Source organism: Streptomyces sp. MJM8645 (assembly GCF_001625365.1).
GTDB lineage: Bacteria > Actinomycetota > Actinomycetes > Streptomycetales > Streptomycetaceae > Kitasatospora.
In genome coordinates, this window is record NZ_LJJF01000001.1 from 113,416 (window position 1) to 344,101 (window position 230,686).

Annotated in this window: 172 protein-coding genes and 1 pseudogene (2 of these 173 running past the window's edge); 75 read left to right on the forward strand and 98 right to left on the reverse strand. The window is 73.7% G+C overall.

Annotation, left to right across the window (positions count from 1 at the left end; translation table 11 throughout):
• Positions 1 to 1,235, forward strand: partial view of an MFS transporter gene (locus A6F73_RS00485; RefSeq protein ID WP_063345901.1) — the 3' portion only. Its footprint begins 127 nt before the window's first position; only the last 1,235 of its 1,362 coding nucleotides appear in the window; the start codon falls outside the window, past its left edge; the stop codon is at positions 1,233 to 1,235.
• A 136-nt stretch (positions 1,236 to 1,371) separates the two neighbouring features.
• Positions 1,372 to 3,447, forward strand: coding sequence for a heavy metal translocating P-type ATPase (locus A6F73_RS00490; RefSeq protein ID WP_063345902.1), 2,076 nt, complete (start codon positions 1,372 to 1,374; stop codon positions 3,445 to 3,447).
• On the opposite strand, the gene A6F73_RS00495 is transcribed toward A6F73_RS00490, so the two are convergent.
• The 3 genes from A6F73_RS00495 to A6F73_RS00505 form a co-directional block, all read right to left on the reverse strand.
• The gene (locus A6F73_RS00495) at positions 3,414 to 4,586 is read right to left on the reverse strand and encodes an MFS transporter (protein ID WP_063345903.1); all 1,173 of its coding nucleotides are present in this window, start codon (positions 4,584 to 4,586) and stop codon (positions 3,414 to 3,416) included. The genes A6F73_RS00490 and A6F73_RS00495 overlap by 34 nt on opposite strands.
• A 152-nt stretch (positions 4,587 to 4,738) precedes the next feature.
• The gene (locus A6F73_RS00500) at positions 4,739 to 5,698 is read right to left on the reverse strand and encodes an AraC family transcriptional regulator (RefSeq protein WP_063345904.1); all 960 of its coding nucleotides are present in this window, start codon (positions 5,696 to 5,698) and stop codon (positions 4,739 to 4,741) included.
• On the reverse strand, positions 5,695 to 6,483 hold the full coding sequence (locus A6F73_RS00505; RefSeq protein WP_063345905.1) for a phytanoyl-CoA dioxygenase family protein: 789 nt from the start codon (positions 6,481 to 6,483) through the stop codon (positions 5,695 to 5,697). The genes A6F73_RS00500 and A6F73_RS00505 overlap by 4 nt, the downstream gene beginning before the upstream one ends.
• A gap of 272 nt (positions 6,484 to 6,755) precedes the next feature.
• On the opposite strand from A6F73_RS00505, the gene A6F73_RS00510 reads away from it, so the two are divergent.
• Positions 6,756 to 8,315, forward strand: coding sequence for a metallophosphoesterase family protein (locus A6F73_RS00510; protein ID WP_063345906.1), 1,560 nt, complete (start codon positions 6,756 to 6,758; stop codon positions 8,313 to 8,315).
• A 101-nt stretch (positions 8,316 to 8,416) separates the two neighbouring features.
• Here the strand turns inward: A6F73_RS00510 and A6F73_RS00515 are convergent, their stop codons facing one another.
• On the reverse strand, positions 8,417 to 10,474 hold the full coding sequence (locus tag A6F73_RS00515; RefSeq protein WP_107452791.1) for a glycogen debranching N-terminal domain-containing protein: 2,058 nt from the start codon (positions 10,472 to 10,474) through the stop codon (positions 8,417 to 8,419).
• 166 nt (positions 10,475 to 10,640) lie between these two features.
• On the opposite strand from A6F73_RS00515, the gene A6F73_RS00520 reads away from it, so the two are divergent.
• The 6 genes from A6F73_RS00520 (at position 10,641) to A6F73_RS00545 (ending at position 18,211) form a co-directional block, all read left to right on the forward strand.
• A complete protein-coding gene (locus A6F73_RS00520; protein WP_063345908.1) occupies positions 10,641 to 11,675 on the forward strand; it encodes a LacI family DNA-binding transcriptional regulator in 1,035 nt (344 codons plus the stop codon).
• A gap of 64 nt (positions 11,676 to 11,739) precedes the next feature.
• Positions 11,740 to 12,993, forward strand: a complete 1,254-nt coding sequence (locus A6F73_RS00525; RefSeq protein ID WP_063345909.1) for an extracellular solute-binding protein — start codon at positions 11,740 to 11,742, stop codon at positions 12,991 to 12,993.
• Positions 12,983 to 14,059: a sugar ABC transporter permease gene (locus A6F73_RS00530; protein ID WP_063345910.1), complete on the forward strand. Its 1,077-nt coding sequence runs from the start codon at positions 12,983 to 12,985 to the stop codon at positions 14,057 to 14,059. Before A6F73_RS00525 ends, A6F73_RS00530 begins: the two co-directional genes overlap by 11 nt.
• Positions 14,046 to 14,942: a carbohydrate ABC transporter permease gene (locus A6F73_RS00535; protein WP_208869026.1), complete on the forward strand. Its 897-nt coding sequence runs from the start codon at positions 14,046 to 14,048 to the stop codon at positions 14,940 to 14,942. Before A6F73_RS00530 ends, A6F73_RS00535 begins: the two co-directional genes overlap by 14 nt.
• 69 nt (positions 14,943 to 15,011) lie before the next feature.
• Positions 15,012 to 16,805, forward strand: coding sequence for a glycoside hydrolase family 15 protein (locus A6F73_RS00540; RefSeq protein WP_107452792.1), 1,794 nt, complete (start codon positions 15,012 to 15,014; stop codon positions 16,803 to 16,805).
• Positions 16,806 to 16,981: 176 nt separating this feature from the next.
• A complete protein-coding gene (locus tag A6F73_RS00545; RefSeq protein ID WP_063345911.1) occupies positions 16,982 to 18,211 on the forward strand; it encodes a hypothetical protein in 1,230 nt (409 codons plus the stop codon).
• A 94-nt stretch (positions 18,212 to 18,305) separates the two neighbouring features.
• On the opposite strand, the gene A6F73_RS00550 is transcribed toward A6F73_RS00545, so the two are convergent.
• The gene (locus tag A6F73_RS00550; RefSeq protein ID WP_063345912.1) at positions 18,306 to 19,061 is read right to left on the reverse strand and encodes a class I SAM-dependent methyltransferase; all 756 of its coding nucleotides are present in this window, start codon (positions 19,059 to 19,061) and stop codon (positions 18,306 to 18,308) included.
• A 204-nt stretch (positions 19,062 to 19,265) separates the two neighbouring features.
• Between A6F73_RS00550 and A6F73_RS00555 the strand changes: the two genes are divergently transcribed.
• From A6F73_RS00555 to A6F73_RS00565, 3 genes are all read left to right on the forward strand, one after another.
• Positions 19,266 to 20,804 carry an MFS transporter gene (locus tag A6F73_RS00555; protein WP_063345913.1) on the forward strand — a complete coding sequence of 513 codons (1,539 nt, stop codon included), beginning with the start codon at positions 19,266 to 19,268 and terminating at the stop codon, positions 20,802 to 20,804.
• An 81-nt stretch (positions 20,805 to 20,885) separates the two neighbouring features.
• Entirely contained in the window at positions 20,886 to 21,275 is a 390-nt protein-coding gene (locus tag A6F73_RS00560; RefSeq protein WP_063345914.1) for an SCO5389 family protein, read from the forward strand.
• Between the two features lie 210 nt (positions 21,276 to 21,485).
• Entirely contained in the window at positions 21,486 to 22,523 is a 1,038-nt protein-coding gene (locus tag A6F73_RS00565; RefSeq protein ID WP_063345915.1) for an LLM class flavin-dependent oxidoreductase, read from the forward strand.
• 46 nt (positions 22,524 to 22,569) lie between these two features.
• Here A6F73_RS00565 and A6F73_RS00570 read toward each other — a convergent pair whose 3' ends face one another.
• A complete protein-coding gene (locus tag A6F73_RS00570) occupies positions 22,570 to 23,016 on the reverse strand; it encodes an Lrp/AsnC family transcriptional regulator (protein WP_063345916.1) in 447 nt (148 codons plus the stop codon).
• A gap of 93 nt (positions 23,017 to 23,109) precedes the next feature.
• On the opposite strand from A6F73_RS00570, the gene A6F73_RS00575 reads away from it, so the two are divergent.
• The 3 genes from A6F73_RS00575 (at position 23,110) to A6F73_RS00585 (ending at position 25,488) form a co-directional block, all read left to right on the forward strand.
• On the forward strand, positions 23,110 to 23,949 hold the full coding sequence (locus A6F73_RS00575; RefSeq protein ID WP_063345917.1) for a TIGR03619 family F420-dependent LLM class oxidoreductase: 840 nt from the start codon (positions 23,110 to 23,112) through the stop codon (positions 23,947 to 23,949).
• Complete coding sequence (locus A6F73_RS00580) at positions 23,946 to 24,386, forward strand: nucleoside deaminase (RefSeq protein WP_063345918.1); 441 nt, start codon at positions 23,946 to 23,948, stop codon at positions 24,384 to 24,386. The genes A6F73_RS00575 and A6F73_RS00580 overlap by 4 nt, the downstream gene beginning before the upstream one ends.
• Positions 24,387 to 24,480: 94 nt before the next feature.
• Positions 24,481 to 25,488, forward strand: coding sequence for an NADP-dependent oxidoreductase (locus tag A6F73_RS00585; RefSeq protein WP_208869027.1), 1,008 nt, complete (start codon positions 24,481 to 24,483; stop codon positions 25,486 to 25,488).
• A gap of 51 nt (positions 25,489 to 25,539) precedes the next feature.
• On the opposite strand, the gene A6F73_RS00590 is transcribed toward A6F73_RS00585, so the two are convergent.
• Complete coding sequence (locus A6F73_RS00590) at positions 25,540 to 26,991, reverse strand: WGR domain-containing protein (protein ID WP_244293240.1); 1,452 nt, start codon at positions 26,989 to 26,991, stop codon at positions 25,540 to 25,542.
• A gap of 343 nt (positions 26,992 to 27,334) precedes the next feature.
• Between A6F73_RS00590 and A6F73_RS00595 the strand changes: the two genes are divergently transcribed.
• Entirely contained in the window at positions 27,335 to 29,704 is a 2,370-nt protein-coding gene (locus A6F73_RS00595) for a lamin tail domain-containing protein (protein ID WP_063345919.1), read from the forward strand.
• 63 nt (positions 29,705 to 29,767) lie between these two features.
• Here the strand turns inward: A6F73_RS00595 and A6F73_RS00600 are convergent, their stop codons facing one another.
• The 3 genes from A6F73_RS00600 to A6F73_RS00610 all read right to left on the reverse strand — a co-directional run bounded on the left by A6F73_RS00600 (position 29,768) and on the right by A6F73_RS00610 (position 33,705).
• Complete coding sequence (locus A6F73_RS00600; protein WP_063345920.1) at positions 29,768 to 31,888, reverse strand: HEAT repeat domain-containing protein; 2,121 nt, start codon at positions 31,886 to 31,888, stop codon at positions 29,768 to 29,770.
• A gap of 67 nt (positions 31,889 to 31,955) precedes the next feature.
• The gene (locus tag A6F73_RS00605; protein WP_063345921.1) at positions 31,956 to 32,738 is read right to left on the reverse strand and encodes an ABC transporter permease; all 783 of its coding nucleotides are present in this window, start codon (positions 32,736 to 32,738) and stop codon (positions 31,956 to 31,958) included.
• A gap of 34 nt (positions 32,739 to 32,772) precedes the next feature.
• The gene (locus A6F73_RS00610; RefSeq protein WP_063345922.1) at positions 32,773 to 33,705 is read right to left on the reverse strand and encodes an ATP-binding cassette domain-containing protein; all 933 of its coding nucleotides are present in this window, start codon (positions 33,703 to 33,705) and stop codon (positions 32,773 to 32,775) included.
• Positions 33,706 to 33,916: 211 nt separating this feature from the next.
• Here A6F73_RS00610 and A6F73_RS42440 point away from each other — a divergent pair, with 211 nt between their 5' ends.
• Positions 33,917 to 35,101 (forward strand): histidine kinase, encoded by a 1,185-nt coding sequence (locus A6F73_RS42440; RefSeq protein ID WP_079135314.1) that lies wholly within the window; start codon positions 33,917 to 33,919, stop codon positions 35,099 to 35,101.
• Positions 35,098 to 35,808, forward strand: a complete 711-nt coding sequence (locus A6F73_RS00620) for a response regulator transcription factor (protein ID WP_079135315.1) — start codon at positions 35,098 to 35,100, stop codon at positions 35,806 to 35,808. Before A6F73_RS42440 ends, A6F73_RS00620 begins: the two co-directional genes overlap by 4 nt.
• 50 nt (positions 35,809 to 35,858) lie before the next feature.
• Here A6F73_RS00620 and A6F73_RS00625 read toward each other — a convergent pair whose 3' ends face one another.
• The 5 genes from A6F73_RS00625 to A6F73_RS00645 all read right to left on the reverse strand — a co-directional run bounded on the left by A6F73_RS00625 (position 35,859) and on the right by A6F73_RS00645 (position 41,478).
• A complete protein-coding gene (locus tag A6F73_RS00625) occupies positions 35,859 to 36,440 on the reverse strand; it encodes a Pycsar system effector family protein (protein ID WP_063345924.1) in 582 nt (193 codons plus the stop codon).
• Positions 36,437 to 37,396, reverse strand: coding sequence for a hypothetical protein (locus tag A6F73_RS00630; RefSeq protein WP_079135316.1), 960 nt, complete (start codon positions 37,394 to 37,396; stop codon positions 36,437 to 36,439). Before A6F73_RS00630 ends, A6F73_RS00625 begins: the two co-directional genes overlap by 4 nt.
• Positions 37,393 to 39,624 carry a hypothetical protein gene (locus A6F73_RS00635; RefSeq protein WP_244293241.1) on the reverse strand — a complete coding sequence of 744 codons (2,232 nt, stop codon included), beginning with the start codon at positions 39,622 to 39,624 and terminating at the stop codon, positions 37,393 to 37,395. Before A6F73_RS00635 ends, A6F73_RS00630 begins: the two co-directional genes overlap by 4 nt.
• The gene (locus A6F73_RS00640; RefSeq protein ID WP_063345925.1) at positions 39,621 to 40,631 is read right to left on the reverse strand and encodes a hypothetical protein; all 1,011 of its coding nucleotides are present in this window, start codon (positions 40,629 to 40,631) and stop codon (positions 39,621 to 39,623) included. The genes A6F73_RS00635 and A6F73_RS00640 overlap by 4 nt, the downstream gene beginning before the upstream one ends.
• A gap of 157 nt (positions 40,632 to 40,788) precedes the next feature.
• Positions 40,789 to 41,478 carry a cyclic nucleotide-binding domain-containing protein gene (locus tag A6F73_RS00645; protein WP_244293242.1) on the reverse strand — a complete coding sequence of 230 codons (690 nt, stop codon included), beginning with the start codon at positions 41,476 to 41,478 and terminating at the stop codon, positions 40,789 to 40,791.
• A gap of 410 nt (positions 41,479 to 41,888) precedes the next feature.
• Between A6F73_RS00645 and A6F73_RS00650 the strand changes: the two genes are divergently transcribed.
• From A6F73_RS00650 to A6F73_RS00670, 5 genes are all read left to right on the forward strand, one after another.
• On the forward strand, positions 41,889 to 43,532 hold the full coding sequence (locus tag A6F73_RS00650) for an ATP-binding protein (RefSeq protein ID WP_063345926.1): 1,644 nt from the start codon (positions 41,889 to 41,891) through the stop codon (positions 43,530 to 43,532).
• Positions 43,533 to 43,549: 17 nt separating this feature from the next.
• Positions 43,550 to 43,936: a roadblock/LC7 domain-containing protein gene (locus A6F73_RS00655; RefSeq protein ID WP_208869028.1), complete on the forward strand. Its 387-nt coding sequence runs from the start codon at positions 43,550 to 43,552 to the stop codon at positions 43,934 to 43,936.
• Between the two features lie 144 nt (positions 43,937 to 44,080).
• Positions 44,081 to 44,443: a DUF742 domain-containing protein gene (locus A6F73_RS00660; RefSeq protein WP_063345928.1), complete on the forward strand. Its 363-nt coding sequence runs from the start codon at positions 44,081 to 44,083 to the stop codon at positions 44,441 to 44,443.
• Entirely contained in the window at positions 44,424 to 45,041 is a 618-nt protein-coding gene (locus tag A6F73_RS00665; protein ID WP_063345929.1) for an ATP/GTP-binding protein, read from the forward strand. Before A6F73_RS00660 ends, A6F73_RS00665 begins: the two co-directional genes overlap by 20 nt.
• Positions 45,042 to 45,151: 110 nt before the next feature.
• Complete coding sequence (locus A6F73_RS00670; RefSeq protein WP_063345930.1) at positions 45,152 to 46,621, forward strand: cytochrome P450; 1,470 nt, start codon at positions 45,152 to 45,154, stop codon at positions 46,619 to 46,621.
• A 10-nt stretch (positions 46,622 to 46,631) separates the two neighbouring features.
• Here the strand turns inward: A6F73_RS00670 and A6F73_RS00675 are convergent, their stop codons facing one another.
• Positions 46,632 to 48,311 (reverse strand): metallophosphoesterase family protein, encoded by a 1,680-nt coding sequence (locus tag A6F73_RS00675; protein WP_063345931.1) that lies wholly within the window; start codon positions 48,309 to 48,311, stop codon positions 46,632 to 46,634.
• A gap of 221 nt (positions 48,312 to 48,532) precedes the next feature.
• Positions 48,533 to 49,171 carry a DUF4360 domain-containing protein gene (locus A6F73_RS00680; RefSeq protein WP_063345932.1) on the reverse strand — a complete coding sequence of 213 codons (639 nt, stop codon included), beginning with the start codon at positions 49,169 to 49,171 and terminating at the stop codon, positions 48,533 to 48,535.
• 254 nt (positions 49,172 to 49,425) lie between these two features.
• Here A6F73_RS00680 and A6F73_RS00685 point away from each other — a divergent pair, with 254 nt between their 5' ends.
• The gene (locus A6F73_RS00685) at positions 49,426 to 50,595 is read left to right on the forward strand and encodes a CapA family protein (protein WP_063345933.1); all 1,170 of its coding nucleotides are present in this window, start codon (positions 49,426 to 49,428) and stop codon (positions 50,593 to 50,595) included.
• A gap of 61 nt (positions 50,596 to 50,656) precedes the next feature.
• Here the strand turns inward: A6F73_RS00685 and A6F73_RS00690 are convergent, their stop codons facing one another.
• The 5 genes from A6F73_RS00690 to A6F73_RS00710 form a co-directional block, all read right to left on the reverse strand.
• On the reverse strand, positions 50,657 to 51,505 hold the full coding sequence (locus tag A6F73_RS00690; RefSeq protein WP_063345934.1) for an SAM-dependent methyltransferase: 849 nt from the start codon (positions 51,503 to 51,505) through the stop codon (positions 50,657 to 50,659).
• A gap of 58 nt (positions 51,506 to 51,563) precedes the next feature.
• Positions 51,564 to 52,922: an MFS transporter gene (locus A6F73_RS00695; RefSeq protein ID WP_079135317.1), complete on the reverse strand. Its 1,359-nt coding sequence runs from the start codon at positions 52,920 to 52,922 to the stop codon at positions 51,564 to 51,566.
• A gap of 110 nt (positions 52,923 to 53,032) precedes the next feature.
• Positions 53,033 to 53,383 (reverse strand): hypothetical protein, encoded by a 351-nt coding sequence (locus A6F73_RS00700; RefSeq protein ID WP_063345936.1) that lies wholly within the window; start codon positions 53,381 to 53,383, stop codon positions 53,033 to 53,035.
• A gap of 181 nt (positions 53,384 to 53,564) precedes the next feature.
• Positions 53,565 to 53,897 carry a ribonuclease domain-containing protein gene (locus tag A6F73_RS00705; protein WP_244293569.1) on the reverse strand — a complete coding sequence of 111 codons (333 nt, stop codon included), beginning with the start codon at positions 53,895 to 53,897 and terminating at the stop codon, positions 53,565 to 53,567.
• Positions 53,898 to 54,137: 240 nt separating this feature from the next.
• Positions 54,138 to 55,217, reverse strand: coding sequence for a phosphatidylinositol-specific phospholipase C domain-containing protein (locus tag A6F73_RS00710; protein ID WP_079135318.1), 1,080 nt, complete (start codon positions 55,215 to 55,217; stop codon positions 54,138 to 54,140).
• A gap of 203 nt (positions 55,218 to 55,420) precedes the next feature.
• Here A6F73_RS00710 and A6F73_RS00715 point away from each other — a divergent pair, with 203 nt between their 5' ends.
• Complete coding sequence (locus A6F73_RS00715) at positions 55,421 to 56,074, forward strand: dihydrofolate reductase family protein (RefSeq protein WP_063345937.1); 654 nt, start codon at positions 55,421 to 55,423, stop codon at positions 56,072 to 56,074.
• A gap of 115 nt (positions 56,075 to 56,189) precedes the next feature.
• Here the strand turns inward: A6F73_RS00715 and A6F73_RS00720 are convergent, their stop codons facing one another.
• Together A6F73_RS00720 and A6F73_RS00725 are read right to left on the reverse strand one after the other, a co-directional pair.
• Positions 56,190 to 57,074, reverse strand: a complete 885-nt coding sequence (locus A6F73_RS00720; RefSeq protein ID WP_063345938.1) for a geranyl diphosphate 2-C-methyltransferase — start codon at positions 57,072 to 57,074, stop codon at positions 56,190 to 56,192.
• Positions 57,075 to 57,129: 55 nt separating this feature from the next.
• Positions 57,130 to 58,299, reverse strand: a pseudogene (locus A6F73_RS00725) (family 2 encapsulin nanocompartment cargo protein terpene cyclase); the annotation flags it as partial.
• A gap of 366 nt (positions 58,300 to 58,665) precedes the next feature.
• Between A6F73_RS00725 and A6F73_RS00730 the strand changes: the two are divergent.
• From A6F73_RS00730 to A6F73_RS00755, 6 genes are all read left to right on the forward strand, one after another.
• On the forward strand, positions 58,666 to 59,991 hold the full coding sequence (locus A6F73_RS00730) for a radical SAM protein (protein WP_063345939.1): 1,326 nt from the start codon (positions 58,666 to 58,668) through the stop codon (positions 59,989 to 59,991).
• A gap of 140 nt (positions 59,992 to 60,131) precedes the next feature.
• The gene (locus tag A6F73_RS00735; protein ID WP_079135319.1) at positions 60,132 to 61,211 is read left to right on the forward strand and encodes a helix-turn-helix transcriptional regulator; all 1,080 of its coding nucleotides are present in this window, start codon (positions 60,132 to 60,134) and stop codon (positions 61,209 to 61,211) included.
• A 158-nt stretch (positions 61,212 to 61,369) separates the two neighbouring features.
• Positions 61,370 to 62,002, forward strand: a complete 633-nt coding sequence (locus A6F73_RS00740; RefSeq protein WP_063345941.1) for a hypothetical protein — start codon at positions 61,370 to 61,372, stop codon at positions 62,000 to 62,002.
• A 53-nt stretch (positions 62,003 to 62,055) separates the two neighbouring features.
• Positions 62,056 to 62,652 carry a hypothetical protein gene (locus A6F73_RS00745; RefSeq protein WP_063345942.1) on the forward strand — a complete coding sequence of 199 codons (597 nt, stop codon included), beginning with the start codon at positions 62,056 to 62,058 and terminating at the stop codon, positions 62,650 to 62,652.
• Positions 62,653 to 63,142: 490 nt separating this feature from the next.
• Positions 63,143 to 64,690 carry a Na+/H+ antiporter gene (locus A6F73_RS00750; RefSeq protein ID WP_063345943.1) on the forward strand — a complete coding sequence of 516 codons (1,548 nt, stop codon included), beginning with the start codon at positions 63,143 to 63,145 and terminating at the stop codon, positions 64,688 to 64,690.
• A 110-nt stretch (positions 64,691 to 64,800) separates the two neighbouring features.
• On the forward strand, positions 64,801 to 65,505 hold the full coding sequence (locus tag A6F73_RS00755; protein WP_063345944.1) for a hypothetical protein: 705 nt from the start codon (positions 64,801 to 64,803) through the stop codon (positions 65,503 to 65,505).
• Between the two features lie 34 nt (positions 65,506 to 65,539).
• Here the strand turns inward: A6F73_RS00755 and A6F73_RS00760 are convergent, their stop codons facing one another.
• From A6F73_RS00760 to A6F73_RS00775, 4 genes are all read right to left on the reverse strand, one after another.
• Complete coding sequence (locus A6F73_RS00760) at positions 65,540 to 65,911, reverse strand: nuclear transport factor 2 family protein (RefSeq protein ID WP_063345945.1); 372 nt, start codon at positions 65,909 to 65,911, stop codon at positions 65,540 to 65,542.
• Between the two features lie 55 nt (positions 65,912 to 65,966).
• Positions 65,967 to 69,407 carry a carboxylic acid reductase gene (gene car / locus A6F73_RS00765; protein ID WP_063345946.1) on the reverse strand — a complete coding sequence of 1,147 codons (3,441 nt, stop codon included), beginning with the start codon at positions 69,405 to 69,407 and terminating at the stop codon, positions 65,967 to 65,969.
• A 138-nt stretch (positions 69,408 to 69,545) separates the two neighbouring features.
• Complete coding sequence (locus tag A6F73_RS00770) at positions 69,546 to 70,742, reverse strand: cytochrome P450 (RefSeq protein ID WP_063345947.1); 1,197 nt, start codon at positions 70,740 to 70,742, stop codon at positions 69,546 to 69,548.
• Between the two features lie 30 nt (positions 70,743 to 70,772).
• Positions 70,773 to 71,606: an SDR family oxidoreductase gene (locus A6F73_RS00775; RefSeq protein WP_244293243.1), complete on the reverse strand. Its 834-nt coding sequence runs from the start codon at positions 71,604 to 71,606 to the stop codon at positions 70,773 to 70,775.
• Positions 71,607 to 71,903: 297 nt separating this feature from the next.
• Here A6F73_RS00775 and A6F73_RS00780 point away from each other — a divergent pair, with 297 nt between their 5' ends.
• On the forward strand, positions 71,904 to 72,992 hold the full coding sequence (locus tag A6F73_RS00780; protein ID WP_063345949.1) for an NADH:flavin oxidoreductase: 1,089 nt from the start codon (positions 71,904 to 71,906) through the stop codon (positions 72,990 to 72,992).
• Between the two features lie 92 nt (positions 72,993 to 73,084).
• On the opposite strand, the gene A6F73_RS00785 is transcribed toward A6F73_RS00780, so the two are convergent.
• The 5 genes from A6F73_RS00785 to A6F73_RS00805 are packed head-to-tail and all read right to left on the reverse strand — an operon-like array spanning position 73,085 to position 96,500.
• The gene (locus A6F73_RS00785) at positions 73,085 to 92,386 is read right to left on the reverse strand and encodes an SDR family NAD(P)-dependent oxidoreductase (protein ID WP_063345950.1); all 19,302 of its coding nucleotides are present in this window, start codon (positions 92,384 to 92,386) and stop codon (positions 73,085 to 73,087) included.
• A complete protein-coding gene (gene asnB, locus A6F73_RS42760; RefSeq protein ID WP_063345951.1) occupies positions 92,383 to 94,377 on the reverse strand; it encodes an asparagine synthase (glutamine-hydrolyzing) in 1,995 nt (664 codons plus the stop codon). The genes A6F73_RS00785 and asnB overlap by 4 nt, the downstream gene beginning before the upstream one ends.
• Positions 94,378 to 94,388: 11 nt before the next feature.
• Entirely contained in the window at positions 94,389 to 94,640 is a 252-nt protein-coding gene (locus A6F73_RS00795; RefSeq protein WP_063345952.1) for a phosphopantetheine-binding protein, read from the reverse strand.
• Between the two features lie 3 nt (positions 94,641 to 94,643).
• Positions 94,644 to 95,489 carry an ACP S-malonyltransferase gene (gene fabD, locus A6F73_RS00800; RefSeq protein ID WP_063345953.1) on the reverse strand — a complete coding sequence of 282 codons (846 nt, stop codon included), beginning with the start codon at positions 95,487 to 95,489 and terminating at the stop codon, positions 94,644 to 94,646.
• 9 nt (positions 95,490 to 95,498) lie between these two features.
• On the reverse strand, positions 95,499 to 96,500 hold the full coding sequence (locus A6F73_RS00805) for a LysR family transcriptional regulator (RefSeq protein WP_079135321.1): 1,002 nt from the start codon (positions 96,498 to 96,500) through the stop codon (positions 95,499 to 95,501).
• A 751-nt stretch (positions 96,501 to 97,251) separates the two neighbouring features.
• On the opposite strand from A6F73_RS00805, the gene A6F73_RS00810 reads away from it, so the two are divergent.
• On the forward strand, positions 97,252 to 97,830 hold the full coding sequence (locus A6F73_RS00810; protein WP_063345954.1) for a MarR family winged helix-turn-helix transcriptional regulator: 579 nt from the start codon (positions 97,252 to 97,254) through the stop codon (positions 97,828 to 97,830).
• A gap of 67 nt (positions 97,831 to 97,897) precedes the next feature.
• Here the strand turns inward: A6F73_RS00810 and nagA are convergent, their stop codons facing one another.
• The gene (gene nagA / locus A6F73_RS00815; protein ID WP_063345955.1) at positions 97,898 to 99,052 is read right to left on the reverse strand and encodes an N-acetylglucosamine-6-phosphate deacetylase; all 1,155 of its coding nucleotides are present in this window, start codon (positions 99,050 to 99,052) and stop codon (positions 97,898 to 97,900) included.
• Between the two features lie 187 nt (positions 99,053 to 99,239).
• Between nagA and A6F73_RS00820 the strand changes: the two genes are divergently transcribed.
• On the forward strand, positions 99,240 to 99,998 hold the full coding sequence (locus tag A6F73_RS00820; RefSeq protein WP_063345956.1) for a DeoR/GlpR family DNA-binding transcription regulator: 759 nt from the start codon (positions 99,240 to 99,242) through the stop codon (positions 99,996 to 99,998).
• 77 nt (positions 99,999 to 100,075) lie between these two features.
• Here A6F73_RS00820 and A6F73_RS00825 read toward each other — a convergent pair whose 3' ends face one another.
• From A6F73_RS00825 to A6F73_RS00860, 8 genes are all read right to left on the reverse strand, one after another.
• Positions 100,076 to 100,993, reverse strand: coding sequence for a carbohydrate ABC transporter permease (locus A6F73_RS00825; protein WP_079135324.1), 918 nt, complete (start codon positions 100,991 to 100,993; stop codon positions 100,076 to 100,078).
• Complete coding sequence (locus A6F73_RS00830; protein WP_079135325.1) at positions 100,990 to 101,946, reverse strand: sugar ABC transporter permease; 957 nt, start codon at positions 101,944 to 101,946, stop codon at positions 100,990 to 100,992. The genes A6F73_RS00825 and A6F73_RS00830 overlap by 4 nt, the downstream gene beginning before the upstream one ends.
• A 94-nt stretch (positions 101,947 to 102,040) precedes the next feature.
• Entirely contained in the window at positions 102,041 to 103,354 is a 1,314-nt protein-coding gene (locus A6F73_RS00835) for an extracellular solute-binding protein (RefSeq protein ID WP_063345958.1), read from the reverse strand.
• A 459-nt stretch (positions 103,355 to 103,813) separates the two neighbouring features.
• Complete coding sequence (locus A6F73_RS00840) at positions 103,814 to 105,595, reverse strand: beta-galactosidase family protein (RefSeq protein ID WP_063345959.1); 1,782 nt, start codon at positions 105,593 to 105,595, stop codon at positions 103,814 to 103,816.
• 50 nt (positions 105,596 to 105,645) lie between these two features.
• Entirely contained in the window at positions 105,646 to 106,506 is an 861-nt protein-coding gene (locus tag A6F73_RS00845; RefSeq protein WP_063345960.1) for a class II fructose-bisphosphate aldolase, read from the reverse strand.
• Between the two features lie 25 nt (positions 106,507 to 106,531).
• Entirely contained in the window at positions 106,532 to 107,482 is a 951-nt protein-coding gene (locus tag A6F73_RS00850) for a hexose kinase (RefSeq protein ID WP_063345961.1), read from the reverse strand.
• Positions 107,479 to 108,429: an ROK family protein gene (locus A6F73_RS00855; protein ID WP_063345962.1), complete on the reverse strand. Its 951-nt coding sequence runs from the start codon at positions 108,427 to 108,429 to the stop codon at positions 107,479 to 107,481. Before A6F73_RS00855 ends, A6F73_RS00850 begins: the two co-directional genes overlap by 4 nt.
• A 101-nt stretch (positions 108,430 to 108,530) precedes the next feature.
• Positions 108,531 to 109,418 (reverse strand): SIS domain-containing protein, encoded by an 888-nt coding sequence (locus A6F73_RS00860; protein WP_063345963.1) that lies wholly within the window; start codon positions 109,416 to 109,418, stop codon positions 108,531 to 108,533.
• A 242-nt stretch (positions 109,419 to 109,660) separates the two neighbouring features.
• Between A6F73_RS00860 and A6F73_RS00865 the strand changes: the two genes are divergently transcribed.
• The 9 genes from A6F73_RS00865 (at position 109,661) to A6F73_RS00905 (ending at position 122,636) form a co-directional block, all read left to right on the forward strand.
• Positions 109,661 to 111,916: an RICIN domain-containing protein gene (locus A6F73_RS00865; RefSeq protein ID WP_063345964.1), complete on the forward strand. Its 2,256-nt coding sequence runs from the start codon at positions 109,661 to 109,663 to the stop codon at positions 111,914 to 111,916.
• A 189-nt stretch (positions 111,917 to 112,105) separates the two neighbouring features.
• Positions 112,106 to 113,506 (forward strand): PD40 domain-containing protein, encoded by a 1,401-nt coding sequence (locus A6F73_RS00870; RefSeq protein WP_063345965.1) that lies wholly within the window; start codon positions 112,106 to 112,108, stop codon positions 113,504 to 113,506.
• 357 nt (positions 113,507 to 113,863) lie between these two features.
• Entirely contained in the window at positions 113,864 to 115,066 is a 1,203-nt protein-coding gene (locus A6F73_RS00875; RefSeq protein WP_159398303.1) for a hypothetical protein, read from the forward strand.
• A 270-nt stretch (positions 115,067 to 115,336) separates the two neighbouring features.
• Positions 115,337 to 116,356, forward strand: a complete 1,020-nt coding sequence (locus A6F73_RS00880; RefSeq protein ID WP_063345967.1) for an NAD-dependent epimerase/dehydratase family protein — start codon at positions 115,337 to 115,339, stop codon at positions 116,354 to 116,356.
• Between the two features lie 11 nt (positions 116,357 to 116,367).
• A complete protein-coding gene (locus tag A6F73_RS00885; protein WP_063345968.1) occupies positions 116,368 to 117,099 on the forward strand; it encodes a nucleotidyltransferase family protein in 732 nt (243 codons plus the stop codon).
• An 8-nt stretch (positions 117,100 to 117,107) separates the two neighbouring features.
• A complete protein-coding gene (locus A6F73_RS00890) occupies positions 117,108 to 118,304 on the forward strand; it encodes a glycosyltransferase family 4 protein (protein WP_063345969.1) in 1,197 nt (398 codons plus the stop codon).
• Between the two features lie 10 nt (positions 118,305 to 118,314).
• The gene (locus A6F73_RS00895) at positions 118,315 to 119,667 is read left to right on the forward strand and encodes a phosphomannomutase/phosphoglucomutase (protein ID WP_063350830.1); all 1,353 of its coding nucleotides are present in this window, start codon (positions 118,315 to 118,317) and stop codon (positions 119,665 to 119,667) included.
• A gap of 261 nt (positions 119,668 to 119,928) precedes the next feature.
• Entirely contained in the window at positions 119,929 to 121,293 is a 1,365-nt protein-coding gene (locus A6F73_RS00900) for a sugar porter family MFS transporter (RefSeq protein ID WP_063345970.1), read from the forward strand.
• Between the two features lie 122 nt (positions 121,294 to 121,415).
• Complete coding sequence (locus A6F73_RS00905; protein WP_063345971.1) at positions 121,416 to 122,636, forward strand: hypothetical protein; 1,221 nt, start codon at positions 121,416 to 121,418, stop codon at positions 122,634 to 122,636.
• A gap of 129 nt (positions 122,637 to 122,765) precedes the next feature.
• Here the strand turns inward: A6F73_RS00905 and A6F73_RS00910 are convergent, their stop codons facing one another.
• A complete protein-coding gene (locus A6F73_RS00910; RefSeq protein WP_079135329.1) occupies positions 122,766 to 123,494 on the reverse strand; it encodes a TNT domain-containing protein in 729 nt (242 codons plus the stop codon).
• A gap of 559 nt (positions 123,495 to 124,053) precedes the next feature.
• On the opposite strand from A6F73_RS00910, the gene A6F73_RS00915 reads away from it, so the two are divergent.
• A complete protein-coding gene (locus A6F73_RS00915) occupies positions 124,054 to 124,692 on the forward strand; it encodes a hypothetical protein (protein ID WP_063345973.1) in 639 nt (212 codons plus the stop codon).
• Between the two features lie 111 nt (positions 124,693 to 124,803).
• Here A6F73_RS00915 and A6F73_RS00920 read toward each other — a convergent pair whose 3' ends face one another.
• From A6F73_RS00920 to A6F73_RS00935, 4 genes are all read right to left on the reverse strand, one after another.
• Positions 124,804 to 126,405: a glycosyl hydrolase family 18 protein gene (locus A6F73_RS00920; protein WP_244293245.1), complete on the reverse strand. Its 1,602-nt coding sequence runs from the start codon at positions 126,403 to 126,405 to the stop codon at positions 124,804 to 124,806.
• Positions 126,406 to 126,838: 433 nt separating this feature from the next.
• A complete protein-coding gene (locus A6F73_RS00925) occupies positions 126,839 to 127,426 on the reverse strand; it encodes a cysteine dioxygenase family protein (RefSeq protein ID WP_063345975.1) in 588 nt (195 codons plus the stop codon).
• Between the two features lie 3 nt (positions 127,427 to 127,429).
• Positions 127,430 to 129,160 carry a cation acetate symporter gene (locus A6F73_RS00930; RefSeq protein WP_063345976.1) on the reverse strand — a complete coding sequence of 577 codons (1,731 nt, stop codon included), beginning with the start codon at positions 129,158 to 129,160 and terminating at the stop codon, positions 127,430 to 127,432.
• Positions 129,157 to 129,537 carry a DUF485 domain-containing protein gene (locus A6F73_RS00935; RefSeq protein WP_063345977.1) on the reverse strand — a complete coding sequence of 127 codons (381 nt, stop codon included), beginning with the start codon at positions 129,535 to 129,537 and terminating at the stop codon, positions 129,157 to 129,159. Before A6F73_RS00935 ends, A6F73_RS00930 begins: the two co-directional genes overlap by 4 nt.
• A gap of 340 nt (positions 129,538 to 129,877) precedes the next feature.
• Between A6F73_RS00935 and A6F73_RS00940 the strand changes: the two genes are divergently transcribed.
• The 6 genes from A6F73_RS00940 (at position 129,878) to A6F73_RS00960 (ending at position 137,307) form a co-directional block, all read left to right on the forward strand.
• A complete protein-coding gene (locus A6F73_RS00940; protein WP_063345978.1) occupies positions 129,878 to 131,809 on the forward strand; it encodes a prolyl oligopeptidase family serine peptidase in 1,932 nt (643 codons plus the stop codon).
• Positions 131,806 to 131,967, forward strand: coding sequence for a hypothetical protein (locus A6F73_RS41210; protein WP_159398304.1), 162 nt, complete (start codon positions 131,806 to 131,808; stop codon positions 131,965 to 131,967). The genes A6F73_RS00940 and A6F73_RS41210 overlap by 4 nt, the downstream gene beginning before the upstream one ends.
• Before the next feature lie 79 nt (positions 131,968 to 132,046).
• The gene (locus tag A6F73_RS00945; RefSeq protein WP_063350831.1) at positions 132,047 to 133,993 is read left to right on the forward strand and encodes a RiPP maturation radical SAM C-methyltransferase; all 1,947 of its coding nucleotides are present in this window, start codon (positions 132,047 to 132,049) and stop codon (positions 133,991 to 133,993) included.
• Between the two features lie 52 nt (positions 133,994 to 134,045).
• Positions 134,046 to 134,738, forward strand: a complete 693-nt coding sequence (locus A6F73_RS00950) for a DUF5825 family protein (protein ID WP_063345979.1) — start codon at positions 134,046 to 134,048, stop codon at positions 134,736 to 134,738.
• A gap of 30 nt (positions 134,739 to 134,768) precedes the next feature.
• Positions 134,769 to 135,968 carry a cytochrome P450 gene (locus A6F73_RS00955; RefSeq protein WP_063345980.1) on the forward strand — a complete coding sequence of 400 codons (1,200 nt, stop codon included), beginning with the start codon at positions 134,769 to 134,771 and terminating at the stop codon, positions 135,966 to 135,968.
• 121 nt (positions 135,969 to 136,089) lie between these two features.
• The gene (locus tag A6F73_RS00960; RefSeq protein WP_208869029.1) at positions 136,090 to 137,307 is read left to right on the forward strand and encodes an MFS transporter; all 1,218 of its coding nucleotides are present in this window, start codon (positions 136,090 to 136,092) and stop codon (positions 137,305 to 137,307) included.
• An 87-nt stretch (positions 137,308 to 137,394) separates the two neighbouring features.
• Here A6F73_RS00960 and A6F73_RS00965 read toward each other — a convergent pair whose 3' ends face one another.
• From A6F73_RS00965 to A6F73_RS00975, 3 genes are all read right to left on the reverse strand, one after another.
• Positions 137,395 to 138,186 (reverse strand): putative protein N(5)-glutamine methyltransferase, encoded by a 792-nt coding sequence (locus tag A6F73_RS00965; protein WP_063345981.1) that lies wholly within the window; start codon positions 138,184 to 138,186, stop codon positions 137,395 to 137,397.
• A 292-nt stretch (positions 138,187 to 138,478) separates the two neighbouring features.
• Positions 138,479 to 140,557, reverse strand: a complete 2,079-nt coding sequence (gene ligA / locus A6F73_RS00970; RefSeq protein ID WP_063345982.1) for an NAD-dependent DNA ligase LigA — start codon at positions 140,555 to 140,557, stop codon at positions 138,479 to 138,481.
• A 143-nt stretch (positions 140,558 to 140,700) separates the two neighbouring features.
• Positions 140,701 to 141,309, reverse strand: a complete 609-nt coding sequence (locus A6F73_RS00975; protein ID WP_063345983.1) for an ABATE domain-containing protein — start codon at positions 141,307 to 141,309, stop codon at positions 140,701 to 140,703.
• Positions 141,310 to 141,399: 90 nt separating this feature from the next.
• On the opposite strand from A6F73_RS00975, the gene A6F73_RS00980 reads away from it, so the two are divergent.
• The gene (locus A6F73_RS00980) at positions 141,400 to 142,182 is read left to right on the forward strand and encodes an MBL fold metallo-hydrolase (protein ID WP_063350833.1); all 783 of its coding nucleotides are present in this window, start codon (positions 141,400 to 141,402) and stop codon (positions 142,180 to 142,182) included.
• Positions 142,183 to 142,243: 61 nt separating this feature from the next.
• Here A6F73_RS00980 and A6F73_RS43850 read toward each other — a convergent pair whose 3' ends face one another.
• The 4 genes from A6F73_RS43850 to A6F73_RS01000 all read right to left on the reverse strand — a co-directional run bounded on the left by A6F73_RS43850 (position 142,244) and on the right by A6F73_RS01000 (position 145,685).
• Entirely contained in the window at positions 142,244 to 142,936 is a 693-nt protein-coding gene (locus tag A6F73_RS43850) for a ScbR family autoregulator-binding transcription factor (RefSeq protein ID WP_279634868.1), read from the reverse strand.
• Positions 142,937 to 143,020: 84 nt separating this feature from the next.
• Positions 143,021 to 143,878 carry an AfsR/SARP family transcriptional regulator gene (locus A6F73_RS00990; RefSeq protein WP_079136170.1) on the reverse strand — a complete coding sequence of 286 codons (858 nt, stop codon included), beginning with the start codon at positions 143,876 to 143,878 and terminating at the stop codon, positions 143,021 to 143,023.
• A 421-nt stretch (positions 143,879 to 144,299) separates the two neighbouring features.
• The gene (locus tag A6F73_RS43855; RefSeq protein ID WP_063345984.1) at positions 144,300 to 145,019 is read right to left on the reverse strand and encodes a ScbR family autoregulator-binding transcription factor; all 720 of its coding nucleotides are present in this window, start codon (positions 145,017 to 145,019) and stop codon (positions 144,300 to 144,302) included.
• A 261-nt stretch (positions 145,020 to 145,280) separates the two neighbouring features.
• Positions 145,281 to 145,685, reverse strand: a complete 405-nt coding sequence (locus tag A6F73_RS01000) for a RidA family protein (protein ID WP_063345985.1) — start codon at positions 145,683 to 145,685, stop codon at positions 145,281 to 145,283.
• A 215-nt stretch (positions 145,686 to 145,900) separates the two neighbouring features.
• Between A6F73_RS01000 and A6F73_RS01005 the strand changes: the two genes are divergently transcribed.
• Entirely contained in the window at positions 145,901 to 146,527 is a 627-nt protein-coding gene (locus A6F73_RS01005) for an NlpC/P60 family protein (RefSeq protein ID WP_063345986.1), read from the forward strand.
• Positions 146,528 to 146,534: 7 nt separating this feature from the next.
• Here the strand turns inward: A6F73_RS01005 and A6F73_RS01010 are convergent, their stop codons facing one another.
• Positions 146,535 to 147,050 (reverse strand): MarR family transcriptional regulator, encoded by a 516-nt coding sequence (locus A6F73_RS01010; protein WP_079135332.1) that lies wholly within the window; start codon positions 147,048 to 147,050, stop codon positions 146,535 to 146,537.
• Positions 147,051 to 147,145: 95 nt separating this feature from the next.
• Here A6F73_RS01010 and A6F73_RS01015 point away from each other — a divergent pair, with 95 nt between their 5' ends.
• Positions 147,146 to 147,556: a VOC family protein gene (locus tag A6F73_RS01015; RefSeq protein ID WP_063345987.1), complete on the forward strand. Its 411-nt coding sequence runs from the start codon at positions 147,146 to 147,148 to the stop codon at positions 147,554 to 147,556.
• Here A6F73_RS01015 and thrS read toward each other — a convergent pair.
• The 3 genes from thrS to A6F73_RS01030 all read right to left on the reverse strand — a co-directional run bounded on the left by thrS (position 147,550) and on the right by A6F73_RS01030 (position 150,757).
• Positions 147,550 to 148,845, reverse strand: a complete 1,296-nt coding sequence (gene thrS, locus A6F73_RS01020; RefSeq protein WP_244293246.1) for a threonine--tRNA ligase — start codon at positions 148,843 to 148,845, stop codon at positions 147,550 to 147,552. The genes A6F73_RS01015 and thrS overlap by 7 nt on opposite strands.
• 199 nt (positions 148,846 to 149,044) lie before the next feature.
• Positions 149,045 to 149,767, reverse strand: a complete 723-nt coding sequence (locus A6F73_RS01025; RefSeq protein WP_244293247.1) for a leucine-rich repeat domain-containing protein — start codon at positions 149,765 to 149,767, stop codon at positions 149,045 to 149,047.
• Positions 149,768 to 149,887: 120 nt separating this feature from the next.
• Positions 149,888 to 150,757, reverse strand: coding sequence for a helix-turn-helix transcriptional regulator (locus A6F73_RS01030; RefSeq protein ID WP_063345989.1), 870 nt, complete (start codon positions 150,755 to 150,757; stop codon positions 149,888 to 149,890).
• A 114-nt stretch (positions 150,758 to 150,871) separates the two neighbouring features.
• Here A6F73_RS01030 and A6F73_RS01035 point away from each other — a divergent pair, with 114 nt between their 5' ends.
• A complete protein-coding gene (locus tag A6F73_RS01035; RefSeq protein WP_244293248.1) occupies positions 150,872 to 152,458 on the forward strand; it encodes an MFS transporter in 1,587 nt (528 codons plus the stop codon).
• A 119-nt stretch (positions 152,459 to 152,577) separates the two neighbouring features.
• Here the strand turns inward: A6F73_RS01035 and lpdA are convergent, their stop codons facing one another.
• Positions 152,578 to 153,984: a dihydrolipoyl dehydrogenase gene (gene lpdA, locus A6F73_RS01040; RefSeq protein ID WP_063345990.1), complete on the reverse strand. Its 1,407-nt coding sequence runs from the start codon at positions 153,982 to 153,984 to the stop codon at positions 152,578 to 152,580.
• Positions 153,985 to 154,299: 315 nt separating this feature from the next.
• Positions 154,300 to 155,799, reverse strand: a complete 1,500-nt coding sequence (locus tag A6F73_RS01045) for a M28 family peptidase (protein ID WP_107452989.1) — start codon at positions 155,797 to 155,799, stop codon at positions 154,300 to 154,302.
• Between the two features lie 285 nt (positions 155,800 to 156,084).
• Between A6F73_RS01045 and A6F73_RS01050 the strand changes: the two genes are divergently transcribed.
• A complete protein-coding gene (locus A6F73_RS01050; RefSeq protein WP_063350839.1) occupies positions 156,085 to 156,264 on the forward strand; it encodes an antitoxin in 180 nt (59 codons plus the stop codon).
• 143 nt (positions 156,265 to 156,407) lie between these two features.
• On the opposite strand, the gene A6F73_RS01055 is transcribed toward A6F73_RS01050, so the two are convergent.
• Entirely contained in the window at positions 156,408 to 156,587 is a 180-nt protein-coding gene (locus A6F73_RS01055; protein ID WP_107452796.1) for a hypothetical protein, read from the reverse strand.
• Between the two features lie 74 nt (positions 156,588 to 156,661).
• Between A6F73_RS01055 and A6F73_RS01060 the strand changes: the two genes are divergently transcribed.
• On the forward strand, positions 156,662 to 157,282 hold the full coding sequence (locus tag A6F73_RS01060; RefSeq protein WP_063345992.1) for a TetR/AcrR family transcriptional regulator: 621 nt from the start codon (positions 156,662 to 156,664) through the stop codon (positions 157,280 to 157,282).
• On the opposite strand, the gene A6F73_RS01065 is transcribed toward A6F73_RS01060, so the two are convergent.
• Positions 157,269 to 157,796 (reverse strand): DinB family protein, encoded by a 528-nt coding sequence (locus A6F73_RS01065; protein WP_107452797.1) that lies wholly within the window; start codon positions 157,794 to 157,796, stop codon positions 157,269 to 157,271. The two genes, A6F73_RS01060 and A6F73_RS01065, sit on opposite strands and share 14 nt — an antisense overlap.
• A gap of 37 nt (positions 157,797 to 157,833) precedes the next feature.
• Positions 157,834 to 159,165 carry an MATE family efflux transporter gene (locus A6F73_RS01070; RefSeq protein WP_063345993.1) on the reverse strand — a complete coding sequence of 444 codons (1,332 nt, stop codon included), beginning with the start codon at positions 159,163 to 159,165 and terminating at the stop codon, positions 157,834 to 157,836.
• Between the two features lie 129 nt (positions 159,166 to 159,294).
• Between A6F73_RS01070 and A6F73_RS01075 the strand changes: the two genes are divergently transcribed.
• The 5 genes from A6F73_RS01075 (at position 159,295) to A6F73_RS01095 (ending at position 163,471) form a co-directional block, all read left to right on the forward strand.
• Positions 159,295 to 159,831, forward strand: coding sequence for a PadR family transcriptional regulator (locus A6F73_RS01075; protein ID WP_063345994.1), 537 nt, complete (start codon positions 159,295 to 159,297; stop codon positions 159,829 to 159,831).
• Between the two features lie 221 nt (positions 159,832 to 160,052).
• The gene (locus A6F73_RS01080) at positions 160,053 to 160,922 is read left to right on the forward strand and encodes a class I SAM-dependent methyltransferase (RefSeq protein ID WP_063345995.1); all 870 of its coding nucleotides are present in this window, start codon (positions 160,053 to 160,055) and stop codon (positions 160,920 to 160,922) included.
• 298 nt (positions 160,923 to 161,220) lie between these two features.
• Positions 161,221 to 162,105: an isocitrate lyase/PEP mutase family protein gene (locus A6F73_RS01085; protein ID WP_063345996.1), complete on the forward strand. Its 885-nt coding sequence runs from the start codon at positions 161,221 to 161,223 to the stop codon at positions 162,103 to 162,105.
• Positions 162,105 to 162,404, forward strand: coding sequence for a hypothetical protein (locus A6F73_RS01090; RefSeq protein ID WP_208869031.1), 300 nt, complete (start codon positions 162,105 to 162,107; stop codon positions 162,402 to 162,404). The genes A6F73_RS01085 and A6F73_RS01090 overlap by 1 nt, the downstream gene beginning before the upstream one ends.
• Positions 162,401 to 163,471, forward strand: coding sequence for a bile acid:sodium symporter family protein (locus A6F73_RS01095; protein WP_063345997.1), 1,071 nt, complete (start codon positions 162,401 to 162,403; stop codon positions 163,469 to 163,471). Before A6F73_RS01090 ends, A6F73_RS01095 begins: the two co-directional genes overlap by 4 nt.
• 121 nt (positions 163,472 to 163,592) lie before the next feature.
• Here A6F73_RS01095 and A6F73_RS01100 read toward each other — a convergent pair whose 3' ends face one another.
• From A6F73_RS01100 to A6F73_RS01200, 22 genes are all read right to left on the reverse strand, one after another.
• Positions 163,593 to 166,391 carry a BTAD domain-containing putative transcriptional regulator gene (locus A6F73_RS01100; RefSeq protein ID WP_347878506.1) on the reverse strand — a complete coding sequence of 933 codons (2,799 nt, stop codon included), beginning with the start codon at positions 166,389 to 166,391 and terminating at the stop codon, positions 163,593 to 163,595.
• Positions 166,392 to 166,554: 163 nt separating this feature from the next.
• The gene (locus A6F73_RS01105) at positions 166,555 to 167,397 is read right to left on the reverse strand and encodes a hypothetical protein (protein ID WP_063345999.1); all 843 of its coding nucleotides are present in this window, start codon (positions 167,395 to 167,397) and stop codon (positions 166,555 to 166,557) included.
• Entirely contained in the window at positions 167,394 to 169,208 is a 1,815-nt protein-coding gene (locus tag A6F73_RS01110; protein WP_063346000.1) for a GMC family oxidoreductase, read from the reverse strand. Before A6F73_RS01110 ends, A6F73_RS01105 begins: the two co-directional genes overlap by 4 nt.
• Complete coding sequence (locus A6F73_RS01115) at positions 169,205 to 169,570, reverse strand: hypothetical protein (RefSeq protein WP_159398306.1); 366 nt, start codon at positions 169,568 to 169,570, stop codon at positions 169,205 to 169,207. The genes A6F73_RS01110 and A6F73_RS01115 overlap by 4 nt, the downstream gene beginning before the upstream one ends.
• Before the next feature lie 280 nt (positions 169,571 to 169,850).
• Positions 169,851 to 170,897, reverse strand: a complete 1,047-nt coding sequence (locus A6F73_RS01120) for a TIGR03617 family F420-dependent LLM class oxidoreductase (RefSeq protein ID WP_063346002.1) — start codon at positions 170,895 to 170,897, stop codon at positions 169,851 to 169,853.
• 82 nt (positions 170,898 to 170,979) lie between these two features.
• The gene (locus A6F73_RS01125) at positions 170,980 to 172,182 is read right to left on the reverse strand and encodes a zinc-ribbon domain-containing protein (protein WP_063346003.1); all 1,203 of its coding nucleotides are present in this window, start codon (positions 172,180 to 172,182) and stop codon (positions 170,980 to 170,982) included.
• Between the two features lie 3 nt (positions 172,183 to 172,185).
• The gene (locus A6F73_RS01130) at positions 172,186 to 172,794 is read right to left on the reverse strand and encodes a phage tail protein (RefSeq protein WP_063346004.1); all 609 of its coding nucleotides are present in this window, start codon (positions 172,792 to 172,794) and stop codon (positions 172,186 to 172,188) included.
• Positions 172,791 to 174,752, reverse strand: coding sequence for a putative baseplate assembly protein (locus tag A6F73_RS01135; protein ID WP_063346005.1), 1,962 nt, complete (start codon positions 174,750 to 174,752; stop codon positions 172,791 to 172,793). The genes A6F73_RS01130 and A6F73_RS01135 overlap by 4 nt, the downstream gene beginning before the upstream one ends.
• The gene (locus A6F73_RS01140) at positions 174,752 to 175,204 is read right to left on the reverse strand and encodes a GPW/gp25 family protein (protein WP_063346006.1); all 453 of its coding nucleotides are present in this window, start codon (positions 175,202 to 175,204) and stop codon (positions 174,752 to 174,754) included. Before A6F73_RS01140 ends, A6F73_RS01135 begins: the two co-directional genes overlap by 1 nt.
• The gene (locus A6F73_RS01145; protein ID WP_063346007.1) at positions 175,201 to 175,512 is read right to left on the reverse strand and encodes a PAAR domain-containing protein; all 312 of its coding nucleotides are present in this window, start codon (positions 175,510 to 175,512) and stop codon (positions 175,201 to 175,203) included. The genes A6F73_RS01140 and A6F73_RS01145 overlap by 4 nt, the downstream gene beginning before the upstream one ends.
• Positions 175,513 to 175,587: 75 nt before the next feature.
• The gene (locus tag A6F73_RS01150; RefSeq protein ID WP_063346008.1) at positions 175,588 to 177,369 is read right to left on the reverse strand and encodes a VgrG-related protein; all 1,782 of its coding nucleotides are present in this window, start codon (positions 177,367 to 177,369) and stop codon (positions 175,588 to 175,590) included.
• On the reverse strand, positions 177,366 to 178,085 hold the full coding sequence (locus A6F73_RS01155) for a LysM peptidoglycan-binding domain-containing protein (RefSeq protein ID WP_063346009.1): 720 nt from the start codon (positions 178,083 to 178,085) through the stop codon (positions 177,366 to 177,368). Before A6F73_RS01155 ends, A6F73_RS01150 begins: the two co-directional genes overlap by 4 nt.
• Positions 178,086 to 178,143: 58 nt before the next feature.
• A complete protein-coding gene (locus tag A6F73_RS01160) occupies positions 178,144 to 178,572 on the reverse strand; it encodes a phage tail protein (protein ID WP_063346010.1) in 429 nt (142 codons plus the stop codon).
• A gap of 88 nt (positions 178,573 to 178,660) precedes the next feature.
• The gene (locus tag A6F73_RS41215) at positions 178,661 to 179,245 is read right to left on the reverse strand and encodes a hypothetical protein (protein WP_159398307.1); all 585 of its coding nucleotides are present in this window, start codon (positions 179,243 to 179,245) and stop codon (positions 178,661 to 178,663) included.
• Positions 179,246 to 182,471: 3,226 nt separating this feature from the next.
• On the reverse strand, positions 182,472 to 182,630 hold the full coding sequence (locus A6F73_RS41220) for a DUF6760 family protein (protein WP_347878560.1): 159 nt from the start codon (positions 182,628 to 182,630) through the stop codon (positions 182,472 to 182,474).
• Positions 182,627 to 183,121 carry a hypothetical protein gene (locus A6F73_RS01170; RefSeq protein WP_063346011.1) on the reverse strand — a complete coding sequence of 165 codons (495 nt, stop codon included), beginning with the start codon at positions 183,119 to 183,121 and terminating at the stop codon, positions 182,627 to 182,629. Before A6F73_RS01170 ends, A6F73_RS41220 begins: the two co-directional genes overlap by 4 nt.
• Entirely contained in the window at positions 183,118 to 183,558 is a 441-nt protein-coding gene (locus tag A6F73_RS01175) for a phage tail protein (RefSeq protein WP_063346012.1), read from the reverse strand. Before A6F73_RS01175 ends, A6F73_RS01170 begins: the two co-directional genes overlap by 4 nt.
• A 38-nt stretch (positions 183,559 to 183,596) precedes the next feature.
• Positions 183,597 to 185,144, reverse strand: coding sequence for a phage tail sheath family protein (locus A6F73_RS01180; protein ID WP_063346013.1), 1,548 nt, complete (start codon positions 185,142 to 185,144; stop codon positions 183,597 to 183,599).
• A gap of 166 nt (positions 185,145 to 185,310) precedes the next feature.
• Positions 185,311 to 187,446, reverse strand: coding sequence for an ATP-binding protein (locus A6F73_RS01185; RefSeq protein WP_063346014.1), 2,136 nt, complete (start codon positions 187,444 to 187,446; stop codon positions 185,311 to 185,313).
• Positions 187,443 to 188,204: a DUF4255 domain-containing protein gene (locus A6F73_RS01190; RefSeq protein ID WP_063346015.1), complete on the reverse strand. Its 762-nt coding sequence runs from the start codon at positions 188,202 to 188,204 to the stop codon at positions 187,443 to 187,445. Before A6F73_RS01190 ends, A6F73_RS01185 begins: the two co-directional genes overlap by 4 nt.
• Positions 188,201 to 191,458, reverse strand: coding sequence for a hypothetical protein (locus A6F73_RS01195; protein WP_244293249.1), 3,258 nt, complete (start codon positions 191,456 to 191,458; stop codon positions 188,201 to 188,203). Before A6F73_RS01195 ends, A6F73_RS01190 begins: the two co-directional genes overlap by 4 nt.
• A gap of 143 nt (positions 191,459 to 191,601) precedes the next feature.
• On the reverse strand, positions 191,602 to 192,333 hold the full coding sequence (locus tag A6F73_RS01200) for a LuxR C-terminal-related transcriptional regulator (RefSeq protein WP_079135335.1): 732 nt from the start codon (positions 192,331 to 192,333) through the stop codon (positions 191,602 to 191,604).
• 233 nt (positions 192,334 to 192,566) lie between these two features.
• Here A6F73_RS01200 and A6F73_RS01205 point away from each other — a divergent pair, with 233 nt between their 5' ends.
• Positions 192,567 to 193,883 carry a hypothetical protein gene (locus A6F73_RS01205; protein WP_063346016.1) on the forward strand — a complete coding sequence of 439 codons (1,317 nt, stop codon included), beginning with the start codon at positions 192,567 to 192,569 and terminating at the stop codon, positions 193,881 to 193,883.
• Between the two features lie 486 nt (positions 193,884 to 194,369).
• On the opposite strand, the gene A6F73_RS01210 is transcribed toward A6F73_RS01205, so the two are convergent.
• The 4 genes from A6F73_RS01210 to A6F73_RS01225 form a co-directional block, all read right to left on the reverse strand.
• Entirely contained in the window at positions 194,370 to 195,797 is a 1,428-nt protein-coding gene (locus A6F73_RS01210; protein ID WP_347878507.1) for an RtcB family protein, read from the reverse strand.
• A 51-nt stretch (positions 195,798 to 195,848) separates the two neighbouring features.
• Positions 195,849 to 196,304: an archease gene (locus A6F73_RS01215; protein WP_063346017.1), complete on the reverse strand. Its 456-nt coding sequence runs from the start codon at positions 196,302 to 196,304 to the stop codon at positions 195,849 to 195,851.
• Positions 196,305 to 196,385: 81 nt separating this feature from the next.
• Complete coding sequence (locus tag A6F73_RS01220; RefSeq protein ID WP_244293250.1) at positions 196,386 to 197,690, reverse strand: styrene monooxygenase/indole monooxygenase family protein; 1,305 nt, start codon at positions 197,688 to 197,690, stop codon at positions 196,386 to 196,388.
• 76 nt (positions 197,691 to 197,766) lie between these two features.
• Complete coding sequence (locus A6F73_RS01225; RefSeq protein WP_063346019.1) at positions 197,767 to 198,519, reverse strand: alpha/beta fold hydrolase; 753 nt, start codon at positions 198,517 to 198,519, stop codon at positions 197,767 to 197,769.
• Between the two features lie 229 nt (positions 198,520 to 198,748).
• On the opposite strand from A6F73_RS01225, the gene A6F73_RS01230 reads away from it, so the two are divergent.
• Entirely contained in the window at positions 198,749 to 199,717 is a 969-nt protein-coding gene (locus A6F73_RS01230) for an SDR family NAD(P)-dependent oxidoreductase (protein WP_063346020.1), read from the forward strand.
• Between the two features lie 46 nt (positions 199,718 to 199,763).
• Here the strand turns inward: A6F73_RS01230 and A6F73_RS01235 are convergent, their stop codons facing one another.
• Both A6F73_RS01235 and A6F73_RS01240 read right to left on the reverse strand, forming a co-directional pair.
• Positions 199,764 to 200,954 (reverse strand): serpin family protein, encoded by a 1,191-nt coding sequence (locus A6F73_RS01235; protein WP_063346021.1) that lies wholly within the window; start codon positions 200,952 to 200,954, stop codon positions 199,764 to 199,766.
• 189 nt (positions 200,955 to 201,143) lie between these two features.
• The gene (locus A6F73_RS01240) at positions 201,144 to 201,842 is read right to left on the reverse strand and encodes an AAA family ATPase (protein ID WP_063346022.1); all 699 of its coding nucleotides are present in this window, start codon (positions 201,840 to 201,842) and stop codon (positions 201,144 to 201,146) included.
• Between the two features lie 173 nt (positions 201,843 to 202,015).
• Here A6F73_RS01240 and A6F73_RS01245 point away from each other — a divergent pair, with 173 nt between their 5' ends.
• Both A6F73_RS01245 and A6F73_RS01250 read left to right on the forward strand, forming a co-directional pair.
• A complete protein-coding gene (locus tag A6F73_RS01245) occupies positions 202,016 to 203,557 on the forward strand; it encodes an AMP-binding protein (protein ID WP_063346023.1) in 1,542 nt (513 codons plus the stop codon).
• Between the two features lie 151 nt (positions 203,558 to 203,708).
• On the forward strand, positions 203,709 to 203,888 hold the full coding sequence (locus A6F73_RS01250; RefSeq protein ID WP_063346024.1) for a hypothetical protein: 180 nt from the start codon (positions 203,709 to 203,711) through the stop codon (positions 203,886 to 203,888).
• Between the two features lie 31 nt (positions 203,889 to 203,919).
• Here A6F73_RS01250 and A6F73_RS01255 read toward each other — a convergent pair whose 3' ends face one another.
• The 3 genes from A6F73_RS01255 to A6F73_RS01265 form a co-directional block, all read right to left on the reverse strand.
• Positions 203,920 to 204,909: an ABC transporter ATP-binding protein gene (locus A6F73_RS01255; protein WP_208869032.1), complete on the reverse strand. Its 990-nt coding sequence runs from the start codon at positions 204,907 to 204,909 to the stop codon at positions 203,920 to 203,922.
• A 142-nt stretch (positions 204,910 to 205,051) separates the two neighbouring features.
• Entirely contained in the window at positions 205,052 to 207,862 is a 2,811-nt protein-coding gene (locus A6F73_RS01260) for a hypothetical protein (protein ID WP_063346025.1), read from the reverse strand.
• Positions 207,859 to 211,224: an FtsX-like permease family protein gene (locus A6F73_RS01265; RefSeq protein WP_063346026.1), complete on the reverse strand. Its 3,366-nt coding sequence runs from the start codon at positions 211,222 to 211,224 to the stop codon at positions 207,859 to 207,861. Before A6F73_RS01265 ends, A6F73_RS01260 begins: the two co-directional genes overlap by 4 nt.
• A 394-nt stretch (positions 211,225 to 211,618) precedes the next feature.
• Here A6F73_RS01265 and A6F73_RS01270 point away from each other — a divergent pair, with 394 nt between their 5' ends.
• Positions 211,619 to 212,344, forward strand: coding sequence for an ABC transporter ATP-binding protein (locus A6F73_RS01270; RefSeq protein WP_063346027.1), 726 nt, complete (start codon positions 211,619 to 211,621; stop codon positions 212,342 to 212,344).
• 124 nt (positions 212,345 to 212,468) lie between these two features.
• Here the strand turns inward: A6F73_RS01270 and A6F73_RS01275 are convergent, their stop codons facing one another.
• The 3 genes from A6F73_RS01275 to A6F73_RS01285 form a co-directional block, all read right to left on the reverse strand.
• Positions 212,469 to 212,744: a hypothetical protein gene (locus A6F73_RS01275; RefSeq protein WP_063346028.1), complete on the reverse strand. Its 276-nt coding sequence runs from the start codon at positions 212,742 to 212,744 to the stop codon at positions 212,469 to 212,471.
• Positions 212,745 to 212,801: 57 nt separating this feature from the next.
• Complete coding sequence (locus A6F73_RS01280) at positions 212,802 to 214,424, reverse strand: FAD-binding protein (protein ID WP_079135336.1); 1,623 nt, start codon at positions 214,422 to 214,424, stop codon at positions 212,802 to 212,804.
• 462 nt (positions 214,425 to 214,886) lie between these two features.
• Positions 214,887 to 216,506, reverse strand: a complete 1,620-nt coding sequence (locus tag A6F73_RS01285) for an alpha/beta hydrolase (RefSeq protein ID WP_208869033.1) — start codon at positions 216,504 to 216,506, stop codon at positions 214,887 to 214,889.
• Between the two features lie 403 nt (positions 216,507 to 216,909).
• On the opposite strand from A6F73_RS01285, the gene A6F73_RS01290 reads away from it, so the two are divergent.
• From A6F73_RS01290 to A6F73_RS01325, 8 genes are all read left to right on the forward strand, one after another.
• Entirely contained in the window at positions 216,910 to 217,431 is a 522-nt protein-coding gene (locus A6F73_RS01290; protein WP_063346029.1) for a MarR family transcriptional regulator, read from the forward strand.
• 125 nt (positions 217,432 to 217,556) lie between these two features.
• The gene (locus A6F73_RS01295; protein WP_063346030.1) at positions 217,557 to 218,039 is read left to right on the forward strand and encodes a hypothetical protein; all 483 of its coding nucleotides are present in this window, start codon (positions 217,557 to 217,559) and stop codon (positions 218,037 to 218,039) included.
• Positions 218,036 to 218,902 carry an NmrA family NAD(P)-binding protein gene (locus tag A6F73_RS01300; RefSeq protein ID WP_063346031.1) on the forward strand — a complete coding sequence of 289 codons (867 nt, stop codon included), beginning with the start codon at positions 218,036 to 218,038 and terminating at the stop codon, positions 218,900 to 218,902. Before A6F73_RS01295 ends, A6F73_RS01300 begins: the two co-directional genes overlap by 4 nt.
• 449 nt (positions 218,903 to 219,351) lie before the next feature.
• Positions 219,352 to 223,308, forward strand: a complete 3,957-nt coding sequence (locus tag A6F73_RS01305; RefSeq protein ID WP_063346032.1) for a Pls/PosA family non-ribosomal peptide synthetase — start codon at positions 219,352 to 219,354, stop codon at positions 223,306 to 223,308.
• Positions 223,305 to 224,669 carry a M1 family metallopeptidase gene (locus A6F73_RS01310; RefSeq protein WP_079135337.1) on the forward strand — a complete coding sequence of 455 codons (1,365 nt, stop codon included), beginning with the start codon at positions 223,305 to 223,307 and terminating at the stop codon, positions 224,667 to 224,669. The genes A6F73_RS01305 and A6F73_RS01310 overlap by 4 nt, the downstream gene beginning before the upstream one ends.
• Before the next feature lie 245 nt (positions 224,670 to 224,914).
• Entirely contained in the window at positions 224,915 to 226,294 is a 1,380-nt protein-coding gene (locus tag A6F73_RS01315) for a serine hydrolase domain-containing protein (RefSeq protein ID WP_063346034.1), read from the forward strand.
• Positions 226,295 to 226,645: 351 nt separating this feature from the next.
• Positions 226,646 to 227,482: a GNAT family N-acyltransferase gene (locus A6F73_RS01320; RefSeq protein WP_063346035.1), complete on the forward strand. Its 837-nt coding sequence runs from the start codon at positions 226,646 to 226,648 to the stop codon at positions 227,480 to 227,482.
• Positions 227,479 to 228,291 (forward strand): lysophospholipid acyltransferase family protein, encoded by an 813-nt coding sequence (locus A6F73_RS01325; protein ID WP_063346036.1) that lies wholly within the window; start codon positions 227,479 to 227,481, stop codon positions 228,289 to 228,291. Before A6F73_RS01320 ends, A6F73_RS01325 begins: the two co-directional genes overlap by 4 nt.
• A 41-nt stretch (positions 228,292 to 228,332) precedes the next feature.
• Here A6F73_RS01325 and A6F73_RS01330 read toward each other — a convergent pair whose 3' ends face one another.
• Complete coding sequence (locus tag A6F73_RS01330) at positions 228,333 to 229,988, reverse strand: MFS transporter (RefSeq protein WP_079135338.1); 1,656 nt, start codon at positions 229,986 to 229,988, stop codon at positions 228,333 to 228,335.
• A gap of 181 nt (positions 229,989 to 230,169) precedes the next feature.
• On the opposite strand from A6F73_RS01330, the gene A6F73_RS01335 reads away from it, so the two are divergent.
• Positions 230,170 to 230,686, forward strand: partial view of a TetR/AcrR family transcriptional regulator C-terminal domain-containing protein gene (locus tag A6F73_RS01335; protein ID WP_063346037.1) — the 5' portion only. The gene runs 161 nt beyond the window's last position; the window shows 517 of its 678 coding nt (coding positions 1-517); its start codon is at positions 230,170 to 230,172; the stop codon falls past the right edge of the window.

Below are 230,686 nucleotides of genomic sequence, written 5' to 3' on the forward strand. Positions count from 1 at the left end.
CCTCGGCCGTCCTCGGCACCGCGCTGGCCGTCAAGATGGTCGCCTACATGGCCGTCGCACCGGCGGTCGGCGCCCTCGCCGACCGCATTCCGCGCCGAACGCTGCTGGTGGCGATGGACCTCACCCGCGCCGCCGTCGCGCTCGCCCTGCCGTTCGTCAGCCAGGCCTGGCAGATCTACATCCTGATCTTCCTGCTCCAGGCCGCCTCGGCCGCCTTCACGCCGGCCTTCCAGGCCACCATCCCCGAGGTGCTGCCCGCCGAACGGGACTACACCCAGGCGCTGTCGATGTCCCGCCTCGCCTACGACCTGGAGTCCCTGTTCAGCCCCGCGCTCGCCGCGGGCCTGCTCGCGCTGGTCCCGTACACCTGGCTGTTCACCGGCACCACCGCGGGCTTCCTCGCCTCCGCCACCCTGGTCGTCTCCGTCGTCCTGCCCAAGCCCGCCCCCGTCGAGAGGACCGGCGGCGCCTACGCCAAGGCCGCCTTCGGCGCCCGCCTGTTCTGGGCCACCCCCCGCCTGCGGGCCCTGCTCGCGCTCGACCTCGCGGTCGCCGCCGCCGGGGCGATCGTCTTCGTCGACACGGTCGTCGCGGTCCGCGAGCACTTCCACCGCCCGGCCGGCGCGGTCTCGCTCGCCCTGGGCGCCTACGGAGCCGGCTCCATGCTGACCGCCCTGCTCCTGCCCCGGCTCCTGCGGCGGCTCTCCGACCGCGCCGTCATGCTCCCGGCCGCCTTCGCGCTCCCCGCCGTCCTGGCCGCCGTCGCCGCCGTCACCGCCGCGGCCCCGGGCGGCTGGTCCTGGGGCGCGCTGCTGGCGTCCTGGGCCGCGATCGGCGCCGCCTGTTCCGCCGTCCTCACGCCGGGCGGGCGCCTGATCCGCCGCTCCGCCGCCGACGCGGACCTGCCGGCCGCCTTCGCCGCGCAGTTCTCCCTCTCGCACAGCTGCTGGCTGCTCACCTACCCCCTCGCCGGCTGGCTCGCCGCCGGCGCCGGTCTCCCGGTGACCGCCGTCGTCCTCGGCACCATCGCCCTGCTCGCCGCCACCGCCGCCACCTCGATCTGGCCCGCCCGCGACCCCGCCAGGCTCGACCACGTCCACGCCGACCTGCCCCCGGGCCACCCCCACCTCACCGACGCCCACCCGGCCGCGGACGGCTGGCTCCACGGCCACGACTACGTCATCGACCAGTACCACCGCCACTGGCCACAAGGCCTCACCGCGCGGGCCAACTAGCCAGGGCTACCGGGCGGGGCGACAACTCCATCACCCGGGAGGGTCAATCCAGCGGGAATAAATGAAGAGCTGTTCATGTATTCCTGTATGGTCGACGCGTCGCCCCGTCGTGTCCGCGTGGAGGAACACCACAGCCATGTCCGCAACCCTCACCGAGCGCCCAGCCGCCGCAGCCCCGCGCGGCGGCGCCGCTCCCAAGCGCCGTACGCGCGTCTTCGCGCTGGCCGAGGCCCGCTGGGCCGCCGCCGCGACCGTCGCCTTCCTGACCGCCCTGCCGCTCCAGCTGGCCGGCGCCCCGGCCTGGGCCTGGGGGCCGCTGTACGCGATCGCCTACGCCACCGGCGGCTGGGAGCCCGGCTGGGCCGGACTTCAGGCGCTGCGCGAGAAGACCCTCGACGTCGACCTGCTGATGATCGTCGCCGCGATCGGCGCGGCCTCGATCGGGCAGGTGATGGACGGCGCGCTGCTGATCGTCATCTTCGCCACCTCGGGCGCGCTGGAGGCGCTGGCCACCGCCCGCACCCAGGACTCGGTGCGCGGCCTGCTCGACCTCGCCCCCACCACCGCCACCCGCCTGCTGGACGACGGCGGCGAGGAGACCGTCGCCACCGAGGACCTGGTGGTCGGCGACACCATCCTGATCCGCCCCGGCGAGCGCGTCGGCGCCGACGGCCGCGTCCTGGACGGCGCGAGCGAGATCGACCAGGCCACCATCACCGGCGAGCCGCTGCCGGCCCCCAAGCAGCAGGGCGACGAGGTCTTCGCCGGCACCCTGAACGGCACCGGCGCCCTGCGGGTGAAGGTCGAGCGCGACGCCTCCGACTCGGTGATCGCCCGGATCGTCGCCATGGTCGAGGAGGCCTCGGAGACCAAGGCCCCCACCCAGCTGTTCATCGAGAGGGTCGAGCAGCGCTACTCCCTGGGCATGGTCTTCGCGACCCTCGCCGTCTTCCTCGTCCCGCTGGCCTTCGGCGCCGCCGTGACCGGCTCGCTGCTGCGGGCGATGACCTTCATGATCGTCGCCTCGCCCTGCGCCGTGGTGCTGGCCACCATGCCGCCGCTGCTCTCCGCGATCGCCAACGCCGGCCGCCACGGCGTCCTGGTGAAGTCCGCCGTCGTGATGGAGCGGCTCGGGCAGGTCGACGCGGTCGCGCTGGACAAGACCGGCACCCTCACCGAGGGCACCCCCCGGATCACCGACCTGCTCCCCCTCGCCGGCAGCGGCCTGGACGAGGACGAACTGCTGACCCTGGCGGCCGCCGCCGAGCACCCCAGCGAGCACCCGCTGGCCCGCGCGGTGGTCGACGCCGCCCGCCGGCGCGGCCTCGACCTGCCGGTCGCCGAGGGCTTCGCCTCCACCCCCGGCGTCGGGGTGACCGCCACCGTCTGCGGTGCCGTCATCGCGGTCGGCGCCCCCGCCCGGCTCCTCGCCGGCGCCGCCGACGCGCCCTCCACCGAGGCAGAGGCGGAGGCGGAGGCCACCGCCGTCGCCGTCGCCGTCGCCGAGGAACTGGAGCGCGACGGGCGCACCGCCGTCCTGGTCCAGCGCGACGGCGTCCCGGTCGGCGTACTCGGCATCGCCGACCGCCTGCGCCCCGACGCCGCCGCCACCGTCACCGCCCTGGCGGCCCTGACCGGCGCCGCCCCGGTGCTGGTGACCGGAGACAACCCGCGCGCCGCCGCCCGCCTCGCCGCCGAGGTCGGCATCACCGACGTCCGCGCGGGGCTGCTCCCCCAGGACAAGGTCGCCGCCGTGCAGGAGCAGGAGCGGGCCGGGCGCAAGGTGCTGGTGATCGGCGACGGCGTCAACGACGCCCCCGCCCTCGCCGCCGCCCACACCGGCATCGCGATGGGCCGGGCGGGCTCCGACCTGGCGCTGGAGACCGCCGACGCGGTCGTCGTCCGCGACGAACTCGCGACCGTCCCCACGGTGATCGCGCTGTCCCGGGCGGCCCGGCGGCTGGTCGTCCAGAACCTGGTGATCGCCTCGGTGTTCATCTCCGGCCTGGTCGTGTGGGACCTGGTCGCCACCCTGCCCCTGCCGCTCGGTGTCCTCGGCCACGAGGGCTCGACCGTCATCGTCGGCCTCAACGGCCTGCGGCTGCTGCGCGAGAACGCGTGGAAGCGCGCGGGCGCCACCGGGCCGCGGCCGGTTCAAGAGCTGGTTCAGAAGCCGGTTCAGGAGCCGGCGCGGGCCCGGCGCAGCAGGTAGGCGCCGGAGGCGGCGGCGAGCAGCGCCATGCAGGCGGTGAAGACCAGGCCGGCGTGGGCCAGGCCGATCGGCGCGGTGAGCAGGCCGATGCCGATCACCGGGATCGAGATGCCGAAGTAGGCGACCACGAAGAGCGCCGACAGGGCGCCGCCGCGGTGCTCGGCGGGCGCGGCGGCGGCGATCTCGCCGACCGCTCCGCGCAGGCCCATGCCCTGGCCGGCGCCGCCCACCAGGGCGCTGAGCACGAGCAGTGGCAGAGCCGTCCAGGCGAGGGAACCGGCCATCAGGGCCAGCCCGGCGATGAGCACCAGGCAGCCGATCGGGATCGCCCGGGCGGTGCCCAGCCGGGGCACCAGGAGCTGGCCGAGGATGGAGGCGAAGAAGGCCGTGCACACGATCAGGCCGACGACGGCCGGGCTGTGGACGTCCAGCCGCTGGGCGAGGAAGGCCGGGCTGACGGAGGTGAAGACGCCCAGCAGGGAGAAGCCCGCGAACGCGGCGAGCCCGGCCGGGACGAACACCCCGCGGACCTCCGGCGGCAGGGACGGCCGGCGCGGCCGGGCGGTGCGCAGCGGGCGGGCGCCGGTGACGGTCTCCGGCAGGAGCCAGGTGACGGTGAAGGAGGCGGCGAGCAGCACCAGGTGCACGGCGAACGGCAGGGTGAGGGGGTGGCGTGTGTACTCGGCGAGCAGTCCCGACAGCACCGGTCCGCAGCCCAGGCCGCCGATGTTGGCGGCGGTCGCGACGAAGCCCGCGCGGGCCTGGTGTCCGGGTGGGGCGAGTTCCAGGACGTACGCGGTGGCGGTGCCGGTGAACAGGCCCGCGGACAGGCCGGACAGCAGGCGGCCCAGGGCCAGCAGCGGGAGGCCGCCCTCGGCCAGGAAGGCGAGCGCGCTGCACGCGGCAAGTGCCAGTCCGCAGAGCAGGACGGGCCGGCGTCCGACGGAGTCGGAGACGTTGCCGACGAGCAGCAGGACGCCGATGACGCCGAAGGCGTAGATGGCGAAGACGACCGTCACCATCAGTTCGGAGAAGCCGATCTGCTCCTGGTACAGCCCGTACAGCGGGGTGGGCAGGGTGGTGCCCGCCATGCAGACGGCGAAGCCGGCGGCCGCCCCGAGGTAGCCCGCCCGGCCCATCGCGGGTCGCGCGGTCTGATGATCGGTCATTCGCCCACGGTAGGGCGGCCGTCGCCGTCGCAGCCACGGCTCGCGGGGCCGAATAGGCCGATCCGCCCAAGAACCGACGCCCGGCCCCGGCCACACCCACCCCCGGCGTGGTCGGCCATCGGCTACCGGATCGCGCCGCGGTCCGCGGACAGGCCGTGGGTGGTGCCGCCCCCGGCCCGCACCTGCGTCGGGAGCGCTCCCCAGTAGCGCCGGAACGCGGTGCTGAAGTGCCGGGTGTCCGCATAGCCGCAGGAGCGGGCGACGGCCGCGACGGACAGCGGGCGCAGCGCGGGATCGGCCAGGCGCTGCGCGGCGACGTCCAGCCGTCGGCGGGTCAGGTAGGCGATGATCGTGCACCCCGTCTCCTGCTGGAAGAGCCGTGCTGCGTGGCGCTCGCTCAGGTGGACCTGGGTGGCGACGTCCCGTACCCGTACCGGGCGGTCGAAGTTGTCGTCGAGGTAGCGGGTCATCCGCGCGGCGGCCGCCGCCGCGCGCCCACCCGGCACGGGCGTCGGGCGCGCGGCGGCGGGCAGGTCGGCGACGACGCGGGCGCAGGTGAGGACCAGCGCGGGGCCGAGGGCGGCCAGCAGGTCGGGGCTGGCCGGCCCCGGAGCCGCAGCCTCTTCGGCGAGTGTCGCCAACAGCCGGGGAAGCGGGGTTCCGGCGGCCGGGACGACCCGGCGCGGGCCGGCCGCGAGGGCGTCGAGCAGGGCGGCGGTCTCCGGGGAGCCGGGCCCGGCGGCCCCGCGCGGACCGCGTTCGGGGACCATCGTCCAGGACCAGAAGACGATGCCGAGCGGGTCCCGGGCGTCGGTGGTGATCTCGTGGACCTCGCCGGGGCGGGCCAGGAACAGCTCGCCGGCTCCGACCGGGTGCTCCAGCGCGCCGATCCGGAACGTCCCGCGCCCGGCGTAGGCGTAGCAGAACTCGAAGTAGGAGTGGCTGTGCCAGTAGTTGCGCCATGGCTCGGGCGGGTAGAACCCCCAGTCCACGAACTCGACCCGTCGTCCGGCGAGGGTGGTGCCCAGCCGCACGGAGTTGAGCAGGGGCAGGGCGGCGCCCGCCCGGGCCAGTTCGGTCATCTCGGCTCGCCCGCCCCGTCCGTCCTGCGCGCGGTGGGGTCGACGCCCCGCAGCATCATGCCCTGACCGAGGGACCAGGTGTGATCGTCCGTGGTGGGCCGGTCCGCAGGGTCCCGGAACTGTACCAGCCAGGTGGTGCGGGCCTGGTCGGAGGTGTTCAGCCCCGAACCGTGCACGGTGAGGTAGCCGAAGAACAGGACGTCGCCGGCCTCCGCCGGGCACGGCCGGGCGTCCTGGAGCCGCCAGGTGTCGGGCGGCAGGTGCCAGCTGCCGTCCTCGACGTGCGGCAGCGGGCCCTGCTGGTGGCTGCCGGGGACGGCCCTGATGCAGCCCTTCTCCTCCGGGGCGTCGTCGAAGTGGAAGACCGCGGCCGCGACGGTGTGCCGGGCGTGCGGGAAGAACGGGTGGTCCTGGTGCAGGGGGAAGGGGGAGCCGGTCTCCGGAGGCTTGATGAACATCTTCGTGTGGTGCAACTGGAGGTTGGGCCCGCCGAGCAGTGCGGCCGCGACGTCCGTGAACCTGGGGTCGACCAGCAGCCGGGCGAAGGCCGCCGAGTGGAACTGCGCGTCGTGGGCGTGCTTGAGGGCCGTGCGCCCGGCGGACGCACCCGCGACGGTGCGCGCGCTGGCCCAGGTCGGGTCGGCGTCGGAGTCGAGGCGGGCGGCCAGGGCGTGGCACTCCTCCCGCATCGCCGCCGCCTCCTGTCGGCTGATCAGGTTCTTGACGAGGAGGAAGCCGTTCTCGTGGTAGGCGGCGAGGTCGTCGGGGCTGAGGGGTTCGTTCATGGCCTCGACCGTAGGTGTGGGGACCGGGCCGGGCCGAGGGGCGATACGGACGGCCCGGTGGGTAATCCGGACATCGGCCCGCGCGTTCAAGTCCCTCCCGCCGGGCTGCGGCCGAGCAGGCGGGGGTGCTCCCGAGGCCGGGAGCGCCCCGCCTCGATGTCCGGGCACCGTCGCCTCGATGTCCTGGCACCCCCAACTGGCGTATGGCGCAGCCGAATCCGTTCGCGTCCGCCCTCTTGTCAAAGGTTAGTGATGTTTCCTAACTTAATGTCATGTCCGAGACCTCACGGCACTCCCGGCGCGACCTCCTGCGAGTGAGCGCGGCGGGCGGTGCCGCCTTCGCCGCGGGCAGCCTCCTGCTGCCCGGCGCCGCCCAGGCCGCCCCCCGTCCGACCGCCCTCGACACCCCGACCCTCCCCTCGCCCCGCAGCGACCAGACCGCCGGGTCCGCGCTGCGCCCCTTCGGCCGGCACCTGGCCTTCGGGGCCGATCCCTCCCAACAGGTCGTCGTCTCCTGGCAGGTGCCGGGCGCGGTGACCGCCCCCTTCGTCCGGATCGGCCTCCAGCCCGGCGACTTCGGCTCCCCGATCGCCGCCGAGGTCCGCACCCTGGTCAGCAAGCTGTCCTGGCAGCACCCGGTCGAGGACCAGCCCCTGGTCAAGCCCACCACCGTCACCCAGTACTACCTGCACGCGCAGGTCGACCAGCTGATCCCCGACACCACGTACTACTACGTCGTCGGCCACCAGGGCTACGACCCCGCGGGGCAGCGCGCCCGGCTCGGCGACGTGGCGAGCTTCCGCACCGCGCCCGCCCCCGGGCGCGGCACCGGGTTCACCTTCACGGCCTTCGGCGACCAGGGCATCGGGTACAACGCGGCCGCCACCGCCAACCTGATCGCCGGCCTCGACCCCGCCTTCCACCTCCACATGGGCGACCTCTCGTACGCCAACAGCGGCGGCAGCGGCAAGACCAGCGACCCCTACGACGCCCGTCTGTGGGACTCCTTCTTCGTGCAGAACGACCCCGTCGCCTCCCGGACCCCGTGGATGATGGCGATCGGCAACCACGAGATGGAGGCCTGGTACGGGGCCGACGGCTACGGGGGCGTCCGCGCCCGGTTCACGATGCCCGACAACGCCTGGGCGCAGTCCACCGGCATCTACTCCTGGCGCTGCCAGAACGTCGGCCTGATCAGCCTCGACGGCAACGACATCTGCTACAACACCGCGGCCAACCTGAACTACACCAAGGGCAAGCAGAAGAAGTGGCTGGAGAGCCGGCTCGCCGCGCTCCGCGCCGACACCACCATCGACTTCGTCGTCGTCTACCTGCACCAGTGCACGTACTCCACCTGCCACGACAACGGGGCCGAACTCGGCGCGCAGCAGGACTGGGCCCCGCTGTTCGACAAGTACCAGGTGGACCTGGTGCTCAGCGGCCACAACCACGTCTACGAGCGGACCGACCCCATCCGTTCCGGCAAGCCCACCCGCAAGGTCGCCTCCGGAGACACCGTCAATCCGCTGAAGGACGGCACGACGTACGTCGTCGCGGGCGGCGGTGGCGGCGGGGTCTACTCCTTCCCCGTCGCCGACACCTACCTCGGGCACGAGACGAAGAACGACTCCCCCGTCCCGATGGTGGTCGCCGATCCGAGCGGCCACAACCAGACCGTCAAGGTCACCTGGTCCAGGGTCCGTTACACCGGTTACTGCCTGGTGGCGGTCGACGTGACGCCCGCCGCCGCCGGCAAGCCGGCCCGCATGGCGGTGCGCTCGATCACCGAGGACGGCACCGCCGTGGACCAGTTCACCGTGCAGCGCGGCTGACCCGGCCCGGCGGCCGCGCCCGGACGGCCCGCGCCTACGCCCGGACGGCCCGCTCCCCGCCGGCCGGGCCGGGCGCGGCCGCCGGGCCGGCGGGGTGCGCCTCAGTGCTCCGTGGTGACGGTGAAGCCCTGCGGGGCGCGCAGGTCGACGGCTCCGGCGTGGTCGGTGGACACCTCGATCGGCAGGCCCGCCACCGTCAGGCCGGTGAACGTCAGCGACTCGTAGCCGGCGGGGAGTTGAGCGCGCACCCGGAGCCGCCGGTTGGGGGCGTCGGCCTCCAGGCCGAGCAGCGCCTGCACCACCTGGACGGAGGCCGCGGCGGCCCAGGCCTGCGGGCGGCAGGAGGCCGGGTAGGGGACGGGGCGGGCGAACTCGGCGCGCGGGTGGCCGCCGAAGAGTTCGGGCAGGCGGTGGTCGAAGGCCGCCGCCGCGCGGACCAGGCCGGCGGCCAGCGGCGCGGCGGCGTCGTGCAGCCCGGCGTGGGAGAGGCCGTGGACGGCGATGGCGCTGTCGTGCGGCCAGACCGAACCGGTGTGGTAGCCGAGCGGGTTGAAGCCGGCCGCGGCGGCGTCCAGGGTGCGCAGCCCGAAGCCGCTGTCCATGCCGGGGGCGGTGAGCCGGCCGGCGACCAGGGCACTCTCCTGCGGGTCGAGCAGGCCGGTGCCGAGCAGGTGGCCCATGTTGGAGGCGATCGAGTCGACCTGGTGCTTGCCGCCGTCGAGGGCGACCACCGGGTACGGGCCGTGCGCGTCCTCGGTCCAGAACCGGTCGCGGAAGCGCAGCCGCAACTCCTCCGCCCACTGCCGCCAGCGGTCGGCGCCGGGCCGGCCGAAGGCCTCCAGCAGGTCGGCCGAGGCGACGGCGGCCTCGTAGGCGTAGGCCTGGACCTCGCTGAGCGCGATGGGGGCGTCGGCGATCCGGCCGTCGCGGAAGCGGATGCTGTCGGAGGAGTCCTTCCAGCCCTGGTTGGAGAGCCCCTTGCCGGAGCTGTCGACGTACTCCAGGAAGCCGTCGCCGTCCGCGTCGGCGTGGTCGGCCAGCCAGGCGAGGGCGGCCTCGGCGTGCGGCAGCAGGTCCTCGACCTGGTCCTCGGGCATGCCCCAGCGCCAGGCGTCGTGCAGGAGGGTGAGCCACAGCGGGGTGGCGTCGGCCGTGCCGAAGTAGCAGGGCGGCAGGTGGGAGCCGTTGTCGAGGTGCTGCTCGTCGCGGCGGACCTCGTGGAGGATCTTGCCGGGCTGCTCCTCGGTGGCCGGGTCGAGGGCGCGGCCCTGGCGGCGGGCCAGGGTGCGCAGCGTGCCGGCGGCGAGTTCGGTGCCGAGCGGGAGCATCATCCGGGCCGCCCAGAGGGAGTCGCGGCCGAACAGGGTGAGGAACCAGGGGGCCCCGGCGCCGAGGAAGTGGTCGCCGGGCTCCAGCGGGTCGGTGAGCAGGAGGCCGCGCAGGTCGTGGTGGGAGCGGGCGATCCAGTGCGCGAGGTGGTGGTCGCGGCCGGTGATCCCGGGGGTGCGCCACGGGGCGGCGTCGGCGGCCGGGGCGGGGAAGAGGTCGCCGTCGCGGTGCTCGGCGGTGCACTCCAGGACGGCCTGCCAGCTCTGGCCGGGGGCGAGTTCGAGGTCGAAGCCCAGGGTGCCGGTGTCGGCGGCGAGGTGGTCGGGCGCCGGCTCGACGGTGAGGGCGGCGCTGAGCGGGCCCTCGCTCCAGCGCAGGCCGTTCGGGCCGGCGGTGGGCGTGAGTGCCTGGGTGGCGCGGCCGGCCTTGACGGAGTCCATCGCGGCGAAGTCGCTCTCCGCGCGTACGTCCAGGCGCAGGCGGGCGGTGAGGTCGCCCGCGTTGCGGACGGTGTAGCGCTCGACGAGGCGGCCGGGGTGCAGCTCCCGGCGGCGTTCCAGGGTGACGGCCGGGTCGGGGGTGAGTTCGGCGATGCCGCGCAGCACGGTGACGAAGGTGGTGCGTCCGTCCTCGCCGAGCGCGGTGGCGACGGGGGCGTTGGGGACCGCGGCGACGCCGGCCTCCAGGCGGGAGAGGATCCGGCGGTCCCCGTGGTAGAAGCCGTCCGCGCCTTCGCCGATCCGCCCGTCCGGGCGCGAGGCACAGAAGCTCGGGGCGGCCACGGAGAGCTGGGCGTCGTGCAGGAACGGCTGCAGGGCGATCGCTGACATGGTCTCTTCATCCTCGTTTTGGGGCTTGACAGTTGCTTCCACTCGGGCGCAACCTTTCTGCCATTGGAGCGTTCCAAGACATTAACCCCCCTGGTGGGGAAGATGGAACCCCGTATTGGAACGCTCCAAGATCTTGTCAATGAAGACAGAACCTAGGATCGCCGTCATGCATGCACACTCATCGCCCCGGCCCAGGACAGGGTCCGCCGCGACCCTGGAAATGGTCGCCGCCCGGGCCGGCGTGGGCCGTCAGACGGTGTCCAACGCGATCAACTCGCCCGAGCTGCTGCGCCCGCAGACGCTGGAACGGGTCCAGCGCGCGATCGACGAGCTCGGCTACCGCCCGCACCGGGCCGCGCAGGCACTCAAGACCAGGGCCAGCCGGCTGATCGGCTACGGCATCCGCTCCAGCAGCACCGGCGTCCCGACCCCGGTCCTGGACCAGTTCCTGCACTCCCTCTCCGAGGCCGCCGACCAGGCCGGCTACCGGGTGGTGCTGTTCGCCGTCGCCCCCGGGGACGACGAACTCACCAGCTACCAGCAGCTCCTCGACGAGCACGGCGCGGACGGCTTCGTCCTCAGCAGCACCGACCGCGGCGACCGCCGCCAGGGCTGGCTGCACGAACGCGGCGTCCCGTACGTCGCCTTCGGCCGCACCTGGTCCGGCCGGGACGTCGGCGACTGGGTCGACGTCGACGGCTCCGCCGGGACTTCGGCCGCCGTCCGGCACCTGGCCGGGCTCGGCCACCGCAAGATCGGCTTCCTCGGCTGGCCGAAGGGCTCCGGCGTCGGCGACGACCGCGCCCGCGGCTGGCAGAGCGCGATGCGCGAACTGGGCCTGCCCACCCGGGGCCGCCGGGCCGAGAGCCCGGACGACCGGACGAGCGCCACCGAGGCCGCCGAACGGCTGCTCGCGACCGGCGCGACCGCGGTCGTGACCGCCAGCGACACCCTGGCGCTCGGCTGGTACCAGGCACTGCGCCGCGACGGCCGCACCCCCGGCCCGGACGCGGCCGTCATCGGCTTCGACGACTCGCCGATCGCCCCCCTGCTGTTCCCGTCGCTGTCCAGCCTCGCCCAACCGCTCGACGCGGTCGGCCGCGAGTGCATGCGGCTGCTGCTGGAACGCCTCGGCGACCACCAGCGGCCGACCGAACACGTGCTCCTGGAACCGGAGCTGGTCCTGCGCGAAAGCGTCTGACCGCCACTCCCCCCCGAAACCATCTCCGCCCACTCCCCCACCCACCCTCGCAAGGAGATCCCGCATGGCCACCTCCCGCACCCTCGCCGCGGCAGCCGTCTGCGCGGCCGTCACCCTCGGCGCCGTCACCGGCTGCTCCTCCTCCGGCGGCTTCGGCGACTCACCGGCCAAGCAGTCCTCCGGCGGCAACCAGAGCCTGACGGTGCTGATCGCCACCTCCGGCGAGGCCGAGACGGCCGCGGTCAAGGCCGCCACGGCCGACTGGGCCAAGAAGACCGGCAACACCGTCACCGTACAGATCGCCAGCGACATCAACCAGCAGCTCGGCCAGGCCTTCGCCGGCGGCAACCCGCCGGACCTCTTCTACGTCAACTCCGACCAGTTCGCGAACTACGCCAAGGGCGGCTCGCTGTACGCCTACGGCGACCAGATCCCGGACGCCGCCGACTTCTCCGAGCCGCTGCGCAAGGCCTTCAGCTACGACGGCAAGCTCACCTGCCTGCCCAAGGACACCTCCACCCTGGGCCTGGCGATCAACACCACGCTGTGGCAGCAGGCCGGCCTGACCGAGGCCGACTACCCGACCAGCTGGCAGCAGCTCTCCGACGACGCCGCCAAGCTCACCAAGGACGGCGTGACCGGCCTGGTGACCGCCCCCGACTACCAGCGGCTCGGCGCCCTGCTGAAGGAGGCCGGCGGCTGGATCACCAACCCCGAGCAGACCGCGATGACCGCCGACAACCCGGCCAACAAGCAGGCGCTGGAGTACGTGCAGTCGATGATGAAGGCCGGCTCGGCCAAGTACGTCGCCGAGGTGGACGCCGGCTGGGGCGGCGAGGCGCTCGGCAAGGGCAAGGCCGCGATGACCATCGAGGGCAACTGGCTCAAGGGCGCGATGGCCAAGGACTACCCGAACGTCCAGTACAAGGTGCTCCCGCTGCCCGCCGGCCCGGCCGGCCCCGGCACCCTCGCCTTCAGCAACTGCTGGGGCGTCGCCGCCAAGAGCCAGCACCAGGCGGCCGGGGTCGACCTGGTCAAGCACCTCGCCTCCGCCGACCAGCAACTGGAGTTCGCCCAGGCCTTCGGCGTGATGCCCTCGCGCACCAGCGCGCTGAGCGCCTACGCCCAGAAGTACCCCGAGTCCAAGGCCTGGGTCGACGGCGTCGCCAACGCCCAGGCGCCGGTCACCATCGCCGGGTTCACCAAGGTGCTCACCCAGTTCAACACCGACCTCCAGTCGCTGAAGACGGGCGACCCGGCGGCCATCCTGGCCACCCTCCAGCGCAACGGCGAGCAGGCCATCAAGAATGCCAAGTAACAGCTCCACCGGCACGATACGCCGGCGCGGCCTGCGCGAGGGAGCATGGGGCTGGCTGTTCGCCGGCCCCATGGTCCTGGTCCTCGGCCTCTTCATGGTCCTGCCGATCGGGATGGCCCTGTGGGTCAGCCTGCTGCACTGGGACGGCCAGTCCAACCCGTTCAGCGGCAGCGCGGACTTCATCGGCCTGGACAACTACCGCCGGCTGTTCGCCGAGGACGGCCTGGACCGCACGCTGTTCGCCACCTCGATGCGCAACACGCTGTACTACGTCCTGCTGACGGTGCCGCTGCAGACGGTGCTGGCGCTGCTGCTCGCCATCCTGGTCAACCAGCGGATGCTGCGCGGCCGGGGCGCCCTGCGCACGGTGTTCTACTTCCCGTCCGTCACCAGCTCGATCGCGATCTCGACGGTCTTCCTGTTCCTCTTCCAGGGCAGCGGCGCCGTCAACCGGATGCTGGGCTGGCTCGGGGTCAAGGGGCCGAACTGGTTCGCCGACCCGCGCGGGGTGATCTGGCTGGTGCTCGGCTGGTTCGGCCTGGACCAGCCCGCCCCGGGCACCGGCGGCCCGCTCGGGCTGTCCTGGTCGGAGTGGTTCGCCGGGCCCTCGGTCGCGATGTGCACGCTGATCCTGATGGCGGTGTGGACCACCTCCGGCACCTTCATGCTGATCTTCCTCGCCGCCCTCCAGGACATCCCGCGCGAACTGGAGGAGGCCGCCGCGCTCGACGGCGTCAACCGCCGCCAGCTGCTGCGCCACGTCACCCTGCCCGCGCTGCGGCCCGTCCTGTTCCTGGTGCTGACCCTCGGCCTGATCTCCACCTGGCAGGTCTTCGACCAGGTGTACGTGATGGGCAAGGGCGCGCCCGGCAACACCACCCTCACGCCCGCCTACCTGTCCTACTCGGCCGGCTTCGACAACGCCGACTTCGGGCAGGGCGCCGCCATCGCGTTCGTCCTGCTCGGCCTGATCCTGCTGCTCACCGCCGTCCAGCGGTGGGTCCTGCGGGAGCGGGACGGCAAGCCCCGCCGCAGCCCGAAGGGAGCCCGCCGTGCCGCACGCTGACCGCAAGCCCGCCGTGGACAAGCCGATCCTCGGCCGCTTCCCCCGGCCGCTGCGGATCCTCGGGTACGCCGTCCTGCTCGGCTTCGCGCTGCTCTACCTGCTGCCGTTCCTCCTGCAACTGGTGAACAGCTTCAAGACCGACCCGGACGCGGCCGCCCACCCGATGTCGGTGCTGCCCGACGGCGGCACCCTGGCCTCCTACCGGCGGCTGTTCGGTCTGGCGGAGGGCGTCGAGAACATCCCGTTCCTGCGCTGGCTGGGCAACAGCGTGGTGGTGACCGTCCTGGTGACGGCCGGCCGGGTGCTGTTCGACTCGATGGCGGGCTACGCGCTGGCCCGGATCAGGTTCCCCGGCCGCCGGCTGCTGTTCGCCTTCGTGCTGGCCGTGATGGCGGTGCCGGGCGTGGTGCTGCTGATCCCGAAGTTCCTGGTGCTGAAGAGCTTCGGCATGTTCGACAGCTACAGCGGCATGATCCTGCCGCTGCTGGTCGACGCCGCCGGGATCTTCATCATGAAGCAGTTCTTCGAGTCGGTGCCGCGCGAGATCGAGGAGGCGGCGCGGATCGACGGCGCCGGGACGTTCCGGATCTTCTGGTCCGTCGTCCTGCCGATGTCCCGGCCCTCGCTGATCACGCTCACCGTGCTCTCCTTCCAGGGCTCCTGGAACGAGTTCACGCACTTCCTGGTCTCCACCCAGTCCAGCGAGCACGACACCCTCACCACCGGTCTGGCGCACTTCGTCTCCGGCGGCCTCGGCTCCGGGACGCAGTACCCGCTCAAGCTGGCTGCGGCGCTGGTCTCCACCCTCCCGGTGGCGATCCTGTTCTTCTGCTTCCAGCGCCACTTCGTGCGCGGCGCCAACTCGGGCTCGCTCAAGGAGTGAGCCCGGCCCGGCCCTGCCTGTACACCCCCCTCTGCCGAACCTTCCTGTGAACCCTTCTTGGAGAACCACGTGCCCGCCCGCATCGAGGACTACGCGCTGATCGGCGACATGCAGACCGCCGCCCTGGTCGGCAGGGACGGCGCCGTCGACTGGCTGTGCCTGCCCCGCTTCGACTCCCCGGCCGTCTTCGCCGGCCTGCTGGGCACGGACGAGCACGGCTTCTGGCGGATCGCCCCCGGTGACGCCCCGCCCGCCCACCGGCGGCGCTACCGGGGCGACTCGCTGGTCCTGGAACAGGAGTGGGACACCGCCGGCGGTACCGTCCGGGTCATCGACTTCATGCCGCCGCGCGGCACGGCGGCCCCGCAGCTGATCCGGATCGTCGAGGGCCTCGCCGGCACCGTCCGGATGCGCTCGGCCCTGCGGATGCGCTTCTCCTACGGGCGCATCGTGCCCTGGGTGCACAAGGTCACGGACGGCACAGGCGCCCGCACCGTCGCCGTGGCCGGGCCCGACTCGGTGTGGCTGGACGGCGAGTCCGAGACCTACGGCCGCGACCTCACCACCTACGCCGACTTCACCGTCACCGCCGGCGAGCGGATCGCCTTCGCCCTCACCTGGCAGGCCTCCCACCTCGGCGCCCCCGACCGGCCGGACGCCGAGCAGGCACTCGCCGCCACCGAGGAGTTCTGGCGCGACTGGGCCGCCCAGTGCACCTACCAGGGCCCCTACCGCGAGGCCGTGATCCGCTCCCTGATCACCCTCAAGGGCCTCACCTACGCCCCCACCGGCGGCATCGTCGCCGCCCCCACCACCTCACTGCCCGAGGACATCGGCGGCGTCCGCAACTGGGACTACCGCTACACCTGGCTGCGCGACGCCACCATCACGCTCTCCTCGCTGCTGCGCACCGGCTACCGCGACGAGGCCAAGGCCTGGCGCGAGTGGCTGCTGCGCGCCGTCGCCGGCGACCCGGAGAACCTCCAGATCATGTACGGCATCGCCGGCGAACGGGAGCTGGTGGAGACCGAACTCGACTGGCTGCCCGGCTACGAGGGCTCCCGCCCCGTCCGGATCGGCAACGGCGCCGCCGGCCAGCTGCAACTCGACGTCTACGGCGAGGTCGTCGAGGCCCTGCACCTCGCCCAGCACACCGGCCTGGCCCGCAACGACCACGCCCACCTGCTGCAACTGCGGCTCATCTCCTGGCTGGAGGAGCACTGGCAGGAGCCGGACGAGGGCATCTGGGAGGTCCGCGGCCCGCGCCGGCACTTCGTCCACTCCAAGGTGATGGCCTGGGTCGCCGTCGACCGGACGGTCCAACTGCTGGAGCAGACCGACTGCGAGGGACCGCTGGAGCGCTGGCGCGCCCTGCGTGACACCATCCACGAGGACGTCTGCACCCACGGCTACGACCCGGAGCGCAACACCTTCACCCAGTCCTACGGCTCGCAAGAACTCGACGCCTCGCTGCTGCTCATCCCCCAGGTCGGCTTCCTGCCGCCGGACGACAAGCGCGTCATCGGCACCGTCGAGGCGATCCAGCGCGAACTGTCCACCGAGGACGGCTTCGTGCTGCGCTACCCCACGAGCGGCGGGGTGGACGGCCTGCCGGGCGACGAAGGCGCCTTCCTGGCCTGCTCGTTCTGGCTGGCCGACGCCCTGGCGATGATCGGCCGGACGGACGAGGCGCACCAGCTGTTCGACAAGCTGCTGTCCATCCGCAACGACCTCGGGCTCCTGGCGGAGGAGTGGGACCCGCGGCTCAAGCGCCAGGTCGGCAACTTCCCGCAGGCCTTCAGCCATGTGCCATTGATCGACACCGCGCTGCGCCTCGGCCGGGGCTGCGGCGGTCCGAAATAATCGGCCACCCCCTTGTTGATGATGTGATCAAATGTGTAAGCACTGTGGCGCCTGACGCCACCGGGGAGGGACCGGTCTGACCATGTGGTCAGACCCCGCCATACAGGAGACGTACCATCAACACCGCCATTCGCCGGGCCGCGCGCGGAACCGTTCCCGTCGCCGTCACCGCATCCGTGCTCGCCGCCGGCCTGGCCGCCTGCGGCACCGTCGAGCAGCTGTCCGCCGCGCAGAAGGTGTCCAAGGCCTTCACCAAGGTCGGCGAGGGCAAGGCCGCCGGCCTCACGTTCTCCGTGGACGCCACTCCCGAGCAGATCATCGCCTTCGGTGCGGCCACCGGCGACAAGGTCGACCCGAAGAGCGCCGACGCCGTGTCCGGGCTGAACTTCTCCGTCGCGGTGTCCGCCGACAAGCCGCTGAAGGACCTCGACACCTTCAAGAACGCGCAAAGCAACGGCGCCGACAAGGACCTGACGCTCGACAAGTCGGTACGCCTGTCCTACGTCCTCTCCGACCGGAAGGGCGCCGCGCTGCTGGAGTACCGCCAGGTCGACGCCAAGGCGTTCCTGCGGGCCGACGCCAAGGGCCTGGTGAAGCTGGTCGGCGAGGACCCGTCGCAGGTCGACGCCATCAGCAGCGGCCTGCCCGCCGAACTGAAGCCGGTCAAGGACGTGCTGGCCGGCAAGTGGGTCTCCTTCGACCTGCAGAAGCTCGCCGACGACAGCAAGAAGTTCGACGGCGCCAAGGCCACCCCGAGCGCACAGCCCTCGCTGGACCCGGAGTCCGCCAAGCAGCTGACCAACTCCCTCAAGGACGTGCTGTCCCGCACCGTCACCTTCGAGGACAAGGGCAAGAAGGACGGCGCCGAGCACATCTGGATGAGCGCCCCGGGCCGCCAGCTGGCCGACGAACTGCTGAAGGCCGTCAAGCCGCTGGCCGCCAAGTTCCCCCAGCAGTTCGGGAAGCTCCCCACCTCCGTCCCGAGCACCGTGCGCGAGGACAAGGTCGGCGCCGACCTCTACCTGAAGGACGGCAAGCTCTCCGCCGCCACCTTCGACCTCGCCCAGCTGGAGGCGAAGGCCGCACCGGGCGTCAACTTCCCGGTGAAGCTCGCCTTCAACCAGAACGCCCCGACCGTCGAGGCCCCCGCCGACGCCGTCACGCTGACCAGCGACGACATCCAGAGCACGATGCTCACCCTCCTCACCTCCGGCGCCACCAGCGGAGGCAAGGGCGGCACCGCCCCGGGTACCCCGGGCACCCCGGCGCTCACCCCCGGCAAGCCCCTGACCCCCGCCCAGGCCGAGGAGCTGAAGGCCCTCGGCCTGCCCCTGGCGCAGCAGGAGATGTTCAGCAAGCTCGGCATGGGCTACGAGGACATGAAGAGCCTCGCCCAGGAGGGCTGATCGCCGGCTCTCCCCCACGGCGCCCGGCCGACCGCGACAGCGGCGGGCCGGGCGCCGCTGTTCGACGTCACAGCCGGTGTCCTGACCGCCCGGATCACCGGCGCGCGAGATGGACGGTGAGGTCGGCCGCGATCTCGACCGTCTCGGGCAGCACCCGCGCGATCGCCTCGAAGGCCTCCCGCCGCCCCGGCGGCGGCAGTTGGAGGTACGCCGAGACGGTCGACAGGTGACCGAGGTAGTACGGGGCGCTCACCAGCAGGCGCCGCCGGATGACGGACTGCCGGACGTCACGGAACAGCCGGGACCGTTCCAACTCCGTGCCCGGCCACTGCAGTTCCTCCTCGGGAGCGGTCCCGTCCGGGGACGGGACGTCGTCGCTCTCCAGGAACGGCGCCCGGGCCGCCCGCACGGCCTCCTCGACGGCCGGGTCGGCCAGCTGGAACGGCCCGCCGAAGTTGGCGAACACTCCCTCCGGCTCCAGCAGTTCGGCCACCCGTGACCACCGGCCCTCCGGGCGCGTCCAGTGCAGGGCCGCCGCCGCGTAGACCAGGTCGTACGTCCCGCCCGGCCGCAGGTCCTCGAACGCGGCCCGGACGGTCCGCACGTTCGGGGGCGCCGTCCTGCGCAGTTCGGCGAGCATGGCCGCGTCGGGCTCCGTCGCCGTGACGTCGACCCCGCGCCCGGCGAACAGCCGGGTCGCCTTGCCGGTGCCCGCACCGATCTCCAGTGCGGTCCGCACCGGCCGGCCCGCGTACGCCGCCACCGTGTCGAAGAGTTCGTCGGGGTACCCCGGCCGGAAACGTTCGTAGGCTTCGGCGATCGCGCCGAAGCTCAGTGCACGAGCAGACATGCCGAGCATCCTGACACGACCGCGGCGGGCCGTGCCCCGGGTTTTCCGCCGCCGCACCGCGCCCGGAGGAGTGGCGTGGGTCCGGAATCAGCCGGTTGTCGGTAATGAACGATTGTGTTCCCTATACCTCGGGGATACTGCCGGTGTCAGTGGACGGACCCGCCCCTCACCGTCGTTCGCTCCCGAGCCATTGGGGGACCTGCCATGGTCACCTCGCGCGCCCTGGCCCCGGCGCCGCCCGCACCCGCACGACGCGGCCAGCACCCGGGGACAGCCCTCACCGTCATCGCGGCCACCCAGCTCATGGTGGTCCTCGACGTCACGATCGTGAACATCGCCCTGCCGCACATCCAGCAGGCGCTGAGGTTCAACACCACCGACCTGTCCTGGGTCGTCAACGCCTACACCCTCACCTTCGGCGGGCTCCTGCTGCTGGGCGGGCGGATGGGCGACATCCTCGGGCGCCGGCGCGTGTTCGTCGCCGGGGTCCTGATCTTCAGCCTCGCCTCACTGCTCGGCGGCGTCGCGCAGTCCTCCGGCTGGCTGCTGGCCGCGCGCGCACTCCAGGGCCTGGGCGCGGCGATCGCCTCGCCGACCGCGCTCGCCCTGATCGCGACCAACTTCCCGGAGGGCCCGGCCCGCAACCGCGCCTTCGGCGTGTACTCGGCCGTCGCGGGGGCGGGCGGCGCCGTCGGCCTGCTCGCCGGCGGGATACTGACCTCCTGGCTGTCCTGGCGGTGGGTGCTGTTCGTCAACGTGCCGATCGGCATCGCGATCGCGCTGCTGGCGCCGCTCTACATCAACGAGTCCGAACGGCACCCCGGACGTTTCGACCTGACCGGCGCGTTCGCCGCCACGGCGGGCATGGTCTCGCTGGTCTTCGGCTTCATCCGGGCCTCCGACCACGGCTGGACCGACCCCGTGACGCTCACCTCGTTCAGCCTCGCCGCGCTGCTGCTGGCGGCCTTCCTGTTCCACGAACGGCGGGCGCCGCAGCCGATCACCCCGCTGCACCTGTTCCGCGACCGCAACCGCTCCGGCGCCTACGGGCTGCTGCTCTGCGTGGCCGCGACCATGTTCAGCATCTTCTTCTTCATGACCCTGTTCGTTCAGGACGTCCTCGGGTTCAGCCCGCTGCGGGCCGGCCTCGCCTTCCTGCCGATCAGCGCCGCGAGCGTCGTCGCCGCCCAGTTCGCCGCCCGCAACCAGCTGCGGTACGGGCGCAGGCCGTTCCTGGTGGTGGGCTCGCTGTTGGTGGCGGGCGGGGCGTTCTGGTCCACCCGGCTCGACGCCCACAGCGGCTACCTGACCGGGGTCCTCGGCCCGACCCTGCTGTTCGGCCTCGGGATGGGCTCGATCTTCGTCCCGGCCACGCTGACGGTGGTCTCCCGGGTCGCCCCGCACGAGACCGGCGCGGCCACCGGCATGCTCAACACCACCCAGCAGGTGGGCGGCTCGCTGGGGCTGTCGATCCTGGTCACGGTCTACGGCGCGGCCGGCCGCAGTGAGGCCGGCCGGCAGGTCGGCGCGTTCCTGCGGCAGGCCACCCCGGAGCAGGCGGCCCGGTTCCGGGCCACCGGAAAGCTGCCGGCGCCGTACTCCTCCGAGGTGCTGGCGCACGGCATCTCCAGGGCGTTCGACATGGGCCTGGCCTTCGCCGTGCTCGCGGCGCTGATCGCCCTGTTCGTCATCAGGGCCGACCGGGAGGCGCCGCCCGTCAGCCCTTCGGGGGACGGCACTTGACAGGGCGTCCGGACATCGCCGACAGTCCATCTTGCAATGGTTTTCATCTTCGATAACCAGACTCCGCGAAAGAGGACACCCATGTCGCTCGACGTCTCCCCCGCCCTCCTCGCCCAGGCCGAGCACGGCCGGGTCAACCAGGCCGACTTCCTCGACACCGTGCGCGCCTCCCTCCCCTACGCCTACCAGGTCGTCGCCGGGCTCAGCACCGAACTCAGCGCCACCGAGGACGAGTTCACCACCGACAACACCACGCCCACCGACGAGGAGCGCGCCCAGCTGCTGCGCGCGCTCGCCAGCAACGCCATCCGCGGCAGCCTGGAGGACCACTTCGGCGTCAAGCTCGCCTTCGTCAACTGCCACCGCGTCGGCGCCTTCCGCCCCGGCACCGAGGACGGCGACGCCTACCGCGAGTTCACCTCGCTGCACAACCAGATCCGCAACCAGAGCCCGGAGCTGCGCAGCTGCTGACCCACCCGGACGCGCGGCGGGCCCCCGTCGGGGGAGGGGGCCCGCCGCGCCCCGTACCGGGTCGGTATTGAGGGGGGATTGCGCCGTGTTGCGCGCCGATGTCCGATCCCGCGCCGATCTTGTGGGGACGCGAGCCGCCTGCGTACGTTCGACGGGCACCACCCGCCCGGCCCTCCCGGGGCCGCCTCACACCACCCGGAGCCACCCACCATGCCGCCGACCCCACGACCGCTGCGGAAACTCGGCTTCCTGACCATCGGACTGTTCGACGAGGCCGACCCGCGCCGGGGCCACGAGTCCACCCTCGACCTCATCACCCTCGGCGAGCAGCTCGGCTTCGACAGCGCCTGGCTGCGCCACCGCCACCTCCAGTACGGGATCTCCTCCCCCGTCGCCGTCCTCGCCGCCGCCTCCCAGCGCACCAGCCGCATCCACCTCGGCACCGCCGTCACCCCGCTCGGCTGGGAGAACCCGCTGCGCCTCGCCGAGGACCTCGCCACCGTCGACATCCTGTCCGGCGGCCGCCTCAACCCCGGCTTCAGCGTCGGCCCGCCCACCCACTACGACCGGGTCCGCGGCGCGCTCCACCCCGACACCGGCGAGCACGAGGACTTCGGGACCGGTCGCGCCGAGCGCCTCCTCGGCCTCGTCCGCGGCGAGCCCGCCTCCGACTTCGCCGGCACCGAGGGCATCGAGGTGTACTCCCGCCGGGTCCAGCCGCACTCCCCCGGCCTCGCCTCCCGGCTCTGGTACGGCGCCGGCAGCCTGCGCTCCGCCCGCTGGGCCGGCGAGCACGGGCTCAACCTGCTCACCAGCAGCATCGTCAAGGCCGGGGAGCCCGGGGAGTCCGAGGACTTCGCCGAGATCCAGCGCACCCAGATCCGCGCCTTCCGCGCCCAGCACCCCGACGGCGAGCGCGCCCGCGTCTCCCAGGGCCTCGTCGTCATCCCCACCGACGGCGCCAGCCCCGAACAGCGCGCCAAGTACCAGGCGTACGCCCTCGCCCGCACCCCGCGCACCCTCGCCCCGCAGGGCCCGGCCCGGATGGTGTTCGCGCCCGACCTGGTCGGCCCGTCCGAGGAGATCGCCGAGCGGCTGCACGCCCACGCCGGCTACCAGGAGGTCGACGAGGTCGCCTTCGCCCTGCCCTTCACCTTCGACCACCAGGACTACGTGCAGATCCTCACCGACCTCGCCACCCGCCTCGGCCCCGCCCTCGGCTGGCAGCCCTCGGCCGAGCACGGCTGACCCGGCGTCCGGCCGCGCCGAGGGGCACGGCGAGGGGCGCGGCGGCTCAGGGCCGGTCGGGGCCGCGGGTGGGCAGCGTCTGGCTGTAGACGACGCTCGTGGTCGTGCTGCCGAAGCCGGCCAGCTCGTCCACGAGCGTCTCCAGATGCTCCATGGAGGTCGCGGCGACCTTGAGGGTGTAGCAGTCGTCGCCGGTGGTGCGCAGGCACTCCAGGAGCTCCCGCCGCTCGGCGAGCAGCCGGCGCAGCGGCTCGTGCCGGTTGCCCGGGTACTTCAGCCGGACGACGGCGAGCACGGGGTAGCCGACCTTGGCCAGGTCGACCACGGCGTGGTAGCCGGTGATGACGCCCAGCGCCTCCAGGTTGCGCACCCGTTCCGTGGTGGCGGACGAGCTGAGGTTCACCCGCCGCCCCAGCTCGCTGAGAGACATCCGGGCCTCCCGTTGCAGCTGTCCGATGATCTGCCAGTCGACGTCGTCGAGATTCACGGCCATTGTGCGATTCTACCGGCAGAACCACGGCGGAGAGCGGTGATCACCGGGATGGTTCGGTTCCGTCCGCCATGATCACCGGGATAGCCTCGGTCCATGCAACTTGGCGTCAACATACCGAACTTCGGGCCCGGGACGGACCCCGGCGTGCTGCGCGAATGGGCGCGGACCTCGGAGGGGCTCGGCTTCGACCTCCTCATGCTGTCGGACCATGTGACCATCACCCCGGACGTGGCCGTGCGGTACCCGGAGCCGTTCTACGAGCCGTTCACCACGCTGTCCTGGCTGGCCGGTCTCACCACGGACCTGCGGCTGGGCACGAGCGTGCTGATCCTGCCCTATCGGCACCCGCTGCTGACGGCCCGGCTGGCCGCCAACCTCAGCCGGCTCAGCGGCGGCCGGTTCGTCCTCGGGGTGGGCGTCGGCTGGGCGCGGCAGGAGTTCGACGCGCTCGGCGTGCCGTTCGCCGCGCGCGGCCGGCTGACCGACGAGTACCTGGGCGTGCTGCGGGACGCCTGGCGTCCGGAGACTCCGGGGGCGGGGATGGGGACGGGGGGCCACGCCGCCCCGACGCCCGTCTGGGTCGGCGGCCACAGCGAGGCGGCGATCCGGCGCGCGGTCAGGTTCGGCGATGCCTGGCACCCGCTGCGGCTCCCCCTGCCCCTGATGCGCTCCATCCTGGCGGAGCACTCGCTGCCGGGGTTCTCCCCCCGCATCGCCCTGCGGATCACCGAGGCGCCGGTCGACGATCCCGAGCGGCCCGCCGGGGTAGGCACCGTCGAGCAGGTCCTCGACGACCTCGACCAGCTGCGGCTGCTCGGCGCGGACACCGTCGTCCTCGACCCCTACCACGGCGATCCGGAGGAGACCCGTCGGCCTCGCGCGGCCTGGCAGGCGCTCACCACCGTGGCCACCCACTGGAAGGACCGATCGTGATCACCCCGGCCGACGAAACCCTCCTGCGGCGCGCCGTCGCCCTCGCGGCCCGGGCGGTCGCCCTGGGCGACGCACCGTACGGCTCCCTGCTGGCCGGCCCGGACGGCGCGATCCTCGCCGAGGCGCACAACACGGTGCGGCGCGACGACGACATCACGGCCCACCCGGAGCTGAAGCTCGCCCGCTGGGCGGCCCGCGAACTCGACCCGGACCTGGCCGCCCGCACCACCCTCTACACCAGCTGCCAGCCCTGCGGCATGTGCGCCGGCGGCATCGTCCGCTCCGGCCTCGGCCGGGTGGTCTTCGCGCTCTCCACCGAGCAACTCGTCGAGCTCAACCCGCAGTCGGGCGCCTGGCCGACGGTGGCCCAGGACGGCCCGGCCCTGTTCGACGAGGCGCGCGCACCCCTCGACGCCTACTACCGGCCAGGCCGCTGACGTCGACGCGCCGGGCGGGCACTGGTCAGATGACTAAGCGCTTGCTTAGACTCGGGCCTCCAGTGCAGGCCCGCGCGCGCCCCCAGGAGACGTCATGACCGCGACCAACCGTCAGATCCGCCTCGCCCGTCGGCCGGTCGGGGAGGTGCGGGCGGAGGACTGGGCACACGGGTCGGAGCCGGTGGGGGCGGCCGGGCCCGGGGAGTTCGTGGGACGGACGCGGTACGTGTCGCTGGACCCGGCGATGCGCGGGTGGCTGGACGACCGGCCGTCCTACCTGCCGCCGGTCGGGCTGGGCGAGGTGATGCGGGCCGGGTCCGTGGTCGAGGTCGTCGAGTCCGACCACCCGAAGTTCCGCGTCGGCGACCACGTGGTCGGCAGCTTCGGCGTCCAGGAGTACGTGGTCTCGGACGGCAAGGGCGCGCTGAAGGTCGACCCCGCGCTCGCGCCGCTGTCGACGTACCTCGGCGCGCTCGGCATGCCCGGGATGACCGCCTACTTCGGGCTGCTGGACGTCGGGGCGCTCAAGGAGGGCGAGACCGTGGTGGTCTCCGGCGCCGCCGGGGCCGTCGGCAGCCTGGTCGGGCAGATCGCCAGGATCAAGGGCTGCCGGGTGGTCGGCATCGCGGGCGGCCCCGAGAAGTGCGCGCTGCTCACCGGGGAACTGGGCTTCGACGCGGCGATCGACTACCACTCCGAGGACCTCCGCAAGGCGCTGCGCGACCACGCGCCCGACGGCATCGACGTGTACTTCGACAACGTCGGCGGGGACGTCCTGGACGCCGCGCTCACCCGGCTCGCGATGCACGCCCGGGTGGTGCTCTGCGGGGCGATCAGCCAGTACAACAACGAGACCGCCGTGCAGGGCCCGTCCAACTACCTGTCACTGCTGGTGCGGCGGGCCCGGATGGAGGGCTTCGTGGTGTTCGACTACGCGCCCCGCTACCCGGAGGCGGCCCGGGAGCTCGCGGGCTGGATCGCGGACGGCCGGATCAAGGTCAAGGAGCACGTGGTGGAGGGGACGGTGGACGACTTCCCGACCGTCCTCGGGATGCTCTTCCGCGGGGAGAACACCGGCAAGCTGGTGCTGCGGCTGAGCTGATCCCGGCCCGGTGCGGCGGCGACGGGGTGTCCGCCGCCGCACCGGGGGTGTTCAGAGCAGGCGCTTGATCTCGCCGCGCGCCCGGTAGAAGCCGCCCGAGGCGGACTCCCGCACCTCGGCGACCAGGTACCGCGCCCCCGCGACCCGGACGTCCTTCGGGAACTGCACCCGCCGGCCCGGGTCGAAGCCCGCCGACACCACCCGCACCCGCAGCCGGGCGCCGTCCTGCACGCACTCGACCTCGATCCCGCCGCCGGGCAGGCCGCCGGTGCCGGTGACCACCGTCTCCAGGGCCGTGCCCGGCCGCACCGCCTCCCAGCCGGCGTTACGCACCTCGGCGGTGGCCGGCAGCGTCCCGCCCTCGGCCGCCCGGACGGCCTGCTCGCTCGCGTCCAGGCAGGCGAGCGAGCCGTCCGTGGTCACCAGGTAGAGCCGGCCGTCCCGGTACTGCATGCTGTACGCGGAGCCGCAGCCGGTGGCGAGCTTCCACAACCGGGTGCCGTCGGCGGCGAAGCAGTACACCGAGGAGTGGTTGTCCCCGGCGAAGACGTACTCGCCGTCCGGGGAGGCCGCGCAGGAGAACACGGCGGCGTCGCAGCGGTAGGCGGCGACCTCGGAGCCGTCGGACTTGCGCAGCCGGTGCACCCAGCCGCGCCCGGTGCCGGCGAACACCTCGTCGGCCTCCTGCCAGCCGAACAGCACCTCGCCCTTGGTCGCGGTGTGCCACAGTTGGTCGCCGCCGCGCGCCGCATAGCGGGCGACGCCGCGCGAGTGGCCGTGGTAGACGCCGTCCGCGTCGCAGCGCACCATCCAGCCGGAGCGGCCCTCGGCCTTGCGGCGCCACTGGAACTCGTCCTCGTGGTCGACAGTGGTCAGCCCGCCGCGTTCGTCGGCGACGCCGAGGACGCCGTCGTGGATGTCGAGCCAGAAGATGTCCACGTCCTCGGCTATCTCGTACGCCACCCGGGGGACCTTCCCACCCAGGTCGTACACCTTGCCGTCGTCGCAGCCTGCGTAGATCCACCAGTCGTCGGCGACGATGCACTTGACGCCGTCCGGCAGGCCGAACCGGGCAGTGACCTCGCCGTCGTGGGTGAGGGTGTAGACGTCGCCGCGCTCGTTGCCGACCCAGGCGTGCTCCTCGCCGACGAAGACGCCGAAGGCCGGCGAGCCGGAGCGGAACCGCCACAGCAGCGGCGCCTGGTTCGCCGTCGAACGGGTGCTGACGAGCTGCCGCCTGGTCACCGCCCGGCGCTGGCGCACGCCCTGGACGGCCGGCGCGTAGCCCTTGCGGACCTTCTCGCCGATCTTCTTGGCCGCCGACGCCGCGGCCTTCTCGGCGCTCGGGAAGCTGGTCGACTTGGCCTGCCCCTCCTCGCCGATCCGCCCGTACCGGACCGTCACCGTACTGCCGGCGAGCCGCACCTCGTAGAACTTGTGCGCGCTCCCCTCCTCCTCGGACAGTTCGAGGTAGGTGACCTGCTCTTCCACGGCGACGGACACGACGAAGTCCCCTTTCGGGTTTTCGGGCAACAGAGACGGGAGGCGAGGCGGGGCCTGTTCGCGGCCCGCTCACCGACAACCCCCAACCTAAGGCGCGGCACTGACAGCGCGTCCCGGCGGGTCGGCCGGAACCTCGCTGGGCCGCACCGGGACCTGACCGGGCCGGCCGGAACCCCGCCTCCCACTTGTCGCCCCACGAACCATTCTTCCGCCGTACATCTGGTCGTCGCCCGCCGCGCACGGTAGGGATCGGGTGGCGTTGCTAGAACCGCAGCGCCCGAACTTTCTTGTCCGTGCTCAGACCGCCGGGCCACCAGCCCGAGCGGCCGTCAGGAGGAAGCTCATGCGGAGTACCCAGCGAGTCCGGCGCAGAGCGATGGCGGGGGCGTCCGCCGCAGCCGTGGTGGGGGCGCTGCTGGCGCTGCCCGGCGGCGTCGCCCAGGCGGCGTCACCCGACGTGGTGATCAGCCAGGTGTACGGCGGGGGCGGCAACTCCGGTGCCCCGTACGCCAACGACTTCATCGAGCTGTACAACCGCGGCACCGCGCCGGTGTCCGTCACCGGCTGGACGGTGCAGTACGCCTCGGCGGGCGGCACGTCCTGGGGGCGGACCACGCTGTCCGGCACGATCGCGCCGGGGCGTTTCCTCCTGGTGCAGGAGGCCGCCGGGGCCGGGACGGGCGCGGCACTGCCGACGCCGGACGCCACCGGGACCCTCAACCTGGCCGCGACCTCCGGCAAGGTCGCGCTGGTCACCAACGGCACGGCGCTGACCTGCGGTTCGGGCTGCGCGACGCAGCCCGGGGTGAAGGACCTGGTCGGCTACGGGTCGAGCGCCAGCTCCGCCGAGGGCTCGCCGACCGGCAACCTGTCCAACGCCACCGCCGCCCTGCGCGTCGGCGGCGGCGCCACCGACACCGACAACAACGCGGCGGACTTCACCATCGGCGCCCCGACGCCGCGCAACTCCGCCTCCACCGGCGGCGGCACCACCACCGGCGCCCGAATACACGACATCCAGGGCGCGGCCCGCACCTCCCCGCTCGCCGGCAGCGCCGTGAGCGCGGTGCCCGGCGTGGTCACCGCCGTCGGGCCCAACGGCTTCTGGTACCAGGACCCGCAGCCCGACAACGACCCCGGCACCAGCGAGGGCGTCTACGTCTACACCGCCGGCGCCCCCACCGTCGCCGTCGGCGACTCCGTCACGGTGAGCGCCACCGTCAGCCAGTACCGCCCCGGCGGCAGCGGCGGCACCACCAACCTGTCGATCACCGAACTCACCGCGCCCAGCGTCACGGTGATCGCCCACAACGCGCCGCTGCCCGCGCCCACCCTGGTCGGCCCCGGCGGGCGGGTGCCCCCCGCGGCGGTGATCTCCAGCGTCACCGGCGGGGACGTCGAGACCGCCGGGAACTACCAACCCGCCACCGACGGCATCGACTTCTGGGCCTCGCTGGAGGGCATGCGGGTCGAGATCGACAACCCGGCCGTGGTCGGCCCCAGCAACAAGTACGGCGACCTCCCCGTCGTGCCCCAGGGCAGCACCACCCGCACCAACCGGGGCGGCATCCTGCTCCAGGCGAACGACGGCAACCCGGAGCGGGTGACCCTGGCGAACGCGCTCGCGCCCACCCCCGCCGCCAACGTCGGCGACACCCTGACCGGCGCGACCGTCGGCGTGCTCGACTACTCCTTCGGCAACTTCAAGCTCCAGGTCACCGCGACCCCGGCAGTCACCTCCGGCAACCTCGCCCCCGAGGTCACCGCCGCCCCGACAGCCGGCCAGCTCGCCGCCGCCACCTTCAACGTGGAGAACCTCTCCCCCGCCGACCCGCAGAGCAAGTTCGACGGCCTCGCGGCGGGCATCGTCACCAACCTGCGCGCGCCCGACCTCGTCGCCCTGGAGGAGATCCAGGACAACAGCGGCCCCACCGACGACGGCACCACCGCCCCCGGCCAGACCCTCGCCAAGCTCACCGCCGCCATCTCGGCGGCCGGCGGCCCGGCCTACTCCTACCGCCAGATCGACCCGGTGGACGGCCAGGACGGCGGCCAGCCCGGCGGCAACATCCGCCAGGTGTTCCTGTTCCGCACCGACCGCGGCCTGAGCTTCACCGACCGCCCCGGCGCCGGCTCCACCACCGCCGACTCGGTGGTCAACAACGGCGGCACGCCCCAACTCGCCTACTCCCCCGGCCGGATCGACCCGACCAACACGGCGTTCAACTCCAGCCGCAAGCCGCTCGCCGGCGAGTTCCGCTGGAACGGCAAGCCGGTCTTCGTGATCGCCAACCACTTCAACTCCAAGGGCGGGGACCAGCCCCTGTTCGGCCGCTACCAGCCGCCCGCGCACCCGTCCGAGACCCAGCGCCACAACCAGGCGACAGCGGTGAAGAGCTTCACCGACCAGATCCTGGCGGTGGACCCGAACGCGGCGGTCATCGTGCTCGGCGACCTCAACGACTTCGAGTTCTCGCAGACCGCCGACATCCTCACCGCCGGCGGCTCGCTGACCGACCTGCCGCGCACCCTGCCGCTGCCCGAGCGCTACACCTACGTGTACGAGGGCAACTCCCAGGTGCTGGACCACATCCTCATCTCCGGCGCGCTGGCGGCGAAGCCGTACAGCTACGACATCGTGCACATCAACAGCGAGTTCAGCACCCAGCTGAGCGACCACGACCCGCAGGTCGTGCGGATCCCGCTGCCCTGACGCACGACACCGGCGCGGTGCCGGCCTCACCCCTGGCGGGGAGGCCGGCACCGCGTTCGCCGTTCAGCCTCCGGCCACGGCGGCCAGCAGGGCGCGCAGGGCCTCGTCGTCGCGGATGCCGGCGCCCGCGAAACAGCCCCCGACGATCCGGCGGTCCCGCCCGGCGAGGTCGGCGAGGCGGCGGCGCTGACCGTCGTCCAGGGCTGTGGTGCCCAGGGCCGCCAGGGCCTCGCCCGCGCCCCGGAGGTCCGACTCGGTCTCGGCCGCGCGCAGGGCGGCCTCGGCCAAGCGCCCTCGGTCGAGAGCGGCGCCGTCGGCCACCGCGAGGAGGGCCAGCACGGCGGCCGGGGCCTTCACCCGGTCGGCGAGCAGCCCGTCGAGCCTGGCGGTGAGCGGGCGGGCGGCCGGCCCCAGGAGGGCGGCGACGCGGGCCGCGCGGACGGCCGTCCGGTCGAACCACGCCCCGTCATCGGCGCGCCGCAGGACGCCGTCCAGGATCGGGACGACCTCGGCCGCGTCCCCGGTGATCCGCCACAGCGCGTCGGCCACCGCCAGGTCGGCCTCCAGCACCGGAGAGGTGTCGGGCGCGCCTCCGGCGCTGAGCGCGGCGCGCAGGGCGGGGGCCAGCGAGAGGGCCCCGGGGCCCAGGTCGGCGGCGGCCCGGGCGGCCTCGGCGACCGCGTACGGGCCGGCCACGAGCCGATCGGCGAGTACCCCGAGCAGCGCCTCGGGATCACCGGTGAGGTCGTACAGCGCCCGGGCCGCCGCGACGGAACCGGGCACCTCCCGCAGCGCGGCGGCGGCGCGGTCACGCTCCGCCGCCGGGCCGTCCACCGCGACGGCCGCGACGGCGGCCGCCGCCTCCGGGCGGTGCGGCAGCACCGCGCACAGCTCGGGCAGGGCCGGAGCGGCCGCGCGGCCCCACTGGCGCACCAGGCGGAACAGCTGGTGGTGCTCGTTGCCGCCGAGCTGCCCGGCCGTCAGCCGGGCGCGGACGGCGGCGAGCAGCGCGGGATCGAAGGGGAACGGCGCATCGTCGGGGGCCCGCTGGCCGGCCGCGGCCTCCAGCGCGCGCGGGCGCCGGCCCAGGGCACGGGCGAGCAGCGGGGCCGCCGTCCGGGGTGCGACCAGAACGAGCGCGGCCAGGGCCTCGTCGGCGGGCCCGTCCTCGGCCTGCGCGGCCCGGGCGGCCAGCCCCGGGGCGGCCTCGGCGGCGGCCGGGCCCAGGTTGCCGAGCAGGTGCACCACGTCGGGGTCGGCGACGAGCTGGGCGAGCGCCGGGAGCAGCCGCCGGGGCGCGCTGCGCGACAGCTGGCAGGCGTGGTCGGCCGCCCAGACGGCCTCGGCCCGCACCTCGGGGCGCTCGTCGCGCAGGGCCCGGTCGAGCAGGGCGTAGGCGGCGTCGCGGTCGGCGGGCGTCTCGCGCAGCAGCAGCTCCTCGGTGATCGCGCGCAACGGCTCCCGGCGGTCCAGGTCGTACCGGTCGGCGGCGACCGGGTCGGCGGGCAGCAGGGCGAGGACGGCGGCGTGGTGGGCGCCCGTCCACGGCTCGCCCGCGTCCAGCCCGGCGAGGACCGCGGCCAGGCGCAGCGGCGCCGGCGTGTCCTCGCCCAGCAGCGGCCCGGCCTCGGCGGCGGCCCCGGACCGGTCCAACCGGCCGAGGGCGGTGAGCAGTTCGCCGCGGACAACGGGGTCGGTCTCGCTCGCCCAGCGGCGGCGCAGCGCGGGCAGGGCGGGCTCGACGGCCCTGGTCTGGCCGACGGCCCAGGCGGCAGCCTGCCGGACGCCGGCGCTGCCGTCCGCCAGCAGCGGCAGCAGCAGCGGGAGTTGGCCGACGACGGCAGCCCGGACGGGAGCGGGCGGGCCCTCCCCGCCACCGCCCCGCTCCCCGTCCCACTCGCCCTCGCTCTCGGCCAACCCGCCGAGCAGGCCCAGGACTTCGACCGTCCCGCAGCCGGCCGCCGCGATCCGGGCCAGATAGGGGACGGCGTCCGCGCTGGCGGTGTACACCGAACCCTGGTGGAGGATGCACGAGTAGAGCTCGGCGAGCGCCTCGTCGGCCTGCTCGCCCCCTGCGGCGAGCGCGCGCAGCAGCCCGGGCAGGTCTTCGGCGGGTCCGTAGGCGTGCGACACGGACGCCCAGGGGTGGGCGTCGAGTCCGTCGAGGGCGTGGGCGAGGTCCATGGGCGGATCATCGCAGCCGCCACCGACAGTACTCAGGCGTCCCGTAGTGCTCAGGCCTCCCGGCGGGTCAGGCGTCCCGGCGGGTCAGGCTGAGGGCGGCCAGGGTGAGGGCGACGGCGAGGTAGCCGACGAGGGTGGCCAGGCAGCCGGCCGCGCCGAGCCGGTCGGTGCCGCCCGCGGAGGCGACGGTGCTGCCCAGGCCCTCGAAGACGCTCTGCAGGCCGAACCGGGTGGCGCCGTCACCGAGCGGCGCCAGCAGCATCGGCGAGAGGAAGAACAGGCCGAACAGCACGGCGACGGCGCCCGCGGTGTGGCGCACCAGGAAGCCGAGCGCCAGGCCGAGCAGGGCGAAGACGGACAAGAACACGCCGCAGCCGACGACGGCGCGCGCCACGCCCGGGTCGCCGAGCGACACCGCCAGGTGCTTCCCGGCCAGGGCCCGTTGGCCGAGCAGGAAGGTCAGGAACGCCAGCAGCTGCCCGAGCAGCGCCGACACCCCGCCGACCACCAGCGCCTTGGCCGCGAGCACCTGGCCCCGCCGGGGCACGGCGGCCAGGGTGCTGCGGATCTGGCCGGTGGTGTACTCGCTGGAGGCGGCCAGGGTCCCCAGCGTGCCGATCGCCAGGACAGCGACGTAGAAGCCGCCGGAGAAGCCGTAGCGGACGGGGTCGAAGCGCTCGCGCTGGACGGCCGTCCAGACGTCCCAGTTGTCGGCGGCGCTGCCGTAGTCGATCAGGCCGATGAACAGGGCGGCGGCGAGCGCGACGACGGCGGTGAGCGGGGTCGCGCGGACGCTGCGCAGCTTGACCCACTCGCCGGCCAGTGCGCCTCGGGTGGTGGGGGCGGTCATGTGGTCCTCTTTCCGGACGTAGTGGTGGTGACCGTCATGCGGTCCGCCTTCCGGACGTACCGGTGGTGGCGCGGTAGTCGACGGTCTCGCCGGTGGCGTCCAGGAACGCCTGCTCCAACGAGGCCTGCCGGAGGGTGAGTTCGTGGACGCCGAGGCTGTGCGCGGCGGCCAGCTCGCCGATCGCCGCCGGTTCCAGGCCGCCGACGGCCAGTGCCCCGCCGGGCTCCTCGGTGACCGGGGCGGCCCCGGCGGCGCGCAGCAGCCGGGCCAGTTCGGCCGGCCGGGCGCAGCGGACCAGGACGTCGGTGCGCGCGTTCTCCGCGAGGAAGTCGGCGGTGGGGCGGTCCGCGACGAGCCGGCCGCGCCCGATGATCACCAGGTGGTCGGCGGTGACGGCCGTCTCGCTCATCAGGTGCGAGGAGAGCAGGACGGTCCGGCCCTCGGCGGCCAGGTCGCGCAGCAGGGTGCGGATCCAGTGCACGCCCTCCGGGTCGAGCCCGTTGACCGGTTCGTCGAGCAACAGGACGGGCGGGTCACCGAGCAGGGCGGCGGCGATGCCGAGGCGCTGCTTCATGCCGAGGGAGAACCGCCCGGCCTTGCGGCGGGCCACCTGCTCCAGGCCGGTGCGAGCCAGCACCTCGCGGACCCGGGACGGCCCGATGCCGTTGGTGACGGCGATGCCGAGCAGGTGGTGGTAGGCGGAGCGGGCGGGGTGGACGGCGCCGGCGTCGAGCAGCGCCCCGACTTCCCTCAGCGGGTGGCGCAGGGCCGCGTACGGCCGGCCGTTGACGGTCGCCCGCCCGCTGGTCGGGGCGTCCAGGCCGAGGATCATCCGCAGCGTGGTGGACTTGCCCGAGCCGTTCGGCCCGAGGAAGCCGGTGACCTGTCCCGGCCGGACCGTGAAGGTCAGCCCGTCCACGGCGACGGCGCCGCCGTAGCGCTTGGTGAGGTCGCGTACCTCGATCATCGTGGTGCCTTTCCGGGTTTCCCGGTCGGCCGAGGGGGCCGACGCGGGCTCCACGCTCCCGCCCGGGCCCGGTACGGGGCGTCCCGCCGTGGGGGGAGATCACGGTGTTCGGCGGGGCCGGCCTCTGCCCGTGGTCGTAGGCCCACAGGGCGATGCCGCGCGCGGGGGCCGCCGCTAGCCTGGGGAAATGCCCCGTGCTCCGCATCCGCCGGTGACCAGGAGGCTGCGCCCGGGCCACTGGGTCGCGGTCGACCTGACGGTCTCGCTGGCCCTGACCGTGCTCACCTGGTTCCGGGTGCTGGACGCCTACCGGGTGTTCGACCCGCACCACCGCGGCTACCCGAAGCCGACGTCGGCGGAGCTGGTGACGGTGCTGGTGTGCGTGGTGGCGGTGGGCGCGGCCGCCGGGCTGCGCCGGCTCGCGCCGGTGGCCGCGGCCGGGGTGGTGTTCGCCGCCTGGGCGGTGGTGGTCACGGTGGCCGGGCAGCTGACGATCGCCAACCTGGCCGGGTTCCTGGTGGTGGTCGCGGCGGCGATGGTCGTCTACCTGGTCGCGGCCGCCGGGCCGATGCGGCTGGGCCTCACCGTCCTGGCGTTCGGTCTGGTCGGGGCCGGGCTGAGCCGATTCGGGTCGCGCGAGCTGTGGAACAACCTCGTGCTGTCCGCGCTGGAGGTCGTCACCGCGTGGGCGCTCGGCTGCGCGGTGGCCCGCTACCGGGCGTACGGCGCCGAGTTGCGCCGGCACCAGGTCGACCTGGCCACGGCGGAGCTGGCCGAGGAGCGGATCCGGCTGGCCCGGGAGCTGCACGACGTGATCGCGCACAGCATGAGCGTGGTCAACGTCCAGGCCGGGTACGGCCGTTTCGTGATCGGGCGGGATCCGGCGCAGGCCGAGCAGGCGCTGGCCGCGATCCAGGCGGTGAGCCGGGACGCGATGGTCGAGATGCGCGGCCTGCTGACCGTCCTGCGCGGCGCCGACGGGGCCGGGCTCGCGCCCGCACCCCGGCTGGCCGATCTGGACCGGCTGGTGGCGAGCAGCGCCGAGGCCGGGGTGCGGGTGGAGCTGCGGGTGGGCGGCGTGGTCCGGGAGCTGTCCGACGGGGTCGAGCTGTCCGCGTTCCGGATCGTCCAGGAGGCGCTGACCAACGTGGTGAAGCACGCGCACGCGGCCGAGGCGCGGGTCGCCGTGGAGTTCGAGGAGGAGGCGCTGGTGCTGGAGGTGAGCGACGCCGGTCGCGGCGGGCCGGTCGGGGTCGGCGGGCACGGATTGGCGGGAATGGCCGAGCGGGTCGGGCTGTACGAGGGCCGGTTGGAGGCCGGGCCGCTGCCGGGCGGCGGGTTCCGGGTGCGCGCCGTGCTGCCGCTGGCCGACGCGGGCGGGCAGGAAACGTCGTGACGGGAGACGCCGCGAACGGGGCACCCGCCGGCCCACCGATCCGGGTCGTGGTGGCCGACGACCAGACCCTGGTACGGGCGGGCCTGGCCGGGATCGTGGCCGCCGCCGACGGCTTCGAGGTGGTGGGCGAGGCCGCCGACGGGGCGCAGGCCGTCCGGCTGGCCCGCGCCGGGCAGCCGGACGTGGTGCTGATGGACATCCGGATGCCGGGCACGGACGGCCTGGCGGCCACCCGGCAGATCACCGCCGAGAGCGCCGTGCGGATCCTGATCCTCACCACCTTCGACCTCGACGAGTACATCTACGGCGCGCTGCGCGCGGGGGCGTCCGGCTTCCTGCTGAAGTCGACCCCGCCCGAGGAACTGCTGGCCGCGATCCGGGTGGTCGCCGCCGGGGAGGCGCTGCTGGCCCCGAGCGTCACCCGCCGGCTGATCCGCGAGTTCGCCGCCCGGCCGGCCGCCGAGCCGGCGACCGCCACGCCCGGCGGCGACGAGCGGGAGCGGGTCCTGCGCGCCGTCACCGGGCGGGAGTTGGAGGTGCTGACACTGATCGGCCGCGGGTTGACCAACGCCGAGATCGCCGAGCAGCTGTCCGTCAGCACCGGCACGGTCAAAACGCACGTCGGCCACCTGCTGGCCAAGCTCGCCGCCCGGGACCGCGTGCACCTGGTGATCACCGCCTACCGCGCGACCCTCGTCGAATCCTGACGGCCGCCCGCCCCAGGAGCCCTGGGGCGGACCGTGGACGGGACCGCGACTCAGACCGGCCGCAGGGTCAGCGCGAACTGGGGCAGTGCGAGGAGCAGCACGGCGGTTCCGGCCTCGATCCAGCGGTACTTCGCCCGGATGATCGCACTGGTCCCGGCCAGCGAGGACAACAGCGCCCCCACCGGATCACGACCCCCGCATTCGAAGGCGCGGCGCAGCCGCTCCACCCCCGCACCCGGCGCGATGTGCCCGAAGTAGGCCGGGCTGGTCGGGGCCTGCCGCTCGCCCTTCCGGTACCGGGGGGCGAGGGCGGCCACGAAGCAGGCGACGGCCAACAGCGCGCTCGCCACCGCGCTCCACCACAGGAACGGGACCGCCCAGGCCCGGGGCCCGGATCCGCCGCCGCTCCCGCCGCCCCCGCCCAGCGGGATGAACACCCCGAGGACCGCGCCGGTGAACGCCAGGAACACGGCGGCCTTGGCGTCGGCCCGGGTGAGCTCCATGCTGTTGGCGGCCACCAGGCGCTCGATCGCCGCCACCGCCGACGGGCTCGGGGCGGAGTCCGGGACGGTGGTAGAGGCGGCGGTCGGTGCGGTCGGCACCCGGCCGCCGGGTATGCCTGCGGCGGTCACACCGGGCTCCCGTTCGCCACGCCGCCCGCCCAGCCGTTGGCCTGCGAGCGGATCTTGACGAACTCCGGCCCAGGGCCCTGCGGCCCGGGGCCGGGCACCCGGCGCCCGAGCGCGACCAACCGGTCGCGCAGCATCCGGGACAGCTCCTGCCTCTCCTGCTCGCTCAACTTGCCGAGCATCATCGCCAGTTGGTCCTGCCAGGTGGTCTCACCCCGGAGCAGTTCGGCGTGGCCGACCGCCCAGTCCAGGACCTCCCGGACCTGGTCCGGGTGTCTGGCCAGCCAGAGCGCCGCGAGCGACACCGGGCCCTCCTGAACGGCCCGCCGGCAGAACGCGTACTCGTCCTCGCTCTTGTCCATCCAGTTGTAGGGCACGTCGGCCCCGTCCGGCTCCCCGAGCCGCAGTTCGGCGTCGTGCTCCCGGGCGGACACGTCCGTGACGCGGTAGCCGAGGCCGCAGTGCGGCAGGAGGTGGGGCGTCGCGAGGTAGTGCATCAGCTCGGCCTCGGTCAGCCCGTGCCCGGCGGTGGCGAACTGCTCCTTGAGCTGGCGCAGACGCTGTTCGAGGTCCTTGCGGACCGGCAGCCAGCCCCGCACGGTCCGCGCCCGCACGACGTTCACGGCGTCGTGCACCCACCACAGGACGTGGACGTCCACCGACTTCGTGCCGTACGGGGTCGACAGGCCGACCGCCCGCGTCCCGGACCGCTCGTCGAGCTCGACCAGGTAGGCCTCGTCGAGTCCGCGCAGGCCCGTCCGCACCGCCACCGGGCCCTCCAGGTCCGGGTCCTCATCGGCGCGGGCGCGGCGGCGGTGCCCCACCTGGTGGTAGAGCCCGTCCCGGTCCAGCAGGACGAGCGCACGGTCGCGCCGCCCGGACCAGCGGTGGCGCAGGATCTCCCGCCACGGCGCCTGGGTGGCGCGGGCGTAGACGGGCGGGTCGCTGTCGGCGGTCATCGGGCTCCTCCATCGGCAGGGGCGGGCCGGTACGGCTGCGGTTCGCCCCGGCGCCAGGCGTCCAGGGCGTGCTGGGCGATGTGCCGTCCGGCCAGGTCGGGGTTGTCGGCGGCGTCGATCTCGACGAACAGGCGCAGCTCACCGCGGCTCATCTCCTGGGCGAGCGCGGTCAGCAGCGTCTCCACGACGGCGCGCAGCTGTTCGTTCCAGACCGCCGAGGCGCACCAGGAGAGCAACGCGGTGCAGGTCTCGTCGAAGAGACCGTCGTCGTCGAGCGATCGCCGGATGAAGGTGATCACGGTGTCGGTGAACTCGCCGACGGTGAGCAACTGGCCCTGGAACCAGGCGCGGTCCCTCAGCAGTCGGGGGAAGGTCCGGAGCGCGAGTTCGGCCCCGTGCCCCGGGCGGTCCGCCCAGTCCACCAGCTCGCGCAGGACGACCGGCTGGTTGCCTGAGGCGAAGAGCTCCCACAGCGCATCGTCGACGGCTGTGGCGACCGCCCTCTCGTCCCCCTCCTGCCCCCGGTAGCAGCCCCGCAGCAGCGACAGCGCGAGCTCCGGACGGGACGTCCCGTAGTCCTTTCCGCACGCGTAGGCGACCGTGGAACGCGTCCTCCAACCACCCTCCCGGCTCCACCGGTTGAGGTTGTACTTGACCTCGCCGGCCAGGACCGGGTCCTGCGCCGCGATGCCGAGCGCAAACGCTGCGGTGTGGCGACTCCGTTGACTCTCGGACCGGGCCAGCTTGACGATGTCGCGCAGGGCGCGCCGGCCGCCGCCCCAGCCGGCGGCCAGTCCCATCACCCGGCCCAGGGGCACGGCCAGTTCGGGGTCCTTTTCGGAGACCGTGTCCATCCAATCGGTCAGCAACCTGGACAATTCGCCGTACTGCCGCCAGACGTGCCGCAGCACCGTCTCGGCCTGGCGGTGCCGGGTGAAGCGCACCGGCTCCACCGTGTACGTGTAGCGGGAGGTCGCCCGGATCTCACCGGGCGCGCACTCGGCGCGGACGGTCGCCAGGAGTTCGTCCAGCGACCGCCGGAAGACGAACCGCGGGTTCGGGCGGGGAGCCTCCCGGCTCACCCCACCGGTCTGGCCGTCGTCACCGCCCGTCGGCAGGACGGCGTCGAGACGGCCATCGGCCAGCGTGAGCAGCCGGTCGGCCTCGTCCCGGACGATCCGGTGGTCGAGTCCTTCGAAGACGCTGGTCGCCAGCAGGAACGCGAGTCCGTCCGGGTCGTCGTGCAGCTTCTTCAGCAGGTCGGGGACCTCCTTCTCGGCGAGGAAGCTGAGCCGCCTGCGGAGATCGGCGAGGTCGGGTCCCTCGTCACCGGCCCTGGCCACCTCGGCGACCAGTTCGGCGACCTGGGCGGGGACCAGTTCCGACGCCAGGAGGTCGTCCAGTCCCGGCCGCAGCCGCTCCAGCAGGTGCCGACGCCGGTCGGGGTCGGGGACGGCGGCCTTCAGACGGGCCTCGAAGACCACGCCGGGCGGCGGGGGCACGCAGCGCACCGGGGTGAGGTCCAGGTCGCGGGCGAGGCTGCGGAGCAGGTCCGGGTCGTGCGGCAGCATGACCACCATGCGCGCCTTCGCGTCCGCCAGCAGACGGCGGAGGTTGGCGACCACCGCCGGGCCGAGCCGGAGGGTGGGCAGGAGGCCGTGCACCAGGTACCCGCGGGCCTCCGCGTCGCGGGGGCGCCAGGTGGACAGGTCCTCGTCGCTGTCGAGCGCACGCAGCTTCATGCTGTGCCCGCTGTGCTGGGACAGCAGGTTGAGGGCCGCGGTGCGGCGCCCGGTGCCGGGCTCGCCCGCCAGGAACAGCAGGCCGGTGTCCAACTGCCCCAGCGCCGAGGGGAACCACTCGGGCTGGGCGAAGCCGGCCCGCGCATCCAGGATCTCCAGTGCGGAGATCGGGCCTTCGTGCGCCTCCACGTGCGGGCCGCCCGGGGCGGACGTCGCGCCGGCGTTCTCGACGCGCTGGTCCCCGTGCACCGCGCCGGTGTTGATGTTGCCGTTCGGGGCGTAGATCAGATGGGGCCCACCGGGGGCCGCCCAGCGGCCGAGCCGGCTGAGGAACTCCCGGTCGGGGTCGGCGAAGTCGTCGGCGTCGTCCGGGTCCGGGTATCCGGGCTCGGTCCCGCCCTGGTCGGGCGCCCGGCCGTTGGACGCCGGGCCGTCGGGGCGGTCGCCGGACTGGCCGCCGCCGGACGGCCGCTCCTCGGCGCTCACCGGCGGCGCTCCTTCTTGTCACCGTGGAAGGTGTCGCCCTGGTTGCCGTGGACCGTACCGGCCTTGTGGCCCGCCACGTAGTCGCCCCCGAAGGAGTCGCCGCGCACCTTGGTGACCCGCTGGTCGCCCTCCACCTTGGTGACCTGCTGGCCGCCCTCCACGTTGGTGACCTGCTGGCTGCCGTGCACCGTACCGTTGTTGATGTTTCCGCGGTCGGCCTGGTAGCTCACCGGCCCGCCTCCCGCGCGGCCGCCGTCCGCCTGCCCGGCCGAGGGCTCCGCCGCCGCGGCCTGCGCCCGCTCGTGCTCCCCGACCACGGCGTCGCCCAGGATGCGGCGGTCGTAGAGGTTCCCTGAGGGAGCGGGCACGTACAGCCAGGCCCGCTGGTCGAACTGCTTGCCCTCGACGGTGGCCGGCACCTCGATGAAGTGGTCGGGGTGGCGGCCGGTGAATCCGCCCGCCACCGCGTCCTGGTAGCAGCGGTCGGACAGGATGGCGGCGACCTGGGTGATGCTCTCGTTGGAGGCGGCCAGCATGGCCTTCACCGGGCGGGAGTCGAGCAGGCGGTGGGTGTCGTTGCGGGGCGTGCCGTTGCCGTCGAACTCGCCGCCGGAGTCGGGCAGCGGCCCGATGTGGAGGCTGACCCGCAGCCGGATCCGCACCGTCCCGACCGAGTGCACGTTGAACTCGGTCAGCACCTCCTGGAGGGTGTGCAGCCACGGGTGGATCAGGAACGGCATCCACGCGGGGTCGAAGCCGAAGACGTAGCCGTCGCCGGTGGAGGCGGGGAACCGGCGGCCGTGCCAGACCTCGGCGAGCCCGGCGCGCTCGAAGGACCACTGGAGGACCTTCGGGACGGCCTGGCTGATCATGCCGTGCTCGATGGCCGGGTAGCCGGTGAAGTCCTTGGCGTCGACTGCCACGATGCCCCGGTACGGCGGCAGCTGGCGGCTCCGGCTGTAGGGCAGGGCGCTGGCCTCGGGCATCGGCTGGTCGGACTGCGACATCTGTGCTCCTTGTGGTTCCCGTGCGGACCGTGTGCCCCAAGCTTCGCGAGCGCGCGCCGTGCGGTGTGCTCGCTCAGTGCGGAAACCTGGTGACGCCCGTCACACGAACTGACGCGGCGTCAGTCGTGCGGGCTCCTCCGGACGAACCGGCGCCACGTCAGTCACGCGCCCCGCCGGCCACCCGCCGGAGCGCGGACAGGTCGCCGATGACGATCGACTTCCGTCCGGCGTGGACCTGGTGGGAGCCGAGTTCGGCCAGGCCCGCGGTGACGGTGTTCCGGGACACCCCGAGGTGCTGGGCCAGTTCGTCGCGGGTCAGGGCGAGTTCCGTGCGCCGACCCGGCGGCCCCGCCGGGTCCGCGGAGACGTCGGCCAAGGTGGCCAGGGCGGCCGCCAGCCGGGCCACGATGTCGCCGCCGCTGCGGGCGAGGTCCGATTCCCGCAGCCTGCCCATGGCGTAGCGGACCATCACCGGGAACAGACCCCGGTCCGTGACGAACCGCAGGAACGCGGCCTTGGTGAGGACCGCGACCGTGCAGTCCGAGATCGCCTGGACGCTCGCCGAACGGACCCCGTCGTCCAGCACGGCCACCTCGCCGAGCAGTTCACCGGGGCCGCGGAACGCCAGCAGCCTGACGTCTCCGGTGCGCTCCCGTCGGGTCACCTTCGCCACCCCGCTCAGCAGGGCGAGCACGTGCGTTCCGGGCTCCGCCTGGCGCAGCAGGGTGGCGCCGATCGGATGCCGGCGCTCGAAGGCCTCGGCCAGCATGCTCTTCCAGGCCTCTTCACCCATGAGTCGGCACAGGGTCTGGCCCAGGGGGTCCGCCGTTTGGCCGTGATCGTTCATGCGATGACCTTAGGAGCCGCCACGGCGGGAGCGCAGACGGATGCGGTCTCCCGCCGGAATTTCCCTTGGGCCGTCCGGTCGGGAATCGCGCAGGGGCGTCCCGTAGCACGAACTCGTCTTTCGGAACGGGGAATTGGCGAAGAAACCCTTCGCATGAGCGAATCCGGGGCGGGTTGGCGGTGCGGGCGGGGCGGGGCGAGAAGCCTGGTGGCGGGACGGCGGCCGGCCGGGGCTGAGACTGGTGTGCGAGATGTCCGGCATGTCCGGCTCGGCGGGACAAGTCGGCTGTACAGCTGGATTCTTGAACTTCCGTCAGGATTGTCCTGAACTTGGCTATGCTGCATCACCATGCCTCCGGCGCCGGCCGTCGCCCGTCCCCGTACTGTTCCGATCGTTTGAGGATGCCGAGAATGCTTCGAGCTGGATCATCACCCGCCAGACGGCCGTCCGCGCCCCTGCTCGGGTGGCTGCTGCCCACCGCCGTGATGGCGGCGGCCGTGGCGGCCGCCGCGGCGGTGGTGTCCGCCGGGGTCCGTGCGGAGGTGCTCTGGTGCGGGGCGACGGGCACCGTGCTGGTGGCCGTGGTGGCCGCCGAGTCGGCCCGTCGGGGGCGTGCGCTGGCCGCGTTGCGGGAGCAGCACGCCCGGCAGGTGGGCGAGTTGCAGCGGCGGCTGGCCGGCCAGGAGGCCGAGGCGGTGCGGCTGGCGAAGGAGGAGCTGCCGAGGCTGGTGGCCCGGGTCCGGTACGGCGCGTCGATGGACAGCCTGGCCCGGTCGTACCAGGTGCGCGATCCGCTGGCCGCGCCGAAGTTCCGGGGCGCGCTGGAGTCGGTGGTGCGCGGGATCATCGTCGCCGTCGACGACGAGGTGAACCGGCGCGACTCCGCCGAGCGGGCCTTCGTCAACATCGCCCGCCGGGTGCAGGCCATCATCCACCGGCAGGCCAAGGACCTGCGCGAGATGGAGGACCGGCACGGCAACGACCCGGCGGTCTTCGACGACCTGCTGCGCCTGGACCACGGCAACGCGCTGACCGGCCGCCTCGCCGACAGCATCGCCGTCCTGTCCGGCGCCCGCCCCGGCCGTCAGTGGACCAGGCCGGTGGCGCTCTACAGCGTGCTGCGCGGCGGCATGTCGCGCATCCTGGAGTACCAGCGGGTGGACCTGCACCCGGTGGCCCAGGTGTCGGTGATCGGACCGGCCGTCGAGCCGCTGATCCACGCCGTCTCCGAACTGCTCGACAACGCCACCCGCTACTCGCCGCCGCACACCCATGTGCACCTGAGCGCCGCCGAGGTGCAGAGCGGCATAGCGATCGAGATCGAGGACGGCGGCCTCGGCCTGACCGACGAGGCCCGGATCCGCGCCGAGCGCAGTCTGCGCGAGGCCCAGGTCTCCAAGGACCTCGACGACCTCACCGAGTCGCCCCGGCTGGGCTTCGCGGTGGTCGGCCGGCTGTGCCAGGCGTACGGCTTCCAGATCTCGCTGCGCCGCTCCGCCTACGGCGGCGTCCGGGTCGTCCTGGTGGTGCCGCAGGAGTTGGTCACCACCGCGCCCCCGACCGGGCGGGCGCACGGGATCGGCGCATTCTCCGGCCCCCGGCCGCTCCCGGCGAACCCGCCCAAGTCGGCGGCCCCGTCGCGGGCGTGGGGGGCGCGGGCGGCGACGACCGACGTGGCGGGACCGTCCACCGGACCGTCCTTCGGGGCGTCCTTCGGGGCGTCCGGTCCGTGGGCGCCGAGCGGGCCGGGCCCGGGGGACGACGAGGTGGTGGTCACCGAACGCACCGCGAACGGCCTGCCGCAGCGGCGGCGGCGCCCGCCGACCCCTCCTGCGGGCTACCCCGGCTCGGCTCGGACCGCCGGACAGTACGGCAACCCGGCCTCGGGGCCCGCCGCGGGCCCCGCCCCGGGGACGGGAGGGCGCCACGCCAAGGAGCCGGTACAGCCCGGCCTCTGGCTGGAGGCGTTCACCGAGGGGATCAACGGCCATGGGCCGGCCGCGAGTTCGGCCGGTCAGACCAGTGAAGAGACGGCAGGGAAGGGCGAGCAGTGATTCCGCACCGCAGCAACATGGACTGGATCCTCAAGGACCTCGCGGACAGCGTGCCGTACATCCGCCACATCGTCGTACTCTCCGGCGACGGCCTCCGGATCGCCCAGCACGGCACCGATCCGGACACCGCCGACCGGCTCGCCGCCGCCTGCGCCGGGCTGCAGAGCCTGGCCGCGGCGGTGGGGCAGGAGTTCCCGCACGGCGACGGCTCGATGCGGCTGGTGGTGATCGAGGTGGACGGCGGCTTCTTCTACCTGATGGCGGCCGCCTCCCGCGCGTACCTCGCGGTGCTCGCCGACGAGGGGGTCGACGCCGGACTGGTGGGCCAGCAGATGCGCGACCTGGTCGCCCGGATCGGCGAGCACCTGGCCACTCCCCCGCGCAACCCCGAGGTGGTCGCGTGAAGCGGCCGGAGCGGCGGGCGGTGCGCCGTCCCGGTCGCGACCGGGAGCGGGAGCGGGAGCGGGGGCGGGACCGCGACAGGGACCGCGACCGTCTGACCCGGCACCGCGGAGCGGGCACATGAACGAGCACAGCGAGGCGGGCACATGACGACGGCCGACCAGGACGGGTGGGACGGCCCCGACCCCGCCCGCCTGTACGTGATCACCCGCGGCCGCAGCGGCCCGGCCGGACCGGGCGTCTTCGACCTGGTCACCCTGATCGTCTCCCGCGCGGAGCCGACGCCCACCATGCAGCCCGAGCACGCGGCCATCCTGCGGCTGTGCCGCTCGCCGCTCTCGGTGGCGGAGGTCTCCGCCTACCTCGAACTGCCCACCAGCGTCGTCACCGTGCTGCTGGCGGACCTGCTCGACGACGGGCGGATCGAGGCCCGCGCCGCCGTCCCCAAGGCGGAACTTCCCGACCGTGCCCTGTTGGAGGCGGTGATCCATGGACTTCAAAGGCTCTGACACGGTGGTCGGGCCGGCCGCCTCGGACCTGCTGCCGGACTCCGTCGCGATGGCGGTCAAGGTGGTGATCGTGGGCGGCTTCGGCGTCGGCAAGACGACGCTGGTCGGCTCGGTCAGCGAGATCCGCCCGCTGACCACCGAGGAGACCATGACCCAGGCCGGGGTCGGCGTGGACGACCCCACCGGGGTCGAACGCAAGACCTCCACCACGGTGGCGATGGACTTCGGCCGGATCAGCATCAGCGACCAGCTCGTGCTGTACGTGTTCGGCACCCCCGGGCAGGAGCGGTTCTGGTTCCTCTGGAACGGCCTGTTCGAGGGCGCCCTGGGCGCGGTGGTGCTGGTGGACACCCGCCGGCTGGAGGTCAGCTTCGAGGTGATCGGGCGGCTGGAGGACCGCGGCGTGCCCTTCGTGGTGGCCGTCAACGACTTCCCGGAGGCGCCGGCGCACCCGGTCGACGAGTTGCGGGCCGCCCTCGACCTGCCGCCCGAGGTGCCGATCGTGGCCTGCGACGCACGCAGCCGCGAGTCCAGCCGGGACACCCTGATGACCCTGATGCGGTACCTGTACGAGCTCGCGGCCCCGACCGCCCGCTGACGACCGCCCGTTGACCGGGCCAGCCATGCCCGCCCGCGCGCCCCGCCGACCGAACCCCCCGGCCGAACCCCCCGTCCGCCCCGCCGACCCCACCCGACCCCGGAGAGCCCGTGAGCACCCCGTTCCCCGACGATGCCGCCCCCACCCCGCCGCCCGGCTGCCCGGCCCACGGGCACGCCCTCGAACCGTTCGGCCCCGGCGGCGTCCGGCGCCTGTACGGGCCGGAGGCCGAGGCCGACCCGGCGGGCCTGTACGAGAAGCTGCGCGCCGAGCACGGCGAGGTGGCCCCGGTCCTGCTGCACGGGGACCTCCCGGCCTGGCTGATCCTCGGCCACGGCGCGAACATCACCGCGATGCGCTCGCCGTCCCTGTTCTCCCGCGACTCCCGCCTCTGGTCGGCGTTCCGCGACGGCGACGTCCCGATGGACTCCCCGCTGATGCCGGTGATCGCCTGGCAGCCGCTGTGCGTGTTCGCGGACGGCGAGGAGCACCGGCGGCTGCGCGGCGCCGTGCTGGACGGCCTGAACCGCTTCGACCGGCGCGGCGTGCGCCGCCACGTCCGGCGGTTCACCACCGAGCTGGTGCAGGTGGTCGGGCAGACCGGCCGGGCCGAGCTGGTCACCCAGTTCGCCGAGCACCTGCCGATGCTCGTCATGACCCAGCTGCTCGGCATGCCCGACGAGTACGGACCGCAGCTGGTGAACGCCGCCCGGGACCTGATGAAGGGCACCGAGACGGCCATCGCCAGCAACGAGTACGTGGTGGCGAGCCTGCGCCGGACGATGGCCGCCAAGCGCGAGGACCCGGGCGGCGACCTGGTCACCTGGCTGCTGGAGCACCCGGCCGGGCTGACCGACGACGAGGTGATGGAGCACCTGCGGGTGGTGCTGCTCGCCGCGAACGAGACCACCGTCAACCTGATCGCGGACACCCTGAAGATGGTGCTCACCGACCCCCGGTTCCGCGCCCACCTGTCCGGCGGTCAGATGACCCTGGGCGAGGCGCTGGACCAGGTGCTGTGGGACTCCCCGCCGATGTCGCTGGTGGCCGGCCGCTGGGCGACCGTCGACACCGAGCTGGGCGGGCAGCAGATCAGGGCCGGTGACCTGCTGCTGCTCGGACTCGCGGCCGGCAACGTCGACCCGGTCGTCCGGCCCGACCTGGCCACCCCGCTGTACGGCAACCGCTCCCACCTCTCCTTCGGCGCCGGCCCGCACGAGTGCCCCGGCCAGGACATCGGGCGCTCCGTCGCCGAGGCCGGGATCGACATCCTGCTGACCCTCCTGCCGGACCTTCGGCTCGCCGTGCCGGAGGAGGAGTTGACCTGGACCTCCGCCTGGATCTCCCGGCACCTGGTGGAGCTGCCGGTGGAGTTCACCCCGCGCGAGATCGAGCCGCACCCCGACTCCAAGCCGGTCGACGCCCCGGACCCGGCGGCCGTCACCGCACCCGAACCCGCGCCGACGGAAGCGGTGGAGGAGGCGGAGGCGGTGGAGAAGGCGGAGGCACCGGCCGCCGTCCGGATCCCGGCGCAACGGCGCGGCTGGTGGCGGACGTTGACCGGCCTGTTCCGGCGCTGACGAACAGTCGCTAGTGGCGGTCGGTGCGGGGCCGCTGCAGGGTGAAGGTGTCGACCGGGGTGAGGTCCCCGTGCGGGCCGTCGAAGGTGTAGTACGTCACCCGCATCCTGGTCAGACCGCCGCGCCGGTCGCCGGGGTCGACGTCGAAGGCCGCGAAGCCGTGGGTGTGCTGCCGGTCCTGGACGGCGGCCCACGGGGCGTCCTCGGTCAGCCACACGGACTGCCGGTACGGGGCCGGCGGGCGCGGCGCGTCCTCCAGGGCGACGACCACCCGGCCCTTGGGCTCCCCGAACAGGTCGTCCTGGGTGGTGGCGGCGTTGCCGCCGGCGCCGATCACCATGTGGACGGTGCCGCGGCTGGTGTCGACCGTGTGGAGGTCGGTGCCGGACGGCACCGGGGTGCGGGTGTCGTTGGGCAGGGTCCCGCGGACGGGGTGGGAGCGCTCGTAGTAGTGCTCGTGGCCGCTGACCACCAGGTCGACCCCGTAGGCGTCGAACAGCGGGCCCCAGGCCTCGCGGATGCCGAGGTCGCTGCCGGCGCCGTGTTGCGAGCTGGAGATCATCGGGTGGTGCATGCAGACCACGATCCAGTCGATCGCCCGGCTGCTCCGCGCCGACCGCAACTCGCGCTCCAGCCAGCGCTGCTGGGCCCCGCCGGAGTAGCCGCGCAGATAGTGGTCGCCGCTGTCCTGGATGGCCACGTCGTCGTTGGCCAGGCTGATGAAGCGCACCGAGCCGACCGTGAAGGCGTACCACATGCCCCGGGTCTCCGCGTCGTCGGCGGCCGCGGAGTCGGGCAGTTCGAAGTAGGTCTGGTAGCCGAGGGCGCCGATCGGGCCGTTGCCGGCCTCGTTCTCGCCGTTGCCGGCGCAGGGCATCCAGGGGCGCAGCCGGGCCGAGCGGCTGTTGTTGATGAACCAGTCGGCCCAGGTCAGCGTACGGCTCTGGCCGTGCCGGCCGCTGTAGGAGGCGTAGCAGAGGTCTCCGTTGACCAGGTTGAACAGCGGGCCGACGCGTTCGACGGCGGCGACGATGTCGGCGGAGTGCGGGGTGCCGACCTGGCTGCTGGTGAACACCGGGTACTTGCCGAGCGGTGACGGCATGCCGTCGGGGAAGACCACCTGGCGGCGGAGGTTGGGGGTGGCCTGGTCCCCGAAGCTGGTGAAGGTGAAGGGCGCGCGGCCGCGCGGGGCGGTGGTGAAGGAGCCCGGCTCGGGGCTCGCACCGTCGTGGCCGGCGGTGTAGAGGTACGTGGTGGCGGGGCGCAGGCCGGTGAGGCGGGCGTGGTGGACGTACACCTCCTCCTTGCCGAGGGCGTCCCGGTAGGTGCGGGTCTGCGCCTCGACGACCCGGCCGAGGCCGCCGTCCGGTGAGCCGAGCCGGACCTGCGGGCGGCGCACGGACTGCGGGGTGATCCAGGAGACCGTCATGTCGGCGGACGGGTCGGTGCCGAACTGCAGGTGCAGCCCGCTCACGCTGGGCGCCCCGGTCCGGTGCGGGGTGGACTGGAGCAGCGGGCTCGCGGCGGGCCTCGCCGCCTCCTGGCCTGTCTCCGGGCTTGCCTCCGGGCCTGTCTCCGGGCCTGTCTCCGGGTCCGCCGCCGCGGCCGGTTGGGCGGCCGCACCGCCCGCGACCAGCGCGGCGCCGGCCGCGGATGTGCCCTTGAGAATGGACCTGCGTGCGATCGTCATGGAGCTCCGCCTGCCGAGTGGGGGTGTCGACCCGGAGCACTGTACAGACATGTGCATGCAGAAACGATCGATATGACGGACGGTCACCACCGGTACGACGGAGGGCATGCGTCGGCCCCGGCGGGGGTCGGGGGCTCCGCCGGGGCCGGGCGCAGGGAGTCGGGCGCAGGGGGTCGGGCGCAGGGCCCGGGGGTCAGGCGCCGAGAATCAGGCGCCGGGGATCAGGGGCACTGCTTCCAGGCGAGGTGGTAGACGGTGTTGATGCTGCCGTCCGTCGAGTCCATGGTCATGAAGCTGGTGGTGCTGTTCGGGTCCGAGCTGCCGGCGCCGACCCGCAGTTCGGTGTTGATGTTGAAGTTGCGCTCCTCACCGCAGGGGGCGAAGACCAGGGCGGCGACGTCGACGGTGTCGGTCGCCTGCCAGTTGTCGTCCTTGGGGCCGTTGAAGTGGTGGCTCAGCTGGGCGGTCGCGGGGTCGCCCTGGAAGTAGTAGCTGGCCTGCTGGGTGCCGCTCGCACCCTTCTCCAGGTGGGCGAAGCCGCGGTAGTCGGCGGAGGCGATCGCGTAGGTGAAGCCCTGGGGGACGTGCACCCGCAGGTTGAGCTGACAGTTCTTCCGGAAGTCGGTCGGCTTCGAGCCGACCCCCACCTGGGCGAGGTAGCTGCTGTAGGTCACGGTGAAGGCGGTGTTGTCCGGGGAGACGGCCACGGCGGCCGTCCCCGCCGGGCAGCCGGAGCCGTTGACGGTCGCGACGTCGATGACGATCCGATCCGGCGGCGTCGGGAGCGCGCCGGCGCCGAGGGCCGGCGAGGCGAACAGGGTTGCGGCGATTCCGGTCGTGGCCAGTACACGGAGCAGCATGGGCTTCCCCTTCGATCGTCCACGGAGCCGGGGCCGGCGCGGTCACGTTCCGAGTGCGGTGACAGTCCGAGCGCGTTGGCGCTTCGAGCGCGACCCCGAAGTTGACATGGCTATGTCACCACACTCGGGGCATCCGCGTACAGGGGGTGACGCGCCTCCCGGGTGACCTGCGGGCGTGGGTCCGGCGGTCCGTCGACGGGGCCTCGCATAGTCGGATGGCCAGTCACACCTTCCGATCGTGAGACGAGCCGACGATGTTGCTGCCCCACCGCCGGACCGCCACCGCGGCCCTCGCCCTGTTCCTCGCCCTCCCGGGCTGCGGCGCCCCGGACACCGCCCCGCCGCCCGCCGCCACGGCGACGCCCACCGCAACCGGGCCGCGACCGTTCACCCTGGTCGCCACCGGGGACGTCCTGCCGCACACCGAGATCATCCAGCAGGCCAAGGAGGACGCCGGCGGGAGCGGATACGACTTCACCGCCATGCTCGCCGGCATCAAACCACTGGCCAGCGGCGCCGACCTGGCCATCTGCCACATGGAGACGGTCTACGGCGCCGACGGCGGACCGTACACCGGCTACCCGACCTTCAAGTCCCCGCCGCACGTCGCCCGGGCCCTCAAGGACACGGGCTACGCCTCCTGCGACACCGCCTCCAACCACACCCTCGACGACGGCCCCGCCGGGATCCGACGCACCCTCGACGCCATGGACGCCGTCGGCCTCGCCCACACCGGCTCCGCCCGGACGGCCGACGAGGCCGGCCGGCCCGCCCTGCTCCGGGCCGGCGGCGCCACCGTCGCCCACCTCGCCTATACCTACGGGACCAATGACATCGCGCCGCCCGAGGGCCAGCCCTGGGCGGTCAACCTGATCGACCGGGACCGGATCCTCGCCGACGCGCGCGCCGCCCGGGCGGACGGCGCGGACCTCGTGGTGGTCAGCGTCCACTGGGGCACCGAGTGGCAGGACGCGCCGAACGAGCAGCAGCTCACCCTCGCCCGCGAGTTGGCCGTCGAACCGGCGCCCGGACAACCCGACATCGACCTGATCCTCGGCACCCACGCCCACATCCCGCAGGCCTACGAGAAGATCGGCGACACCTGGACGGTCTACGGCCTCGGCGACCAGCTCGCCGGGCACATGTTCACCTACGACGGCGCCGAGGACCCGCGCGGCAACTGGAGCTCCCTCGCCCGTTTCACCGTCACCCCGCCCGCCCGGCCGGGGCTGCGCTGGACGGTGAGCCGCGCCGAGTTCGTCCCGCAGATCACCGACCTCGGGCCGCCCTACCGGGTGCTCGACCTGCGCGAGGCCGTCCGCCGCAACCCTGGCCGCGCCGACTACGCCCGCGCCCTGGAGCACATCCGCTCGGTGGTGCTCAGCCGGGACGCGGGCGCGGCGGGGCTCACCATGGCGCCGTAAGGCCGTTAAGCCGTTAAGCCGTAGGGCAGTTAAGCCGTTGGGCAGTTAAGCCGCAAGGCCGTTACGGCTTGCGGCCCAGCCCCGCGTAGGCCGCCACCTCGTGGTCGCCGAGCACCGGGCCCTCGCCCAGCTCCGGGTGCCAGCGGTTGATCAGCACCACGCCCGGGTCGTCCAGTTCCAGCCCGGCGAAGAAGCGCTCGACGCCCGCGCGGGGGCGCAGGTGGTTCTCGATTCCGGCCTCCGAGTAGCGGCGGGAGCCGATCGCGACCAGGTCTGGAATCGAGTCGGCGGTGCCGGCGGTCAGCGCGAGGAAGCTGCCGGAGGGCAGGGCGTCGACCAGCGTGCGGACCGGCGGGTGCGCGGCCTCGTCGGAGAGGAAGTGCACGATGTTGATCAGCGTCAGCGCGATCGGCCGGTCGAGGTCCAGGGTGGCGGCCACCGCGGGATCGGCGAGGAACCTCCCCGGCTCGCGCAGGTCGCCCTCGACGTAGGCGGTGCGGCCCTCGGGGGTGCTGGTGAGCAGCGCGCGCGAGTGGGCGAGCACGATCGGGTCGTTGTCGACGTACACCACCCGGCAGGACGGGTCGACGGCCTGGACGACCTCGTGCAGGTTGGGCGTGGTGGGGATGCCGGTGCCGACGTCCAGGAACTGGCGGACGCCGTGCACCTCGACCAGCCGGCGGACCATCCGGTGCATCACCGCGCGGGCCTCGACGGTGGCGGCGCGCGAGCCGGGCCACTCCCCGAGGATGCGGTCGCCGACCTCGCGGTCCACCGGGAAGTTGGTCTTGCCGCCGAGCAGGTAGTCGTAGACCCGGGCCGGGTGCGCGCGGTCGGTGCGCAGGTCCACCTGCGGCGCCTCCTCGAACCGGACCCCGGTCAGCCAGCCGTCCGGACCGCTGTTCTCCATGTCTTGCCCTTCCGCACGTTCGTTCCCGTCCCACTCAACCACAGGAGGTGATCGAACGTCAGCCGCTTTGGGACGGTACCCGACCGCTGCGCGCCTTGACCGCCGGAGCCCCCACGGCGGCGACGAAGGACGGCACCCGCAGGGCGGTGACGAGGCCGAGCGCCGGGCCCAGCGTGCAGAGGGTGACGTAGCCGGGGATCAGGCCGAGCCGGTGGTGGTCGTGCAGCCACTCGGCGAGCAGCGGGAAGGAGCCGCCGAACGCGGCGATGGTGGCCGCGTTGACCACGCCGAGGCCGAGGGCGCGGACCTCCGTCGGGAACAGCAGGCCGGTGAAGACGTTGAGCGTCCCGAGCACCGTCGCCACCAGCATCCCCAGCAGCACGGCGACGAGCTGGAACGGCAGCCAGCCCTGCCGCAGCCCGATCAGCAGGACCGGGACCAGCAGCACCGGCAGCGCGAACCCGGCCCGGGCCACCGGCAGCAGGCCGAAGCGGTCGGCGGCGGCGCCGCTGAGCAGCATGGTGGCCAGCACCACCGCGAGCACCACGGTCATGAAGGAGGTCGCCTCCTCCCGGTCGACCACCCCGTAGGCGGCGGCGTACTGCGGCAGGTAGACCAGGGCGAAGTAGTAACCGACCGTCCCGCCCAGGGTGTTGAGGAAGACGGTGAGCACCGCCCAGCGGTGCTCGCGCAGCACCCGCAGGAACGGCGGGCGGGCACCCGTCGACTCCGCCCGGGCGCGGCGGAACTCCGCGCTCTCCGGGGCCGCCCGGCGCACCCAGACGGCGGCCAGCCCGAGCAGCGCCGCGACCACGAAGGCCCAGCGCCAACCACCGTTGGTCACACCGGACTTGCCGAGGGTGTGCAGCAGCAGCGCGAGCACCCCGTAGGAGAGCAGCGAGCCGACGATGATCCCGCCGTAGGAGACCGAGCTGAACGCGAAGCGGTGCCGGGGCGGGGCCGTCTCGGTCACGTACGCGGCGACGCTGGGCGCTTCCCCGCCGAAAGCCAGCCCCTGCACCACCCGTGCGGCGACGGCCAGGACCGCCGCCCAGGCGCCGATCGTCCGCTGGTCCGGCAGCACGGCGATGCCGAGGCTGGCGGCGGCGATCACGGACATGCCGAGGGTCAGGGCGAAGCGCCGCCCCCGGGTGTCGCTGAGCCGCCCGATCAGGTACGAGCCGACCGGCCGGGCGACGAACCCGACCGCGAAGGTCGCGTACGCCCCGAGCAGGCCGCTGACCCCGCCCTTGCCGTGCCCGAAGAGGTCCGCCGCGAAGTACGGGGCGAGGACGGCGTAGATGTTCCAGTCGAAGGACTCGACCACCGAGCCCACCGTGGCGGCGGCCAACTCCCGTCGCCTCCGGCCGGCTTGCGGCTCCTCGGGCGGCGGGGTGGTTCCGGTCCGATCTGTCATGGCCTCAGCATGGCACCGATCGGGGTGCCGCGGTATCGGACGCGGCGAGGTCCGCCGCCCCCGGCGGGCCGGCGCTACCGGCCGGGGTGGTGCTACCGGCCGGGGTGGTGCTACCGGCCGGGGTGGTGGACGAAGCGGTAGGTCTCGCGGTCCAGTTCGGTGACCTCCACGCCGATCGCGGCGGGCACGTCGAGGCGGGCCTGAAGCGCGGCGAGCACCCGGGCCGTCAGCTCGGCGCGCTGCGCGGCGCTGCGGCCGGCCAGGATCTTGATCTCCACCAGCACCACCGCGCGCCCGTCCGCCCCGTCGCCGACCACGTGGCGCCCGGCCGGGCGGAACAGTGTCTTACAGTCCGCCACGGTGGTGTCGATCACCTCGGCGATCAGCCGGTGGACCTCCTCGGCGAAGCCCGCCTGGTCGAGGGCGAGGCCGGCGGAGTGGTCGACCAGGATCTGCGGCACGGAAACCTCCCGGGAGACGGAGCCCCCGTCGGGCCCCTCGGACAGTGCCGCGACGCTACCGCGCGCGGCCGCACGACCCTCGGGCAGGGCGCTCACCGAGGTGTGACACGGCGACGGCGCGGCGCTCCCGGTCCCCCGTTGCGCCGGGGGTACCGGGAGCCCTGGAGCGTGAACAGCGTGGTCAGCAGCCGAAGTTGATCAGGCGGAAGGTCACGTAGTGGTCGCCGGTGTAGTAGTCCTCGCGGGTGCGCTGGCCGGTGACGACCCGGCGGGTGCCGCGGGTCGGCGAGCCAGGCGTCACCACGGTGTACTCGTGGTAGTAGCCGTAGGACTGGCTCGGCAGCACGCGCTCCTTGTTCTGGAACACCACGCCGTCCTGGCTGTACGGGAAGGGCCCGCCGGAGGCGATCAGGTTGAGCGTGGTGCGCGCCTGCGACGGCAGGGCGGACAGGCACACCGAGCCGCTCACCGCGGCGTGCGCCTCGGTGGCGACCGCGACGGGCGCGAGGGTCATCAGGGCGACGGCGGTGACGGCGGCGGCGCGGGACTTCCACGCGCGTAGAGTTCGGGTCATGACAACCAGCATGGCGACCGGCCCGGCCCGCCGAAAGCCCTGATCCAACTCTTCATCTCGGGTCAACTCGACGTACTCGCAGCAGACTTGACCTGGACAGCGGTCGGGCCGAGCCGAGGCCGGACGCGCCTGCGCCACCGGGGCGTTCACCGCCCCGGTGGCGCGTCCGGCGTCTCGGCGTCAGCCCCGGGGCAGGGCCAGGGACTGGACGGCCGGCAGCTTGCGCCAGTCGCTGGAGACGATGCTGGCGTGCGCCCGGGCCAGTTGCTCGGTGCGGGCGCGGGCCTGCTCGGCCGTCGGGTCGGTGGCGCTGATGGCGGGCGCCACGTTGTGCGCGTCCGTCATGACCAGCAGGTAGTGCGAGCGGTCGTACCACGCGGTGTCGACGCCGTTGAGGTACGTGGCGGCGTCGCCGTCGAAGACCACGAACCAGGGCCGGATCCCGGCGTCCGCGCCCGTGTACGCGGCGCGCGGGTCGCCGGTCTTGGCGCCGTGCACGGCGGGGAACAGCTGGGCGTCGCCGATCCGGCCCGCGGCGGCGAGGTCGCGCAGGTGGCGGCCGTACTCGACGTCGGTGTGCAGGGTGTCGAAGGGGTTGCTCTCCTCGACCGTCCCCGGGATCGCGTACAGCAGGACCTTTCCGGCCAGCGCCGCGCGGCTCGGCCAGTTGCCGGCCCGCACCGCCTCGTCGACGCTGGCGTACGAGCCGCCGCCCGGCTTGGCGAGCAGGTCGGCGGGGCGCAGCACGGCCGGGCCCAGGTGGGCGGCGATCAGCGTGTCCAGTTCCGTCGGCCCCATGCCGAGGTTGGCGGAGAAGCCCGCCTTCAGCTCCAGCTTGACGACCAGCGGGCCGGCGCCGGGGTGGGCGCCGAGCCAGACCCGGACGTCGTCGAGGCAGTTCTCCAGGTTCTTGTTGGCGCCGCCGCTGTAGAGCTGCGCCGGGGTGCTGGCGGCGGTGCAGTTGTTGGAGTTGCCGAGCGGGTTGGAGTGGCTGACCTTCCACTCCTTGGTGACGATGTCCGTCCAGATGTCCAGCTCGATCATCCCGGTGCCGGTGTCGAGCCCCTGGGCGAGGTACGGGTAGGCGGCCGGGTCGTAGGTGTTGTGCAGGCCGACGGTGGTGGCCGAGCCGAACGGCAGGTCCGCCGGGCCGCTCGCGGCCGCGTCCTGCGCCGCGTCGGCGGTCGCCGGTATCAGGGCCGCGGCAGCGGCGAGCAGGCCGGCCGCCAGGATGGCGGCGGCGGTGCGGCGTACGGTCACAGGTACTGTCCCCCCAAGTGCGGATGTGCCTCCGGCCGCCCCTCCCGGACGGTCGGACGAAGCATCGCCCACCAGGGCGAGCTTCGGGTGAAGAAGACACGACAATAGCGTGACGGCTGTACCGCTCCCGCCCGGGTTAGCGTGGGCCGTCCAGCAGGCGCGGCCCGATCCGCGCCGGAGCACCGAGCACCGGAGGAACTCCCGTGTCCCTGGTCCGCGTCCACAACTTCTCGATCTCGCTCGACGGCTACGGAACGGGCGAGGGGCAGAGCCTCGACTCGCCGTTCGGTCACGCCGGCGACCGGCTGCACGGCTGGTTCTTCCAGACCCGGACCTTCCGGCGGATGCACGGCCGGGAGGGCGACACCGGCGGCGACACCGGTGTCGACGACGCGATGGCCCGCACCTGGAGCGACGGCATCGGCGCGGAGATCATGGGGCGCAACAAGTTCGGCCCGCAGCGCGGCCCGTGGCAGGACCACGAGTGGCAGGGCTGGTGGGGGCCGGAGCCGGTGTTCCGCACCCCGGTCTTCGTCCTCACCCACCACCCGCGCCCCACGCTGGAGATGGCGGGCGGGACGACCTTCCACTTCCTCGACGCCACGCCCGAGGAGGCACTGCGCCAGGCCCGGGAGGCCGCCGACGGGAAGGACGTCCGGATCGGCGGCGGCCCGAGCACCGTCCGGGCCTTCCTGGCGGCGGACCTGATCGACCACCTGCACGTGGTGGTGGTGCCGATCGTCCTCGGCCGCGGCGAGCGGCTCTGGGACGGGCTCGAAGGCCTGGAGCAGCGCTTCCGCACCGAGGCGGTGACCAGTCCGAGCGGCGTCACCCACCTCACCTTCACCCGGCGGTGACCGGGCGGTAGCCGGGCAGCAGCCGAAGGCGGTGGCCTCCCCGCACCCGCGGGGAGGCCACCGTCACGCTCGGACCGTCAGACCTGTCGGACCTGTCAGGCCCGGCCAGAACCGGTCAGACCCGGTCGGCCGCGATCAGGACGTACTGGAAGGAACCGTCCCTGTAGGAGTTGATGAACGCCTCCTCGATGCCGGTGACCAGCGAGGAGGTGGCGCGCAGCTCCCAGTAGGGCAGGGTGGCGGGGGTCAGGTCGATGACGGCCTGCGGCACCAGCCGGTTGTCGGCCATGGCCCGCAGGTACTCCCGGCGGGAGTGGATGTTGCACTCGAAGTGCGCGTTGATCTGCGAGACCCACTTGGACGGCTGCCCGTAGGCGGGGTTCCAGCAGCCGGTGACGGTCACGTACCGGCCGCCGACGGCGAGGATCCGGGAGTGCTCGGCGAACAGGTCGTGCAGGTCGACGTACATGCTGGACTCGTTGTTCCACGAGCCCGCCACCTGGCCGGTCTCGAACGGCATGTCGAGCATGTTGCAGACCTGCGAGCGGACGAAGTCGCCGATGCCCAGCTCGCGGGCCCGGTTGTTGCCGAACTCGGCCTGCTTGGCGGAGAGCGTGACGCCCTGGACCCGGCAGCCGAAGCGCTGGTGGGCCATCACCATCGAGCCGCCGCGGCCGCAGCCGGCGTCCACCAGGGTGGCGTCGGACGGAACCGCGCCCAGATGGTCGAGGAGCAGCTCGGCCTGCGCGGACTCCAGGCGGTGCAGCTCGGTGATCACCTTCTTCTCGCGCTCGCTGTCGGCCGGGTCGCCGATGGCGGCCTGGTCGACGTCGCCGATGCCGTAGTGGTGGTGGTAGAGGCCGTCCACGTCGCCGAGGCGAAGGTTGACCGGCCGTGCCTCGTGGTCCCAGTAGCGTGCGATGTCGCCCTGGTAGGGAGTCGCCGGCCCGGGGATGGCGGCGTTGTCGGCGGGGGTGGTGATGTCGTCGGTCAGGGACATGCGTCAGCTCCTAGCGGGTGATCAACGGAAGAGGGATGGCTGCCGGAAACGGTGGTTACCAGAAGTCGGGCAGGGTGTAGCGGAAGGAGTTGGTCTGGTGCCAGAAGTGGTTGCCGTCGACCCACGCGGACACACCGCGCAGGAACCGTACGAGGGTCGGGACGGGGCAGGCCGCGGCGAGCGCGGCCGCCTCGGCCTCGAAGGCGTGCATCAGGTCGTTGTGGACCTCGACCGCCTTGAGGTAGCCGTCCTGGTGCGAGCAGTCCTCGCGTTCGGCGATCACCACGGGCAGGTTCAGGTGCAGTCCGGGGATGGACAGCTCCTTGGTGTACGAGTACAGGTCGTTGACGATGGTGGTGGCGTTGCCGGCCAGGGCGATCACGCGCTGCATGGCGGGTAGCGCGTGCAGTTCGGCCGGCAGCTCGTAGCCGCCGACGGTGTCCGTGATCGTCGGGCAGGGGCGGAAGTTGTTGAACTGGCGCATCGCCAGGTACTCCCACACCTGCGGGACGTGCTCGGTCTCGGCCCACGACGCCTCGGCGAGGTACCCGAGGTGCAGCCGCGCCATGTCGTGCCGGAACCGGTCCGCCTGGGAGGGCGTGGAGGCCCGGGTGAAGTACTCCATCGCGGAGCGGTACGCCCGGCGGGGGGCGTCCTCGTACAGCGAGGCCTCCCACTCCGGGTGGTACTCCGGCGTGGTGTGCAGCGGGTCGAGCGCGGTGTGCGCCAGTAGCAGGCGCCCGCCGAGGCCGACCGGTGAGCCGCCGTGGTCCTCGCAGTAGCAGTCGTCGACCGCGTTCTCGGCGACCATCAGGCGGGCGGCGAGCATCAGGTGGTCGACGCTGGGCGCGTCGGGGTGGCAGGCCACCATGTAGCGGCCGGTCGAGAAGCCGTCGAACTGCTTCTCCCAGTCCGGCGGGTACAGCTCGACCTCGTCCAGCGCCCAGGCCTTGATCCTGAGGCTCAGTTCCTCCACCCGCACCGGGTCGGGCTCGGCCACCGGGTGGTGGTAGAGGCCCGGGATGGCGTCGCCGGGCTTCGGCTTGGAACCACCCGGCTTGGAACCGCCCGGCTTCGAACCGCCCGGGGAGGGGCTGTCGGACGCGGGGACGCCGGGCACGGAGGTGTTGAGTGCGGGCGCGCTCGGGGCGGGGGCGCTCTGCGCCAGGTTCAGGCCCGCGGTGCCCAGGCCGCTCGGACCGCGCAGGATCCGCTCCATCGCCGAGGAGCTCATGACCCCACCGCCGCGGCGGCAGTGCGCTCGAAGGGTGTCCCCGCTCTGGTGCACAGGGGCATGGAGCCTCCTCTGACTCTGATGAAGGATCGCAAGATATGACGGCTCGTCACCTGGCCGACGGCGTGGGCGGTCTTCGAACGCGCCCCCGTCTCGCTCGGTTCACAACCGTAGGTGCGGGGGTCGGTTCGGAAACGTTCCGGACGATCTTCTACACCCGATCAGGTGAACGTAGGCCCGTATGGCGTTTGAAACGCCGCCTCCTCATGCATCGGTCCGCCGCGCCCGCCGGTGTAAGGGGGAGAAGAATGGCCACGGCCCCGTGACGGAACGGGGCCAGGAAGGACGTACCAGCACATGGAGACCCAGGGCCGCAGCCGCACCGCACTGGTCGAGGACCTCATGGAGCGCTTCCCCGACGTGCCCCGGGAGGCCGTGATCAAGGAGGACCTGCTGCGCGGCGGCATGGCCTTCGACGAGTCCGCCCTCAGCGGCAGCACCGGCACCGACGGGAGCGGCGAGGTCAAGCCGAAGTCGTACTTCATCTTCTCCTTCGACCACCGCACCCTGCCCGAACTCGGCGCGGCCGCGCTCAACCGCCCGCCGGAGGAGGTCGTGCTCACCGGCGGCCCGTACGGGCTGCGCCGCACCGTGGTGTCGGTGCGCGTCAACCCGGACTCGCCGTACCGGGTCGGCGCCGGGGAGGACGGCACGCTCGGCCTGTACCTCGACGGCGCGCGGATCGCCGACGTGGGCCTGCCCCCGATGCCGGACTACTACCGACACACCCTGGCCAACGGGAAGTCGGTGATGGAGGTCGCCCCGACCATCCAGTGGGGCTACCTGATCTACCTGACGGTCTTCCGGGTCTGCCAGTACTTCGGCGCCAAGGAGGAGTGCCAGTACTGCGACATCAACCACAACTGGCGCCAGCACAAGGCCGCCGGCCGCCCCTACACCGGGGTCAAGCCGGTCGAGGAGGTGCTGGAGGCGCTGGAGCTCATCGACCGCCACGACACCGCCCGCGCCTCCCAGGCGTACACCCTCACCGGCGGCGCCATCACCTCGCAGGTCGGCGGCCGGGACGAGGCCGACTTCTACGGCCAGTACGCCAAGGCCATCGAGGAGCGCTTCCCCGGGCGCTGGATCGGCAAGGTCGTCGCCCAGGCCCTGCCGCGCGAGGACGTCCAGCGCTTCCACGACTACGGCGTGCGGATCTACCACCCCAACTTCGAGGTCTGGGACAAGCGCCTGTTCGAGCTGTACTGCCCCGGCAAGGAGCGCTACGTCGGCCGCGACGAGTGGCACCGGCGCATCCTCGACTCCACCGAGGTGTTCGGCCCGGAGAACGTGATCCCCAACTTCGTCGCCGGGGTCGAGATGGCGCAGCCCTTCGGCTTCACCACCGTCGACGAGGCCATCGCCTCCACCCGGGAGGGCCTGCGCTTCTTCATGTCCCACGGCGTGGTGCCCCGCTTCACCACCTGGTGCCCCGAACCCACCACTCCGCTCGGCAAGGCCAACCCCCAGGGCGCCCCGCTGGAGTACCACATCCGCCTGCTCCAGGCCTACCGCGCCACCCTGGAGGAGTTTGGCCTCTCCTCCCCGCCCGGCTACGGCCCGGCCGGCCCCGGCAAGGCCGTCTTCTCGGTCAGCTCCTTCATGGACTCGCTGCCCGGCTGAGCCCCCGGCGCACGCCGCCCCCGGCCGACATGACGAGACGTCAGGATGATGCCGGGGGCCGTCGGACCACCGCGAGGAGGAGGCGGACCCCGCCGATCGGCGCGTAGGTGGGGGTACGAACAGCGTGTTAGCTTCCCGCCATGGGATTACGTGGGGCTCGTGGGGTGGCGGCGCGGTCGGCGATCGAGGGGATGCGGGAGCTCGCCGGGGAGGGGTTGACGGCGCCGGAGGTGTTCCGGCGGGCGGACGAACTGCTGCGCCCGGTGCTGGAGTTCGACGCGGTGTGCTGGCACACGGCGGATCCGGCGACCGGTTTGGTGAACTCGGTGCAGAGCGAGGACCTCAGCCTGACGGCGTACGAGCACGCCGTCAGGCTGGAGGTCTGGGAGGACGACCTGGCGACCTTTCCGAAGATCCGGCGCAGCGGGGTGCAGGCGGAGACGCTGAGCCGGGCGACCAAGGGGCGCCCGCAGGAGAGCGTGCGGTTCCGGGAGCAGATAGCGCCGGCCGGGTTCGGGGACGAGCTGCGGGCGGTGTTCGACGCGACGGGCGGGATGTGGGGGTGCGCGGCGTTCATGCGGGCCCCGGACCGCGGCCCCTACCTGGGGCGCCAGCGCGAGCTCGCCGGCGCCGCCGCCCGCCACCTGGGCAACGCGCTGCGGGCGAGCCACGTTCCGGCCGGCGCGCCGGACCACGAGGACGCGGGGCCTGCGGTCCTGATGCTCGACCGGCGCAACCGGCTGCGGGCGATGTCCGGCCCGGCCGAGGACCTGCTCGACCGGCTGGCCGACCCCACCCCCACCTCGCTCAGTATCCCGACCTCCGTGGCGATGGCCGCCGAGCACGCCCGCCGGGCGGCGCACGGGCTGGCCGCGCCGCAGACGCCGGTGCGGGTCCGCACCCGGGACGATCGCTGGTACCTGCTGCACGGATCGGCGCTGCGCGGTGACGCGGCGGCCGACGAGGTGACGGTGGTGGCCACGCCCGCCTCGCCGGCCGAGGTGATGCCGCTCTACCTGGCCGCGTACGGGCTGACCGCCCGCGAGCAGGAGGTGGCACTGCTGCTGGTGCGCGGCAGCGACACCCGGGACGTGGCCCGGCTGCTCGCGATGACGCCGTACACGGTGCAGGACCACCTGAAGTCGGTGTTCACCAAGACCGGGGTGGGCAGCCGGCAGGAGCTGATCGCGCGGATCATGCTCGGCGGGGGGCGCTGCTGACCCGGGGCCCCGCGCCCCAGGCGCGCGCCCCGCCGTACGCCCCCAGGAATCTGGGATGGCCGCGACCCCGCCGCGAACGTGAAGATTTCCCCACGGGGGATTCACGTCATGCACATGACGGCTCGCAGTGCACCCATTTCCAGCGGAGGAGCACCCTCATGAGCTCGCGCACCCGGCGCACCGCCTTCACCTCAGGAGTCGCCGCGCTGGTCGCGGTGACCGGGCTCGGCCTCGGCGCCGCGCCCGCACACGCCGACACCACACCGCCGACCGCCACCTGTGACCCCGCCCGCGACTACCTGTGGGAGGACATCGCCTCCGCCCGGGTCGAACCGACCGTCACCGACTTCCTCGCGGTCGCGATCACCCCCGGCACCACCGGCAGTTACACCAAGACCCTCAGCGAGGTCGACTCGGTGAGCACCACGATCAACACCAGCACCGAGGTGAGCGCCGAATTCAAGGCGATCTTCGCCAAGGTGAGCGTCAAGGTCGGCTTCTCCGTGGCCAACACCAAATCGACCACCCGCACCACCACCGTCACCGACACCGTGAACTTCAACAGCCCCGGCTACTACGGCCTCTACCGCGGCACCCGAAAGGTCACCGGCGAGTGGGTCCGCTACATCTGCGCCCGCAGCGGGAACACCGGCTACTGGATCAACACCAGCCCGAACGGCCCCGGCACCTTCACCACCTTCGACGTCCCGGAGCAGGGCACCGTCTCCTGCGCCTACCCGGAGCCGGCCGGCACCCTGCGCGCGGCCGCCCGGGCGCGACTCGTCTGCTGATGCCCAGGATCGCGGAAACGACCCAACCCATTTGCTGCGAAAGCGAGTCCACCATGCCCGAACCGCACCCTCGACGCTCCCGGGCCCGACGCCCGCTGAACGTCCTCGGCACGGCGGCCGCCGTCGGCGCCCTGCTGTTCACCGCCTCCCCCGCCGCCCTGGCCGCCCCCACGTCGGCCACCGCACTCGCCGCGGACCCGGAGAGCGAGTACCCCTGCGACCCCGGCCTCTACCGCATCAACACCGCCGGGGCCGACCGGCCGCTGACCGTCGCCCTCTCCTCCGGGAACCACGGCTCGGTCATCCAGTACTTCTGGGGCGACGAGTCGAACCAGAAGTGGCAGGTCTGTCGCAAGCACGCCTCCGACGGCCGCGAGCTGGTGTACTTCCGCGACAGCTGGCGCGGTTGGTGCATGGTCGTCGACCGCTGGGGAAAGGACGACGGCAACTGGATCATCACGGTCGGCTGCGGCGACGTCGTCCCCGAGAACCAGGCGTTCTGGATGGCGAAGGTTCCGGGCAGCAACCGCTTCGCCCTCCAGAACGTGAACTCCGGCAAGTGGGTCGCCGCCCAGAACCACAGCGACGGCCTGGGCTACCAGATCGTCCAGGACAGCCGACCGGACCTGTTCTACCTACAGGCCGTCTGACCGCACGGCACACCACGAGGAACGCCCGTCGTGCCAGGCCGGACAGCCCCGGCCGGGCACGGCGGGTCCGGGGCGCCGATCCGCCGGCCCCGGGGCACACGTCCAAAAATACCGGGTGGGGTATCCTGAAAGAACTGGCCGCCCCATCCGGGGGTGCGACGTGAGGAGTAGCGCGATGTGTCGACGAACCACCTGCCGGACGTGTGGCAAGGCAAGCTACGCGGGGTGCGGCATGCACGTCGAGCAGGTGCTCGCCGGGGTGCCCAAGTCCGGCCGCTGCGCCTGCGACCGGACGAAGGGCAAGGGCGGCGGCTTCCTGGCGAGGCTGCTCGGGCGCCGCTGAGGCACGACCGGCCGGGCACCCTGCCGTCCCGCGCAAACGACCCGATAAGATGACTGGCGGTGTGCCGGGAAGTCTGGTCGGCTCGGGGGACGACTGCAGCGCTCGGGCGGCGGCGACCCCGATCGTCGTGATGGGTCGTTTCCGCAAATGCGCGCCGTGGGGATCGTTCTGGTTCTGGTGGTTCTGGCCACGAGCGTGGCCACCTTCGCCCAGCGGTTGCGGGTGCCCGCGCCCTCCCTGCTGGTCCTGGTCGGCCTCGCGGTCGCGATGGTCCCGGGCGTGCCCGCGCTGCACGTACCGCCGCAGGCCATCGCCCTGGTGGTGCTCCCGCCCCTGCTCTACTCCTCCGCCGAGGAACTGTCGCTGCGTGATCTGCGCACGGTGTGGCGCCCGGTGACGATCCTCTCCTTCGGCCTGGTCTTCGCCTCCGCCGCCGCCGTGGGCTTCGTCGCCGTCGCCGTCGCCGGGCTCCCGCCCGCGATGGCGTTCGTGCTGGGGGCCGTCCTGTCCAGCACCGACCCGGTGGCCGTCACCGCGCTCGGCCGCCGGCTGGCGCTGCCGGGGCGCGTCCAGGTGCTGGTGCAGGCCGAGAGCCTGTTCAACGACGCCACCTCGCTGGTGCTGTTCAAGGTCGCCGTCGGCGTCGCCGTGGCCGTGGGCGGCACGGTGGACCTGCCGGCGGCGGGCGGCGAGCTCCTGCTGCTCGGCGGGGGCGGCAGCCTGGTCGGCGCCGCCGTGGCCGGCCTGGTGTGGCTGATCCGGCGCCGCACCGCCGACCCCGTCCTGGAGACGGTGATAGCCCTGGTCACCCCGTACGCGGCGTACGTGCTCGCGGAGTCCGCGCACACCTCCGGGGTGACCTCGGTCGTGGTCGCCGGCGTCCTGCTCGGACGCTCCGGCCACCGCCTCACCGACGCCCGCATCCGGCTCCAACTGCACGCCGTCTCCGCGGTGGTGGTGTTCCTGCTGGAGAGCGTCGTGTTCAGCATCGTCGGCCTGCAACTGCCCGCCCTGGTCCGGGACCTGCCGGCCGGCACCGGCTGGTGGCCGCTCCAGGCGCTCGCGCTGGCGGCCGTGCTGATCGCCGTCCGCGTGCTGTGGACGCTGCCGCTGACCCGCGGGGTCAAGCCCTCCCGCGGCCGGCTGTCCTGGCGGGTCGCCGGGGTCGTCACCTGGGCCGGCACCCGGGGCGTCATGCCGCTGGCGGCGGCCCTGTCCATCCCGCTGCTCACCGCGGACGGCAACCGGATCCCCGGGCGCCCGCTCGTCCTGGTGCTGACCACGGCGGTGGTCGTCCTCACCCTGGTCGTGCAGGGCCTGACCCTCGCCGCCGTGGTCCACCGCTCCGGGCTCGCCCTGGAGCCCGAGCACACCGCCCGCGAGGAGGACGACGCCCGCGACGCCCTCAACCGCGCCGCCCTCGACCACGTAGACCACCTCGCCGCCCTGGAGGTCATGCCCGACACCGCGATCGACCGGGTCCGGCGCGGCCTCGCCGCCCGCCTCGACCGCACCCCCGAGACCCCCGACGGCACCACCGCCGACGCCGCCTACCGTCAACTCCGGCGCGAGGTCATCACCGTGCAGAACGCCCGGCTGCACCGCCTCTACGAGGAACACCTCATCAGCGACACCACCCTGCGCCGCCTCCAGCGCGACCTCGACCTGGAGCAGGCCGGACTCGGGCGGGTCTGACCGGCCTGACCCGGCCGGCCGTGACGGCTTGCGGCCCCCGGTCTTCCGCACCCCCGCACCGCAGGTCAGACTGTCGCGAGCAGTCCGACGCAGCACCGAACGGGGGCCACATGGCACAGGGCAGGAAGAAGCAGAAGAGACCACTGAGCGCGGCGGCCGCCGCCGCCCAGCGGCCGAAGAGCGCCAAGCGGAAGCCCCGGAAGGACACGCCGCTCGCGCCCCGCACCATCCGCCGGGCGGCCGTCCTGGTCGCGGTGCTCGCCCCGCTGCTGCTCGTCGGCCTGATGGCGCTCGCCGTGGACCCGGACTACTCCGCCCTGTTCACGGTCATCGCCGTGCTGGTGCTCATCTCCTCCCTGGGCGGGCTGATGATGGTCCGGGCCGCCGGCTGGGTGCTCTGGCCCGGCGTCCTGCTGGGGATCCTGCTGCTGGCCCTGCCACCCACCACCATCCGGGCGGAGGTGCTCGCGCACCGCGGGGAGCGGACCGAGGTCGTCGTCACCGAGGCCCACAGCTCGAAGGACCGCAGCGGCCGGATCAGCTGGTCCTGCGCGATCCGCCGCGCGGACGGGAAGCCGCTGCCGCACCCCGAGTTCCAGGGCTCGGGCTGCTCCGGGTCCTCCTCCGCCGGCACCACCACCACCGTCCTCGTCGACCCCGACGGCTGGGCCCCGCCGGCCGGCACGGACCTGGACCTCGCCTTCCTGCACGGCGGCGTCTACGCCCTGGGCGGCCTCAGCCTGCTCTGGGTCCTGCTCGTCACCGCCGCCGCCCGCCGCAGCCTCCGGGAGTCCCGCGCCGCAGCGCCCGCCTGACGGTTCAGGTTCAGGAAGGCGGGCGGTCGGTCCGTCAGGCCGTGTTGCTCTGCGGCACGGTGTAGAGGAATTCCTCGATCCGGTCGATCAGGCCGCCCTCGAACCGGAAGTACACGACGGTCGGGACCTCCTGGACGACCCCGTCGGCCGACAGCAGGTGGATGACGTGCTGCTGGAGCACCTCGTCCGGCTTCTCGAACTGGCGGAGGACCTCGAACCGCAGGGACTCGACGCCGGCGGCGAAGGCCTTGAAGTGCACGAGCCGCTCGTCGATCGCCTGCTCGTCCTTGCCGTCGTTCTGCCACACCGTGGCCTTCTCGGTGCACAGCGCCCGGAAGCCGGCGAAGTCGTTCGCCTCCAGCCGCCGCAGACCCGAGATGACCGTCTCGCCGATGCTCTGTGCCATGCCGAACTCCTGTGTCCGTCGGGTCGAATGCGGGGATGGTGGCGCGGTGCTGCGGTCAGTGGGGAAGCAGGCCGAGGTGGCGCAGGTCGGTGACGTACTTGCGGACGAGGGCCGCCGACAGGTGCGGGATGTCCTGGTCGGCGCCGACCTTGGCGGCCCGCACGGCAGCCCGGAACCCGGCGGCGGGGATCGCCGACCCGGAGACGGCCTCCCCGGGCCGCGCGAAGGCGCGCAGCAGGGGCAGCAGTGAGTGCTGGCGCTGCTTCTCCGGCAGGGCGCGCAGCGCGGTGGTGATCCGGGCGAGCCAGTCGTCGTAGTCGTCGACCCGCCGGATCGGGTGGCCGGCCTCGATGAGCCAGTCGACGAAGGTGTCCAGGCAGACGCCGTCGTCGTGCGGGTTCAGCGCGTTGAAGGTCCGGTAGCCCTCGGTGGCCCGCGCGCCCAGCGCGGTGACGGCCTCGGCGGTGAAGTCGACCGGCAGGCCGTCGTAGTGGGCGCGCCCGCCGCCCCGGTAGAAGGAGCCCGGGGCGATGCCGGTGGCGAGCAGGCTGAGCAGCAGGCGGGTGAACACGTCGGGCACGTTCAGCTGCCCCCGGTACCTGCCGTGCGCGAGGATCATGTCCGACCGCAGGGTGACGACCGGCAGTCCGCACAGGTCGTGGGCCTCGCGGAGCAGCACCTCGCCGGCCCATTTGCTGGTCGCGTAGCCGTGCGCGTACCCGTCGGATCCGGGCGCGGATCCGCCGCCGGAGCCCCGGGCGAGGTGCCGCACCGGGCTGGTGGCGCGGATGTCGCCGTCCTCGTCGAGGGCCGCGGCCGCGGCGCCGGCCACCACGGCGACGGTGGACACGTAGGTGACGGGCTTGAGCCGGGTGGTGAGTGCCAGCCGGATCAGTTCGGCCGTACCGACGACGTTGGGCCCGAACAGCTGGTCGTAGGACAGCACGTGGTTGACCAGGGCGGCCGGGTGGACGATCAGGTCCACGGTGTCGGCCAGCCGCTGCCAGGTGTCCTCGGCCAGGCCCAGCCGCTGCTCGCCGATGTCGCCCGCCAGCACCTCCAGCGTCCCGTCGGCCAACTCCCGGTACCGCCGGAGCAGTTCGTCGTCGCCGCTGTCGAAGGCGGCCTCCAGCCGCTTCGCCGCGACGGCGGCGTCGGCGCCGCGGACCACGCAGACCAGCCTGCCGCCCGCGGGCGCCAGCCGTTCCAGCCACTCCAGGCACAGGAAGCGGCCGAGGTAGCCGGTGGCCCCGGTGAGCAGGACGGTGCGGACGGCGCCGTCGGGGCGGGGCAGCGTCGGGGCGGCGGCGAGCGTCGCCGCGTCGAGGAACCTGTCCAGGGTGAGGTCGCCGGCGCGGGCCTCGGCGGCGTGCTCGCCGTGGACGGAGGCGGCGGTGGGCCGCGCGGCGCCGGAGCGGCGCCGCTCCTCGATGTAACCCGCCACCCGCGCCAGGTCGTTGGCCGGGCTGATCACCACCCCGACCGGGACCTCGACCCGGAAGATCTCCGTCATGAGGGCGGCGAAGGACAGCGCGGACAGCGAGTCCCCGCCCAGGTCGGTGAAGTGCGCGTCGGCGCTCAACTCGGCGCCCGCGCAGCCCAGCAGCGCCTGGGCGGCCCGGCCGACCGTGTCCAGCACCGGCTGGTCGGGCCCGGCCCGGCGCAGCTCGCGCAGCCGCTGCTCCTGCCCGTCGGCGAGTTCGGTGTAGAGCCGTTCCAGGGCCTCGCCGTAGCGCTCCCGGAGCCGGGGGCGCAGCGGTTTGTGGCTGTCGGCGAGCAGGCCGTTCGCGGCGCTGAAGGGTTCGGTCTCGATCAGGATGTCGCGCGGGATCTCGTAGGAGTTGAGTTCGGCCTCCTTGGCGATCCGCTGGAGCGACTCGATGAGCAGCGGTTTGAGCGACTCGGTGTCCCCGCCGGCCCTGGCCAGCGCGTCCGGGGCGGGGACGACCACGGCGAGCGGGTAGGCGCGCTCGCTGTTGCCGTACACGAAGACCTGCCGGATCAGCGGGCTGGCGACGAAGGCGGTCTCCAGGCGGGAGACGGCCACGAACTCGCCCTGGGAGAGCTTCAGGACGTCCTTGGTGCGACCGACGTAGACGAGCCGGTCCGGCCCGGTCTCGGCCATGATGTCGCCGGTCCGGTAGTAGCCGTCCGCGTCGAAGATCTCGGCGGTGAGTTCGGGCCGCTTGTAGTAGCCGGGGATGGCGGTGGCGGTCTTGAGCAGCAGTTCCCCGCGCGGGTGCGGCGTGTCGGTCCGGAAGTAGCCGAGTTCCGGGACGTCGACCAGCTTGTAGTCGATGACCGGCGGGCGCTGCACCACCGAGTCGAGCAGCACCCCGCCGGCCTCGGTGGAGCCGTAGCCGGTGTACAGGTGGAAGCCCAGGCAGGACTCGACGAAGGCCGCCACCTCGGCGGAGAGCGGGGCGGTGCCGCAGAAGGCCTTGGTGACGCGCCCGCCCAGGACGTTCTCCCGCAGGTCGGTCTTGACCGCCGTGTCGATGTCGCCGGGTTCGCCGGAGCGCCGGTCCAGTTCGCTGCGGTACCGCTGGAAGAGCAGGTCGCAGATGCGCGGGACCATGGTCAGCTCGGTGGGGCGGACCAGGGCGATGTCGTCGAGCAGGGTGGACAGGTCGCTCCTGGCGGTGAAGTGGCCGACGCCGCCCCGGGAGAGCGAGCCCATCAGCGCCCAGTGGCCGGCGAGGTGGCTCTGCGGCATGTAGTGGACGCTGACCGGGGGCGCGTCCTCCGCACCGTAGCTGAAGCCGTTCCACGCGGTGCGGACCAGCCGCTGGGGGTACACCGCCCCCTTCGGCGTCCCGGTGCTGCCGGAGGTGTAGATGAGCAGCGCCAACGGGTCGTCACCCGGGGCGGCGACGAACAGGGGCGCGGGCGGCAGGCCGGCTCCGGCCTCGATCACGGCGGCCAGCGGGTCGACGGCCACCGGGCGGCCGGCCCCGGCCAGGCGCCGCCGGGCGGATGCGAGGGCGTCGCGCTGCTCGGCGACGTCGGGGCGGTAGTCGAACACGATCACGCGCCGGATCGAGGGCGCCCCGAGGACGGCTTCGACGGCGGTGTCCAGCCGCTCGATGCTCGCCGCGAGGGCGCGCGGTTCGGTCTCCGCGACGATCGGCGCCAGCTGGGACAGCGGCGCGCTGGACTGCAACGGCACGACCACCACGCCCGCGTGGAGGCACGCGAGGTCGAGCGTGGCGTAGTCGGTGCTGGTGAAGCCCAGGATGCAGAGCCGGTCGCCGGCGCTCAGCGGGTGGTCCGGGTGGTGGTGCCACTCGGTGGCTACGGCGCGTACCCGGGCCCACAGTTCGCGGTAGCTGACGGTCTCGAAGCCGGGCAGCAGGCGCCCGGTCACGGGCTCCCGGGTGCGTTCGCCGAGGGCGGGCCGGTCGCCGTAGCCCTCCATGATGGCCGCCATGGCCTCGGCGAGTCCCTTGTCCGGATCACGCACGGCCGCGGTGATCGCCTCCAGTGGTTCGGCCATGCTGAGCCCTCCCTTAGCGTCCGGCTGATGTCCAGCGTCCGGTTGATGTCGACGTGCGAACTGGGGCCGGCCGGAGCCGTCGCCCGCCCGTCGGGCCCGGGCGGCGGTTCCGGCCGGCGGTTCCGGCCGGCGGGCGTCTCACCAGGCGACCGGCAGCGCGTCCGCTCCGCGGATGAGGCGTTCCGTCCGCCAGGTCACCTGGTCGGCCGGCACGGCGAGGTGCAGGCCGGGCAGTCGGCGCACCAGGGAGTCCAGGACGACGCGCAGTTCCATCCTGGCCAGCGCCGCGCCGAGGCAGTGGTGGATGCCGTGCCCGAAGGTGACGTGCGGGATGGTCCCCCGGTGGAAGTCGATCTCCTCGGGGCGGTCGAACACCTCCGGATCCCGGTTGGCGAGCGAGAACTCGGTGACCACCGCGTCGCCGGCGCGGACGGTCTGCCCGCCCAGTTCCACGTCCTCGGTGGCGATCCGGGTGAAGCCGGCGGTGGCGCTGATCGGGATGATCCGGGAGAGCTCCTCGACCGCGTCGGGGATCAGGCCGGGATCGGCGACGAGCTCGTGCCAGAGCTCGGGCCTGGTCAGCAGCGTGTAGACGAAGTTGCCGATCTGGTTGGCGGTGGCCTCCTGGCCGGCGGACAGCAGGCTGACCCCGAGGCTGACCAACTCCTCCTCGGTGAGCCGGTTCTCCTCGTCCTCCACGGCGACCAGTTCGCCGAGCAGGTCGCTGGTGGGCTCGACGCGGCGCTCGGCGACCAGGCCGCCGAGGTAGTCGTTGAGGTGCCCGCGGTCCCGTGCGGAGCGGGCCGGGTCGGAGAGCATCAGCAGGCCGTCCACCCAGGCGTTGAACCGGTCACGGTCCTCGACGGGCACGCCGAGCAGTTCGCAGATCATCGTGATCGGCAGCGGCCAGGTCAGCATCTGGGTCAGGTCGGCGGGCGAGCCCGTGGCGATCATGGTGTCGAGCAGTTCGTCGACGATCTGCTGGGCGCGCGGGCGCATCGCCTCGACCCGGCGCACGGTGAAGGGATTGGCGACCCTGCGCCGCAGCCGGCTGTGCTCCGGCGGGTCCATGCTCAGCATCGAGGTGCGGGGCAGGCCGGCCGAGACGATCCGGGGCACGTCCTCGCCGGCGGCGGCGGCCCGGCTGAACCGGGGGTCGGCCAGCACCGTCCTGACGTCGGCGTGGCGGCTGACCAGCCAGGCGTCGCCGCCGTAGGGCAGGCTCACCCGCAGCACCGGCTGCTCGCCGCAGGCCTCGGCCAGCTTCGGGTCCACGTCGAGCTGTTCGGCCGGACCGAACGGATAGGCCCGCGGCCCTTCTTCTGTCGCGGTCATCGTGTCAGTCCTTCCAGTCCTGGCGGGCGGTCACAGGGACGCGCTCTTGCCGCCGTCGATGACGAGGTTGCTGCCGGTGATCCACGAGGCGCGCCGGGAGACCAGGAAGCCGACCGCCTCGGCGATGTCCTCGGTCTGACCGATCCGCCCGAGCGGGACCTCGTCGGCCCAGTCCCCCTCGGATTCCATGCCGAGATAGTCGACGATCTTGTCGCGTGCCTCATCCGCCCCAGGAGTCATCACGTTTCCCGGGGAGATCGCGACGACCCGGATTCCGTCCGGCGCCAACTCGACCGCGAGGCCCTTGCTGTACACCTCCAGCGCGGATTTCGCGGCGGCGTAGTGCAGGATCATCGGGTAGGAGGAAATGGTCGCGATGGAGGAGAGGTGCACGATGACCCCGCCGCCGGCCGCGCGCATGGCCGGCACGAGTGCGGCATTGAGCCGGACGGCGGCCAGGAAATTGATGTCGACCGTGTACTGCCAGTCGTTCTCGATTTCCAGCGCGGCCTGGAAGGCCCGGCAGCCGCCCGCGTTGTTGACCACGATGTCCACCCCGCCGAGGGAGTCCAGCGCGGCGTCGGCGAACGCCCGCACCCCGTCCTTCGAGCTGAGGTCGGCCCGGATGAACTTGGCCGCGGACGGGGTGTGTTCGGTGGGGTTGCGGGCGGAGGTGACGACGGTGGCGCCGGCGTCGAGCAGGTGCTGCACGATCGCGGCGCCGATGCCCCGGCTGCCGCCGGTGACGACGGCCCGTTTGCCGTCCAAGTCGTGGGAAATCTGCGCGGTAAGGCGACTCTCGCTCACCCTGGGTTCCGCCACCTTTCGTTCCTGGAAATTCATTTCCGCGGCACTGGTCGGCAAGGGAATCAATTCTCCAGTTGCGACCCAGAAGGCGACGCGGAACCACCTGCACCACTATCCGTGATCTCCCGGACACGGTCAACATGATTGTGTCGATGCCCTGCATCGCCTGAGGCAATGCAGGGCGGACGACGGCACCCGCTGGACGCCGCGATCAACAGGGTCGATAATCGTGCGTTACCCATGTGCAGCCGCCCAGACCGTTTTCCGCACGACCCGGCGGCGATTCGCCGGAGCGGCGGAGAGGGCGCACACGGAATGTTCACACCATGAGTGCCGAGAACTCGGGAGAAAAGCATGTCCAGCTTGGACGAGCCGTTCGTCGTGGGTGATCTGACGGTCCCCAACCGCATCGTGATGGCCCCGATGACCAGGATGCAGTCCCCCGGCGGCGTGCCGGGCGAGGAGGTGGCCGAGTACTACGCCCGCCGGGCCGCCCACCAGGTCGGACTGATCATCACCGAGGGCACCTACGTCGACCGCGCCGCCGCCCGCGCGTACGACCACGTGCCCCACTTCCACGGCGAACAGGCGCTGGCCGGCTGGGCCCGCGTGGTGCAGCGGGTGCACGAGGCCGGCGGCCGGATCATCCCGCAGCTGTGGCACACCGGGGTCGTGCGCACCGGGACGGAGCCGCCCGCCGAAGGCCCGTCCGGGATCGGCCTGGACGGCGCCCCGGCCGGGCGGGCCATGACCCAGCAGGACGTCGACGACACGGTGGCCGCCTTCGCCGAGGCCGCGGCGACCGCCGAGCGGCTCGGGTTCGACGGCATCGAACTGCACGGCGCGCACGGCTACCTGATCGACGACTTCCTGTGGAGCGGCACCAACCGGCGCACCGACCGCTACGGCGGCGACCCGGCCTCCCGCGCCCGCTTCGGCGCCGAGATCGTGCAGGCCGTCCGCGCGGTCGTCAGCCCGGGCTTCCCGGTCTTCTTCCGGTTCTCCCAGTGGAAGGTCGGCAACTACGGGGCCCGCATCGCGCAGAGCCCGGCCGAGCTGGAGCAGCTGCTGACCCCGCTGGCCGACGCCGGGGTCGACGCGTTCCACGGCTCCACCCGGCGCTACTGGCAGCCCGAGTTCGACGGCAGCGACCTCAACCTGGCCGGCTGGGCGCGCAAGCTCACCGGCAAGGCCGCCGTGACGGTCGGCTCGGTCGGCCTGGACCAGCAGTACGGCGAGGGCGAGTTCGCCCAGGGCTACACCAGCCAGGCCGGCGTGACCGGCATCGACGAACTGCTGGCCCGCCTCAAGCGCGACGAGTTCGACCTCGTCGCCGTCGGCCGCACCCTGCTCGCCAACCCGGACTGGGCCGCCAAGGCGCTGCGCGGCAACCTCGCCCGGACCGTCCCGTACGACCCGGCGGTGCTCACCAGCCTGGCCTGACAGCGCCGTTCGGCGAACGGGCGCCCGGAAGCCGGGCCGCGACCTCGGTCGCGGCCCGGCTTCCGGGTTTCGGGGGCAGTCTGTGGAAGGGCCTACCGCAGGCCCAGCTCCTTGCGGATGACCGCGTACCACTCCTCCGTCATGCTCCGCGCGGTGGCCTCGTCGAAGACGTTCGCGTCGTACTTGAGGAAGACCTTGAACCCCTCGCCGTCCCGGTAGGACTCGGCGGCGAGGACGTACTCCCCGGCGTAGGGCAGGTCGTCGAACAGCCGCAGGTCCAACTCGCCGGACGCGGCCGGGGCCGCGTTGGTCAGCAGGTCGGCGCCGTCGAAGTTCTGGAACAGGAAGTTGGTCAGGACCAGCGGTTCGTCGTCCGCGCCCACGGCTCGGGCGATCTCCAGCAGCGGGTAGCCGCCGTGCTCGATGCCGCCGACCACCTTGCGCTGCAGGGACTTCAGCAGCTCGGGGAAGCCGCCGACGGCCGTGCAGCGGATCGGCAGGCAGTTCGCGAACTGGCCGACGACGTCCTGGAACCGCTCCTCGTAGCGGGCGGCCGCCGTCATGCCGAGGACCAGGTCGTCCTGCCCGGTCAGCCGGTGCAGGAACCGCACGTACGTCGCGAACAGCACGGTGGCGACGCTGACCCGGTGCTCGCGCGCCGAGTCCGCCAGGGCGGCGGCCAGCGGCGGCGGCAGCTTGACCGTCGCCACGTCCACCCGGGGCATCCGCTTGGGGTCGTACGGCCGGTCGTAGGGCAGCGCGAGCGCCGGTCGATGACCTGCCAACTCCCGCAGCCAGTAGTCCCGGTGCTGCCGCGCGCGCGGGCCGGCGAGCAGCGCCTCCTCCCAGGCGACGAAGTCGCCGTAGCTCGTGCGGCTCATACTCCCCCGGCCCTGGTAGGCCTCCTTGAGCGTGCGGATCAGGACCGCCGTGGACGTGCCGTCCAGCAGGATGTGGTGCGCGGTGATCAGCAGCAGGCGCCGCCCCCCTGCGAGGGAGACCAGGTGCGCGCGGACCAGCGGGCCCGTCGCCAGGTCGAACGGGAGGTTCACCAAGTCCCGCAGCCCGGCCAGTTGGGCGGCGCGCTTGGTGGCCGTGAGGTCGACCCGTTCGAAGGACGGCGCCCGGCCCGGGTCGATGTCCATGAACGGCGCGCCGTCCCGCTCTCCGAAGACGGCGCTCAGCACCGGGTGGATGCCGCTCTGGGCGCGGATCGCCCGCTCCAGGGCGGCTTCGTCCAGCTCGCCGTGGATCTCGAAGAGGAGCGGGAGGTTGTACGCGGTCGACTCCGGCGAGCGCTGCTGGTCGCGGTACATGGTCAGCTGGCCGCACGAGAGGTTCCACCGCTCGCCCGCCGGGCCGGCCTGGGCATCCGCCGTGGCCGTCGCGGCGGCCCCGGCACCGGCGAAGTGGGCGCACAGGCCGTCGACGGTCTCGACGTCGAAGAGCAGGGTGGCCGAGACGTCGTCACCGAACTCCTCGCGCAGGGCGTTGGTGAGCTGGAGGACCAGGATCGAGTCCAGGCCGTACTGGGTGAGCGGGGCCGCGGTGTCGATCCGCTCGGCCGGGATGCCGAGCACGGCCGCGGCCTTGTCGAGGATGAGCGCGGACAGGTCGGAGCGCGACGGCGGTGCGGCGGAGGGGGCGGGCGCGGGCGCGGGGCTCACGGCCGCCGGGGCGGGCGCGGGCTCCGGCCCGGGCGTCGGCACCGCAGTCGGCGCCGCAGTCGGCACCACGGCAGGCACGGCGACTGGCGCCGCGACAGGCACCGCAGCAGGCACCGGCCGGGTGACGCCCTTCGGCCTGGTCCCGACCGCCTGCCGGGCCACCCCGTCGCTCTCCGCCGCGATGACCTGCTGCCCCAGCGGCAGCGCCTGCGGTAGCGGGAACACGACCGTCCCGAAGCCCTCCCCCGCCAGCACGTCCCGCCAGTTCTCCGGCGACAGCGCCGGCGAGCCCGGGATCCGCAGCGAGCGGTCGTCGAACAGCCACCATCCTTCCAGCAGCCCGAAGGTGACGTGGCTGAACAGGTCGAAGGCCGACAGCTCGTTCAGCAGCAGCCACCCGCCGGCCCGCATCGCGGCCTTGGCGTTGCGCAGGGTGTTGCGGGTGTCCTTGGTCGCGTGCAGCACGTTGGCGGCGATCACCAGGTCGAACCCGCCCTCGCCGACGTCCTGCCCGGCCAGCGGCCGTTCGATGTTGAGCAGTCGGCAGTCCAGGTAGGGCACGCCCGGCCCGTAGGTGGCGCGGGCGTGGTTGAGGAAGGCCTTGGAGAGGTCCGTGTAGACGTACGTCTCGATGCTCTCCTGGTACGGCTTGAGCGCGGCGAACATCCCGGCGCTGGTGCCGCCGGTGCCGGCGCCGATCTCCAGGATCCGCAGCCGCGCGCCCGGTTCGCGGCGCAGCCGCTCCGACACGACGGCGACGGCGGCGCCGGCCATGGCGCGGTTGAACACGTCCGCGACGTGGTTGTTGCGGTAGCAGCCCTCCACCAGCTCCACCGAACCGCGCGGGAACATGACGTCGGTGGGCCTGGTCCGGCCGGTCACGATGTCCGGCAGCGCCCGGAGCATGGCGGAGGCGAGCCGCAGTTCGGCCTTGCGGTCGGCGTCGGCCGACCAGGACTCGCACTGCCGGTCCCACTGCGCGAGCACGGCCTCCGCGAGCACGCCCGCCGTGGACACGGCCTCCGTCGGCCCGGCCGGGACGGTGGCCCGTCGGGCGTGCTCCAGCCAGTCGGCGTACACCGGCAGGATCGCGGTGTGGTCGACGGTCGCCAGCTGGGCCGCCAGGACCTTCGCCAGCCACGGGTCCCGCTCGGTCCGGCGCCACCGCACGACCTCGTCCATCAGGCCGTCCACGCTCTCCGGCGCGAGCAGCAGCTCGCCGCGCACCCGGGAGGGCGTCCGGCCGTGCACGGTGACCTGGGTGGCGCGGTCGAAGTTCGCCAGGGTGTTGTGCTGGTTGGTCTTCACGAAGGCCAGCTGCCGCTGGTCCCCGCCGAGCAGGGCGTCCAAGGCGGCGAGCCCCTCGCGCGGCTCGATCGACACCAGGCCGACCCGGCTCAGCCGCTCCCGGTAGAACTCGGAGGTGACGCTCCCGAGGTTGCCCCACCACCCCCAGTTCATGACCCTGACGGGGGTGTCCCAGTGCTGTCCGAGCGCGTGGGCGTAGGCGTCGCTGAAGGTGCAGCCGGCCGCGTAGTTGCCCTGGCCGGCCGCCGTGGTGAAGGACTGCATCGACGACAGCAGCACGGCGAAGTCCAGGTGCTCGCCGTCGAAGACCTCGGCCATCGCCGTCGTGACGTCGACCTTGGCCGCCAGCCCCGCGCGCAGGGTGGCCTCGTCCATCCGGGCGAAGGTGCTGTCCCGCAGGACGAGCGCGGCCTGCACGACCCCGTCGATCCGCGGGTGGCGCTCCCTGACGGCGCTGACGGCCCGGCGCAGCGCGGCCGGGTCCCCGGCGTCGGCGCTGAGGTAGCGGACGGTGCCGCGCCCCTGGACGGAGCGGAGCCGTTCCTCGATGGCCGCGTCGGGTGCGCTGCGGCCGATCCAGGTGACGTGTGCGCCGTACTGCCGCACCACGTGCTGGGTCCAGGCGGTGCCCAGGCCGCCGGCGCCGCCGATCACCACGTAGACGCCGCCCTCGCGGTAGACCGGTCGCGCGGGCGCCTCGCACGGCGCCCAGTGCCGGGCCAGCCACTGGCCGGCCCGTCGGACCCAGGCGTCCTCGGACGAGCGGGCGGGCAGGGCGGTGAGGTCGGCGGGCCAGTCGGGGCCGTCGAGGTCGACGCGCCGGACGCTCCACTGCTCGTACTCGCGCCCCAGGGAGCCGAACAGGCCGTGCAGCCCGGCGTGCGCCGGCTGGACGGGGTCGTCGGCGTGGGTGGCGAGCGCGCGGGTGGTGACCAGCGTGATCCCCAGCGGCCGGGCGTCGTACCCGGCTCCGATCAGCGCCTTGATCAGGCGGAACGCGGCGACGACGCCGTCGTTCTGGGCGGCCGTGTACCCGGCGGCGTCGACGGGGTCGAGCTTGGGCTCGGGCGCCGTCCAGACCAGGTGGTCGACCGGTCCGAGGTCGCGCAGTGCGGCGGTCACCTCCTCGACGGAGGCGGACGGCGGCAGCGGCCAGGTCAGCGCGCCGTCGAGCGGTGCCGGTCCGCCGACGACCAGGACCCGGTCGGTACGGGCGGGCACAGGCGCTTCGGTCGCGGTGGTCGGGTCCCAGACGGGCGCGTACAGCGCGGGCTCGCTCCGGACGGTGCGGCGCGAGGTGTAGCCGGTCAGCCGCACGCAGACCGCGCCGTCGGCGTCGACCAGGTCGATGTCGAGCTTGTCGAGCGGCCCGGCGGCGCCGCCGCGCACCACGGCCCACATCGCCGCCCGGCACGGGGCGAACAGGTCGAGCCGGTCCAGGGCGAACGGCACGGCGGTGTCCCGCATGCCGGTGAGGTGCGGCGCGACGGCCGCCTGGATCGCCGAGTCCAGCATCGCGGGCGCCAGCGGTCCGGGCTCCGCCGAGCCGGGCAGGACCAGTTCGGCGAGGACGAGACCGGAGCCGACGTGCGCCTGCCGGATCGCCCGCAGGCTCGGGCCGTGGTCGATGCCCATCGCCACCAGGGCCTCGTGGATCCGCTCGCCGGACACGGTCTCCCGGCAGTCCGCGCGCAGCGCGGCGAGGTCGACCGGTGCCGGGCGCGGGGCGTCGGACGGCGCGATGGCGCCCTCGCAGCACACGGTGGCGCCGGTGCCGATCTCGAACCGGTGCCCGCCCTGCTCGCTCGCGCGGACCTCGACCCGGACGTCGACCGGGGTGTCCGCGACCTCCAGCGGCTGCACCCACGTGACGTTGCGCATCCGCACCCGGGTGGCGCCCAGCGCCTTGCGGGCGAGTTCGAGGTAGGCGACCGCGGGCAGGAGGTGACGGCCCTGCACCACGTGGTCGCGCAGCAGGCCGTCGGTGCGGGTCAGCGTGACGCCGGTGCCGTTGCCACTGTCGCTGCTGTCGCCGTCGCCGGTCGGGGCCCAGTGGCGGTCCCGGGCGAACGGGTAGGTCGGCAGCGGGATGCGTCGGCCCTCGGCCGGCGCCCGGTCGTCGTCGGGCAGCCGCGCCGGGGCGGTGCCGTCCAGCACCTGGATCAGCTCGTCACGGTCACGGACCACGCAGGCGAAGCGGTGGGCGAAGCGCTGCCGGCCGACGGCCAGGGTGTAGGCGAGGTCGCCGAGGTCGATCGACGCGTGGGCGCGGACGTGGAGCGCCAATCGGCGCCGCTGTTCGAGGAGTTGCTCCTCCGTCCGTGCCGAGAGGAGCACCACGTGGTCCGTCCGCGGCGCGGCGGCAGTGCGCGCGGCGGTGTTCGCGACGGCCGGGGCCTCCTCGATCACCAGGTGCGCATTGGTGCCGCTGGCACCGAAGGAGCTCACCACCCCGCAGCGCGGCACCCCGGCGGGGCTCTCCCAGTCGTGGGTGCGGGTACTCAGGTAGAACGGGCTCCCCGTCAGCGGGATCGCCTCGTTGGCGGTCTCGAAGTGCAGCGAGGCGGGGATCTTCCGGTGCTTGATCGCCAACAGCACCTTCAGCACGCCCGCGATGCCCGCCGCGAACTGGGTGTGGCCGATGTTGGTCTTCAGCGAGCCGACCGCGCAGTACTCCGTCCGGTCGGTACGGGCGCGGAACGCCCGGTTCAGCGCCTGGAACTCGATCGGGTCGCCGAGCTTGGTGCCGGTGCCGTGCGCCTCGACGAGTCCGATCCGCTCCACGTCGACGCCGAACCGCTCGTACACCTCGCCGAGCAGGCTCTCCTGGGACACCGAACTCGGCGCGGTGATCCCGTTGGTGGCGCCGTCCTGGTTGACGCCGCTGGCCTTGATCACGCCGTGGATGTGGTCGCCGTCGGCCAGCGCGTCCGCGAGCCTCTTGAGCACCACGACTCCGACGCCCTCGCCGGGCACGAAGCCGTCGGCGCGGTGGTCGAAGGTGTGGCAGCGGCCGGTCGGCGACAGCATCCCGGCGCGGCCCGCGAGCCGGTACAGCCGCGGCGTGGACTGGAGGAACACCCCGCCCGCCAGCGCCATCGAGGTCTCGCCGGACCACAGGTCCTTGCACGCCAGGTCGATCGCCACCAGCGAGCTGGAGCACGACGTGTCGACGGCGATCGCCTGGCCCTTGAGGTCGAGGAAGTACGACACCCGGCTCGGGATGACCGAGGTCATGTTGCCCCACAGGGTCTGCGCCGGAGCCTCCGGATCCAGCAGTCCCTGGTAGTCGCCGGCCCACGCCCCGACGTAGACGCCGCAGCGCGCCCGGCCCATCCGGCCCGCGTAGCCGGCGTCCTCCAGGGCCTTCCAGGACTCTTCGAGCAGCAGCCGCTGCTGCGGGTCCATCACCGCGGCCTCGGTGCCGGAGATGTTGAAGAACATCGCGTCGAACTCGTCGATGCGGTCGAGGAAGCCGCCCCGGGTGCAGGCGCTCAGGCCGTCGAGGTCGAACCGGGTCGCCTCGGTGACCAGGTCGTCGCCGTCGGCCAGGTGCGTCCAGAGTTCGTCCAGCGAGTCGGCGCCGGCGAAGCGGCCGCTCATGCCGATCACCGCGATCGGCCCGCGCTCCACGCTCACGGTGGCGCCGTCCCGCTGCCCGGTCGCCACGGGCCGTGCGGGCTGCACGACCGGTGGCGGGGCGCTCTCCCGTGCGTCCGCCGGCTCCGTCGCGCCCTCCGTGTGGACGATGACGCCCCGGTACTCGGCGAGCAGGTGCTCGGCCAGCCGGTCGGCCGTGCTGAAGTCGAAGACCACGCTGGTCGGCAGGTCCAGCGTCAGCGCGCCGTTGAGCTGGTCGACCACGCGGATCGCCAGGATCGAGTCCAGGCCGTAGTCGGCGAACGCCAGCCCGCCCTCGACCTCCTCGACCTCCATCGCCAGCGCGCGGGCGATCTTCTCCCGCACCACGGCGGGCACGATCTCGTCCAATCCCCTGTGTACGACGGCGGGTTGGACGATCGGTGCCGCGACCGGCGCGAGCAGCGGAGCGGGCGCAGGTGCGGCCACGGGTGCCGGTTCCTGCCGGGTCAGGTCGCCGATCCAGAACCGCTCCTTGGCGAACGGGTACGTCGGCAGCGACACCACCCGGCGCGGCGCGCCCTGGTGCAGGCGCTCCCAGTCCACCTCGGCGCCGGCCGCCCACAGCGCCGCGAGCTTGGACAGCTTGCCGGCCGCGATCCACTGCCGGACCAGCAGTTCCTGGAGTTCGTCGTCACCGGTGATCTCGGCGAGCAGTCCGCCGGATTCCCCGGCGGTGCCCCGGTGCCCCCGGCCGGCCCGCAGGGCGGCCCTCAGCTCCGCCGTCGACGAGACCGCGACCGCGTACCGCTCGGCCATCGCCTCCCGCCCGACCTGGAGCGTGAAGGCCAGGTCGGCGAGGGCGGTGTCCGGGTTGCGGTCGAGGAACCCGGCCAGCCGGTCGACGGACGCGGTGAGCTGGTCGGGAGTCCTCGCGGAGAGGACGACGACGTGTGGGGATTGTTCGGCCTGTTCGACGTGTCGGGATTGTTCGGCGCCGTTGAGCGCGCCGTCGGTGGGCTGCACGGAATACTCCTCGACGATCACGTGCGCGTTCGAGCCACCGGCACCGAAGGAGGACACCGCCGCGATCCGCGGGCCGTCGCAGTGCCACGGGCTCAGTTCGCGCTGGACCCGGAACGGGGTCCGTTCGAAGCTGATGTTCGGGTTGAGCTGTTCGGCGTGCAGGCTCGGGACGAGCTGCCGGTGCTTGAGCTGGAGCAGGACCTTCGTCAGGCCGGCCACCCCGGCCGCGGCCTCCAGGTGGCCGATGCCGGACTTCACCGAGCCGATCGCGCAGAACTGCCGCTCCACGGTGTCCTGTTCGAAGGCCTTGGTCAGGCCCGTGATCTCGATCGGGTCGCCCAGTTCGGTGCCGGTGCCGTGCGCCTCGACGTAGCCGACCTGCCGGGCGGAGACCCCGGCCTGGTCCAGCGCCCGCCGGACGACGTCGGCCTGGGCGACCGGGCTCGGCACGGTGTAACCGGTGGAACGGCCGCCGTGGTTGACGCTGGAGCCCCGGATCACCGCGAGCACGCGGTCCCCGTCGGCCACCGCGCGGGACAGCGGCTTGAGCAGCACGCACCCGACGCCCTCACCGGGCACGAACCCGTGGCCGCCGGTGCCGAAGCTGCGGCAGTGCTGGTCGGGCGAGAGCATCCCGGAGCGGCACAGCTCGACGTAGTCCAGCGGGTGCGCGTAGAGGTTCACGCCGCCGGCGATCGCCACCTCGCAGGCGCCGCGCCGGAGTTGTTCGCACGCCTCGTGGATCGCGGTCAGCGACGCCGAGCACATGGTGTCGATCGTCAGGCTCGGCCCGCGCAGGTCGAGCAGGTAGGAGGCGCGGGCGCTCAGCGAGGCGAACGACAGGCCGGGCACCACGAGTTCACCCAAGGGCAGCCGGCCCACCTCGTGCCGGGCGTGGCCGACCTTGGTGACGCCCGCGAACACCCCGACCCCGTGGGCGTGGCGCTCGGCGAGGCGCGCCCTCGTGTACCCGGCGTCCTCCAGCACCTCCCACGCCGCCTGCACGAACAGCCGCTCCTGCGGGTCCATGGCGTAGGCGTCGCGCGGGGCGATGCCGAAGAACCGGGGATCGAACGCGGCGAAGTCGTCCAGGAAGCCGCCCCACTTGCTGTAGCTGCGGCCGGTGGCCACGGCCGTGTTGCGGTCCGGCTCGAAGAAGCCGTCCAGCGGCCAGCGGTCCACCTCGCGGACGCAGTCGCGGCCCGCCGTGAGGTTCTCCCAGAACTCGTCCAGGTCAGCGGCGCCCGGGTAGCGGCCGCTCAGCCCGATCACCGCGATCGGCTCGTCGGCGCCGGGCGCCGGCTGGTCGGGGACGGCGGCCGGCTGAGCGCTGGTGGCCCGCTGCTCGGCAGCCGCCGCCGGCTGGTCGGCCGTGACCGCCCGTTGGTGCGCCGGTTCCCGCCGGAGGCCGGCGAGTTGACCGGCCACGGCCCGCAGGGTCGGGTGTTCGTAGAAGATCGTCGACGAGACCTCGGGATAGGTCCGCACCAGCTCCCGGTTGAGCTGGATGACCATCACCGAGTCCAGGCCGATGTCGACCAGCGGGCGGTCGGGGTCGACCGCGCCCAGGGCGAGCCCGCTGACCTCGGCGAACAGGGCGAGGAGGTGGCCGAGGACGTTCGGATCGGCGCTACGAACGGGAGCCTTCGGCACGGGAGTTGCGGGCGCGGGAGTTGTCGGCGCGGCGGCCGGGCTGGGCGTTCCGGTCGGCACCCGCGCGGGGTCGCCGTGGTGCACCCACACCTGGTCCGCCCCCGCGTTCCAGGCGTCGACCAGCGCCGTGAGCCCGGCTTCCGTGGGCATCGGCGCCAGCCCCCGGTCCTCCCACAGGTAGGCCCGGGTCCGCTCGCCGACCTGCATGCCGCCGTCCTCCCACAGCGGCCAGGCGATGGACAGGGTGCGCCCGCGGCGCAGCCCCTCGGCGACCCGCGCGTTGCGCACGGCGGCGAACTCGTCGAGGAAGGCGTTGGCGGTCGCGTAGTCGGACTGCCCCGGGTTGCCGGTGATCGCGGCGCCCGAGGAGAAGGTCAGCACGAACTCCAGCGGGCAGTGCCCGGTGGCCCGGTCGAGGTGCACGAGAGCGTCCACCTTGGTCGCGAGGACCTCGTCCCACTGCTCGGCGGTCTTGTCCGCGAGCAGCGAGTCCCGCACCACGCCGGCGGCGTGCACGATGCCGGTGACGGCGCCCGCCTCGGCGACCAGGTGCCGCACCTCCTCCCAGCGGGAGACGTCGGCGCGCACGTACCGCGCGTCCGCACCGGCCTGCCGCAACTCGGCGAGCAGGCGGTCGATCCGGCCGTCCTGCGGCGAGCGACCGGCCAGCACGACGGTCGGCCGCCGGACGTCGGCGGCGATGCGCCGGGCCGTCGAGGCGCCGATCCCGCCGGCCCCGCCGGTGATCAGGTAGACGCCGCCGTCCCGCCAGGGCTTGCCGGAGGCCGTTCCCGTACCCGCACCCGTGCCCGGGAGTTCGGCCGGGGCCCAGCTGCGCGTGTGCCGGACGCCGTCGCGGTAGAGCACCAGGTCGTCGGCGGCGCGGGCGTTCTCCGCGACGACGGCGGCCAGGTCAGTGCCTTGGACGCCTTGGACGCCTTGGACACCTTCGATGCCTTCGATGCCTTCGATGCCGATGACCTGGCCGACGATCCGCGGGTTCTCCTTGGTGACGGTCCGCAGCAGGCCCGCGAGAGCGAGGTCCGCCGTGACGACCTGGACGAACGTGGTGCCGTCCCGGGCGTCGAGGCCGCGGACGGTCTCCAGCAGCTGCCACGACAGGTCGCGGAACCGGCTCCCCGGCCGCTGCTCGGCCGTGTCGAGGCGGATCGCCTCGGGCACCTCCCCGTCGACCCCGCACAGCACGACGACGTGCCGGTCGTACCGGCCGGTCGCGGCGGCGGGCGTCGGCGTCCAGCGGGCGGTCAGCAGCGTCGTGCCGCTCTCCTGCCGGGTGCCGGGGGCCCAGAAGCGGTCCCGGGCGAACGGGTATCCGGGCAGGTGCGCGCGCCGGGGCGTGCCGTCGCCGAGCAGCGAACGCCAGTCGACGGCGCCCCCGCCGACCCACCGCCCGATCGGCTCCGACTCGGCTCCGCGCTCGCCGGTGGCGACGAACGCCCGCAGTGCGTCGACGAGTTCGGCGCGGGACGAGACGACCCAGCCGACCCGTTCCGCCATCTCCTCGCGGCCGACCTGGAGGCTCCACGCGAGGGACCGCAGCGAGACCTGCTCCGACTCCGAGGACTCCAGGTGGGCGAGCAGGCCCCGGGCCCGGTCGGTCAGCTGCCGGGCGGTGCGGGCCGACAGCGGCACCGCGACCGGCCCGCCGTCGCCCTCCCCGCCCCGGTCGCCGCGCACGTACTCCTCGACGACCACATGGGCGTTGACGCCGCCGAACCCGAAGCTGCTCACCCCGGCACGCCTCGGCGCGGGACCGCCGGCACCGCTGCGGGGGCGCGGCCAGGCCTCGTTGTCCCGCACGATGTGGAACGGGCCGCCGGCCAGCTCGATGTACGGGTTGACCTCCTGGAGGTGCTGGGTCGCGGGCAGCACGCCGTGCTTGAGCGCGAGCAGCACCTTCAGCAGCCCGGCGATGCCCGCGGCCGACTCCAGGTGGCCGATGTTGGTCTTGACCGAGCCGAGGCCGCACGCCCCGTCGTCGCTGCGGCCCAGCCGGCGGAACGCGGTGCGCAGCGCCCGGACCTCCACCGGATCGCCGAGGGCCGTGCCGGTGCCGTGGGTCTCGATGTAGCCGATGGTGTCCGGGTCGAGGTCGCCGACGGCGGCCGCCACCAGCTCGGCCTGGGCGTCGGCGTTCGGCGCGGTCAGCGAGTTGGCCCGGCCGCCGTGGTTGTACGCGCTGCCCCGGAGCACCCCGAGGATCGCGTCCCCGTCGCGCTCCGCCGCCGCCAGCGACTTGAGCACCACCACCCCGACGCCCTCACCGCGGACGTAGCCGTTCGCGCCCGCGTCGAAGGTCTTGCAGAGGCCGTCCGGGCTGAGCATGCCCGCGCGGTGCGCGCTGACGAAGGTGTCCGTGCTGAGCAGCACGTTGACCCCGCCCGCGACGGCCAGGTCGCAGGTGCCGGAGCGGATCGCCTCGATCGCGCGGTGCACCGCCACCAGCGAGCTGGAGCAGGCCGTGTCGATCGGTTCGCTCGGGCCGCGCACGTCGAGCAGGTACGAGATGCGGTTGGCCAGGATCGAGTGCGTGGTGCCGGTCGAGGTGAAGGCGTCCGGTCGCACGCCGAGCGTGGCGAGCAGCGTCGCGTAGTCGTTGCCGGTGACGCCGATGAACACGCCCGTGTTGGTCGGCAGGTCGGCGGGCCGGTACGCGCTGTCCTCCAGCGCCTGCCAGACCGTCTCCAGGACGAGGCGGTGCTGCGGGTCCATCAGTTCGGCCTCGCGCGGCAGGATGCGGAAGAAGCCGGCGTCGAAGGCGTCGACGTCGTCCAGGGCTCCGATCCGTTGGGGGAAGTCCTGGGCCTCGATGGCCTTGCGCTGCTCCTCGTCGTAGCGGTGCAGCGGGAACGCGGTGACGGAGTCCTTGCCCGCCAGCAGGTTCGCCCAGTACTCGTCCAGGTCGCGGGCGCCCGGGAAGCGCCCGGCCGCGCCGATGACGGCGACCGGCTGGCGCGGGTCGGGCCCGGTGCGAACCGGCTCCGGCTGGGGCTGCGGCTGAGGTTGGGGCTGGGGCTGGGGTTCGACCTTGATCTTGACCTCCGCCTCAGCCTCGGCCTTGATCTTGGCCTCGGCCTTCACCGTGGCACCGTGCTCGTCGACCAGGTGGGCGCCCAGCGCCTCCAGAGTGCTGACGTCGAAGAACACCGCCGGGCTGACCACGACCCCGAACCGCTCGTGGATCTCCTTCGCGAAGGTCACCAGCGAGATGGAGTCGAAGCCGAACGCGTCCATTCCGGTGCCGGGGTCGAGCTCCTCCGGCTCGAACTTGAGGATCTCGGCGGCGATGGAGCGCAGGACGTCCACGACACCCGACACCGCCGACACCACCGGTACAGCCTGCTCAGCCGGCACGACCGGCTCCCGCTCTCGCACCGGGCGGGCCTGCGGCGCCGGACGATCGCCCGGCGCCACTCCTCCGGTGCCGCGCCGCACCCCGGCCAGCTCCCCGACGACCTCGCCCGCGCCCCCGAGCAGCAGGATCCGGTCGTCGCCGAGGACCACGTGCGTGACCGGCGAACCGGCCCGCACCCGGATCTCCGCGACCTGGTTGAGCGCGACCAGGGTCCAGTCCGGCGCCCCGGCGCGCTTGGCCTCCCACTGCACGCCCTGGGCGATCGCCGCGAGCACGAACGGCTCGACGGTGACGTTGCGCCGGACGTGGTCCTGCTGGAACGCGGGACTGCCGATGGTCAGCACCGTCCGGCCGTCCGGCGCGCGGAACACGCCCTCGACCGCGCACGAGGCCGGCTTGTAGTCCAGCCCGCCCTCGGCCAGTTCGGCCAGGAACTGCTCCCGGCTGAGGACCTCCCGCAGCCCCGCCGGCTCGACCCTGCCGGAGGGCGCCGTGGCCGTCCCCCGCACGGTGAACTCGACCGCCGCCGTCCCGTCCCCGGTCCGGACGGTGCCGTGGCCGTCGGCGAACTCCGTGACGAGCCGCGTGGTCGTGGACCAGTCGATCGGCCGCAGGACGCGCAGGTCGTGGACCGACGCCTCGGCGGCGAACCCGCTGACCTTCGCGGCGGCCAGCGCGAGGTCCACCACGAAGGTGGGCACGATGGTCGGCGCCTTGGCCAGGCGGTAGCCGTAGTCGAGCAGGTCGGTGAGGTGGACGTCCAGGGCGTAGCGCAGGCCCCGGACGTCGGATTCGTTGCGCCCCAGGAAGGGGTGCAGCCGCTCGCGCAGCGCCAGCGGGGCCAGCACGGACGGCGCGCCGTCGGTCTGCTCGATCCAGCAGCGCACCTTCTCGAACGGGTAGGCGGGCAGCGGCACCCGGCGTGCCGTCGGCAGTTGGTCCCAGTCGACGGTCTTGCCGCCGGCCCAGGTGGTGGCGAGTTCGTGCGCGGGCAGTTCCCGCCGCCCGGCCAGGTAGCCGTCGACGGCCGCCAGTGCGGACCGCTGGTCCCCCGCCACGAACGCCCAGCGGTGCGGCAGTTCATTCTTGCCGACCCGCAGGGTGTACGCGATGTCGGGGAGGTCGGCCTCCCGCGCCCCGGCGAGGTGGTCGCGGAAGACGGCCAGGTAGCGCCCGAGCGCGGCCTCGTTCATCGCCGAGAACACGAACAGCTGCTCGCCGAAGGGCTCTTGGCGCACCGGCCGTTCGGGGTACTCCTCCAGGATGATGTGCGAGTTCATGCCGCCGGCGCCGATCGAGGTGATGCCGGCCCGCCGGGGGTGGGTGACCTGGCGGCCGTCCACCTCGGTGACCATCGGCTGCCAGTCGGCGAGCTTCTGCTGCACCTGGAAGGGGGTGTCGGCGAAGTCGATGTCCGGGTTGAGCTCCGTGCTGTGCAGGGACGGCGCCAGCTTGCCGTGCCGCAGTTGGAGCAGCACCTTGGCCAGGCCGATCATGCCGGCCGCCGCGAGCAGGTGCCCCATGTTGGCCTTGACGGAGCCGAGGGCGCAGAACTGGCGGTCCTCGGTGTACTTGCGGAACGCCGACGTCAGGGCGCGGACCTCGATCGGGTCGCCCAGCGCGGTGCCCGAGCCGTGTCCCTCGACGTAGCCGATCGTCCTCGGGTCGACGCCGGCGTCCTCGATCGCCTTCTGGATCGCGTGCGCCTGCATGCCCGGGTTCGGCACGGTGAAGCCGTTGCGCGTCCCGGCGTTGGACAGGGCGGTGCCCTTGATCACGGCGTACACGTGGTCGCCGTCGCGCTCGGCGTCGACCAGCGGCTTCAGTACGACCGCGCCGACGCCCTCGCCGAGGATGGTCCCGTCCACGCCGTGGCCGAAGCTGCGGATCACGTCGGAGGTGCCGGTGGTGAAGTGCTCCTCCGAGGAGGTGATCAGGTTGTACGGGTGCAGCATCAGGTTGACGCCGCCCGCGACGACCATCCGGCACTCGCCGGCCCGCAGCATCTGCACGGCCTGGTGCACGCACGTCGACGACGCCGAGCACATGGTGTCCAGGAAGATCGACGGACCGGTCAGGCCGTAGAAGTAGGACAGCATGTTGGGCAGCGTCCCGGTGTAACTGCCGCTCTGCGGCGCGCCCCTGGTCAGGCTGTTCTGGAAGCCGTACAGGTTGTAGTGGTTGCTCATGGTCCCCACGAGCACGCCGACGTCGCCCTGGTAGCGGCGCTGGATGGTCTGCCGCGAGTAGCCGGCGTCCTCCAGCGCCTCCACGCCCGACTGGAGGAACAGCCGCACCTCCGGGGACATCTGCTCGGCCTCGCGCTTGGAGATGCGGAAGTAGCGGGGGTCGAACTTGTCGAGGTCGCGCAGGAACGTCCCGGTCCGGATCACGCTCTTGCCGTGGACGGACCGGTCGCTGTCGTAGATGGCCTCGTGGCCCCAGCGGTCGGCGGGGACCTCCTCGAAGGTGTGCCGGCCGTTCTCCAGCAGCTCCCACAGCTCGTCCATCGTGTCGGCGCCGGGGTAGCGGCCGGACACTCCGATGATCGCGATGTCGTGCCGGTCGTCGCGCGCGGGTTCGCGGACCTCGGTGACGGCGGACGCGGCCGGGGCCTCGGGCTGGACCGCCGGGGCTTCGGGCTGTACGACCGGCTCTTCCAAGGCTTCCGGGCCTTCCGGCGTTTCGGCCGGACCGGTCTCCCCCAGCACCGCCTCCAGTTGCGCCCGCCGGGTCTCCACGAAGTGCGCGGCCACCTCGGCGATGTTCAGGTACTCGAAGAAGATCGTCTTGGACAGCGGCCCGAACACCTTCTCCAGCTGGGCGGTCACCCCGAGGATGCTCAGCGAGTCGATGCCGTACTCGATGAGGTTGGTGGTCGACTCGATGTGCTCCGGGGTGTGCCGCAGGACCTCGGCGACGACCCCCCTGAGCAGTTCCTCGGTGCGCCGCAGCAGGTCGCCCGCGCCGCCTGACGGCGCAGCGGTGGCGGACGAGGCGGTGGCGGACGAGGCGGCGGCCGGGGCCGCGGGGGCCGGAGCCGCCCGGCGTTGCGCGGCCAGGGTGGCCTTGGCGCCGTAGGCGACGACGAGGTGCGCGGGGGCGTCGGCGAGCAGGGCCCGGCCGAAGGCGCGCAGCCCGTCCTCGGTGGGCAGGTCCTCCCAGCCGCGCTCGCGGCGCAGGGAGTCGCGGGTGACCTCGTCCAGCGTCATGCCGCCGTCGGCCCACAGCGGCCAGCTGATCGCGACGGTCCGGCCGCTGCGCTCGCCCGCGTCGACCAGCGTCCGGCGGTGCCGGGCGAAGGCGTCCAGGAAGGCGTTGGCCGCCGAGTAGTCGGACTGCCCCGGGCTGCCGTAGACGCCGGCGACCGAGGAGAAGAGCGCGAAGAAGTCCAGGTCGAGGTGGCGGGTGGCGGCGTCGAGGTTGAGCGTGCCGCGGACCTTCGGCGCCGTCACCAGGCGGACGTCGGCGAGGTCCTTGCGCAGCAGGTACTGGTCGCGCAGCACACCGGCCGCGTGCACGACGCCGTCGAGCGACCCGTGCTCGCGCACGATCGTGTCGACCGCGGCGCGCACGCCTGCGGCGTCGGCGACGTCGACCTGCAGGTAGTGCGCGGCGACCCCTTCGGCGCGCAGGGCGTCCACCGAGCCCGCCGGGGAGCGTCCGCTCAGGACGACCGTCGCCCCCGCGCGGCCCAGGTAGCGGGCGAGGTGCCGGCCGATGCCGCCCAGGCCGCCGGTGATCCAGTAGACGCCGCCGGCCCGCAGCGCGGGCACCTGCGGTCCGGCGTCGAGCCGCGTCTCGACGGGTTCCAGGACCTGCCGGGTGCCGTCGGCGGTGTAGCGGACCTCGGTGTCGGCGGAGTCGTCGGCGCACTCCTCCCGCACGATCCGCGCGAGCTGCTCGGTGGAGGCCGCGTCCAGGCCGGCGACCCGGACGACCCGGCCTGAGACGAGCGGGTTCTCCAGGGCGGCGGTGCGGAACAGGCCCGCCAGCGGTGCGTGGAAGTGGGCCGGCACCCGGGCGTCGACCAGGGCCACGAAGCGGTGCCCGGTCCGAGGAGAGGACGCGAGCACCTGCTGGACCTCGGCGAACGCCTGCTCGGTCGCGGCGTCGACGCCGTCGGCCGGGCTCGCCCGGGTGATCTCCGGCAGGGTCAGGGGGTGCGCGGTGCGGGTGGCGCCGCCGTCCGCGTCCAGCGGCCGGTCGGTCCACCGGGTGGTCGCCGTGACGACGCGCGGGCCGGCGTCGGTGGTGCGCTGGGCGAGCCCCCGCAGGCTGGCGCTGATCACGCCGTCGCCGTCGCACAGGTCGATGTCGAAGGTGGTGAGCGCCCCGGAGCCGGCGCTGCGGCGCACCCAGGCCCAGGTCTCGGCCGGGCAGGGCCGGTACACCTGGAGCTCGTCGAGGGTGAAGGGCAGGGTCGGGCCGGCGGCGGCGCCCGTCAGGACCACGGAGGTCTGGAAGGCGGCGTCCAGGACGCTCGGCGGCAGCACGCAGCCGTCGGCGCCGGTGGTCCGGATGCGGGCGATCGCCTCGTCGCGGCCCAGCCGGAGCCCGCGCAGCGCGCGCATGGCCGGGCCGTACTCCAGGCCCTGGGCGCGGAAGGCGGCGTAGACCTCGTCGGTGCTACGGGTGGTGCGGCAGGCGGCGCGCAGGGCGTCCAGGTCCAGCGGTGACGGGTCCGGCAGGGTGACCAGTTCGGCGGTGCCCGTGCTGTGGACCGTCTCGCCCTGCCGGAACTCGAACGCGATCGCGTCCCCGCGCGCCGTCAGCGCGAGGTCGACGTCGACGGGTTCGCCGACGACGATCGGCCGCAGCCACGCGAGGTCGCGCAGCCGGACGGCCCCCTCCCGGGCCGCCGCGCGCTCCACCGCGGCCCGCGCCATCTCCAGGTACGCGACCGCGGGCAGCACCCGCCGGCCGCGGACCAGGTGCGAGGCCAGGAAGGGCTCGGCCCCGGTGAACGTGGAGGTGTAGCGCTGCTGCGCCAGGTCGGAGGTGTTGCGGTGGACGAGCGGGTGCAGCAGCGCGGCGCCCGGCGCCTCGGCGGGCGGTGTGACGTACCAGTGCCGGTCCCGGGCGAACGGGTAGGTCGGCAGCCGCACGCGACGCGCCCCGGGATGCCCGGGCCAGTCGGCGCCGCCCCCGTTCGCCCAGTCCTGCGCCGCCGCGACCAGTTCGGCCCCTGCTCCGGCGGGGTTGCGCACCTCGCCGTCCGCGACGGACTCCAGCGCGGCCGCGAGCTGCTCCCGGTCCGAGACCAGGAACACGGTCCTGACCCGCATCGCTTCGCGGCCGACCTGGAGCGTGTGCGCGATGTCGGCCAGCGGCTGGCGCGGCCGCAGCGCGGTCTCCGGCGCCAGCAGGTGGTCCCGCAGGCCGGCGGCCAGCACCCGCAGCCGCTCCAGGTTCTTGGCCGACAGCGGGACGGCATACGGGCCCGCGGGCTCGGAGGTACGGTCGACCGGCCCGCCGACGTGCTCCTCCAGCAGCACGTGGGCGTTGGTCCCGCCGAACCCGAACGAGCTGACGCCGGCCCGGCGCGGCGCCCCGTCGCCGCCCGGCCACGGCCGGGTGTCGCCGACGATGTAGAACGGGCTGCCGTCCAGGTCGATCAGCTGGTTCCTGGTCCGGAAGTTGACCGTCGCCGGGAGGGTCCCGGCGGCCATCGCGCCGATCACCTTGACCACGCCGGCCACGCCCGCGGCCGATTCCAGGTGGCCGATGTTGGTCTTGATGGAGCCGATGCCGGTGCTGTCCGGCCGCGGCGTCGTCCCGTGGGCGTCGTGCAGGCTCTGGAAGGCGCGCTTGAGGCCGACGATCTCGATCGGGTCGCCGACCGGCGTACCGGGCCCGTGGGCCTCGATGTAGCTCACCGTCTCGGGCGTCACACCGGCGCGGGTGTAGACGTCCTCGATCAGCGCGGCCTGCGCGACCGGGTTGGTGACGGTCAGCGAGTTGGTCTTGCCGCCGTGGTTGGTGCCGACGCCCTTGATCACCGCGTGCACGGGGTCGCCGTCCGCCAGCGCCCTGGCCAGCGGCTTGAGCAGCAGGACGGCGCCGCCCTCGCCCCGGACGAAGCCGTCCGCGTCCTGGTCGAAGGCGTGCGAGCGGCCGGTGGGCGAGAGCATGCTCGCCTTGCTGAACGCCACGAACAGCTTCGGCGACCAGCACAGGTTCACGCCGCCGGCCAGCGCCAGGTCGCAGTCGCCGTTGTGCAGGGCGGCGACGGCCTCGTAGAGCGAGACCAGGGAGCTGGAGCAGGCGGTGTCGTTGGCGATGCTGGGGCCGTGGAAGTCGAAGTAGTAGGACAGCCGGTTGGCGACGATCGAGTAGGCCGTGCCGGTCGGGAAGTAGGCGTCGGTCGGCACGTCGTCGCGTTCGATCAGCTCGGCGTAGTCGCCGTGGCACAGGCCCATGAAGACGCCGGTGCGGCTGCCCGCGAGTTCGCCCGCCCGGTAGCCCGCGTCCTCGATGGCCTTCCAGGCCAGTTCCAGCGCGAACCGCTGCTGCGGGTCCATCGTCTCCGCCTCGCGCGGGGAGATGTTGAAGAAGGCGGCGTCGAAGCGGTCGGCGTCCTCGACGAACCCGGCCCAGACGCTGTACGTCTTCTCCTCGCCGCTGCGCGGATCGCCGAAGTAGCGTTCCTTGGACCAGCGTTCGGCGGGCACCTCGGTGATCAGCGAGCGCCCGGCCGCGAGGTGGTCGAACAGCTCGACCAGGGTGTCGGAGCCGGGGAACCGCAGGGCCAGGCCGATGATCGCGATGTCGTCGGTGCTCATCGGCTCTCCCCCACTCGCTGCACGGCACGGCGGTTGTCCACGGTCGTCCGCAGGTTCAGCGCGGCGCCCGACGCTCCGGTCGGCGCCGTACCGCCGCCCCGCACGAACTGCTGGTGGAGCACGGCGGTCGTCAGCAGGTAGAGGAAGGTCTGGTCCTCCTTGGTGCTGACCTCCTCCACCGGCGAGGTCATGATCTTGTCGACCAGGCGCCGGGCGAACTTCGCGTCCAGGCAGCCGATCCCGGCCAACTCGCGGTCGGACAGCAGCAGTTCCAGGTAGTCCGGGCGACTGTCCTTGAAGGCGGCGCTGCCCGGCGCGCGGTAGGGCTGCTTGGGGCGGCTGGTGGTCCACTCCGGGAGCTCGGCGCGGAACGCCTTCTTCAGGATGGCCTTCTCGACCTGGCCGTCGTCGTAGCGCAGGTTCACCGACGCGGCCGCGCGCACCACCGCGGGGTCCAGGAACGGGCAGCGGTTCTCCACGCTGTGCGCCAGCGCGGCCCGCTCCCCCTGCGTGGACAGCAGGAATCCTGGCAGCAGCGTCTTGTACTCCAGCCACTGCGCCTTGTGCATCGCGGGCATGTCCGGGTAGCCGGGTGTCCCGGCGACGAGGTCGAGCAGGTCGGCGAACGGGTCCATCCGGTCGGCGAGCAGCCGGGCCGCGAACCTCCCGTTCTGGTACCGCATCTCGTGGGAGAACAGGCCCGGCAGCCGTTCCACCGAGAACTGCTGGTACAGGCCGAGCAGATGGGCCTGGTGGGCGGAGCCGAAGTGCTCCAGCTCCGGGTGCAGGCCGGCCAGCCGGGTGCGGCGCTCGCCGTCGGTCAGCCCGTTCCACCGCGCGCGCAGCAGGGTCTCGCGGAACAGCGAGTAGCCGAGGAAGGCCTCGTCGGCACCCTCGCCGCTGAGGATGGTCTTGATCCCGGCGTCGCGGACGTGCCGGGACAGCAGGAACATCGGCACGAACGAGGTGCGGAAGGTCGGAACCTCCGCGTGGTACACGGCGGTCGGGAAGTGGTCGGTGATGTCCTCGCTGGTGATCGGGACGGCGGTGTGCAGGGTGCCCAGGTGCTCGGCGACCAGGCGCTGGCTGTCGGACTCGTCGAAGGACTTGTCCTGGAACGCCACCGAGAACGTGCGGACCTCGTACGGGGAGAGCTGGGTGGCCAGCCTCGTCACGATCGAGGAGTCCAGGCCGCCGCTGAGGTAGACGCCGACCTCGACGTCGGAGCGCAGCCGCAGCTCCACGCTGGTGCGCAGGGTCTGCCGGAGCATGTCGATCGCCTCGGCCTCGGTGCCGTCGAAGCCGGGCACGTCGAAGTCGAGGTCCTCGTAGGGGCGCAGCGAGCGGCGGCCCGCGCTGATGGTCAGCACGGAGCCCATCGGCAGCTGGCGCACGCCCCGGAACGGCGTGCGGTCGGGCAGCGGCGTCCACGCGGCGTAGGTGGTGGCCAGCTCCCTCGGGTCGAACTCGAAGCGGAAGCCGGGGAAGGCGCGGAACGCCTTCATCTCGGACGCGAACAGGAAGTCCCCGCCCGCGTCGGCGTAGAACAGCGGGCGCTTGCCGTAGCGGTCGCGGGCCAGCACCAGGTCACCGGTCGCCGCGTCCCTGATGGCGACCGCGAAGGCGCCGTTGAACCGGGTGAAGCAGTCCGACCCCCACTGGATCCAGGCCTGGAGCACGACCTCGGTGTCGGAGTGGTCGGTGCGGAACGGGCGGCCGAGGCGCTCCAGTTCCGCGCGGAGTTCGATGTGGTTGTAGATCTCGCCGTTGAAGCAGATCCAGTAGCGCCCGGAGGGGTCCGACATGGGTTGCGAGCCACCGGCGAGGTCGACGATGGCCAGCCGCACCGTCCCCATGGCCATGCCGTCGTCGAGGTAGTAGCCCGCCTCGTCCGGCCCGCGGTGGTGGATGTTCGACAGCATCGAGGTGATGACCTCGGCGGTGGCACCGGGGTGCAGCGAGGTCGAGAGGAAACCAGCCAGCCCGCACATGATCCGTCCTTCTACTTCGCGGAGGTCTTCTTGGTGACGAATTCGTCGATCGCGGTGAGCGAGACGAAGACGTTCACGAGGATGTCCTCCGGGGAGATCTCGACGGAGAACTCGGACTCCAGGAACTTCATCATCCTGACGTAGCCGAACGAGTCGATGACCCCCGCCTTGAACAGGTCGGTGTCCGGGGTGATCACGTCGTCGAACTCGAAGAGGAAACGGTCTTCCAGGTACAGCCGGATCGTGTCCGTCGTGGTTGCCATGTGTCACACTCCAGCCCTGATTTTGAACACCATGTGGGTGAGGGCCAGGCCCCCGATTTCGGTGAATTCCGGCTCGGCGTCGCCGTCGAGCAGCCCGCGGACGCTGTCGGTCCAGCGCACCGGGGCGACCAGCTGCTCCGTGAGCATGCGCGTCACCTGTCCCGGCTCGTACGGTCGGCCCGTGACGTTGGAGATGACGGGGGTGTCGGGGTCGGCGAACTCGAACTCCGTCAGGAACTCGGCGAACCGCACCCTGGCCGGCTCCATGTACCGGGAGTGGAAGGGCGCGCTCACCTTGAGCCGTACGAAGCGGATCTCCCGCTTCTCCAGGCAGGCGTGCGCCGCCTCCAGGACCGGCGGGGTGCCCGCGATGACCACCTGCGAGCCGGTGTTGAGGCCGGCGATGTCGACGCCGTCGACGCCGTCCTCCGCGAGGATCTCCAGCAGTCGCTCGGGCGGTGTGTTCATCACAGCGGTCATGCCGCCCCCGGAGGCCGCCGCCATCAGCTCGCCGCGCTTGGCGACCAGCCGCAGCCCCGTCTCGAAGGCGAAGGACCCGGCCGCGAGCAGCGCGTTGTACTCGCCCAGGCTGTGCCCCAGGTAGACGTCCGCCGCCCGGTCCCCGCGGTGGACCCGCTCGAAGGTCCGCAGCGCGTTGACGACGAACAGCGCCGGCTGGGTGTACTCCGTGCGGCCCAACAGGCCGTCCGGGTCCTCCGTGCACAAGGAGACCAGGTCGTACCCCAGCACGTCCGAGGCGTACTGGACCAGCCCTGGGTACCGTTCGAAGACCTCTGCCCCCATTCCCTTTTCCTGACTTCCCTGACCAGCGAAGATGACTGCCAGCACGACACTCCTTCAACCCACGACGACCTGCTGACCTGCACTGACCTGCCGACCTGCACTGACCTGCCGACCCGTACCGACCTGCCGACCCGTACCGACCTGCGCCGGACGCGCTCCGACCGCGGATCTGAGCACGTCCAGGAACGCCCTGCCGCGGCTGCTCATGGCCAGGTCGGGCATCATGGCCGCGCCCAGGGTCGCGGGCGGCAGGTCTCCGAGCAGCTCGACCTCGCGGACCCTGCCGCCGTCCAACGTCGTTGCGGTCAGGCCGCGTTGATACATCAAGGCGAACCCGGCACCGGCGGCCACCAGGCCGCGCAGCGTCTCGATGCTCGTCGTCGTCACCACCCGCGGCATGCGGACGCCCGCGCGGGAGAACATCCGCTCGGCGTGGCGGAGCACGCTCGGGGCGTTCAGGGCGACCAGCGGTCGCCCGGCCAACTCGTCCAGGGAGAGCGGCCCGACCAGCCCCAACGGGTCGTCATCCGCCAGCAGGGCGTGCACCGGCAGGTCGACCAGCGGGTGGAACCTGGCGTCGCCCGCCAGGAAGTCGTACGTCACGGCCAGTTCGCACCGGCCGTCCCGGAGGAACTCCAGCAGCCGGTCGGCGGACGCCTCGTGGAGGTTCAGCTTCAGTGCCCCGTGCCGCTCCCCGACCAAACGGTGGACCAGTGGCAGCAGGAACGGGGCGATCGGGAAGAAGAATCCGACGTCGAGCTGGCCTGCGGTGTCGCCCGCCAGGGCGTCGCCCTGTGCTTTGAGGCTGCTGGCCTGCCCCAGCAACGCGCGCGCCTCCCGCAGCAGGTGGCGACCGCTCGGCGTCAGGGAGACCCCACGGGCATGGTGACGGAGCAGCAGCTGAACACCGAGCTGACGTTCCAGCCGCATGATGGCCGACGAGACCGTCGACTGCGAGGCGCACAGCTTCTCCGCCGCCTCCGAGATGTTGCCGATCTCGGCGGAGACGACGAAGTAGCGCAATTGAGTGAGACTGAATCCCAAGCGATCGGTCATAGCGCGCGGAATCCTTTTCCCGGAATCTGGCCATGCGGATTTTCGGGGTCGGCGGTGCGACCGCCGGAGAAATTCTGAATTCGGTGACGAACCACGGGCGATCAGCCCGCGGCGGATCTGTGAAAGGCACACCGGGGCGCGGTGACCGGCCTCGGCACGCAGGGAGACGGCGGCCCGTGGCGACCGCGGCGGGCCGCCCCTGCGGAGCCGGTCACGCCAGCGTGTTCCGCTTCGGGCCGTTCGAAGTGTTGGGGCAGTACGGCGAGTTCATACCCGCCGCAGCGTCAACTCGATTTTCTCGCTGCACGGCCGGGCGATGCGGGCCCGGCAAGCTGCCGGTCCGATCTCCTTGACGCCGACGCGCGCAAACGGCTAGACACCAAGCCATTCCGGTCCAGTATTATCTGCCGGAGGTTCCCCGATCCCGGAAGCGTTCCGGGGAACGGGGCGGCGGGGACATGTGTGATGACCATGGTGACACTTTCCTCAGCTCCGTCAAAGACGGGAAGCTATCGGTCGGATTGTCGCAGTCCAGGTTCATGTGACATGAGCAGATCAACTACACAGAGAGCATAAAAGCGGACAAGCCTCCGATGAGCGTGCCCAGGTTGCCCAGCTGGAAGCGGGCCACGTGTCATACGGTAACTGAAAGGTTACCGGTTAACAAGTTGGAGCATGTGCACGAATGGATGAAACGCGGGCGGTATGGCAACTGTGGGTACAGAGCCGTCCTGACCTCGACCTTTCGTCGATGGAGATCATCGGCGGCCTCCGACACGCCCACGCGATGCTGGAGTTCCTCCTTGAACCGGTGTTCGAAGCGGCGGCCGTCAGCTCATCGGAGTTCGACGTGCTCTACCACCTCCGCCACTCGACCGAGCCGACGATCGCGCGCCGCCTCGCCGCCTCGATGGGGCGGTCGCCGGCCGCGCTGAGCAAGGCGCTGGCCAAGCTGGAACGGCGCGCCCTCGTGGTCCGGACGGTCAACCCCGCGGACCGGCGCGCGGCACTGGTCTTCATCACCGACGCGGGCGCGGCCGCCGTCGACGACGTCATGCCCAGGCGCCTGGCCATCGAACAGCAGGTCCTCGGGGCACTCAGCGAGGAACAGAACGCACAGGTTCGGATCGCCCTGCGGTGTCTCGCCGAAGCCGTCGAGGTCCAGGCCCTGCAGGGTCGGCCCGCCGACCCGGAGACCCCCACCGCCATCCCGGCCTGGACTCCGCCACGTTCGCCGTCACGCGAGTCCCCGTCCCGCCCCCCGCGGGCGCCCCGGCGACAGCTCGCCAACGCCAAGCATCCCCGGAGCGGCTACCCGACGGAGCTTTGAACGGCGCGGCGCCGCCGACTCAACTCAGCCGACAACACTTGAACTTCGGGCCCCGCCACCCCGCCGGTCAGCCGGCCCGGGGCGCCAGCGGCGGCGCTCCGGTGATCCAGCGGCCGCGGCGCATGACGGCGACCAGGTCGTAGCCCTCGGAGTCGAGCACGACCAGGTCGGCCTGCTTGCCCGTCTCCAGGGATCCGATCGAGCCGGCGAGGCCCAGCAGGCGGGCCGGGGTGGCGGACAGCGACTCGACGGTCTGGTTCAGCGTCAGGCCGTTGACGGTGAGCGAGCGCTTGAAGGCGACGTCCAGGGTGAGCGTGGAACCCGCGATGGAGCTGCCGTCCGGGAGCATCGCGACGCCGTCCTTGACCTCGACCTGGAGCGGGCCGAGCGGGTAGAGGCCGTCGCCCATGCCGGCCGCGCCCATCGCGTCGGTGATCAGGGCGACCCGGGACGCCCCGGCGGTGCCGTAGGCGAGGTCGAGCACGGACGGGTGCAGGTGCACGCCGTCGTTGATCAGCTCGACGGTGACCCGCTCGTCCTCCAGCAGCGCCACGATCGGGCCCGGGGCGCGGTGGGCGATGCCCGGCATGGCGTTGAAGAGGTGGGTGGCGACGCTCGCGCCGGCGTCGATCGCCTCCAGCGTGGTGGCGTAGTCGGAGTCGGTGTGGCCGACGGCGGCGATCACGCCGAGGTCGGCGAGCATCCGTACCGAGTCCAGGCCGCCGGGCAGTTCGGGGGCCAGGGTGACCATCTTCGCGTGGCCGCGGGCGGCGTCGACCAGCTTGCGCACCAGCGCCGGGTCCGGGTCGCGCAGCAGGTCGGGGCGGTGGGCGCCGCAGCGGTTGTGCGAGATGAACGGGCCCTCGAAGTGGATGCCGGCCAGCACGCCGTCCTCGACCAGCTCGGACAGCACGGACGCCTGGCGGGCGACCTCGTCGATCTCCCCGGTGACGGTGGACGCGACCGTGGTGGTGGTGCCGTGCTCCAGGTGCGTACGGGCGGCGAGAAGGGCCTCCTCGGCGATGCCGGAGGCGTAGGAGGCGCCGCCGCCGCCGTGCACGTGCAGGTCGACGAAGCCGGGCACGACGGTGTACCCGGTCAGGTCGAGGTCGCCGGGCCCGCTCTCGCCTCCGAGGCCGGCGATCCGGTCGCCCTCGACGGCGAGGCGGCCGCCCTCGACGACGCCGCCGGGCAGGACCAGCCGGGCGCCGGCCAGGGACATGCGGTCCGCTGTCACGCGGTCACCTCCGGCGCTGCTCCAGGCAGTCGCAGAACTGAGTGAAGTTGCTTGTTTCATAGCCATGATAGTCAGATTCGAGCGGACGACCAGACCTGCGACCTGTTCGCCGAAATCAGCCCGACCCGGCGCCACCCAGGGGTTTGGCTCCCGACCGGGCTAGAATCGCGTCATGCTCAAAGCTGATCGCGCCACCCGGATCCTCTCGCACGTCACCGAAGCGGGGAGCGCCGATGTGCACGCGCTCGCCGAACTCCTGGACGTCTCGACCGCGACCGTGCGCCGCGATCTCCAGGAGCTCCACGAGCAGGGACTGCTGCACCGCACCCGGGGCGGCGCGGTGACCGGCTCGGTCAACCTCGAACTGCCCCTGCGCCACCGCGGCGAGAAGCAGCGGGAGGAGAAGCGCCGGATCGCCCTGGCGGCGGCCGAACTCATGCCGGAGGGGGCGGTGGTGGGCCTCAGCGGCGGCACCACCACCAGCGAGCTCGCCCGGGTGCTCGCCGAGCGCACCGGCATCACCGTCGTGACCAACGCGGTGAACATCGCCGCCGACCTGATCGTCCGCCCCGAGGTGCGCCTCGTGGTGATCGGCGGCATCGCCCGCACGGCCAGCTACGAACTGGTCGGCCCGGCCGCCGACCGGATGCTCTCGCAGTACCACCTGGACATCTCCTTCATCGGGGTGGACGGCCTGACGGCGCAGGAGGGCTGCACCACGCACGACGAGATGGAGGCCCAGACCGACCGGGCGTTCCTGCGCAGCAGCGCGCGCTCGGTCGTGCTGGCCGACAGCACCAAGGTCGGAAAGGTCACCTTCGCCCGGATCTGCCCGCTCTCCGACGTCCACGACCTGGTGACGGACGACGGCCTGACGGACGCGCAGCAGCGGGCCGTCACCGGCTGTGGCGTCCGGGTCCGGCGGGCCTGACCGCCGACGGGCCCCGGGGCGCGGCCTGATCCACCGGCCACGCCCCGAGGCCCCGGTTCAGGCCCGGCGGCTCCGCCTCAGGCCTTGACGCCGCCCGCCGTCAGGTCGGTGCGCCAGAACCGCTGCAGCAGCAGGAAGGCCACGACCAGCGGGACGACCGAGACCAGCGAGCCCGTGACGACCAGGTTGTACGGGGTGTGGTCCCGCAGACCGTTCCAGTAGTAGAGGCCGAGGTTGACCGGCCAGAGCTTCTGGTCGGAGAGCGTGACCAGCGGCAGGAAGAAGTTGTTCCAGATGGTGGTGAACTGGAACAGGAAGATGGTCACCAGCGCCGGCGAGAAGATCCGCAGGACCACCGTGAAGAAGATCCGGAACTCCCCCGCGCCGTCCATCCGGGCAGCCTCCAGGATCTCGTCCGGGACGGACGCGGCGGCGTAGATCCGGCTGAGGTAGACGCCGAACGGGCTGACCATGCTCGGCAGCAGGACCGCCCAGACGGTGTTGACCAGATGGGCCTTGGACAGCAGCAGGTAGACCGGCAGGGCGAGGAGCGGCGCGGGGACGAGCACCGCGGCGAGGATCGTGTTGAACACCGCCTCGCGGCCCCGGAACCGGTACTTGGTGAGCGCGTAGCCGGCCATCGCCGCGAGCAGGGTGGCGGCCGCGGCGCCGACGCCCGCGTACAGCACGGTGTTGAGGAGCCAGCGGAAGTAGAGCCCGTTGTTGGCGGTGGCCAGGTCGTGCAGGTTGTCGCCGAGGTGGAGGGTGGAGAACCAGAACCCGCCGCTGCCGAACAGGTCGCTGCTGCTCTTGGTGGAGGCCACCAGCAGCCACCAGGCGGGCAGCAGGAAGTAGGCGGAGAGCACGAACAGGACGGCCGTGCCGAGGACGTTGGGGCGCGGCCGGCGGCCGGGGGCACCCAGGTGGGCGGGCCCGGCGGGGCGGCGGCGCGCCGGGCGGGCGGTCTCGGGGCGGCGGAGGTCGGCGGTGCTCATGCGGTCACCCGGTTTCCGGTGATGCGCACCGAGAGGCGCAGGAAGGTGAAGGACAGGACGCAGGTGGCCAGGGCCAGCAGGACGGCGATGGCCGCCGCCTTGCCGTAGTCGTTGGTGCCGAACGCCGCGTTGTACGCCGCCATGTTGGGCGTGTAGTCGGCGGAGACGGTCGAGGCCAGCGAGTGCAGGACCATCGGCTCGGTGAAGAGCTGGAGGGTGCCGATGATGGAGAAGATCCCGGTCAGCACCAGGGCGGGGGCCACCAGCGGGATCTTGATGTGCCAAGCGGTCCGCCAGGGGCCGGCGCCGTCGAGGTCGGCGGCCTCGTAGAGCTCGCTGGGGATGGCCTGGAGGGCGGAGAGGATGACCAGCATGTTGTAGCCGGTCCAGGTCCAGGTGACGATGTTGGCCATCGACCACAGGACGGTGCCGGAGGAGAGGAAGTCGGCGTCGATGCCGATGTCCCTCAGCCCGGCGACGAGCGGGCTGGTCCCGGGCAGGTAGAGGAACGCCCAGAGGATGGTGGCCACGACGCCCGGGATCGCGTACGGCAGGAAGTAGGCGAGCCGGAAGAACTTCCGCAGCCGGGTGCCCTTGGCGTCGATCAGCAGGGCGAGGCCGAGGGCCAGTCCGAGCATCACCGGGACCTGGACCACGCCGAAGAGCAGCACCCGGCCGACGCCCGCGAGGAACGAGCCGTCGCCCAGGGCCGCGGTGTAGTTGTCGAGCCCCGCGAAGACCGTTCTGGCCGGGCCGAAGCCCAGGCCGGAGCGCTCCACGCGGTACAGGCTCTGCCAGAGCGCGTACCCGATGGGCAGCAGGAACAGGACGGTGAACAGCAGGCCGAAGGGGGCCAGGAAGCCGAGGGCCGCGCGGTTGCGGGACGTCTTCCGTCGTGCGGTGGCGGCCTTCGGGGCGGTGCGGCCCGGCACCGCCGGGGTTGCTGCGCTCATCTGGGGTTCTCTCTCGTGCGGGCGGTGGTCGGTCCCTCGGGCGTGTCGGGCGCGCCCGGGCCGGCGGACCGTGCGGGGTCCGCCGGCGAGCCGGTCAGCCGGCGGTGACCGTCAGCCCCTTGGACTTCATCGCGTCGACGGTCTTGTTCTGCACCGTGCCCAGCGCCGCCGTCAGGTCGCCGTGGGCGGCGACGGCCGCGCCGAAGGCGTCGGTGAGGTCGCTGGAGGTCTGGGTCATGGTCGGGCCCCAGCTCCACTTGGGGGCCTGCGCCGTCGCCTGCTTGAAGACGTCGAAGATCGGCTGGTTGCCGAAGTAGGCGCTCGGCTTCGCCAGCGCCGGCGCCGACGTTCCGCTGGTGGAGGCGGGGTAGATGCCGGCCTTGTCCACGAGGGTGCCGACGGCGGCGGCGTCCGTGCTCATCCAGTTGGCGAAGCGCAGCGCGGCGGCGGTGTTCTTGCAGCCCTTGACCACCGCGGTGGACGAACCGCCGTCGTTGCCGACCGACTTGGCGCCGCCCTGCCACTGTGGCATCGGGGCGACCGCCCACTTGCCGGACGCCTGCGCCGCGTTCTGTTCGAGGATGGAGGAGAACCAGACCGGGCCGGGGTAGGCGGCGAGCGTGCCGTCCTGGAGGTCCTTGTACAGGTCGGGGCTGAAGCCCTGCTCGGACTTGACCTGGCCCTGGTCGATCAGGCCCTGCCAGTACTTCGCGACCTTGGTGGTGGCCGGGTCGCTCGCGAGCGAGACCTTCCAGCCCTTGCTGTCGGTGCCGAACCAACTGCCGCCGGCCTGGGCGGACATGCCGGCGAACCACCACGGGTCGTCCGGGTTGAACACGCTCAGGTACCCGTTGGGGTTGGTGGCGTGCACCTTGGCGGCGTCGGCGGCGAACTCCTCCCAGGTGGCCTGCGGCTTCAGGCCGTACTGGGCGTACAGGTCGGTGCGGTAGTAGAGCGCCATCGGGCCCACGTCGACCGGGATGCCGTACACCTGGCCGCCGACCTTCACCGCGTTCCAGGCGCCGTCCCCGTACTGCGACTGGTACTGCCCGGCCTCGCCGCTGACGTCCTGGACGGCGCCCTCCACGACGAAGCTGGGCAGCGACTCGTAGCCGACCTGGGCCAGGCAGGGGGCGTTGCCAGCCTTGACGGCCGCGAAGATCTTGGCGTAGCCGCCCTTGCTGCCCGACACGATCTTCTCGAACTTGACCTTGGCGTCCGGGTGGGCCGCGTTGTACTGGGCCACCGCCTCCTCGTAGCCCGGCGCCCAGCCCCAGAAGGTGACCTCGGCGGACCCTCCGGCGCCCGAGGCGCCGTCACCGCCCGATCCGCAGGCCGCGATGCCGGCGAGCAGCGGCAGCGTGGCGGCGGCGGCCAGCAGGCGGGTGCGGATTCGTGTCTTCGCCATGAGGATCTCGTCCTTTACGTGTACTGGCCCTCGGCCGTCGCGGCGCGGTGTCGGGTGGACGGCGGCCGGCGCGAGCGGGTGCGGTGCGATGAGGGTGCGGTGCGGTGAGGGTGCGGTGCGGTGAGGGTGCGGTGAGGGTGGGGGTGCGGGTGCGGTGGGGGTCGGCAGGGTGCCCGGGTTCCGGAGGTTCTGGGGCCGGCCGGGAGTGCCGCCGCGCGTCGGCGGCTTCCTCACCGGGCCGGGTCCGGGGCCGGATCCTGGTCCGGGCCCGGTCCGGGTGTCGGTGGTCGCGTGCCCATCGGACCACCCCCTGCTCTATGGTGCGCAGTTCGGATGAGTATTGCTCAATATCGAGCAGGTTCCTAGGGCTTCGGAGCACGAAGCGGTCTCGGTTTCGACACGGCCCGTCGCGCGGAGAGCCGGGCAGAGAGCCCGGCGACGGGCCGGGTGCACGGGGTGTCAGCCCAGGTCGGGCCCGGCCACCAGGTGCACGGCGGGTTCGCCGGAGCGGTCGAGTTCGAGGACGGTGATCTCGTTCGTCCCGCTGCGCAGAACCGGCCAGGGCAGGAAGAGCGTGCACTGCGGTCCGCGGTCCCAGTAGCGGCCCAGCAGGAAGCCGTTGACCCAGACGTAGCCCTTGCCCCAGCCCGGCAGCGCCAGGTAGCCGTCGGCGGGCTCCCCGACCTCGAAGGCGCCGCGGTGGAAGGCCGCTCCGGGGCCGACCGCCGGAGCGACGGCCGCGTCCCAGGGGAGCCGGTCCGGTGTCCCGTCGGCCAGCGGCATCGGGTCGGCCGTCCACCCGTGCAGGTACTGCTGGGTGTGCAGGGCCCCGGCGATCCCCTTGCGGTCGCCGATCCCGGCGCCGTAGTTGACCCGGCCCATCGACTCGACCAGCAGTTCCAGCCGGGCACCCGCGCCGGGCACCGGGACGAGCAGGGGCTCGTGCTCGACGTCGCGTTCCAGGGTGGCGAGGTGGGTGCCGTCGACGCGGACGTGGGCCCGGTCGGCGAGCCCCTCGACGGTCAGCGGGTACGCCGTGCGCGGGCCGGGGATGGTGGTCCGGTAGCGGACGAGGCCGTGCGGGAGGCCGAGTTCCTCGAAGGAGAGCGGGACGGCGGAGCGGACCTCGCCGGTGGACAGCTGGTCCACCACGTCCGCCAGCGGCAGGGCCCTGTCGAGCTCCACCCGGCACGCCGGCAGCGTGGCCGGGAGCTCCTCGGGCTCCGGCACCGGCCCGTCCGCGTACGCCGCCAGGACCTCGCGGAAGGCCCGGAACTTGGCCGTGGGGGCGCCTCGTTCGTCCAGCGGGGCGTCGTAGTCGTAGGAGGTGACGGTCGGCTGGTAGCCCCGGCCGGTGCGCGGGTCGGCGGTGTTGGCGCCGGCCCAGGTGCCGAAGTTGGTGCCGCCGTGGGCCATGTAGAGGTTGACGGAGGCCCCGGCCGCCAGGATCTCACGCAGGGCCTCGGCGGCGTCCTCGGCCGGGCGGGTGGTGTGCGGCTCTCCCCAGTGGTCGAACCAGCCGTTCCAGAACTCCATGCACATCGGCGGGTCCTGGGGGCGGTGGCGGCGCAGCTCGGCGAAGGCCTCGGTGGCGCGGCTGCCGAAGTTGACGGTGGCGAGGTGGCCGGGAAGGGCGCCGCCGGTGAGGAAGAAGTCCTCCGGCCCGTCGGAGGTGCAGAGCGGGACGTCGATACCGCGGGCGCGCAGGCCGTCGGCGAGGTGGGCGAGGTAGGCCCGGTCGGTGCCGTAGGAACCGTACTCGTTCTCGATCTGGACCATCAGGACGTTTCCGCCGCGGGTGGTCTGGTGCGCCGCCAGGATCGGGATCAGCGTGTCGTACCAGCGGTCGACGTGGGCCAGGAAGCGCGGGTCGCCGGTGCGCAGCGGCAGGCCTCGGCCCGCCCTGCCCGGTTCGGCCAGGAGCCACCAGGGCAGGCCGCCGTTCTCCCATTCGGCGCAGATGTAGGGGCTCGGGCGGACGATCGCGTGCAGTCCGGCGTCCGCGGCGGCCCGCAGGAAGGCCTCCAGGTCGGCGATGCCGGTGAAGTCGTACGTGCCGGGGCGGGGCTCGTGCAGGTTCCAGGGGACGTACGTCTCCACGGTGTTGAGCCCCATCGCCCGCAGCATCCGCAGGTGGCGCGGCCACTGCCCGGGCAGGCTGCGGAAGTAGTGCAGGGCGCCGGAGAGCAGGCGCAGGGGGCGCCCGTCGAGCGTGAACCCGGTCCGGGAGATCTGGAGCATGAGTGGTCCTTGAGGGGGCGGTTCGGGGGACGGTGTCGGCCGGGGCCGGGTCATCCGGCAGTGCCTGCGACGACGGGCAGGAGCCGGCCGACGGCCTCGGTGATCGCCCCGCGGCCCGCGGCCAGGTACGCGCGGGGGTCGACGCCCCGCTCGTCCGCCGCCAGGTGGGACCGGACGGCGGTCGTCATGGCGATGCTCAGGGCGGTGCCGATGTTGACCTTGGCTATGCCGCCGTGGACGGCGCGGCGCAGTTCGTCGTCGGGGACCCCGGAGGAGCCGTGCAGGACGAGCGGGACGTCGAGGCCCGCGTGCAGGGCGGCGAGCAGGTCGTGGTCGAGCCTGGCGTCGCGGGAGGTCATCGCGTGGGAGCTGCCGACGGCGACGGCGAGGGCGTCCACGCCGGTCTCCTCGACGAAGCGCCGCGCCTCTGCGGGGTCGGTGCGGGCCCCCGGCGCGTGGGCGTCCAGCGGCCCCCGGCCGTCCTTGCCGCCGACCTCGCCGAGTTCGGCCTCCAGCCAGAGCCCGGCGCCGTGCGCCCAGACGGCGGCCTCGCGGGTGGCGGCGACGTTCTCCGCGTAGGGCAGGTGCGCGGCGTCGTACATCACCGAGCTGAACCCGCATTCGGCGGCCTGGCGGAGCAGGACGCCGGTCTTCACGTGGTCCAGGTGCAGCGCCACCGGGACGGTGCTCGGCTCGGCGCAGCGCACGGCGGCCGCGGCGAGCGGGGCCAGCCGCCCGCCGTGGAACCGCACCGCGTTCTCGCTCACCTGGAGGATCACCGCGGTGCCGGCGGTCTCGGCGGCGGAGACGACGGCCTCGACGTGCTCCAGGGTGATGACGTTGAAGGCGGCGACGGCGCCGTGCCGGGCCGCGGCCCGGGCGACGAGGCCGCCGGTGGCTGCCAGGGGCATGAACTCTCCTGTCGGGTGGGGCTGTTCAGTCGGAAGGAGCTGAGCCGGCGAAGGGCGTGGCCGGGGTGACCCGGACCAGCGGGAGGTGGCCGCGGTAGGCCTGCGGGTCGAACCGGCCGGCGTACGGGGCCTGGACGGCGGCGGCCGACAGGGCCACCGCGTGGGCCAGCGCCGCCGGCCACGGCGTGCGGTCGGCGAGGGCCGCGGCCAGCGCCGCGACCGCCGCGTCCCCCGCGCCGGTCGGGTTCCCCCGCACGACGGCCTCCGGGGGCAGCCGGGCCCGCCAGTCGCCGTCCGGGGTGACGGCGAGGAGCCCGTCGGGGCCGAGCGAGGCGACCACCGCCCGGGCGCCGGCGTCGACGAGGGCGTGTGCCGCGCGGAGCGGGTCGGCGATGCCGGTGGCGCGGCGCAGTTCGACCGCGTTCGGCTTGACGGCCGTGGGCCCGGCCGCCAGTGCCCCGGTGAGCGCGGCGCCGTCGGCGTCCAGGACGACCGGCACGCCCTGGTCGTGGGCGAGGCGGACCAGGTCCGCGTAGGCGTCGCCCGGCAGGCCCGGCGGCAGGCTCCCGGACAGCACCAGGGCCCGGGCGGTGGGGAGCAGACCGCGGACGGCGGCGCGCAGGGCCGTCCAGTCCTCGGCGGAGAGCTCCGGTCCGGGCTCGTTCAGCACGGTGGCGTCGACGGCGTCGACCACGGCGACGGTGCGCCGGGTCGACGTGCCTGCGGCGAGCGGGACGCCCAGGCAGGCGATGCCGGCCCGGTCGAGGTCGGCCCGCAGCACCGCGCCGGTGGACCCGCCGAGCGGCAGGACGGCCGTGGTGCGCCGGCCGAGGCCGTGCAGCACCCGGGCCACGTTCACGCCCTTGCCGCCGGCCTGTTCGTGGACGGAGGCCACCCGGTGGCTGGTGTGCGGGCGCAGCGCCGGCACGCCGTAGGTGATGTCCAGGGCGGGGTTCGGGGTCACGGTGACGATCACGGCGCCGGGCTCCGTTCCGGGGCCGCGCGGTCGGCCGCCGCGTCCAGGGCGCGCAGGCCGGCGCCCAGGCAACCGGCCCGGTCCCCGAGCGCGGCGGGCACCAGGCGCGGCGCGACCTGGATCCGGGCGCGCCCGGCCAGGGCGGCGGCCAGCGGGGCGAGCAGCAGGTCGCCGGACTCGGCGAGGCCCCCACCCAGCACGACCAGCGGCGGGTCCAGCACCAGGACGGCCGTCAGCAGGGCGTCGGCCAGGGCGTCGACCGCCTCCTGCCAGACGGCGCCGGCCGCCCCGTCCCCCTCCGCGGCCAGCCGCGCCACCTCCGGTGCGAGGGCCGGCCGGCCGGTGGCCTCGGTGTAGCGCCGCGCCACGGCGGCCGCCGAGGCGTAGGTCTCGGCGCAGCCCCGGGCCCCGCAGGCGCACGGTTCCCCGCCCGGGCGCACCACGAGGTGGCCGATCTCCCCGGCCCGGTGGTGCGCGCCGGGCATGGCGCGGCCGCCGGTCATGACGGCGGCGGCGATGCTCGTGCCGACCGGGACGAACAGGAAGCGCTCCTCGCCGCGCCCGGCTCCGAGCCGGGCCTCGGCCACGCCGCCGGCGCGCACGTCGTGGGTGACGGCCACGGGCAGGCCGGTGCGCTCGGCGACGAGCTCCCGGAACGGGACGTCCCGCCAGCCGATCGTGGCGGAGTAGACGCCCGTCCCCGTGGCCTCGTCGACGATGCCGGGAACGGCCAGGCCGACGGCGTCGACCTCCGCGCCCTGCCGCCCGGCCTCCCGCCGCACGTCCGCGACCAGGTCGACGACGGTGGCCACGACGGCCTCCGGGCCCCGTTCGCGCCCGGTGGCGCGCCACGCCTGGTGCCGGACGGCCGCCTCCCGGTCCAGCAGGGCGGCCTTGATACCGGTGCCGCCGACGTCCACGGCGACGACCAGGCGCTGCCCGGTCATGGGCTGACGCCGGTCGGGCACGGGCTGACGCCGGCCGGTCGTGGGCCGAGGTCGGTCGGTCGTGGTCCGAGGCTGGTCGGTCGTGAACCGAGGCTGGTCGGTCATGAGTCGGCGAGCACCACGGACCGGGTCAGGTTGCGCGGCTGGTCCGGGTCCAGGCCCTTCGCGGCGGCCAGCGCGGCGGCCAGCCGGTGGACGCGCACCAGTTCCGCGAGCGGGTCGAGCCGGCCCTCGATCCAGCGGGCGCCGGTGCCCCGGACCTGCTCGGCCAGGCCCACCGGTGCGGCGCCCAGCATCCAGGTGGCGGTGGACGGCGCGGCGATGCTGATCGGGCCGTGCCGGTACTCCATCGCCGGGTACGCCTCGCTCCAGGCGAGCGCGGCCTCGCGCAGTTTGAGGCCGGCCTCGTTCGCCAGCCCGACCGTCCAGCCGGTGCCGAGGAAGGTGAACTGGGTGCAGTCCACCAGGCCTTCGGGCAGCGGCTCCGCCAGGGCCGCCCGGCCGTCGGCCTCCACCGCCTCGGTGTGCAGGCCCAGGTGGGCCCGCAGCAGGGTGAGCGCCGTGGTGGCGAACCTGGTCTGCACCACGGACCGCTCGTCGGCGAAGTCCAGCACGGCGATGTCGTCGGCCGCGGTCATCACCGGGGTCCGCGGGTCGGCGGTGACGGCCGCGGTGCGGACCTTTCCGCGCACCCGCTCCAGCAGGGCCAGGACCTCGGTCGTGGTGCCGGAGCGGGTCAGCGCGATCACGCGGTCGTACGAGCGGACGCCCGGGAACTCGGAGGCGGCGAAGGCGTCCGTGACGCCCTGTCCGCTCGACTCCCGCATGGCGGCGTACGCCTGGCCCATGAACAGCGACGTCCCGCAGCCGATCACCGCGACCCGTTCACCGGCCTCCGGCAGCGCCGTGCACTCCGCCGCGGCGACTTCCGCCGCGCGGCGCCAGCAGTCCGGCTGGCTGGCGATCTCGGCCTCGACATGGGTCGCCATCGGCCACCTCCACTTGATTGTTGCTGATACCTGCTTCTTTCTGGCCAGATTCAAGCATCTTCAAGCACTCCATGGAACCCGTCTGCGCAATTTGTTGCTCAGAGGTGTTGACAGTTGCGCGCAAGAAGGCCGGATACTGCATGCCATCGCCGGGCTCGGCGGTCGCGCCCCCAACGACGACCGGCGGGCCCGAGCAGCACCGCCCACCCCCGCCCCGACGGTGCAGCACCGAAGGAGACCTCGTGTCCGCCCCACCCCGCAGAGCACTCGCCGCCGTCCTCGCCCCCGCGCTCCTGGCGCTGAGCGCGGGCCTCGCCCCGGCCGCGTCGGCAGCCCCTGAGCCGTCAGCCGCCCCGGCCGGCGGCCCGTCAACCGCCCCGTACACCGTGAGCGTCGGCAAGCCGGTCGGCTACGCCCACCCCACCGACACCCCCGCCGTCCCGTACACCGACAAGGACGGCACCTTCTACTTCCAGCAGTCCGCCGCGCTCTACGGCGCGAACGACCCGCGGTACTGGGACTTCTTCACCGGCAAGGACTTCGACTCCGCCACCCGGTCGAGCGCGCTCAGCAACGCCGTCAACCCCGCCAACCCCCAGGACCGCAACAACGACACCACCTGGCGCTGCAACAACAGCCCCACCGGCCTGACCTCGACCTCCGCGCCCGCCGGGTCGGGCTACGCCCAGAAGAACTACTGCGACCTCTCCGGCATCTGGGTCGACCCGGACACCGGCGACTGGTACGGGCTGGTGCACAACGAGTTCACCCCGCAACCCTTCGGCGACGGCCTCCACTTCGACGCCATCGACTACGCCGTCTCCAGCGACCAGGGCCGGACGTGGACCATCAAGGACCACGCCATCACCTCGCCGTACAGCACCCAGCGGGGCGACACCGCGGCCTTCCCGAACCAGACCTTCGACTACGGTGACGGCGACCAACGCCTGTTCGTCGACACCGCCTCGGGCTACTTCTACGTCTACTACGGCTCGCGGATCGTCGACAAGGGCGGCAGCTGGAAGGCCTTCCACGAGCACGTCGCCCGGGCCCCGATCGCCGCCAAGATGGCACCCGACTCGTGGCAGAAGTGGTACGACGGCGCGTGGTCGCAGCCCGGCACCGGCGGCCAGGAGAGCAACCTGGTGCCCGCCGACTCCGCCCACCCCACCGGCTACACCCCGGTCGCCGACGAGTACGACCCGGCGAACACCGGCACCGTGGCCCAGCAGGTCGCGGCCGGCACGATGCCCCCCACCTCACCGCTGTTCGTCATGGACATCACCTACAACGCCTACCTCGGGCTGTACATCGCCGAACCGCAGGCCGTCGACCAGAGCGGCTCCGCGCCCCAGCAGTACTACGCCACCGCCGACCTCGCCAGCCAGAAGTGGGTGCCGATCGGCGACACCGGCGGCTACCACACCGCGTCCTGGTACCGCTGGTTCCTCGACAGCGCGAACCGCACCAACACCACGATCGTCGGAAAGACCTTCCGCTCGTACTGCGCCTTCGGCTGCTCCAACGGCGCGTCCGGCGAGTACGTGGACGTGACGATCGACGGCACCGCGCCCGCCGCTCCCCCCGTCGACCCCGGCAAGACCTACCGGATCGGCAACGCCGACGGCCGGGTCCTCGCCCAGGTCGCCGGCGGCCCGGCCACCACCTCGCTGGCCGCCGGCACCGGCTCCGCCCTGGAGGCCTGGAGCTTCACCACCAACGGCGACGGCTCCTACCGGATCGCCAACGCCGCCACCGGCCGCCTGCTCGGCGTCGACTCCACCGCCACCGCCGGCCGCGCCTGGGGCGCCCGCCCCACCGCCACCGCCGCCGGCCCGGGCGGGCCCACCGTCGGCCAGCAGTGGTTCGTCATCCCCGGGAAGTCCGCCGACGGAACCGCCACCGGCGCGTTCAAGCTGGTCAACCGCTACAGCGGACTCGTCCTCGGCCTCTCCGCCACCAACAGCCGGTCCACCGAGACCACCCCCACCCGCAGTTGGGCCGACACCACCGGCAACCCCGTCGGCGGCACCCGCGGCCCCGGCGAGCAGACCCTCACCCTGACCGCCACCGGCACCGTGCCCAACCCCCCGCTGGACGGCACCCACACCCTGACCACCGCCGGCAAGGCCCTCGACGACCCCGGCCACTCCACCGCCCAGGGCACCCAACTGGTCACCTGGGCCCCCAACGGCGGCCCGAACCAGACCTGGGTGCTCACCCGGCAGGCGGACGGCGGCTACCAGATCGCCAACGGCGAGTCCCACCTGTGCATGGACGTCGACGGCGGCTCCACCTCCGCCGGCGCCAAGGTGATCCAGTGGGCCTGCACCGGCGGCGGCAACCAGCGCTGGCAGCTCACCCCCGCCGCCGGCGGCTACCGGATCACCTCCCAGAAGAGCGGCCTGCTCCTCACCACCGCGTCCACCGCCGACGGCGCCCGGACCACCCAGCAGCCCGACACCGGATCACCCCTCCAGGTCTGGGCGGTCAACTGACCAACCGGCAGTATCCAACCTCCCTTCCCCCTCGGTCAGTTGGCGAGAATCTGCCAGTGCGGAAGCGGGCCCGTTGACCTCCGGTCCGCCGGGCGTTTGGCTCTCCCCAGTCAGTTGCGCGGGCGGTGCCACCCACCAGGGTGGCGCCGCCCGCGCCGTCGTCACTCACCAAGGGGAGGACCCCACCTCATGACCACCACACACCCCCGGCGCGGGCTGCTGCGCGGCGGCTGCGCCCTGCTCGCCGCCGTGCTGGCCGGCCTCGCCGCACCAGCGGCCGAAGCGCATCCGCGCACGGGCGGGATCACCCGGGTGAGCGTCGGCCTCGACGGCGCGCAGCCGGACGGCGCGTCCGCCGCCCTGGGGCTGAGCGCCGACGGCCGCTACGCCCTGTTCTCCTCGGACGCGACCAACCTGGTGCCCGGCGACACCAACGGCGCGACGGACGTCTTCGTCCGGGACCTGCACACCGGCCGCACCCAACGCGTCAGCGTCGGCGCGGACGGCGCCCAGCTCGACGCCCCCACCACCCAGGCATCGATCAGCGGCGACGGCCGCTTCGTCACGTTCAACACCAAGGCCACCAACGTGCTGCCCGGCCACAAGGCCAACAGCGGCGGGGAGGTCTACCTGCGCGACCTCCGGGACGGCGTCACCGAGCTGATCACCACCGGCGACCCGGCAGCCACCGGCCAGGACGGCCGCATCTCCCGTGACGCGGTGGCCAGTTGGGACGGCCGCTTCGTGGCCTTCTCCTCCTCCCGGACCGACCTCGCGCCGGTCGGCACGTTCAGCAAGGAGAACATCTACGTCACCGACCGCCGGGAGGGCACCACCCGCCTGGTCACCCTCGGGGTGAACGGCAAGCCGGGCAACGGCGACTCCTACCTGCCCTCGATCAGCGCCGACGGCCGCGTCATCGGCTTCAAGTCCCGCGCGTACAACCTGCTCCCGGCTCCCGCCCAGACCCCCGCAGCCGCCGCAGCCCCTGGGGACCACGCGGACCACGGCGACTCCCCCGCGATCCTCGGGCACGCCTCCTACCCCTTCTACGTGTTCGACCAGCACACCGGGGTGATCAGCGGCGCGAGCACCGACCCCGCCGGCCAGCTCGCCAACACCGGCCTGGACGCCACCCTCAGCCCCGACGGGCAGTACGCCGTCTACACCCTCGACGCGCCCGGCGGGCCGATCCTCAACCGTCACCAGGAGCTCTACACCCGCGACCTGCGCACCGGCACCGTGGCCAGGGTGACCACCCCGCTGCCCGGCACCACCACGGTCGGCTCCGCCGGTCGCGGCACCATGTCCTACGACGACCGCTGGGTCTACTTCGTCTCCGACGCCGGCAACCTCGTCCCCGGCGTCGACGGCGGGCGGCAGAACGTGTTCCGCCGCGACCTCGCCACCGGAGCCGTCGAACTCGCCGGCGCGGCCGAGGACGGCACGGCGAGCACCGGCACCTCGGACAACCCGTACACCGACGCCTCCGGCGGCGCCGTGCTGTTCACCTCCGAGGACGGCACCCTCGTCCCCGGCGACACCAACCACGCCTCGGACGTCTTCCTCCGCCGGCTCCTCACGCACTGACCGCGGACGGGCTGTTACGGGTGCTGACCAGGCGGGTTCCGGAATCTGCCGGTGAAGGGCGGGACCACCGGTCATCCCGGCCACGAAAAGCATGATCCGGCGGGGAGGAACAATGGCAACACCCGTAACAGCGTTCGGGCGAAAACCGTGCCGCCCGTCTTCGCCAGCACATAATCACCACATACTTACCCCGAATTGTACGACCACTGTCAAGGCATCAAGGTGCGCCAGGCCGCAGTGACTTTCAGGACACTGTCGAGGATTTGGTTTTCAACATCCCTCGGGCGACGGATGCTTGTACGTACAGTCTCCGTTCTTTTGGCGCTGCCGTGCTATCCGCAGGCCAGTCCACGGAGTTTGCAGCAGGACGTGCTGCTCCCGGCGACGACTCGTGAGGTCGATCGTGACAATGAGAAAAGCCTCAGGAAGTCGATAGCCGTATCTGTCGAGACGGCACCCAATCCAACCGTCCAAGGAATAGTCCGAGACGGAACGAGGGTAAAAGTGAAGGCCCTTCTCTACCACTTCCACGGAATCGACGACTTCGATTTCTCGACCATCTCGCCCGAGGACCTCCCCGAGGTCCAGAAGGCTGCGGAATCCCGTGAGTACGGAATTCTGCCGACCGTCTACCTGCGCCGGGAGAATCTCCCCCGCCTGGTGGAGGTCCTCCAGGAGTACCACCGGCTCGAACAGGCGAACGCGGTTCCCAACATCGCCGGTTTCGCGATCGAGGGCCCGCTGCTCGGGCCGCAAGGAGGGATACCCCGGGCCGGACGGTGGTTCCCGTCGGCGAAGGAGTGGGACGTCATCGCGTCCCTCGGCCCGCTCGGCCTGCGCTACATCGTGATGGCGCCCGACGCCATGGCCCTGGACGAGCGCATCGACGCCGGCCCCACCTTCGCCGACCTGCTCACCAGCTTCTACGAGCAGGGGCTCCGGATCGCCGTGGGGCACTTCCACCGGGAGGCGCCCGAGCGCAGTGCCGTCCGACTGCGGGAAGTGCTCGAATTCCTGCACAGCCGCTACGACTCCTCCCCGTACCTGGTCCTGACCGACCATCTGTACAACGACACCCCGCGGAACTTCACGCATTCCTGGCGCACGCCCCAGGAACGGGTCAACCGCGAAGTCGAACTGCGGCGGGTGCTCGATCCCGACTGGGACAAGACCGACCTCCGGGAACTGCTCGGCCCCGTTCCGGCCGAAATGCTGCGCTCCGCACGCGAGTCCCTCCTGTACCCGTGCATCAACTTCGACGGGTACCACGTCGACCTCGAAATCTGCCGGCGCACCGTCGAATACCTGGGCGTGGACCGCCTCATCGCGCTGACCGACCACACCGAGGTCGCCACGATGGCCCAGGAACCGCTGACCCGGAGTGACCACAATCCGCTGTGGCTGCGTGACGACGGGGCCGTGGCGGCGGGTTCGAGCGGTTATGAGCAGCAGCGGCAGAACATTCTCTCCATCGGATTCGACGACACGGCGGTTCACCGCATGTTCGTCGACAACCCCGTGACGGCGGTCGGATACCGCATCAAGAAGGGCGCCGCGTAAGGGCCTGGAGGGCCGGAAATCGGAAAAGACATCGGGACAGGAACTCACGGCCACTCGGGCGTTGCGCCCCGGCCACTTCCTCGACCGTGTCGTGCGGACCGGGGACACGACCGCCGCCACCGCGGCGCTCCTGGTCGTGTCCCCGGCAGCCGACGGCCCGCGCATCCTCCAGGACGACGTCCGGCTGCGGCGTGGCCACGCGGATCCGCCGCGTGGCCAGGCCGCTCCGGGTGTGACACACATTCGCGAACCACGAGAGGGGACCAAGGCATGAGCAAGGTTGTCGTCACGGGTGGCGGCGGGTTCATCGGCTCGCACATCGTCGACCGGTTGTGCGCCCAGGGACACCGCGTCCTGGTGGTGGACGACTTCTCCACGGGCGATCGGGCCAATCTCGCCGAGAGCGAGGCCCGCTGGCCCGAGTTGAGCATTCTCACGGCCGACGTGGTCGACGAGTCCACCGCGGCCGCGGTGGAGGACTTCGCGCCCGAGGTGCTGCTGCTGCTGGCCGCGCAGTTCAGCGTGAAGGTGTCGATGCGGGATCCCCTGCTGGACGCCCAGGTCAACGTCATCGGCCTGGTCCGGATGCTCGAAGCGGCGCGGCGCAGCCGCAGCCGCAAGGTCGTGTTCGCCTCCAGCGGCGGGACGATCTACGGGCCCGCCGGTGAGGACGGGGTGCCCATCAAGGAGTCCGCGGGCCGGGTGCCCAGTTCCTTCTACGGGCTGACCAAGTCCGTCGCCGTCGACTACCTGCGCCTCTACCACGAGACCTACGGCCTGGACTACGTCGCGCTCGCCCTCGGCAACGTCTTCGGCCCCCGCCAGACCCCGTTCGGTGAGGCGGGAGTCGTCTCCATCTTCGCGCAGCGCATGCTCTCCGGGCAGACCTGTGTCATCAACGGGGACGGCCTGCAGACCCGCGACTACGTGCATGTGAGCGATGTGGCCGATGCGTTCGTGCGGGCCATGGACCAGGGGCACGGTCTGATCAACATCGGTAAGGGCGGGGAGAGTTCGGTCCTGGACATCCACCAGGCGGTCGAGAAGCGGACCGGCCGTTCGCTGCCGCCCCGCTTCGGGCCGCCGCTGGCGGGAGAAGTGCGCAGGGGGTGCCTGGATCCCTCCCGCGCCCAGGCCCAACTGGGCTGGACCGCCCGGACGACGCTGGAGGACGGGGTCGACTCCGTCGTGTCCTGGCTGGCCGCACGCCCCCTGCCGACGGAGGCCTCGCCCGAGGCGGGGCAGACCGGTCAGACCGGGCAGACCGGGCAGACGGGGCAGACGGGATGAGGCTGGCGGGGATGATCCTGGCAGCCGGGCGCGGCAGCCGGATGGGAGCACTCACCGCCCAGACGCCCAAGCCGCTCCTGCCCCTGGCGGGCAAGCCGCTGCTGGGACACCTGCTGGACCGGTGTGCCGAGACCGACGTCACGGACGTCTACCTCAATCTGCACTACCAGGCCGAGCAGGTCCTTCGCTTCCTCGACGGCACCACGGTGAAGGTGCCCGTCCACGCCCGGACCGAGCCCCGCCTCACCGGGCCCGCCGGGGCACTGCGGCTGTTCCACGAGGAACTCGCCGCCTTCGACGCCGTGCTCGTCACGTCCTGCGACGTCATCATGGGCGAGCCGCTCCAACGGCTCGTCGACGCGCACACGCGCGGAGGCTACGCCCTGACGTTCGCCTGTACGCGGATCCGGCAGGCCCGCCGCTACGGCGTGCTGGACATCGACCCCGATGGTCGGATCCGCGGCGCCCGGGAGAAGCCCGACGTCCCCGACGACGAGACGCACTGGATCAGCGCCGGCGTGTACTGCCTGGACCCCCGCATCATCGCGCACATCCCCGAAGGCGTCGTCTACGACTACGCCAGGGAGCTCGCCCCCGCACTGATGGCCGCCGGCGAACGCGTGGGGGCGCACCGGCTCACCGGCTACTGGCGGGACGTGGGCACCCCCGATTCGCTGCGCGAGGCCGGCGAGGACGCCGGCCGTGGGCTCATTCCCTGGCTCACCGAAAGGGCGGACCGATGAAAGTCCTGATGCTGACCTCCAGTTACGAGCCCCTGCACGGCGGGGCCGAGACCTATGCGCGGCTGTTGTGCGAAGGGCTGGTGGCCGACGGCCACGACGTCGTCATCGCGACCGACGGGTCATGGCTGGACGACCTGCCCGGGGAGCGCGAGGAGGACGCGGGGCGGGTCGTGCGACTGCGCGACTTCGCGGACCGCGTGGACGCCCGGGACAAGGTGAGATGGCGACAGATGCAGTACTCCGTCCTCGACGAACTGGGGGCCGTGCTCCAGGGCGAGAGCTTCGACGTCGTCCACGCCAACAGCCATGAGACGCTCATCCTCGCGAGCATCGTGGCGCTCGAAACGGACGCCGCACTGGTGTGCTCGCTGCACGAGCAGAACCCCGACCTGGAGCGGTTCGGCCGCGGCCGGTGCCGCCTGTCGTACCAGACCCTCCCCGTCGACATGCACTTCGTCCCCAGCCGCTTCTTCGCCGAGCGCGCCGCCCGCTTCGGCGCCCCCGCCGACCGCATCAGACTCGTCCACAACGGCGTTCCCGACGCGCCGCCGGACGACGTGGCCCGGAACCTGCGCTCCGCACTGCGCACCGAACTCGGCGTCACCCCCGACCAGCGGCTGATCGTCCTCCCGGGCCGGATGTCCGCCCGCAAGGCCCAGCTCGACCTGGCCGCGGCACTGCCCCTGGTCACGGCGGAGTTGCCCGAGGTGCGGGTGCTCCTGGCGGGGAGGGTCTCAGACTACGCGTACGAGAAGAGCGTGTGGGGCCGGCTCGAACACGAGGGTGTGGCAGAACTGGTCACTCTCCGCCAGGACTTCGGCGCCGAGGCGATGCCTGCCGTCTACGCCGCGGCGGATCTGGTGGTCCAGCCCTCCCTGGCGGAGGGACTGCCGTTCAGCGTGGTCGAGGCGATGCGCGCCGGCAAGCCCGTCGTCGGCACCCGCGTCATCGGCATCAGCGACGTCATCACCGACGGCGTCGACGGCCTGCTCGTGCCGGCGGCCGACCCGCCCGCACTGGCCGCAGGGATACTGCGGGTGCTCACCGACGAGGCGTTGGCCGCCGAGCTGGCGGCCAACGCGAGCACCACGGCGGAACGGGAGTTCAGCAGCCGGAAGATGGTCGCGGACACCCTGGACGGCTACCGGGTGGCCGTGGCACGCCGTCGGCAGTCGGCGTCCGCGGCCCCGACCTCGGCCTCGTGAAGGGGTGACCGTGTCCGACTACGCGCGGCTGGTCAAGGCCTACGACATCCGCGGGGAAGTCCCCGCCGAACTCGACGGTGAGGTCGCGGAACGCATCGGCGGCCTGTTCATCCGGTTCACCAACGCCCCGCAGGTGGTGGTGGCCAGAGACATGCGCCCGTCCTCGGCCATGCTCGTGCGGGCGTTCAGTGACGGCGCCCGCCGGGCCGGTGCCGACGTCATCGACGCCGGGCTCGGCTCCACCGACTACCTCTACTACGCCAGTGGATCGCTCGGACTTCCCGGCGCCATGATCACCGCCAGCCACAACCCCGCGAAGGACAACGGCATCAAGCTGTGCCTGAGCGGCGCGGCGCCCCTCGGGGAGAACACGGGCCTCGGCAGGATCCGCGACTGGCTCGTGGCGGGGGAACGCGCCGCACCCGCCGCGGACCCCGGCACCCGTACGGAAAGACCACTCCTCCAGGAGTACGCGGCACACCTGCGTCAGCTCGTCGACCTCACCGGGATCCGGCCCCTCAAGGTCGTCGCCGACGCGGGCAACGGCATGGCCGGCCTGACCGCCCCGGAGGTCTTCGCGGGCCTGCCCGTCGACCTCGTCCCGCTCTACTTCGAACTCGACGGCACCTTTCCCCACCACGAGGCCAACCCCATCGACCCCAGGAACCTCGTCGACCTCCAGGCCGAGGTCCGCCGACAGGGGGCCGACATCGGGCTCGCCTTCGACGGTGACGCCGACCGCTGCTTCTTCGTCGACGAAGGCGGTCAGCCGATCTCACCGTCCGCCGTCATCAGCCTGATCGCAGGCCGGGAGCTGGCACGGCACCCCGGCTCGGCCGTCGTGTACAACCTGATCACCGCGGAGGCCACGGTGCGGAGCATCCGCCGCCACGGCGGACGCCCGTTCCGGTCCCGCGTGGGGCACTCCCACGTCAAGGCGCTCATGGCGCAGCACGACGCGGTGTTCGGCGGAGAGCACTCCGGACACTACTTCTTCAGGGACTTCTGGCGCGCCGACAGCGGCATGCTCGCCGCGCTCCACGTGCTGGCCGCCCTCGGTGGACAGGACCGGCCGCTGTCCGCCGTGATCGCCGCGCACAGCCGGTTCGCGCTGTCCGGCGAACTCAACTGCGTCGTCGCCGACGTCGCGGCCACGATCCGGGAAGTGGAGGAGCGATACCGGCACCGGGCCGGGGTGACCACGGACCGGCTCGACGGCCTGACGGTCGGCCTGCCGGGCGGAATTCGGTTCAACCTGCGCCCCTCGAACACCGAACCGGTCCTTCGGGTCAACGTGGAGGCGCACGACCAGGGGACCATGGAGCACCTCCGGGACGAGGTCCTCGCATTGATCCGACCGTAAGCCGTTTCTGACGGTGCGTCGGGGAGTGTCCGGGTTGCGACAGGTCGGCCGGTGACGCCGGTAGTCTGCTCCCGGATCGCGAAGCGGGTGATCGCCTCGACTCGGCGCCCGGGGTCGGGGTCGGTCATCGGCATGGGCGGCGGATTCCCGGCGGCCTGACCCGGCCTCGCCCCATCCCTGCCTACGGCACTTCGAAGAAGGGCATCCCATGGGCTTGGCCCCGTCCTGCGACCATGTCGACGGCGACGCAGGGGTGTCGCCATGACGGCGCCCGTCCCCCCGGGCGCCGCACGGCTGTTGACCGTGTGCGTCGCCTCCGTCGGAGGGCTGCTGTTCGGCTACGGAATCGGGGTGATCGCCGGAGTCCTGCGGCTGGTCGCCGACATCTTCACCCTGTCGTCGTGGCAGCAGGGGGCGGTCGTGTCGGCCGCCCTCCTCGGCGCGGCGCTCACCGCCCTCACCAGCGGGCGGCTGGCGGACAGGTTCGGACGCCGGCCGGTCATCGGCGCCGCCGCGGCCGTGTACGCCCTCGGAACGGCGGCTTCGGCGGCGGCCTCGGGCTCCACCACGCTCCTCATCGGGCGGTTCCTGGTCGGACTCGCCCTGGGGGCCGTCTCGTTCGCGGTCCCGCTGTACATTTCCGAGATCTCTCCGCCCGCCCGGCGCGGCGCGCTCGTCACACTGAACCAACTCATGATCACGATCGGGCTCCTGCTGTCCTACGTGGTGGCCTATCTCCTGGAACCCGCGGGGGCCTGGCGCTGGATGCTCGCTCTCGGGCTCCTGCCCGCCTGCGTGCTGCTGGTCGGCATGTGCCTGGTGCCCGAATCTCCGGACTGGCTGCACGCCAGGGGAGACACCGCCCGGGCGGCCAGCGCCGCCCGGCGCCTGTCTCCGCCCGACCCGGGCGGCGCAGCCGCCCGACCCGGTGGCCGCCCCGCGACGGCGACCGCCACCCGGCCCACCGCCGGCTCCGCGACCGCAACCGTCGCCCGGCCCGTCGCCGCCCCCGCCGCGAGCCTCCGGCAGGCCTGCGCGCTGGCCGGTCCCCGCTGGGTCGCACTGGGACTGGCGATCGCCGTCCTGGTCCATCTGACCGGTCTGAACACCGCGATCTACTACGTGCCGACCATCCTGGGGGGCAGCGGCATGACCGCTGCCGGAGGCATCCGGGGAGCCGTCCTGGTCGGGCTGTGCAACGTGGCCGCCACCGTCGTCACCATCGTCCTGCTCGACCGGGTCGGCCGCCGGAAGACGATGATCGGAGGACTGCTGGTCATGGCGGTCGCGGCCGTCGGCATCGCGGTCGCGCAGCCACTCGGACACACGGGGGCGCCGACCGCAGCACTGCTGTGCGTCTTCATCATGGCGGGAGCGGTGGGCCCCGCCGCCGTCTTCTGGGTCTACATCGCCGAGATCTACCCGGCAGGTGCCCGCGGAGTACTGATGAGTCTGGCCACCGCGGCCCACTGGGCAACCGACTTCGTCGTGGCGACCACGTTCCTCCCCCTCGTGCAGGAGCTGTCGCTCGGCGGGGCGTTCGGTGTGTACGCGGCGATCAGCGCGGCGTCCGCCCTGGCCCTGGCCCGCTGGATGCCCGAGACCCGTGGCCGATTGCTGCTGTGACCGGGCCGGGCGCGAGGCTCCCGCGCTCGCGCCCGGGCTGGGCTTCGCCCGCCGCCACCTGACGATGCGCCAGAATTGCCGTCAGCCGAGCAATCAGCCGCGCGTCCCCGAAGGTAGGCATCATGACCCGCTACAGCGTCGACCCGAACCGGCACGAGCTCATCGCCACCTGGGGAACCGGCGAAGGCGACCTCGCCACCCGGATCACCGCCCTCCCGGCCGACGCACCCAGCGCCACGCTCCTGCGCCTGGCCGGCGCACTGACCCGCCTGTCGGAGGCGGCCTGGCGCACCTACACCCATCCCGCCAGCGCCGCCGGCTCCCTCGAACCCGACACCGAAGGCTGGCGCCGCGAACAGGAACGCGACACCTTCAGCGACGTCGCCGAAGCCGTGGCCGCGCCGAACCTGCCCCACGGCGGCCTGCTCACCGTCTCCTACAGTCCCCTCCTGGAATCCGCCCACCAGGCCGGCCGCGCCCTGCACGCCCTCGACGAAACCGAGTTGACGAAGGCCGTCCTCGCCGAGACCATCACCGAACTCACCGCCGTCGAGAGCGCCGAACTCGGCAACCTCACCGGCCGCGCCCAGCAGGCCGTCCTGCTCAGCCGCGAGGACGCCTCCCCCGTCCAGGTCGCCGCCGCCGACCACCTGCTGGAGCAGAACCCCTTCGGCTCCCTCGCCCTCTTCTCCGACATCGACCCGACCGCCGCCGCCGTCGCGGCCGCGCACTGGCTCGCCGCCGCGGCCGAGGTCGCCGCCGACGCCTCCGGCCACGACGCCACCGCCGTCCTGCTCGAAGCCGACAACATCGAGGACCTCCCGCACCAGACCCCGACCCTCGTCCTCGAACTCCTCGACGCCGGCCACACCCCCCACGACGCCGTCACCGGCCTCGTCCGCCACGCCCTCCACATCGCCGACGGCCTCCTCCCCGACCCCGCCGGCCTGCGCGAACAACTCGAAGACCTCGACGGGGCCCTCGACGACTACACCGAGGACTACACCGACGACGAGGAGACCGACCCGGAGGACACCGGCCTGCGCCTCACCCCCCTCGACCCCAGGCGCCCCGCCCGCGACCTCCTCGAAGACCTCCTCGCCGGCATCCACGGCTGCTGGGTCCTCCACACCGAGTACGACGACCTCGACGAAGAGCACCTCGGCACCGACGACGCAGACCCGGACGGCGCAGACCCGGACGACGCAGGCCCGGACGACGCGGACCTGCACGACGCGGACCTGGACGACGAACGGGCCGCACAGCACCGGCACCAGAGCCGCGAGAACTTCGCCCGCCTCGTCCGCGAAACCGCCGCCCGCCACCGCGACCGGCTGCTCTGACCGCACCTCCCCGCTCCGACGGGGACGGCGGAGTCGCCCCTACCCCCCGGCAGCAGCGGGGGCAGGGGCGATCCAGAGGTTGCCGTCAGCCTCTCCGCAGGCCGCCGTCGGCGCTCTGCTTGCCGCCGGTCAGGAACCGGTGGGGGTGACGTTGCACTGCTCTGCCTGGAGTTCGCTGAGGTAGCCCTTGGCGATGAGGTTGTTGACCTTGTAGCCACCCTCAAGCCCTGAGGGCGCGAGGGCCGGGTCGAGCCACTCCTGCACGCCTCCGCCGGGCATCCCGAAGAAGGCGGCCACGTGCCCCTTCTGCACCTTGAACACCGCCTTGGCCTGCAGGCAGTGGTAGCCGCCGTTGAGGGCGTCGGGTGTGACCGCCATCTGGACGAAGGGCGTTCCGGGATCCGCGAGGTACCCGCCGCCCTTGGTGATGTCGCCGAACCGGATCAGCTTGGTCCCGATCGGCACCGTGTACACCGTCTGGTCGAGCTTGCCGTCGAGCCTCTGGAAGCCACGGTCGGGCGCGTACGCCCACCGCTTGTCCGTCGCGTCGTAGTACAGCTGGACGAAGTGGCTGGCACTGAGCCCGCCGAAGCGCTGGTACCCCCTCAGCAGCGTGGCGGCCGGCTCATCGTTCGGGATGGCGGCCGGCCCGAATCTCTCCTGGGAGCAGTAATACTTTCCGGCCATCGGCGACTCGGTGGCGTCGGGCGGCGGCGGGCAGTCGTCGGGAACGACCGCCGCCGCCCGCACGGACTGTGCGTTCACCGGCTGCGCGGCAGCGGCGCCGCCTGCGGCGGTCAGTCCGGTGATCGGGAGGGCGCAGGCCAGGGAGGCGGCGAGCATCGTTCGCACACGCATTCAGTACTCCGGTTTCGTGGGGAGGGAGCAGAGGGGGCGCCACGGCGGGGAAGGGGGAACAGGCACACGACACAGGCCGCGACGGGGACGACACACAGCAACCGCCCACACCGTGCGCGATGGCCGCCGACGGTGGGACGGAACGTCAACTACGGGTGTTGGATGCGGAATCCGGCGGTTTCGCCCTCGTCCGCGTTCTCCTGACTTCTCCGCCGTTTCCGGCGCCGCTTCGAAGTCCGCTACTCCGTACCCTCCCCGGAACCGGCCGATTCCCCGCTCAACCCGACCGGGCTACATCCGGGCGTACGGCCTGGCGGTCCCCTTCCTCGGCGGCGGGTCGCCCGGACGGCTGCTGCCGGTGGCGGCAGGCGACGGCCCGGCGGGTCGCCCGGCCGGCGCCGCCCGCCGAAAGTGCTCCGTGCCGTCCGGACGGCCCAGCACCGCTCGTGGTCCGGGCGTGCAGAACAAAGCATGGAGAGCACGAACCGGGCGGCTGCGGGCATGCACGTGCCCACCGACGGCCGAACGGATGAGCGGGATGACCGGAGGGTTGTGCGTGATGCGTACGCTGTACACCAGCCAGGGCGGCGGCCCCCGGCTGCCGCGGAGAGTGGCCGCTCTGGCCGCTGCGGCAGGAACGGCCGTCCTCCTCGTGGCGTCGTGCTCATCCGGGAGCTCCTCCGGGCCCGCGACGCCAACGAACGCGGCGGGGGCGACGCTGTCGGAGGCACCCAACCCGTCGAGCTTCTCCGGGGAGCCGCCCTCCGCCTTCGCCTCCGCGCTGGAGTCGGCCTCGGCCTCGGTAGCCGCACGCTCGGCCTCGGCGGCGGCCGCCGCCTCCGCGTTCGAGGCATCGGCGGACGCGCAGGCCGCGCAGAACCGGGCGAAGGCGACCGAGGTGCTCAAGACCGTGGAGGGCCCCGGCAACGCCACCTCCGACATCACCCTGACCGGCGTGCCGCGATCCACCACCGGCGGCCTCCACGCCGCCGTCGTGACCATCGTCAACAGCACCCGCGAGGCCGCGTCCTACGCGGTCCAGGTGGACTTCACCGACGCGTCGGGCCACGCCGTCGACTCGGCGATCGTCGGCGCCGAGAACCTGGCCCCGGGCGGGAAGGCCAGTCCGATCGCCTTCAGCCGCCAGCCGGCCGATCTGGCCCTGGTCCCGGTCGTGGTGAAGGCCCAGCGCTACTGAGCCCAGCGCTCCTGAGCACACCCCGACCGGGCAACGCCCGACGTCCCGCCGGCTTCCCGTGCACCGGTGCACGGGAAGCCGGCGGGACGTCAGCGGGTGATCAGCTGATGATCAACGGCCTTGGAGGGACCTCACGTTGTCGCCGAAGCTCCAGCCCTTCGAGCCGTCCCAGTTGAGCGACCACGTCATGAGCCCCTTCAGCGAACCGCCGAACGCGTTCCACGACTGGCCGACCAGGCCCGGGTCCATGTAGCCGCCGCCCGCACCGGGCTGGGCCGGCAGACCGGGCACCTGCTTGTCGTAGGGCACCTTGACGGTGGTGCCCTGGATGGTCAGGCCGTTGTTCAGGCAGGTGGTCTGCGCGGTGAAGCCCTGCACGGTGCCGGCCTGGTAGGAGTCACCGGAGCAGCCGTACATGCTGCCGTTGTAGTACTGCATGTTCAGCCACCACAGTTGCCCGTTGTCGGCGTACTTCTTGATGATCGGCAGGTAGGCGCCCCAGATCGAGCCGTAGGTGACGCTTCCGCCGGTCACGTACGCGGTCTCGGGGGCCATCGTCAGGCCGAAGCCCGCGGGCATCTGGGCCAGTACGCCGTCGATGATGCGCATCAGGTTGGCCTGGGAGGCGGACAGCGTGCCGATGCTGCCGCTTCCGGACAGGCCGGTCTCGATGTCGATGTCGATCCCGTCGAAGTTGTACTTCTTGAGGATCGGGACGACGGTCGCCACGAACCGGTCGGCGACGGTGCTGGAGCTCAGGTCGATGCCTGCGGCGGCACCGCCGATCGACATCAGGATCGTCGCCCCGGCCGCCTTGGCCTGGCACATCTCGGCGGGGGTCGAGACCTTGACGTTGGCGTCCATGCCGTCCTGCCACTGGACGGTGCCGTCCGAGAGGATCACCGGGAAGGCGGCGTTGATGACGTTGTAGCCGTGTGCGGCGATCCGACTGTCCGTGATGGGGACCCAGCCCATGCCGGGGTGGACGCCGTTCGCGGCGCCGTCCCAGTTCTCCCAGTACCCCTGGAGGACCTTGCCCGACGGCTTGGGCTTCGTCGGGCAGGTGTCACCCGGCGGCGGGGTGGTCGGCGGCGGAGTGGTGGGCGGAGGAGTCGTCGGAGGCGGAGTGGTCGGCGGAGGAGTCGTGGGCGGCGGGGTGGTCGGTGTGGGGCTGCTGCCGCCGGGGCCGGTGAGCGACACGTCGTCCGCGTAGTACGCGGGCTGCCCGTACCAGCCGTGCAGGTAGACGGTCACCGAGGTGGTGTTCGGCCCGGTGGTGAAGCCGACGCTGAGCTGGCTGTACGACGCACTGCTCGGCGTCCAGGTGGACGGGTCGCTGCCGGCGCCGGTGCCGGTGGCGCCCAGGTAGACGTAGCTGCCCTGGACGTAGGCGCTCAGCGTGTACTGGGAGTTGGGCTGCACGCTGACGGTCTGGGCGCACTGGGCGCTGTCCGGGCCGGTCGGCGTGGCCTTGAGCGCCGCGGCGCCGGAATGGACCGGACTGCTGACGACCGCGCCGGAGCCGCCGGAGCAGGTCCAGCCGGAGAGCCCGTTCTCGAAGCCGGGGTTGGCCACCAGGTTGGGGGTGGCGGCCCCGGCCGTGACGGAGCCGGCCACGGCGATGCCGGCACCGATGACGGCGACGGCGCTCACCCCGGCGAGGGAGCGCCGCAGGACGCTCGGCCCGCGCTGGGCGCGGCTGGTCCGGTTCACCTGCGTTGCGCGTTCCACGCTCGCCCGCGGCTGCGGGCCAGGGGCCCGGAGCGGCTCGCTCCCGGTCCGGTCGCCTTCGAGGCGGCCGGGATCCGGACAGGGGCGGACCTCGCCCGACGGACGTGGAGTACGCGACCTTCGACGGAACATGCTGCGTTCCCTTCCCGCCGAGCGCCATGGACATGACCGACGCGTGGGGGCGCGACGCCCGGCTGTGGGTGAGGTGGGGACATGTGGGGCTGTGCCGGACCGGATCGTAGGAGGGGCGGCGCAGCTCGTCAATAGGTCTGGACCAATCGCGGGGTACGGCCCGGCCGACCGCAGCAGAACCCGACGTCAGGCCGTACGGCCCCGCCCGCTTCACCGGGCAGGGGCCCGGGCATGGCCGACGGGCCGTCCGGGGCGGACGGCCCGTCGGTTCGCTACGGGGCGGTCACGGGGCCAGGCTCTCCGGGCTCCGCCAGCTCACCAGGCGGGCGCCGTCCGGCGGGAGGTCCACGACCTCGTTCCCGAAGACCCGGTTGATCGAGCTGCCCCCGTTCAGCGCGATGTCGGCGCCGTAGACGTGCAGGGAGACCGCGCGACCGGTGCCGCCGTTCGACACCCGGTGGATGTCCTCGTCGGGCGGCACCAGGAGCTGCACCCGGCCGGGAGAGCAGGTGGTCCGGCCGGACGGCACCAGCACCCTGCGGCCGGTTCTGGAGGGCCGCCACAGCCGGAACGCCTCGTCCACCTCGACGCCCTCCACCACACCGGACACGCACCAGGCGACGTGGTCGTGGATCGGGGTGGACTGACCGGGCAGCCAGGTCAGGGCCACCACGGAGTGCGTCCGTCCGGCATGCAGCAGCCGCTGCGAGTAGCCGTCCGTGTCACCGGCACACAGGTCGTCGGGCACGATCAGTCCGGCCCGCAGGTACTTGCGCAGGGTGTCCGCCGTGAGCTGGGCGGTCAGGACATCCGCGGCGGCGTAGCGCGCGAGGTCGGAGAGGAACTCGTCGAGGTTGGAGCCCGGCTCCACGCTCTACCGCCCCACTCCGGTGAGCGCGCGGACCTCAAGCTCCTCGAAGCCACGCCCGTCCGACTCCTCGTCGCGACGGCGGCGGCTGCCGACCAAGGAGCCGAGGACCGCGGCCGCGAACCCGATCGGGATCGAGACGATGCCCGGATTCTGCAGCGGCACCGGTGCGGTGGTGGTGCAGGAGATCAGCGCCGTGGCGTTGCCGACCTGCTTGCTGGACGCCTCCACCCCGCAGTCCTTCGCCTGGGCGGCCGTCAGCTTCACGGCGTGGACCGTGCCGGTCGCGCCGCCCCAGCAGATCGGGGAGAGCAGCACCAGGCCGATCGAGCTGACCAGGCCCGCGTAGATACCGCACTTGGCGCCGACGGTGGTGAAGCGCTTCCAGAACAGCGTCAGCAGGATCGCCGGCAGGTTGGCCGAGGCCGCGATGGCGAAGGCCAGGGCCACCAGGAACGCCACGTTGAGGTCCCTGGCGAAGATCGACAGGGCGACCGCGACCGCGCCGATGACCACGGCGGCGATCTTCGCCGTGACCAGCTCCTGCCGCTCCGTGGCCCTGCCCTTGCGGATCACGCTGGCGTACAGGTCATGGGCGAACGACGACGACGAGGTCAGGGTGAGCCCGGCGACGACCGCGAGGATGGTGGCGAACGCCACCGCCGCGATGAAGGCGAGCATCAGGGAGCCGCCGGTGGTGCCCGCGCCGCCGCCGAGGTGCTCGGCCAGCAGGGTGGCGGCGGTGTTGCCGGACGGATCCTTCTCCTTGATCGTCGCCGTGCCGACCAGCGCGGCCGCGCCGAAGCCGAGCACCAGGGTCATCAGGTAGAAGACCCCGATGATGCCGATCGCCCAGTTCACCGACTTGCGCGCGTCGCGGCCGGTCGGGACGGTGTAGAAGCGGACCAGCACATGCGGCAGCGCCGCGGTGCCCAGCACCAGGGCGACGCCGAGGCTGACCAGGTCGAGCTTCGACCAGCCGTCGGTCGCCCCGTACTTCAGGCCGGGCTGGAGAAAGGAGTCGCCCTTCTTGGAGGCCGCGGCGGCGTCCCCGAGCAGGTGGCTGAGGTCGAACCCGTACTTCGCCAGCACCCACAGGGTCATCATGGCCGCGCCGGCGATCAGCAGCACCGCCTTGACGATCTGCACCCAGGTGGTGCCCTTCATCCCGCCGACCACGACGTAGACGATCATCAGGGCACCGACCCCGACGATGGTCCAGATCTGCGCCGAGGCGCCCTTGACGTCGAGCAGCTGCCCCACGATCGTCGCCGCGCCGACCATCTGCGCGATCAGGTAGAAGATCGAGACCACGATGGTCGACACGCCCGCGGCGGTCCGCATCGGACCGCCGCGCAGCCGCGCGGCCAGCACGTCGGCCATGGTGAACCGACCGGTGTTGCGCAGCAGTTCGGCGACCATCAGCAGCGCGACCAGCCAGGCGACCAGGAAGCCGATCGAGTAGAGGAAGCCGTCGTACCCGGAGAGCGCGATGATCCCGGCGATGCCGAGGAAGGAGGCCGCGGAGAGGTAGTCGCCCGAGATCGCGATCCCGTTCTGCAGCGCGGAGAACTGGCCACCGCCGGTGTAGAAGCCGCCGGTGCCCTGGGTGCTCCGCCGCGCCCAGAGGGTGATGACGAGGGTCACCGCCACCAGGGCGACGAACAGGCCGATGGTCAGGCCCTTGTGCGATGCCGCCTGCGCCGTCGCCGCGGCGAGCGGAAGGTGCTGTGTCATGCCTGGCTCTCCGTCAGTTCCTGGTTGTCGGCGTGTCCGGCCGATGCGGTCGGACGGGACGCCGCCGCGCTCCGCAGGGCCTCGGCCAGCGGGTCCAACCGCCGGGCGGCGAACCGGCCGTAGGCCAGGGCGATGCCGAAGGTCGAGACGAACTGCAGCAGTCCGAAGACCAGGGCCACGTTGATGCTCCCGACGACCTTGGCCGCCATGAAGCCGCGGGCATAGGCCGAGCAGAGTACGTACGCCAGGAACCAGAGCAGGAACGCCGCCGTCACCGGGAACACGAACCTGCGGTACGCGGCGCGCAACTCGGTGAATCGCGGATCATCGCCGATCCAGGGTGCGCCACCGCGCGACGACGCGGCTTGGTCGATCATGGGAATCCTTTTGAGCGGTGCGGAACTTACCGAAGGCCCGACCGTAGGAATCCGTGGCAGACAAGCGATCAACGCGCGGTCGGCGACGGCCGGCCTTTGTGCGTTCCCGCTGCGCGTTCCCGGCACATCCACACCCCTGCCGGCCCGCATTCACCTCAGCTGCATTTCGGCCAACTGTGCGAAAGGTCTGTTCGCAACCACGGCACCCCCCTAGAGTGGCGGCGATCCTCCACAAGTGGCCTTTTCTTCACGCCAGTTCACTGGATCTTCACACCAGTGCACCGGCCTCGGGACGTTCAGCGCAGTCTGTTCCCACCATCGAGCCGAAAGGGCCGGGTCCGTGACACAGGCGTTCCAGTCCCCCGGCTTCGCCGCCCTGGCGGCCGACCGCGCGGTCGAGACGCGGCTCGTCGACGAGCGCTGGCAGGCGGTGGCCTGGGACCTGGGGACGGGTCGGCGCCGGGTGGTCACCGACCGGCCGGGGGGCGTCCACCTGAGCGAGATCGAGCCGGACGGCGACGCCGTCTGGTGGTTCGACGCCGACAACGCCGGGGAGGGGCGGTGGCGGCGCGAGCCGTTCGCCGGCGGAGCGGGCGGCGAGGCGCTGCACGGCGTGCCGCGCGGGCGGGCGTACGGCGTCGCCTTCAACCGGACGGGCGCGCTCGCGGCGGTGGTCGTCGGTGTCGACGGCGCCTCGCACTGCTACGTCGGACCGCCCGCGGGCCAGGCCCGGCTGATCGGTTCGGCGCCGGGGTACCTGAGCCTGGCCGACCTGTCGCCGGACGGTCGGCTCCTCGCCCTCGGCGGGCGGCCCGACGGGGACGACTCCGTGGTCCTGTGGCCGACGGACGCTCAGGCGGACGGTCAGGCGGGCGCGCAGGCGGACGTTCAGGCGACCGTTCAGGCGGGCGCGCAGGCGGACGGTCCGCTGCGGCTCGCCGGGCACCGCCGACTGCGGCTCTGGCCGATCGAGTTCAACCCGCTCGCGGTACTCGAACCGGAGCTGCTGCTGGTGGTCGAGGAGGACGAGCAGTACACCGTCGCGACCTGGCAGGCCGGCACGGGACTGCGCAGGTACCCGGGGCTGTCGTTCGACTCGCAGATATCGGCCGGCTGGTACCAGGGGCCGCGCGAGGTGCTGATCCAGCACGAGCGGGCCGGGCGGAGCCGACTGCTCCTCGCCGAACTCGACCCGCCGGAGGGGCAAGGGGCGCCGCAGCAGGGGGCCGCGGGCCGAGGACCGGCCGAACAGGCCCCACCCGTCCGGGAGATCAGCACCCCCGGCGGCACGATCCACGACCTGTCCTGCGCTCCGGACGGCACCTTGCACTGCGTCTGGAGCCGGGAGTCGACACCACCCCGCCCGCTGGTCCTGCGCCCCGGCACGGAGACTGCGCACCACCCCGGGCAGGGCCTCGATCCAGACCGGGGCGACACCTCCCGCAGCCAACGCTGGACGCCCCGGCCGTACGGACGGATCCACAGCTTCGTCAGCACTCCGGCCGGCCAGGGCCCGTGGCCGACCCTCTTCCTGGTCCACGGCGGCCCCGCCACCCACGACCGGGACTCCTACGACCCGCGGGTGAACGCCCTGGTCGGCCGTGGCTACGCGGTGGTGCGCACCAACTACCGCGGCTCCACCGGCTACGGCGCCCGCTGGCAGCACGAGTACGGCCACCGGGTCGGGCTGGCGCAGATCGAGGACCTGGCCGCCGTCCGCGCGGAGCTGGTCGCCGACGGTACGGCGCTCGCGGAGCGCACCGGCCTGTGCGGATTCTCGTGGGGCGGCTACCTGGCCCTGCTGGCGATGGGCGCGCAGCCGGAGTTGTGGTCACTCGGCATGGCCGCTCAGCCGATCGCGGACTACCCCGCCGCCTATCGCACCACCACCCCCGCGCTGCGCGAGCTCGATCGCCAGCTCTTCGGCGGGACCCCGGACGAGGTTCCCGAGCGCTACCGCGCGGCCGACCCGCGATCGTACGTGCACCAGGTCCGCTCGCCCGTCCTGCTGGTCGCCTCGCGGACCGACGAGCGGTGCCCACCCGACCAGGTCGCCCGGTACGCCGCGGACCTGCGCCGGCTGGCGGTGCCGCACGAGCTGCTCTGGGTGGACGGCGGCCACTACAGCCGCCGGACCGCCGACCACCGATCGGTGCTGGCCACGATGGTCCGGTTCGCCGAGCACGCCTGGCCGGCACCGCTCCCCCTGCCACCCCGGGGCGACCGCCCCGAGGTACCCGCCGAACTGGTGGAAGGAGGTGAACAGCCATGAAGCGACGCAGCATTCAGAACGACCCGATCAGCACCCCGGAGCGTGACCGGGGCGCCGTGGTGGTCCAGGCCTTCGCGCTCGACATCACCAAGGCCGCAGTGGTCGCGCCTGCCCTCAAGGGGCAGCCGAAGCCGAAGGCCGAGACCAAGGGCAAGTGATTCACCGTCGCTCCGGGGCGCCTGCGGTGCCCCGGAGCGACACCTCACCGACCGCCGGCGAACAACAGAAGTGGCCACCATGCGTATCGTCCTGCTGCACATGCCCTGGGGCGCGATCGACGTGCCGTCGCTGGCGCTCGGGATCATGCACACCGCTGCCGCACGAGCCGGCCACCAGGTCGAAGTGCGGTACGCCAACCTGGACTTCGTGGACTGGGCCGCCGAGACCGCGGGTTTCGGCGTGGACGACTACCAGTACTTCTCCGAGAAGTCCTACTTCCAGGGCGCGGGCGACTGGGCGTTCGCCGGCGCGCTGTACGGTGACGACGGCCCGGCCCCCGGCATCGAGGCCTGCGTCAACGGCGACGGCAGCGACATCGATGACCTCGACGGCGAGTTCGCGCCCTACTTCGAGTACCTGGCCACCAGCGGTGCGAGCGAGCAGGAGATCGCACTGACCCGGGCCACCCGCGCGATCGCCCCCGCGTTCATCGCCCGACTGGTCGACGAACTCGCCGCCGACCCACCGGACTTGGTCGGCTTCACCACCACCTTCCAGCAGAACACGGCGAGCCTCGCCGCCGCGAAGCTGCTCAAGCAGCGGTGCCCGCAGGTGCGCACGGTGTTCGGCGGCGCGAACTGCGACGGTCCGCAGGGCGCCGCGCTGCACCGCAACTTCCCCTTCCTGGACTACGTGGTGCGCGGCGAGGGCGAGGCCGCCTTCCCGGCGCTCCTTGAAGGCGGCGACCTCTCCGCCGTCCCCGGGCTCTGCTGGCGGGACGACTCCGGGACGTCGACGGCCAACGAGATGACGAGGCGTCCGCTGCCGCCCGCGGCGATCCTGGCGCCCCGCTACGACGACTTCTACGAGCGGCTCGACGCCTCCGTCGCGGCCGGCTGGGTCGATCCCAAGCTGGTCGTCGAGGGCTCCCGGGGCTGCTGGTGGGGCGAGAAGCACCACTGCACCTTCTGCGGGCTCAACGGCTCCTCGATGGAGTTCCGCTCCAAGCCGCCGACGGACTTCCTCGCCGAGGTGCTCACGCTCGCCGAACGCCACCAGCTGTTGGACGTCTACGTGGTCGACAACATCCTGGACATGGGCTACTTCGACACCGTCCTGAAGTCGCTGGCCGAACTCCCGGTCGACCTGCGGCTGCACTTCGAGATCAAGGCCAACCTGCGCCGCCACCAGTTCCAGCTCCTCGGCGACTCGGGCGCGGCCCAGGTGCAGCCCGGCATCGAGAGCCTGAGCACCAGGGTCCTGCGGATCATGGACAAGGGGGTGACGGGCTGCCAGAACGTCCGCGCGCTGCGGGACGCGCAGAGCGCCGGAGTGTCGGTGAGCTGGAACTACCTCTACGGCTTCCCGGGCGAGCAGCCGGCCGACTATGAGTCGGTGATCCGCCAACTGCCCGTGCTGCACCACCTGGACCCGCCGACCGGAGCGGGACGGATCGCGATCGAGCGGTTCAGCCCGTACTTCGACCGGCCCGAGCTGGGCTTCGCGATCACCCGGCCGGCCTTCCAGTACGGCGCGACCTACCGCCTGCCGCAGAGCAAACTGGCCGAACTGGCCTACGTGTTCAGCGCGCCACCACGCGGGATCGGCGGCGACCTCGCGGAGCGGCTGAGCGCGGCGGTGGACACCTGGATCGCGCGGTTCCCCGACAGCCGGCTCAGCTACCGGGACGCGGGCGGCCGGATCGCGCTCGTCAACACCCGCCCCGAGTACGACTGGCGGGTGGTCGAGCTGACCGATCCGGTGGAGCTCGCCGCCTTCCGGCTGCTGAACCAGCCCCGCTCGACCGCCGCGCTGGCCGCCAAGGTCCCCGGCGGCGCGGCGGCGGTCGGGCCGGTGCTGGAGCGCTTCACCGCGCTGGGCCTGCTGTTCCACGACGGGGACAGCTTCCTCCAGGTCGCCGTCGAGTCCGACAACCAGGTGCTGATGCGGATGCAGCACCGGCACGGCCCCGCCGCCGCCCGCCCTCGCGCCGAGGAGGTGCTCGATGCCGTCACGATCGGCTGAACGGACCGATGCCGGAACGGCCGATGCTGGAAAGGCCGTTGCGGGAAGGACCGTGGCGGGAAGGGCCGATCCTGGAGGGGCCGTTGCGGGAGGGGCCGATGCCGCCTCCTGGCGCGCGGCCGGCCCGGAGGTCGAGCTCTGGCTCGACTACGACCCCGCCGCCAGGGAGTTGCCGGGCTTCGCGCTCGGTCGCCGCACCCTGTCCGGCCCAGCGGAGGCGGAGGTCACCGAACTGCACCGCGCCGGGGTCCGCTGCCTGCGGCTGACCGAGCCGGTGCGGCTCTGCGCGGACGCGCCGGCGGCCTCCGCGCGGGCGCTGATGCTGCTGCGCGAGGCGACCGGGCAGGGGCTTGCCGTGCTCTGGCAGGCCGACTGCACGGACGGCTGCGCGGCGCGGCGCCGGTTCCACCACCTGTACCCGCCCGAGCAGTTGACCGGCGGCCCCCAGGACGTCGTCGCCGACTGGCGCGCCACGTACTACCCGAGCAAGTGCGTCTTCCGGCGCGGCCCCGGCTTCGTCGAGGTGCGCGACCGCCGGTTCGGGACGCTGGAGCTGTTCACCATCGACGAGCCGGGCCACCTGGCGCAGGTCGAGGCGCTGGCCGAGGGCGTCGAGGTCGGCCGGCTGCCGGACGCCGTCCACCAGGACTTCGCCGCGGCCGGCCTGATCGCCGAACAGGCCGGCCGCGCCTGGTTCCTGCCCATGCGGGTGCGCCGCTGGCCCTTCCCGTCGCTGACCGTGTAGTTGCCGGAGTTCGAGCCCGAGGAGTGATCCATGACCACCGCGGTCGACGACGCCGCCGCGCGGATGTCCGCCTTCATCCGCGACCCCTACCCCACGCTCGCCCGGATCCGCGAGGCCGGCGCGGTCTCCGTCGTGGAGTTCGGCGAGGGCCTGCCGGTCTACCTGGTGACGCGCTACCAGGACGTCCGGGCCGCGCTGATGGACCCGCGTTTCGGGCAGGACGTCCGCCGCAGCCAGGCCATCGCGAGCGGGCGGGGCTCCGGCCTGACGCTCGGTTCGGAGGTGGTCCACATGCTCAACAGCGACCCGCCGGACCACACCCGGCTGCGCCGGCTGATCCAGGGCGTCTTCACCCGCCGGCGGGTCGACCTGATGCGGCCGCTGGTCGAGCGCATCGCCGACGGCCTGCTGGACGGGCTGCGCGGGCGGGAGACCGCCGACCTGGTGACGGACTTCGCCTTCCCGCTGCCGATCATGATCATCTGTGAGCTGCTGGGCTTCCCCCCGGAGGACATGCAGGCCTTCCGCACCTGGTCGACGGCGATCCTCACCCAGGGCGGCGACATGACCTTCGACCAGGCCACCGCCGAACTGAACGACTACCTGCGCGAGTTGATGACGGCCCGGCGGGCGTCGCCGAGCACGGACATCCTGACCGACCTGGTACAGGCCTGTGACGCCGGTGAACTCACCGAGCGGGAGGTGTTCTCGATGGTCTTCCTGCTGCTGATCGGCGGCCACGAGACCACCGTCAACCTGCTCGGCACCGCCACCCTGGCGCTGCTCCACCACCCCGACCAGCTCGCCTGGTTGCGCGCCAACCCGGCGGCGATGCCGGTCGCGATCGACGAGTTCCTGCGCTACGAGTCTCCGGTGAGCATGGCCACGCTGCGGTTCACGAACGCCGACGTGATGGTCGACGACGTGGAGATCCCGGCGGACGAACTGGTGCTGCTCTCGCTCGGCGCGGCCAACCGGGACCCGGCCCGCTTCACCGATCCCGACCGGCTGATCCTGGACCGGGGCGATCCGGGCCACCTGGCCTTCGGGCAGGGCCTGCACCGGTGCCTCGGCTCCTTCCTCGGCAAGTTGGAGAGCGAGGTCGCGCTGACCGGCCTGCTGGAGCGCTTCGGGCGGATCGAGCTGGCCGCCGCGGAGGAGACCCTGCCCTGGCGCAACACGATCATGCTGCGCGGCCTGGAGTCGCTGCCGGTCTCGCTCGATGGCTAGCGGCGCGGGAGCAAGCGACACGGGGACGGACAGCGCGGGGACGGGCGACGCAGGGACGGGCGACGCAGGGACGGGCAGCACAGGAGCAGGCGGCGCAGGAGCGCGCGGCGCGGCGGGGCTGTTGCGGTTCCGCCCCCGGATCAGCGTCGCGCCCCTGCGCGCGCGGGGCTTCCGGCTGCTGGTGATCGGGCAGGGCACCTCGGAGTTCGGCAACGCGTTCCAGGTGGTCGCCCTGCCGCTGCTGGTCTACTCCCTCGCCGGAGGCGCCCGCCAGCTGAGCCTGGTGGTCGCCGCCTACGGCGCGGGACGGCTGGCCGCCACCCCGCTCGGCGGGATGCTCGCCGACCGGTTCGGCGCCCGGCGGGTGATGCTGGCGGCCGACCTCGGCCGGCTGCTCGCCACCGCCGGGCTGTGCGCGATCGCCGCCGGCGGGGCGGCGAACTTCTGGCTGATCGGCGGGCTCGCGCTGCTGGTCGGCGTCGGAGCAGGGGTGTTCCTGCCGGCCGCCTGGGCGATCACCCCGACCCTGCTGCCCGCCGAGGACCTGCACGCGGGCAATGCACTGAACAGTACGGTCACCTTCGGCGCCGGTCTGCTCGGTCCGGCGCTGGCCGGCCCGCTGGTCGCCTGGCTGAACCCGGCCGCCGCCCTGGGCCTGGATGCGGCGACCTTCGCCGTGTCGGCGGCGACGCTGCTGCTGATCGGCCGCGGCAGCCTCGTCGCAGCACCCAGCCCGATCTCCGAACGCGCCTCCGTGCCGAAGAACTTCCGGCGCCTGCTGCGGGAATCGCCGTTGCTGCGCGCGGTGCTGACGGTGACGGTGATCGCGAACCTGACGGTGGGCGGCGCCACCCGCGTCGCCCTGCCGACCCTGGCCACCCACGGCTTCGACGCCGGCGCCGTCGGGCTGGGCCTGCTGCTGGCCGCGTTCACCGGCGGTGCGCTGGTCGGCGGCCTGTTCGCGGCCGGCCTCACCGAGGTCCGCTCGCGGGGCCGCACGGCGATGCTCTCCGGACTGGTGATGGGTGTGGCGATCGGCCTGGTGCCGCTCGTCGGCCTCGTCGGCGCCGTGCTGCTGCTCTGCGTGGCCGGCGGCGCCAGCACGGTGACCAACGTCCTGGTCGTCACCGGCGTGCAGAAGAGCACCCCGCCCGCCTTGCTGGCCCGGGTCATGGCGGCCGTCACCTTCTGCGCGCTGGGAGTCTTCCCGATCTCGGTGATCGCGGCCGGCGCGGCGGTGGACGCGTTCGGGAGTCAAGGGGTGTTCGCGACGACCGGGCTCTGCCTGACGGGCGCGTTCGGGTACGCGCTGACCAGGCGTGAGATCCGCGAGCTGTGAGCGCCCAGCCGACCGCCGGGCCCGCTCCCGCCACCGGCAAGCGGGGGCGGGAGGCGGGAGGCGAGGCGGGTCCGGGCGGCGGCCCCGTCAGCGCAGGGTCGCGGTGACGACCGTCGCGTCCAGGTCCTCGCACCAGGCGTCGGCGGCGTCGAGGCCGGCCGCGCGGGCGACGGCCAGGGCCGTCGGGGTCTGCCGTTCGCTGGTCTCGAACAGCAGCGACCCGCCCGGGGCCAGCCAGTGCGGCGCCTCGACGGCCACCCGGCGCAGCACGTCCAGACCGTCGGCGCCGCCGTCCAGCGCCGGCCGGGCCTCGTGCAGCCGGGCCTCCGGCGGCAGCAGCGCGATGTCGGCGCTGGGGACGTACGGGACGTTGGCGAGCAGGACGTCGATCCGGCCGCGCAGGGCGGCGGGCAGCGCGACGAACAGGTCGCCCTCGAAGACCGGGGCCCCGGGCCCGGTGAGGTTGCGGCGGGCACAGCGGACGGCGACCGGGTCGACGTCGGCCGCGTAGAGCTCGACCGGGTGCGCGGCGGCGGCCGCCACGGCGGCGCCGAGGGCGCCGCTGCCGCAGCAGAGGTCGACGACCACGGCGCCCGGGCCGGTGAGCTCGGTGGCCGTGGCGGCCAGGAACTCGCTGCGGCGGCGCGGGACGAACACGCCCGGGTCGACGGCGATCCGCAGCCCGGCGAACTCGGCCCAGCCGACGACGTGTTCCAGCGGCCGGCCCTCGGCCCGGGCGCGGACCATCACGGCCAGGTCGGCCGGTGTGGCGGCGGCGGAGAGCAGGATCCGCGCCTCGTCCTCGGCGAACACGCAACCGACGGCGCGCAGCCGGGTGACGACCGAGGAACAGAGAGCTGCGGAGGCAAAAACCGACAAGAGGACCCCTTGGGGGAATCGGGAGGAGGACGAACGACTCCGTCAGGGCTCCCGCAAGGGCCGGCACCGCGCCGACGCGTCCGCGCTATGCGCGCGACGCGCCCGCACGGCCGCGCTCCGGGAGCACCCGCTCGGACATACCGGTAATGGGGCTCACCTCCTTGAGTCGCGGTCATACACGGCGTCGGCCACCCTACCGCACCCCCGGCGCGGGCGATCAACTGGTCTTCCGGGCCCAGGTCCTGCCCGGCTGCGCGGCTGTCCGCCCGCTTGGCCGGCCGGCCTGGCGGAGCTAGCCGAGCTGCTCGGCGACCAGGGCAGCGAACTCCTCCGGGGTCATGACGGGCACTCCGAGTTCCTCCGCCTTGGCGCGCTTGGAGCCGGCCTTCTCGCCCGCGACGAGAAGGGTGGTGCGCTTGGACACCGAGGAGGAGGCCTTGCCGCCGGCGCGTTCGATCAGCTCGTTCATCGCGTTGCGGGAGAGCTCGGCGAGGGCTCCGGTCATGCTGCCGGTGACGACCACGCTCTGGCCTGCCAGCGGGCCGGCCAGCGGGCCCGCCGCGGTGTCGCCCGCGGCCGCCGCGCCGCCGGCCGCGGCCTGGGCGGCGGGAGCCGTCGGCTCGGTCACCGCGGTGCCGACGCCCTGCGCCACGAGCCGGTCCAACAGCGGTGCCACGTCGGCGAGTTCGGCGACGATCACGGCGGCCTTCTCGACCCCGATGCCGTCCACGCCGGCCAGCGCCTCGACATCGGCGGCACGGATCGCGGCCATGCTGCCGAAGTGCGCGGCGAGTCGGCGGGACATCGTCCGGCCGGTACCGCGGATGCCGAGGGCGCAGAACACCCGGTTCAGCGGGCGGCTGCGGGCGGTCTCGATGGCGGCGAGCAGGTTGTCGGCGCTGGTATCGCCCATCCGCTCCAGGGTGAGCAGCTGCTCCCGGGTGAGGGTGAACAGGTCGGCGAGGTCGCCGACCAGCCCGGCCTCGACCAGCTGGACGGCGCGGGTGCCACCGAGGCCCTCGATGTCGAGCTGGTCGCGCCCGGCCGCGTAGACCACCGAGGCGACCGCCTGGCAGGCCCGGCCGCGCACGCAGCGCCAGCGCTGCTCGGAGGTGTCGATGGCGTCGCCGCAACGTGGACAGACCTCGGGGAAGGCGATCGGCTGCTCGGCGCCGGTGCGCTGGTCGACCAGGGGCGCCTCGACCCGCGGGATCACGTCGCCGGCCCGGTAGACGAACACCTGGTCGCCGATCATCAGCCCGCGGCGCCCGATGTCGGCCGGGTTGTGCAGGGTCGCGTAGGTGACGGTGACGCCGTCGATCACCACCGGTTCGAGGACGGCCCGGGGCGCGATGATCCCGGTGCGGCCGACGTTCCACTCGACGCCGAGCAGCCGGGTGACCTTGTGCTGTGCCGCCAGCTTGCGGGCCACCGCCCAGCGCGGCGCGCGGGAGCCGGAGCCGGCCGCCTCCTGGTCGGCCACCGCGTCCGCCTTCACCACCACGCCGTCGATCCCGAAGGGCAGTGCGGCGCGCAGGCCGGCGATCTCGTCGATCCGCTGCTGCGCCTCGGCGAGGGTCGCGCAGCGGCGCGGCGCGGCGTCGGTGCTGGCGGCGGTGTTGGCGCCGAGGACGGCGAGCCGGGCGAGCAGGTCGGCGTGGTCGAGGCCGGGCAGGCCGAGGGCGTCGTAGGCGAAGAAGGTGAGTTCGACGCGGTAGGCGCGGTCCTTGGCGCGCAGGGTGCCGGCCGCGCCGCTGCGCGGGTGGGCGAACGGGGTGGCGCCGTGCGCGGTGCGGACGGCGTTGGCCTGCTCGAACTGCTCGTGGGTGAGCAGCACCTCGCCGCGCAGCTCGACGTCGACCGGTTCGGCGAGCCGGGCGGGCAGGCCGAGCACGGCCTCGGCGGCGGCGGTGATGTCCTCCCCCGCCAGGCCGTCACCCCTGGTCAGCACCTGGGTGAGCCGGCCGGCCCGGTAGCGGGCGGCGACGGCGAGGCCGTCCAGCTTCGGCTCGACGCACCAGGCGGCGACCGGCCGGCCGAGCCGGCGCTCCAGGCCAGCCGCCCAGGACTCCAGCTCCTCGGCCGAGAAGACGTTGTCGAGGGAGAGCATCGGCGCGCTGTGCGGGACGTCGCCGACCGCCGCGCCGCCGGCCACCTTGCCGGTGGGCGACTCGGGCAGCGCCTCGTCCGGGTGCTCGTGCTCGTAGGCCTCGATCGCCCGCACCAGGGCGTCGTACTCGTCGTCGCCGAGCGGGGCGGAGCCGTCGGCGTAGTACGCGGCGGCGGCCCGCACGGCGGCGGCGACGGCGTCGGCGTAGGCCTGCGGGGAGGCCAGGGCGGCAGGGGAGGCCAGGGTGGCTGCGTCCTTCATACCGCCATCATGGCGAGCCGCACTGACATTCGACCCGCTCGAACGCGGCTCGCACGGACCGGGACCGGCGGGTGCGGCCCGCACCGGCCAGGGGTGTCGACCAGGGCCGTCGGCGAGGGCGCCGATCGAGGCCGCCGGCCCGGTCAGTCCGGCTGGGGCCGGGTGCGCCGGGCGTAGGCGCGGGCCGCGCGGGCGCGGTCGCCGCAGCGGGTGGAGCACCAGTGGCGCCGGCCGTGCCGGAGGAGGTACCGGGTGCACGGGGTGGAGCCGCAGGCGGTGAGGCGGGCGGCTTCGGGCCCGGTGAGCAGGTCGGCGGCGTCGGCGGCGAGGGTGGCCAGGGCGTGGTCGACGATCTCGGTGGTGGGGTGGGGGGCCGCGCGGTAGGGGCCGCTGCCGTCGTCCCACCGCAGCAGCCGGGCCGTGGGCAGACGGGTCAGGGCGTCGTTGACGGCGGCCAGGGCGGAGGCGGGTGCGGGCAGCTCCGCGACGCGGGCGGCGAACAGCGTCCTGACCTGTTCGCGCATCGAGCGCACCTGCGCCGTGCACATCTCCTGAAGGCCCGCGTCGGCCGGGGCGAGGCCGTGCTCCAGGAGCCACTGGCCGGCGGCGGCCGGCGTGCCGAGGCGGTCGACGACGTGTCCGCCGGGCAGCGTGACGGCGCTGTTGACCAGGGCGAGCGAGGGGTACTGCTGCTCGCCCGGCGCGGGTGGCACGGCGGTCTCGTCGGTGGCGGTGTCCGCGGCGTCCGTCATGAGTCTCATGGTAGCGCTTGCGCTCATCCGTGAGAACCGGCTAGCGTTCCTCACGGATAAACCGCTCTCAACCGTGAGGTGTGCTTCACCATGGCTTCTTCCGACACGACCGTCGAGCAGTTCCCCGTCCGCCTCTTCGGCGGCCCGACCGCCCTCTTCGAGTACGGAGGCCTGCGCTTCCTCACCGACCCGACCTTCGACGGCCCGGGCGACTACCTGCGGCCGGACGGCCGGTTCCTGACCAAGACCGCTCCCTCCTCCGGGAGCGCCGCCGACGCCGGCCGCGTCGACGTCGTCCTGCTCTCCCACGACGAGCACCCCGACAACCTCGACCACTCCGGCCGGGCCCTGCTGGCCGACGTCCCGCTCACCCTCACCACCCCCGGCGGCGGCCTGCGCCTCGGCGGCACGGCCCGCGGACTGGCCGACTGGGAGTCGGTCACGCTGGACCGCCCCGACGGCGGCACCCTCACCGTGACCGCCGTGCCCGCCCTCCACGGGCCCGGGGCCCGCGAGCAGGTGGAGGCCGTCACCGGCCAGGTCGTCGGCTTCGTCCTGACCGGGGAAGGGCTGCCCACCGTCTACGTCAGCGGGGACAACGCCTCCCTCCTCGCCGTCGGGGAGATCGCCGAACGCTTCGCCCCCGTCGACACCGCGATCCTCTTCGCCGGGGCCCCCCGCTTCGCCGCCCTCTTCGACGGCGCGCCCATCGTCCTGGACAGCGCCCAGGCCGCCGAGGCCGCCGGAATCCTCGACGCCCGCCGGGTCGTCCTCGTCCACCACGACAGCTGGGCCCACTTCACGGAGGACCGCGACGACCTGGTGGCCGCCTTCACGGCCGCCGGCCTGGCGGAGCGCCTCCACACGGCGTGACCGGCCCCGGGCGGGGCGCGCCGCACGAGGCGCCCCGCCTGCCCGCCCCTGAACCGCCCGCTCAGCCCGGCAGCGGCGCCAGCGGCCTGGTCCGGTAGGCGTCGGAGGAGCCCGGGGGGACGAGGCAGGGCAGCAGCCACTCCCACAGGGCGCCGACCCGGCGGGCGCGCTCCTCACCCGGGCAGCCGTCGCCGAAGACGACCTCCAGCCCGCAGGCGGCCGCCACCACCAGGGTCTCCGGGCCGGGATCGCCCGAGCGGTCGCGCAGCTCGCCGGCGCGCCGGGCACCGGTCAGCAACTCCCGGACGACACCGGCCCAGACACCGTGGAAGCCCCGCACGCCCGCGACCGGCACGCCCGCGACCGGCGCGCCGGGGGCGGACGTGACGGGAGCGAACGCGGCGGTCCTCGACTGCCAGCCGCCCTCCCGGCCGAGGCGGAACGCCGCCCGGACCACCGCGTCCGACCCCAGGGCGTCGACCAGCCAGTAGCCCACGTCGATCAGCGTCTGCAGGGGGGAGGAGGTGGCCCGCAGACCGCCGCAGGCGCCCCGCAGCGAGCGCTCGGCCCGCTGGAACACCGCCTGCGCCAGCTCCTCCTTGGACGCGAAGTGGAAGTAGAGCGCACCCTTCGTCACTCCTGCGGCACCGGCGATCTCGCCGAGCGTGGCCCCCGCATAGCCGCAGCGGTCGAACAGCACCGCCCCCGCCTGCACCAGCCGTCCGCGTGTCCGTTCCGACCTCTCCTGCACCACCCGACCCACACCCCTCACAACGACGAGCACGTTCCGACCACACACGAGCAGCGCCCCGGCAGCGACGGCGCCTTCCGCCCGTCCTCAGCCGACCCGGGTGAACCGGGCCACCGACGCCTCCGGCGAAGCGGTCGCGGCCGCCTCGCGCTCCGAACGCTCCGGGCGCTCCGGGCCGGCCAGCAGGATGGAGCGCTGGAGCCGTCGCAGTCCGGTGGACGGCTCCATGCCCAACTCCCTTACCAGGGTGTTGCGCAGGCGCTGGTAGGCCTCCAGGGCCTCGCCCCGCCGGCCGGAGCGGTGCAGGGCGATCATGTACTGGCCGTGCAGGCTCTCGTGGGTGCGGTAGCGGTCGACCAGGACGGTGAGTTCGGCGAGCAGGACGCGGTGGCGGCCCAACCGCAGGTCGGCCTCGATCCGCTGGTCCAGGGCGCAGAGCCGGGTCTCCTCCAACCGCTTGGCCTCGACGGCGAGTTGACCGCCGGCCGGGACGTCGGCGAAGGCCGGACCGCGCCACAGGCCGAGCGCCTCGCCGAGCATCCGGGCGGCCAGCGGGTGGTCGTCGCCGTCCATGGCCCGGTAGCCCATGCCGGCCAGGCGCTCGAACTCCCGGACGTCCGTCAACCCGCCGCCGCTGTTCAGCATGTAGCCGCCCGGCGAGGTCACCAGCACGTCCTTGGCGCAGGAGACCCCTGCCGCCGGGCCGACCTGCCCGAGCGCCCGGTCGATCATGTCGCGCAGCTGCAGCACGTACGTCTGCACCGTCGTGCGTGCGCTGCGCGGCGGGCGGCCCGACCACAGCTCCTCGGCCAGCACCCCGGCCGACACCACCTGGTCGGCCCGCAGGGCCAGCAGCCCCAGCACCTGACGCGGCTTCGGCGCCGATGGCACCACCGACACCCCGCACACCCGGACGTCCAACGCCCCGAGCACCCTAATTTCCACGATGACCACCCCAATCACACGGAACGCCGCAGGCCGATCCGCCGCGGCTGGCACCCGGGTCGACACCCCTAGGGCGACTGTCACCAGTCAAAAACAGGACGCGCGGTTTGTCAATCCAAAACCGAACGTGCTGTTTGTTTCTTGGGATGAGCGGCCTGCCTCGGACAGACGGGCGCGGCGGCCACGCTGCGCCACGAACCGGCCACCACGCGCAGCGGAGTGCGGGCAAACCGAAGGCGGCGTCGGACCCCCATGGATCCCGCGCCGCCACCAATTCGCCCGCACTCCGCGCCCGCCGCCAGCCGGCCGATCACCGCCCGGAAACCGCCCGGACGCCCCCGGACGCCCCCGCGAGCAGGGGGTCGCCGAGCCCCGGTCAACTCCGCACCAGCCGCAGCGATTTCCGGCCGGTGCCGGACCGTCAGCCCACACCGACCTCGTCCGCGACCGCCCGGGCCGCCGACCGCGCCCCGTCCTGCGCCCCGGCGCCCTCCGTCGCCGCGCGGGCGGCCGCCACCTCGGCGACCACCTGGGCACCGCGGTCCGGGCCCATCTGCAGCGAACCGAGCACACCCGGCACCGCGATGCTCGGCATCAGGTGCTGGAACAGCCCGGCGGCCCGCCGCTCCAAGTCCGCACGCCCGGAGAGCTTCTGCGACTGGATCTGCACACCCGTCCACGCCGCCGTGACCAGCCACGCGGTGTCGGCCGGGACGACGTGCGGCAGCAGTTCGCCCCGCTCGCCGGCCGCGACCAGCAGCGCCTCCAGCCGGCTGATCCAGCCGGGGATCGCGCCGCCGCCGAGGTCGTCGAAGACGTCCTGCCCCAGGGAGAGCCGGGCCCCCGCGCTCAGCAGCGGATCACGCGGCATCAGATAGGCCACCACCATCCCGGTGTCCACGAACTCCTGGAGTTTGCAGACCCGTTCCGGCACACCGTCCTGGACGAACTGCTCCTCGACGACGCCCTGGGCCAGATCCCGCTTGGAGGCGAAATGGAAATACACCGCACCACGCGTCACACCGGCCCGCGCGACCACCTCGCCGATGGTGGCGCCCTCGTAGCCGAACTCGTCGAAGACCGACGCCGCCGCCTCCAGGATCAGCCGACGCGTCCGGACCGCCCGCTCCTGCCGAACCACCGCAACCACCCCACCCAGAGCTCCCGGAAAACAAAACCAAACACCCCGTATCTTAGCTACCGGTGGCCTACGGACGACAAGATGATGTCGGGGAATCGCCTCAAACGCTCCTTCCCTCCCGCCCGCATCCTCCGCATTTCGCCTACGGGCCGCTGCTTCTTCGCCGGACGATCGAAAGCGGCACCGGCGCCACACATCACACATTCGGGGAAAAACCGAACGATCGGTTTCCTCATTTGGACACCCGAGGGCCGGAAGGCGTCACGGCAGGACGGCCACCGCCTCCACCTCCACCAGCTGGTCGTGGTAGCCGAGCACCGACACTCCCAGCAACGTGCTGGGGGCGTCGTGCTCCCCCATGTAGGCGCGGTACACGTCCCACACCGCGACCAGGTCGGCCTGGTCGGCGGAGGCCACGTACACCGTCGTCCGCGCGACGTCCGTCAGCCCGGCGCCGGCGTCCTCCAGCGCGGTTATCAGGTTCCGCATCACCTGGTGCGCCTGGCCCACGTAGTCGCCGACGGCGACCGTCCGCCCCTCGGCGTCGAGCGGGCAGGCGCCGGCGAGCCAGAGCGAACGGGCCGGGGCCTCGACCAGGGCCGCATAGGCGTAGTCGACGGCCGGGGTGAGGCGGGAGCTGCGGATCAGCTTGACTGCGCTGTTCAAGGGGCACTCCAAAGGGTCGTGGCCGAACGTTTGCGCCCATCGTTGGCCTCTCCTGAGCGACCGTCAAACCATTTACCAGCGCGGCCCCGTCCACCACAGGGCCGTTGCGTCCACGATTCACCGTTGCGGGTGATGGCGAGCCGACCCGCCCGGCCGGAATCCTGGTGGCCGCCACCCGCGCGGGTCGACGCCGCGCCGACACCAGGAGGTCCCCCATGGAATCCCGACCCCCGTACCGCGACGAGGCCTCCGGGGTCCGCCGACGCCGGATGCTGGGCCTGGCACTCGGGGCGGGGCTCGCCCCGGCCCTCACCCCGGCCGCGATGGCGACGGCGACATCAACGGCCCGGTCGGATACCCCCGTGGTCGCGTCCGCCGCCCTGGGCCGCCGGGTCGCCGAGGTGGCCACCGCCCAGCTCGACGTGCCGTACGCCTGGGGCGGCGGCGACCGGCTGGGGGCGAGCCTCGGCTTCTGCGACGACGAGAACGGCTACCTGGACGGCGTCTGCCTGGGCGAGAGCACGGTCGGCTTCGACTGCAGCGGCCTGTCCCTCTACTGCTGGTACCGGGCCAGCCACGGCACCGTCGAGCTCGGGCACTACACCGTCGCCCAGTTCCACCGCAGCGCCCCGGTGGAGCGTGACGCCCTCGCCCCGGGCGACCTGCTGTTCTTCTCCCGCCCGGACGCGCCGCTGCACCACGTCGGCATCCACGTCGGCGACGGCGCGATGATCCACGCCGAGCGCACCGGGACGCTGGTCGCCCGGGTCGAGCACGCCCTCGACGTCCCGCGCTGGGCCGGCGAGTTCGCCGGTGCCCGCCGCCCCGGGCCGGCCGGCTGAGCGGGCCTCAGAGGCCGCGCCGCTCCCCCGGCCCCTGGCCCTGGCCCTGGTGGACGCGCAGCAGCAGGCCATGCAGCAGCTGCCGCTCCCGCGCGTCCAGCAACGCCAGCACCTCGTCCTGTACCGTGCGCGCCCGGGCGTCCAGCTCCGCGAGCAGCGCGCGCCCGGCGTCGGTGACCGACACCGAGACCCGCCGCCGGTCCGCCGGGTCGCGGACGCGCTCGACGTACCCGGCGGCGGCCAGCTGGTCGGCGACCTTGGCGAGGTCGCTCGGGTCGATGCCCAGCCGCTGGACCAGGTCCCGCTGGGCGTGCGGCCCGAAGTCGGCGAGCGCGGCCAGCACGGCCATGTCCCAGAGCCGCAGGCCGTGTTCGGCGAGCTGCTCGGCGAGGCGCCCCCGTGCCGTCCGGCCGATCCGGGAGAGCAGGTAGGTACTGAGGTCGAGCAGCGTCGGCGGCAGGGAGGGAGCGGCCAGGGAGGGGGCGGCCAGCGGGGGTTTGGGGAGCAGGGGTTCGGGGGCCATGGCGTCAGTCTAGGGTCCGTCCCTATAGTGGGTGTCGACCCACTAATATCGGACTGATCCGACCCGATGAATCCTCGAGCCCGGGAGCTTCGACCGTGGACGCCCTGTACCCCCGCCTGCTCGTGACCCGTTTCGCCGAGTGCTTCCGGTTCTACCGGGCGGTCCTGCCGCCCCTCACCGGCGCCGCCCTGGTCAAGGGCGGCGCCGGCGGCCCCTACGCCAACTGGGACGTCGACGGGCAGGCCGTCCTGGTGCTCTTCGACCGCGCCGCGATGGCCGCCGCCCTGGGCACCACCGGCCTGCCCGAACGCCCGGCCGCCCCCGCCCAGGACGCCGCGATGCTGGTCTTCCGGGTGGCCTCCGTGGACGACGCGTTCGCCCTCTGCCTGCGGCACGGCGGCACCCCGGTCGTCGGCCCGACCGACCGGCCGCAGTGGGGCCCCAACCTGCGCAGCGCCCACCTGCGGGACCCGGACGGCCACCTGATCGAGCTCCAGTCCTACTGACCCGCCCCGCCCGGTCGGCGCGCGGGGTCGTCCGCCCAGAGGTCGGCGCTGCACGCCGCCACCAGTGCGCCGATCCTGGCCCAGGCCTCCTCCGCGGGCAGCGGTTCGAGTCGGCGGCCGTCCCGCAGCCGCAGCGCGACCCGGTCGTCCACGGCCTCCTTGGCCCCGATCACGGCCTGGTACGGCACCAGGCGCGCCGCCCGGATCCGGGCGCCCAGGCTGCCGTGCTCGGGCCCGGCGACCTCGGCGCGCAGCCCGAGGTCGAGGCAGCGCTGCCGGAGCCGCTCGGCCTGCGGCAGTTCGCCCTCGGAGACCGGCAGCAGCACCACCTGCGCCGGGGCCAGCCAGGCCGGGAACGCGCCGCCGTACAGCTCGATCAGGTGGGCGACCACCCGCTCCACGCTGCCGATCACGCTGCGGTGGACCATCACCGGCCGGTGCTTCGCGCCGTCCGGGCCGATGTAGTGCAAGCCGAAGCGCTCGGGCTGGTGGAAGTCGATCTGCACGGTGGAGAGGGTGAACTCGCGCCCGGCGCCGTCGGCGATCTGCACGTCGATCTTCGGCCCGTAGAAGGCGGCCTCGCCCTCCGCCGCCTCGAACGGCACGCCGGATCGTTCCAGCACGTCGGTGAGCAGCGCGGTGGCCCGTTCCCAGAGGGCCGGATCCGCCACGTACTTGCCGCCCGCGCCGGGCAGCGAGAGCCGGTAGCGGACCGGTTCGATGCCGAGCGCGCGGTGTGCCGCGCGGATCAGCTCCAGTGCGGCGACGGCCTCGTCGGCGGCCTGCTCCGGGGTGCAGAACACGTGCGCGTCGTTCAGCTGGATCGCCCGGACCCTGGTCAGCCCGCCCAGCACGCCGGACAGTTCGGAGCGGTACATGCCGCCCAACTCGGCCATGCGCAGCGGGAGTTCCCGGTAGCTGTGGGGCCGGGAGCGGTAGATCAGGGCGTGGTGCGGGCACAGGCTCGGCCGGAGCACCATCTCCTCCGAGCCCAGTTCCATGGGTGGGAACATGTCGTCGCGGTAGTGCGCCCAGTGGCCGGAGATCTCGTACAGCTCGCGCTTGCCGAGCACCGGCGAGTACACGTGGCGGTAGCCGGCCCGCCGCTCGCGCTCGCGGATGAACTCCTCCAGGGTGTGCCGGATCGCGGCGCCGTCTGGCAGCCAGTAGGGCAGGCCGGAGCCCATCAGCGGGTCGGTGTCGAACAGGTCGAGTTCGCGGCCGAGCTTGCGGTGGTCGTGCGCGGCGCGGTCGTGCATGGGGTGGTCGTGCATGGCGCGGTTGTGCATGGGGTGGTCTCCACTCGGGTCGGCGGGCGAGTGGTCCGGAAACGGCGAAGCCCCGGGGCACTCGCCCCGGGGCTTCGGACTAGGTCAGCAGTCAGCGCACCGGGACTCTCTCCGGCGTCGTCGTGGCGAGTGCAGCGCGCTTCATGCGATCCACGATAACAGGGCACCGACCGCTGTGGTGATCTTTATCCGCGGCCGCTCAGAACAGGACGGCGCAGCCGCGCGCGTCGAGCGCGGCGAGCAGCCGCGGCGAGGGGCGCGCCTCGTTCCACCGCAGGTCCAGCTTCTCCAGTGCGGGCAGTTCGGCCAGCCAGTGCGGCAGTTCGGTGATCCGGTTGCCCCGCAGGTCGAGCCGGCGCAGCAGCGGCAGCCCGGCGAGCACCGGCGGGACCTCGGCGAGCGCGTTGTCCCGCAGTTCGAGTTCGCGCAGTGCGGTGAGGCCGCCGAAGGTGTCCGGCAGGGTGGTCAAGTCGTTCCCGCACAGCCAGAGTTCACGCAGGGCGGTCAGTTCGCCGAGGCGGTCGGGCAGCGCGGTGAGCCGGTTGCGCTGGGCGCGCAGCTCTACCAGGGCGGTCATCTCGCCGATGGCGGAGGGGAGTTCGGTGATCCGGTTGTCGCCGAGGTTGAGGTAGCGCAGCGCGGTGAGGCGGCCGAGCGCGGCCGGCAGCGCGGTCAGCGCGTTGTCGTGCAGGTAGAGGAAGTCGGCGAGCCCGGTCAGCTCGCCCAGTTCGGCGGGCACGCCGGTGAGCCGGTTGTGTCCGAGGTCGAGGGTGCGCAGCTGTCGCAACCTGCCGACCTCGGGCGGCAGTTCGGTCAGGCCGGTCTCGGCGAGGATGAGCACGGTCAGATCGGTCCGGTCCCACACCTCGGCCGGCACCGCGCCGAGGGGCCGGCGCCAGAGGTTCAGCGTCACGTCTGTCACACCCGCCATTGTCCCGTCCGCGCGCCCGTCCCCGCGCCCCTCGCCCTCCCCGCCCCGCTGGACCACCGGGCAGCGCCGCACCCCGGCCGGGAGGCGCTGCTGGTACCGGGCGGCCCCGGCTCACCTGCCCGGGGCGGCGGCCGTGAAGCCGCCGAGGAAGGCGAGCGCCTCCTCGGCCGGGCTCCCGGGGGCGGCCGTGTAGACGACCAGGAGGTGGCGCGCGGCGCCGGGCGCCTGGAAGGTCTCGTAGTCGAGCGTCACGTCGCCGACCACGGGGTGCCGCAGGCGCTTGGGGCCGTGGGTCTTCTCGTGCACGTGGTGGCCGGCCCACAGCCGGCGGAAGTCGGCGCTGCCAAGTGCCAGTTCGCCGATCAGGCGCACGAGTTCGGGGTCGTGCGGGTGCCGGCCGGAGGCCATCCGCAGGATGCCGACGGTGGTGCGCGCGGCGTCCTCCCAGTCGAGGTGGACGTCCGGCGCGCCCGGGTCGAGGAAGATCCGTCGGGCCAGGTTGCGTTCGCGCGGCGGGAGTTCGGGGAAGTCGGCGATCAGCGCGGCGGCCAGCCGGTTCCACGCCAGGACGTCGTTGCGGTCGTTCATGATCAGCGCGGGGGTGGTCGGCATCGCCTCCACGACCCGCCGCAGGGCGGGGCGCAGGGCGTCGCCGTCCCGTCCGGCGCCCGCCGTCCTGGCCGCCGAGCGGCGGGGCGGGCGGGCCAGGTCGTACAGGTGGGCGCGCTCGGCGGGGCCGAGCCGCAGGGCGCGGCCGAGCGCGTCGAGCACCTCGTCGGACGGGCGCTCGGCGCGGCCCTGTTCCAGCCGGACGTAGTAGTCGGTGCTGAGGCCGACCAGTTCGGCGACCTCCTCGCGCCGCAGGCCGGGCACCCGGCGGCGTCCGGTCGGCGGCAGCCCCGCCTGCGCGGGTGACACCAGCGCCCGCCGGGTGCGCAGGTAGTCGCCGAGGCTGGCGGCGAGCGTGATCGGTTCGGCCATGCGTTCCAGTATGGGGCGCCCGGCCGGGGGTGCGGGGGACGGAGGGTGGCCCTGTCACACCCAGGGAACGGGGCTCTCTTCATCCGGCGGCGGCGCCCGCGAACGATCGGGGCCATGACTGCTTCTCCCCGCCTCGACGACGCCCGTCCCGAAGGCGCCCGTCCCGAAGGCGCCCGCCGCGCCGCGCCGCCCCGGACCGAGCACCCGGCGGGCACGGCCGCTCCCCCACCGCGTACGGACGGTGGTCCGGGTGGCTACTGGGCGACCGTCACCGCGGTCGGCTGCGCCAGCATGATGCTGCCGTTCTCGGTGACCGGGGCCGCCGTGGCGCTGCCCGGCATGACCGCGCAGCTGGGCTCCTCGGTGGGCGCCGCCCAGTGGATGCTGAACGCCTTCAACCTCACCTTCGCCGCGCTGCCGCTGGCGGCCGGCGGCCTCGCGGACCGGATCGGCCGGCGGCGCGTGCTGCTGTCGGGGATCGCACTGGTCGGCGCGCTGTCCGCGGTGGTGGCGCTCGCGCCGTCGATGGCCGTGGCCGACGCCGCCCGGGCGGTGCAGGGGTGCGGGGCGGCCGCCGTGCTGGCGGCGGGCGCGGCGGTCCTGGCCCAGTCCACCTCCGGGCGGCGCCGACGGCTCGCCTTCGGGATCCTCGGCACCTCCTTCGGCACCGGCCTGGCGATCGGGCCGCCGGCCGCCGGCCTGCTGGTGGAGGCGGCCGGCTGGCGGTCGGTCTTCCTGCTCGTCGCCGTCCTGGCCCTGCCCGCGTGGCTGTGCGCCACCCGGGCCCCGGAGTCCCGCAACCCGGACCACCCCGGGATCGACCTGCCCGGGGTGGTCTGCTTCACCGGCGGGCTCGCCGCGCTGTCGTACGCGCTCGTGCAGGCCGGCACCGCCGGCTGGACGGCGCCGGGCACGCTGCTGCCGCTGGCGGGCGCGGTGCTGCTGCTGGTCCTGTTCGCCGGGGTGGAGGTCCGCCGGGCCGGGCGCGCCATGGTCGACGTCCGGCTGTTCCGCAGGCCCGAGTTCCTCGCCGTGGTGTGCCAGCCGTTCACCGTCACCCTGGGGTTCGTCGTGCTGCTGGTCTACCTCCCGGCCTACCTCCAGGGTGTGGGTGGCAGGAGCGTCCTGACCAGCGGTCTGCTCCTGCTGCCGATGACGGCGCCCGTCCTCCTGCTGCCGTTGGTGGCCGGGCGCCTCGCCGCCGCCGTCTCCGTCCGGGCGGTGCTGACCGCGGCCTCCGCGCTGATCGCGGCGGGCTCCCTGCTGCTGGTGACGGTGCGCGGCGACGGGTCGTGGCTCGCGCTGGCGGTGCCGCTGCTGCCGTTCGGGGCCGGGGTCGGGCTGGCCTTCGGGGTGATGGACGACGCGGCCGTCGGGACCGTCCCCGCCGAGCACGCCGGGGCCGCCGCGGGCGTCTTCAACACGATGCGGATCACCGGGGAGTCCGTGGCCGTCTCCGGGGCCGCCGCGCTGCTCAGCACGCTGACCGCCGCGCACCTGGGCGGCAGCGGCCTCGCCGCCGACGAGGCGGCGCAGCTCGCGGGGCAGGCCGTCCAGGGCAGGGTGGCCGCGGCGCACCAGGCCGCCCTGGCCGCCGGGTTCACCGACGCCCTGCACGTCCTCGGGCTGGTCCTCGCCGCGCTGTCCGCCCTCGGCGCGGTGCTCACCTACCTCGCCCTGGCGCCGGACGGGTCGGCCTGATCCGCCGTCGGAGCCGGGGCCCGGGACCGCCTCCGCCGTCGGAGCCGGGGCCAGGGCCGCCGGAAAGCGGCAGGGCCCGCCCGGGAGGTCGGGCGGGCCCTGCCGTCATGCGGTGCGCGTCACATGTTGATCATGTGGCCGGCGAGGCCGTGGATGGCCTCCTTGACCGCCTCGCCGAGGGTGGGGTGGGCGTGCACGTTGCGGGCCACCTCATGGACGGTGAGGTCCCACTGCTGGGCCAGGGTCAGCTCGGGCAGCAGCTCGGTGACCTCGGGGCCGATCAGGTGGGCGCCGAGCAGCTCGCCGTACTTGGCGTCGCTGATGACCTTGACGAAGCCGATCGGGTGGCCGAGGCCGTGCGCCTTGCCGTTGGCGGTGAACGGGAACTTGGCGACCTTGACGTCGTGGCCCAGCTCGCGGGCCTGCGCCTCGGTGTAGCCGAAGGAGGCGATCTGCGGCTGGCAGTAGGTGGCGCGCGGGATCATGGCGAAGTCGACCTCCATGGTCTCCGCCCCGCCGATGGTCTCGGCGGCGATCACGGCCATCGTCTCGGCGGCGTGCGCGAGCATCAGCTTGGCCGTCACGTCGCCGATCGCGAAGATGTGCCCGGCGCTGGTGCGGCCGCGGCCGTCCACCGCGATGGCGCCGCGGTCGGTCAGCTTGACGCCGGCGTTCTCCAGGCCGTAGCCGTTGACACGCGGCGCGAAGCCGATCGCCTGGAGCACCTTGTCGGCCTCCAGCACCTGCTGCTGACCGTCCCTGGTGACGGTGACCTTGACCTTGGCGTTCGGGTCGCTGTCGTCGATCGACTCGACCCGGGTGGAGGTGAGCACCTCGATGCCGAGCTTGCGGTACTGCTTGGCCAGTTCGGTGGAGACCTCGACGTCCTCCAGCGGCACCACGCGGTCCAGGAACTCGACGATGGTGACCTTCACGCCGTAGTTGTGCAGCACGTACGCGAACTCGACGCCGATCGCGCCGGCGCCCGCGATGATGATGCTCTCCGGCAGCTGCTCGGTGAGGATCTGCTCCTCGTAGGTGACCACCCGGTCGCTCAGGCTGGTGCCGGGCAGCAGCCGGGTGGTGGCACCGGCGGCGATGACGCAGTGGTCGAAGGTGACGACGTCGAAGCCGCCGCCGCTGAGCGCGACCTGGAGGGTGTGGTCGTCGACGAAGGTGCCCCAGCCGTCGTACTCGGTGATGCCGTTCTTCTTCATCAGGTAGTGGACGCCCTTGACCCGGCCGTCGGCCACCGACCGGCTGCGACGGAAGGCCTCGCCGAAGTCGAAGGTCACCTGGCCCTCGACCTTGATGCCGAAGGTCTTGGCCTCCTTGGTGAAGATGTGGGCGAGCTCGGCGTTGCGCAGCAGGGCCTTGGAGGGGATGCAGCCGACGTTCAGGCAGACGCCGCCCCAGTACTTGGCCTCGATGACGGCGGTCTTCAGGCCGAGCTGAGCGGAGCGGACGGCGGCGGTGTAGCCGCCGGGGCCGGCGCCGAGGACGACGACGTCGTAGTGCGTGCTCATGTTGCTGACTCCTCCGAGGGTGTCACGGTCTCGTGATCTCGGTCCCATGGTGTCAGGACCGGGTTCGACGCACCCACCGGGTCTCGGCGGATGCGCTCCGCGCGGCACCGTACCCGGCCCGGGGCCGAATTGTCAGTGCCCTCGGCTACGGTGCTCGCAACCTCGCCGGGCAGGGGCGAGGCCCGGGCTGAGGTCCGGGGTGAGGTCCGGGGGTGCGAGCGGGAGGAGGGGCCGAATGGCGGACGAGCGCGGCGGAGCCGGCGGGTGGGGCGGGTGGGCCCGCCGCCCGAGGACGGCAGCGGGCCCACCCGGGCATCAGGCCGTCACCTCGTGGGCGTGGCCCCCGCTCATACCGCCGCCGCCACCCGCCTGGCCGGCGGGGTGCTGCGGCGGCACGGGCCGGTTCAGCGAGGAGAGGTCCCAGGCGTAGGTGCCGACGGCATGCGCGATCACATCGATGTTGACGTCGAAGGCGTCCATGTCGATGTTCTTCAAGCCGTCGCAGGCCTTGTGGTAGCAGGCGTCGAAGGCCACGCCCGCCGTGCCGCCGTAACGCTCCTCCTGCGCCGGCGACTTGACCACCTCGGCGCCGGTGTCGGTGCCGCCGGCCGGGATGCCCGCGTCGATGAACGGGCCGTAGTCGGAGCGGCCGTTGAAGGCGGTCGGCTCGTGCGGCAGGCCCCGGCCGTCCAGGTACCCGGTGAGGTCCCGCTCGATCTGCGCCGAGCCCTCGGGGCCGGCGCCGCCGCCGGTGCTGCCCGAGCCGTCGTAGACGAACTGCGCGTAGTTGGGAGAGGCGATCATGTCGAAGTTGAGGTAGAGCCTGACCTTCTTCCGGTCCGCCTCGGAGAGCGACTTCACGTACGCCTCCGAGCCCTTGAGGCCGAACTCCTCGGCGGACCACCAGGCGAACCTGACCTTGTTCTTCACCGGGTGGACGGTCAGGTTGCGCGCGACCTCCAGGATGCCCGCCGCCCCGGAGCCGTTGTCGTTGATGCCGGGCCCGGCCGGGACGGAGTCCAGGTGCGCCCCGACCATCACGGTGTCGGCCGGGTCTCCGCCCCTGGTCTCGGCGATGACGTTCCAGGTCTTGCGCGGCTCCATGAAGGTGCGGATGTCGAGGTTCAGCCGCACCTGGCCGGCGGCGGCCTTCGCGGCCAGCGCCTCCCCGGCGGCCCGGGTGATCCCGCCGACGGGGATCCTGCCGGCCGCAGGGTCCCCGAGGGTGCCGTTGAGGTCGCCCTCGGTGTTGTTGTAGATGATCGCGCCCACCGCGCCGGCCGTCGCGGCCGCGGCCTGCTTGACGGCGAAGCCGCAGCCGCCGCGCTGGATCAGCGCGATCCGACCGGTGAACGCGCCGACCGGGTAGTCGGTGGGCGCGCAGCCGGTCGCGGCGATGACCGGGACGACCGCCAGGTCGGCGTTCAGGCCGGCATCCGGGCCGCCGGGCGAGTACGTCATGGCGATCAGCGGGATGCTCTCGGCCTGCGGGGACAGCACCTGCAGCCGCTCCGAGCGGGCCTCGAAGAAGATGTACTCGAACTCCTGCCGGGACACCTTCAACCCGGCCCGGCGGGCCTGCTCGTAGACGTAGCGCGCGGACTCGTCGTGCCCCTTCGAACCGGCCACCCGGGTGCCGCCGTTGCGGTCGGCGATCCGCTGGAGCGCGGCCAGGGTGTCGTGGGCGCTCTCGGCGTCGGCGGCCTCGACCAGGCGCGCGGCGAGCCGCTCGCCTCTGCGCGCCGGGTCCGGGTCGGCGGCCGCGCCGCCGGCCCCGGCCAGCAGCAGCGGGGCGGCCAGGGCGGCGACGGTCAGGGCGGCGCCCGCGCTCCGGACGGTGGCGGTGCGCGGGCGCTGGCCCCGGCGCTGCTGGTGCGGTATCGGGGTGGACTGGTCGAGCGGGCTGGTCGGGCGGAGGGGCAGGGAGATCGGGCGGCGGGCTCGTGGCTTCAAGGCGACTCCTTCCGGCGGTCCGTGAACTCCCGATTTGACATGACCGGCATCACGTTGCCAAGGCCGCCGCGCGGCCGCGGGATGCGGACGGCGGCGGGGGCGGTGATCCTGGAGGGGTGGGGCCGTCTCTTCCAGGAGCGTGACCAGATGTCCATGTTGGATAAGCTCAAGGGCCTGTTGAAGGGCCACGAGGACCAGGCCGACAGGGCCGTCGACAAGGCGGGGGACGCCGTCGACGAGCGCACCCAGGGCAAGTACAGCAGCCAGGTGGACGCCGCCCAGGAGCAGGCGAAGAACCAGTTCCGCGACCAGCCGCCGCAGCAGTAGCAGCCCGAACCCGCCGTACGCCTGCGGCCCCGGTCAGGCCCGCCCGGCCGCACCGGGGCCCAGCTGTTCCGGGCCGGGGTTCAGGCGTTCCGGGCCGGCGTTCAGCCGTTCCGAGCCGGGGCCGAGCCGTCCTGGACCTGCGGTCAGCCGTCCTGCTCCGGCGCGGCCTCGGCCTTCCCCGCGGGCTGCCGGGCCCCCGCCTCGCCGTCCGTGCTCCCGGCCCCGCAGTTCTCGCACGGTTGCGGCCCGGGCCGCTCGCGCAGGCGCCCGCACTCCGGGCACACCCGGTCCAGCCAGCAGGCCGCCTCTCCGCCTTCGTCCATGCCCCCGATTCTGCCCGGAGCGCCCGCGCCGACGCGAGTAGACACTGTCTACAGCGGCCTGGTAGACAAGGCCCATGACCGATCAGGAGAAGGACCTGCGCGCGCGTCTGGTGGCCGCCGGCGTCGAACTGGTGGCCAGGGAGGGCGTCCACGCCCTCGGCCTGCGCGAGATCGCCCGGCAGGCGGGGGTCTCGCACGGAGCCCCCCGCCGCCACTTCCCCACCCACCGCGAACTGCTCGCCGCCATCGCGCGACACGGGTTCGGCAGGCTCACCGACACCCTGGCCGGCGCCGACGCGCTGGCCGCCACCACCGGCGCGGCCCCCCGCACCCGGCTCGACGCGCTCGCCCGTACCTATCTCGGCTTCGCGGCGGCCAACCCCGGCATGTTCGAGCTGATGTTCCGTCACGACCTGCTGGAGGGCAGTGGAGCCGAGCTGCGGCACACCACCCTGCCGATGTTCCACACCGTCGCCCGCCTGGTCGGCGAGGCCCGCCCGGAGTCCACCGATCCCGGACCGGCGGCCGCCGCACTGTGGGCGAACCTGCACGGCCTAGCCCAACTGCGCGCCTGGGGCAGCCTGCGGCTCATCATCGGCGGCGAGGACGTCGAACCGCTGCTGCGCGCCGCCCTGGACGCCCACCTCGGCCCGGCCCCCGGGGCCCTCCCCCAGGGAGCCGTCATACGCCCGTGAGGCCGTCGATGCTCTCCCGGAGCAGGTCCGCGTGGCCGTTGTGGCGGGCGTACTCCTCGATCAGGTGCACCAGGATCCAGCGCAGCGAGACGGTCTCCGAGCCGAACACGGCCGCCGCCCGCTCGGAGAGGCGTCCGGTGTCCTCCAGCGCCGCCGCGGCGGTCAGTTCGCGGCCCTGCTCGACCTCCGCCCGCCAGTCGGCCAGCGCCTCGGGCATCCCCCGCTCCGGGGTGAGCGCGTAGCCGCCCTCGCCGTCCGCGCCGTACAGCGGCGGCGCCTCCCGGCCGGCCAGCACCCGCTGGTACCAGGTGCGTTCGACCTCGGCGAGGTGCTGGACCAGGCCGAGCAGCGTCATCGTCGACGGCGGGACGGCCGCCAGCCGGACCTGCTGGTCGTCGAGCCCGGCGACCTTCTGCACGAGAGTCGCCCGGTGGAACTCCAACCAGCCTTCCAGCATGGCGCGTTCGTCCGCGTGCGGGGACGGCAGCGGCCGCCCGTCGAGTGTCGGTCCCATGGGCTCCACTGTGGCACAGCCGGGCGACCGGAGGCGATCATCCGACCGGCTCCAGGGCCCGGTCGCCCTGGTCCGCCAACGGCGCGGGCCGCCTGGCCCGGCGCCGGGCCAGGAGCAGCAGCAGGCCGAGCTGCACGGCCGCGCCCACGGCCGGCCCCACCCACACCCCGGTCACCCCGAGCGGCCCCGACAGGGTCGCGGAGACGGCGAGTTGGGCGCCCAGTCCGAGCAGCACGGAGAGCACCAGCGGCCGACCGGCGCCCGCCGCCTGGTGCACCCCGCCGAGGGCGACCACCAGCGCGTACGGGAGCAGGTAGAACGCCGCCATCCGCAGGAAGCCGACGGACTGCCCGGCCACCGCCGGGTCGTCGGTGAACAGCGCGGTCAGCGGGGCGGCGAGCGTCGCGGACAGCACCGCCGCGACGGCGCCGAGGAGCGCGGCGAGGCGTCCGGTGGCGCGGTGCAGCGCGCCCAACTCGGTGGCACGGCCCGCGCCGCAGAGGCGGGCGGCCTCGATCGCGGCGGCTTGCCGGAGCGCGTAGAACGCCATGGTGACGACCAGCAAGGCCCGGTAGCCGATGCCGTACCCGGCCACCGCCGCGACGCCGAAGCCTGCGACCAGGGCGAGTTGGGCCGTGCCGACGGCCATCCGGGCGGTGAAGTCCAGGCCAAACGGCGCTCCCGCGCGGACGATCCGGCCAGCCGCCGCGCCGGTTCCCCCGGGGGGTGCGGGCAGCCGCGGCCGCAACCGCAGGGTGACGGCGAGGGCGACCGCCCGCGAGCCGGCCAGGGCCAGCGCGGCGCCCGTCACCCCGAGCGCGGGCACCGGGCCGGCGCCGAGGACGAGCAGCGGGTCGAGGGCGAGCAGCAGCGCGTTCGACAGCAGGGCCATCCGCATCGGGGTGCGGGTGTCGCCCGCGCCCTTGAACAGTTCGTCGGCGACGCGCTGGCCGGAGAACAGGGCGAACGCCGGGAAGGCGACGGTGAAGTAGTCGGCGGCGAGGGCGGCGGCGGCGCCGTCCAGGAAGGCGCCGGCCAGGCGGTCGCGCAGCAGGAAGCCGGGGACTGCGAGCGCGAGGCTGCCCACCGCGCAGAGCCGCCAGGCCGCGCGGGTGGTGCGGGCGGCGTCGTCCCGGTGGCCGGCGCCGAGCGCGCGGGAGAGCCGCACGCTGGTGCCGGAGCCGACCACCAGGACGAGCCCGAGCAGCAGGTTCTCCACGGTGCCGGCCAGGGTGACGGCGGCGACGGCCGCCCCGCCGAGGCCCGCCACCCAGAAGGTGCCGATCACCGAGGCGATCACGTTGGACAGCAGTTCGACGTAGACCGGTCCGGCCAGTGCGGCCAGTCGTCGCGACGGACGCCCGTGCATGCTTCCTCCCCGTTCCGCCACCGCCTGCCGGTGGCTCACCTCGAATAGAGATACCTCGTATCGAGGCACATCGACAAGAGGTAACATGGGGCGCGCCACAGGGCGCACTCCGACGAAAGGGCTTCGACCGTGCTGACCCTCGCGATCCTCGGCTTCCTGTACGACCAGCCGCTGCACGGCTACCAGCTCAAGTCCCGGATCACCGGCCTCACCGGCCACGTCCGACCGGTCAGCGACGGCGCGCTCTACCCCGCCATCGCCAGGCTGGAGAAGGCCGGACTGCTGCGCCGCCGCGCCGAACCGGGCACCGGGGCCGCACCGCGCCAGACGCTGGAGCTCACCGAGGAGGGCCGGGCCGAGCTGCGGCGCCGGCTGGCCGACCCGGAGCAGGCCGAGATCACGGACCAGATCCGCTTCTTCGCGCACGCCGCCTTCCTGCACCACCTCGCCGACCCGCCCGCGCAGGCGGCCGTGCTCCGGCGCCGGCTGGCGTTCCTGGACGAGCCGAGCAGCTTCTTCTACGACGGCGAGGGCCGCGCGGTCACCGCCGAGCTGGAGCCGAACCCCTTCCGGCGCGGCATGCTGCTCGTCGCCCGGGCCTCCACGGCGGCCGAGCGGGCCTGGCTGATGGAGACCATCACCGAGCTGGACGGCCGGGTGCACTGACCCGCGAGGCCGAGAACCCGGCCGGGCGCACCGACCCGTGAGGCCGGGGACACGACCCGGCGAGCGCCTTCGCACAGCAGCGCGAACGCGCGAAATCGCGCCGTTGCGAACCGGCTCCCAGTCGGCCTCCGCGTCGCTATGATGATCGGCCTCACGTCCACGGCATCCCCTCCGCGGCGTGAACCCGCCACCGCGCCCCGCCCGCCCTCCTGGAGGCCGCCGTGCCCACCGCCGAGACCACAGCCACCCGCCCCGCGCCACTGACCCGGGACGACATCCCCGGCTGGTTCTTCCGTCTCGACCGGGCGGCCTTCGGCCACCTGCTGGCGGCCCAGACCACGGCGGGCGCCACCGGCGACATCCTCGAACTCGGCAGCTACCTCGGCCGCAGCGCCGTCCTGCTCGGCGACCACCTCCAGACCGGCGAACGGCTGACCGTCTGCGACCTGTTCGACTCCGAGGCGGGCGACGCGGACAACGCCGCCGAGATGGCGATGTCCTACCGCAAGACCCTCACCCGGAGCGCCTTCGAGGCCAACTACCTCGCCTTCCACGGCGAGTTGCCGGAGATCGTGCAGGCGCCCACCTCGGTGCTGGCCGACGGCCGGATCCCGGCCGGGAGCTGCCGGTTCGTCCACGTCGACGCCTCCCACCTGTACGAGCACGTCGCCGGGGACATCGCGGTGACCAGGGCGGCGCTCGCCGACAACGGCGTCGTGGCGCTGGACGACTACCGCTCGGAGCACACCCCCGGCGTGTCGGCGGCAGTCTGGGAGGCGGTCTTCACCGGCGGCCTGCGGCCGGTGCTGCTCACCCCGATGAAGTTCTACGGCACCTGGGGCGACGCCGCGGCCGTCCGGCAGGTCCTGCTCGCCCGCGACTGGCGGGCCGAGGGCTACACGGTGGACGACGACACCATCGCCGGGGAGCCGGTGCTGCGGCTCAACTACCAGGTCAAGGCCCCCGTCCAGCAGTCCACCTCGCGCCGGCTGGCGCTGGACCTGCTGCCGCCGGTCGCCACCCGGGCGACCCGCCGGGTGCTCCGGACGCTGCGCGAGCGCCGCGCCGTCCGCCCCGTTCCGGCGTCCTGACGCACCGGCGCGCCGACGCGCGCCCGCAACTCCCCCCCGCCACGGCTACGCGCTCATCGCCGAGGTCGCGGGATTCTCCGGCGACCGGGCCGACCGGATCAGGGCGGTGGCGTGGATCTTCCACGCCACCGCCCTTTTCATATGTCTGACATATATTCAATTCCACGCCTCACTCGAATGAGTGAATCTCTCTTAAAGATTTGCCCACGGAACGTTAAAGGCCACATAGTGATGGCACCTCAGTTTGGTCTAGGGAAGACCAAGTTCAGGCAAAGCCACCGCGAGTGAGGAGAAGGCCATGTTCCACGGAACCACGGCGTCGGGCCACGGGCAGCGGCTCCGCGAGGAGATCGCGAGCCCGGGAGCCACGCCCCTCATCGGCGTCTACGACATGTACTCGGCCTCCATCGCGGCCGAGCACTACAACGGCATGTTCGTCTCCGGATTCGGCTTCGCCGCCTCCTACTACGGCCTGCCCGACATCGGATTCATCGCCTGGCCTGACATGGTCGGCTTCGTCGAACGGTTGCGCGGCGCCTTCCCCCGGCACCATCTCCTGGTCGACATCGACGACGGCTACGTCGATCCCGAGGTCGCCTGCCACGTCGTGCGCAGGCTCGAACGCATCGGCGCTTCCGGCGTCATCCTGGAGGACCAGAAACGGCCGCGCCGCTGCGGCCACGCCGACGGCAAACAGGTCCTCCCGCTGGAGGAGTACCTGGAGAAGCTGGACCTCGTCCTCGCCAACCGGACGGACCTCCTGGTGGTCGCCCGCACCGACGCCACCGAGGAGGAGGACATCCTGCGCCGCGCCCGGGCCCTCGCCGCCACCGACGCCGACGTGGTGCTGGTCGACGGGGTGCGCAGCGAGGACTGGATCCGGCGGATCCGGGGGGTCGTCGGCGACAAGCCGCTGCTGTTCAACCAGATCGCCGGCGGCAAGTCCCCCCGGCTGTCGCTCTCCGAGCTGACCGAGCTGGGGGTGGACGTCGCCATCTACAGCACGCCCTGCCTGTTCGCGGCCCACCGGGCGATGGACGAGGCGCTGACCGGACTGAAGGTGGCCGACGGGCGGCTGCCGGCCGGCGCCGGGGAGAGCCGGCAGATCGGCGTGCGGGAGTCCACCGAACTGCTGGAGCGGAACATCGCGCGCTCCCGCCCGTTCGCGGGGGTGACGGCGTGATGGCCGGGCTGCGCGGTCCCGCCCCGCCCCCGGCGGCCGCCGTCCTGCGGGCCACCGCGCTGGGGCTGGCCGGGGCGTGCGGCCTGCTCGCCGGCGCGGCGGCGCCTGCGGCGGCGGGCGGGGGGCTGATCACGCTCGTCGACAACTCCAACGCCGACTCCTGGGTGGAGATCGATCGCACCGCCAACGTCCAGAACGGCAGCGGCTCGGCGGGCAGCGACCACGACGGCGCCGGGTCTCTGGTGGGCGGCCTGCTCGGGTCCGGCCCGGGCGGGGCGGCGATCGGGGGTGGCCGATGACCGACGACACCGCCCGCCGGGGCCGGTGGCGCGGGCTGTGGCCGCGCCGGCTCGACCCGTACCTGGCCGCGCTCGCCGGGGCGGTCGGCCTGGCCGCCCTGTTTCCGGCTACCGGGGGCTCGGCGCGGGTGGCGGCAGTGGCCTGCAACCTGGCGGTGGCGCTGCTGTTCTTCCTCTACGGCGCCCGGCTCTCCGCCCGCGAGACGCTGGCCGGGCTGCGCCACCTGCGGCTGCACGGGCTGGTGCTCGCCGCCACCTTCGGCCTCTTCCCGCTGCTCGGGGCGGCCACCGCGCTGCTCACCCCCGTCCCGCTCAGCGGGCAGTTGCAGACCGGGGTGCTGTTCCTCTGCCTGCTCCCGTCGACGGTGCAGTCCTCGGTGGCGCTGACCGGCGCCGCCGGGGGCGACGTCCCGGCGGCGATCTGCGCCGGGACGTACTCCAGCCTGGCCGGGCTGCTGCTGACCCCGCTGCTGGCGGCCTGGCTCCTGGACGTGCACACCGCACTGTCGGCCGAGGGGCTGCTGCGGATCGGGGCCCAGTTGCTCGCGCCGTTCCTGCTCGGGCAGGTGCTGCGGCCGTGGATCGGCGCCTTCCTCACCCGGCACAGACGGGTGCTGACGCCGGTGGACCGGGGCTCGATCCTGCTCGTCGTCTACACCGCGTTCAGCGCGGCGACGGCTCAGGGCAGCTGGGGCCTGGCCACCCCGGGCGCCCTGCTCGGTCTGCTCGCGGTGCTGCTCGCCCTGCTGGCCGCCGCGCTCGCGGTCACCGGGCTCGGGGCACGGCTGCTGGGGCTCGACCGGCCGGCCACCATCGCGGCGGTGCTGTGCGGCTCGCAGAAGAGTCTGGCGAGCGGCCTGCCGATGGCCACCGTGCTCTTCGGGCCCCAGGCCGGGCTGCTGGTCCTGCCGTTGATGGCGTATCACCAGCTCCAGCTGGTGGTCGGCACCGTGCTCGCCGGCCGCTGGGCCCGCGCGCCGGACGCCACGCCCGCCGGGCAGGCCCCGCCCGCCGATCGGGTACCGGCCGCGCTCACGGGGCCGGGCGGGCCGCCCGTTCCCGGGTGAGCCGGCGCCTGGGGCCCGGCGCCTGGGGCCGACGTCTGGCCCCGGCGTCTGGGGCCAGCGTCTGGGGCCGGACGGCGGCACCCGGCCGCGGTGTCCAGCCGGGCGCCGCGGCCGGCAGCCGCTACCCGTTCCCGCAGGTCCGTACCGCTGCGGCGCGCGCGTAGTAGTCGGCGGCGTCGGCGGTGAAGCCGTCCTGTTCCGCGAGGCGGCCCGCGCGGTCGAAGTGGTGCCACGCCTCGCCGTTGCGGTCCAGGGTGGACAGGGCCCTCCCGCAGATGTCCAGGAGCATCGCGCGGCGCGCCACGACCTGGTCCTCCGGGGCAAGGTCGAGCGCGCACCGCGCGAGGGTGAGCGCCTTCGCCGGGCGCTCGTTCAGCAGGTGGTACCGGGCCAGGTAGTAGGTCGTGAGCATCTCGGTCTGCGGGCTGCCGGCCCTGCGGGCGAGCTGTGCGGCCCGCTCGTAGCCGAGGCCGGCCAGGTTCGTGTCGCCGAGTGCCTCCCGGGCCTGGGCCAGGTTGGCGGTGGCGATCGCCTCACCCTCGGTGTCGTCGGCGCGCCGGGCCAGGTCGGGCGCGCGCAGCAGGTGCGGCAAGGCCTCCTCGTACCGGCCGTTCTGCCCGAGGACCCAGCCGAGCAAGCTCCTGACGCGGGATTCCGCGTCGGCCTCGGCCAGTTCGACGGCGGAGCCGAGGGCGTGGCCGAGCGGAGCCTCCCAGTCGGCTCCGGGCTGCTGGACGACCAGGGGCCACAGCAGCAGGGCGAGTCGCCACGCCCGGTGGTGGTGCCGGCCGGCGGCGGCCGCCGCGGTGGCGGCGACGAGGTTGCGCCGTTCCCTGGCGTACCAGGCCATGGCCTCCTCCCGGTCGGCGAAGACGGGCGTCGACACCGGCGTCCGGAAGTCCTCCGGGAGCCGGCAGCAGGGTTGGCTGCCCGCCACCGCCGCGCTCGCGGCGGCCAGGGCGGCGTACAGGTAGTGGTCGAGGAGCGGAAGGAGGCGGTCACCCCCGGGGGCGGGGCCGAGCGAGCGGGCGAACAGCCGGATGAGTCCGTGCAGGGCGTAGCGGTCGTGCCCCCGCTCCTCCACCAGGTTGGCGGCGACGAGGCGTTCCAGCACCGCGCGGCTGCCGGCCGGGCTGTCGTCCGCCAGCGCGGCGACCGCCGCCACGTCGATGTCGGGGCCGAAGTGGTGGGCCAGCAGCCGGAGGACGGCGACCGCGTCCGGCGGGAGGTGGTCCACGCTGACGCGCAGGACGGAGGCGAAGTCGATGCCGTCCACCGCGAGGAAGGAGATCCGCCGCTGCCCGTCGCGGAGTTCCTCGACCGCGTCGCCGAGCGAGCGCTCGGGTCGCACCGCCAGCCGGGCCGCCGCCAGTCGCAGGGCCAGCGGCAGCCCGTCGCACAGCCGCACCAGGCGCCCGGCGGCGTCCGGTTCCGCTCCGACCCGGTCCGGGCCGAGGATGCGGGCGAACAGTGCCTCGCCCTCCCCCGGCCCGAGCCGGTCCAGCAGCAGCGGGCGGGCGCAGTCGCCGGCGACCAGGCTCTCCAGCCGGTTGCGGCTGGTGACGACGGTGGCGCAGCCGTGGGCGCCGGGGAGCAGCGGGCGGACCTGGTCGTAGCTCAGCGCGTCGTCGAGGATGACCAGGAGGCGGCGGTTGCGGAGCAGCGAGCGGTAGAGCGCCTCGGCTGCGGCGGTGTTCTGCGGGATGTCGTCGGGCTGGATGCCGAGCGCGCCGAGGAAGTCCCGGATGACGAAGGCGGGGTCGGCGATCGGGGCGGTGTCGATGAAGCCGCCGAGCCGGGCGAAGAGCACGCCGTCCGGGAAGTCCGCCGCGGCCTGTTGGGCCCAGTGGGCCACCAGCGCGCTCTTGCCGATCCCGGCCGGCCCGGTGACCAGGCAGATGGGCGAGTCGTGTGCGGTGTGCCGCACGGCCGCGTCGAGGGCGGCGAGTTCACGCTTGCGCCCGGTGAAGCCGGCCGGTCGGCGGGGCAGCAGGAGCGGTCGCCGCAGGTCGTTCGCGCCCGGCTGCCCCGTGTGTCCCGCGCCGCGGTGCGCGTCCGCTGGACGGCGGGTGTCGGCCTGGCGGCGGGTGGCCTCCTGGCGGTGCGCGGCCTGCTGCCCGTGGGGGTCCCCGGGCCGGTGCGTGTCCTCCCGTCGGCGTGCGGCGCGTGGCGGGCTGAGGATCCGGTCGTAGGCCTCGACCATCGCGGGGCCCGGGTCGACGCCCAGTTCGTCACCGAGCAGTCGGGCCGTCCGGTGGTAGAGCTCGATGGCCTCGGCCTGCCGGTTCGTCGCCAGCAGGGCGTCGAGCAGGAGCGCCACCAGGGATTCGCGCAGCGGATGCCGGTCCGCCGGGCCCCGCAGCACCGCGACGGCCTCTTCGGCGCGCCGGCCCGCGGTCAGCGCCTGGCCGAGCTCCTCCACCGCGCCGAGCCGCGCCTCCTCCAGTTCCGCTGCTGCGGCGACGACCGGGGGTGTGCCGCAGAGTCCGGCGAGCGCCGGGCCGCGCCAGAGCGCGAGGGCCTTGCGCAGCGCCGGGATCCCGGCCGGTGCGCCGTCGCCGGTGCGCGCTTCGGCGACGGCGGCGCGGAACCGCTCGCCGTCGATGTGGTCGGACGGCGCCTGGAGGAGGTAACCGTCACAGGCGGTGGCGATGGTGACCGGGCCCACGGGGTGCAGCAGCCGGCGGAGTTGGGAGACGTGCCCCTGGATCACGGTCTTGGCGTGTCTGGGCGGCTGCTCGCCCCACAGGGCGTCGGTGAGGCGGTCGTTCGTGACCAGCGCGTCGTTGGCGAGGAGCAGCATCGCCAGCAAGGTCCGGCGTTTCGGTGGCCCGATCTCGACAAACTGCCCGTTGCACCGGACTTCCACCGGTCCGAGCAGCCGGAATTCCAACAAGGGTCCCTCCCCACTGCCGATCACCTGCGCAATGGGTAAGGCTACCCTTGTCAGTGGACACTCACGCGCACACCCCCGGCTGCGGAGGAGCGGTCAGGGGTGCACACGAGAACGGCGTCCACGGTCCGCCGCCCGCCCACTCAGGTGGTGTCGACCCTGACCGTAACCCGCCCTCGACTGATGGGCGTCACCGGACGTAGTAGGCGCGGTTGTGGGCGGCGACCGGCGGGGACTGGTAGGTCCAGACCCCGGCGGCCGGGGCGTCGGCGATCAGGTGGGCGAGGTCGCGGGCGGACTCCTCCGCGGGGTTGCCGAGGTCGAGCCGGACACGGTCGGCGGTGCGGTCGTCCAGGGCGTAGTAGCGGTAGGGGTGGTAGACGTTGAGCGGGCCGGCGAGCAGCTTGCCCTCGTCGTCGGTGCCGTAGCCGGTGATCGGGGTGTTGTTGACGGATTCGGCGGTGAGGCCGATCAGGTTCACGTCGAGGGCGAGGAGTTGCTCGTCGTGGCGGCGCAGCCCGTCCTCCCCGAGGGTGGCCCGGCGGCAGGAGACGGACCAGCGCTCGCGCACGGCGGGGGCGTTGAGCGAGGGCAGCGCGGTCTCGAACCAGCCGGGGTGCTTGGGCTCGGCGTACAGGCGGCGCCCGGCGTCGATGGCGAGCGGGTTGTCGCACAGGACGTGCAGGCGGGCGATCCCGAGCAGCTTGGTCTGGTCGTAACCCCGGGCGTACTGGCCGTAGTTGAGGACCGGGAGGCGGTCTCCGGCGAACACCGGGTGGGCGACCAGGTTGATCTCCAGCTCCTCCGTGATGCCACCGCCGTTCGGGTACTGGGCGAAGTACAGCTGGTAGTTGAGGGACACGCAGGCCCCGCCGTCGAACACGGCGGCGGTCAGGCCGGGGTGGCGCTTGCCGAGCAGTTCGCGCGCCCGCTCGGGCTCGACCAGGTAGTCGACGCCGATGTTGTGCAACGCGCCGTAGTGGAAGGGCAGGTGGTACGGCTCCGGTACGGGCGGGAGCGGCAGGCCGGTCATGGTGTCTCCGGAAGGGCGGGCGAACAGGTGGCGGGCGAAGGAGCGACGGACGAAGGGGTACCGGCGACGGACACCGGGCGGTGCAGGTCCAGCAGGTCCTGGTGGATCCGGTCGGCGCTGCGCAGGGCGAGGGCGGCCATGGTGAGCGAGGGGTTGGAGGTGCCGAGCGAGGGCATCGAACCGCACCCGACGGCGTACAGGTTGGGGTGGTCCCAGCAGCGCTGCCAGTGGTCGACGACGGAGGTGGCGGGCGAGTCGCCCATGACGTGGGTGCCGCCGGCGTGGCCCGCGCCCCGGTACCCGTAGGCGGTTCCCAGGTGTTCGAGGCGGCCCGGCCACTGCGGACCGGCCGGGTAGGCGGTGTGGTCCTCGGCGCCGAGCAGGGCGAACAGCTGGTCGGAGACGGCCCGGGCCGAGACCATGCCCGCGCGGACGTACTCGTCGAGGTCGTAGCGGACGGCCGGGCCGGGGAGGCCGAGCGGATCGCGCCGGTCCGGGTCGAGGGTGACCCGGTTGGCCGGGTCGGCGGGCTGCTCCAGCTCGAACTGGAGCGAGAACTGACGGCCGAGCCGGTCCCCAAGGCGTGCCCGCAGCTCCTTGCCGCGCAGCCCGGCGGCCAGCAGTGCGGCCGTCTCCGCCTCGGGGGAGCCACCGGCCCAGGACCAGCCCCAGTTGCCGATCTCGATCCGGAACGGGGCCCGGCGGGCGCGGGCCGGGCCGAAGCGGAAGGCCTCCAGGCCGCTGGTGGAGCCGGGCCCCCGGTAGGGGCCGACCTGGCCGGGCATGAGCCCCCAGGTGAGCAGCGCCGGGTGGTCCATCAGGTTGCGGCCCACCTGGTCGCTGCGGTTGGCCAGGCCGGACAGGAGCAGCAGCCGGGCGTTCTCGACGGCGTGCGCGGCGAGGACGACCAGGTCCGCGTCCACCCGGTGGGCCGCGCCGCCGGCCAGGTACTCCACCCCGGTGGCGCGCCCGGTCACCGGGTCGGCGAGCACCTTGGCCACCACGGCCCCGGTGCGCAGTTCGACGCAGGGCGCCCAGCGGGCCTGGGTGCGCAGCGGCGTGTACTTGGCGCCGGTCGGGCAGACCGGGACGCAGCTGGCGCTGCCCGCGCAGGGCGGGCCGAAGCTGTCCCCGGGCCGGGTGGGCAGGCCGTTGCGGGCGTGCGGGGTGCCGGTGACGGCAAGCCGGGCGGGGCCGGGCATGGCTGGGTCGCGGACGGTCCGGCCGTCGAGGGCGTGGGCGAGCCGGCGGTCGAGGTGACTGGCCGGGATGGCCCGCATGGGGAAGGCGTAGTCGTCCGGGATCGGCAGTCCGACGGCGCGGCGCTGCTCCCCGGCGTCGGCGGCGATGCCGAGTTCGTGTTCGGCGGCGCGGTAGTACGGCTCCAGGTCGTGGTAGCCGATCGGCCAGTTGCGGCCGCGGCCGAGGTCGCCGGTGCGGAAGTCCTCGGGGTGCATGCGGGGGGTGAGGCCGGTCCAGAGCAGTCCGGTGCCGCCATTGGCGCGCAGGTAGCCGCTGGCGTAGGGCAGCGGGCCGTCCTGCCGGAGGTGTCCGGTGGCGGTGAAGCCGCCGCCGGGGAGCCCGGTGAGGTCGGTGACGTCGAGGGACGGGGCGTCGGGGTGGTGCGGGTAGGGCGAGGTGGGCGGGCCGCCGCCGGCCGCGCGGAAGGCGGCGGCGGTCTCGGGCCCGGAGGGCGCGGCCCGGCCGGCTTCGAGGACGAGGACCCGCCGGCCCTGCGCGCCGAGGCGGTGGGCGACCAGCGTTCCGGCGAAGCCGGCGCCGACCACGACAACGTCCCAGCGGGCGGTCACCGTTCCTCGCCCCCTCGGGGTGCCTCGGCCCAGCTGCCGTGGCCGGGGGCGGCGGCGCCGGGCGGGTCGGCGCGGAAGGTCCGCCAGGCCAGGCCCTGGTCGTAGGCGCGGGCGGAGCTGGGGGTCTCGCCCGGCCAGGCGCCGACGTACCAGAGGTGGACCAGGGCGTGGTCGTCGCGGACCCGGTGGGCCAGGGCGGTGCGGTGGTGCTCGTGCGCCATGCCGGTGGCGCGCAGCTCGGGCTCGTCGAAGCCGGTCAGTTCGGCGCAGACGCGCAGGAACTCGTCGAAGTCGGCGAGGTCGTCGGACGCCCCGAACTCGGCGAGGCAGTCAACGGCAGGACGGTCGTCTGGCACGGACAAGCGGGCACCCCCACGGTCGTCGACGGTGGCCAAGACATGACAGACCGTGGGGTGGGTGAAGTCGGCGGCCCGTCACGGTCTGCCAGCGCGATCCTGCCGCCCGCCGTCGTCACCGGGAACCCGTTGCCCGAATGTGCCCGGTCTTGGCCGTCTCCTGCCCGATCGGCCGCCCACCGCGTTCGGTCGGCGGCTGTTTCCGGTCGGGGAGCGGGGGCTGGCGAGGGTACGGCGAGAGGCCCGGCGGGGCCGGGCGGAGGTCCGACGAGGGGTACGGCGGGGGTCAGCCGAGGGCGCGGACGGCCGCCAGGACGTCGAGGCCCAGCTCCGGGTCCGCCTCCTCCGGCAGGCTGACGGACAGCCGGTCGACCAGGCCCACGTACCGCCGGGTCAGCTCGCGGGCGACGTCCTCGACCGGACCGGACACCGCGAAGGTGTCGAACACCTCGTCGTCGATCAGTGCGGCCATCTCCGCCCAGCGGCCGCGCACCGAGTGGGTGTGCAGTTCCTCCTGGAGCCCCTCCCACCCGTGCTGGGCCAGCACCGGACGGTAGGCCGGGGTGGAGGCGTAGAACGCCAGCCGCTCCCGCACCCCGGCCCGGTTGGCCGCCAGTTCCTCCTCCGTCCGACCGGTGGCGGTCAGCACACTGCCGGCGACCTCGAACGGCCGCGCCGTCCACGGGGCGCCCTCGGCCTCGGCCTGCGCCCGGGCCCCGGTCAGACCGGGCAGCACCTGCTCGGCCAGGTAGGCGGGCGACGAGAACGGGTGGCTGAGGAACCCGTCGGCCACCGCCCCGGCCGTCCGGGTCATCAGCGGCCCGACGCCGGCCAGCAGGATCCTCGGCACCCCGGCGGGGACGGGGTCGGGCGAGAAGACCGGCGTCATCATCGTGTGGGTGTAGAACTCGCCCCGGAAGCGCAGCCGTTCGCCGGTCTGCCAGCTGTGCCAGATCGCCCGCACCGCGTGCACGTACTCGCGCATCCGCGCGGCCGGCCGGTCCCAGGGCATCCCGAAACGCTTCTCGATGTGCGGCTTGACCTGCGAGCCCAGCCCGATGACGGCCCGTCCGCCGGAGGCCGCGTGCAGCCCCCAGGCCTGGTAGGCGAGCGTCATCGGGGTGCGGGCGAAGGCCACCGCGATGCCGGTGGCCAGCTCGATCCGCTCGGTCCGGTCGGCGGCGCGGGCCAGCTGGAGGAACGGGTCGTACGCGGTCTCGGCGACCACCAGGCGGTCCATGCCCCGGCGTTCGGCCCGCTCGGCGGCGTCGAGGATCCCCGCCGGGTGCCCGGAGGCGGTGGCGTCGAGACGGAAGGCGGGGGGTCGGTGCATGGCGGTGCTCCTGGGCGCGGGCTGCGGCGGTACCCGGGTAGCCTCCCACGCCAGCACCCGGGCCCACCTCCGCAGCCTGCCCTCAGCGTTTGAAGAACTCCACCTCGGCCAGCGCGATGGGGATTCCGGGCCCCGTCCCGGCGGCGGCGCGGACGACCATCGTCACCTTCACGACGTCGCTGACGCCGGTCAGCACCGTCTGCGGGCCCGGCTTGTCGTTCAGCGTCACCTTCTGCTCGTGCACCTTGCCGTCCGAGGTCGTCATCCGCAGGTCCAGGGCGGTGGGCCGGGCCTGCTGCTGGAACTGCTGCGGCTCGGTGGAGGAGCCGGTGTGGATGATGACGTCCACCAGCCGGAACGGGCGGGCGAAGGGGAAGCTGATCGAGTCCCCGACGTTCGGCGCCCCCCAGTAGGTGTTGCTCAGCCCGTCGACGGTCAGTTTCGCGGGATGGCCCTCGACCTCCGCGCTCGCCGCCGCCCCCGTGGGGGAGATCGCCGAGGCGTCGCGGAGCTTGTCCAGCACGTCCTCGTAGATGTTCCGCCCCGCCGGGTAGAACAGCACCCCCGCGACCACCAGCGCCGCCAGCACGAGCAGTGCGATCATCCGGCGCAGGGTGCGGCCGGAGCCGCCGATGCGCACGCGGCGCCGGAACGGCCAGCGGGTGCGCCACCACGGCAGGGCCGCCACGAGTTCGGTGGGGGTCAGCGGCTCCGCGCACCGCCGGCAGAACTTCCGGTCGGGCCGGTTGGGCGTGCCGCACCGGGGGCAGGGCGGGCCGACCTGGGCCTCGTCGGCCGCGGCCGGGCGGACGATCGGGCGGGGCGCGACGGGCTTGGCGGGCTGCACCGCCACCGGGTCCGCCGCCGGCTGCCGGGCGGCCGTGGGCTGCGGCGGCACCGCACCGGGGCGGACCGGCGGCACCTCGGAGGCGGGTGCGGGCTTGGGCGTGGCTGCGGGCGCAGCAGCGGGCGCGGCGGCGGACGGCCTCGCCGGCTCGGCGGGCCGGGCGGCTGGCGGTTCGGCGGGCGCCGCGGACGGCCGCACGGGCGGTTCCTCGCGGGCCGCGCCGACGGGCGGAGCAGCGGGCGGGGCGGCAGCAGGCGGCGCGGCGGCAGCAGGCGGCGCGGCGGCGGGCGCAGCGGCGGCAGCAGGCGGCCCGGCGGCAGAGCCGGGAGCCGCCGAGGTGGCGGCAGCCGCCCCCGACCAGCCCAGGTAGGCACCGCAGTTACCGCAGAAGTCGTCCCCGTCCTCGTTGGCCACTCCGCACTCGGGACACGTACGCATTGCTCAGCTCTCTTCCGCACCGAGTGGACCGAGTGGACCGGATGAACCAGGTGGACCGGACGGACCAGGCGGCCCGGACAGGACCTCCACCCGGCAGGTCAGGTGCACCGGGCAGGACGCCCGGACGACCGCCAGCACCTGCTCCTCGTCCACCGCCGGGGTGCGCTCGGGCCAGACCCGCACCAGCAGTTCCCCGGAGGGCGCGGGCGGCAACTCCGCGCCCGCGGTGGTGGACCAGGCCACGCCGCCGCCGTCCACGATCTGCGCGCCGACGCCGAGGATCAGCCGCAGCCGTTCCCGGAGCCCGCGCCGGGTGCCCCGCCACCGGTGCAGTTCGACCGCGCGGCCGACCACGGCCCGGCGGACCTCCTCCGGCCAGGCCGGGTCGGTCTCGACGGCGACCCAGTCCGCCAGCCACTCGACGAAGTCGGCCGGGGCCAGGCGCGGTTGGAAGTAGGCGGGCAGGTTGTCCAGGGTGGCGAAGACCGGGGCGAGGACGGTGTCCAGGCCTGCGGTGAACCGCTGGGCGAAGTCGTCCTCGGCGTAGAGCGCGGGCAGGAGTTCGCCGATCGGATGCGGGCTGGGCAGCCCGGGGACGGCCGCTCTGCTCATCGCTGACCGTCCGCCGGGAGCGCGGCGACCACGACCTGGTGCTGGTGCGAGAAGACCAGCGCGTCCGGGGCGACGTCGACCCGTTCGGCGGGCGCGCCCCGGCGCCCGGTGATCGGATCCGCCGGGAAGAGCCGCAGTTCCTCGACCGCCGTGACCCCGGCCACCTGCTGGAGCACCGCGAACACCTCCCCGTACTGCACGGCCCGGCCGAACGGCCAGCCCCTTCCGTCGGCGCCGCCGCGCAGCGGGTTGAGGTGCCGGAACAGGGCCGCGAGCGCCGCCTCCCGGACCCGGTCGCCGTCCGGGGAGCGGGTCGCGAGCCGGGCGACCACCGTCACCCCCTGGTAGTCGGGCGGTTGGACGACGAGCCGGGTGCCGACGAGCCGCCGCTCGTCCAGGGCCGACGCGATGGCCGACAGCACCTGCTCGCCGGGGATCAGCTGCTCGAACCGCAGGCGGTCGCCCTCGTCCGCGACCGCGTCGGGGACCACCAGCACCCGCACCGCGCCCGCCTCCCCGGCGACGGCCGGCGCGCAGCGCACCCGGGCCGCCGAGGGGGCGGCCTGCCGGGCGATCAGCTCGAAGTCCCCGGCGGTGACGGCCCGTTCCTGGAGCCGCAGCAGGTGGGGGGCGCGCACCTTGGCGTTCTCCACCGTCTCGCCGTCGACCCCGCCCCTGGCCGCCTCGCGGTTGTCGACCCTGGCCACGTACGGGACGGAGCTGCGCAGCACCGTGATCGTCGCCCGGGCGACGTTCCCGGCGGTGCCGCCGCCCGTGCGGTAGTGCGGTACCCGCAGGTGTGCGCCCTTGGGCGGCACCGCGCCGAAGGCGTGCAGGCCTCCGTCGGGTTCCCGGACGGCGGGCGGGAACGCGAACTCGCCCGTGGTCGCGTCGATCACCACGTGCCGGTCGGTCGGCGCCGAGTCGCCGAAGTGCTCGACGGCCGTCCACCGCTCCCAGCCGTCGCCGGCCGCGACCTCGACCACCGGGGGCCCGCCGTCGAGCAGGACGGGCGGCCTGGCGAGCCGGAAGCGCTGGCCCGCGACGCCCTCCGAGGTGCCGAGCGGCGCGTCGGTCACGGTCTGGGCGTGCACGACAGTCGCGGTGCCGCCGACCGTGAACACCTCCGCGCGGCGGATCGTCGGGGACTCCGCGTAGAACGGCTGGCCCGGCTCCGGCGCGGACACCCGGCAGCGCAGCCAGCCCGCCCGGCGCCCGGCGACCACCGAGGCGACCTGCCCGGCGGGCACGAACACCACCACCTCACCGGGCCGGTTGAGGCCGCCGGTGGTGTCGGAGCCGGTCTCGCAGGCGATCCACCGCGCGCCGTCCCACACCTCCCACGCCAGCGGGGGCTGGCGCGGGTCGACGCCGACGCCCTCGACCCGGCTGTCCAGCCGGACGACGAGGATGCAGCGCGGCACGACGACGGGCAGCGCGAACAGCATGGCGTCCCCGACCTGGGGGCGCGGCTGGAAGCACGGCACGTCCACCCCGTCGGCCAGCCGCGCCGTGGCGTCGGTCTGCTCCCCCGCGGCGGAGACGGTGACCAGCCGGTCGAGGGAGCTGGGGACGACGGGCAGGTCCTCGGCGGTGGAGAACACCACCGCCTCCTCGGTCTCGGTCCGCAGCGTGGACACCTCGGTGCCCGCCCGCAGCAGCACCGTCTCGGGCTGCGGGGCCGACAGCCAGAAGTCGACCTCCGCGGTCGCCGCGGCCGGCGGGAAGAGCCGGACGCCCAGCAGGTCGAGGAAGGCGGAGTAGTTCTTCTCCGGCACCCGGTTCAGCCGGTAGAGCAGCTGGTCCACCATGTACGCGAAGGTCTCGATCAGGGTGACCCCGGGGTCGGACACGTTGTGGTCGGTCCACTCCGGGGCCCGCTGTTGGACGAACCGCTTGGCCTCGTCGACGAGTTGCTGGAACCGGCGGTCGTCCAGGTTCGGGGAGGGCAGCGCCATCAGCTCGCTCCCCCGGTCACGCCCAGGGCACCCGGGACGTCCTGGACGTCCGGGGCGTCCGGCGAGCTCGGGATGGTGTAGAAGGGAAAGACCAGGTTGCGGCGGTCGTTGGTGGACCGCACGGTGTAGTGGACGTCGATGTAGAGCGTGCCGTCGTCGACGGTGTCGAAGGCGATCACGACGTCGTCCACCTCGATCCGCGGCTCCCAGCGTTCCAGCGCGGTGCGCACCTCGCGCGCGATCCGGCCCGCCGTGCCGCCGTCGCTCGGCGCGAACACGTACTCGTGGATGCCGCAGCCGAACTCCGGGCGCATCGGCCGCTCCCCGGGGGCGGTGCCGAGGATCAGCCGGATGGCCTCCTCGATCTCCCGGTCCCGGTCCACCATGCCGATGCCGCCGGTGGCGTTCACCCGCAGCGGGAAGGCCCAGCCTCGCCCGATGAAGCCGCTCACGCGACGCCCCCGATCAGCACGTTGAGGGCGCCGGTGACGATCTTCGCGCCGCAGGCCGTCTGGTCACCCATCCGCGCCGCGGGCAGCCCCCCGATCAGGACCAGGCCCCCGGCCGCCGCCTTGGGGCTGGGCATGACGACGTTGCCGGGCCCGAGTTCCACGTGCGGCACGCACACGTGCAGGCTGCCGGTGACGGCGGCCGGGCGGCCGCCGATCAGCACGGTCGCCGCCGCGAGGGCGCCTGGTGGCGGGGTGGTGATGGCACCGCCGTCGCTGGTGGTGTCACCCATCCGGGCTGCGGGGGGCATCTGCGTTCTCCAATCGGATGGTTCGAGGGGGCCGGAGGGTCTAGCCGTACTGACGGTGGTTCAGCTGACGGTGACTCAGTTGATGCGCACGAGAGCCGCCTTGAGCACCGCCAGCGCGCCGCCGTCCACGGTGACCCCCGTACGGCCGGTGACGTTCACCGATCCCCCGCGTAGGTTCACCGCCCCGGCGCCGGCGTCGATGGTGATGCCGGTGGAGGACAGCCGCACCGAACTCGCCGCCGCCGCACCGGCCGCGCCGAAGACGGTCAGGACGATCTCGCCGCGCTGCTCGTCCAGCCGCACCTCCAGCTTCCGGTCCCCGCTGGCCAGCCGGACGCCGGACTGGCCGCCCGGCACGTCCAGCAGTTCCAGGCGGTGGCCCGAACGGGAGACCAGCGAGCGGCGGTTGACCTTCCCGCCGGCCGGGTCGACCAGCGGCACCTCGTGCGGCGAGGGCTTGTCGACGCCGTTGTAGAGGCCGCCCAGCACGTACGGGCTGTCCAGGCTGCCCTGCTCGAAGCCGACCAGCACCTCGTCGTTCACCTCGGGGCTGAACACACCGCCGCCGCCCTGCCCGCCCCACTGAACGGTGCGCACCCAGTCGGAGACGTAGGTGTCGTCCAGCCACGGGAACTTCAGCCGCACCCAGCCGCGTTGCGCGCCCCCCGGCTCCCGGATGTCGGTGACCACGGCGACGGCCAGACCGGGCATCCGCGGCCCGCGCGGCACCGCACTGCCCCCGGCGACGAGCCCCGCGAGGGAGCGGTCCGGCGCCGCGCTGACCACCACAGTCGTCCGGTAGCCGCGGAAGGGCTCCAGCAGGTGGCGCACCGCGGTGGCCGTGTAGCGGCCCGAGAAGGCGGCGCCGACGTTGCCCAGGGCGACCGGAACGCCCGCCCGCAGCTTCGGGTTGCCCTCGACGACCACCTCCAGCTCGCCGAACCCGGCGGCCACCGAGGCGGCGACCGACCCGGCCGCGGCCGCCGTCTCCGCCTGCGTGCGGTACGGGGTGTCGGTGACGGTCATCCGCGCCTGCCCCGAGAAGGCGGCGGCCGCCGTCGACGGGCTCATCCCGGGCCGCACCGTCTCGCTGGCCACCGACGGCTCCGTGGCGACCAGGGCCTTCTTGGTGAGGACGTTCCAGCCGCGCACCTCGACGGTGTCCGCCCCGCCGCCGCCCGTCAGCACACCGCGCAGCTCCAGCAGGTTGCGGCCGTACTCCAGGACCAGCGGGTTCTGCGGAGCGGGCGTCGAGGGGGCCGGGGCCGAGGAGGCCTGCTCGGGCTTGACGAACTCCAGCAGCCCCTCGTCGTCCGCCCGCACCTGCGCGCCGCTCTCCTGCGCCAGGTACTGGAGGAACTCCCAGTCCGAGACGTTGGCCTGCGACAGCTGCTCGTGGACGACGGGGAACGCGTCGACCCGGCCGCAACCGAGCCCGGCGCCCGCGGCGACCTGACGGACGATGTCCGCCGTCGACATGTTGCGGAACGCCTTCACCCGGCGCCCGCGCATCAGCCGGTGGGTGATGGCGGACGCCCGCACCACGGTGAACGAGCCGGTGGTGTCCACGTCCAGCTCCAGCGCCGTCACCTCGCCGGTGAACAGCCGCACCTGCGCGTTGCCCTGCACCGTCATCACGGAGACCCGCAGCCGGGTGCCGATGGTGACCCCGGTCGCGGAGAGGAAGGTGTGGTCCGCGTCGCGGAACATCAGCACGGCCGTGTCGGGCAGGCCCGTGCTCTCCTCGATGTCGCAGGAGACCAGCTGGGCCGCCCAGACCGGCGGCAGCGGGCCGGGCGCCTCGACGATCGGATCCGCGGCGAAGGAGCGGCCGCCGCGTGCCTCGGGAGTGGTCATGACCGCCCTCCTCGGGTGGGCTCGTCGATCCCCGGCACGATCAGTTCCACCCCGGGGACGAGCACCATCGGGTCGTCGATGTCGTTGGCCTCGGCGATGGTGCGCCAGGCGGTCGCGTCGCCGTACTCGCGCCAGGCGAGCAGCGGCAGGCTGTCGCCCGCGATCACCCGGTGGGTGCTGCGCGCCTCCATCGAGCCGGAGGTCGGGTTCTGGCCCGGCGTGTCGACACTGGCCTCGTCGATGGTGAACGAGCAGGTGGCCCGCAGCGGCTTGCCGTCGACGTCGAACAGCGAGTAGGTGACCTGAAGGCCGGTCAGCACGCCGTTGAACGACGTCGTCGACGACGTGCCCCAGTCCAGCCGGATCCACGGGCTCGCCGGCTTCTTGCGCGCCAGGCTGGCCGGAGTCGGCACACAGGCCGTCATCAGCTGCTCCACCGCCTTTTCCACGGAGTCGTCATGGGTCGCCGTCGCATCGAGGAACACCTCCATGGACAGCGAGCGGGGCCCGCTGCCGACGAACTCGGGCAGCGCGGACTCGGCGGCCATCCGGGACGGGGTGCGGCGCCACTCCGAGGACTTCCGCAGCACCAGGCTCGACGGGTTGAACTGAAGCGGGAGCCTCGCGATCACCCCGCCGGGCTGGGCACCGACCGTCGCCGGCGGCTCCATGATGGCCAGTTGGGCCCGGGTGACACTCGCGGGGACGTCTGACATCCCGCACCTCCTTCCGTTCGTCGTCCGATGGGTGGCCTGCGCCGGGTGCGGCGCGCCGTCACGATGACGGGCGCAGCCCGGCGTGGGCGATCTCCAGGGACTCCATCGCCGCCTGCGAGTTCGCCGGGTCGAACGACGGGCCCTGCCAGCGGACGGGCACGATGCCGAGCACCTGCCAGCTGACGATGGGGCTCAGGTCGGGCCGCAGGGCCACGATTTCACCGTTCTTGGGCTGGACCCGCCGCACGGTCTCGTCCAGCCAGCGGGCGATCTTGACGGTGTCCGCGGTGACCGCGCGGGTGAGCGTGATGTTCGACCAGGTGATCCGGCCCGGCAACTGCCAGGAGAACCCGTTGTTGCCGCCCTCGGCGTACTGGTGGATCTCGACCTCGGCGCCCAGCCCCGAGCACGTCGTGAACTCGCCCAGATCGTTGCCACCGATCGTGAGCTTGAAGAACACGCTCGTCGCGAAGATGTTGTCGGTCATTCCTGCCTCCGTCGCCCTGCCCGCCTACCACCTGCCACCTGCCACCTGCCACCTGCCACTGCCCGTCTGCCCACCGCGCCCCGAGCGCTCAGCGACGGCCGTCGTACGGCCGCCCGGCGCGCTCCCTACCCCTGCGCAACTCCGCGCGCAGCAGCCGTCCGACGGGCTCGATCAGGCGCCGGGCCAGTTCGTCGAGGTCGGCCCCCGACGTGGGCCCGGTCGACGATCCGCCGCCCGGCTGAGCGGGCGGGGCCGCGGTCGGCGGCGGGGACGAGGCGGTGGTCTGGACGGTCACCGGAGTGCGGGCCGGTACGGCGGTCAACGGCACCCCGTGCAACCCCGCCTGCTCCGCCACCCGTTGCAGCACCCGGGCGGTATCCGTCGACGGCCGCGCCGGCCCGGACGACCCTGAGGACGAACCCGCGCCGTCCCGCGACGGCGCGGTCCACGACCACGACCCGGTGCGCAACAGCGACTCCCCGCCCGCCCCCGGTCCGCCGAAGCCGCCCCCCGCGACGCCCGGAGCCCAGGCGCCACCGCCCGGCAGCGGAGGCGCCGCGGACGCGGGCACGGCCGGGCCGGCGGGCCCGGCGACCGGCAGCCGCTGGACCATCGCGGGGACCGCCGGGGACGCCGGGGCGCTCGGCGGGGCGCTCGGCGGGGTGAGTCGCACCAACGGCACGCTCGGAACACGACCACCCGAGGAGGCAACGGACGCGGACACAGGACGCCCCCCGCGACCGGCGGGGACGGCGGGGGCTGCGACAGGCGTCGACGCATCGGCGGAGAACACCGGTCGCACGGTCGGCTCGACCGGGCCGGGGGCGAGGGCAGAGCCGGCAGCAGCGGCAGCGGCAGGGCCGGCGGACACCGAACGCTGCACGCTCGCAGCGCGCCCGGCACGGGAGGCGCCCACGGCCGCCGGGCCGGCATCGGCCACGACGACCGGGGGTGCTGGACGCTCCCCGCGCCGCACCCGACCGGCGGGAACCACGACAGGCACCGCAGCACCTCGCGGCTCCGCCGACCGGACACCCGGCTCGACAGAGCTCGGACCGCCGGAGACCGAACGCTGCACCGCCGGACCACGGCCGCCACGCTCCACAGCCGGCGGCGGCACGGGAGTCTCCCCGTGCCGCGCCCGCCCGGCCGGGGCGATGGCGGGCGCTACGGGCTGCCCGTCCGGCGCCTCCGGGCGAGGTCCCCCGGCCGTCGTCGAACGCTGCACACCCGCCCGCCCCGCAGGAGGAGCGCCGCGCTCCGACCGGCGCGCATCCGCCTCCATCGGGCCAGTTCCGGGGCCGGCAGCCACCGGACCGGAGCCACCAGTCGCCGGACCCCGCACACCTGCACGCCCCGAGGGGGCACCACCGCGCCCCGACGGCCGCGGCCCCTGCGCCGCCGAGCCGGCCGACGCCGACGAGCGCGCGTCCGCCTGCACCGGGCCGGCGCCGCCGGCCACCGAACGCTGCACGCTCGGACGCCTCACGGCAGCAGAACGCCCCACCGCGCCCGAGCCGGCAGAGTCCGCAGAGCTGCCGGACGCCGATCCCCGCGCACCCGCACGCGCCACCACGGCACCCCGCGCACCCGGCACCGCCGGGGCGGTGCCTTCCGGGTCCGACGGGGATTCCGGGGACGCCGGGCGCGCAGCGTCGGGTCGGCCCGCCTGTACCCGTCGGGGCAGGCGCAGGACGGCGGCGGCCCGGTGCCGCCAGCTCGCGGGTGCCGCCGGCTCCGGGGCCGGCGGCACTTCGGTGCGCACGGGCGGCTCCTGCGGCCAGGCGGCCCTGACGACGGGTGGGGCGGGCACCGGCGCGGGCACGCGGCCGGACACCGGTGCGGGCGCCGTCGCCGGCGCGGCGAGCGTGGACGCCATGCGGCGCTCGCCGAGCAGGCCGAGCGTGCGGTGGCCCGGCCCGGCCGCCGGACGTGCGGCGGTGCCGCCGATCGGCGAGCGGGCCACGACCAGCGGGCCGGGCTCGCCCGGCGAAGCGGTGGGCCGCACATCCCGGACGCCACCGATACCACCGGCACCACCGGCGCCACCGCTGCGCCGGGCACGGCGGGCCGGGTCCTGCGGTGCCGTCCCGGGGGGAGACTGCGGCCCGGCGGCGGGGCCGGGCTCCGTGGAGCCGCCCTGCCCGCTCGTGGCAGCGCTTCGCGCGCTAGGCGCAGCCGCACGCTGGACTGCCGTGGCGCCCGGCGCGGCGGCGGCCGTGCCCGTGGCGCGAGGAGCGCCGTCCGGGCTCGGGGCCGCCGCGCTTCGGCCGGCCGGCTGCGGCGATGCGGGGGTGGCCGGGGCGGCGGGAGTCCGTGGAGCGTCGGGAGTCGCGGGGACACCGTGGCCCGGGGCCGTGGTCCGCCGGACGGGGCCGCGCCGGCCGTCGGCCGTACCGGCGGCCCGTGCTCCGGGTGCCGCGCCCGCCGTCGGCGGCAGCGCGGTCAGCGGCGCACCCAGGCCGCCGTGCGTGCGGGCGTTGGACGATTCGGTGCGCGCCTGTTCGGTACGCGGCTGTTCGGTGCGCGGCTGTGTGGCGCGCTGCGCGGCGGTCGGACCGCCGCCGGTCTGGACGGCGCGCTGTACGGGGGCGTCCCCGCGCCGTCCCGGCTCGGGGCGGGCAGGGCGAGCCGAGCGCGCCGGGTTGCCCGGTGCCGACGGCTCCGAGCCGTCCGACCCGCTCCCCGCCGGAGCAGTCGGCTGCGCGGGCGGGGAGACGATCGGCATCGGCCCGTGCCCGACCCCTGGGCCGGGTACGGGCCCCAGGCCTGCCGCGCCGTCGGCGTTGAGCCGTGGCGAGGCGCTGGCGGGCAGCGAGGTCAGCGGGGCACCGAGCACGGGTCGGCCCGGTGCGGGGCCTCCCCTCGCGGCGCGCTGCACGGCGTTGCCGGTGCGCGAGGTCGGGGCATCGTTCGGCCGCACCGGAGCCGGCTCGGAGGTCTCGGACGGCCGCGCAGTGCCACCCGGCTCCGCGACGGGCGGAGCAACGTCGGCGGACTGCTCCACCGTCGTCGCGCTCGCGGGCCGTTCCACCAGTGCCACACCCTCGGCAGGCTCTACCGGCTTCGCGCCGTCAGCAGGCTCCACCGGCGCGACGGCGGCGGCACGTTCCACTGTCGTCGCGCTCGCGGCACGCTGCACCGGCCGGGGCGGGATCACGGCCACCGCACGCGGCGGCAGCGACCGGGGGCGGGGTGCAGTGGTCAGGGGCTTCCCGACGCGGCGCGACGGGACCGGCCGGTCAGGCCCGGCCTGCCCGGCAAGCGGCACCTCGGAACCGTGAGCAGGGGTGGGGGCGGCGGCGGGCGCGGGGGCAGCCGGCGCGGCGCCGCCCTCGGCGGCCACCGCCCGTGCGGGCAGCCGTCGCACCGCGGCGCCGGACCTCTGCACCTGCCGCACCCGACCGAGCCCGCCCGTCGCACCCGGCCCGTCCCCCGCCGAAGCCGAAGCCAGGACCGAATCCGAGGCCGGATCCGAAACCACCGACGGCGCCCCCGCCGGTGCGACGTACGGCAGCACGGGCCCGTCCGCCCCGGCGGAGACCGCCGGGCCGAGGGGCCGTGCCACCGCCCGCAGGATGCCCGCCGGGGCGGACGGCAGGACCGCGTGTCCGAGTGCGCCGGTCAGCGAGGGGTTCTGCCAGGAGGCGAGCCGGGACCGGAACCGCAGGCCGTCGCTGACCCCGCCCGCCGCCCCCGCGATGGTCGGGGTCAGGGGCGCGACCGCGCGCCAACCACCGTCCGGGGCGGGCGCGTCGGCCCGGGGCGCGGGAGCCGCGTCACCCGTGCCGCCCGTAACACCTGAGACACCCGAGGTACCCGGGGCACCCGAAACGCCCGCCTCGCCCGGGCCGCCGGCCTTCCGCCGTCCGAGCCGGTCCCGAATCCCCATCCCGCGCTCACCCGCCTTCGTTGACGCGGGTGTTGATCCGCGCGATCTCCCGCACCCACGCGCGGCGTTCCTGGTGGGACAGGTCGAGGATGTCCTCCCGCTGCCAGTGGAAGTGGTAGGCGATGTACGCGACCTCCTCGTACAGCCGGGTGGTCGCGTACGTCACCATTCCCCCAGGCGCCCACCAGCGAGGTCGACTTCGAAGGCCCCGTCGCAGTGCGGGCAGGTCACCGCGGCGCGGGTGTGGCCCTCGCTGTTGATCCGCTGGTAGAAGTCCTGGAGGAACGCGACGTCGGTGGCGTACATCTGCTCGACGACGCCGGCGTGCACGTCGGTGACGGTGCCGAGCCGGGTGATCACGTGGCTGAGCAGCACGACGCTCAGGTACGCCGGGTTCTCCTTGACCCGCAGGTCGATCTGGGGCATGAGTTCGTCCCGCGCGGTGGCCAGGCGCATGGCGCCGTGCCGGTGCAGGGTGCCCTCGTCGTCCAGGTATCCGCGCGGGAGCTCGAACTCGAACTCCGTGTGCAGTCCGTGCCCCTGGGGGCCCCGCCCCCGCTGCGGCGCGGCGGCCTGCGGGGCCGGGGCCGCGGCGGGAGCGGGGGCGGCTGCCGGAGCCTGCTCCAGGAGTTCGTCGAGGCTGATCCGTCGTCTCATTCGACGGTGATCTCCTCGAACACGATGGTCACCGTCTCGGTCGCGGCGCTGGACTCACCGGCGGTGAGGGTGGGGCCCTCCCACCGGCTGGCCCAGGCGTTCATCAGCTGGATCCGCCGGAGTGTGGCGCCGGTGGTGTCCTTGACCTCGATGGTGAGGTTCTGGCGCGCGGTGTTGATCGCGCCGTTGTTGAGGGTCTCGTTGATCCACTTGGTGAACGCCCCGCTCTTGTCGAGCCCGCGGGTGATCGTCACCTCGCCCGGGAGCCGCGCGCCGGGCTGTTTGCGGACGATCAGCTTGCCCTGCTGGGTCACCTGCTTGTACTCGACGACGTCCTGGTCGACGGTCAGGTTGCTGATCTCCTTGACCGACTCGACGTTGTAGCCGCCGAGTTGGACGCCGAATATGTGTGTGGAGAGCGGATCGCCTTCAGCCATGACTTCCTGTCACCTTCCGGTCTGTGCTGGCCTGCTGGTCACTCGTTGACGAGGCTCGTGCTGTCCGAGAACTGGGACAGCCGGAACACCACGAACTCGGCGGGCTTCACCGGAGCGACCCCGATCTCGCACACCACCTGCCCGAGGTCGATGGACTCCTGCGGGTTGTTCTCACGGTCGCACTTGACGTAGAAGGCCTCCGCGGCCGTCGCGCCGAACAGCGCGCCGCGCCGCCACTCCTCGGTCAGGAACGCCGTGATGTTGCGGCGGATGCTCGACCACAGCCGGTCGTCGTTGGGCTCGAACACCACCCACTGGGTCCCCAGGAGGATGGACTCCTCCAGGTAGTTGAAGAGCCGCCGCACGTTGAGGTAGCGCCACGCCGGGTCCGAGGAGAGGGTCCGGGCGCCCCAGATCCGGATGCCGCGCCCGGGGAAGGCCCGCACGCAGTTGACGCCGATCGGGTTCAGCAGGTCCTGCTCGCCCTTGCTGAGGCGGATCTCCAGGTCCACCGCGCCGCGGATGACCTCGTTGGCCGGCGCCTTGTGCACGCCGCGCTCGGCGTCGCTGCGCGCCCACACGCCGGCGGCGTGCCCGCTCGGGGGGACCATCGTGTTGCGGCCGGTCGCCGGGTCGAACACCTTGATCCACGGGTAGTACAGGGCCGCGTAGCGGGAGTCGAAGCCCGCCTCGTCGTTGCGCCAGTTGCGCATCTGCTGGGCGCTCAGCCCGGGCGGGGAGTCCAGGACGGCGATCCGGTCGCCCATCTGCTCGCAGTGCGACATCACCGCGAGCTGGACGGTCCGCACGCCCTCGGCGTCGATGTCGCCGCGCTGGTAGGCGCTCATCAGGTCGGGCACCGCGACCATGGTGATCTCGTCGATCGCCTCCAGGCCGGAGAACCCGGTGCGGGCCGAGGCGTCGCCGATGTACTCGGCGGGGCTGAGCCGGGTCGTGGCGGCGGGGGCGACCGGCCCGGGCGCGGGGGCGGCGGCGAGGGCGAGCGTCTGGCGCTCCGGGCGGCTCGGCGCGGTGCCCGGCTGCTCGCTGACCGCGACGAGCTTGGACTCGCGCAGCTGGGTGACGACATAACCCTTGGTGTTCTTGCGGGTCGAGACGTCGTACGTCTCGGCGACCTCGGTGCCCTTGCGGACCACCAGCCGGAACCGGTCGTCGGGGACGTTCTCGCCCTCGACGTCGGCGATCTCGACGGTCAGGTCGGCGCCCGCACCGGGCAGGGCCGTGAACAGGAAACCGGCGTGGGCGGTGGGCGCGGGCGCCGATCGGGCGGCCGGCGGCCAGCCGCCGGCCGTCTCGCCGCCGGGCTCGCCGATCCGCACGACGTAGACGGCGCCGCCGCCGTTGGCGAAGAAGCCGTAGACGGCGTGGGGCAGGTAGGTGCCTTCGGAGAAGCCGCCGAACTGCTGGACGTACTGGTCCCAGTTGGTCACCAGGGTGGGCTCGTGGAAGGGGCCGGTCTGGGCGAAGCCGACGAGGGCGGCGACGGCAGTGCCGACACCCTCGATCGGCCGGGCACCGGACTGGACCTCCTCCACGTACACGCCCGGGGTGAGGTACGACGGCATGCTCGCTCCTTCGGGGTGGCCGATCATTCGCCACCGAGTCTGCTGCCGGGCCGCCGCCCGCGACATGTCCGCAGGTCCCGGACCAGGGGCAGAACCGCTGCCCCGGCGGGCACCCCGACAGGGCCTCACCGGTCGTCAGTCGGCCGGTGGCCTCCCGCCCGCGCGCTCAGGCCCGCCCGGTGCCCCCGGAGGCACGCGACCACGGCCCGAACTCGCTCTCCAGGACCAGCCGGCCGAGCTTGCGGTACTCCCGCTCGACCGCGAACACCAGCTCCGCCATGCCCAGCGGGCGGCCCGTCTCGGCGGCCAGGTAGGCCGCGGTCACCGCGCAGGCCCGGATGGAGCCGCCGGCGAGCTCGAAGTGCCGTGCGCAGAACGCCAGGTCGAGGTCGTCGCCGCGGGGGATCCGCGGGCCCAGGCAGCGCTCCCACAGGGCGTGCCGCTGTTCCTCGTCCGGCACCGGGAACTCCGCGATGACGTCCAGCCGCCGGGTGAACGCCTCGTCGAGGTTGGCGCGCAGGTTGGTCGTCAGCACGGCGATCCCGTCGAAGGACTCCATCCGCTGCAACAGGTACGCCGACTCCACGTTGGCGTGGCGGTCGTGGGCGTCCTTGACCTGCGACCGCTTGCCGAAGATCGCGTCGGCCTCGTCGAACAGCAGGACGGCGTTCACGTGCGAGGCCTCGGTGAAGATCCGCTCCAGGTTCTTCTCCGTCTCGCCGATGTACTTGTCCACGACGGTGGACAGGTCCACGACGTACAGCTCCATGCCGAGTTCGGCGGCGACCACCTCGGCCGACATGGTCTTGCCGGTGCCGGACTCCCCCGCGAACAGTGCGATCACCCCGCGCCCGCGCCCTCCGCCCGGCCGCATCCGCCACTGGCCGAGCACCTGGTCGCGGTGCCTGGCGCGCAGCGCGAGTTCGTGCAGCTGGCGCGCGGTGGGCTCGGGCAGCACCAGGTCGTCCCACCCGACGGCGGGCTCGATCCGGCGGGCGAGGCGGGCGAGCCCCGCCCCGTTCTGCGCCCGCACGGCGGCCCGCAGGTCGTCGGCGGTCACCGGGCGGTGTTCGGCGGCGGCCGTCCTGGTGGCGACCCCGGCGGCCCGGGCCACCTGGTCCTCGTCCAGCTGGTACGGGGCGACGGCCTCGGCCAGCTCGGGGCCGAGCACACCCTCGTACAGCCCTTCCGGTTCACCCGAAGGCTCACCCGCAGGCACACCCGAAGCCCCGCCCAGCGCGTGCGCCCAGCGTTCGGCGCGCTGCGCCGGGTCCAGCGGCGGGGCCACGAGCACCACCGGGCTCTCCTGCGCCCACGTCGGGTCCCACGGGCGCGACCCGTGCACGAGCAGTGGCACCTCGGCGAGTTCCGCGCAGAGCTCGCGCAACAGCCCGGCCCGCTCCGGGCGTTCGGGTTCGAGCCGCTCCAGCGGGCCCAGCACCACACCGCTGCCGCTCAGCCGCGCCTCCCGGGCGAGCGCCCGGACCACGGCCTCCGGGGGGCGGGCGGCGAGCGCCGTGACGTCGACGACCAGGGCCCGGCGGCCGAGGCCCGCGAGGGCGTCGACCGCGAGCCGCCCGGCGTTGCCGCCCCGGTCCAGCAGGTGCACCAGTCCGCCGCCGTTGGCCACGGTGGCGCGCAGCCGGCGCGCGGCCTGCGGCGGGGTGCCGGCGCCGGCGCGGCCGACGTGGACCAGCCCGCGCAGCGCGCCGTCGGGTTCGTCCGAGCCGAGCAGATGGGCCGTCACCCGGTCGGGCAGGCGCAGGCCCCGGGAGAGCAGCGGGCGCTCCGGTTCGGTGATCTCCAGCAGGCCGCCGGCGATCAGCGGGGCCTGGGCGGTGAAGCGGAACCGGCTGGCGCCCGCCCCGGACCGCCCGCACAGTTCGAGCGCGAGCCCGATGGTCGGCCGGCGCAGGGTCAGGTCGTCGTTGAGGTACCCGTAGAGCCGTTCGAAGCGGGTGTCGAGGTCGGGGGCGAGTGCCACCAACAGGAGTTCGAGGTCCAGCGGGAGCAGTCCGAAGCCGTCGACGAGCCGTTCGGTCCTCGATCCGGGCGGTGGCGGCGGCGGTTCTCCGAGGTCGGTGCCGGCCCGGCCCGTCGCGGCGGGCGCCGCGAGGATCCGTTCCGCCGCCTCCGGGGTGAGGTACTGGCCCCGGTACGGGTCGTCCGGGTCCGGGTCGTCGGCCCTGCGCTCGCGGACGGCGGCCCGGATCCGCTGTTCGAGGCGGCTCAGCCGCTCCCACAGGTCGTCCAGGTCGGCGGCGGGCCCGCTGGTGGCCGCCGGTTCCAGGTCGAGGGTCATCGCGGCGCACCGCCGCGCCGTCTGCGGCCGGGCGGCAGCCGGCGTTCCCGGGGCGCGGCGAAGCCGTCCGCGCCGGGGTCCGTGCCGCCCTCGTAGCGCAGCCGGCGGCCCGGGTCGGCCGGGTCGACCGAGTCGGCTGTGGCCTCCGGGGCGTCCTCGTCGCTCTCGCCGCCCTCGCCGTCCTTGCCGCTCCTGTCGACGGCGCGCAGCACGAGCCCGTCGGTGACCGGGGGCCCCGCCGGGGCACGCTGGCCGGACAGCGGGGCGAGCACCCTGAGGTCGATCGAGGGTTTCAGCTCGCCGCCGAGGGCCGACCACACGTCGGACACCGACGGCATGCCCTCGCCGCGCCCGGCGGTCTCCAGCCCGACGGTGAGCCCGAGTTCGGCGAGCGTGCCGGTGAGCAGGCGGGCGGGCAGCGCGTCGGTGGCCGTCAGGCAGCGGAGCACCTCCGACAGCAGCCGGTGCTCGTCCTGGGCCCGGTTGGTCCACGCCGTCACCAGGTAGGCCAGTTCGAACCAGCGGGGCGCGCTGCGCCAGGCCACGACCACGCCGTCGGCGTCGTGCTGCTCGGCGGAGCCGGCCTGGCGGCGGGACACGTCCTCGCGGATGCCGTAGAGGAAGACGCTGACGGTGGGGGCGTTGCGCCGGGCGGCCCAGTCCCGGGTGGGCGAGTCGAAGACCAGCTCGATCCCGCGTTCCTGGAGGCCGCTCTCGACGAGCAGGAGGCGCAGCGCCTCGTCGACTTCGTGGATCACCGCCGCTGCACCTCCCCCGGCGGGCCGACGCTGCCGACCACCACGAGGAAGGGGGTGGTCACCGGGGAGAAGCCGGGGCCGCTCGCGGTGATGGTCCGGGGGCCGGTCTCGTCCTTGGCGAGGATGAGCAACTGGCCCGCGAAGGTGCCGTCGGTCTTGGGGATGGTGGGTGCCGCGGCGGCGGTGATGCCGGGCGTCCAGGTGAGGGTCACCGGGGTGCCGGGCGGGAAGTCCAGGCCGCGGACGGAGGTCACGAAGCCGGGCTTGCCGATCGGCGGCACCGCGACGATGCGGGGCTGGAGGATGCGCAGCGGGGTCCGCGCGACGTGGTCGCCCGGGGTGGCGTCCGTGCCGGTGGTGGTCAGGACGGAGGTGATGGTGGTGTCCAGGGTCGCCTCGGGTGCGAGCACCACCTGGACGACGGCGCTGCCGCCCGGGGGCAGGTCGGCCACGTCGCAGACGCCGCCGGTGCAGCCGGGGGGCATCGGCCCGGTGGGGACGCCGGCGGGCAGGCCGAGCGAGACGCGCAGTCCGGTGGCGAGGGCCTGGCCGTCGTTGCGCACGGTGTAGGTGACGGTGACCTTGCCGCCGACGTATCCGGGGTTCGGCTGGGCGCCGACCGTCACGGCCGGTCCGGCCTTCGGCGCGGGCGGCGCCGGCTGCGGCGCGGGGGCCGGGGCGGGCGGCGGTGGCGGGGCCGGCGGTGAGGAGACGGGCGGTGTCGGGGTCGGGGTCGAGGTCTGGGTCGGGGTCGGCGAGGCAGTCGGGGTCTGGGTCGGGGTCGGAGACGGGCTCGGGGACGGCGACGCGGCCTGGACGGGTACCACCGTCTGCGCGATGTTGTCCTCGGGCTTCGGGTCGACCACCGCCCCGGTGACCCACCAGCCGAACCGCTGGTCGCCGGCCACGGTGCCGACGACGGTGGCGGTCACCTGGACGACCGCGCCCGGGGCCAGGGTGCCGAGTTCGCACCGGAGGGCGTCGGCGGCGCAGGTGCCGGCCGTGGCCTTGAGCCCGGTGAGCCGGGCGCCCGTCGGCACGGACGCGGTGAGCGCGGTGCCGGGCGAGGGCGCCGGGCCGTGGTTGGTGACGGTGATGGCCACGGTGGTGGAGTCCCCGATCTGCATCGGGATGGTGGCGGCCGGCGCGCTCAGCGACAGGTCGACGGACTGCTGGACGCTCGGCTCCTTCTGCCGCCCCGGCAGCCTGGAGTTGACGGAGGTGAGCCGACCGGTCGCGAAGTCGTAGTTCTGCAGCGCCTCCGGCGAGTTCGCCGGCAGGGCCCGGCGGGAGGTCAGCACCAGCTGTCCGCCGTCCGCCGTCCAGGCGACGTCGCGGGGCTGGAACGGGCCGGTGGCGGAGGTGTCCGGCAGCGGGCGGCGGCAGGCGTTCCGGTCCTGGCTCAGTCCGGCGGGCAGGATCACCGTGCAGCCGTCGCCGGTCGCCGAGCTGACGAGGACTCCGTTCTGCTGGTTGAGCCCGCCGTCGCCGGTCTTGCGGTTGAAGGCGACGCGCCGGCCGTCGGGCGAGAACGCGGGGCTGTCGTCGATGACGTCGCAGGCGCCCGGGCAGGCCCTGCGGCTGAGGTCGGTGGGCCGGTCGAGGGCGTTGGCGGGCACGGTCCACACGTGCTTGTTGCCGCCGTTGCCGTTGATGACCTCGGTCCTGGTGTAGGCGATCAGTTTGCCGTCCGGGGACCAGGAGGGTTGGGCCAGGGAGGCGGCCGGCTGGTTGTCGGTCGGTTCGACGGTGCCGACGATCGCGCCGGTCGACACGTCCGCGATCAGCACCCGCCCGGGGCCGGAGGCCGTCCCGACGCCGCCGGGCGAGGTCCTGGTGAAGGCCATCAGGCGGCCGTCGGGCGAGAGCTCAGGGTCGGTGTCCCAGTCCTTCGGCCCGCGCCCGGCGAGGTTCATCGGCTTCGGGTCGGAGCCGTCGGCACCGGTCTGCCAGATCCGTTCGATCCGGCCGGCGGGCGAGTCCTCGAAGCGGGTCAGCACGATCCGCCGGCCGTCCGGCGTGTAGGCCTGCCGTTCGAACCACGGGTCGTAGCCGGGGCGGGGGTTGAACAGGGGGTCGGCCGCGGGGTCGGTGTTGGTGTCGGCGGCCGGATCCTCCCGGAGCACGCTGACGCCCAGGTCGCGCGGGTCCGCTCCGTCGGGGCGGATGTCCGACAGGTCGGCCACGTTGGGGGTGTCGGCGCTGTTGCGGTCCACGACGGGCCCGCCGCCCTGCTGGGGGCCGAGCCAGACCGGTGTGCGGACGGCGCGGTCCTCGCTCGCCACCAGTTCGGCCCCGCCGCAGAAGCAGGTCCGGGCGCGGTACACGTTCTCGTACGGCGTCGGGTCGGCGTTGAGCCGGTTGGGGCTGAGGAAGAGCACGCCGCTGCCGTCGGGCAGCCAGCCGGCGGACCTGGTCCGCCAGTCGCCGCCGATGCCGGGGAAGAACGCCCGGTCGTTGGTGCCCTCGGGCGAGATGACCCGCAGCTGCGGCCCGGTCTGGCCGGCCTGGTCCCAGGTGTAGACGATCTGGTCGCGCAGGTCGGGGGCGTCCACCGGGTTCCACGCCGGTTCGACGGCGTTGCCGGCGGTCACCGCGGTGATCCGCCGCGCCGCGCCGCCGGCCAGCGGCATGACGTAGACCTGGGTGTGCGCCGGGTCCACGTCGCAGGTGTACGCGACCCACTTGCCGTCGGGCGAGACCGTCGGGTGCGCCTCGGAGTCCGCGGTGTCGGCCAGCCTGCGCAGGCCGGTGCCGTCGGTGTTGACCACCCAGAGGTCCCGCTGGGTCTGCCCGTTGCGTCCGCCGGGCTCCACCGCGTCGAACACGACGGTCCTGCCGTCCGGGGTGAGCGTCGGCTCCGCGGTGTCCATGCCGGTGGTGAGCCGGCGTACCGCGCCCGACGCCTCGCGCAGGTAGACCTGGGGCAGCGGGCCGTCCCGCAGGCTGGTGAACACCAACTGGTCCCCGCGCGCGGAGGGTTCGGTGTCGAAGTGGACGGGGCCGGGCCCGAACAGCGACGCGCTCGACGTCGGCCCGGTCAGCCGCGCCAGGCTGCGGTGGCCGGTGCCGGCGTAGACGATCCGTCCGCTCTCCTCCGCGGCCCCGGCGGCCACCGGGGCGGCGCCTCTTCCGTCGCCGTCGGAGTTGGCGGTGCCCAGCGTCACCACGGCCACGGCCAGGGACAGCAACATCGCGACGGCGGCTCGCGCCGAGCGCCGCAGGGGGCGGGGAGTGCCGGTGGCGCCGATCACGCTCAACCTCACAGACCGAGAAGGCGGTACGTCCGGCAGTCTCCCCGGCCCGGGCGCGCGGGCGACAGGCCCCTGGCACCCGAGCCGGGGGTAGCGACCGGTGCCCCTGAGGGCAATCCGGCGCCGACGCTCCGGCGGCGTCCTCAGATGAGGCCGTGGCGCATCGCGTACCCGACGGCGTGGGCGCGGTTGCGCAGTCCCAGCCGGGTGGTGATCTCGTGCAGCACGTTCTTGACCGTGCGTTCGGAGTACGAGGTCTCGGCCGCTATCTCACTGGTGTCGAGGCCGTCGGCGACCAGCCGGAGCATCTCCGCCTCGCGCGCGGTCAGGGTCGACAGGGTCAGGCCGCGCGGGTCGAGCATGGTGCGCTGGAGGCTGCCGACCCGGTCGAGCAGCTTGCCGAGGAGGTCCCCGGGCATGACGCCCTCGCCGTTGGCCAGGGCGGTGATGAGGTGGACGAGCCGGTCCTGGTCGGCGTCCGATCGGCGCAGCACGGCGCCGACGCCGCACTCGATGATGGTCTGCAGGCCGCCGGCCTCGAAGTGGCCCACGACCAGCCCGGTCCGGCTCTGCGTGTTGAGGCGCAGCCGGCGCAGCCGGTCGGTCACGGCGTCGTTCAGCCCGTCGACCACCATCAGGGAGACCTGGGCGCGCGCGACGTCGCCTTCGGCGAGCAGTTCCACCTCCGGCCGCTGCCTCAGCTGCTGGACGACGCCCGTGTGCAGGATGATGTCCTCCGCGTACACCGCCACCTGGACCCGGCCGGGCTTCACGTTCACGCGCACCGTGGCGGGTTCGGCCGATCCACGCGGTCGGGCCTGGACGGACCTGGTCGCCCCGACGGCCTCATGGGTGGTGGTCTCGATCATCGTCATCCAACTGTTCCGTTCTGCTTCGTCTGCGTCACCGGACGCATGGTGAGGACGGCCGGGCGCCATGTCATGGGGCCGGCCGCGGGTGTTGCCGGGGGGGCGGGGTGGGGAGCGTTGGCTGGGGGCGGGGCATCGGCCCCGGGCAGGGCCCGGTTGTTCCCGCGGGCAAGGGGTGTGCCCGCGGCTTGCCCGCGGGGCTCTCTCCTGGGGGTGTCCTCCGGTCCTACCGTCACGGCATGACCGCATCCGCCGAACTCGGCCTTCCCGCGCTGACGGTGTCGCCCGGAGACGTGGCCACGACGACCCTGACGGTACGCAACGACACCGATATCGTTGAGGCGTACTCGCTGGAGGTGGTCGGGGCCTGCGCTTCGTGGACGACGGTCGAGCCGGCCCGTCTCTCGCTCTTCCCGGGGACGTCCGAGACGGTGACGATTCGGCTCGCCCCGGCCCGCTCGCACGAGGTGCGGGCGGGTGAGTTCCCGCTCGGCATCCGGGTGTTGCCCGCCGAGCGCCCCGAACTGGTGACCGTGCCGGAGACGACTGTCACCGTGACGCCGTTCCGGGAGCTGCGCGCCGCGCTCGCTCCCCGGCGCCGCCGGGGCTGGCTCCGCGCCCGCTACCGGACGTCGGTGCGCAACCTCGGGAACACGGCGGCCGTCGTGACGTTCGCCCCGGCGCAGCCCGGCGAGGACGTGCGCTTCGGGTTCGCCCCGGAGCGGCTGCGACTCGCACCGGGCGAGTCCGCCGAGACCCGGCTGCGGGTGCGCGCGCGTAAGTTGATCTGGTTCGGCAAGCCGGCCACCTGGCCCTTCGAGGTCACCGTCGGCCAGGAGGGCGAGGCCGCCAAGTCGGACGGCCCGCAGCCGGCCGAGCGGCAGCACGTACTGGAGGGCGAGTTCGTCCAGCACGCGCTGCTGCCCAAGTGGCTGCTCGCGCTCATCGCGGCGCTGATCGCGCTGGTGCTGGCCTGGCTCACGCTGGTCCGGCCGGCGGTGCGCAGTTCCGCGAAGCAGGCCGCCGACAAGGCCGTCGAGCAGAAGGCCGCCTCGTTCACCCCGGCACCCGTCGTGGCTCCGCCGGTCCCTGCCCCCGGGGCGACTCCGAGCGGTCAGGGGCAGCAGGGCGGCGCTGCGGGCGGCGGCTCCGGCGGTGGTTCGGGCGGCGGCTCCGGCCGCTCGGTCCCGGGGACGGAGCAGCAGTTCTCCACGACGGTCGACGTGGCCACCAACACCGGCGGCTCCGCGGTGGGCGCCTACCGGGTGGACCACGGCAAGGTCTTCCGCATCACCGACATCGTCGCCGCCAACTTCCAGGGCGACCAGGGGCTGTTGACCATCAAGTTCGGCGAGCAGACGATCACGACCATCGCCTTGGAGACCTTCCGTAACCAGGACTACCACTGGGTGACTCCCATCGAGGTCCCCGAGGACCAGACGGTGACGGCGAGCGTGGTCTGCCAGCAGCCGGGTACACCCGCTTCGGGGAAGCAGGCCACCCAGTGCCACGAACTGCTGAACGTCAGTGGGCAGTTGAGCGATATCAAGCGCTGAAGCCGCACCTCTCCCTCACTTCTCGTTCACACCATGCACCTGTCAATGGAGTGCGACCTTACTGGCGGGTTCAGTAGTCGTTTCTAACACCAACCCGGCCTTGATGGGACAGAGAGTGACGTGAGTGACACCCGCCCGGAAGCCCGGCGGACGCCATAGGGCCCTCCAGGACCGGGCCTTCGCCCGAACGGGCAAGCGGAGCGGCCCGTTCGTACAGTGGATCCTGCCCTTTCGCCCATGCCTGACACCTCGTCAATCATGCTGCCCGAAAGCCGGATCACCAACCGGCCGGTCGGTCGGAAACGGGCGAGCAGCCCGTCCGGGTGCCGGTCGACGGCCGTCAGCCCAGCCGGGGGCACCGACTGGCTGTAGCGCTCGGTGAGCGACCGCAGTTCGATCAACGGCCGGTCGCCGTCCCGGTTCCGGTCCCGGCCCCGTCCGTCGGCATCGCCCACGTCCGGTGGGCCCGGGTCCGGTGTGCCCGGGTCAGCCCTTGACCACGCCCAGCGGCACCAGGCGGGCGACCGGCCGGGCCAGCCCGGCGGCCTCGGTGGCCGCGGCCACCGCGTCGACGTCCTTGTACGCCTGGGGAGTCTCCTCCGCCAGCGCCCGCCAGGAGGCCGGCCGCACCGCGATGCCGCGCGCCTCCAGTTCGCCGCGCAACTGCTCGCCGCGCACCGTCCGCAGCGCCTGGTGGCGGCTCCACACCCGCCCGGCCCCGTGGCAGGCGGAGCCGAAGGCCTCGTTGCCGGGCAGCCCGACCATGACGTACGAGGCGGTGCCCATCGTCCCCGGCACCAGCACCGGCTGTCCGGCCCGCAGGAGGTCGGCGGGCAGGCCGGGGTCGCCGGGCGGTAGCGCCCTGGTGGCGCCCTTGCGGTGGACGCACAGCCGCCGCGGGACGCCGTCCACGTCGTGGGTCTCCAGCTTGGCGAGGTTGTGCGACACGTCGTACACCAGCTCCAGGCCGACCCCGAGGGCGGTGGCGAAGGCGCGGCGGGCCGCCTCGGAGAGCAGCTGCCGGTTGGCCCGCCCGTAGTTCGCCGCGGCGACCATGGCGCCCAGGTAGGCGCGACCGCGCGGCGAGTCGACCGGGGTGCAGGCGAGCTGGCGGTCGGGGAGCTCGATCCGGTGGCGCTGCAGGTCGCGGTCCATGGCGTGGACGTGGTCGGTGCAGATCTGGTGGCCGAGGCCGCGCGAGCCGCAGTGGATCATGACGCACACCTGGCCGGGCCGCAGTCCGAACGCCGCCGCCGTCTCCGGGTCGTCCACCCGGTCGACGGCCTGGACCTCCAGGAAGTGGTTGGCCGAGCCGAGGCTGCCGACCTGCTGCAGGCCGCGCTCGACGGCCCGGGTGCTGACCTCGCCCGGGGCCGCGCCGGCCAGGACGCCGCCGTCCTCGCAGCGCTCCAGGTCGCGCGGCACCCCGTGGCCGTGCTCGACGGCGTAGCGGGCGCCGCCGAGCAGCAGGTCGTCCAGTTCCTCCGGTCCGGACAGCCGCCACAGGCCGCCCCGGCCGAGGCCGCGCGGCACGGTGCGGTCGAGCAGGTCCATCAGGCGGGTGATCCGCTCGGGGTCGAGTTCGTCGCGGTCGACGCCCGCGCCCAGCAGCCGGACCCCGCAGGAGATGTCGAAGCCGACCCCGCCGGGCGAGATCACCCCGCCCTGGTCGACGTCGGTCGCGGCCACCCCGCCGATCGGGAAGCCGTAGCCCCAGTGCACGTCGGGCATCGCGAAGGAGGCGCGGACGATGCCGGGCAGGGCCGCCACGTTGGCCACCTGCTCCAGCGCCTTGTCCCCGGCGGCCTGCGGCAGCAGCGCGCGGCTGGCGAAGACCACGCCCGGCACGCGCATCGGCGGGCGTGGTTCGATCCGCCAGCGGCAGCGGCCCGCCTCGACCAGTGCGATCTCCACTTCGCTCACCCCGTTCCGTGCCCGTTCCGCCCGGTGTCGCCCCCGGCCCGCTCAGACGTCCACCGTCACCCGGCAGGTCCAGCCCTCCGGGCCGGCGCGCAGGTCCAGATCGTGCAGCGAGACGGCCTTCGGCACGGCGCCGACCAGGGCCGCGGTGGCGGCGTCCGCCATCCGGAAGCGGACCTCGACCGTCCGGGCGCCGTCCAGACCGCGGATCGGGCCGAGCGCCAGCCCGGCGGGGAGTTCGCCGTCGGCGTCCATCCGGTAGACGACCTCCTCCAGGACGCCCGCGAGCAGGTCCGCGTCGCTCACCGCGAGGACGGTGCAGCCGCGCTCGCCGACGATCCGCGCGCCGGAGAGGTCCGCGAAGCCGCCCACGACGGCGTGCACCAGCTCGCCGATGCAGCCCTCGGCCGTCGGCGCCCAGGCCTCCACCCGCAGGTCCGCCGTGTGCGGCACGGTCCGGTGGCCGCTGCCGGCACGCCCCGCGGGTCCGCGACCGTCCACGAACGACGCCTCCCGCCCCCGTCGACGTTTCCCCCTCCAGCCTCGTCCCGCGGGGCACCCGGAGGCAACCCGGGCCGGACCCTAATCGCGGACCGAGGCGAGGTAGGCGGCGGTCAGCTCGGGGGTGGCCAGCCAGGCGGCGTGGTCGCTCGGCTCCGCGTATGTGTTGGCGAGCCGGCGGGCGACCGTCTCGTGCTCGGCGGCAGCCGCGAACACGCCCTGCACGTGGTCCGGCACGGTGAGCATCGCGGCGGTGAACTCGACCGCGTGCCGGGCGTGTTGCCGCCAGAAGCGCTCTGCGGTGCGGCACATCCAGTCCGCGGTGTAGGGGGCCTCGCCGTGCTCGACGATCGCCCGCAGGTACGCCTGTGCCGCCCGCGCGGCGCTGTTGGCGCCCTGGCCGGCGATCGGGTCGTTCACCACCACCGCGTCGCCGAGGCCGAGCACGTGGACGGCGTCGACGCCGGTGCCCAGCTCCGCCACCGGCCGCCGCACCACCGGGGTGACGGCGCCGGACAGTCCGGCCCCGGCATCCGTCGGCTCGGCGTCCGCCCACAGCTCCGCCTCCCACGGCAGGTGCTCGCGCAACAGGGCGCGCATCCGGGCGAGTTGGGCGTCGGGCGCCGGGGCGTCGCGGAACGCGTCCAGCGGCCCGCCGGGCAGCGCCTCCCACAGCAGGATCGCGCACGGGCCGGAGAGGGTCAGGGCCGGTTGCAGGTACAGCTCGCCCAGGCCGGGCAGCGCGTGCATCCGCGCCCGCGGCTCGGTGGCCGGATCCGGCGAGCCCACCCCGTGGACGTACAGGCAGGACAGCGCCCGCTGCGGCCGGTCGAACGGCGAGCGGGCGGCGTCGCGTTCGAAGATCCCGGCCAGTTCGCCGCGCCCGGCCGCGACCACCGTCAGCTCGTGCCGGCGGGCGAGCTCGCGCAGGCCGTCCCGGTCCAGCGAGCGGTACTCGACCCGGCCGCCGCGCTCCTCCAGCAGTTCCAGCCAGCGCGCCAGTTTCAGCCGCTGGTCCACCGACTGGGCGGGCTCGTCGAGCGTCATGGTGAACTCCAGCGCCCGCACCCCGGGCGGCACGGCGAGCACCGACCGGACGGCGCGGACCGCCGGCGCCTCGCCCGCCCACAGGTCCAGCCCGGCCGCCGCCTCGGTCCGCAGCGCCGGTCCGAACATCGCCTGGGTGGACAGCACCCGCCCGCCGCACACCTGCTCGGGGGTGCGCTCGGCGACCAGCGTCACCCGGTAGCCGGCCGCCACCAGCCCCAGCGCGAGCTGCAGGCCGGCCTGGCCCGCTCCGACGACGGCGATCCGGCGCATGGCGGCCTCCAGGGTGGGTGGTCTCGGCTGACGGTGCCGCCGGCGGCTCGGCTGACGGCCCGTCACGCAGGCACAGTAGCCGAGCCGCCGGGGCACGTCACCGGGGCCTCACCGGCACCGGCCACGCCCCGGCGCGGCCGGCTCAGCCGCGCAGGTGCGCGGTGAGCACCTCGACCACGGCCGCGGTCTGGTCCGCCACGTAGAAGTGCCCGCCGGGGAAGACCCGCAGGTCGAAACCGCCGGTGGTGTGCCGGTCCCACTGGGCGGCCTGGTCGACGGTGGCGTTCTGGTCGGTCTCCCCCACCAGCGCGGTGATCGGCTGCGGCACGGTCGCCTCCGGCGCGCAGCGGTACGTCTCGATGGCGGTGTAGTCGGCCCGCAGCGCCGGCAGGATCAGCTCGCGCAGCGCCGGGATGGTGAGGATCCGCTCGTCCGTCCCGCCGAGGCGCACGATCGTGTCGAGCAGCCCGTCGTCCGGCAGCCGGTAGACGGCGGTCTCCCGGGGCAGCGAGGGCGCGCGGCCCGCCGAGACGAACAGCCGCTCGGGCCCCGGGAGACCGTCGCGGGCGAAGCATCGGGCGGTCTCGAAGGCGACGGCCGCGCCCATGCTGTGCCCGAAGAAGGTCAGCGGCCGGTCCGTCCAGTCGCGCAGCTCCCGGTAGAGCTGCTCGGCGAGCTCCAGCACCGAGTCGATCGCCGGTTCGGCGAAGCGGTTCTGACGGCCCGGGTACTGGACGGTGAGCACGTCGGCGTAGGGCGCGAGCGCGTTGGCGTACTCCATGTAGTAGCTGGCGGAGCCGCCCGCGTGGGGGAAGATCACGATCCGGGCGGGGGCGGAGTCGGACGGACTGAAGCGGCGGAACCACGGGTTGTCGACGGCGGCACTGCTGGACATGCGGATGCTGACCTCTCTCCGTGACGAACTCTGCTGCGCCTAGTCTCGCAGGGCCCCGCCCGGCGCGGGTCCGAAACCCGGCGGTTCGACGATCTTGAGGCCCGACGGCGGTGACGGCGATCTGTCAGCGATCTGCCGGTCAGGCCTGTGATCGTGGGGCTGTCGGCGCGGCCACGGTCTCGAATCGCGGGTGGCCCGGCAGCCCCGAATACGCCAGGAGGCCATCAGCATGTCGTCCACAACCCGTAACCGGCCGTGGGACGTTCACCGGCCGTGGGACGTTCACCGGCCGCCGTCCGCCGCCGGGAGGAGCGTCCTGGTCACCGGGGGCAACGCCGGTATCGGCTACTTCGTCGCCGAGCAGCTCGCCGGGGCGGGCGCCGCGGTCGTGCTCGGCAGCCGGGACGCCGGTCGGGCCGGGGCCGCCATGGCGTCGATCCGCTCCCGAGTCCCCGGCGCCGTGGTGCGCCACCTCCCGCTGGACCTCGCCGACCTGCCCTCCCTGCGGGCCGCCGTGGACGGGCTCGCCCTCGACCACCTCGACGCGGTCGTCCACAACGCCGGGGTCGCGCTGGACGATCCGCCACGCCGGGAGACCGGGGCCGGGCACGAACTGATGTTCGCGACCAACCACCTCGGGCACGTCGCGCTCACCCGCTGGCTGGCCCCCCTGCTCGCGGCCGCACCAGCGGGCCGCATCGTGACGGTCGGCAGCTTCGCGGCCCGCTCGGAGCGGCTGGACCTCGACGACCTCCAGTCGGCCGTGGACTACCGGCCCAAACGCGCCTACGGCCGCTCGAAACTGGCGCAGATGACCTTCGGCCTCGAACTCGACCGACGCCTCCGCGCCGCCGGCAGCACCGTGCTCAGCCTGCTGGCGCACCCCGGCGGCGCACTCGACTCGCTCACCCCGCCCCGCCCGCCGGTCCACACGCGGACCGTCGGCGAAGGACTGCGCGGCCTGCCGGCCGGGCTCCTCCTCCAGGGCAAGGACCACGGCGCGTGGCCGATCGTCCGGGCCGTCCTCGACCCGCAGGCGCAGGGGGGCCAGCTTTGGGGGCCCCGGGTCTTCGGCCTGCGCGGCGCCCCCCGCCTCGAACCCGCCCAGCCCCACCTGACCGACCGCACCGTCGCCGCCCACCTCTGGGACGCCACCTGCCGCCTCGCCGCCGTGGACCCCCACCTCGGCCTCCTCTGACCACCACTCCGACCGGCCACCGCTCCGGCCCCATCCGTCGGGGAGGTCAGTCCACCCAGAGATCCGGTTCGGTCACCCAGCCGGCGGCGAGGACCAGCCCGGTGACGCGGTGGACGGCGAGGAAACCGAAAGGCCGGGCGAAGCAGACCTCGACGTGTCGGATCCGGTACGGGGGCGGTGGCGGAGCTCCTGCGCCGGCGGCCGAGATGCTGGTCACCGAGGCCGCCCGGAAGCCGCGCGGGCCGAAGGTCGCGGTGGCGGTCTGGGCGGCGCTCTGGACGAACAGCGGCTCGCCGTCCGAGAGCCCGGGCAGTCGGTGCTCGACCCGCGAGGGGGTGCTCGCCGACGCCAGGCCGAACAGTTCGGGGCGCGCCAGCAGGTTGTGCTCGGCCTTGACCGTGAACCGGGGGACGTGCACACACAGTTCCGGCTGCGGCTCGCGGCTGCGTCGCCAGCCCAGGGTGAGTCCGGGCCCCGGGGATCCGGTGGGCAGGCGGTCCGCGGTGATCCGGCGGTGCCGGTGGGACAGCGCCCCTATTCCGGCGGCCAGCACCCGGCCCGTCGGGGCGTCCGGCTCGCCGAGCAGCAGCCGGACGTCGATGTCGCCGTGCCCGAGGACACGCAGCTCGGTGACCGGTCCGGTCGGCGTCTCCAGGACGGCGGCCCGGTCCAGCAGGGAGGTCCACCGCGACAGGTACGCGACCGGTCCACCCCACTCGTCCTCGAGTTCCGGTCCTGCTCCCTCCTCGAACGGGCGGATCCAGTCGGTCCGGACGGTGAGCGCGGCGGCCAGCACCAGGCGGGTGTCCGGGTCCAGGCTCACCGGCATCGCGTCGATCAGACCGTCCGTGCACCGCGCGGCCCAGGCGTCGAGCGCCCGCCGGTCCTCCGCCGTGTCCCCACTCAGCCGCCCGTGGACGTCCGTCGGCAGCGCTGCCGACCACTCCGGCCGAAGCCGGAGCCGATCCGCCGACCAGAGTCCGAGCGCCGCACCGACTCCCGGCAACCCCCGCAACAGGCCGAGGAGTTCACCCGCGCACACGGCGGCGGCCTCGGCCCGCATCCCGAGCGCCTCCTCCAACTCCCCTCGGACGGCAGGGCTCCCCGCTGGAGCCAGCAGCCCGAGCAGCGGCCACACCCCGGCCGGCATCAGCACCGTCCCGTGGACCGCTGGTGCCTGGTCGACCCATCGTGCGCCCAGCCCGTTGACCGCCCGTACCGCTTCGGCCCGGCCCATCCGCCCCCCTCGATCGGCGTTTCGCGCGCCGAGCGTAGGGCCTGGGCGGGGCGGGGCGCGAGGGGATTTCACCGCGCCCGGCGCAGGGTCAGGTGCTCGTCGGGGGCGGGCTCGTGGACGCGGACGACGTGGGCGTCGGCGCCACGCCGCGCTCCTGCCGCCACCACGGCAGGAGCGACGCCGGGGGCCTCACCGGGCCGGGCCGAAGTGGACGGCTGTGGCGCGGGAGCGGGAGGCGGTGTCGAGGAGCAGGACGGACGCCGCTTCCGGGGCCGGGGTCGGCGCGCCGGAGCGCGTGTGGCGGGTGAAGGCGGCGAACAGCTGGTCCAGGCCCCGGCGGTGGCGGGCGAAGACCCGGGCGGAGGCGTGGCGGCCCCGGGCACGCTGGCCGTCCAGCGCGGTGGCGGCACCGACGTCGAGCAGCACCAGGTGCAGTTGCCGGCCCTGCCGGGCGGCCTCGCGGGCGAGCCAGCGGCGCATCCAGGCGCGGCTGCCGCAGTCGTGCACCAGCAGTGGCCCGCCGCGCCGCACGGAGGAGCGCAGCAGCCGGACGTGCTCCAGCCGGGCCCAGGGCCGGTAGACCGCGTACGGCAGGCGCGCGGGCATGACCGCCTCGCAGGCCTCGTGGACGGCGCGCGGGTCGACGGTCGGCACCGCCCCCGCCCCGGACCAGCGCCGCAGCAGCGTGCTCTTGCCCGCGCCCGGCAGGCCCGACACGACCACGACGGCGTCGGGCGGGTAGCCCACGGTGAACGCCGCCCCAGCGACGCCCCGCAGGTCGAGGACGCCGTGCGGGCGCTCCTCGGCCCCCTGCCCGCCCGGCGCCTCGGCCGTGCCCGTGCCCGTGCTGGTACTGGTACTGGTGCTGGTGCCCGTGCTGGTGCCCACGTGTCCCCCGTCCCTGTCCGACGGGGAACCCTAACAACTCCCGGCCGCGGGTACGGCACTCCGGTCCGGTCACGGCGGGACGCCCGGCAGCGGCCCCTGCCCCCGGGATCCCCGCACCGCTGCGCCACCGCACCCGCCCTAAGCTGACGTCCCATCAGACAGGAGGCCACAGCATGGCGGAGTCGGGGCCGACGTACACCGGGCTGGTGTTGGCGGGGCTGGAGCGGGATCCGGGGCGGGTGGCGATCCGCTGGGGGGAGGAGGCGCTGACCGCCCGGGAGTGTCTGGACGGGGTGTACCGGACGGCGCGGGCGCTGGCGGGTGCCGGGCTCGGGCGCGGGGACGGGGTGACGGTGCTGGCCGGGAACCGGCCGGAGGCGGTGCTGGTGCGGTTGGCCGCGAACCTGCTGGGCTGCCGGGTCGCGATGCCGCATCCGGACGGCCCGGTCGGGGAGTCGGTGGCGCTGGCCGGGTTCGCCGGGACGTCGGCACTGGTCTTCGATCCGGCCCGCTGCCGGGCCGCCGCCGAGGGGATCGCGCGGGCGCTGCCCTCGGCGGGCCTGTTCGCGCTGGGGCCGTCGGCGCTCGGGGTGGACCTGCCGGCGTCGGCCGCGTCCTGCTCGCCGGAGCCGCTGGCCCCGCGGTTCCGCCCGCAGGACGTGATGGCGGTGCGATTCACCGGCGGGACGACGGGCCGGCCGAAGGGGGTGCTGCGCCGGTTCGCCCGGCCGCCGCGGCCGGCGCTGCTGTCCGGTTCGACGTTCCTGCTCTGTACGGAGCTGTGCCACGGCGGCGGTACGACCGCGGATCTGGCGCTGGCGGCGGGCGGCACGGTGGTGTTGCAGGAGTCCTTCGCCGCCGAGGCGGTGCTGGCGGCGATCGAGCGGTTCCGGGTCTCCCGGGTGTACCTGCCGCCGCACCTGCTCTACCGCGTGCTGGACCATCCGCTGCTGCGCGCGGCCGACACCGGCAGCCTGCGCCGCGTCACGTACACCGGCTGTCCGCCGTCGCCGCGCCGGTTGGCGGAGGCGACGCGGCGGCTGGGCCGGGTGCTGCACCAGACGTACAGCCTGACGGAGTGCGGGCCGGTGACCAGGCTGGGCCCGGACGAGCACCTGGACCCGCGGCTGCTGGCGACGGCCGGGCGCCCGTTCCCGGACACCAAGGTGCGGATCGTGGACGAGGACGGGACGGTGCTGCCGGCGGGCCGGACCGGGGAGATCTGCGTCCGCACCCCGACGGCGATGGTCGGCTACTGGCGCGACCCCGAGCTGACCGCCCGGGTGCTGCGGGACGGCTGGCTGCACACCGGCGATCTGGGCAGCCTGGACGCGGCCGGTTATCTGACGGTGGCCGGGCGCCGCCCGATGGCGATCGTGGACGGGCACAACGTCTTCCCCCGGGACGTCGAGGAGCCGCTGCGCGCGCACCCGGAGGTGCGGGAGGCGGTGATGTTCGCGACGGCCGGTCCGGACCGGCTGGAACGGGTGCACGCGGCCGTGGTCACCGGGCCGGGATCGCCGGCGACGGCGGAGGAACTGCGCCGCTGGGCCCGGGAGCGGGTCGGGCCGCAGTGCGCGCCGGACTCCGTCCTGGTGCTGCCGGGGATCCCCCTGACCGGGGCGGGGAAGCCGGACCTCGACGCGTTGCGGGCGTTGGCCACGTCCTCGGAGGGACGGGCCGTCACCCCTGCAGGGGCGCGCGAGGGAGTGTGACGCGCCCTACCGATGCTTCGAGCGCCCGCGCGGGCGACCTCTCGCGCGGCGGACGACGGGAAGAACCGCCTGTGGACACTCGACCGTGCGGACCGAACTGCCGATACAACCCCGGCGGCGTTCCTCCGCACCGTCCCCAGGAGGCACTTCCTTGACCTGGCTACGCGTCCTGACCGCACTCGGAATCCTCGCCGTCGCGGCCAGTGCAGTGCTCGTCTTCGCCCTCTGCACCGCCACCGCCCGGGGCGAGCGCGCTGGTGAGGACGCACCCGACCTGCGCTCGGACGCCGAAGGCAGCGGGCTCTTCCAGCGGATGGGCGGCGACAGCTGACGGACCCGCCGGCCGCCGCCCCTCCCCCACGTCAGTGCCCGGCGATGTCGTCCGGACGGACCTCGATGTGGTCGGCCGCGAGGTCGACCGCCACCCGGTGCTCCATCCCGAGCGCCTCCAGGAACTTGACCGGCAGCTGCACCCGCCCGGTGCGGTCCAGCATCACGTACTCGCGCTCGTTGACCGACTCCTCGCCGTGCTCGTCCGTGACGGTGCGGCGCAGCACCTCGCTGCTGGTCCGGCCGTCCCGGATGGCGACCGTGCGGCGCACCTCGCCCGCGACCATCGGGTCGTGGGTGACGATGACGACGGTGGCGCCGAGTTCGCGGTTGACGGTGCGGAAGGACTCGAAGATCACCCCCGCGGTCTCGGAGTCCAGTTCGCCGGTGGGCTCGTCGGCGAGCAGCACCGGCGGGTTGTTGGCCATCGCCACCGCGATCGCGACCCGCTGCTGCTGGCCGCCGGAGAGCTCGTTGGGGCGGCGGTGGGCGAGGTCGCCGATCTCCAGCGCCTCCATCAGCTCGGCCACCCGGTCGGCCTGCTGCTTGGCCCGCCCGGCCCCGGCCCGGCGCCCGCGCAGCTGCATCGGCAGGGCGATGTTCTCGGCGGCGGTGAGGAAGGGCAGCAGGTTGCGGGCGGTCTGCTGCCAGATGAAGCCGACCACCTCGCGCCGGTAGCGCAGCCGCTCCCGGGCGGACATCTCCAGCAGGTCGCAGCCGGCGACGGTGGCGCTTCCGGCGGTCGGCACGTCGAGCCCGGCCAGGATGGTCAGCAGGGTGGACTTGCCGCTGCCGGAGGCACCGACCAGGGCGACCAGGTCGCCCTGCTGGATGGTCAGCTCCAAGCCCTGCAACGCCTGGACCTCGACGCCCTCGGCGCTGAAGATCCGCACCAGCCGGTCGCAGACGATGGCCGCGCCCTCGCCGTACGCCTTGGGCGAGGCGGCGGCGAGGGCCCGCTGCCGGAGCTCCTGCAAGCTGGGGGCCTCGGCGACCGGCTGCTCCTGGGGAGTGGTCTTCACCGCTCGTCTCCTGTCTCGACTGTCCTAGAGGTCCTGGCGGTCCTGAAGGTCCTGACGGTCCTGAATATCTCGACGACCTTGACGGTCCCCACTGTTCCGACGGCCGGCGCCGGTGTCGCGGCCCGTACCGCTCCTCCCGCCCTCACCGCTGGTCCCCCGCCCGCAGTTCGGTGGCGATCTGGCGCCGGCCGGAGACGGCCGTCTCCAGGACCACCCCGAGGCAGACCACCAGCGCCAGGCCCGCCGTGGGCAGCAGCACCGGCAGCAGGACGGGGGCCAGCGCGTCGCCGACGTTGGCGCCGACCAGCGCCGACAGGTCGAAGGCCGGCCCGAGCAGTCCGACCGCCGCCAGCGCGACCAGCCCGCCGCCGACGGCCGCCACCAGGGTCTGCGGCAGCGTCTCGGCGATGATCAGCGCCAGCCCCTGCCGGGGCCGCAGGCCCATGGTGCGCAGTCGGGCCAGCAGGGCCGTGCGCTCGGGGGCGGCCCGCACCAGGGTCAGCAGGACGGCGAGCAGGGCGAACCCGGCGCCGGCGGCGCCCGAGTACCAGAACAGGCGTTCCGCGGAGCGCTGCAGCGGGTCGGCGGCGAGCGTGGCGGCCACCTCGTGGCTGCTGCGGACCGTGTACCCGGGGGGCAGCCCGTAGCTGCCCTTGCCGGCGGCCACGGCCTCGTCCCGGATCAGCTTGGCGAGGCCCGTGGCGGTGGTCAGGCCCTGGTCCAGCAGCAGGTTCCTGACCTGGCCGGCGTCGACGTCGCCGACGGAGAGCCACTTGTTGGTCCGCTTGAGCTCCGGAAGGCGCTCGGAGGCGGGCCCGACGGGCACGACCATGAACGGCTTGCCCGGGTCGGGCAGGGCGGGGGTGCCGGTGACGATCCCGGCGACGGTGGCGCGCAGTTCGCCCCCGTTGGGGGTGCGCAGCCGGGCCGGGCCGTCGGTCAGCTGCTTGGACAGGCCGCTGCTGAACAGCGCCGGCACCGGGCTGTCCGGGCCGCCCGGGGTCCCGGCGAGCGCCGCCGGGTCGAACTCGCCCACCCCGAAGGTCCGGGCGATCTCGGCGTAGGCCTTCGGCTCGGCCACCACAAGGATGGCCGCGGTGCGGTCGCCGCCCGTGCCGATGAAGGAGGCCCCGGGCTCGACCCAGACCCCGGTCGCGGCCCGCACGCCCGGCAGTTCGGCGGCGGCCGTGGTGAACGCCTCCGGCAGGGTGGCGTAGACCGGGAGGGAGACGGAGACGTCGCCGCCGGTGGTGATCCGGGCGGCGCGCAGCCGGACGCTGTCCACGGTGTCGAGCACGGTGGCCCCGAAGCCGGTCGTGGTGACGGCGATCACCAGGGCGAGCAGTGGCAGCGCGGAGGGCCGGCGGCGGCCCGAGCTGTCGCGGGCGGCGCGGGCCAGGCCGAGGAAGCCGATCAGGCCGCGGCCGCGCCCGGCGAGGGCGGCCAGCCAGCCGACCACCAGCGGCTGGATCCGGGCCAGCAGCAGGCCGCCGGTGAGGGCGAGCATCAGCGGGGCGGCCACCAGCAGCGGGTCCAGGCTGTTGCCGGGGGCGACGCCGCGGCGGCGGACCTCGGCCACGGCCGCGGCGGTGACGGCCAGGACGGCGAGTTCGCCGACGAGTCGGCGCCAGCCGGCCACGGCCTTCGGCGGGGACAGCAGTACGGCGGCGCGCGCCGGGAAGGCCAGCACGGCGATCAGGGCGACGGCCAGGGCGGTGAGCAGGGCGTTGCCCCACCGGGGGGTGGGCAGCAGCACCAGGGCGAAGGCCGTTCCGAGCAGGGCGGAGGGCAGCACGGTCGCCGCGCCCTCGCCGAGCAGGCGCAGCAGGATGCCGCCGCGCGAGCCGCCGCGGGCCTGGAGCAGCCGGAGTTCGGCGGTGCGCCGGTCGGCGGTGAGGGCCGCGGCGAGGCACAGCACCACGACGGCCACCCCGGCCACTCCGGCCGGTCCGATCGCGGCCAGCGGGGCCGCGGCGTCGTAGCGGGCGGTGGCCCGGGTGAAGATGTCGGGCAGGAGCGAGGTGACGTGCAGGTCCGGGCGCTTGGTCACGTCGGCGAGGGTGGTGGCGCCGCGCCCGACCAGGAAGGAGCCGACGGTGGCGCGGGTCTCGGCCAGCTGGTCGGCGCGCAGGGCGGCGGAGTCGACGGGCAGCCGCCAGAAGTTCACGCCGCCGTTGCCCCAGAGGATCAGCTGGTGCAGGCCGCTGTCGGTGACGAAACCGGTGGTCACCCAGTGGAGCTCCGCGCCCTGGCCCTCCAGGCAGGCGCGGGCGGGACAGCCCACGTCGTCCCAGGTCGGGTCGGTGGGGTTGTTGACGCGGTAGAAGCCGACCACGGTGGACCGGGTCCGGCCGGTCAGGTCGCTGCCGTTGTCGACGACGTCACCGAGCTTGACGCCGATGGTCTCGGCGGCCTTCTGGCTGATGATCATCGGCAGGGGTGCGCCCTCGGCCGCGGGGCCCGGCCAGACGCCGTCGGTGAGGGTCACGAGCTCCTTGAGCCCGTGCAGGTACAGCAGGCCGAGCACCGGCGGATGGTCGGAGACACGGGCGTAGCCCTCGTTGAACATCTTGCGCGGGGACTTGGCCCGGCTGCCGTAGAGCCGGCTGGTCTCGGTGAGCGGCAGGTTCCGGCCGATCTCCGCGGTCAGCTTCTGCTGCACGTCGTCGAGGGCGGAGGCCGGGTCGCTCAGGTTCGGCTCGGAGGTGGCCTGCAGGCTGGTCGCGTTGACGCCCTTCTGGCGCACGAAGTCCCGCAGGGCGCTGTCCGCGCCCCGGTCGACGACGCGGGGGAAGGCCGCCGCCATGAACACGGTGACGAAGGCGAGCGCCGCCATGAGCAGGGTGGCCAGCGGCGTCGCGCGGAGCCGGGTGCGGACCCAGGGCGCGGGGCCGTGCGCGGGCGCGGGCTCGGGCGAAGGGGTGGGCACGGTGGTGCCGGCCTTGGTGGTCACATCTCCTCCACGTGGCGCAGCCGGGCGGCCACGTCTCGACGGCGGCGTCCGATCAGGAAGGCCGAGAGCAGGGGAACGACGGCGATCGCGGCCGTGAGCAGCAGGGCCTGACCGAACGGCAGCTCGATCAGCGCCCCGGGCGTCGGGCGGCGGGCGGCGGGCGTCAGCACGACGAACGGCACGATCAGGTGGACGAGCAGCGTGCCGAGGCCCAGCCCGACGGCCCCGCCGAGGGCGACCAGGAGGGCCTGTTCGGCGGCCATGGTGCGGGTCACCTGCTTGCGGCGGGCTCCCAGGGCGAGCAGCAGGGCGGAGTCCCGGGAGCGTTCGCGGGCGGAGGCGGCCACGGCGGCGCCGAAGCCGATCGCGGCGAGCACCCCGGTGACGACCGCGATGACCATGAGCGCGCTCTGCGGGGCGGCGCCGACCGGGTCGCTGAGGAGGGCCTCGGCGGCCTCCTCGTAGAGCTGGACGTCCTGGGTGCCGGGGGCGGCGCGCAGGGCGGCGGCGGCCTCCGCGGGGGTCCGGTCGCCGGGGCCGGTGGCGGGCAGCCACCACTCGGCGCGGTTGGGCAGTTCGCCGCCCTGTGCGGCCAGCAGCCGGGCCGTGGTGGAGAGGTCGACCAGGAGCGCGTTGGGGCCGGCCGCCGGCAGGGCGTCGACCACGGCGGTGATCTTGACCGGCAGGACGATCCCGGAGAACGGCACCTTGATGGTGTCGCCGACGGAGCCGCCGACGACCTTCAGGTAGTCGCGGGTGGCGATGCCGGACACGGTGTCCGGCACGCTCGTCCCGGTCGGCTGGAGCACGGCGCGGACCATGTCGCCGAGGCCGTTGGCGAAGCGGTAGCGGATGGTGAACAGGCGGTCGGCGCCGGTCGGTTCGGATCCGAGGACGGCGGCCGGCCCGGGCACCACGTCGCCGACGGCCCGGACGGGGGGCGCCGTCGCCGTCCAGCCGAAGCCGGCCGGCACCTGGACGGCGGTCGCGGGGCCGTCGGCGCTGTCGGAGACGGACAACCGGTGGACGGTCAGCTCGCCGTTGGACCGGTCGCCGAAGGCGACGATCACGCCGACCACGGTCAACGGCGCGGCGGCCGAGCCGAGCGGGGCGTCGACCAGCGTGGTCAGCGAGGCCGAGACCTTGGCGTCGCCGGTCAGCGGGAGCGTGCCCAGCGAGACCTTGTGGATCATGCCGAAGCGGTCGCGCAGCAGCAACCTGGCCTCCGGGTGAAGCGACGGACGGGTACTGCCGCCGGGCGTCCCGGCCTGCTGCTCCGGCTGCTGGACGGTGACCTCCGCGTCGATCCGCAGCGGGTGGCCGGGCAGTTCCAGGCCGGCCAACGGCCCGGTGGGGGCGGGCTGGGCGAGCGACCCGAACAGGTCCTCGCGGGTGCGCCCGCCGAGCAGGTCGGCGCGGACCGGGACGCGCTCGGCGAAGGCGGAGGTGTCCACGGCGAGCAGTTGGCCCTTGCCGTTGGGCAGGGACTGGTCCTCGCGCACCACCGGGACGATCCGGTCACCGCCGGGCAGCGCGCCGTAGCGGCCGCCCTGGCCCATCAGGGCGTTGTGCGAGGCGGAGATCCGCAGGCCGCCGAGCGTGTTGAAGGCGGCCTGGTCACGCTGGGAGGCGGTCCAGGTGGCGTGCTGGCCGAGCGCCAGCACGCCGGTGGCCACGGCCATCACGAGCAGCAGCACGGGGCCGGTGGCGCGGGCGGGCCGACGGGCCAGCTGCCAGCCCACCAGGGCCGGGCCGAGGCCGCGGCCGCGGGCGGCCACCCGGGCGCCGAGCCGGGCGGCGAGCGGCAGCAGGCGCAGCACCACCAGGGTGCCGGCGCAGAGCGCCAGGGTCGGGGTGGCCACCAGCAGCAGGTCCACGCCGAGCCGGCCGGAGGAGTCGGTGGACAGCCCACCGCCGTACTGGCTGAGCTGCTGGTAGGCGAGCACGGCCAGGGCGAGCACGACGAGGTCGCCGCCGTTGCGCGCGACGCCGGAGACCAGGGCCTGGCGGCGGCCGGAGCGACTGCGCAGGGCGGCTCCGGCGCCGCGCAGCAGGCTTGGCAGGCTGGCCAGCAGGACGCAGGCGAAGGCGCAGAGCACGGCGATCGGCCAGAGCGACCAGCTGATGCCGGTGTCCAGGGGCACCTGGTGGTCGCTCCCGAAGCCGGCCAGGGCGCGGACCAGGAACGGAGTCAGCAGGGGGGCCAGCAGCGCGGCGGGCAGGGCGAGCAGCAGCGACTCCGTCGCGGTGAAGAAGCCGAGCCGGGCGCCGGAGGCGCCGCGGGCGGCGAGCAGCTCGTTCTCGGCCGTCTGCCGGGTCGCGATCAGGTTGACGACCAGCAGCAGCGCTGCGACGGCGAGCACGGCCAGCTGGAGGGCGCCGATCAGCAGGGTGGTCCGGGCGACCATCATGCTGGAGGACAACTCACGCAGGATGTCGGGCAGTTCGGTCCTTGAGCCGATGCTGGCGCGGGACTGCAGGTCATCGGCGAGGCCCTGGGCGCGGTCGCCCATGGCCTCCGCCGAGGACTGGCCGATGCCCGTGAAGTCGGCGTCGAGCAGCCAGCTGCGGCTGCTCTGCACCAATCCGGCGGTGGTGAAGGCGCTCTGGTCGACCAGCATCGGGCCGTAGGTGGTGAAGCCGCTGACCTCCACCTCGTGACCACGGACCGGGTCGATGCGCCAGTACGCGTCGGCCGGGTCGACGGCCCGGTAGACGCCGGTGACGCGGACGGTCAGCGGCTTGCCGTCGAGGCGGTCCGCCAGCTGCACATCGGCGGGCAGGGCCTGGTCGGTGAGGCCGAGCCGGGCCAGCATGGTCTGCGGGACGGCGACCTGCGGGGCGGCGGTCTGGACCGGGCCGGAGGCCGCGGCGGGCCACGCGCCGGCGAGCAGGTGGGTCCGGTCTCGGTCGAGGTCGGCGAGGACCGTCAGGTCGGGCTGGGCTCCGGCTCCGGGGACTGCGGACCCGGGGGCGCCGCTGGTCCCGGTAGTGCCGCTGGCGCCGGTAGTGCCGCTGGTCCTGGTAGTGCCGGTAGCGCCGGCGCCGTCCGGCAAGCCGTAGGAGCGGCTGCGCAGCAGGCTGTCGGTGCGCACGGACAGGTCTCCGAAGAGCCTGCCGCGGTAGGCGGCGAGCTCCGCCTCGTCCTTCGCACGCTGGTCGAGCCCGTGTTCGGCGGTCACCACGACCGTGGTCCGGGCGTGGCCTGTCCCCTGGAGCGCCTGCCGCAGACCGGCCTCGCCGACACTGCGGTTGAACGCCACCAGCGCGGTCAGCACGGCCGTGGTGATCAGCACTGCGAGCAGCACGGCGGCAGCCAGCGGCAGTCGCCCACGCAGTCGGCGCACGACGAAGCCGAGCATCAAGTTCCTCCCCGGTCTTTACGTCCCCAGGTTGCGTCCCAGCCCGGTCCATCGATCCGATTTGGTCACAACTCGGCTACGAATAGACACACTTAGGGCACATCGACGCAATGATCACCGGCATTTGATCACCGGATAGCGGACGACTCTGTCAGATTCGATCCAGGAACGGAAGGGACTTGCGCTAACAAGTAAGTAATGAGCAAATTCCTTGCATTGGCAGCTCCCCCACTTCGGGCGCCCGCCAGAATGCCATGAACATTTCATAACTAAGGCTCCACAGCACGCCTTTGGGAACGCCGACCCGCACCCCGGAAATCGCCGCCCGAAACCGTGAACCCGTGGCGCCGCCCGTCCGTAGACACTGGGTAGACACACACAGGGGGAAGCCTCAATGACGCAGCCTCAGGCCACCGCCACCACCAACACCCCGATGGTGGCCGTGACCGACCTCCGACGCAGCTTCGGCACCGGCGAGCGGACCGTGCACGCGCTGCGCGGCGTCTCCTTCACCGTCGGCCGCGGCGAACTCGCCGCGCTCAAGGGCCGGTCCGGCTCCGGCAAGACCACCCTGCTCAACCTCGTCGGCGGCCTGGACGCCCCGACCGCCGGCAGCATCGCCCTGGACGGCACCGACCTCGCCGAGCTGAACGAGGACGGCCGGCTCGCCCTGCGGCGGGAGCGGATCGGCTTCGTCTTCCAGTCCTTCGGGCTGATCCCGATGCTCACCGCCGCCGAGAACGTCGGCGTGCCGATGCGGCTGCGCAAGGTCTCGGCCGCCGAACGCGAGGAGCGCGCGCACACCCTGCTGGCCCTGGTCGGCCTCGCCGACCAGGCCAACCAGCGGCCCGGCGAGCTCTCCGGCGGCCAGCAGCAGCGCGTCGCCATCGCCCGCGCGCTGGCCAACGAGCCCGGCCTGATCATCGCCGACGAGCCGACCGGCCAGCTGGACTCGGAGACCGGCCGCTCGATCATGCAGCTGCTGCGCGCCGTCGTCCGCAGCGAGGGCGTCACCGTGGTGGTCGCCACCCACGACCCGACGCTGATGGAGCTCGCCGACCGGGTGATCGAGCTGCGTGACGGGCGGATCGTCGAGGGGGCGGCGAAGCCGGCCGCGTAAGGGTGGCCCGGGGTGGACCGGCCTGTCCGGCCTGTCCTGTCCGGTCGGGCGGGCCGTCCGGTCGGGCGGTCCGGCGCACCCGGGCGCGGCCGGTGATGAACCCGGACGCGCTCCGCGAGCCCGTTCAGGGCGCCTTGAGCACCGCCTCGCAGGCTCGGCACCGCCGGGTGCGCTGGGACGGCGGGTACCAGGGCTCGCCGGGCCCGGCCGGGCGGTAGGGCTCCCGTTCGAGGTCCGCCGTGTCGAGGCCGCAGAAGGTCACCGGCCCCGGATCCTCCGGCACATCCGGATCCGGCGGCGCCGCGTGCACCCAGCGAATCCGCGCGCCCACGTCGACCTCGCCCGCGTCCAGCACCTCCGTGGACGACTCCAGCTCGACCAGCACGACCACTCCGCTCATACCTCGACCCTGCGCCCCTGCGGCGGCTCGCGCATCCGGTGGCGGGCCCCCTCCCGGTCAGGCCCCGGGGAGGGTGATCGACTGAGCGTGGTGGAACACCCCCGCGCCGTCCCAGTACGCCTTGGTGCGCTGCAACCGCGGGTAGTTCCCCTTGTAGTAGAGCCGCTGGTAGGCCGGGTCCGGCTGGTCGGCCGTGCCCAGGTCGACGTCCGGGTAGTTGACGTAGGCGCCGTCCGTCGCGGTGTCGATCTCCGGGACACCACCGGTCTCCCGGTAGACGTCCCGGTAGAGCCCGGCGAGGTACGCCAGGTGGTCGGCGTCCTGGGCCTCGTCGGTCCAGTACGTCTGGTACTGGAGCTTCATGATCGAGTCGCGCTGGGGGACGGCGGTCTCCCCGGGCCCGCGGGTGTTGATCCGGCAGCCGTAGGAGTCGATCTGCACCAGCGTCTTCGTGAGGTCCACGCCCTCGACGTCCCGGACCAGCCAGTCCCAGAAGGTGGCGATCTGCGCCCGACTGAACGGCTCGCGGTGGTAGGCCGACTTGTACTTGCCGCGCTGGTTGTCACCCGACGGGTTGAGCGTCATGGTGGCCTGGAACCAGGGCAGTTGGCGACGCTTCTCCGGGTAGGACAGGAACAGCCCGCCGGCGCTGTGGGTCTGGACCACCGAACGCGTCGCCATCCCGCGCTCGACGGCCGCCAGGAACGCGTCGAGCGGCGCCGGGTCGTCACCGTCCCACTGGCTCACCAGGACGACGTTCCCGTTGGAACGGTGGGTGAGCTTGAGGATCGCGAACAGGCCCTGGTAGGTCGGCTCCTGCGGGCCGCTGTGCTCGGCCATGAAGGCACCGAAGTTGCGCACCAGGGTCTCGAAGTCGCCGGGCCGCTTCACCAGTTCGCCCCAGGGCCAGGCGACGCTGCTGAGCCAGACCCGGGGCGGCGGCTTCGGCACGCCGACCGCGAAGTGGTAGCGCAGCACCACCCCGAAGTTCCCGCCGCCGCCCCCGGTGTGGGCCCAGAAGAGGTCCGCCTCCGGGGAGCCCTCGCCGTCGTCGCGGTGCGCCCTGGTCACCACGGCGGTACCGCCCCGCACGGTGACCACGTCGACCTGGACCAGGTGGTCCACGGTGAGCCCGTGCCGCCGCGAGAGCAGGCCGAACCCGCCGCCGCAGATGTGCCCGCCCGCGCCGACCGAGTAGCAGGATCCGGCCGGCAGCGTCACCGCGTACGCGCGGAAGAGCGTGGTGTAGACGTCCCAGTTGGTGGCCCCGCCCTCCACGCAGTACGTCGGGTGGCCGAACTTGTCCCTGGCGGCGGCGACACCCCGCATCATGCCGAGGTCGAGGATGACGCCCCCGTCGTTGTCGACGAAGCCCTCGTAGCAGTGCCCGCCGCCGCGGACGGTCGGCCGCAGCCCGTGGTCCAGCGCCCGGTTCAACTCGCCCACGGCGTCCGCCTCGTCGACCACCAGGCGGATGTAGGCGGGGCTGCTGCGCCAGCGCTGGTTGAAGCCCTGGCCGAGCGTCCGGTAGCGGGGATCGCCCGGCCGGACCGACCGCCCCTCCGGCGGCTCCCGGCGCGCACCGGCCGCGGCCGCCGTACCCGTCGAGCCGGCGGACACCCCGGCCGCCGCCGCACCGGCGGTGCCCAGGAATCCCCGTCGGGAGAATGCGCCCTCCATGGCCCGACCTCACTTTCTCGGCGATGAGAGAAGCTGGCGGCGGCACGCTAACACAGGTATTCGAGGGTGGGAATCCTTTAACGAACTAGTGTGACAGTACGTCATTTTCGGCGAATCAGCGCAGGTCCCGGACCGGTGCGGGCCCGGCGCCCGATTGTCAGTGGTATCGGCTACGGTCCCCGACATCCGAGAAGAATCCGAGAAGAACTCGTTTCCGAGGAGGGCCGGATGGCGATCCACCGTCGCATTCACGCCGCATTTCCCGTTCGCACGGCCATCCGTGTTCACGCCGTCCTCCGGGAGCTCGGCCGGAAAGCACGGATGTGGTGGCCGGCGCCGCCGACCACCACATCCGTTCATGCGTACCTCAGGCCCCCGGGGGCCGCCCGGCCAGTCCTGCCGGGCGGGCCAGGCGGGACGTGCAGGCCTTGCGGGCCGGCACCGGCCGGCTGCTCAGCCCCGTCAGGCCGCCGGGAAGATCGCCGCGTCCGGCTTCAGCAGCTGGCCCGGCTTCGGCGCGGTGCCGTCCACCAGGTAGCGGGTGACCAGCGCGTTCAGCGCCTGGCTGCGGCCGACGGCGCAGTGCTCGATCGAGTCCACGCTGACCAGCACGGCGTTGCCCAGCTGCTGCTGCATCCGCTGGGCGAACTTGTACTGGGTGGCCGGGTCGTAGAGGTTGCCGATCACCATGACGGTGTTCGAGGTCTTCTTGTTCCACGGGCCGCTGAAGCGCTCGGCGTCCCGGGCCGGGGCCGGCCAGCTCGCGCAGGCGGGCGCGTCGAAGGCCTGGTAGCGGCCGAAGGTCGGCGACTCCTTCTCCCAGGCCTTGGCGACGTTCGGGAAGACCCGGTCGTTCGACGGGTACGGCTTGTCCTGGCAGTTGACGCCCATGTAGGAGTCGTCGGCGGTGTACTCGGAGTCGACCGGGGCCTCGCGCAGCGCCCGCGGGGCGTTCACCGCGAGGATGTTGGCGTCGTCGTCCGAGACGGTCGCCTTCGGCGCCATCAGGGTGTTCGCGGCCGGCTTCTGGACCAGCTGGTACGTCGCCTGCAGCGACTTGGCCAGCGGCGCCAGCTTGGCCTGCGAGTACAGCGCGCTGGCCACCTCGCTGGTGAAGGTGCTCAGCGTCACCTGGGAGCCGTTCGGCAGGGTGACCGGGCTGGTCCGCAGGTGGTCGCGGAGCTGGTCGAACTTGGCCCGGGTGTCGCCCTCGCCAAAGGCGCAGCGCGGGGCGCCGGCGGCCTGGCAGCGCTTCAGGAACTCGTCCAGGGCCAGCTCGAAGCCGCCCGCCCGCTGACGGTCGTACTCCAGGCCGTCGTGCAGGCGCAGGTTCGGGTCGACGTTGCCGTCGACGATGATCGTGCGCACCTTGTTCGGGTACATCCCGGCGTAGGTCGCGCCGATCAGGGTGCCGTAGGAGAACCCGGCGAAGTTGAGCTGGGAGTCGCCGACGGCGCGGCGCATCCGGTCGAGGTCACGGACCACGTTGATGGTCGACATGTGCTCGATCAGCGGGCCGGCGTTCTTGCTGCACGCGTCGGTGTAGTCCTGGTCCGCGTCCAGCGTCTCGTTGATCTCGGCCTTGGTGACCGGCACGCCGACCATGCGGCCGTTGACCGCGTCGGCGTCCTCCTGGGTCTTGAAGCACTTGAGCGGGTTGCTCCGGGCCACGCCGCGGGGGTCGAAGCCGACCAGGTCGAAGCGCGACTGCACCTCGGTACCGAATCGGGTGGTGGTCGCCCACAGGTAGCCGCTACCACCCGGGCCGCCCGGGTTGAGGAACAGCGAGCCGATCCGCTTGGACGGGTCGCTCGCCCGCCGGCGCATCATGGCGATGCCGATCTTCTCACCCGACGGGTTGTCATAGTCCAGCGGCACCGGGTACACGGCACAGTCGTAGATGCCTGGGTCCGGCTTGCTCGGGTCGGGGTTACACGGGGTCCAGTTGACAGCGGCGACCTTCGCCTCGGCCGCCGCACCCGGCGCCAGGTCTATCGGCGCCGCCGACGCCGCGACAGCACTACCGGTGACGAGGGCGAGGGCGCAGGTGACCGCTCCGGCCAGCGTGGATATACGGGACAAGGAACCTCCTCAGTACTGAAAGGGCGGCCCCAGCCTGTCAGTCTGAGATCTCCATGTGAAGACCTGGAAGCAGCGTAAATGTTTCGATGGCTTCCATTTTGCGACCGGATTATTCTGTGAATGAACCAACTTGACGGTTGATTGACCTGATGACTCGTCACCATGGAACCCGGACACCCGGACACCCGGACACCCGGACACCCGGACACCCGGCGCCGCTCGACGGCCGGAGCGCCGCTCGACAGCCGGAGCGCCGCTCGACAGCCGGCAGAGCACCCGCCCGCACACCCGCCCGCCGCCGACGCCCGGCCGCCCCGCGCAGCGCGGCCGCCTTCGGACGCCGGACATCGAACGCCGGACGGTCGACTTGACCGGGAAACTGATGAGGCGCCATATTACTTTCATGACGCAACGCCCCGACGCCGGCAGCGGCGCCCCCACCCTCGATCAGGCGCGCCGCCAGATCGCCCGCTACGGCCTCACGGCCGACCCGCAGGCGGTCCTGGTCGCAGCCAGGCTGATGGCGGCGGGCGCCCGGATCGGCCAGGCCGGGGAGGTGCACTTCGCCCGGTTCGGGCTCTCCACCGGCCGCTACCGACTGCTGGCCGATCTGGAGGACCACGGCGGCGAGAAGTCGCCCTCCCAGCTCGCGGCCGGCCTCGGCGTCTCGCGGGCGACCGTGACCGGCCTGGTGGACGGCCTGGAGCGGGAGGGCCTGGTGGTCCGCCGCCCGTCCGCCGAGGACGGCCGCGCCAACGTGGTGGTCCTCACCGCACGCGGCGCACAGCGGCTGCGCGATCTGGCGCCCGAGCACTTCGCCCGGATGCAGGCGCTGGTCGGCGGGCTCTCGGTCGAGGAGCGCGCCACCTTCCTCGACCTCCTGGCCAGGGTGGTCGAGGGCGCCGACGCGCTGACCGCGGACTGACCCGGTCGAGAACGGCGGGCCGCGCAAGGCGGCCCGCCGACTTCACGACCCAATAGTTAGGCACCTAATCACAAATAGTTAGCTACCTAATCACTTTCACCCCAGCACCTCCGCAGGAGAGGCCCATGAGCAAGAAAGCACCCGGCGCACCACCCCCCTTCACCCTGTGGCGGGAGGTCCTCGTCGCCTACGCGATGCCCGCCGTGATGGCCGGGATCGGCGGGGCCGTCACGCACCAGCCGCAGCTGATGATCGCCGCGGCCACCACGATCGGCGGCACCTCGGCCGTCGTCGCCACCCTGGTCGGCTCCGCCCTGCGGCGCCGGTCCAACCGCTCCCCGGGCGGCCGGGCACCGCACGCCCTGCTGGCCCCCGCACTCGGCCTGGCCGCCGCGGCCGTCGCACTCGCCGTCGGCCTCGCGGCCGCGCACTGGCTGCCGCAGATCCACGGGCTCGCCACCAGCCCCTGGCCCGGCCGCCTTCCGATCGACCTGCCGGTCTCGTCGGCGATCGCGGCCACCGTGATCACCTGGCGCTGGCGCGGCAGCCGCCGGCCCCGATCCCCGCAGCACCGACTCTCCACCCGACCGGAAGGACAGACCTCATGATCGTCGTCATGGGCGCCGGAGGCGCCACCGGCGGTGCCACCCTGCGCAGCCTCGCCGCCCTCGGTGCACCGAGCCGCTCACTCAGCCGCGACCCCGCCCGCCTCGCGGCCGGACTCGACGACCGGACCCTCGCACTGACCGAGACGCTTCCGGCCGACGCCGCCGACCCGGACTCGCTGCGCGCGGCCTTCCGCGGCGCGCACCAGCTCTTCCTCACCATGGCCAACGGCCCGCACCAGGTCGAGCACGAGCTGGCCGCGATCGACGCGGCAGTCGAGAGCGGCGTGGAGCACATCGTCAAGATCTCCGCACCCGCAGCCGAACCGGACTCCCCCGTGGCCGTCTCGCGCGGCCACCATCTGATCGAGGAGCGCCTGCGCGCGTCCGGTGTCACCGGGACGGTGCTGCGGCCGTACGCATTCATGCAGAAGCTGTTGCTGCTGGCACCCGGCATCGCCGCCGCCGGGGTGGTGCACGGCGCCATGGGCCAGGCCCGCTGCAACTACGTCGACGCCCGGGACATCGGCGACGCCGCGGCCGGGGTGCTCACCCGCCCGGAGCTCGCCGGCGGAACGTATCCGCTCACCGGCGGCCGGGCGTACAGCTACCCGGAGCTCACCGGGCTGCTCGGCGAGCTGCTCGGCCGCCCGGTCCGCTACCTCGACCTGCCCCCGGCCGGGCTGCACGCCCATCTGGTCGAGCGGGCCGGGATGCCGCCCTGGCTGGCCTCCCACGTGGTGGAGATCCAGCAGCTCGCGGTGGTCCGCCAGGAGGCACCCGACGACACCCTCACCCACCTCACCGGGCGCGCCCCGCGCACCCTGGAGGCGTTCCTCCAGGAGCACCTGCACTGCTTCCGCTGACCGGTCGGGCGCCACTCGGGCACCACCCGGGCGTCATTCGGGCGCCTCTCGGACACCGCTCCGACAGCGCTCCGACACCATGGCGGGCCCGGCTGCCAGGCCGGAACCGGGCCGGGAAGCCGGGCCCGCCACCCGAAGGGAGCAGCATTCGCTGTGGCGTGGATCACGATCGAGAATTCGTCCTGACGATCCGTCAATTCGACTGACATCCAGTCACATGACTTCCACGCCTATCCAGTTGTTGACTGACACAACGTCAGCTCAGGCCATTTCCGGCCTAGTTGGGCCAGGTGTCGGGCCGTACGGCGCCTCGCACCCGGGGCTACCATCAGTCGGGTTGTCCGCTCCGGCCCCGGAGTGGGGTCACCCCGTCAGGCGAGTGCTCCCACCGCCCCGAAGGGCCGGGCATCAGTCGGAACGGGGCGAGGACGAGGAGCGTACGGGCTGCCATGACAGCTGAACCGAGCACGGAGCAGTCCCCCACGTCGCCCCAGGCCACACCACCCCGAGCCACTCAGCCCCAAGCCACGCCACCCCATGCCACACCGCCGCAGGCCCTCTTCCCGGGCCGTCCGGCCGCCGCACCGCGCACCCTGGTCGACGTCCTGGACGCCACCGTCCGCGACCACCCCGACGAGCCGGCCCTGGACGACGGGCGCACCGTGCTCGGCTACCGCGCCCTGGCCGCCGAGGTCGAGCAGCTGCGCCGCCGGCTGGCCGCCGCCGGGATCGGCCCTGGCGACCGGGTGGGCGTGCGGGTGCCCTCGGGCACCAACGACCTGTACGTCTCGATCCTCGCCGTGCTCGCCGCCGGCGCCGCCTACGTGCCGGTCGACGCCGAGGACCCGGACGAGCGCGCCCAGCTGGTCTTCGGGGAGGCCGGCGTCGCCGCGGTGCTCGGCGCCGACCGCGCGCTGACCGTCCACCGCGAACGCCCGGTGCCCCACCCCGGCGAGGCGGCCGCGGACCACCGCCCCCGCCCCGCGCCGACCGACGACGCCTGGATCATCTTCACCTCCGGCTCCACCGGCCGCCCCAAGGGCGTGGCCGTCACCCACCGCAACGCCGCCGCCTTCGTCGACGCCGAGGCGGCACTCTTCCTCCAGGACGAGCCGATCGGCCCCGGCGACCGGGTGATGGCCGGCCTGTCGGTGGCCTTCGACGCCTCCTGCGAGGAGATGTGGCTGGCCTGGCGCCACGGCGCCTGCCTGGTGCCCGTCCCCCGCTCCCAGGTGCGCAGCGGCGCCGACCTCGGCCCCTGGCTGGCGGAGCAGGAGATCACCGTGGTCTCCACCGTCCCGACGCTGGCCGCGCTCTGGCCAGCCGAGGCGCTCAACGAGGTGCGGCTGCTGATCTTCGGCGGCGAGGCCTGCCCGCCGGAGCTGGTGCAGCGGCTGGTCACCGAGGGCCGCGAGGTCTGGAACACCTACGGCCCCACCGAGGCCACCGTGGTCGCCTGCGCCGCGCTGCTGACCGGCGACGGCCCGGTCCGGATCGGCCTGCCGCTGGACGGCTGGGACCTCGCCGTGGTCGACGAGGCCGGCGAGCCGGTCGCGCCCGGCGGCACCGGCCAGCTGGTGATCGGCGGGGTCGGCCTGGCCCGCTACCTCGACCCGGAGAAGGACGCCGAGAAGTACGCGCCGCTGGCCTCGCTCGGCTGGGAGCGCGCGTACCGCAGCGGCGACCTGGTCCAGGCCGACCCGGCCGGCCTGCTGTTCCTCGGCCGCACCGACGAGCAGATCAAGCTCGGCGGCCGCCGGATCGAACTCGGCGAGGTCGACGCGGCGCTCCAGGCCCTGCCCGGCGTGGCGGGCGCGGCCGCCGCCGTCCGCACCGCGCGCGGTGGCAACCAGCTGTTGGTCGGCTACCTGGTCGTCCAGGACGGCTTCGACCGCGAGCAGTCCGTCGAACGGCTGCGCGCCGAGCTGCCGGCCGCCCTGGTGCCGCTGCTCGCGCCGGTCGACGCCCTGCCCACCCGCACCTCCGGCAAGGTCGACCGGGCCGCGCTGCCCTGGCCGCTGCCCGAGCTGGAGAACGCCGGGCCGAGCGAGCAGCTGTACGGCACCGAGGCCTGGCTGGCCGAGCAGTGGGCCGAGATCCTCGGTGTGGCGGTGAGCGGCCCGCGCGACGACTTCTTCGGCATCGGCGGCGGCAGCCTGGCCGCCGCCCGGCTCACCACGCTGCTGCGCACCCGCTACCCGAACGCCGCCGTGCTGGACGTCTACCAGCACCCGACGCTGCGCAAGCTCGCCCGGCACCTGGAGCGCACCGCCGCCCAGGGCGGCCAGGCCCGCACCGTCGCGCTGGTGCCGACCAGGGCCAAGCTGCTCCAGCTGCTCCTACTGATCCCGCTGTTCACCGTGGTCGGCCTGCGCTGGACGGTCGCCCTGCTGGCCGCCGGGAACCTGCTCTCCCACCTCGGCGACTACCCGTGGGCGCCCACCGCCTCGTGGTGGGCGGTCGGCGCGGGCGCCCTGGCGCTGTACACCCCGGCGGGCCGGCTGGCGATCGCGGCCGGCGGCGCCCGGCTGCTGCTGCGCGGCCTGCGCCCGGGCAGCCATCCGCGCGGCGGCGCCATCCACCTGCGGCTCTGGACCGCCGAGCGGCTCGCCGAGCTCAGCGGCGCCACCGCACTGTCCGGCGCCTGGCTGGTCCGCTACGCCCGGGCGCTGGGTGCCAAGGTCGGGCCCGAGGTGGACCTGCACTCGCTGCCGCCGGTCACCGGGATGCTGAAGCTGGGCCGGGGCTGCGCCGTCGAGGCCGAGGTGGACCTGTGCGGCTACTGGCTGGACGGCGACCGGCTGGAGGTCGGCCAGGTCAAGGTCGGCTCCGGCGCCGTGGTCGGCACCCGCTCGACCCTGCTGCCCGGCGCCCGGGTCGGCAAGCGCGCCCAGGTGCTGCCCGGCTCCAGCGTCACCGGGCAGGTGCCGACCGGCCAGCGCTGGGGCGGCGCGCCCGCCGTCAAGCTGGGCCGCGTCGAGCGGGCGTGGCCCAAGGAGCGCCCGCCGCACCGGGCCTTCTGGGCCGCGCTCTACGGCGCCAGCGGCACGGCGCTCGGCCTGCTCCCGGTGGCGCCCGCGCTGGCCGCGCTCGCGGTCCTCGCCGGATTCGTCCACCAGGGCGACGACCTCGGTGCGGCGCTCGGCGGCGCGCTGCTCGGCCTGCTGCCCGCCACCCTGGCGTACGGCGCGGTGTACGCGGCGCAGCTGGTGGCCGCCGTCCGGTTGCTGAGCCGCGGTCTGGTCCCCGGGGTGCACCCGCTGCACGGCCGGGTCGGCTGGCAGGCGTGGACCGTCACCCAGCTGATGGACCGGGCCCGGGAGGTGCTGTTCCCGCTGTACGCGGGACTGGTCACGCCGCTGTGGCTGCGGGCGCTCGGGATGAGGGTCGGCCGGGGCGCGGAGGTGTCCACGGTGCTGGCGCTGCCCAGCCTGACCACCGTCGGCGACGGCGCGTTCCTGGCCGACGACACCCTGATCGCGCCGTACGAGCTGGGCGGCGGCTGGGTGCGGCTCGGCGAGGCGAAGGTCGGCGAGCGGGCGTTCCTCGGGAACTCGGGAATGACCGCGCCGGGGCGGGCGGTGCCCAAGCGGGGCCTGGTGGGCGTGCTGTCGGCGACGCCGGAGAAGGCCAAGAAGGGCGGCTCGTACCTGGGCATGCCGCCGATGCGGCTGCCGCGCGCGGCGGACGAGGCCGACCAGAGCCTGACCTACGAGCCGCCGGCCCGGCTGCTCTGGGCGCGCGGACTGGTCGAGCTGGCCCGGCTGCTGCCGGTGCTCGCCTCGGGGGCGCTCGGCATGCTGACCGTCGCGGTGCTGTCCCGGCTGTCCGTCTCCTGGCCGGCGGGCGTGGCCGCGCTGCTCTCGGGCCTGGTGCTGCTGGGCGCCGGCGCGGTGGCCTGCCTGGTCGCGGTGGCGGCGAAGTGGCTGCTGGTCGGCCGGTTCCGGGCGGTGGAGCACCCGCTGTGGAGCAGCTTCGTGTGGCGCAACGAGCTCGCGGACACCTTCGTCGAGGTGCTGGCGGTGCCGTGGCTGGTCGGCGCGGTGCCGGGCACGCCGGTGCTGAACCTCTGGCTGCGGGCGCTCGGCGCGCGCGTCGGCCGCGGCGTCTGGTGCGAGAGCTACTGGCTGCCGGAGGCGGACCTGGTCACCCTCGGGGACGGCGTCACCATCAACCGGGGCTGCGTGGTGCAGACGCACCTCTTCCACGACCGGATCATGCGGATGGATACTGTGATCCTCCGCGAGGGCGCCACCCTGGGCCCGGGCGGCATCGTGCTGCCCGGCAGCACGGTGGGCGCGCGCAGCACGCTGGGCCCGGCCTCGCTGGTGATGCGCGCCGAGTCCGTCCCCGCCGACACGCGGTGGCTGGGCAACCCCATCGAGGCGTGGCAGCCCACGCCATGACCACCCGTCCCGGCCCGCAGGAAGTGCCCGCCCCCGTGAAGCCCAAGCACGTCCCGGCGGCCGCCGGCGCCCCCGACCCGTACTTCCCGGCCAGCGGCGACCACCGCTACCGGGTCCACCGCTACGAGCTCGCGCTGGACTACCGGCCCGGGCCGAACCGGCTGGCGGCCTCGGCCCGGCTGAGCGCCGTGGCGGACGCGGCGCTGGCCGAGTTCGCGCTGGACCTGGCCGAGTTCCGGATCGGGCGGGTGCTGGTCGACGGCAAGGCCGCCCGCTACACCCACCGCGCCGGCAAGCTGCGGATCCGCCCGGCCAGGGCGCTGGCGGCGGGCGCCGCGTTCACCGTCGAGGTGCACTACACCGGCAACCCCCGCCCGGTGCGCAGCCCGTGGGGCGGCCTGGGCTGGGAGGAGCTGACCGACGGTTCGCTGGTCGCCAGCCAGCCGATCGGCGCGCCGTCCTGGTTCCCGTGCAACGACCGGCCCGCCGACAAGGCGACGTACCAGATCGCGATCACCACGCCGTCCCCGTTCACCGTGCTGGCGAGCGGCCGGCTGCTGACCCGCACCACCCGGGCGTCCAGCACCACCTGGGTGTACGAGCAGAGCGCGCCGACCTCGCCGTACCTGGTGACGGTGTCGATCGGCCACTACCGGCCGGTGCCGCTGGCGGCCCGCCCGGCCGTGCCGCAGACCGGCTACGTGCCGGAGCGGCTGGTCCCCGCGTTCACCCGGGACTTCGGCCGGCAGCCGGAGATGATGGCGTACTTCGACGAGGTGTTCGGGCCCTACCCGTTCGGCGAGTACGCGGTGGTCGTCGCGGACGAGGAACTGGACGTCCCGGTGGAGGCGCAGGGCGTCGCCACCTTCGGGACGAACCACCTCGGCGGCGGCTGGCAACGCGAGCGGCTGATCGCCCACGAGCTGGCGCACCAGTGGTTCGGCAACAGCGTGACGATCGCCGACTGGCGGCACATCTGGCTGAACGAGGGCTTCGCCAAGTACGCCGAGTGGCTGTGGTCCGAGCACGCCGGCGGCCCGGCCGCGGCCACCCACGCCGCCGCCGCGCACGGCCTGCTGGCCGGGCTCCCGCAGGACCTCAGGCTCGCCGACCCGGGCCGCAGGCTGATGTTCGACGACCGGCTGTACCAGCGCGGCGGCCTGGCCGTGCACGCGCTGCGGCGGGCGCTGGGCGAGGACGCCTTCTTCGCGATGCTGCGGGACTGGACGAGCGTCCACCGGCACGGCGTCGTCGGCACCGCCGACCTGCTCGCGCACGCCTCCCGCTACACGACCGCCCCGCTGGCCCCGGTCTTCGAGGCCTGGCTGCAGCGGCCCGAACTCCCGCCGCTGCCGGGCTGACCGGCCCGGCGGCGACGTCACGGGGCGTTCACGGGGCATTCGCGGGGCGATCGCGGGGCGTTTGCGGAGATAACGGGTGGATCCTTCGGAGCGGCCTGGCTAGGTTGGGTTCGTCTGTCGCCCGTCCGTGCTGACCGGCGGCCCCCGCCTGCGGACCTCGCCGACGGTCTCGCCGGCGGACCTCGTGGCAGACCACGCCGACGGGCCTCCCCCGCCGGACCGCGCCGAAGGATTCAGAGGATCAGATGACCGATCAGTCCGACGAACTGCTGCCGACCACCCGCCGCGCCCTGCTGCACCGGATCGCCGTCGCCCAGGCCGAAGGGCGCACGCCCTCCCTGGCCGCCGGAGTGGTCCGGGACGGCCGGCTGGTCTGGAGCGGCGCCCGCAGCATGATCGACGGACACGCGCCGACCCCCGACGTCCAGTACCGGATCGGCTCGCTCACCAAGACCTTCGTCGCCGTGCTGGTGCTGCGGCTGCGCGACGAGGGCCTGCTCGACCTCGCCGACCCACTCGCCCGCCACCTGCCCGGCACCCCGGCCGACGGCGCGACCATCGCGCAACTGCTCGCCCACACCGCCGGACTCGCCGCCGAGACGCCCGGGCCCTGGTGGGAACGGACCGACGGCTCCCTGCGACCCGGACTGGACGACCTGCTGGAGCCCGGCGCCGCGATCAAGCACCCGGCCGGGCGCCTCCACCACTACTCCAACCCCGGCTACGCGCTGCTCGGCGCGCTGGTCGAGCGGCTGCGCGGCGAGCCCTGGGGCGAGGTGCTGCGGCGCGAGGTGCTGGCGCCGCTCGGCATGGACCGCACCACCCTGCTGCCCGAGCACCCGCACGCCGGGGGCTTCGCCGTCCACCCGTGGGCCGACGTCATGCTGCCGGAGCCGCTCACCGACACCGGCCTGATGGGCCCGGCCGGCCAACTCTGGTCCACCGTCGCCGACCTGGCCCGCTGGGCGGCCTTCCTCGCCGCCGGGGACGACAAGGTGCTCGCCGCCGACTCGCTCGCCGAGATGCGCCGGCCCGCCACCGGCCCCGACAACACGACCTGGACCACCGGATACGGCCTCGGCCTGCAACTGCGCCGCCACGAAGGCCGGGTGCTGTACGGCCACACCGGCTCGATGCCCGGCTTCACCGCCGCACTGTGGGTCAGCGACGAGGACGGCCTGGCCGCGATCGCCCTGTCCAACGCCACCACCGGCGCCGGCACCACCCTGGTGGCCACCCAGTTGATCACGCTCACCGCCGAACACGAGCCCCGGCTGCCCGAGCCCTGGCGCCCGCTGCCCGAGGTCGACGAGGAGCTGCTGGCCCTCACCGGCCCCTGGTACTGGGGCACTTCGGCGCAGGCCCTGCGGCTGCGGGCCGACCGCGGCCTCGAACTGACCTCGCTCACCGGCGGAGCCCGCAGCTCCCGCTTCCGCGCCGAGCCGGACGGCACCTGGACGGGACTGGACGACTACTACACGGGCGAGACCCTGCGGGTGGTCCGGGCGGCCGACGGCACGGTCAGCCACCTGGACCTCGGCTCCTTCATCCTCACCCGCGAACCCTACGGCCCCGCACCCGTCATCCCGGGCGACGTCGACCCGAAGGGCTGGCAGGCCTTCTAGGACCTGCCGGGGGCGCGCCCTGCTCGGGGCACGCCGGTCGCACACAACATCACACCCGTCCGCGGGAGTTCCGGGGGAATCCCCGGAGAGAGTGGCCGGCCCGGGCGCACAGGCGCCCGGGCTGTCCACCCCCGGCGAGCGAGCACCCGGTGCCCGGCAGATGACCGGGAGGCGACGGGTGGTCCCATTCAGCAGTTGCACATCTGCGCTCCGCCGCGCCGCAACATGGATGCCAACCGGCTCGGAGAGATATACGGGGACCGGTTCGCGTGCAGGCCCAACGCCTGCGGGCCGGGCCGGTGCCCTGGCGATCCAGGGCGCCGCCGATCGTGCTGCCCTGGAGGGTCCGCCATGACCACCGTCCCCACGTACACTCCGACCGCAGTAGCCCCCACCCAGGACGCCCCCGCCGTCCCCGCCCCCCGCCGGCCGCAGGCCCCGGCCGCCTACACCGTCTCCCTCGCCCGCGACGCCGACGACGTGCGCGCCGCCCAGCGGCTGCGCCACCAGGTGTTCGCCGCCGAGCTCGGCGCCGTCCTGCACAGCCCGGTCGCCGGCCTGGACGTCGACCCCTTCGACGAGTACTGCGACCACCTCCTGGTCCGCGAGGGCGAGCACGGCGCCGTCGTCGGCACCTACCGGCTGCTGCGCCCCGAGGCCGCCCGGCGGGCCGGACGGCTCTACTCCGACGGCGAGTTCGAGCTCTCCGCCCTGGCGCCGGTCCGCCCGGGCCTGGTGGAACTCGGCCGCTCCTGCATCCACCCCGACCACCGGGGCAACGGCGCCGTCATCAACCTGATGTGGGGCGGCATCGCCCGGTACCTCTCCGACACCGGCAACACCTGGGTCGGCGGCTGCTGCTCGATCCCCCTGGACGACGGCGGCGCCACCGCGGCCCGGGTCTGGGACACCGTCAGCGCCAAGTACCTGGCCCCCGAGCAGTACCGGGTCACCCCGCGCCGCCGCTGGGACGCCACCGGCGTGCCGCGCGCCGAGCGCGGCGCGCTGCCCGCCCTGCTCCGCGGCTACCTGCGGCTCGGCGCCTGGGTCTGCGGCGAGCCCGCGTACGACCCGGACTTCGACTGCGTCGACCTGTACGTGCTGCTGTCCCTGGAGCGCACCGACCCGCGCTACCTGCGGCACTTCCTGTCCGGACTGCCCTCCCGGCCCCTCGGCGCCTCATCATGAGCGTCTGGCTTCCGACGGCCCCCTGCCGGCCCGAGACCTGCCTGGCCGACCCGGCGCCCGCCGTCTCGCACCCCCGGCGGGCGCTGCGGCTGGCGGCCTGCCTGGCGGCGGTGCTGGCGGGCGTGCTGCTCAGCCTGCCCCTGCGCCTCCTCCCGTACGGGACCCGGGAGCGGCTGATCCGGCTCTGGGCGCGTGTCCTGTTGCACACCCTCGGGGTCACCGTCCACCTCGGGACGCCGGGCGGCACGCTCGGCGGCGGGACGCTCGTGGTGGCCAACCACGTGTCCTGGCTGGACATCCCGCTGATCGCGGCGGGCCGCCCGGGCCGCTCACTGGCCAAGACCGAGGTCCGCCGGTGGCCGGTGCTCGGGCCGCTGATCGCCTGGGGCGGCACCGTGTTCCTGGACCGCGACCGGCTGCGCGCGCTGCCCGACACCGTGGCGGCGGTGGCCGAGGTGCTGCGCGCCGGCCAGCCGGTGATCGTCTTCCCGGAGGGGTCCACCTGGTGCGGGCGGGAGAGCGGCCGCTTCCGGCCCGCACTGTTCCAGGCGGCGGTGGAGGCGGGCGCCTTCGTCCAGCCGGTGACGATCCGCTACCGGCTGGCGGACGGACGGCCGACCAGCGTGCCCGCCTTCATCGGAGACGACGGACTGCTCACCTCGCTCGCCCGGGTGGTCGCGGTGCGCGGGCTGGTCGCCGACGTGACGTTCCTGCCGCCGATTCCGCCGCCCGCGCCGCAGGCCACCCGGGCGGGGGCGCGCCGGGAACTGGCCCGCACGGCGCAGGCGGCGGTCGAGGGCATCCGCTGACGTGGCGTCGGCACGCGGATCGGTCAGGTCGGTCAGGTCGGTCAGACCGGCCGGGCCTCGGCCAGCGGCTCCGGACCGGGGCTCGGATCGGGGTCGGGGCCGAGGTCGGGGCCGGGGCTCGGGCCGGGGTCGGAGCCCGGGTTCGACGCGGAGTCGGGGGCCGATTCCGGGAGGCCGGTACCGCCCGGGGCGAGCGGGCGGGCCCGGCCCAGCAGGACGGCGACCAGGACGGCAGTGACGGCGAGCGCGGCCGCACCGCAGCGCGCCGCGAGGTGGAGGCCCTCGATGAAGGCGCCGTCCATCGCGTCCTGGACCGGGCCGGGCAGCACGGCGGCCGCGCCGCCACCGCCGCGCCCCGCCCCGGCGGGCGCGTCCGCGATCGGGCCGACGGCGTCCGGCGGCACGCCGAGCCGGTGCAGGGCGGCGGTCAGGCTGCCGGTCATCCGGTTGGTCAGCACCGCGCCGAGCACCGCGATCCCGAGGACGCCGCCCAGCTCACGTAGGGTGTTGATGCTCGCCGAGGCCATCCCGGTCTGCGCCGGGGCGACCCGTTGGAGCACCGCGATCGACACCGGGGTGAAGGTCATCCCCATCCCGAGGCCCATCGCGAACAGGGTCCACAGGTACTCGACGTAGTGGGCGTGCTCGCCGTAGAGGGACAGCCCACCGAGGCCCGCCGCGCACAGCGCGAGACCGAGCACCAGCGGCAGCCGGGGCCCGTACCGCGAGGTCAGCCCGCCGGAGAGGGGGGCGGCGACGACGATCATCGCGGTCATCGGCAGCCCGGCGTAGCCGGCGTCGGACGGGGACCAGCCGAGCGGGCCCTGCATCAGCAGCGGCAGGAAGAAGAGCGCGCCGAAGATCCCGAAGCTGACCATGAAGCCGCTGAGCAGCGCACCGCCGAGGGCGCCGTCGCGGAACAGCCGTAGCTCCAGCATCGGTTCGGCGAGCCGCAGTTCGAGCACCAGGAAGGCGGCCAGCAGCACGAGTGCCGCGGCCCCGCAGAGGAGCACCCGGGTGTCCGTCCAGCCTCGGGTCGGCCCCTCGATCAGCGCGTAGACCAGCAGGCCGAGGCCCGCGGCGGAGAGGACGAGGCCGCCGAGGTCGATCCGCCGGGCACGCGGGGGGATGTCCGGGAGCACGCGGGCGGCGAGCACCAGTGCGGCCACGCCGATCGGTACGTTGATCCAGAACACGCTGGCCCACCCGAGGTGCTCGACCATCGGCCCGCCGACCACCGGGCCGATCGACAGGCCCAACGCGGAGACCCCGGACCAGAGGCCGATCGCCTTGGCACGCTCGCGCTCGTCGGTGAAGACGTGGCGCAGCAGGGCGAGGCTGCCCGGGGTGAGCAGCGCGGCCCCGACGCCCTGCAGCATCCGGGCGCCGACCAGCAGGCCGATCGTTCCGGCGAGCGCGGCGAGCGCGGAGCCGACCGTGAACAGCGCGAGGCCGAACCGGAACATCCGAGTGCGGCCGTACCGGTCGCCGAGCGCGCCGCCGGTCAGCACGAACCCGGCGTAGACGAGGCTGTATCCCTCGACGACCCATTGCAGGCCGCTGATCCCGGCGTCCAGGTCCTGGCCGATGCGGGGCAGGGCGTTGTTGACGATGACGTTGTCCAGCATCGACATGAACATGGTGACGCAAAGCGTCAGTAGCGCGAGCCGTTTGCGCCGAGCGCTCGACTCCTGCATGGGAACCCTCCCGATTCCTGGCCCCTAACAGCGTTAGGGAGTGGTGCGGCACGCACAGAGTGCCCCTAACGGTGTTAGATTGCAAGCGGGATCTCGCGTACAGGCGCTCGCCACGGACAGCCGCCGCGAGACTCGCGACCGGGTAAGACCGGGTAAGACCGCTGGAGGCGTCCGCACAGCCATGCCAGAGAACGACGACACGACACCGCCACTGACCAGGGACGCGCTGACCCAGGCCGCGCTGCGGGTACTGGAACGGGACGGCCTCGACGGGCTGTCGATGCGCAAGGTCGCCGCCGAGGTCGGCGTCAAGGCGGCCTCGCTGTACTGGCACGTCCGCAACAAGCAGGAACTGCTCGACCTGCTCACCGACGCGGTGATGGCCTCGGCCGAACCCCCGCCGCGCGAGGGCGGGTGGCGCGAGCAGTTCCACGCCTACTGCTGGCGCTACCGCCGGCTGCTGCTCGACAAGCGCGACGCCGCCAAGGTCGTCTCGGGCCGCCTCTCCCCCGGGCCCCACCTGCTCGGCCTGATGGAGGACCAGCTCGACCGGCTCCGCGCGGCCGGCTTCTCCGACGCCGACGCCGCCATGGCCACCTACCTGCTGGGCGCCTTCGTCCAGGGGTTCGTCCTCCAGGAGCAGTCCCCGATCTCGGCCGCCGAAGTCCTCGGCACCAGCCGCCGGGACATCGCCGACG

Bases quoted from the DNA above. Each gene is read 5' to 3' on its own strand.
- A6F73_RS00490 (WP_063345902.1), top strand. From the start codon at position 1,372: ATGTCCGCAACCCTCACCGAGCGCCCAGCCGCCGCAGCCCCGCGCGGC.
- A6F73_RS00495 (WP_063345903.1), bottom strand. From the start codon at position 4,586: ATGGGCCGGGCGGGCTACCTCGGGGCGGCCGCCGGCTTCGCCGTCTGC.
- A6F73_RS00500 (WP_063345904.1), bottom strand. From the start codon at position 5,698: ATGACCGAACTGGCCCGGGCGGGCGCCGCCCTGCCCCTGCTCAACTCC.
- A6F73_RS00505 (WP_063345905.1), bottom strand. From the start codon at position 6,483: ATGAACGAACCCCTCAGCCCCGACGACCTCGCCGCCTACCACGAGAAC.
- A6F73_RS00510 (WP_063345906.1), top strand. From the start codon at position 6,756: ATGTCCGAGACCTCACGGCACTCCCGGCGCGACCTCCTGCGAGTGAGC.
- A6F73_RS00515 (WP_107452791.1), bottom strand. From the start codon at position 10,474: ATGTCAGCGATCGCCCTGCAGCCGTTCCTGCACGACGCCCAGCTCTCC.
- A6F73_RS00520 (WP_063345908.1), top strand. From the start codon at position 10,641: ATGCATGCACACTCATCGCCCCGGCCCAGGACAGGGTCCGCCGCGACC.
- A6F73_RS00525 (WP_063345909.1), top strand. From the start codon at position 11,740: ATGGCCACCTCCCGCACCCTCGCCGCGGCAGCCGTCTGCGCGGCCGTC.
- A6F73_RS00530 (WP_063345910.1), top strand. From the start codon at position 12,983: ATGCCAAGTAACAGCTCCACCGGCACGATACGCCGGCGCGGCCTGCGC.
- A6F73_RS00550 (WP_063345912.1), bottom strand. From the start codon at position 19,061: ATGTCTGCTCGTGCACTGAGCTTCGGCGCGATCGCCGAAGCCTACGAA.
- A6F73_RS00555 (WP_063345913.1), top strand. From the start codon at position 19,266: ATGGTCACCTCGCGCGCCCTGGCCCCGGCGCCGCCCGCACCCGCACGA.
- A6F73_RS00560 (WP_063345914.1), top strand. From the start codon at position 20,886: ATGTCGCTCGACGTCTCCCCCGCCCTCCTCGCCCAGGCCGAGCACGGC.
- A6F73_RS00565 (WP_063345915.1), top strand. From the start codon at position 21,486: ATGCCGCCGACCCCACGACCGCTGCGGAAACTCGGCTTCCTGACCATC.
- A6F73_RS00570 (WP_063345916.1), bottom strand. From the start codon at position 23,016: ATGGCCGTGAATCTCGACGACGTCGACTGGCAGATCATCGGACAGCTG.
- A6F73_RS00575 (WP_063345917.1), top strand. From the start codon at position 23,110: ATGCAACTTGGCGTCAACATACCGAACTTCGGGCCCGGGACGGACCCC.
- A6F73_RS00585 (WP_208869027.1), top strand. From the start codon at position 24,481: ATGACCGCGACCAACCGTCAGATCCGCCTCGCCCGTCGGCCGGTCGGG.
- A6F73_RS00595 (WP_063345919.1), top strand. From the start codon at position 27,335: ATGCGGAGTACCCAGCGAGTCCGGCGCAGAGCGATGGCGGGGGCGTCC.
- A6F73_RS00600 (WP_063345920.1), bottom strand. From the start codon at position 31,888: ATGGACCTCGCCCACGCCCTCGACGGACTCGACGCCCACCCCTGGGCG.
- A6F73_RS00605 (WP_063345921.1), bottom strand. From the start codon at position 32,738: ATGACCGCCCCCACCACCCGAGGCGCACTGGCCGGCGAGTGGGTCAAG.
- A6F73_RS00610 (WP_063345922.1), bottom strand. From the start codon at position 33,705: ATGATCGAGGTACGCGACCTCACCAAGCGCTACGGCGGCGCCGTCGCC.
- A6F73_RS00630 (WP_079135316.1), bottom strand. From the start codon at position 37,396: ATGACCGCCGACAGCGACCCGCCCGTCTACGCCCGCGCCACCCAGGCG.
- A6F73_RS00640 (WP_063345925.1), bottom strand. From the start codon at position 40,631: ATGTCGCAGTCCGACCAGCCGATGCCCGAGGCCAGCGCCCTGCCCTAC.
- A6F73_RS00645 (WP_244293242.1), bottom strand. From the start codon at position 41,478: ATGAACGATCACGGCCAAACGGCGGACCCCCTGGGCCAGACCCTGTGC.
- A6F73_RS00650 (WP_063345926.1), top strand. From the start codon at position 41,889: ATGCTTCGAGCTGGATCATCACCCGCCAGACGGCCGTCCGCGCCCCTG.
- A6F73_RS00655 (WP_208869028.1), top strand. From the start codon at position 43,550: ATGGACTGGATCCTCAAGGACCTCGCGGACAGCGTGCCGTACATCCGC.
- A6F73_RS00660 (WP_063345928.1), top strand. From the start codon at position 44,081: ATGACGACGGCCGACCAGGACGGGTGGGACGGCCCCGACCCCGCCCGC.
- A6F73_RS00665 (WP_063345929.1), top strand. From the start codon at position 44,424: ATGGACTTCAAAGGCTCTGACACGGTGGTCGGGCCGGCCGCCTCGGAC.
- A6F73_RS00675 (WP_063345931.1), bottom strand. From the start codon at position 48,311: ATGACGATCGCACGCAGGTCCATTCTCAAGGGCACATCCGCGGCCGGC.
- A6F73_RS00680 (WP_063345932.1), bottom strand. From the start codon at position 49,171: ATGCTGCTCCGTGTACTGGCCACGACCGGAATCGCCGCAACCCTGTTC.
- A6F73_RS00685 (WP_063345933.1), top strand. From the start codon at position 49,426: ATGTTGCTGCCCCACCGCCGGACCGCCACCGCGGCCCTCGCCCTGTTC.
- A6F73_RS00690 (WP_063345934.1), bottom strand. From the start codon at position 51,505: ATGGAGAACAGCGGTCCGGACGGCTGGCTGACCGGGGTCCGGTTCGAG.
- A6F73_RS00695 (WP_079135317.1), bottom strand. From the start codon at position 52,922: ATGACAGATCGGACCGGAACCACCCCGCCGCCCGAGGAGCCGCAAGCC.
- A6F73_RS00705 (WP_244293569.1), bottom strand. From the start codon at position 53,897: ATGACCCTCGCGCCCGTCGCGGTCGCCACCGAGGCGCACGCCGCGGTG.
- A6F73_RS00720 (WP_063345938.1), bottom strand. From the start codon at position 57,074: ATGTCCCTGACCGACGACATCACCACCCCCGCCGACAACGCCGCCATC.
- A6F73_RS00730 (WP_063345939.1), top strand. From the start codon at position 58,666: ATGGAGACCCAGGGCCGCAGCCGCACCGCACTGGTCGAGGACCTCATG.
- A6F73_RS00735 (WP_079135319.1), top strand. From the start codon at position 60,132: ATGGGATTACGTGGGGCTCGTGGGGTGGCGGCGCGGTCGGCGATCGAG.
- A6F73_RS00740 (WP_063345941.1), top strand. From the start codon at position 61,370: ATGAGCTCGCGCACCCGGCGCACCGCCTTCACCTCAGGAGTCGCCGCG.
- A6F73_RS00745 (WP_063345942.1), top strand. From the start codon at position 62,056: ATGCCCGAACCGCACCCTCGACGCTCCCGGGCCCGACGCCCGCTGAAC.
- A6F73_RS00750 (WP_063345943.1), top strand. From the start codon at position 63,143: ATGCGCGCCGTGGGGATCGTTCTGGTTCTGGTGGTTCTGGCCACGAGC.
- A6F73_RS00755 (WP_063345944.1), top strand. From the start codon at position 64,801: ATGGCACAGGGCAGGAAGAAGCAGAAGAGACCACTGAGCGCGGCGGCC.
- A6F73_RS00760 (WP_063345945.1), bottom strand. From the start codon at position 65,911: ATGGCACAGAGCATCGGCGAGACGGTCATCTCGGGTCTGCGGCGGCTG.
- car (WP_063345946.1), bottom strand. From the start codon at position 69,407: ATGGCCGAACCACTGGAGGCGATCACCGCGGCCGTGCGTGATCCGGAC.
- A6F73_RS00770 (WP_063345947.1), bottom strand. From the start codon at position 70,742: ATGACCGCGACAGAAGAAGGGCCGCGGGCCTATCCGTTCGGTCCGGCC.
- A6F73_RS00780 (WP_063345949.1), top strand. From the start codon at position 71,904: ATGTCCAGCTTGGACGAGCCGTTCGTCGTGGGTGATCTGACGGTCCCC.
- A6F73_RS00785 (WP_063345950.1), bottom strand. From the start codon at position 92,386: ATGAGCACCGACGACATCGCGATCATCGGCCTGGCCCTGCGGTTCCCC.
- asnB (WP_063345951.1), bottom strand. From the start codon at position 94,377: ATGTGCGGGCTGGCTGGTTTCCTCTCGACCTCGCTGCACCCCGGTGCC.
- A6F73_RS00795 (WP_063345952.1), bottom strand. From the start codon at position 94,640: ATGGCAACCACGACGGACACGATCCGGCTGTACCTGGAAGACCGTTTC.
- A6F73_RS00805 (WP_079135321.1), bottom strand. From the start codon at position 96,500: ATGACCGATCGCTTGGGATTCAGTCTCACTCAATTGCGCTACTTCGTC.
- A6F73_RS00810 (WP_063345954.1), top strand. From the start codon at position 97,252: ATGGAGATCATCGGCGGCCTCCGACACGCCCACGCGATGCTGGAGTTC.
- nagA (WP_063345955.1), bottom strand. From the start codon at position 99,052: ATGTCCCTGGCCGGCGCCCGGCTGGTCCTGCCCGGCGGCGTCGTCGAG.
- A6F73_RS00820 (WP_063345956.1), top strand. From the start codon at position 99,240: ATGCTCAAAGCTGATCGCGCCACCCGGATCCTCTCGCACGTCACCGAA.
- A6F73_RS00825 (WP_079135324.1), bottom strand. From the start codon at position 100,993: ATGAGCACCGCCGACCTCCGCCGCCCCGAGACCGCCCGCCCGGCGCGC.
- A6F73_RS00830 (WP_079135325.1), bottom strand. From the start codon at position 101,946: ATGAGCGCAGCAACCCCGGCGGTGCCGGGCCGCACCGCCCCGAAGGCC.
- A6F73_RS00835 (WP_063345958.1), bottom strand. From the start codon at position 103,354: ATGGCGAAGACACGAATCCGCACCCGCCTGCTGGCCGCCGCCGCCACG.
- A6F73_RS00840 (WP_063345959.1), bottom strand. From the start codon at position 105,595: ATGCTCCAGATCTCCCGGACCGGGTTCACGCTCGACGGGCGCCCCCTG.
- A6F73_RS00845 (WP_063345960.1), bottom strand. From the start codon at position 106,506: ATGCCCCTGGCAGCCACCGGCGGCCTCGTCGCCCGGGCCGCGGCCCGG.
- A6F73_RS00855 (WP_063345962.1), bottom strand. From the start codon at position 108,429: ATGACCGGGCAGCGCCTGGTCGTCGCCGTGGACGTCGGCGGCACCGGT.
- A6F73_RS00860 (WP_063345963.1), bottom strand. From the start codon at position 109,418: ATGGCGACCCATGTCGAGGCCGAGATCGCCAGCCAGCCGGACTGCTGG.
- A6F73_RS00870 (WP_063345965.1), top strand. From the start codon at position 112,106: ATGACCACCACACACCCCCGGCGCGGGCTGCTGCGCGGCGGCTGCGCC.
- A6F73_RS00880 (WP_063345967.1), top strand. From the start codon at position 115,337: ATGAGCAAGGTTGTCGTCACGGGTGGCGGCGGGTTCATCGGCTCGCAC.
- A6F73_RS00885 (WP_063345968.1), top strand. From the start codon at position 116,368: ATGATCCTGGCAGCCGGGCGCGGCAGCCGGATGGGAGCACTCACCGCC.
- A6F73_RS00890 (WP_063345969.1), top strand. From the start codon at position 117,108: ATGCTGACCTCCAGTTACGAGCCCCTGCACGGCGGGGCCGAGACCTAT.
- A6F73_RS00900 (WP_063345970.1), top strand. From the start codon at position 119,929: ATGACGGCGCCCGTCCCCCCGGGCGCCGCACGGCTGTTGACCGTGTGC.
- A6F73_RS00905 (WP_063345971.1), top strand. From the start codon at position 121,416: ATGACCCGCTACAGCGTCGACCCGAACCGGCACGAGCTCATCGCCACC.
- A6F73_RS00910 (WP_079135329.1), bottom strand. From the start codon at position 123,494: ATGCGTGTGCGAACGATGCTCGCCGCCTCCCTGGCCTGCGCCCTCCCG.
- A6F73_RS00915 (WP_063345973.1), top strand. From the start codon at position 124,054: ATGCGTACGCTGTACACCAGCCAGGGCGGCGGCCCCCGGCTGCCGCGG.
- A6F73_RS00930 (WP_063345976.1), bottom strand. From the start codon at position 129,160: ATGACACAGCACCTTCCGCTCGCCGCGGCGACGGCGCAGGCGGCATCG.
- A6F73_RS00935 (WP_063345977.1), bottom strand. From the start codon at position 129,537: ATGATCGACCAAGCCGCGTCGTCGCGCGGTGGCGCACCCTGGATCGGC.
- A6F73_RS41210 (WP_159398304.1), top strand. From the start codon at position 131,806: ATGAAGCGACGCAGCATTCAGAACGACCCGATCAGCACCCCGGAGCGT.
- A6F73_RS00945 (WP_063350831.1), top strand. From the start codon at position 132,047: ATGCGTATCGTCCTGCTGCACATGCCCTGGGGCGCGATCGACGTGCCG.
- A6F73_RS00955 (WP_063345980.1), top strand. From the start codon at position 134,769: ATGACCACCGCGGTCGACGACGCCGCCGCGCGGATGTCCGCCTTCATC.
- ligA (WP_063345982.1), bottom strand. From the start codon at position 140,557: ATGAAGGACGCAGCCACCCTGGCCTCCCCTGCCGCCCTGGCCTCCCCG.
- A6F73_RS00975 (WP_063345983.1), bottom strand. From the start codon at position 141,309: ATGACGGACGCCGCGGACACCGCCACCGACGAGACCGCCGTGCCACCC.
- A6F73_RS00980 (WP_063350833.1), top strand. From the start codon at position 141,400: ATGGCTTCTTCCGACACGACCGTCGAGCAGTTCCCCGTCCGCCTCTTC.
- A6F73_RS01005 (WP_063345986.1), top strand. From the start codon at position 145,901: ATGGAATCCCGACCCCCGTACCGCGACGAGGCCTCCGGGGTCCGCCGA.
- A6F73_RS01010 (WP_079135332.1), bottom strand. From the start codon at position 147,050: ATGGCCCCCGAACCCCTGCTCCCCAAACCCCCGCTGGCCGCCCCCTCC.
- thrS (WP_244293246.1), bottom strand. From the start codon at position 148,845: ATGCACAACCGCGCCATGCACGACCACCCCATGCACGACCGCGCCGCG.
- A6F73_RS01030 (WP_063345989.1), bottom strand. From the start codon at position 150,757: ATGGCCGAACCGATCACGCTCGCCGCCAGCCTCGGCGACTACCTGCGC.
- A6F73_RS01035 (WP_244293248.1), top strand. From the start codon at position 150,872: ATGACTGCTTCTCCCCGCCTCGACGACGCCCGTCCCGAAGGCGCCCGT.
- lpdA (WP_063345990.1), bottom strand. From the start codon at position 153,984: ATGAGCACGCACTACGACGTCGTCGTCCTCGGCGCCGGCCCCGGCGGC.
- A6F73_RS01050 (WP_063350839.1), top strand. From the start codon at position 156,085: ATGTCCATGTTGGATAAGCTCAAGGGCCTGTTGAAGGGCCACGAGGAC.
- A6F73_RS01055 (WP_107452796.1), bottom strand. From the start codon at position 156,587: ATGGACGAAGGCGGAGAGGCGGCCTGCTGGCTGGACCGGGTGTGCCCG.
- A6F73_RS01060 (WP_063345992.1), top strand. From the start codon at position 156,662: ATGACCGATCAGGAGAAGGACCTGCGCGCGCGTCTGGTGGCCGCCGGC.
- A6F73_RS01065 (WP_107452797.1), bottom strand. From the start codon at position 157,796: ATGGGACCGACACTCGACGGGCGGCCGCTGCCGTCCCCGCACGCGGAC.
- A6F73_RS01070 (WP_063345993.1), bottom strand. From the start codon at position 159,165: ATGCACGGGCGTCCGTCGCGACGACTGGCCGCACTGGCCGGACCGGTC.
- A6F73_RS01085 (WP_063345996.1), top strand. From the start codon at position 161,221: ATGTTCCACGGAACCACGGCGTCGGGCCACGGGCAGCGGCTCCGCGAG.
- A6F73_RS01090 (WP_208869031.1), top strand. From the start codon at position 162,105: ATGGCCGGGCTGCGCGGTCCCGCCCCGCCCCCGGCGGCCGCCGTCCTG.
- A6F73_RS01095 (WP_063345997.1), top strand. From the start codon at position 162,401: ATGACCGACGACACCGCCCGCCGGGGCCGGTGGCGCGGGCTGTGGCCG.
- A6F73_RS01105 (WP_063345999.1), bottom strand. From the start codon at position 167,397: ATGACCGGCCTGCCGCTCCCGCCCGTACCGGAGCCGTACCACCTGCCC.
- A6F73_RS01120 (WP_063346002.1), bottom strand. From the start codon at position 170,897: ATGCACCGACCCCCCGCCTTCCGTCTCGACGCCACCGCCTCCGGGCAC.
- A6F73_RS01125 (WP_063346003.1), bottom strand. From the start codon at position 172,182: ATGCGTACGTGTCCCGAGTGCGGAGTGGCCAACGAGGACGGGGACGAC.
- A6F73_RS01130 (WP_063346004.1), bottom strand. From the start codon at position 172,794: ATGAGCAGAGCGGCCGTCCCCGGGCTGCCCAGCCCGCATCCGATCGGC.
- A6F73_RS01135 (WP_063346005.1), bottom strand. From the start codon at position 174,752: ATGGCGCTGCCCTCCCCGAACCTGGACGACCGCCGGTTCCAGCAACTC.
- A6F73_RS01145 (WP_063346007.1), bottom strand. From the start codon at position 175,512: ATGCCCCCCGCAGCCCGGATGGGTGACACCACCAGCGACGGCGGTGCC.
- A6F73_RS01150 (WP_063346008.1), bottom strand. From the start codon at position 177,369: ATGACCACTCCCGAGGCACGCGGCGGCCGCTCCTTCGCCGCGGATCCG.
- A6F73_RS01155 (WP_063346009.1), bottom strand. From the start codon at position 178,085: ATGTCAGACGTCCCCGCGAGTGTCACCCGGGCCCAACTGGCCATCATG.
- A6F73_RS01160 (WP_063346010.1), bottom strand. From the start codon at position 178,572: ATGACCGACAACATCTTCGCGACGAGCGTGTTCTTCAAGCTCACGATC.
- A6F73_RS01170 (WP_063346011.1), bottom strand. From the start codon at position 183,121: ATGAGACGACGGATCAGCCTCGACGAACTCCTGGAGCAGGCTCCGGCA.
- A6F73_RS01175 (WP_063346012.1), bottom strand. From the start codon at position 183,558: ATGGCTGAAGGCGATCCGCTCTCCACACACATATTCGGCGTCCAACTC.
- A6F73_RS01180 (WP_063346013.1), bottom strand. From the start codon at position 185,144: ATGCCGTCGTACCTCACCCCGGGCGTGTACGTGGAGGAGGTCCAGTCC.
- A6F73_RS01185 (WP_063346014.1), bottom strand. From the start codon at position 187,446: ATGACCCTCGACCTGGAACCGGCGGCCACCAGCGGGCCCGCCGCCGAC.
- A6F73_RS01200 (WP_079135335.1), bottom strand. From the start codon at position 192,333: ATGACGATGATCGAGACCACCACCCATGAGGCCGTCGGGGCGACCAGG.
- A6F73_RS01205 (WP_063346016.1), top strand. From the start codon at position 192,567: ATGACCGCATCCGCCGAACTCGGCCTTCCCGCGCTGACGGTGTCGCCC.
- A6F73_RS01225 (WP_063346019.1), bottom strand. From the start codon at position 198,519: ATGTCCAGCAGTGCCGCCGTCGACAACCCGTGGTTCCGCCGCTTCAGT.
- A6F73_RS01230 (WP_063346020.1), top strand. From the start codon at position 198,749: ATGTCGTCCACAACCCGTAACCGGCCGTGGGACGTTCACCGGCCGTGG.
- A6F73_RS01235 (WP_063346021.1), bottom strand. From the start codon at position 200,954: ATGGGCCGGGCCGAAGCGGTACGGGCGGTCAACGGGCTGGGCGCACGA.
- A6F73_RS01245 (WP_063346023.1), top strand. From the start codon at position 202,016: ATGGCGGAGTCGGGGCCGACGTACACCGGGCTGGTGTTGGCGGGGCTG.
- A6F73_RS01265 (WP_063346026.1), bottom strand. From the start codon at position 211,224: ATGCTCGGCTTCGTCGTGCGCCGACTGCGTGGGCGACTGCCGCTGGCT.
- A6F73_RS01270 (WP_063346027.1), top strand. From the start codon at position 211,619: ATGACGCAGCCTCAGGCCACCGCCACCACCAACACCCCGATGGTGGCC.
- A6F73_RS01275 (WP_063346028.1), bottom strand. From the start codon at position 212,744: ATGAGCGGAGTGGTCGTGCTGGTCGAGCTGGAGTCGTCCACGGAGGTG.
- A6F73_RS01280 (WP_079135336.1), bottom strand. From the start codon at position 214,424: ATGGAGGGCGCATTCTCCCGACGGGGATTCCTGGGCACCGCCGGTGCG.
- A6F73_RS01290 (WP_063346029.1), top strand. From the start codon at position 216,910: ATGACGCAACGCCCCGACGCCGGCAGCGGCGCCCCCACCCTCGATCAG.
- A6F73_RS01295 (WP_063346030.1), top strand. From the start codon at position 217,557: ATGAGCAAGAAAGCACCCGGCGCACCACCCCCCTTCACCCTGTGGCGG.
- A6F73_RS01300 (WP_063346031.1), top strand. From the start codon at position 218,036: ATGATCGTCGTCATGGGCGCCGGAGGCGCCACCGGCGGTGCCACCCTG.
- A6F73_RS01305 (WP_063346032.1), top strand. From the start codon at position 219,352: ATGACAGCTGAACCGAGCACGGAGCAGTCCCCCACGTCGCCCCAGGCC.
- A6F73_RS01310 (WP_079135337.1), top strand. From the start codon at position 223,305: ATGACCACCCGTCCCGGCCCGCAGGAAGTGCCCGCCCCCGTGAAGCCC.
- A6F73_RS01315 (WP_063346034.1), top strand. From the start codon at position 224,915: ATGACCGATCAGTCCGACGAACTGCTGCCGACCACCCGCCGCGCCCTG.
- A6F73_RS01320 (WP_063346035.1), top strand. From the start codon at position 226,646: ATGACCACCGTCCCCACGTACACTCCGACCGCAGTAGCCCCCACCCAG.
- A6F73_RS01325 (WP_063346036.1), top strand. From the start codon at position 227,479: ATGAGCGTCTGGCTTCCGACGGCCCCCTGCCGGCCCGAGACCTGCCTG.
- A6F73_RS01330 (WP_079135338.1), bottom strand. From the start codon at position 229,988: ATGCAGGAGTCGAGCGCTCGGCGCAAACGGCTCGCGCTACTGACGCTT.